The following is a 230686-nucleotide window of genomic DNA, read 5'->3' on the forward strand; positions in this document are numbered from 1 at the left end:
ATGGGAGAGGGTCTCGTCGGCCAGTGCGCACTCGAGAAGGAGCGGATTCTCGTCACCGACATCCCGTCGAACTACGTCAAGATCAACTCCGGACTGGGCGAAGCGGCGCCGATGAACATCGTCGTGCTGCCGGTGCTCTTCGAGGGCGAAACGAAAGCCGTCATCGAGCTCTCGTCGCTGCAGCAGTTCACGCCCACCCACCTCACGTTCCTCGAGCAGCTCACCCAGTCGATCGGCGTCGTGCTCAACACCATCGAAGCCACAATGCGGACGGAGAACCTGCTCGAGCAGTCGCAGCAGCTCACCATGGAGCTCCAGACGCGCCAGACCGAGCTGCAGCAGACCAACGAGGAGCTAGCTTCGAAAGCCAAGCAGCTCGCCGAGCAGAACGTCGAGGTCGAACGCAAGAACAAGGAGGTCGAGCAGGCGCGCCGGGCCCTCGAGGAGAAGGCGGCCGAGCCCGCTCTCACCTCCAAGTACAAGTCCGAGTTCCTCGCCAACATGTCGCACGAGCTGCGCACGCCGCTCAACTCGATCCTCATCCTGGGCCAGCAGCTGGCCGAGAACGGGGGCGGCAACCTCAACACCAAGCAGGTCGAGTTCGCCCGCAACATCCACTCCGCCGGCACCGACCTCCTCACCCTCATCAACGACATCCTCGACCTCTCCAAGATCGAGTCGGGCACGGTCACCGTTGAGGCCGAGGAGCTCCCCTTCAGCACCGTGCGCGACAACGTCGAGCGCACCTTCCACCACATCGCCGAGCAGAAGAACCTCCGGTTCAACCTGGACTTCGACAACAACCTGCCCCGCACCTTCACCTCCGACTCCAAGCGCCTCCAGCAGATCCTCAAGAACCTGCTCTCCAACGCCTTCAAGTTCACGGCGCAGGGCCACGTCAACATGAGCGTCCGCCTCGTGCAGGACGGGTTCACGCCAGACCACCCGACCCTGCGATTCGCTCAGAACGTCGTGGCCTTCAGCGTCACCGATACCGGCATCGGCATCGCCCCTGAGAAGCAGAAGCTCATTTTCGAGGCGTTCCAGCAGGCCGACGCCGGCACCAGCCGCAAGTACGGCGGCACGGGTCTGGGCCTTGCCATCTCCCGCGAGCTGGCCACCCTGCTCGGCGGCGAGATCAAGCTCGTCAGCCAGCCCGGCCAGGGCTCCACCTTCACGCTCTTCCTGCCCGTCGCGTATACCGGCCCCGCCCGCGGGGCGTCCATGCCCTCACCGTCCAACACGACCTTCTCGCAGCGTCCCATGGCCAAGGCCCTCCCCGTCCTCCCCATCGCCGAGGAGATCATCCCCGACGACCGTGACTCGATCATGGACGGAGACAGCGTCCTGCTGATCGTTGATGACGACCCGCACTATGCCCGCGTGCTCCTTGGCCTGGCTCGTGACAAGGGATTCAAGGCGATTGTCGCCAACCGCGGCCAGACCGCCCTATCTCTGGCCCGCGACTACAAGCCCACCGCCATCACCCTCGACGTCTTCCTGCCCGACATGCTCGGCTGGACCGTTCTCAACAACCTCAAGCTGGACCCCACCACGCGCCACATCCCGGTGCAGATGCTTTCGGTGGAAGAGGAACGCCGTCACGGGCTCAGCCACGGCGCCCTCTCCTACCTCGTCAAGCCCGCAACCACCGAGGACCTCGAGCACGCCTTCGACCGGATCAAGACCTACGTCAAGCCGCACACCAAGCGCCTGCTTGTCGTCGAGGATAATGACATCGAGCGCAAGTCGATCGTCGAGCTGCTCAACCACGACGATATCGAGATCATGGCGGTGGGCACGGGCAAGGAGGCGATGGCCGCGCTCCTCGACCGCGTGTTCGACTGCTGCGTGATCGACCTCCGCCTGCCCGACATGACCGGTTTCGAGCTGCTCGAGCGCGTGCAGGCGGAGCCCACGCTCCGAGACGTGCCCGTGGTGGTCTTTACGGGCAAGCAGCTCAGCGAGGAGGAGGAGGGCCGCCTCCGCACCGTTGCCAAGAGCATCGTGCTCAAGGACGTCCAGAGCCCCGAGCGGCTGTTCGACGAGACCGCGCTGTTCCTGCACCGGGTCGTCACCGACCTTCCCGAGAGCAAGCGCAAGATGCTCGAGCGCCTGCACGGCTCGTCGGAGGTCCTCCGGGGCAAGAAGGTGCTGGTGGTCGACGACGACGCCCGCAACATCTTCGCCCTGACCACCGTCCTCGAGAACTACGAGATGGAGGTCATGAGCGCGACCAACGGGCGACAGGCGATCGAGCTCATCAAGGAAACCCCGGACTTGTCGGTCGTCCTGATGGACATCATGATGCCCGAGATGGACGGCTACCAGACCATGCGAGAGATCCGCAAGATCCCCGAGTTCCGCACCCTGCCCATCCTGGCGCTCACCGCGAAGGCCATGAAGGGGGACCGCGAGAAGTGCCTCCAGGCCGGGGCCAGCGACTACATCGCCAAGCCGGTTAACACGGACCAGCTACTGTCTCTGCTAAGGGTGTGGCTGTACCGCTAAAGCCCCCGAGGGCTAAGGGTTCCATTCTGTTCGGGTCTCTGCCGGAGATGTAAGGAGTAGCGACAGCGCGAGGTAAATGCAGAACAGCGTCTCCATCCTGCTCGTTGACGACCAGCCGCGCAACCTCGACGTCCTGGAGTCCATCCTTTCCTCGCCCGAGTACGAGCTGGTCCGTGCACAATCCGCCGAGCAGGCGCTGCTGGAACTCCTGCACCGCGAGTTCGCGGCCATCGTCCTCGACATCAAGATGCCCGGCATCTCCGGCCTCGAGCTCGCGCAGATCATCAAGAAGCGCAAGCGCACCGAGAACATCCCCATCCTGTTCCTCACCGCCCACCTCATCGAGGAGCAGGACGTCCTCCGCGGGTACGGCGCCGGCGCCGTCGACTACCTCAGTAAGCCCATCAACCCCGACATTCTGAAGACCAAGGTCGCGGTCTTCATCGACCTTTACCGGAAGAACCGCGCCCTCGCCGACGTCAACCGCCAGCTCCAGTCGGAAGTCGACAAACGCGAGAAGGCGCAGGAGGAGCTCCGCCAGGCCAACGAGCGGCTCGAGTCTCGTGTTCACGAGCGCACCGAGGACCTCACCCTTGCAAACTACGCCTTGCGAGACAGTGAGCAGCGCGTCCGCCTGCTCCTTGAATCCGTCGGCGAGGGCATCTTCGGCATCGACCACGGCGGCTTCGCCACGTTCGTGAACCCGGCGGCGGCGCAGCTGCTGGGCTACTCGCCCGAGGAGCTCATCGGGCAGCCGCTGGCCCAACTGCTCCCGGAACCCGCGCCGGAAGTGCCGCAGCTACCCGCGCTCGACGGCGCGCCCCTTGTCTCCACGCCCGGGCCCGACCACTTCTTCACCCGCAAGGACGGGACCAGGTTCCCTGTCGAGTTCGTCCGCACCCCCGTCCGCAACGAGCGCGGCGTTATCACCGGCGAGGTGGTCGTTTTCCGCGACCTCACGTCCCGCCATCGCGCCTCCCGCCGCCTTGCCGCCGAGCACGCAGTCACAAAGATCCTCGCGACTGCGGAGAGCCTCGATGGCGCCGCGGACGAGCTGCTCGCGCGACTCTGCGAGACGCTCGATGTGTCGGCCGCCAAGATGTGGGTCGTCGAAGACGCCCATGTCCGCTGCACCGCGTGCCACGTTGAAGCCGATGCTCCGCAGCTCCTGGGGTTCAAGAAGGAGGCCCTCGGAACGCGGCTCGCCATCGGGCGAGGCCTCTCCGGCAAAGTTGCGCAGACCAGGGAGCCTCAGTGGTACGGCACGCTGACAGGCCTCTCCGGCCTCCCCTGGGTGGACCGGGCCATCGCCGCGGGCCTGCACAGCGCGTTGGGGTTCCCAGTGGTCGAATCCGGCCGTTGCGAAGCCGTGATCACCATGTACTCGCGCGATGTGGCCCCGCCCGACGAGAGCCTCATCGCGATGGTGGGGTCCATCGGGCGCGAGATCGGCGCCTTCGTCCGTCGCACCCGCGCGGAGACCGAGCTTCGCGCTCACCGCGAGCAGCTCGAGGAGATCGTTCAGCAGCGCACGGGGGCGCTCGAGCGGTCGCATGAGCGGCTGCGCCAGGCCGAGCGACTCGCTGCCGTTGGTACGCTCGCAGCGGGCCTGGGGCACGACATGAGCAACCTGCTCCTGCCAATCCGCGCACGGCTGCACAGCCTTGCTGAGTCCGGCCTGGCCCAGCAGGCGATGGGTGATGTCGCCGCAATTGGCGAGGCGGTGGGCTACCTCCAGCGCCTGGCCTCGGGCCTGCGCCTGCTGGCGCTGGACCCAGATCGCATTACCGACCAGAATACTGGCACCAACCTCTCGGCATGGTGGCGCGACGTCGAGGGCGTCTTCCGCGCCGCCCTCCCGCGTGGCGTCCGCCTTGAAGGAAGTGCCGCGCCCGACCTTCCGGTGGTCTCTATTCCTGCGGCCCGTCTCACACAGGCCGTGTTCAACCTCGTGCAGAACGCTGGCGAGGCACTGGCTACCGCGCCTGGACGCGGGGCGGACAAGGGCGTGATCCGCATCTCCGCCCGCCCGATCGCGGGCGAGCAGGACGGCTCCGTCGAACTGATCGTTGAAGACGATGGGCCGGGCATGACCGCGGACGTCGCCGCCCGCTGCTTCGAGCCGTACTTCAGCACCAAGACCCGCGTGGTTTCCACCGGCATGGGTCTCGCCATGGTCCGCGCTTGGGTCGAGGGTGCCGGCGGTAGCGTCATCCTCAACACCGCGCCCGGAAGGGGAGCGAAGTTCACACTCGTCCTCCGCCCCCGGACCGGCGCGCCCACGGGCGACCAGGCCGGGCGTGCACCCGCGGCCCACGCCGCGATCACCATCGAGGATAAGCGAACGCTCTCCTTCGTCTCCGTGCTCATCGAGGCTTCCCACGCCCGTGCCCTCGCCTTCGACCAGGAGGGCGTGCCCGACGCCGAACTCTGGGTGGTCGGCGGCGCTGCCGCCACGCCGGAGCGTGTCGCCGCGTTCCTGGCTCAGGATGGGGCAAGGCGGGCCGTGGTGCTCGAAGACCTCGCCCCCGGGGCCCGCGCCCGCGACGGCCACCAGCCGCAGATCGCCGATCCCCGTGTCTGCTACCTGGGTAAGAAGCCCGGGACCTCGCATCTCCGAAAAGCACTGGTGGACGCCCTTGGCGTCACCCGCACCAGTGCCGGAACCCCGGCCCCCGAGCCGGCAGAGGCCACCTCATGACCACGACCACCAAGCGCATCAAGGTCCTGCTCGTTGACGACAACGCCATCCTCGCGGAGGCGATGTCGCGCGTGATCGGCAGAGACGCACGTTTCACCTGGGGGGGGTGGCTGGAGTCGACCGACACCCTCGTCGATCACGTGCATGAGACCTGCCCGGCCGTGGTCCTCATGGACGTAGACATGCCGGGCGTCGAGACCTTTGAACTCGTGAAGCTGCTTTCCGAGAAGTGCCCGCAGACCAAGGTCGTGATGTTCAGCGGGCACATCCGCGAGGACTTTGCGGACGCAGCCCTCGACTCCGGCGCCTTCGGCTACCTCCACAAGGATGACGAAATCGAGGTGCTGCTCCAGAACCTGCAGCGCGTGGATGCCGGCGAGGTTGTACTAAGCCCACTCGTGCGCAAGGTGATCTGGCGCACCTGAGTTCTGTGGAGGCTTCGTACCTCTAACGCACGTGGATGGGCGCACCGCTCACTGTGGTGCTGCCGCCGAGCCTGTGCCATCAGGCGCAAAGTCAAAGCTGATCAGGTACTCGGTGCTCCACACCGGGTACTCGAGCGCCACGCGGTAGGTCACGAACTCATCCGCGTCCCACCCCACCTCCGCGAACATGTGGCGTGTAAGCGCCCCGAGCTTGGGGTATCCAGGGTCAGCCAGCTGTTCCAGCCCTGGGGATAGCTGTTCCAACGCCACTGCCTCGGGCGCACGGTCGAACCACCGCTCCGTCGGGCGTCGGCTCGACACCTTCCCGTCAGGCCCGACCGCCGACGCTACGGTCCCCCGGGCGCCCAGCACGTAGCACCCGGCCGTGCCCACGCACTCACGGGCGAGCTCGCGGTGAAGCATCATGACGAGCGAGTAGTACCTGCATGGCGGGTCCACCAGCGTCGATACGTTCACCACCGGCGGGTCGCTCATCCGCGGATGCTGCCCTCCCCACGAGCGATCCGCCAGCACCACGTCGCCGGCGCCGCTCACCTCCACGACAAGCAGCAGACCGGAGCTGGCTCTTCGGATGGAGACGCGCGGGAGCGGCTCGGTGCAGAACTCCGGCACCAGCGCTCGCGCGGTTTCACCCTGCAGCGGCCGCCCCTCCACGAGGCTCCGCAGCGGCGACGACCCGGTGTCGCCCTCAAGCCCCGACGCCAGACGCGTGTGCTGGCACAGCGGCTGAGCGCGTGGACCGCCGTTGAGGCCCGCGTAGCCGGTCACCGCGGCGTGCTCGATGTACGCGCTGTCCTCGGGCATCGGCCGCAGGGCGATCACGCTGAACTTGCACTCCGCCCAACGGTCCATGATCGCCCGGGCAGCTTCGAACATTGCACGGCGTGCCGCGATCGTCCCGGTCTCCTCTGGCCCCGCTCCGCTCCGCACGCGTTCCGCCAGACGGATCAGCTCCGCCTGGCTCCCGCCGCACCGGTCGATCAGGGTGCCGTAGCGCTCGGCGGCGCGTGACGCGTTCGCCACGGCGGTTTCGTCGCACCCGAGCCGGCGTGCTCGCTCCACAACCTCCTGCAGCCCTTTCACGCCCGGCAGGGCCGCGACGACCTCCGCACCGTCCTGCACGCGCCGCACGGCCGCGACCAGCCGCTGGCAGACCGGGCGGCTCACGCCCAGCCACCGCGACATCTCGGATGCGCCCCGCGCGTGTGACGGGAATGCCCCGATCAGCGCATCGAAGTCTCCCTGAAGAGATTCCCCAACGCGGCGCAGCTCCGTGAGGGTGATCGCCGGCCCTGTGCGCGCTCCGGCCCTGCGGCGGGCGGCGGTGGGCGTACGGACCCGGGTTGTGGCTGCGCGACGCTTCAAAGGGCCCCCAGCATAAGCGAGAACAACCCAGAACACCAGTATTTCTGCTGTTCGAGCGGATTTCTCTTGACGCATCCCAGCGGTTTTGTCATGCTGTTCCCACTTGATCTGAATTCGACAGCGATCCGAGAACAAGAACCCCGCCCGAAACCCCTCTCATTTCCTTGGAGCCCTGCCATGCAACCCGCCGTCTGCGCCCTCGCCGCTCTTGCCATCCTGCCCGCCGCCGCCAGCGCCCAGTGCCAGCTCCAGAAGCACCTGCCGGACCCAGCTTACAACGGCTTCGGCATCTACACGGCCCTGTCCGACAACTATGGCGCTGTCGCCAGCGACTCCGAGGGCGACTCCCCCGCCACCGCCTTCGTCCTCTACCGGCGCGCCGGTAACACCCTCACCCACGTCGGCCCGCTGCTCCCCTCCGAGGGCGTCAACCCCAGCACCACCCGCTACGGGCACGGCATCGCCATGCACGGGAACACGATCGTGACCACCGACTACATGGCCAACAACTTCGCCGGGCGCGTGTACACCTTCGTGGACACCGGTACTGCATTCGCGCAGCAAGCCACCCTGAACCCCCCGGCCGGCGTGCAGGCCTTCGGCACCGCCGTGGCTACTGATGGCGCCCGCCTGGTCGTCACTACCTCATGGACGCACCCCAACGGCGGCCCCGGTGGCAATGCGTTTGTCTATACCCGCACGCCCACCGGCTGGGCGCACGTTCAGTCCAACCTCAACCCCTCCATGATGGACGGCCCTGAGTTCGGCATGTCCGTCTCCTTGCAGGGCGACACTCTCGCTATCGGCGCCCCCGACCAGTTCGACCCCGGCTTCTACGGTTCGGTTTTCGTCTATATCTGGAACGGCACTCAGTATGAGCTGCACTCGCAGGTGCTCCCGCCCGCGGAGATCTTCCCGCCAAACGGCTACGGCATGGGAGTTCTCGTCCACAACGATCTGCTCTTCGTCGGCGCGCCCGACCGCCCCTTCTCCGGGCAGGTCTACACCTACCGCCGCAACGGCAACAACTACGACTACGTCGAGACCATCAACCCCGGCACCTACAACAACGAGTTCGGCCGGCGCCTCGCCTTCCTCCCGGAGACCTCCACCCTCATTGTGAGCGCCGAGGGCGACATGACCAGCGGCGCCTCCGCCGGGGCCGTCTACCCCTACCAGATCAGCCCCCAGGGGAACGCGACCCCGCTCCCGCCTATTTACCCCAATGACGCGGCCGAGGGGCAGCGCTTCGGCGCCTGCGTTGCCGCCAGCAACGGCCTGCTCCTCATCGGCGCACGCTCCGACGGCGACGGCTCCGCCTACGTGTTCACCCCGACCGGCCCGTGCGCCCCCGCGTGCCCCGGCGATCAGTGCGGGCCCCAGGACTACAACGGCGACGGCGACTCCGGCACCGACCAGGACATCGAGGCGTTCTTCGCCTGCCTGGGCGGCACCTGCTGCGAAACGTGCTTCTGCCAGGGCTCCGACTTCAACGGGGACGGTGACATCGGCACCGACCAGGACATCGAGGCGTTCTTCCGCGTGCTCGGCGGCAACCCCTGCTGAGCCTCGTCCTTCCCGCTCTCCAGCCTCCAGAGACGATGACGACGAGGAGCACCTTGATCCACTCACTTCAACGCCCCGCGCCATTCCACGAAAAGCGCAACAGCTCCGGCTTCACCCTGATCGAGCTCCTCGTCGTCATCGCAATCATCGCCCTGCTCATCGGCATCCTGCTGCCTTCGCTCGCGCAGGCACGCGAGGCCGGGCGCGCCGTCAAGTGCATGTCCAACCTGAGCCAGATCAGCAAGGCCGCGAACAGCTACGCAACTGACTGGAAGGATCGCATCTGGCCCGGCTACGACTGGTCCAAGGCCGCGTACGAGCGCGACTCGACGCTCCTCCGCGGCAACGGCCTCATTTACCAGTACGTCGGAGACACCAACGAAATCGCCGAGTGCCCCAACCGCAAGCGTCAGGGCGCCACGCCGGAGCTCGGCCCACCGTGGCGGTCCTGGTGGGTCACGCCCGACGACAAGCTCGAGTTCGACTACACCATGGTTGGCCGCATGCAGGGACTGCGCATCGGCAACACCGTGAAGATAGGCGTGCTCGAGAACCCCGAGACCTACGCCCTCTCCGCCACGCCCCCCAACACACTCCCCGGCAACACCACAGCCCTCCGCCTGCTCTCCGGTGTGCCGCTCTTCGTCGAGGAGTCCATCTACTTCCACAACCAGTTCGTGCGCGACGGCTGGTTCGGCAGCAGCGACCAGGTCGCTGAGAACCACACCAAGCGCGGCTTCATCGGCTACGCCGAGGGCCACGTTGCTCTCTTCGACGTCTCGCGCGGCCCGCAGAAGAAAGTCCGGGAAGCAGCCGACACCGACTGCTGGGACCTCTACGCCCTCAACACCAGCACGTTCGTCCGTGTCGAGCCGGACAACACCAGCAACGCCACGAACTGGCGGCAACGCCCCTATGGCTGGATCAACTCGCCGGTCGTCACGCCACCCCTGTGAACGCCCGTCGAGCTCTGATGCCAAAACGGCCGCGAAAGCGGCCGTTTTTTTTTCATTCCGTCTTCGTGGTTCAGCCGCGCCGTCTCCGCTGTACCACAGCGAGGGGTGCCAGGAGGAGCAGTGTGCCTGGCGAGGGGAGCAGATTGATTGACGCCGTCACTACGGATGGCACCTCCAGCAGCGAGCCCACCGGCTCGGACATGCTCTGGAACCACGCGACGTACGGCTGCCCGTTGTTGCGTCCGTTGCTGATTCCGGCGGCAGGGATGTCCACGTGCAGAGTGCGGCCGACTTCCGTGCTCGAGAGCTGGACTTTGAACTTGAACAGCGTCACATTGACCAGCGCGGGACTGAATGCGGGCGTGGACGCCGTTCGACCCTGGTCGCTGAGCTGCCACGCGGTCACGCCGCTGCCGCCTGAGGTGTTCCCCGTGCCGCCGAACCATGATGTCACCTGCCGCTGTGCCACGCGCAGGTACGTGGTGCCCGACACTGTGTTGATGTGCCCGATTACCCGGTTGTTCTCGGGAATATTCGAGAACGCGTAGGGAATGATCCGTCCGTACTGCCCCGGTGCATCCTGCACGGCCCCGATGGGGGTGGTCTGCTGACCGCCCCAGCCGTTGTTGACGAGCGGCCCGAGTGTGTCAGTCGCATGCCAGTTGCTGAGGGTGGGCTGATAGCTTGTGAACGCAAATCCCAGCGGCGCCGCGCTCCCCTGGTAGGACACCAGCACCCGCACGTCCACCGACGCGCCTGGGAAGGCGTTGAGCGAGGTCTGCCAGTTCTCCTGGCCGGCCAATGAAACCTGCACCGCAAGCGTCGTAGCTGACTGGGCAGCACCCGCGGCCAGCAGCAAAACGCTCAACCCGGCCGCGACGCGGCCACGCCCAGGGAACTCGGTCATGTCTCTCTCCTCTCGCTGACGCCCGAGTCTACTGAGCGGGGTGCAGGCCGGTTGCTGCAAATCCGCGCAAGGAAAAACCGGGGCGAGGGCGCCCCGGTCGATGGTTCTGCAGGACAAGTACTTACGAAGCGCCGACGGCTTCGGCCCCCATCGCCACCTTTTCGTCCACCCGCTCGATGCACGCGCCCAGGGACCGCAGGCGGTCCTCCATGCGCTCGTAGCCGCGGTCAAGGTGGTACACGCGGTTAACGACCGTCGTTCCCTGCGCCGCCATGCCGGCGAGCACCAGCCCCGCGCTGGCACGCAGGTCGCTGGCCATGACGGGCGCGCCGACCAGGCCACGCACGCCGCTGATGACGATGGTCGAGCCCTGGCGGATCACCTTGGCGCCCATCCGGAGCAGTTCGGCCACGTGCAGGAAGCGGTCGGGGAAGATGCGCTCGGTGATCACCGAGTTGCCGTCGGCCAGGGTGAGCAAGGCCGCGAGCTGGGCCTGCAGGTCGGTCGGGAACCCGGGGTGCGGCTGCGTGGTCACTTCGACCGGCCGCAGCACGCGGTCGCAGGTTACTCGCACGCTGCGCCGCATGGGGTCGTTATCCGTATTCCTAAATGGATCGCTGCTGCCGCTCGTGATCGTCAGCGCCGGAGTGCGGTGGCGCACTCCGTTGCCGTTGGCGTAGCCGTTCCCATTCGCGTGCCCGTTATGCCCATTGCCGTGTCCGAACCCATTCGTGCTCGTCACCGGCAGGCTGGTCAGTGGCTGCACGTGCACGCCGCAAGCTGCAAGCGTGTACGTCACGCTCAGCAGCGCGTCCATCGGGCAGTTGTCGAGCGTGAGATCGCCGTTCGTGATGGCCGCAGCCATCATGAACGTGCCCGCCTCGATGCGGTCGGGGATGACGGTGTAGTCCGCGCCATGGAGCTCTTCCACGCCCTGGATGGTGATGCGCGGCGAGCCCGCGCCGGTGATCTTCGCGCCCATGGCGTTCAGCAGGTTCGCGAGGTCCACGATCTCCGGCTCGCACGCGGCGCTCTCGATGATGGTGGTGCCCTTGGCCAGGGTCGCGGCGGACATCACGTTCGCGGTACCCAGCACCGTCGAGCCGAACGAACCGCCCAGGAATACCGTCGCCCCCACCAGCCCGCCCGGGGGCGCCTTGACATAGATATCGCCCGCCGTGAGCGTCACCTGCGCACCGAGGGCCGCCAGCCCCCGCAGGTGCAGGTCCACGGGCCGATCGCCGATGGCGCACCCGCCGGGCATGGAGACCCGGGCGTACCCGCGCCGGGCCAGCATCGGACCGAGCGTGCAAATCGACGCCCGCATGGTCTTCACAATCTCGTACCGCGCGTGCGAGAGGCTCTCGTCGGTCGACTGAAGCCGCACGGCCCCGTCCACCAGCCCTGCCTCGCTGGTGCAGCCGAGCTCGCCCAGCAACTTGAGCATGTTGCGGATGTCCGCGAGGCTGGGGACGTCCCGCAGCGTGACGGGTTGGTCCGTCAGCAGGGCCGCCGCCAGCATGGGCAGGGCCGCGTTTTTGGAGCCATTGATCCGAACCCGCCCGAACAGGCGGTGACCGCCCTCAATCACGAACGTATCCATGGAATCCCTTCGCGCCCGCTGCTGGCCGCCACGCCCGTCCCGGCTCCGTTGGTCCCGATAACCGCGTTCCGTCCGCGGCCACAGGACCGCCCTTGGGCCGGCGGGCCGCACACTACATCGGCCCCCCGGGTGCTTTGGCTTGGAAGACAGCAACCGCGCGCTGATCCACACCGCTGACGCAGCTCGATGGACTCGGAAAGGCGATGGAGCGAGGGCCGAACGCGAGGGGGCCGCTACACCCCGCACAGGCCCACCTGCTCCGGCGCATCACCCCCAACTTTCCGCCCATGAGGCTGGCACGCCGCCGGCGCGAATCGGAACCTTGATCGTGTGCGGTTCCCGCGTGGGCCACAAGCCGACGCGACGTTTGCAGGGAGGTTCCTTATGCGTCTCAAGCTCTCCACCTTCGCTCAGTCAGCAGCCGTCCTGGCCGCGCTCGCCGGCGGGCTCGCCCTGGCCGTGCCCCCGCCTGGCAACGGCAACGGGAACGGCGGTAGCGGCGGAAGTGGGGGTACTACCGGCGGCACGACCGGCGGCACCACGCCATCCGACCCCTACGCTGCGCTCCCCGCGTTCGTCCGCATGGAGGGCGTGGTGCGCGACTTCCGCGCCCGCAACGTCGCGGGCGGCCACCCCGACTTCGAGATGACCCCCGCCCAGGGCTTCGGCCACTACGCCGGCATGGTGCAGGACACCCTCGACGCCGACGGCAAGCCGATCTTCCGCTCCACGGGCTACAAGGTCTCCACCCAGTGGAAGGACGCCTCGGGCCAGAACATCATGCCGGGTCCGGCGAAGGCTTATATCCAGGGCCGTGTGGGCGACGTCACGGGTCAGATGGATGTGAATCCCGGCGGCGCGGTTACCAGCGCCAACAGCTTCTCGCAATGGTTCCGCGATGTGCCGGGCGTCAACATGTCCGCCCTGATCCCGCTCACGCTGAACCGGATCCCGGGCACCAACCGCTACGTGTTCGACGACTCGCTCGACACGCACTACGCCCAGCTCGAGGGCTTCTTCATGGTCAACGGCCGCCTGCAGGGCGCCAATGGCGGCGCCCAGGGCGGCAACAAGAACTACCACTTCACCTACACGATCGACTCGACCTTCACCTACCGGCACGGGCAGGGCCAGTACTTCTCCTTCAAGGCCAACGACGACCTCTGGGTCTTCATCAACGGCCAGCTCGTGATCGACCTTGGCGGCGTCGCGGCCAACACCCTTCAGCGCATCGACCTCGACCGCTTGAGCTTCCTGAGCGACGGTCAGGACGCCCGCATCCAGGTGTTCTACGCCAACCGCAACCGCCCGCTGTGCAACTTCCGAATGGAGATGTCGATGGCGATGCGCCGCGTCGATCCGCCGCCGATCACCGAGCCTTTCGACTGATCGCGACCACAACTGAGCACCCCACGGCCGGCGCCACACGCCGGCCGTTTTCTTTTCATCATGCATGGACGAAGCCGGACTGAGCCGCTCTCCACGAGGCCGGGACTGAGCCGCTCGTGGCGAAGTCCCGGATCGGCGGCGACGCAGTTCGCTGCGACGCCCTCCCACCCCTCCCACATCCACCCTCCGCGCACGCCAATTCGTTGCCCCACCTGGCAGCGAATTTGAAACTAGAGGTGTCCGACGGGTATGCGACGGATCGCAAGGCTGCCCGGAGGAAGGAGAGACGGCGGGCTTCAAGCACCCGCCCTTTGCCCTCGGCCTGCGGGGCCCCGGCGGACTGGACGCTTCCGGGGCGGCAGGGACCGCCAATGGACCCGGCGGTGGGCGCGACGCCGAGGGGACTGAGTTCCACGCCCGGGTTGGCCTCGTGGCCGCCCGGGCGTTGACTTTTTTTGGCTCGATGACGCGGGCTTACTCCCAGGAGCGCCAGTAGAAGTACAGGTCGCCGCGCTGCGAGCCCCGCGGGTTGGCGGTGTTGAAGTAGATCAGCGTGCGTGCATCCCGCGGCAGGACCAGGTACCGGGCGTCATCCAGCGCCGGGACCGGTGCCGAGGGCCAGGAGTCGATGTCGAATGCGGTTGCCGGCTCGCGCACGTTCAGGGCCGCGTCGCGGCGCGACAACTCGTCGCCGGCAATTTCGTCCGCGACGGCGATCAGTACGCCGTGGAACACGACCTCCGACCCGGCTCCCTGCGACCCCGCGTAGACAGGGGCGGGGCTGCGGGTGTGCGGCACAGAAACGCGGCTGGAACCGCACGCCGCCAGAGGCAGCACCGTCGGCAAGGCCACCAGGATGACAGCCAATCTGCACATGCGCCAGACTCCCGGCACAAGTGTGACCCGGTTTTGACTCATCCACCAGCAATCCAGACCCGCCGCCAGCGGTCGTGGCTTGGCGCGCAGCTGCTGACGCCCGAGAACCTTGCGCGCGGATGCCGCCCCGCACGCAACCAGCGTCCTCAAACAGGTGATTGAGCCCCGTGCCCTCGTCTGCTCTAATCCGCCCTCCCTTCCGCAATGGAACGGGCGCAGGCAACATGACACTTTCAGCGGCCAGCTCAGGACCAGTGGCCGCCCCCAATCAAGTGCTCGGCGGCGGGTCGCAAGACCCGGTCACGCCCGCCGAGCGCCCCACGCCCCAGGGTCTCACGATCCCGGGGCGTTTTCGTTTGCACCTAAGTATTGCGTGGCGTGATAGATGCGCCGGTGGCGCCGGCCCCGCCATGTGCGATGATCACCTCTCAACCGTCCGCACTACCATGGCCCCGTGCCCACCCTCCACCGCATCGAAGTACGGACCCGTCCCAACCTGCCCGATCCGCGTGCTCACAGTGTGAAACGCCGGGCCGAGGCGCTGGGGTTCCATGGTCTGCGCGAGGTCAACACCGCGAAGGTGTACCTGGTGGAGGCGGACCTTGACGGGCCGATGCTGGACCGGGTGTTGGCGCGGCTGCTGAGCGACCCGGTGACCGAGCAGGCGACGGTCGGGGCCGCGGAAGTGAAAGGGGCGGTGCAAACAATTGAGGTGCACCCGTTGCCGGGCGTCATGGACCCCGCGGCCCAGTCGGTGATGGACGCGATCAAGGACCTCACCGGGTCGATGCCACTGGTTTCGACGGGGTCACGGTTTGATCTCGCAGGAGTATCGAAAGAGCAGGCAGAGACACTGGCGAAGCAGGTGCTGGCGAACCCGGTGATCCACCAGATCAGCGCAGGGCCGTGGCAGCCGAAGGCGCTGCCGCGGGGGCACGGGTACAAGCTGCAACTGCGGTCGGTGCCGATTCTCGGGTTGAGCGAAGAGGAACTGACGCGACTCTCGCGGGATGCCCACCTGTTCCTGAGCCTGGACGAGATGCGGGCAGTGCAGGCGGAGTTCCGGCGGATCGGGCGCGACCCGACCGACATCGAGCTGGAGACGCTGGCGCAGACGTGGTCCGAGCACTGCGTGCACAAGACACTCAAGAGCACGATCCGGTACACGCCGGGTTCTGGGCCGAAGGGTTGGAAAGACCCGATCCCGTGGGGCGAGCACCCGAACCACACGGTGAACGCGGATGGGTCGGTGACGATCGGGAACCTGCTGAAGTCGACGGTGGCGGCCGCGACGTTCGAGCTGATCGATGAGGGGATCGACTGGACACTGTCGGTGTTCAAGGACAACTCGGGGGTGATCGCGCTGGACGATCAGCACGGCGTGTGCATCAAGGTGGAGACGCACAACCACCCGTCGGCGCTGGAGCCTTACGGCGGCGCTGCCACGGGCGCGGGCGGGTGCATCCGCGACGTGATCGGCACAGGGCTGGGCGCGAAGCCGATCGCGAACACGGATGTGTTCTGCGTGGCGAACCCGGGGATGACGAGCACGCCGCCGGGGACGCTGCACCCGCGCAGGATTCTGAGCGATGTGGTGGCGGGGGTGCGCGACTATGGCAACCGGATGGGGATTCCTACGTTGAACGGGGCCGTGTACTTCGATGACCGGTACGTGGGTAATCCGCTGGTGTTCTGCGGGTGCATCGGGCTGATCCCGCGGCACCTGATCAAGGGCAAGGCGAAGAACGGCGACCGGATCATCGCGCTGGGCGGGCGGACGGGGCGGGACGGGATCCACGGGGCGACGTTCTCGTCGGCGGAGCTGGAGGAGGGGCACAGCGACGAGTTCAGCCATGCGGTGCAGATCGGCAACGCGATCGAGGAGAAGCGGCTGCTGGATGCGATCCTGCGGGCGCGCGACTTTGTCCCGCCCGAAAGCACTTCGTCACTTCGACCCTCCGTCACTCCGTCACCACTTTTCAACGCCATCACGGACTGCGGCGCCGGCGGGTTCTCGTCGGCGGTGGGCGAGATGGGCGGCGAGATCGGTGCGGAGGTGCATCTGGAGCGGGCGCCGCTGAAGTACGCGGGGCTGTCGTACACGGAGATCTGGATCAGCGAGGCGCAGGAGCGGATGGTGCTGGCCGTGCCGCCGGAGAACCTGCCGCACCTGCAGCGGATCTGTCTCGAGGAGCACGTCGAGCTGGCGGACCTGGGGCACTTTGGCACCGAGGGTGCGGAGCTGGTGCTGTTCTACGAGAAGACGGAGGTTGGGCGGCTGTCGATGCACTTCCTGCACGAGGGCATTCCGACGCCGACGCGGGAGGCGACGTGGGCGTTGTCCGGGGGCAGTGATACAGCGGTGCAGCGATACAGCGATCCATCGGGGAAGGGCGTGCAGCAGTCGCTGCTCTCGCTGCTCTCACACCCGACGATCGCGAGCAAGCACTGGATCATCCGCCAGTACGACCATGAGGTGCAGGGGAACACGATTCTGAAGCCGCTGGTGGGGCCGGGCGGGCGCGGGCCAGGGGACGGGGCGGTGCTGGAGCCAGTTTCTGGGAGTGGAAGAGGGATCGCGATCGGGTGCGGGCTGGCGACGCCGCTGGGCGATCCGCAGGTGGCGGGGAGCGACCCGTACTGGATGGCGATCGCCGCGATCGATGAGTGCGTGCGGAACATCGTGTGCGTGGGCGGCAACCCGGACCGCACGGCCATCCTTGACAACTTCTGCTGGCCCAGCTGCGCCAAGCCGGAGAACCTGGGCTCGCTGGTGCGGGCGGCGGAGGGGTGCTATTCGGGGGCGAAGGCGTACCGCACACCATTCGTGAGCGGCAAGGACTCGCTGAACAACCAGCTGCGGTACACCGACCCGGCGACGGGGAAGGAGCGGGTGATCGAGATCCCGCCGACGCTGCTGATTACCGGGCTGGCTCACGTGACGAACGTGTCGCGGTGCGTGACGATGGACGCGAAGAAGCCTGGGAACGTGCTGGTTCTGATTGGCGTGAACCAGCCGCAGATGGCCGGTTCCTTGTACGCGGCAGTGGCTGGTGCCCGGTCTTTCAGCCCGGCTCATGACACCATCCTCATCCCGGACCTCACGCTGGGGCCAGCAACGGCGCGGGCCGTGGCGCAGTGCATCCAGGATGGGCTGGTGCAGAGCGCGCACGATGCATCGGACGGCGGCCTGCTGGTCGCTATCGCGGAGATGCTGATCGCGACAACGGGGAGCACGACGGCGAGCCAGCGCGGCACGCCTGGCGCTTCTTCCGGCGCAGGCTCCTCTCTGCTCTCCACGATTCTGGGCAAGTCCGACGCGCAGGCCTCGACCCCGCCGCTGGGCGCCGAACTCACGATCAGCGACGACCACCTGGACGCGGCCCAGCTCGCGTTCAACGAGTCGGCCAGCCGCTACATCCTCGAAGTTCGCGATGCGGACCTGCCGAAGGTGCGTAACGTGCTCCGCGACTTTGGCGGCGTGCGGCTCACCGTGCTCGGGCGCGTGAATGACTCGGGCCGGCTCACGTGGCAGCACGCGGACGTGGATGTTGGGGTGAGTGAGCTGGCGCAGGCGTGGCTGAACCCGCTGGACTGGTAAGCAAGCAGGAGACCCGTCGGGCGATTCGCCCGACGATGCACTCGCATGCCCGAGCCCCACACCACCACCTGGGAGAAGCTCGCGGCGACATACGACCCGCTGGCGGGGCTCGCGGCCTTCGAAGAACTGCCGGTGAAGCGCCCCAAGCGCGCGATGCGCCGCCTGGGGAGACTCGCCGGGTGGGTTACAGGAGGGCGGTTCCGGGGGAAGGTCAGGCTGCGGAGCCGGTACACGCTGGACCTCAAGCGCCTCACGATGCGACGTCTCACGGTGGTGCTGCGCCGGCGGCCCATGATGATCGTGGGGCCGGTGCTGATGATCGGACTGGTTCTCGGCGTCGTGGTCCTGATGCTGAACGCGGGGACCGCCCTGAGCGAGTTCTTCGGGACGAAGACGACCCCCAAGTACGCGTATTCGGTGTTCATTCTTGCGATGATCGCGGTGATGCTGGTGTCTGCCGTGCGCAAGCCGCGCGACACGCTGCCGATGCTGGCGCTGCGGCTGCGGCGCGAGGCGTTGCTGCACCACGCGCGACGGTACCGCGCGTTGCATGTGGAAGCCGGCTTGCTCCGCACGGCAGAAGAAGTGGCCGAGAAGCTCCGGCGGCGGCGGGCCTACTGGCTTGCCGTGCTGGAGAAGCCCAAGTGGGGGCACCGCGCATCGTTCGCGTACATGGATTCGCAGTGGGTAGGGTTGATCCCGATCCTGTACTTTCTCCCGCAGGTGCTGCCGTTGGCGGGGGCGTCGGGGTGGGGGCTGCCCGCGCCGTACATCACAGCACCGTTGATGTTGCTGGTGATCCCCGCGTCGATGCTGGCGCCGATGTGGATCGGTCAGCGGCGGATGAGGCGGATGGGCGCGGCGATGAAGGGGCGTGCATGCCCGGACTGCGCGTACCCGCTGGAGTCGGCGCCTGATGCGGAGGTGCGCGGCTTCGGGGTGGTCACCGGCATTGGGCCGAGGGCGTGCGTGGAGTGCGGGTGCCCGTGGCCGCTGGTGCCGCCCCCGCCGGCGCGCGAGCCGTCGGTTGAATCAATGCTGGGGCGGAACTTCGAGTATGTGCACCCGGACGCGATCCCCCCGGCGGTGCTGCGAGGCGTCAACCGCGACCGTTACAGCCGGGGGGAATGCCCGTACTGCGGGTACAACCGCGCGGGGCTTGTGCCGCATGCGCGGTGCCCGGAGTGCGGGTCCACGATCGCACGGCGGGCGGCCCCGCAGCCGCTACCGCCGGTAGGGACGCCGGTGTGCGCGCGGTGCCGCGCGGACATGACAGGGCGGGTGGACCGGGTGTGTCCTGATTGCGGAGTGATGAACGGGATTGACTGGGTGAGTTGAAGTTCGTGGCGGGCGGGAAGGGTTGATCGCGGGCGCGCGATCGGTCATCCGTGGGGTGATGAGAACTGATCGCTGGCGCGGCTGGCTCGTCAGGACGATGGAACTCGATCGCTGGCGCGATCGGCTCTCAGCAGAGCAGGCGGAGAAGTTCGGGCAGCACCTCGCCGCTCTTTCCGCGGAGGCTCACATCCACAGAGCGGCTGATCGGAGTTTCGTCGCGGTTGATCTCGGCCGTGAACGCGCCCCCGGGCGCAGGCCTGCTGGATGTAGCCGGCGGCGGGGTAGACGACGCTGCTGGTGCCGATACTGATGAAGACATCGCATGACGCGACCGCGTCATCCGCGGCGTCCAGGGCCTCGGGCGGGAGCGTCTCGCCGAACCAGACAACGTCAGGGCGGAGGAGGGCTCCGCAGGTGCTCCGGGGAGGGAACTCCTTGAAGGCCTCGGGTGGGGGCGTGGTCTTGTCGCCGGTCTTGCAGCAGCGCCACTGGAGGATGGAGCCGTGGAGTTCGACCACGTTGACGGAGCCGGCGCGCTGGTGGAGGCGGTCGACGTTCTGGGTCAGCAGGGTGAAGCCCATTGCCCCGCCGGGGCTTTGAGGGTTGTGCTTCGAGCGTTGCTGTCGTTCCAGGTCGGCGAGGGCCATATGCCCCGGGTTGGGCTCGGCCGCGAGGCAGCCCAGGCGTCGCCAGTCGTACCAGCGGGTGACCAGCTCGGGGTCGGCGGCAAAGGCCTCGGGGGTGGCAAGCCTGGCGGGGTCGAACTCTTTCCACAGCCCTTCCATGGTGTCGCGGAAGGTGCGGATACCCGACTCTGCCGAAACGCCGGCCCCGGTGAGCACCACGATACTTCGAGCGTCGCGCACACGGGCGGAGAGCTGAGCGAGCAGGTGGTCCATGCCTCAGGGTACGGGTTGAGAGACCGGCTCCCGGGATGGGTGCTTGGCGGTGCGTGTACAGTTCGGCCCATGGCCGAGCGCAACCTTCAGACCGACCCCGCCAGCAGCGATCACGTGCACGGCGCCCCGACGTTGGCGGAGGACGGGGCGACCCGTCCCGCGCCGGGGCCGATGCTGTTCGAGGTGGCGTGGGAGGTCTGCAACCAGGTCGGCGGGATTTACCAGGTGCTGCGGAGCAAGGCGCCGCTGATGGTGCAGCGGTGGGGGGACCGGTACTGCCTGATCGGCCCGTGGGACGCGGGGAAGGCGCAGGTTGAGTTTGAGGAGGCGAAGCCCGCGGGGTGGGTTTCGCGGGCGTTGCAGCAGCTGCGCGATCAGGGCCTGGTGGTGCACTACGGCCGGTGGCTGGTGCCTGGACGGCCGCGGGTGATGCTGATCGAGCACTGGCCCGGGCACGACCGGATGGGGCCGATCAAGTACGAGTACTGGGCCGACCACCGGATCGAGAGCCCCTCGCAGGACTACCTGATCGACGGCGTGATCAGCTTCGCGGACGGCGTGCGGCGGCTGCTGGAGGCGCTGGCGGAGCACCGGCCGTACGCGCAGACGCGGGCGACCAGCCCGGGCGTGACGCCGCAGCCGATGTTGGCGCACTTCCACGAGTGGATGGGCGGGCTGGCTATCCCGGCGATCCGCAAGAGACGGCTGCCGATCGCGACGGTGTTCACCACGCACGCGACGCTGCTGGGGCGGTACATCGCCAGCAGCCGCGATGACTTCTACGACCAGCTCCCCTGGCTGAACCAGGAGTGGGAGGCGAAGAAGTACAACGTGGTCACGCAGCACACCATCGAGCGTGCGTGCGCCCATGGGGCCCACGTATTCACGACGGTGTCGAGCGTCACGGCCGAGGAGTGCAACTACCTGCTGGGGCGGCCGGTGGATGTGGTGACGCCCAACGGGCTCACGATCGGGCTGTACAACGCGGGGCACGAGCAGCAGCGGCTGCACGGGGTGTACAAGGACGAGATCCACAAGTTCACGATGGGGCACTTCTTCCCCAGCTACGGCTTTGACCTCGACAAGACGCTGTACTTCTTCACCAGCGGCCGGTACGAGCCCAAGAACAAGGGCTTCGACGTGGTGCTGGAGGCCATGGCGCGCCTCAATGCGGAGCTGAAGGCGCAGGGGTCGGACAAGACCGTGGTGTGCTTTGTGATCTCCAAAAAGGCGACCAAGAGCCTCAACCCGCTGGCGATGGAGAAGCGGGGCGTGCTCAACGAGCTCGAGGAGGTGTGCGGGCACATCACCGAGGGCGTGGGGCGGCGGCTGTTCTCGCGCGCGGCCGCGGGGGAGAAGCTGCGGCTGGACGACCTGATCGACGAGTACTGGATGCTTCGGTACCGGCGGGCGCAGCACGCGCTGAAGCAGCATTGCCTGCCGATGGTGGTGACGCACATCCTGGAGGAGGACCAGCAGGACCCGGTGCTCAATCAGATCAGAAATCTCCAGCTGTTCAACCGGCAGGAGGACCCGGTGAAGGTCGTGTACCACCCGGACTTCATCACGCCGACCAATCGGCTGTGGGGCGTGGAGTACGACCAGTTCGTGCGCGGGTGCCACCTGGGGCTGTTCCCGAGCCTTTATGAGCCGTGGGGGTACACGCCGCTGGAATGCGCGGCGATGGGGGTGCCGGCGGTGACGAGCGACCTGGCGGGCTTCGGCCGATACGTGCAGGAGAACTACCAGGAGCCGGAGAAGAGCGGTCTGATGGTGCTCAAGCGGCGCGGGCGGGGGTTCTTCGACGCGGCGGCGGAGCTGGCGAAGTACCTGGTGGAGTTCTGCAAGATGGAGCGGCGCGACCGCATCGCCCTACGGAACGAGGTGGATCGGCGGTCGTGGGACTTTGACTGGAGCAAGCTGGGCAAGGCATACCACGCGGCCCACGACCTCGCCCTGGCGCGGTTCATGCAGGAGACCGGCGGCGAGGGTGGGGGCGTGGCGATGGTTTCGGCCGCGGCGTTGAGCGGGCGGGCGATACCGGAGGAGACACGGGCCGAGACGCGCTCGGAGCCCAAGCCGGCGGAGGTGAAGGCGGAGACCGCGCCAACGCCCAAGCAGGAGCCCGCGCCGCCGCAGCCGGCCAAGGCGCCGCCGCCCAAGCCCGGTCGAGTCGAGCGCAAGTCGGGGACGAGGTAACGCGTCGTGCCATGACCGACGAAGCACCCACGAAAGTCGAGCTGTACACCGACGGCGCGTGCTCGGGCAACCCGGGCCCCGGCGGGTGGGCGTACATCCTCAAGCACCCCGCGAGCGGCACTCAGCGCGAGGCCAGCGGCGGTGAGCCCGACACCACCAACAACCGCATGGAGCTGCGGGCCGTGATCGAGGGGCTGACCGCGCTCAAGCGGCCGAGTATCGTCGAGCTCTACAGCGACTCGCAGTATGTGCTCAATGGGCTGAAGGACTGGATCAAAGGGTGGAAGGCCAAGGGCTGGCGCACCGCGAGCAAGCAGCCGGTGAAGAACCAGGACCTGTGGATGGCGCTGGACGCGCTGGCGTCGCAGCACAAAGTGACGTTCCACTGGATCCGCGGCCACAACGAGCATCCGGAGAACGAGCGGTGCGATCAGATGGCGGTGGCGGCCTGCAAGGCCGTGCAGGGTGGGTAGATCGGCGACCCTGCGGGAAAGTGGCACCCTATTCCACAGCTTCGCAGGCTTGCGATCCTCAACATTGAGGCGTAAGCTCGGCGTGCTGCAGGGGGACGGCCGTGCGAGTCACACTGGTTGTAGACATTACATATCGCTGTAACGCAAGGTGCCGCTATTGCCGCTGGGGCGACGGTAGGACGGGGGAACGTCGCGATCGGCCAACTTTGGAGTGCTGCGCCGATGAGGCAATCATTCGGAGGGCCGGGGTTGATCGGGTGGTGTTTTCCGGCGGCGAGCCACTCTTGAACCGACAGCTAAATCGGATAGTGGCGCACTACGTCGACTGCGGCGTCTCGGATCGGATTGTCATCACCAATGGCCTGATCGCATCGGCGGAGAGGCTGGAGGCCTGCAGGCAAGCGGGAGCAACCGGGTTTGCATTCTCGATTGATGGCGCCGATGAAGCATCCATGATGCGAGCCCGCGCAATGTCCCGCGAGCAGATGGAGCGCATCTTCGATAACTTAACCACTGCGGCTGCACTCGCGCAAGCGCACGGGCTCGAACTCACGGTTAACTGCGTACTCTCGGCAGCAAACTGCTCGCTCACTCACGTACAGCGGCTCGTGCAACGGTGCGAGGACGCTGGTGCGGCGGGGGTGAAGTTCCAGCCGGTGTTCGATGACGGGTACATGGGAGTCAACGCGCCTGACCTCCGGCTCCGTCCGGAACATGCGCCGGTGATCCGCGCTATCGAGAGGGACTCGGCGCGATGGAAGATCAAAACCAATTCTCCCCGGTTCTTCGCTGACATTGCACGATGCTGCGAGGGGGAGGCTCTCGATGGACGCTCTTGCGGATTGGAGGGTCGCACCCTGGTTCTGCAAGATGGGGGCTTGGTAATCTGTCCTTGGGTCAGTTCACGCGCGCGTCAGCGGCCGACGGAGCTTGTGCAACTGCGCGTCGAGTTTCGTGATGTTCGCGAATCGTGCGACACCGGAGCGCATTGTTTCTGTCTACAGCCACATGAGCAGGCGTGGATGTTCCGCAATGGAAACGCTTGACATCATCGTTCCAACGTATCGTCTCGAGACGGCCCCCCTTCGGGCGATCCTGTCGCTTGCGCCACCGGCGGGCGTTCGCACGCGTTGGTTGATCGTGATCGACAATCCATGCAGTGCTCTACCTCCTGAAGTCGCCGCGATGTGCGATCGAGAGAGCGTGGACGTGATCCGCAACGAGCGCAATCTGGGCTCTGCGGGTGCTCGAAACACGGCACTCGACAGGAGTCAGGGGGAATGGGTCCTCTTCCTCGACGATGATGTCGCCCCGGCTCCGAATCTACTGGTCCGATACGAGGCTGCCGTGGCGCGCAACCCGAACGCAACCGGCTTCTTCGGCCCTACTCGGTTTCAGCCTGCACAGACGCGGTATCAGCGGGGCGTGGAGGCCTCGGACATTCTGACCTTCTTCCGATTAGCCGAGCAGGCCTGCGAACTCGCTTGGGCTCCGACGTCGAACGTGCTTGTGCGCGGTGCCGTGGCCCGATTGGAGCGCTTCCGGACGGTCTTCCCCAAGGGCGGCGGCGGCGAGGACATCGATTACCTCTTGCGAGTGTCTCGACGACACGGGGGCGCGTTCATCGCCGAACCCTCTGCGGTTGTTGAGCATCCATGGTGGTTTGAGGGTCGGAGAGACTACACGCGGTTCATGCGTTGGTCTTACGGGGACTCCCTCCTGCATGATCTACACCCTGAGTTCACATACCGCTCGGCACCCAATGCCATTGAAGTACTTGCGGTTGGACTCCCAGTGACGGGTGCTATCGCCGCAGCCACGGGAACGCTCATGCCGATGTTTGCGCTCGCGGGAGGCGTGGTTGTCGGAGAGCTACTGGTCGAGTTCTCCCGACTGTGCGCCCTGAAGTCGTGGCGAGATGCGGTGTTCTGCATGGAAACGGTGCTCATTCGGAGCGCCAACGACCTTGGCCGGGTGAGCATGCAGCTCCGTTTGGGCCGGCTCCACGGAATCACCGAACGATGGGACCACTTCTGCAACGGAGAGCATGTGTCCTATCACAAGCGATGGTCTGCGATCAAGTTCGCTGCACACCTATTGTTCAGCGGCGTTCTGGCCGCAGGTTTTGCCGCGCTTCACTCTTGAAGCGTTTCCCGCGAACGCAGTTCGGACTGGAGCTTCTCGACCTCATCGATGATCTTCGCGAACTTCTCGCCGAAGGGCGTGAGGTGGTACTCGACGCGCGGGGGGACCTCCGGGTACGCCTTGCGCTCGACGATGCCGAAGCGAATCATCTTGTCGAGGCGCTCCGCGAGGACCTTGGTGGACAGTCCCGGAGCTGAGCGGGCGAGGGCGCCGGGGCGGGTGGTGCCCGCGCGGATCTGCGTGAGAACGTGGATCGACCACTTGCAGCCGACGATGCTTTCGACCATGTGGCTGACGGGGATGGCGGGGATGGAGTTTTTCTGCATCGGGAATCGCCGTGATTGCGACCGTTTGGTGCCTACCCCACCGGACGGTGCCCTCTTGAAGACGGGCATCGCGCCGGTACGGTCCTCAAGCGCGTCCACGGTGGACGCGTGCAGTTTATCAGGAGGTTCAGCCATGAAGAAGGCCACGTTCTACCACGCCGGGTGCCCCGTGTGCGTCGCCGCCGAGCAGCAGGTCGCGGCGGCGATCGATCGCCGGCAGTACGACGTCGAGGTGGTGCACCTGGGCAGCGCCAAGCAGCGGATCGGCGAGGCACGCAGCGCGGGCGTGAAGTCGGTCCCGGCGCTGGTGATTGATGGGCAGCCCTTCCACATCAACTTCGGGGCGAGCCTGGAGCAGCTGGGCTGAGCAGAGACGCGGCCCATAGGTCCTATAGGTCGAACGGGTCCTATAGGTCCTGTGGGAGCGTGACAGGAATCACAGAGCGCCCCGGTTAACTCGCCCGCCGGAAGCGCCGATAGCTCCTTGAGCCCTTCCGGACCGCCGCGGCTTGGCGGTGCGTTGGGCCAATCGGGAGCTACCTGTGGACCTGATCCAGATTCTGAAGGCCGCGTATGAGGCGGACGCGTCGGACGTGCACCTGATCAGCGGGCAGCCGCCCATGATCCGCTGCCACCAGGTGATGACCCCGATGGACTTCCCGGTGATCACGCCGGCTATCGCGCAGAGCTTCGTCGAGAAGATGGCCCCACCCGAGGCCCTCTCGACCTTCAACAAGAACAAGGACTCGGACTTCTCGTTCCAGGTCGAGGGCCTCGCACGCTACCGCGTGAACGCGCACATGCAGCGCGGCACCGTGGGGCTGGCGATGCGAATGATCAAGACCAAGGTGCCGCCGCTGGCGAACCTGAACCTGCCCGAGGTGATCGCCCGCCTGACCTACCTGCCCCGCGGCCTGGTGCTCGTCACCGGGGACACGGGCTCGGGTAAGTCGACGACGCTCGCCGCGATGATCGAGGCGATGAACCAGCGGTACAAGAAGCACATCATCACCCTCGAGGATCCCGTCGAATACGTGTTCGAGAGCAAGCAGTGCGTGATTGAGCAGCGCGAGCTGCACGCCGACATGCCCAGCTTCGCCAGCGGCCTCAAGCACGCCTTGCGTCAGGACCCCGACATCATCCTGGTGGGCGAAATGCGCGACCTGGAGACCACGGCGCTGGCGATCTCGGCCGCCGAGACCGGCCACCTCGTGCTCTCGACCCTGCACACCGTCAATGCCTCGCAGACGGTGGAGCGAATCGTCGACATGTACCCCGCGGGTCAGCAGAACCAGATCCGCTCGATGCTGGCCAACACGCTGCAGGCGGTGGTGAGCCAGACGCTGTTCAGCCGCATCGACCGACCGGGCATGGTGCCCGCGGTCGAGACGCTGCTGTGCACGCCGGCGGTGCGGAACCTGATCCGCGAGGCGCGCACGTTCGAAATCCCCAACGTGATCGAGACCAACCGGGCGATCGGCATGACCAGCCTGGACAGCTCGATCGCGGAACTGTACTTCAACGGCCTCATCAGCCGCGAGGACGCTATCGCGCAGGCGGCGTTCCCCGACAAGCTGGAGCGGCAGCTGGCGGCCTGAGTGAGATGTGCATCCATCGTAGAGGTCCTATGGGGCCTCTAGGACCTATAGGACTTCGCAATGGGCAACTACCGCTATCAGATCCGCACAAGCGGCGGCCAGGTGCAGACGGGCGTCATCGCCGCGGACAGCGCGGGCACGGCCTCCACGCTGCTGCGCAACCAGGGCGCGCACATCCTCTCGCTCTCGGCGGTCGCCAGCGACACGCTGCAGGGCGGCTGGGTGGCGAAGTTCAAGGAGCTGAACCAGGGCAAGCCCAGCCAGAAGCACGTGCTGGACTTCACCACGCAGCTGGCGGTCATGATCCGCGCCGGTATCAACCTGCGCTCGGCCCTTGACGGCATCGGCGAGCAGACCACGCACCCGGGGTTCCGACGCGTGCTGCAGCAGCTCAAGCAGGACGTGGAGGGCGGCAAGCAGTTCAGCGAGGCGATCGCCAAGCACCCCAAGCTCTTCAACCCGCTTTACATCAACATGGTGCGGGCGTCGGAGATGTCGGGCTCGTTCAGCAAGATGCTCGACCGCATCGCGCAGTACATCGGGCAGCAGCTCGAGACCCGCAAGATGGTGGTGGGCGCCGCGATCTACCCGGCGATCATCGGCACGCTCGCGGTGTGCGTGACCGTGTTCCTGCTCACCTTCGTGCTGCCCAAGTTCGGCGCGGTGTTCGAGGGCAAGGAGGACATCCTTCCCTGGGCCACCAAGTTCCTGATGGGGCTGTCGAAGTTCATGGTGGAGAACTGGTACCTGCTGGTGGGCGGGCTGGCGGTGATCATCGGCTGCCTCTACGCCTTCACCAAGACCGAGGTCGGCTCGTTCTGGGTGGACAAGCTCAAGCTCACGATACCCGTGATCAGGACGATGTTCCGCTCGCTGTACATCAGCCGCTCGCTGCAGACCATGGGGCAGCTGATCAACGCGGGCGTGCCCATGCTCGACACCCTGGCCATCACCGGCGACATTTCGGGTAACGTGATGTTCAAGGGGCTGTGGCGGCGCGTGCACGCCGCGGTGAAGACCGGCAAGAAGCTCACCAGCCAGCTCGGCCAGGGCGACATCCTGCCCAAGGCGGTGACGCAGATGATCAGCGCCGGCGAGGAGTCGGGCAAGCTTGGTGAGGTGCTTGACGAGATTTCCGTTTATTACGCCAAGCAGCTCAAGGACAACATCAAAGCGGTGACGTCGATGATCGAGCCCATCATGATCCTCATGATGGGTACAGTCGTTGGCTTCATCGCCATGGCGATCATCCTGCCCATCTTCAAGATGAGCCAGATCGTCAAGTAACCGATGCTTCAGGGGAGGGGTCGCGTGCCCCGCACAGGCCCCGCTGGAGGCAGGGAGAAGGCATGAGGCCCCGTCTGTTCCGTCGCAAGCCATCGGTTTCGGGTCGCCGCGGCGCGTTCACGCTGCTGGAGACGATGATGGCCCTGGTGATTATCGGCGTGGGCGTGCTCGCCTTCGTGGATGCCCAGGCGTCGTTCTCGCGCACCAACGCCTGGTCGAGCCAGGCGGCTACGGGCATGCTGCTGGCGAACGAGGTCCGCGAACTCTCGCGCCGCCTGCCGCGCCATGACCCGGTGACCGGCCTCACCCTTGTCGGCACCGGCCCCTCCGCCGTGGTCGTGGGCTGGGGTCGGGAGACCGGCGAGTACACCATTGATGACATCGACGACCTCGACGACCTCTCGGCCCTGTCGTTCGGCCTGGGCGGGACATTCAACGGCCCGGTGGATGCCTTCGGCAACCTCGTGCCCGAGATCGGGCCCGACGGCGAGCCGGTGCTCGATACCGACGGCAACCCGCGCCCGCTCAGCGGCTGGTCGCAGCAGATCACCGTCGAGAAGGTTGACCCTTACAACTTCAGCACCATCCGCGTGCCCGCGTACGAGCAGGTGGCCAACAGCGGCCTGCCCGCGATCGCGGTGGACAAGTTCCCCGTGCGTGTCACTGTGAGCGTCCGCTACCAGGGGCCGCACGAGACTCAGAGTGAAGAGATCACGCGGCTGACGTGGATTGTGTCCCCATGAGCGGGCGGAGCAGCGCCATGACAACCCTTCGCACCAGCCCTCGCAGCACTACCCCGGCCGCGCCCGGCGCCTTCGGCCGCCGCAAGTGGCTCCGCAAGCGCCGCGGCGTTGCCGCCGTGCTGGCGATGATGTTCCTCATCCTCTTCGGCTCGCTCTCGGTAGCGATGGCTATCTCGAGCAAGGGCAACATCACCACGGCCGCGACGCACCTTCACGTGTCGCGGGCGCAGTCCGCTGCGGAGACGGGCCTCTCCATCGCGGCCCGCCGCCTGAGCAACGCGTCGTCACGTTTCGTGATTTCCCGCAGCAACGTGGACAGTTCCTTTGGCTGGAACCTGTGGAGCGGCAATCTCGGCGCCCTGGGCCAGCACGCCGTGCTGCGCCCAACGACGGGGCGGCAGGACCTGAGTCTGCCCAGCGGCCTGGCGGCGGCGATCGCCGAGGACCACGCCCAAGACCAGGACATCGTGACCGAGGTCGGTCTCTCGCAGGTGGCGGTCGGCAATGCGCCCGCGAACACCAGCAGCGAGTACCGTACGACGTACTGGGTGTTCACGCCGGCGGTAGCGGTGGAGCCGCGCCAAACGGGGTCCACGACCCCTCCGCTGGCGTACACGGTGACGTACGCGCCGCTGGCGAACGGCACCGATATCCGCGTCATCGCCACCGGGTACGACTACGCCTACTCGCGGGCCGGGCAGCCGGTGAAGCGGACGATCTCGCAGGACTTCCGCATCGCAAAGCGGGTGAAGAGCGCGATCATCAGCCCGTCGCGGATCATGATCGGCAAGAACGTCATGATCAGCGGTGACATCGGCTCGCGGTTCACGGGCATCGACTACGTGAACGGCAACCCGCTGGTGCTGCGGTCCGACTTCCGCAACATCGACCCGATGCTGGACCAGAAGCTTGACGCCTTCTACACGAACCTCCCGCAGTACGACGTCGACGCCGACAACCGCCTGCGGGTCAGCCACCCGGTGGAGGCCAACGGCATCCCCTCGGGCACACAGGACTACGACGGCGACGGCCAGCCCGACAATGCTCACGACGACGTGACCGGCGATGGTTACGTGGATGAGTTCGACGTCTTCGTGCGGCACTTCGACCGCAACAACGACGGCAAGGTGGTGCTGCCCTTTGCTCTGACCGCAGGCACCCCGGCCGCGAACCTGTCTCCCGAGTTCGTGCGTGTGGACGGCACGGGGTACGACGACGACCTCGGCCTGCTGATCGACTCCTCGAACCCCGACCGCAACAAGAACGGGGTCTTCGGCTTCATCGACAGCAACCGCAACGGCCGCTGGGACGCGGGCGAGACGATGCTCGACTTTGACTCCTCGACTAACAAGTACCGCGACCAGGTGCTTGGCTACCGTGACGGCGTCATCGACAAGAAGGACCAGTACGCCAAGGTCACCGGCCAGCTCTCCTTCCGGGTCGACCGCTCGGCGTGGACCACGGCCCAGGGCGCCCTCCAGCCCATCCTCCGCGGCCCGATCTCACCCACGGATGGCAACTCGCCGATGCAGTTCAGCGCTGACGACACGGTGCTCCCGGACCTCAACGTGACGGTCTTCGGCCCGGCTCAGAGCAACCTGCAGCTCGCGGCGGACGGCGCGGCGTTCAACCAGCAGGTCGCGAGCCAGCTGGGCATCTCCACGGTGCAGCTGCAGACCTATGTGGAGACGCAGCCCGCGACGGCGACAACGCCGCGGTACCTGCGGCTGGACGGGGATAGCAACAACGACCAGCTGCCGGACAACTGGGCCACGGCGTACTTCGAGAAAATGCCCTTCAACTCGCCAGCTTTCACCGACTACTACTACCGCCCAGTGTACGAGAACATGGTGTTCAAGGACGTGCAGATCCCCATGGGCACCAACGCCCTGTTCCGCAACTGCACGTTCGTGGGCGTAACCTACATCCGCTGCGAGCAGGACAACACGCACCTCTTGTGGGGCGAGTACGGCAAGATGGTGATCCCGTCGGGCCAGACCAAGCCCCACCCGCGGTTCATCCGCGAGGTGTACGGCGATGACCTCGCGACCGAGCCCAACTCGGACCGGCCCAGCTCGCTCTCGGCGGTGCCGGGGCTGGTGCTGATGTCCAAGCTCCAGCCGCTGGACCAGGCGGACCTGCCGCAGAGCGTCGCCAACGTCACGCAGGGCTACACCGACCTTCCGATGCCGCTCATCATCAACAGCACGCGGGTGGTCGATACCAAGAAGTACTCCAACAACATCCGCTTCCACGACTGCCTGTTCGTCGGGTCGATTACCAGCGACGCCCCGCAGGGCTACACGCAGGCCCGCAACAAGCTGCAGTTCACCGGCAGCACGCGCTTCGTGCAGCAGCACCCCAGCGCGCCCGACGACCCCAGCCTCAACCCCCAGCAGCAGGACATGGCGGACATCAAGTCCAGCTCCATGATGGTGCCCAACTACTCGGTGGACCTGGGCTCGTACAACAGCCCTAACGAGCAGGACCTGCAGCTGCAGGGAGCGATCATCGCCGGCGTGCTCGACGTGCGCGGCAACGCCAACATCAACGGCGCCCTGCTGCTCACCTTCGCGCCGACGCTGGGCTCCGGCCCGCTGCGGGACGCCCTGGGCTTGCCGGCCGGAAACCCCGCCGGGTTCAACACCACCATCGGCTACTTCGGCCCCACCGACGGCGACGAGGAGGCCCTTGACCCCAACAACCTCCCGCTGGTCAACGGCGTCCGCATAGCCGGCTGGGACGTGGACGGCGACGGCCTGGTTGACCTCGGCGCCGACCAGCCGCAGCCCGCCGGCTCCACGGCCATCCCGTTCCACGGCTACGGGCGTATCCAGCTGCGGTTTGATCCCAAGATGGCTATCCCCAGCGGCATCATGCTCCCCATGACCATCGACCCGCTGCCCGCCACCTACCGGGAGGGCAACTCGTGAAGTTCCAAATGGCAAATGGCAAAGGTGCAAGGGGCAAAGGCCGGTATGGCTTCAGCCTGATTGAGGTGCTGGTCGCGCTCACCATTCTGGGCACGCTGCTCACGGCGGCGATGACCGCGCTGGACACCTCGTTCAAGAGCTACAAGGTCACCACGGAAGGGGCGTCCACTCACGTGATCGCCCGCATGGTGATGAGCCGCATCATGACGATGGTGCGGACAGGCACGCAGTTCGGGCCCTACCCCGTGGACCCGCTGGACAGCGCTCAGAATCCCGTGACTTCCGACTACTTCGAGTTCGTGACGCGCGAGAGCGGCACGGACAAGACCATTGTGCGCATCGAGCGGCGGGACAAGGACGACCCAGCCGAGGGGCCTTACGAGCTGTGGTATGTGCAGAGCGACTACACCAACGGCGTGCGGACGGGGCTCTACGCCCGCCCGCTGCTCAGCGGCGTGCAGGAGGCGCGGTTCACGCTCGAGTACGACGTAGGGCAGAACCTCAAGCGGGCGACGGTGGACCTGACCATCAAGCCGACGAACTTTCAGGCGGCGTCGATCGGCGGGAACATCGAGGCGCCGTCGATCCGGCTGGTGTCGAGCGTGAACCCGCGGAAGCTGCAGTAGGCGGCACGATCATGAAGCATGTTCGTGGCACGTCTACCTGAGCCCCTCCAGCGCCGCGGGGACTTCTTCCGCCAGCTCGGTCGCGATCAGCCCGCCCGACGCCCCGCGGGACTTCGCCCACCGCTCCCCCGCGATCGCGTGCGCCTGCACGCCGATGCGGGCCGCGTCGAACAGGCTCAGGACACGCTTCGGCCCTGCGCCGTGCTGGGCGATGATGCCGGCGATGACGCCCGAGAGCACGTCGCCGGTGCCCGCCGTCGCCAGGCACGGGTGGCCCCGAGTGCATACCCAGGTCTGGTGCCCGTCGCTCACCACCGTGCCCATCCCCTTGAGCACGACGATGCAGCCCAGCCGTTGCGCGAGCGCCTCCGCGGCCGCGGGCCGGGTGGCTTCGTTTACGGGATCGAGCGTGATGTTCAGGGCGGCGGCGAGGCGGCGGAACTCGCCCGGGTGGGGCGTCAGCACGGCCGCGCCCCGGAAGTCGCGCTGGAGCTGCGGGATCAGGGCGAGGTTGTTGATCGCGTCGGCGTCCACGACCACCGGGATGTCCTCCTGCTGCACGGCCCGCAGGCTCGATGCCGCGGGCCCCTCGCCCACCCCCAGCCCGGGGCCGACGACAAGGCAGGTGGAATCGAGAATGACGTCGTCGATCACCTCGGCCGCGAGGTGCGGGACGAGCTCGCCGCGGTCGTCCACGTGCAGGCCGACGCCGGTGGCGGAGGGGCAGATCGCGATTCCGGAGCCGAGGATGGGCGTGGGCATGACCAGGCGGGCCAGCCCCGCCCCGGCACGCAACGCCCCGAGAGCCGCGAGCGCAGGGGCGCCGATCATTCGGGCATCGCCGGCGCACGAGCCGCCGAGCACGGCCACGGTGCCGAACGTGCCCTTGTGCCCGCCCGCTGGTCGCGGCGGCAGTGTGGGCAGCTCGCCCGCGTTGGAGCCCGCCTCGCTCACTTGCCGCCCGCTCCCGCGCCCACGCCCGCCGCGGCGTGCTCGACGCTCTCAACCTTGATCTTCAGTGCGCCGAGCAGCGGCGCGACCGCGCCAAGGCCAGAGGCGGGAGCCCCGTCCTCGAGCTTGGTGACGTCGAGGGCGATGTGCGTGGCGTCGAAGGGGGTCGAGTCGTCGAGCGTGGCGTCCAGATCGACCCAGCGGTGCTTGCCGTCGACTTCGAGCAAGGCCTGCGTCCACATGTGGTAGCCGAAGATCCCCTGCGACCCGGCGAACTGGTCGGCGTACACGAGGCCCACCACGGCGCGGGAGCGGATCCCATTGGACCGCAGGAGGGCTGTCAGCAGCACGCCGTGCTCGGTGCAGTCGCCCTGCTTGGAGCGTGCGACCTCGGAGGCGGTGGCGAACGCGGTGCCGAGGTTCTTCTTGCTGATGTAGCGGTGGACGAAGCGGCGGCACGCCTCGGCCTTGGCCGCGGGGGTGTCCTCGCCATTGTTGAGGCTGGCGATCGCCCGGGTCGCGAGCTTCGCGACCTCGGGGTCCTGCGAGTTGGCCAGGGTGGTGGCGGCGAGGAGGGCGGGGTCGGTGGCGTCCGCCTCGGGGGCGGGGCTAAGGCTGGTGGTTGAGATGGTGAGGGTGGCCCTGTTGCCGTCCGCGGCCACCTTCTGCGCTCCGGTCTCGGGCAGCTTGGGCATGTCCTCTTCGACCGAGAGCGTCAGCACCGCCCGCGTCACCTCGCGCGGGTTCTCGATCGGCCGGTCGGGCTTGCAGAAGGTGCTCACCATGATCTCCGGAGGCGCGGCCTTGGTCTTGGCCCCCGCCTGGGCTTCCGCCCGTGTGCTGGCGATCACGTCGATGTTGATCCCGCCCACCGACATGCGGCTCTTGATCAGCTCGCCGTCCTCATCCACGTAGTCGGTGCTCTTGAACACGCCCTGGCCGGTGTCGGTTGTGATCTTGCGTTTGGTCGCCTCCACTGTGCGGCCGTCAACGACGACGCTGGTCTTCTCGAAGTCTGTGTACTTCACCGTGACCGGGGTGGCGCCCATCTCCGGGGTCACCGAGCGCAGCGTGATCTCCTTAGCCCCGCTCTTCATCCGCTGCCTCACGAACTGATCCGCCGCGTTGGGGGTCAGCCACACGCCCTCGGGTTTGGGCAACTGCTTCGTGATCGGTTTGCCGTTCTGCTCCGTCACGAGCTCGATCGAGCCGTCCTGTTGGAAGGTGTACGTCGAAGTGATGGGCTTGCCGCCGGTGTTCTGCACCGACTTCATCATGACCGGCGTGCCGTCGACGGTCTCAACGAAGAGCGATTCCATGGTGATCTTGGCGACCGCGTCGCCGCGCCCGATGGAGATAGTGGTCTTGCTGCTGGTGGTGACCTTGCCGTCCTCGGTCTTGATGACGCTGTGCATGTCGCCGCATGCCTGGCCCATCATTTTCAGAATGTACCAGCGGTCGCTGTCGGCCAGCGCTCCCGACGCCAGCGAGACCAGCACGAACAACGCAGGCACGACGCGGCGGAAGATCATCATGCCGAGAGTGTACGTGCAAGCGGCCGTGACCACCCCTGGGGCTACCCTGCCGCGTGATCGACACCCACTGCCACCTCACGTTCGCCGACTTTCAAGACCCCCGGTACCCCGGTGGGGTGGCGGCGGTGCTGGAGAAGGCTGCGGCGGAGGGGGTGACGGGCGCGATCACAATCTCGACGACCACGCGCGACTGCCTGAAGGCCCTTGCGATCGCCGAGGCTTTCCCCAACGTCTGGTGCTCGTCGGGCGTGCACCCGCTCTATTCGCACGAGGGGCCGCACGAATGGGCCAACCTGGCCAGGGTCGCGGCCAGCCCCCGCTGCGTCGCATGGGGTGAGCTGGGCCTCGACCACCACTACGAGGGCCCGCACCGCGCAGTGCAGTTCCAGGTGCTGGAGGAGCAACTCGCGTTCATCAAGCAGGTGCGGGAGCAGGGCATCGACAGGCCCATCGTGCTGCACTGCCGCGAGGCGTTCGCGGACCTCATCCCGATCCTGAAGGGAAGCGGGCTCGACACCACGCGCATGGTCTTCCACTGCTTCACCGGGACGGTGGAGGAGGCCCGGGCGGTGCTGGACATTGGGGCGTGGATCTCCTTCACGGGTGTGGTGACGTACAAGAACGCGCCCGACGTGCGGGAGGCAGCGGGGCTGATGCCCGCCGACCGCATCATGATCGAAACCGACGCGCCCTTCCTCAGCCCGGAGCCCCACCGCGGCCAGCGGCCCTGCCAGCCATGGATGTCGGCGGTGACGGCGAGGTTCATTGCGTCCTTGCGAAGGGAGCCGTGGGACGCCTTCCACGCGCAGATCAACGCGAACGTGCAGCGGTTCTTCGGGGTTTGAAGGCGGAACACAGAAGGCACGGAGAGCGAGCAGAGGAAGCAGAGTTGGAGAGAGCGATCGGATCCGAGTCGCCATCATCAACCTCTCAATTCCTGCTCAGTGCCCTCTGTCCACCCTCCGTCCCCTCCGTGTTCCGCCTTTGCCGGTCTTCCCTAAACTGCACGCATGACCCTGACCCTGGCGGCGTGGCTCCACGACCTCAGCCCCGTCATCTTCAAGTTCACCGACGCGCTCGCGATCCGCTGGTACGGCTTGGCCTACGCCCTGGGCTTTATCCTTGGGTGGCTGTGGCTGCGGTCCATGTCGCGCCGCGGCATGACGCCGCTCTCGCAGCAGCGCATCGGCGACGCGATGCTCATCCTGGTGCTGGGCGTCGTGCTCGGGGGGCGGCTGGGTTACGTGTTCTTCTACGATCCCGCGCTCCTGGTCGAGTTCACCCGAGACGCGCCCTTCTGGGGCGTGTTCAAGGTCAACAAGGGCGGCATGTCCTCCCACGGCGGTATCCTGGGTGTCATCGTCGCCTCGTGGGTCGTCGCCCGGGGGGTGAAGGACAACAGCGGGCAGCGCCGGTTCGCCGTGCCGTGGATGCACGTCCTGGACCTCACGGCCGTCGCCTGCACCGTGGGCCTGGGCCTGGGGCGCATCGCCAACTTCATCAACGGCGAACTGTTGGGCCAGATCGTGGCCATGCCCGGTAAGGCCGCGCCGGGGTGGGCGGTGAAGTTCCCGCAGGAGCGCATGAACGGTGATCCGCTCGGGGTTGATCCCACCATCCCCGTCGAGCACGCCCCGCCCCTCACCCCCGAGCAGACCGACGCTCTGGCCGCACTGCTCGACCGCTTCCGCATCGGCATGGAGTCCGACGGCACCGCCTACGGGCGGATGATCCAGGTTCTGCAAAAGGGCGGCGAGCAGGGTGAGGCGGTGGCCCGAGACCTCGCGCCGCTGATCTCGGCCCGCTACCCGAGCCAGCTCATGCAGGCCGCGACCGACGGCCTCATCCTTGGGCTGGCCCTCTGGCTTATCTGGTACAAGCCCCGCCGCCCGGGCGTGGTGGGGGCGTGGTTCATGATCCTCTACGGCGTGATGCGGATCGCCACCGAGTTCATCCGCCTTCCGGACCCCGAGCTGGCCGCGCTCAAGCAGTCGTCGGGGCTCTCCATGGGCCAGTGGCTCAGCATCGCCATGATCGTGGTAGGCATCGGCGCTCTCGTCGTATTCCGCCTCCGGCCCACCGACCTCCGCTATCCGGGTTGGCTGCGGAAGGCCTGACCAGCGTGCATTCATGGGGGCCGCCGAGAGTGCTCCCTACCCTTCCGCTCCCGGCTGACACCCGGGCTCGGAGGTCTCCATGAACGTTCTCGTCACCGGCGGAGCCGGGTACATCGGGTCGCACGCCGTGCAGCGGCTCCTCCGCGAAGGCCACCATGTGACCGTGCTGGACAACCTGTACCGCGGCCACCGCCGGGCCATGGACCTGCTGGGCGACACCGCCAAGGGCCGGCTCGCGTTCATCGAGGCCGACGTGTGCGACCGAGGGGCGGTGCGGTCGGCCGTGCTGGACCACAAGGTCGAGACGGTGATGCACTTCGCCGCGGTGGCGTACGTGGGCGAGTCGGTGGAGGACCCGCTCCGCTATTACCGGTGGAACGTCGATGGGCTGCTCTCAGTGCTGGAGGCGTGCACGGCCGGCAGCGTGCCCCGCCTTGTGTTCAGCTCCAGCTGCTCGACCTATGGCCAGCCGCCGGACCACCTGATCCCGATCCCCGAGCACTGCCCGCAGGACCCGGTCTCGCCCTACGGGCGCACGAAGCTGATGGGCGAGCACATCATCCGCGACTACGCGGAGTCACGCCGGCTCGCGGGCAAGCCCTTCGGGTATGCCCTACTGCGGTACTTCAATGTCGCGGGCTGCGACCGCACCGGGCTGCTGGGCGAGGACCACACGCCCGAGTCGCATCTGGTGCCGGTGGTGCTCCAGGTGGCATTGGGGCAGCGGTCCAGCATCGGGATTTTCGGCACCGACTACCCGACACCCGACGGAACCTGCATACGCGACTACGTGCACGTCGAAGACCTTGCCGATGCCCACGTGCTTGCGATGCAGAAGCTCCAGCCCGGCGACGGGCTCTTCTATAACGTTGGCATCGGGCGGGGGTACTCGGTGCGGGAGATCATCGCGTCGGCCCGGCGTGTCACGGGGCACCCGATCCCCGTGGTGGAGCAGCCGCGGCGTGCGGGTGACCCGCCGCGGGCGTTTGCGGACCCGGCGAAGATCACGCGCGAGCTGGGCTGGAAGGCGCAAGTGACCGATCTAGATGACATCATCGCCTCCGCGTGGAAGTGGATGAGCAGGCACCCTAAGGGCTACCGGTCGTGAACAAGCTGGGCCGTATCGCGATTGTTGCGCTTGCCGCCGCGGTGGCGCCCGTCGTGCAGGCGCAGAATGGCGCCGCCCCGCACGCGCCGGCTGCGGAGATTTCCAGCTCGCACCCGGCGATGTTTGCGGAGTTCCCGCGCCCGCGGGCGGACCTGCCGTTCCTGGACTCTGCGAACGCGTGGCCCAAGCGTTGGAACAACAGCGAGCAGAGACGCGGTGTGGTGATTGAGGTGGACAACCCCGCGGAGTTCCCCGCGGGGTACCGAGCGCCCGACTTCAGGCCGCTGGCCCGCAATGCGTCTGAGCTCCGGGCGCTCAAGGGCGACGCGCCCCTGCCGGAGAGCCTGGATGTGCTCACCGCCGGGCGCGGCTCGTTCATGTACATCGTCCGCGAGGCCGACGCGGAGAAGCCCGTTCCACGCTCGCGCCGCAACACCGCTGACGCGATGCTCAAGTTCGTCTCGGCGCAGGAAGAGGACCTCGACAGCGGGCCCGCGCTCGTCATCGAGCAGACGTGGTTCGCCGTGTACCAGCCAAAGGTCCAGCCGCGCGGCCTCGCGCTCGTCTCTCCGGGCCTTCTCGGCACCCCACCCGGCACGCTCCAGAACGTATCGGAGCTCCTGCGCAAGGATGGTTGGCTTGTGCTCCGCATGCTCAGCCAGCCCTCCCGCTTCACCGAGCAATTGGAGTTCAAGCTCGACGGCGCGGCCGACATCGACGCCCAGGCAAAGGCCATCGCAAAGATCACCGGCAACCGCACCGCCGAGTGCGCCTACGCCGTGCAGGCCGCCGCCGCGCACCTCGAATCGGCGCATCCGGGGCTGAAGACGCAGCCCCGCGTGGCAGTGGGCTTCAGCGGCGGCGCCATGACGCTGCCGACGATCATCGCGCGTGAGCCCGAGCGTTACGCCGCCGCGGTCCTCGTCGGCGGTGGCGCCGACTTCTGGCTGATGAACCAGCGCAGCAACTACCGTGAGCTCATCAAGGCGGTCAAGGAAACGTGGGCCGAGAAGCCCTCGCCCGAGACGCTCGCCGCGCTCGATGAGGCCTACCTCAAAAACGCGCCTCTTGATTCCTACCACACCGCCGCCGTGCTGAAGGGCAAGCCCGTGCTCATGATCCAGGGCACGGCGGACCGGGCGGTGCCCGCGCCGCTTGGCGACCTGCTGTGGGAGCGGCTGGGCCGCCCCGAGCGCTGGCTCGACGAGGGCGCCAGCCATGAATCTCTGTTTATGAACCTGCCGCGCGACCACTTCCCGAGAATGATGGAGTGGTTGAACCGTGCCGCCCCGCGCCTTGCGCAGGATGCGCCCGCGGCCCAACCGGAGTAAGGAACGCTCGTTGTTCGTTGCTGTCAGCCCATACCACCTCACCACGCGCGAAGCCCCTGCGATGGCCTCACTGCTGCTCGCAGAGCGCGTGCTCACGATGGTGCCGGCGCCGGGCTCTTCGACCGCAACACAGGCGACCACGGCCGGAGCTCGGATCCCCGGGTACCTCGCGTTCATGAACACCTGGAGCTGGACAGTGCCCCTGTGGCAGGCGGGCGTCCTCGCGGCCGAGCACGAGGGGCAGTCTGCGGTGGCCGACATGCAGGCGGTGTCGGGGCGTGTGGAGAGCGACGAGCTGCTCGCGCCGCTCCGCCGCTTCATGCACAGCGAGCTATATCAGGACGAGCAGGCGTACCTCTCCGCCGTCGCCGCGGACCTGCTCAAGGGCGGGCCCGACCCGGGCATCAACGTGCCCGTCGCGGCGGGGATTGACCGCTTCGCGACGCGCCACCAGCTGCTCGTTGCCCGGGCTCAGCCGACCTCGGTCGTGCAGGTCGCGGAGTCGCGCATGGGCGAGCGGCTCGACTCGATCGCCCTGCCGGTGCTGCTCCAGGCCGATGCCGACCGCATCCTGCATGCCCGCGAGGTTCTGGCGGATGTGCTTGAGGGCCTGTGGGACGCGTACGACGACCTCACCGACGAGATCGAGGACGGCGCATCCCTCACCGACGCCGCCACCGCTTACACCGACGCGTACACGGATCGGCAGGGCGAGATCACCATGGGCGGCGAGGACGACGATGTCCGCATCGTCGAGGGCACCGTCACGGTCCACGCGGTGCGAATGCCCAGCGATGTGGTGCTCCGCAGCAGCCTCGCGGCGGTGGAGAACCTCACGGGCCGGCAGAAGTCCGCCCCAGTCGCGACCAACGGCTCGGACCTCGCCCACTACGATCCGCTCGCGGCCCAGACGTTCATCTCGCTGGTGATCAAGCCGCTGGGCGCCCGGCCCCAGCAGCGTCGCCGCTGAACCGCACCAACTCGGGCTGGTTCTCATAGGTCCCATAGGACTCATAAGACCTATACGACTTATGCTCCGTCAATGAACCGCCTCGCGAGCCAGACCAGCCCCTACCTCCTCCAGCACGCCCACAACCCGGTTGACTGGTGGCCCTGGTGCGACGAGGCGTTCGAGGAAGCCCGCAAGCGCAACCTGCCGGTGTTCCTCTCAATCGGCTACTCCACGTGCTATTGGTGCCACGTGATGGAGCGCGAGAGCTTCGAGGACGCCGCGACCGCTGCGCTGCTGAACACACACTTCATCCCGATCAAGGTGGACCGCGAGGAGCGGCCCGACGTCGACGATGTCTACATGGCCGCCACGGTGATCATGACCGGGCGCGGCGGGTGGCCAATGTCGGTGTTCCTCGAGCCCACGCAGCGGCGGCCCTTCTGGTGCGGCACGTACTTCCCCAAGGCCAACCACCCGCAGATCCCCACGTTTACCGAGGTTCTCAGCGCCATCAACACCGCGTGGCGCGAGCAACGCAAGGAGATCGACGAGCAGAGCCAGCAGCTCGCCGCGGCGGTACGCGACCAGGTCTCAGGCTCCACCAATACCGCGCAGCTCGGCCAACAGCAGGTCGCGGATGCGGTGTCGGCGCTGCTCAAGATCTTCGACCGCACCAACGGCGGCTTCGGCGGGGCGCCCAAGTTCCCCCAGCCCTGCTTCCTGGAGTTCCTGCTCGACGCCCGCGAACGCGCGGCCGACGACTCCACCGCCGACGCCATCGACGCGGCCGTCAAGCTCACCCTCAACCGCATGGCGGTGGGGGGGATCAACGACCAGGTCGGCGGCGGCTTCCACCGCTACGCCGTGGACGCCACGTGGACCGTGCCGCACTTCGAGAAAATGCTGTACGACAACGCCCAGCTGGCGCGCGTCTACGCACGCGCGGCCCGCTTCTACGGCGATTCGTACCTCGAGCACACCGCCCGCCGCACGCTCGATTATGTGCTGAAGGAGATGACCTCGTCGCAGGGTGCGTTCTATTCGGCCCAGGACGCCGAGGTCGATGGCAAGGAGGGGCTCAACTACCTCTGGACCGCCGCGGAGCTTCGGACGCTGCTCGAGGATGAGGATGACATCAACTTCGCCGTGCGGCTCTACGGGCTGGACAGGGGCCCCAACTTCCAGGACCCGCACCACAAGGGCGAGCCGCCGCGGAATGTGCTGAGGCTGGATGACCGACCCGATCGGCTGGCTAAGTCCCTGAACCTCCCGCCCGAGGCGATTGCCGAACGAACGGCGGCCCTGAACGCACGCCTGTACGCAGCCCGTCAGCAGCGCAAGCAGCCGCGCCTCGACGATAAGGTTCTCTCGGCGTGGAATGGCATGATGATCGGCGGCTTTGCAACTGCCGCGCGGGAGCTCGAGGAACCGCGGTACCTCGACGCCGCCGAGATGGCCGCGGCCTTCGTGCTCTCGAAGCTCACGGATAGCGCGGGCGAGGGCGGCGAGCGCCGACTCCTCCGCACCTACCGGGACGGCCAGGCCCACACACCCGGGTTCCTCGAGGACCACGCTTACCTCATGCACGGCCTGCTCGAACTCGCCCGCGCCACCATTGGACCGAAGCGCGACCTGCACCTCCAGCAGGCAAAGGCCATCCTGACGCTTGCTGACGCTTCGTTCCTGGACCCAAAAACCAACGCCTGGTTCGACCAGCGCGATGACGCCCAGGACCTCTTCGTCCGCACCCGCAGCGCCCATGACGGCGCGATCCCCAGCGCCACCTCGCAGATGCTGCACAACCTGCTCGATCTGGCCGAGCTGACCGGCGAGGACGCTTACCGCGAGCGAGCGCTCGCATCGCTCATCGCCAACAGCGGCGCCATCGCCGAGAGCCCCGTCGGCACAGTCAACTCCACCCGCGCCCTGCTTCGCCTCCTCGCCACCGACTCCAGCGCCGCGGCCCGTTTTCAGCAGGCACCCGCCGCCGCACAGGCAAGCACGCAGCAGGCCCCGCCCGAGGCCGTGGAGATCTACGCCTCCACCGATCGTGTCTCGATCCGCAAGGACGAGCCGGCGGAGCTCAGCCTGTTTGTCAAGATTGCCGACGGCTACCACGTCCCCGCTGCCGACCCCGGCAGCAACGACGCGGCCCGCTCCATGATCCCCTTCCGCATCGGCATCATCAACGGCACTGGCATTTCTGCCTTCGCGGGGTACCCCGAGGGCCAGCCCTACCACGACGGCACGAAGGTCTACACCGGCTCCTTCGAGCTCCAGGTCGCGCTCGAGCGCACCGGCGAGTGGACCGGCCAGCCGCTGCTGGGGCTGCTCTATCAGGTGTGCACCGAGACCGAGTGCCTGATGCCCCGCAACGTGGAGCTCGACATCGCCCTCGACCGCATCGACTGACCGCTCCCCGTGCACCGCTCCGGTGCCGCTCCGGGGCGGCACGCCAGCCGCAGGGGCCTAACATCCCCACCCATGCCCACCGCCGTCATTTCCGACATCCACGCCAACGCCGCCGCCCTCAAGGTGGTCCTGGCCGACATCGAGAAGCGCGGCATCAAGCGCATCGTGTGCCTGGGTGACACCGTGGGCTACGGCCCCGATCCGCTGGAGTGCGTGGACCTCGTCCGCGAGCGCTGCGCCTGGACCCTGATGGGCAACCACGACTACGGCGTGCTCTACGAGCCGACGAACTTCAACGCCGCCGCGGAATCGGCGGCGTTCTGGACACGCCAGCAGTTCGATCAGGAGCCCGACGACAACCTGCGTGCCCAGCGGTACGACTTCCTCAACCGCCTCAAGGTGCGGGTGGTCGAGCGGATCGGCACCGACGGCGCGGAGCCGGTCACCAACGTTCCGGCGATCCCCGGCCACCCCCTGCTCGCCGTCCACGGCTCCCCCCGTCGCCCGATCAACGAGTACATCTTCCCCGATGACGCGATCAATGCGACCGACAAGCTCGAGAGCATCTTCGACCGCGTGGGCAAGATCTGCATCGTGGGTCACACGCACGTGCCGGGCGTCTTCACCAACGAGCCCGACTTCTACCCGCCCGCCGAACTGGGGGAGAACGGGTACAAGTTCCAGGAGGGTGAGAAGGCCGTGATCAACGTCGGCTCCGTGGGCCAGCCCCGCGACGGCGACCCCCGCGCCAGCTACGTCATCCTGCACCCGACGCACGCCCAGTTCATCCGCCTTGAGTACGACGTCGCGGCCACCGCCGAGCGCATCAAGGCCATCCCGGAGCTGGGCACGTGGCTGGGCGACCGGCTGTACAAGGGCCAGTGACGCCCAGCGGCAGGTAAACCGGAAGTCGGAGACCGGAAACCGGAAGGAAGAGCGCCGAAGGGTGATCGCTGATCGACCCGTGGCCTTATCCACTGCCAGCCGGCACTTTGCCCTATGGTTCCCCCCTATCCCGTGGAACCCTGACCCACCATGCCTCAACCCAAGAACCCGTTCCTGCGCACCTTCATCCCCACCCTGCTCATCGTGCTGGGGATCGGCTTCGCCATTGCGGTCTGGCGCAATAGCTCCAAGTCTGCTACGAACACCACGCCCACCCAGCAGGCCGAGGCCCCCGCCTCGACCACGCCGGCACAGCCGTCGTCGCCGATAACGCCTGACGGCACGCAGCCTGCGCAGCCCGCGACCCCACCCCCGACGCAGACCACCGATGCCGCGGCCACGCCGCCGCAGCCCACTCCTTCGACCCCCGCGCAACCGATCGCCGGCACCTTCCGCGCCGAGCGGGTCGAGAGCACCGGTCCGATCCCGGTCCTGGGCAGCGCCGACGCGGCGGGCCCTTACAAGCTCCAGCTCGAGTTCTCGCCCAATGGCGCGGGGATCGACGCCATCCGCCTTGCCAACCACGAAGAGAACATCACCACCACCGACAAGGTCGTGGTGCAGTCCTCGACCGTCTCGCACCTGCCCGAGGCCCCTAACTATCCGCCCTTCGCGGCCGTGTCGATCGTGATCACGCCGCAGGGCGGCACGTCCTCGCTGCCCATCCCGCTCGACGGCCCGGTGTGGGCCCCGGTCTCAGGGCGCCCCGGCGCGTTCCAGGCCCGGATCCTGGATGACCACGACCGCCCCGTGCTCCGCATCGAGCGCGTGTACCTGTTGAGCGAGGGCAAGTCGCACTTCACCATCCGCCAGCAGATGGTGAACCTCAGCGGTGCACCGATCTCGTTCTTCTTCTTTGAGCGCGGCCCCGTGGACCTGCCCGGCGGCCCCAGCGGCTACGGCGGCGACAAGCGCCGCGTGCACTTCGGCTACTTCATGTCCGCCGACCCCTCGCAGATGGTGCTCTCCAACAAGTTCCTGATCGAGCGCCCCGACCTCATCAAAAAGGACGACCCGCTCGTCAAGCCCATCTGGCCGACGGAGAAGACCAAGGCCTACACGCTCACGTGGGTGGGCAGCACCAACCGCTACTTCGGCGCGGCCGTGTTCCCGGTGATCGACAACCCCGCCCAGGGCAAGGCCCTCGGGTGGGTGCAGCGGGTCGACCGCGTCGTGATCCCCAACACCGGCTTCGACACGCATTCGAGCACGGCCCTGGAGCTCGCGAGCAACCAGTTCACGTTGGCGGCGGCGGGCCAGCCCGGCGACTGGGCCGACCTTTCCCACAATGTCTACGCCGGCCCGCTCAACCGCAAGGAGCTGCGTCAGGACCCGGTAACCGAGGCGGTCGGACTGCCGGGCCTGGTCGTGTACAACTTCGGCGGCATGTGCGCCAGCTGCACCTTCGAGGCGGTCAGCAACGCGCTGCTGTGGATCCTGCACGCCCTGCACGACTGGCTGCTGAAGGACTGGGCCCTGGCCATCATCGGCCTGGTGCTGATTGTGCGCACGCTGCTGCACCCCGTGACGAAGTGGTCGCAGATCCGCATGGCCCGCTTCGGCAAGCAGATGGCGGCGGTCGGCCCCAAGCAGAAGGCCCTGCAGGACAAGTACAAGGCCGACCCCAAGAAGCTGCAGGAGGAAACGGCCAAGCTGTGGCGCGAGGAGGGTGTGAGCCCGCTGGGCATGCTCGGCTGCATCCCCATGGTGCTGCAGATGCCCATCTGGATCGCGCTGTACGCGGTGCTCTACTTCTCGGTCGAGCTGCGGCACACCGGCGCGTTCTACGGCGTGTTCCAGAACATCCAGCCGCGGAGCTGGCCGACGTGGCAGTTCCTGGGCGACCTCGCCGAGCCCGACCGCCTGCTGATGTTCAAGAGCTCGTTCCACGTGCCGCTGATCGGGGCGGTGATCGGCGAGATCAACGCGCTGAACGTGCTGCCGCTGCTGCTTGCAGTGGTGTTCTTCATCCAGCAGAAGTACCTGACGCCGCCCACCAGCGCGACGCTCACCCCCGAGCAGGAGTTCCAGCAGAAGCTCATGAAGTGGATGACCGTCGTCCTGTTCCCGGTGTTCATGTACAACGCGCCCTCGGGCCTGGCGATCTATTTCATCTGCAACAGCACGTTCGCCATTCTGGAGAGCCGCTACGTCAGGTCCCACATGGACAAGTACGACCTGCTGAACGTGGACAAGATGCGGGCCGAGCGACAGGCCCGTTCCAGCGTGATCGATAAGCGCGGCCCCGGCGCGGGCGGCGGCGCCGGACGCAAGGAGACGTTCCTGGAGCGACTCCAGCGCCTGGCGATCGAGAAGCAGAAGGAAGCCGAACGCCTCCGCAACCAGCCCCGCAAGAAGAAGTGACCGGCGACCCGGGTACCTCATGGGGTACCCGGCCGCTCCGCGGCGGCTCTGACCATGAACCCCGGTGACACCATCGTCGCCCCCGCCTCACCCCCCGGTCGGTCGGCGCGCGCCATAGTGCGGCTCAGCGGGCCGCTCGCCTTCGCGCCGCTGGGCGGCCCGCGCCCTCGCGGCATCGCCCCCGCCGTCCTCCGACTCGGAGGCCTGGAAGTGCCGGTCCTCGCCGCGGCCCTCCCCTCCCCAAACTCCTACACCGGCGAGGACACCCTCGAGCTCCAGCTCCCGGGCAACCCCGCACTGGTTGAGCGCGTCCTCCACGCCATCACGAGTATCGAAGGCATCCGCCTCGCCACCCCCGGCGAGTTCACCGCCCGCGCCTACCTCGCCGGCCGGCTCACCCTCTCCCAGGCCGAAGGCGTCGCGGCCACGATCGCCGCCACCACCCGCGAGCAGCTCGACGCCGCGGCCGACCTGCTCGGGGGCCGTACCGGCGAGCGCTACCGCGCCTGGGCCGAGGAGCTCGCCACCCTGCTCGCACTGGTCGAGGCCGGCATCGACTTCACCGACCAGGAGGACGTCGTCGCGATCGCAGCGCCCACGCTCAGCACGCGCCTCACCACTCTCGCCCAGCAGCTCACTCAGCACCTCGGGGGCGTGGGGGAGCACGGTGGCACGGTGCCGCGGGTGGTCCTGGTGGGGCGGCCCAACGCGGGCAAGTCGACGCTGTTCAACGCCCTGCTGGGCCGCCGGCGTGCGGTGACCAGCCCCGAGGCCGGCACCACGCGCGATGTGCTGAGCGAGGAGCTTGACCTCTCCCGTGAGGTGCCCGGGGCTGGCGCCGTCATGCTCCAGGACCTCGCCGGGATGGAGGACACGCCGTCCCGCCCGGACCAGCACGCGGCACGCGAGGCCGTGTGCGCCGCCGACCTGCTGCTGTGGTGCGACCCCTCCGGGCACTTCGATGCGGCGCCTCTGAACCTGCCGATGAAGCCCATCCTCCGAGTCCGCACCTTCGGCGACCGGCCGCCCGCGACTGGTACACGCGAGGATGTGGCCGTGTGCGCGCTCGACGGCTGGCACCTCGACACGCTCCGGCGCGCCGTGGCGGACGCCGCCACTACCGCCCACGCCGCCTCGGTTGCCGCCCTGCTGCCCCGGCATCGGCGGGCGATGCTCGCAGCGCTCGGTCGCCTGTACGAGGCGATCGCCCTGTCCGCGGACGCCGAGCGTCTCGAGGAGCCCGAGGTGATCGCCCTCACCCTCCGGCTCGCACTTGACGAGGTTGGCGAGCTGGCCGGGCAGATCTCGCCAGACGAGGTGCTGGGCCGGGTCTTCGCGACCTTCTGCGTCGGCAAGTGACGCCTCCGCCACCGTCACCGCAAGCGCGGCCTACACCAGCGCCCCCAGCCATGCCTCCAGGTACTTCTCCGCGAACAGGTCGGCCGCGGCCGCGGTGCGCTCCGCGTCGATCCCCCAGCAGCACGCGAGCGGCGCCTTGTCCCAATCGCCCTGCACCACCAGCTGGCCGTCGATGGCGAACACGCTGGGCAGCTTGTCGGCAAGGTACGCCGTGAGCGCGTTCACTGCCGGCCCGCCGATGCTCACCGTGGGCAGTTCGCGGAGCGGGTCGCGGTTGAGGTACCACAGGTCCGAGCACACCAGCACCTGTTCGGGCCCGTCGGATTCCTGGATGGCGTGCAGCACCCGCTCGCGCAGGCGGTACGCAATCGGGCGGTCGTACAGCTCAGCCGACAGGTGCGCCCCAGTCACGATGAGAATCTGCTTATTCGGGCGCGGGCTGGATGCCATAACCCCGCACCTTCTGTACACTGCCGGCGCGGCGGAGCGGAGCCCGCCCACCAACGCCCAACAGTCGGAACATACACGAGATGATCCAGCCTGTCTGCGAGCAGCAAGAGTCCACACCCAGGCCGACGCACAGCGAAGGAAGCGCGACCGCGACGGCCACCCGCCCCATCCCGACCAAGCCCAAGGTCGAGCAGCTCCCGCCATATCGCGTGCTGCTGCACAACGACCCGATCACCGAGATGGGCTTCGTGATCACCACGCTCATCGAGTTGACGCCGCTGAACCACGATCACGCCGTGCGCGTGATGCTCGAAGCCCACAACACCGGGGTCGCGCTGGTGCTGGTGACGCACAAGGAGCGGGCCGAGCTCTACCAGGAGCAGTTCCACAGCAAGAAGCTGATGGTGACCATCGAGCCGGCAGAGTGAGCGTGGAGCGGCGATGAACACCCTGCCAAGCTTCGATCTGTACGACAGCAACGCCCTCAAGCACCTGCTGGAGGCGACCAAAGAGTCGTGCGACTCCTGCGGTCAGGCGCGGGGCTGGAAGTACACCGGGCCGTTCTACAGCGAGCATGACGACCCGGTCATCTGCCCCTGGTGCATTGCTGACAGCGCGGCCGCGAGCAAGTTTGACGGCTCCTTCAACGATGGCCTCCATTCTGATTGCAAGGTCCCGCTTGCGGCGCCCGACCTCGCGCTCATCAACGAACGCACGCCCGGCTTCGTTACGTGGCAGGGGAACTACTGGTGGGCCTGCTGCGGAACACCGTGCCGGTTCATGGGCGACGCCACTGCGGACGCGCTTCAGGGTTCATGGTCCTCGATCGTGCCTGCACTCCGCAAGGACCTCGGCGAGGTGATGAGCGACCCGGATGAGTTCGAGGAGTTCCTCGAGAACGCCGAACGGGGAGGCTCACCGGCCGTGTACGTCTTCCAGTGCCGCAAGTGCTCTAAGTTGCACTTCTACTGGGACATGGACTGAGGTCCGTGCCTGGGATTCAACTGCCCTCAAGGCAACCGGAATAAAGGTCGCCAAGGCCCGAGAATGACGCCGTGGCCGTCACCGGCCTCTGCTCTTGCCCCGCCGCCCCACGCGCCACAGCACCGCGCGCGTTCACGCCTTTTCACCGCAAGCACACACATTGCACGCCCCGCCTCCCGATGCAATAAAGCCGCGGCGTCCAGCGTCGGCCGTGCGGCTTGAGTCCCCCGGAGGCGTCCCCAGTGCGCACCCTTCACCTCGGCGACCTTCTCGTCAAGCACGGCGTTCTCACCAGCGAGCAGCGTGACCAGGTGCTGATCGCCCAGCGCTCCCGCGGCGGGCCCTTCGGCCTCATCGCGGAGGAGATGTTCGGGATCCACCCCTCGGCCGTGGAGCGGGCGTGGGCCGAGCAGTACTCGGGCTTCGCGCCGCACGTGGACCCGCGCGCGTACAACGTGAACCCGCGGGCCCTCGACGTGATCACCCGCCGTCAGGCGTGGCAGTTCCGCATGCTGCCGCTGGACCTGGCGGGCGAGGAGGTCGTGGCCTGCACGACTCAGGAGAACCTCTGCCGCGCCATGAAGTTCGCGGGCTGGCGGCTGGGGCACGCGTGCCAGTTCGTGCTCGCCGAGCCCAACCAGCTCGGCGAGGCGATGCTCCAGCACTACCCGATGGCGGGAATGACGCCGGAGATGGTCTACTCGATGGTGATCCCGGGCTGATGGGTGCTCAGCCCACAAGGTGCTAGGAGTCCGATACGCCGAACTTGAGGATGCGGCCAAGGATGTCCAGGACCCCCTCGATCTCCGGCAGCGGAGACACATAGTCCGCTACCTTCTTGAGTTCCGGCACTGCGTTGCTCGGGCACGCGAAGAACGCCACGTTCTCTCGGATGGCCATGTCGCCGAGCGTGTCGCCGATCCCGATCAGCCGCTCCTTCTCGAGCCCGCACATCCGCATCAGCCGCTGCAGCCCTGTTGCCTTGCTGACGTGCTTGAGGTCGCAGTTGATCCATGCAACGGTGTTCGAGACCCGGATCGGCCAGCCCTCGCGCTCGATTCGCTGCTCGATCTCCGGCTTGAGCGACATTAGGAACGGCGTGTCCGGGTGCCACAGCGACATGCTCGCCGACTTGCCCGGCTGGTACACCACGCCCCGCGGCAGGAGTTCCGCGTCCGCCCATCGCATCATGTCGATCACCGCCCCTTTGTCGGCCGCGGTGATCGCCGGGTCCATGATGTATCGGTTGTCGCGCGGATCGTACAGCCACACGCCCATCTCGCACACGCATGGGAGGAGATCGTTCGCGATGATCCGGCAGATCGCCTCCGCGTACGGCTGCGGCCTGCCCGAGCACACCGTCAGCGCAGGCCGGTCCCCCGACCACGCCGCCCGGTTCCACTCCGCCACCCTCGCCAGCGCATCGGCATCCACGGGCGCGCTCGACTCCGGCCCCAGGCACCCGTCGATATCGGAAATCACGGCGAAGTACTGCGGCATAGGCCCAAGGCTACGCCGCGAGACACGCCTCTACCGGATGAAGCTCATGACGACCTCAAACAGGATCAGCAGGATGATGATCCACTCCAGAATCTCCATGCGCCGGTTCGCCTGCCGGTCCGAGAGCTTGCTGTAGATGCTCTCCAGGGTCCCCAGCTTGCGGATAATGCTGCCGTCCCATTCGGGCAAGTGCAGGCGGCCCGCCGCCAGGCGGTACACCCGGGACAGGTACACATCCCCCAGCAGCTTGAGGGCGTTGTTGACGCCTTCGAACAGGATGGCCGAATCGATCTGCATGCGCGAGATCCGCCGCAGCTCCGCCCCGCTCTCAAAGAACCCCAGTCGCGTGGTGCGCTGCGAGGTCTCGTACGCCTCGCCCAGGGCCCGGTCGAGCTGGTCGTCGAGGAACCGCATTTCCAGCAGCTCGACGTTGGCGAACTCCAGCACCGCAGTCACGTCCTGCATCTCGCGTCCGAAGAGAAGGGCCGCGTTCCAGTCAATGAGGGCGGCGTCGTTGTCGGCATACGCGATGCGGCACGACAGCGCGTCGTCCACCTCCTGCTTGCTGAGGATTTCGGTGTCCGACCGCAGGATGCGGGCGATGAGCGGCCCGCACTCGTCGATCCACCCCTGGAGCCCCGCGTGCCGCTCGGGCAACTGCCACTCGTCCACGTCGAAGACGATGTAGTCCTCGACCAACGCCGTCACGTGCGGCTTGTTGATCGTCGCTTCGAGCAGCCGCACGAGGTCATCGACGATCCGCCGGGACTCGGCGAGCAGGGCCGCGTTCTCGTAGAGTGCGCTGCTCAGCGGCAGCAGCCCCTCGACGGGGCCGCTGAGCGGGATCGTGAACGTGATCGAGATTGCCCCGAAGTCGTACACCAGCGCCTCGATCGACGCTTGCGTCGTGAACCGGCCGACGCTCACCGGAGTCCCCGATCGCGTCACGCGGATGGGCGCCGGCTGGTACTCGAAGTACTTGGGTGCGCGGCGGGAGTGCTTCAACGTCTCGCGCTGCGGGATTTCCCGAGTCAGCAATGCCGCGGCCTTGTTCAGGTCCACCGCGAAGCCGACGTCGTAGGCGAACATGGCGACGCACTGGCCACGCAGGATGGTGAACTCCCCGGTGCGCGGCGGTGGGGCGATGGTGGTCACTTCGGGCATTCGGCCAATCCTACGGCAAGGGGGTTGGAGGACCGGGTGAACGGGTTGAGTGGCGGCTAACCTGTGCCCATGACGCGACTCTGCCGTGTGGGGAACGTGGAAATCGGGGCCGGGCGCGGGCTGGTGGTGATCGCCGGCCCCTGCGTGCTCGAGTCTCTGGAGCTCGGCCTGCAGATCGGGCGGCGTCTCAAGGCCGCGTGCGCCGAGGCGGGGCTCGCGTACGTTTTCAAGGCCAGTTTCGACAAGGCCAACCGCTCGAGCATCCGCTCGCCGCGCGGGCCGGGCCTCGAGCAAGGGCTCGCGTGGATGGCCGAGATCAAGCGAGAGCTGGGCGTCCCTGCGACTACCGACGTCCACGAGCCCACCCAGTGTGAGCCCGCCGCGGGCGTCGTTGAGCTCCTTCAGATACCGGCCTTCCTGTGCCGCCAGACCGACCTGCTCGTCGCTGCTGGCCAGGCCGCGGCGAGGCACGGCGGCGGCGTGAACGTCAAGAAGGGCCAGTTTCTCTCCCCCGGCGAGATGCGGGGTCCAGTGAAGAAGCTGGGCGAGGCCGGCTGCACCAACGTCATGACCACCGAACGCGGCACCTTCTTCGGGTACGGTCGCCTCGTGAACGACTTCCTCGGCCTGGGCGACCTGATGGAGCTCGACGCCGAGGGCGGCGCGCCCCCCGTGTGCTTCGACTGCACGCACTCGACGCAACTGCCCGGTGCCGGCGAGCAGACCGGGGGACGGCCCGAGCGGGCGCCGCTGCTGGCCAAGGCCGCGGCCGCGGCGGGCGTGCACGCGCTGTTCCTCGAGTGCCACCCCGAGCCCAGGAATGCCATGAGCGACGCCAGCACCATGCTGCCGCTGGAGAGCGTTCCTGCGCTGCTGCGGCAGGTGGCGGCCGTCGCCCGCGCTTCACGCCAGGGTTGAGCGGACCGCACCCCGCAACGGAGGGGGTTGCGTGATTGCCCCCGGCGTGCTTTGATCGGGGCTATGACCACCGCGCCCGCCGCACCCGCTGATCCTTCAACCCAGACCACGCCGCCGCCCAGGCGCCGCGCTTTCCCGCACGCGTTTTGGATGCTCAACACCATCGAGATGTGGGAGCGCCTCGCGTACTACAACCTCCGGGTCATGGCCCCGGTCTACATCATGCAGGCCGACACCGGCGGCACGCTCCAGCTGGGGGCTACGCAGAAGGGCACGATTTACGCCTGGTGGGCCATCTTTCAGAGCCTGCTGCCAATCGTTACCGGCGGGTTTGCCGACCGCTACGGCTACAAGAAGGTCCTGGGCTTCTCGATCTTCACCATGATGATTGGGTACATCTGCATCGCCCTGCTCCGCAAGGTGCCACCCGCGGGCGCCGACGAGGCGACCATCAAGGCCATCGCCGATTACAACTACTGGGCCCTGTTCGGCTCGATCATGCTGTTCGCCACGGGCACCGCGTTCTTCAAGCCCAGCATCCAGGGCTCGCTGGCCGCGACCATGACGAAGGAGACATCCTCCGTCGGTTGGGGCATCTTTTACTGGGTCGTCAACATCGGGGCGTTCATCGGCCACTTCCTCCCCGGCATCCTGCTCGGGCAGTCCCCGGACCCCGAGAGCTGGCGCAACCTCTTCCTCTGCTCGGCCGCGTTCACGTCTCTGAACCTTGTCATGCTCTTCACGATCAAGGATCAGCCCAGCGGGGCGGACAAGAACGAGAGCATCGGCACGGTGCTCAAGCGCACGTTCGTGAACATCCTCGAGCCGCGACTGGTCGCCTGGCTGGTCATCATGTCGGGCTTCTGGCTGATGATGTACCAGCTGTGGGACCTCCAGCCCAACTTCATCAAGGACTGGATCGACACCTCGCCCGCGGTCGAGCACCTCCGCGGCATCCTCCCCGAGACCATGTTCAAACAGTGGACCGAGGAATCCCCCCGCGGCCTTCAGGTGCGGCAGGAGATCCTGCTGGCGGTGAACTCGATGTGCATCATCATCGGCGTGGTGGGCATGTCCTGGCTCACCCGCCATATGCGCAGCCTGACAGCGATGCTCTGGGGAACGGGCTTTGCGATCGCCGGCATCCTGGTCGCCGGCCTCACGATGAACGTGTGGTACCTCGTCCTGGGCATCGTCTGCTTCTCCCTGGGCGAGATGACCACCGGCCCCAAGAAGAGCGAGTACCTCGCCCAGATCGCCCCGCCGGGTAAGAAGGGCCTTTACCTCGGCTACGTCAACGTGCCCGTCGGCGTGGGCGTGTTCGTCGGCTCGAAGATCGCGGGCTACATCTACGGCACCTACGGCGAGAAGGCCACGCTGGCCCTGCGATACATCAAGGAGAACGGGCTCGCACCGGTGACGCCCCCGGCACCGGAAGTGCTCAGCAAGTACGGCACCGAGCTCGAAGCACAACTCCAGATCGCCCGCCCCGATGCCCTCAAGACGCTCATGGACATCAAGGGCATCGACGCCGTGCAGGCCACGCAGCTGCTGTGGGATACCTACAGCCCGCAGTACTACGTGTGGCTGCCCTTCGCCGCGGTGGGTGTCGTCTCTGCCCTGGGCCTGGCCGTGTTCGGCCAGATGGCCAAGCGCTGGAAGGACATGGACGCCTGAGCACTCGCCGCGCGAGCGGCGTACGACTCGAGAGCGCAGCAGCCCGGGATGAGCGCGGCGGGAGCAACGCGTGCAATCGCGGATGAGCCGGTTCTCACAGAAGGCCAAGTGAAACCAGCTACCATGCCCGCATGCAGGCGATCAAGGCTGACCCCGACATCATGCACGGCACCCCGTGCTTCAGCGGCACCCGCGTCCCCGTGGCGAGTTTGTTCGACCACCTCCGGCAGGGCTACCCGCTCGAGTACTTCCTCGCGCAGTTCCCCAGCGTCAAGCGGGAGCAGGCCGAGGACGTGCTCGACCTCGCCAAGCAGGCCCTCACCAACGCCGAAACCGGCGCGAGGGCGGTGGGATGAAGGTCCTCCTCGACGAGAACCTGCCGCAGGACCTGCAGTACTTCCTGCCCGGGCATCAGGTGTCGACGGTCGGCTCGCTGCACTGGCACATCGCCCAGGACGAGCGGCTGCTGGAGCGCGCCGAGACCTTCGGCTTCGACGTGTTCATCACCCACGAGACGGGGCTGCGCCTGGCCCAGAGCAACGGCCACACGCCACGCCTGTCGGTGATCACACTGCGCAGCGAGAGCAGCGTGATGGAGCACGTGCGCCCGCTGGTGGTGCCGCTGCTGGAGGCGCTCAACGCCTTCCGGCCGAACACGGTGATGACGATTCCGGAGTGAGGTGGACGCGGTCCCTACAATGGGCGCATGGAAAGCCCGATCAAAGTTGATCCCGAGATCATGCACGGCACGCCGTGCTTCGCGGGCACACGGGTGCCCGTTGAAGCGCTGTTCGACTACCTCGAGGATGGGCGCACAACTGCGTTCTTCCTCGAGCAATACCCCTCGGTGACAATGGAGCAGGTGCAAGCAGTCCTGCGGATGGCGCGCGACATCATCCCCGCCCCTGCGACTCGGCGAGCGGCTGGATGAAAGTGCTGCTCGATGAGAACGTGCCCGTCGAGCTGAGGCATCTGCTTCCTGTCCACGAGGTGTTCACCGTCTCCTACTTGGGGTGGAAGGGAATCGTGAACGGCCGCTTGCTGGCACTCGCTGCGTCAAACGCGTTCGAGGTGATTGTGACAAAGGACGCGGGGATCAAGGACCAGCAGAACCTTGCCGCGCTCCCGGTGGCCGTGGTGTACCTGCAAGCGAAGTCGAACAAGATCAGGGACGTCCTGCACCTCATTCCCGAGCTCATTGAAGTGCTGCAAGAGATTAGGCCGTGCACTTACGTGCATATCCCACGAGGTGCCGATGCCGCACCTTGACTGTCACACCGCCGGCGAGTCGCACGGCCCCACCATGGTCGTCACGATCACGGGCATGCCCGCGGGTGTGTTCGTGGCTGAGGCCTTCATCAACGCCGAGCTGAAGCGCCGCCAGGGCGGCTTCGGGCGCGGCGGCCGTCAGGGGATCGAGGATGACAAGGTCAACATCCTCACCGGCGTCCGCGCCAGCCGCACCACCGGCGCGCCCGTCACCTTCGCCATCGCCAACAAGGACTCGCGGCTGGAAGACTCGAAGCGCACACCCCCCGTGTTCCGACCCCGCCCCGGGCACGCTGACCTTGCGGGTGCGGTCAAGTACCTCACCACCGACTGCCGCGACGTGCTTGAACGCGCCAGCGCCCGCGAGACCGCCTGCCGCGTGGCCGCGGGAGCGCTCGCCCGCTGCCTGCTGCGAGAGTTCGAGATCGAGGCCTTTGGCTGCGTGCGGTCCATTGGGGGCGTTGAGGGCTCATTCGAAGTCGCTCCAGGCACTTGGCGCGAGCTCATCGCACACCGCGACAGCAGCGAGACCTACTGCCCCGACCCAACAGCGAGCGAGAAGCAGAAGGCCGTGATCCGCGAGGCTAAGCTCGCCAAGGACGCCGTCGGCGGCCTTGTCGAGGCCCACGTGTTTGGCTGCCCCCCCGGCCTTGGTTCCTGCATGGACTGGCGCGACCGCCTCGACGCCCGCATCGCCGGCGCGGTCATGGGCGTGCAGGCGATCAAGAGCGTCGAGATCGGCCTCGGGCGCGACGCCGCCGCACGCCCCGGCAGCCGTGTGCACGACCCGATCCGCTACGACACCGCCCGTCGCGACAAAGAGCCATCCCTCGGCTTCCTCCGCGACACCAACAACGCCGGCGGCATCGAGGGCGGCATGACCAACGGCCAGCCCATCGTGGTCCGCGCCGCGATGAAGCCCATCTCCACCCTGCTCCAGGGCCTCCCCAGCGTCGACCTTAACACCAAGGCCCCCGAGCGCAGCCAGTACGAGCGCAGCGACATCTGCGCCGTGCCCGCCGCCAGTGTCGTCGTCGAGAACGCCGTCGCCTTCGAGGTCGCCCGCGCCTTCTGCGATAAGTTCAGCGGCGACTCCCTCGTCGAGGTCCGCGCCCAATATCAGGCCTTCCTCAAGCTCGCCCGTCAGCTGCCCCTCGAGGGCGAGGGCACGAAGCTCGCCTGACCGCCACATACCATCGGCCATGCGAATCGGCGTCATCATCCCCGCGGCCGGAGCCTCCTCCCGCTACCTCGCCACCGGCGGGCTCCGCTCCAAGCTCGACGAGGACCTGGGCGGCAAGCCCGTCCTCCAGCGCACCGTGGAGCTCTTCACCAAGCACGACGATGTCGGCGAGATCATCGTCGCCGGCCCCGCCGATGACGCGGCGTACGCCGAGTTCAAAGACCGGCACGCCGACCGCCTGGGGCTGCTCGGCGCGAAGATCTGCAAGGGCGGCGTGATGCACCGCTGGGAGACCGTCAACGCCGCGCTCGAGCACGTTACCGCTGACTGCACCCACATCGCCGTGCACGACGCAGCGCGCCCGTGCGTTTCGATGGAGCTGCTTGACCGGGTGTTCAACGCAGCAAGGCGGCACAACGCCGCCATCCCAGCCGTCGAGGCCTCCGACACCGTGAAGCGAATCACGGACACCGGCGAGACCATTGGCGGCGACGATGACGTGGCCGCGATCCTCGGCGAGACCGCTGAGAGCAGAAAGCCGCTCCGCGCAGTTCAAGAAACGGTCGACCGCCGCTCCCTCGTCCTCGTGCAGACCCCCCAGGTCTTCGAGGCCGGCCTGCTGCGCCGCGCCTATGCGCAGTCCGACCTCACCAGCACCGACGACGCTTCGATTGTCGAGAAGCTCGGAGTGCGCGTGGTCGTTGTCGATGGCGAGTCCCGCAATATCAAAATCACCCGCCCGGGGGACCTCGCCCTTGCACGCGCCATTCTCGGGCTGAGGGAACCCGAGGGGCGTCCCGTACATAAGCGGTTCTGAGGAAACAGATTGCGACGTGCGTGAGCCCTCCTGACTGGTACCCAGGTTAGGGCGGGCTAAACTTCCCGGCCCGCATGGGCGAACACAGAAGTGCAGCCGCGGAAGTGACACGCCCGCGGCACGGAAGAGAGCAACGTTCCAGGAGTTGAGCGATGAACCTGCGTCTTTGTGGTGGTGCGGTGGTCCTGAGTGCGGTCGTCCTCGGCGGGTGCGCCAACCCGCCCCCGCCCCCCCGCGGCCAGCACAACGGGCGCGTCGAGGTGACCGACACCACCCCCGCCGAGCGGAATAGCCGCGAGGTGCAGCTGACCGCGCAGCACGAGTTCAGCGATCAGGTTGCCCAGCAGCTGGCCGAGGATCTCGCTCAGGTCCCTGAGCTGAACCGCGGCGGGCGTGTCACGGTGGTCTTCGGCGACATCGTAAACCGCACGCAGGTGGTCCCCACCAGCGAGTTCGAGGGCTTCCGCACCCGCATCCGCAGCAAGCTGATGCAGAGCAACCACATCCTCAAGAACGTCCGCTTCGTCGAGAACCGCGCCCGCCTCGAGTCCCTCCGTTCGCGCGAGCTTGGCGGCGACGGCAAGGGCGCCGCGGGCCTCGACGCCGCGTCGACGTTCTTCTTGAACGGCGAGATGTACCGCGGCACCCGCGGCGCGTACGAGGAGGTCAACGAGTACCTCATGTCGTACAACCTGATGAGCGCCGACACCGGCGAGATCGTCTGGCACAGCCGCCAGTACGCCGTGAAGCAGGTGCGCTGAGCGACGGGCGGACAGGAGCTGAACCGTGAAGGTCACTGCTGCGGTCATTCTGTTCACACTGGTCGCGATGGTGGGTGGCTGCGCCGCCCCGGCACGCTCCACTCAGATGACCAGCGCTGACCTTGACGAGACCACGGCCGTCATGGCGCAGAAGCTCTCGGCCAGCCGCCTGCTCGCCGAGCGCACGCCCGACTCCCCGAAGATGGTGATCGCCATCGCCAAGGTGCAGAACCTCACCAGCGACCTCATCCCTGAGGGCGAGCAGTGGATGCTCATGGAGAAGGTCAAGGGGTCGCTGCCGCTGCTGAACCTAGGGCGCGAGCGGAACGTGGCGTTCGTCATCCCCGCCGAGCACCTGAGCGCTGCGAAGCGCGCGGGCACGCTGCCCGAGGAGGCCGCGCTCGCCCGCAACCCCACCCACGAGATGACCGCGACGTTTCTCTCCGGCACGCGCATGGCCGGCAAAGACCGCACCGACGCGTACCTGGTGGAATACCGCATCACCTCCCTCTCAACGGGCGCCCTCGAGTGGGTGGAAACCTTCGAGTTCAAGCGGGCCGCGTCGGGTATCGCCTACGACTGAGCGGCGGCGTTCGACGCATCCGGTAATGATCGGGGATCAACAGGAGCTGGCGTGCGGCTGATGCGGGCAACAAGGACGGGAGTAGCGGCAATCGCGCTAGCCTGCGGCCTCGGCGGCTGCGAGTATTCCAACGTCCACCCGCGCATGATGGCCGACGCCGACGCCGGTGCATACGGCGCTCCCCGCGTCGAGCTCCAGTCCCGCCTCACCGACAATCCCAGCGACCGCGCCTACCTCCTCGACCGCCTGCGCCTGCTCATCCTCACGCTCGCCGACGGGCAGCCCGCGCAGGCCGAGGAGGTCGCCAACCAGACCTTCCGCCTCCTGCGCACGCAGGGCCTCAACGCCGACCGCACCACCGCGGCCGTGGTCGTCAATGAGGGCGTGAAAATCTGGAAGGGCGAGCCCTTCGAGCAGGCGATGGGCTTCAGCTATATCGCCGTGCAGAAGGCACAGGTCGGCCAGTGGGACAACGCCCGCGCCGCCGCCAACGCCTCGCTCTTCCTGCTCAAGAGCTTCGGCGAGAACGAACGCGGCGAGGAGATGGACAGCGTCGAGCTCGCCCGTCGCGCCGCCGAGGAGGACGCCCGGCGGGGCCAGGGCGCCGGCGACCGCTACATCAACAAGGGCTACACGCCCGTCAAGACCAACTTCGTGCTCGGCTATCTGCTCAACGGGCTCGCGAACAAGGCCATCGGGCGCGCCGACGAGGCCTCCGACAACTTCCACGAGGCCGCCGCCGTCCGCGAGCACCTCAAGCCGCTCGCCGAGGCCCTTGACGCCGGCACGTACAACACCGTGTTCGTCGTTGACTACGGGCGCGGCCCAACCAAGATCGCCACCGGCCCCGACAACGCCTTCGCACGCTACGTCGAGAACTGGCCGAGCGGCGCCGAGCCCATCCGGGTCGCGGTAGAGGATGGGGGGGCCCCGCTCGCTGAGGCCCCGCCCGTGCAGGACCTCAACCGCATGGCCCGCAGCCTCATGTGGAACAATCTCGAGGACGTCCGCACGGCCAAGAGCGCCATCGGCACCGGCCTGCTCGTGGGCGGCCTCGCCGTCGCGGGCACCAGCCGCGACAACGAGGCGCAGCTCGCGGGCGTCGGCGCGGCCCTGATCGGCCTGGCGATGAAGGCCACCGCCCGCGCCGACACCCGTCACGCGGAGTTCCTGCCGCAGCGCGTGTACCTCGTTCCCGTCAATATCACTGGCCCCGACGCGACTGTCACACTGGAAGTCGCCGGCGACAGCCGCTCGCGCATGGTGCTCACCGCAATTGATCCGCCGGCCGCGGGCGGTATCCAGCTCCGCTACGTGAAGGTCCCGCCCACGGGCGGCGAGTGGGCCCGCAGCGGACGTGTCCTTTACGGCAACGACGAGTACAGCGGGCGCATCGACGGCGATTCGCTTCCCTACATCCTCGGCGGTCGTGATGTCTCGCTGCCCACACCCGCGGCCATGAAGCGCTACCACGCTGCGGGCTGCCTCCGCAGCATGACCTACACCGAACTCGAGAACCTCTACCGCGAGGAGGGCATCGCCCTGAGCGTGGAGGACGCCAAGGGCCAGTCGCGCGCCCACGTCCTCGAGGGCGGCGACTCGCTCGTCCCGCCGCTGCCGGGGACCGCCGGGTACGCCCGACTCTTCGGGCAGGACCACCCGCCCTACCGCCCGCGCAGCCGCGGGCTGCAGGACTTCCTCAATGAGCTGAACGAAACAAGCCAGGCCGCGATCGGGCGGCCGAAGAATGACACACAAGGAGCCGAGCGATGAAGAGCGTGCTGCTGGCGATCGTGACCATGACCGGAATCGCGGCGGGCCTGGGCGGCTGCAAGGGCCGCCCACCGACGGAGCCCTTTACCCCGCGTGCCGACCACATCCCGCTCGAGGCCTACCCCAAGATCACCGCGCCCGCGGAGCTCGCGCAATACCTCGCGGTGTCTGACACGACCGTCGAGCGCGGCCCGGTGATGAAGGTCACCACCCCCGTCCGCCTCATCAGCCGCCCCGGCGAGTGGTCCAAGGTGCAGTACCGCTACATCTTCCTCAATGACCGCGGCCTGCCTGTGCGCGAGCAGCCCGAGTGGACGCCCGTCACCCTCGAGCCCCAGCAGCAGGTCTTCCTCTCGCAGAACTCGCTCGACAGCGACGCCGTTGACTGGCGGCTCGAGATCCGCCCGCAGCGGTGAGACTCACGGCGGTCGCGACGGCCTGTGCGCGGGCGCTGGTCTTCACGAAGGAGCAGCCCATGGTCAGGATGGCTTGGTTGATCGCGCTGCTGTGGATGTTGCCCGGCGTGTCAACGGTCCACGCGCAGGACGGCGCAACGGCTCCTATGGCACAGCCCGCGACCAACCCGCCAGAGAAGACCCCGCCAGACTTCCCAGGCACCTACGCGCGGGCCGGCTCGCCGCGCGTGGTGGTGTACGCAGACATCGGCGGCCTCTCGCCCAAAGGTGCCGAGGGTCCCGCTTCGCGTCTGGGCGGCGAGATTGAGGATCAGCTGCGAACCGCCGGCGTGACCGTCGTCCCCGCCCCGGCCCTCACACCCGGACAGGCCGACGTCGTCCGCTCAAGCGGCTCCTTCGCGGCCGCACGGATTGTGGGCAAGGCGGCCAACGCCGACACGGTGCTTTACCTCCGCGTCGTGGAGCAGGCGGGCAAAGCAGCCGGAGTGCCGTCGTACACCGGCACCTTCGTCCTCGCCGACCTGCGCCGCGGCACCACCCTCGGCACCCACGCCTGGGACATCATCGGTGCCGACAGGGGCGTCACCGACGCGCAAGTCGAAGAAACCGCCGCCCGCCTCGCCGCCGTCGTTCAGCGTCAGTTCACAACAGCCTTCCCGCCCGGCGGGAACATGATGAACGCCCGCAGGCACGTGGTGCGTCTGGTGGGTCCGTACACCAGCGACGACCTCGCCACGCTCGTGGAAGGCCTGAGCGCCGGGGCCGAGTTCAAGCAGGGCTCGGTACAGCTCCGCGCCGAGGACGCCACGGAGGTCGGGCGCGTCGCAACGCTGGAGGTCGCGTCTGTCGCCGAGCTCCCGGATGTCCGCCGCGCCGTCCGGCGAGACATCGTTAGTCAGCTCGCCATGTCATCAGCGTTCATCGACTCGCGCGAGGGCGCCATCGGCCTCAAGGTCACCCCCCTCGCGGTGAACGAGCGGGAGCGGCTGCTCATGGGCGGCGCTCAGATCAAGCGGAACACCGCCGAGCGCGAGCGCCTCCGCCTGGCCTATGCCAACGCGGCCCGCCCGCGCATCCTGGTCATGCTCAACCCCGAGAAGAAGGGTGGTCAGGGCATCACCCCCGTCGATCGCGTCCGCGTCGGCCCGGGCATCTCCGGCCAGCTCCTCGATCAGGCCGGCGAGCGGGCCGACCGCCGCCAGGAGTTCGACCCACGCCTGATCGAAGACTGCCTTTCCCGCCGCCTTCAGGAACTCGGCCTCAATGTCGTTGACGCGGCGAACTCCCAGCGAACCCTCCTTGCCCGAGCCGAGAACGCGAACCGCGCCTGGACTTCCGATGACCTGGCGCGGGAGCTCGGTGCCGCCGCGGGCGCGGCCATCGTCATCACCGGCAACGCCCGCACCACCCGCGAAGGCGAAGCACAGGGAGCGATCGTGACCCTGCGCGCCATCGACCTCCCAACCGGTTCGGTAGTCGCCGAGACCGAGGTTCAGGCCGCCCTTGGGACCTCCGGCGAGGCCGTGGCCCAGTCCACCGAGGAACTCAGCGCCCAAGCCGCCGGCAGGCTCATCACCGCACTCACCGATCGCTGGGAAGGCACCGCCCGCCGCTAGCATCGCCCGCACGGCCCTGGGCCACGGGAAGCCCCCGCCGTGACTGGTTACAGTGCACGTCTATGGCGAAACGTCCGGTACAAGGCAGCAGTGGGGGGAGCGCCAGCCGCGCCGGCAGCAAAGCCGCGCCGATCGTCGGCGTCGTCATGGGCTCCCGCTCCGACTGGGAAACCATGCAGCACGCCGTGGCGATCCTGGAGGAACTCCGTGTTCCCCACGAGGTCAGCGTTGTTTCTGCCCACCGAACGCCCGACCTGCTCTTCGAGTACGCCTCGACCGCCGAAGATCGCGGCCTCCGGGTCATCGTCGCCGGCGCCGGCGGCGCCGCCCACCTTCCGGGCATGATCGCCAGCAAGACCATCATCCCCGTGCTCGGCGTGCCGGTCGAGAGCCACGCCCTCAAGGGCATGGACTCGCTGCTCTCCATCGTGCAGATGCCCGCGGGCGTCCCCGTGGGAACGCTTGCCATCGGTCGCGCTGGGGCGACCAATGCCGCCCTGCTCGCCGCGTCGATCGTCGGCGACGCCGTGCCCGGTCTGCGCGAGCGTCTGCATGCCCGCCGCCGCACTCAGACTGAAGTCGTGATGAGGAACCGAGACCCCCGCAAGCCGGTGAAGGACTGACCCATGCTGATCGGTGTGCTGGGTGCGGGGCAACTGGGTCGCATGCTCGCGCTCGCGGGCATCCCGCTGGGCGTCCGCTTCCGCTTCCTCGACCCCACGCCCGACAGCCCCGCCGGGCACGTCTCCGAGCAGATCGTCGGTGGATTCGAGGACCCCGGCGCGGTCAAGGAGTTCTGCCGCGGCCTCGACATCGCGACATGGGAGTTCGAGAACGTCCCCGTGGCTGCCGCGCGGCGCGTCGCCGAGCAGGTCCCCATGTTTCCGCCGCCCGTCGCGCTCGAGGTCGGCCAGGACCGCCTCCACGAGAAGCTGCTCTTCCGCGAGATGGGCCTGGAGGTGCACCCCTTCGGCGCGGCCTCCACTTTCGCAGAGTTCGAAGCGGTCGTCGCGCAGGTGGGAATTCCCGCGGTCGTCAAGACCCGGCGCGGCGGCTACGACGGCAAGGGCCAGGCGCTCCTGCGCGAGGGCGCGACACGGGCCGACATCGCTCAGGCCTGGGAGAGCCTGGGCGGCGTGCCCGTGCTGGTCGAGAAGTTCGTGCCCTTCGAGCGAGAGCTCTCCATCATCGGCGTCCGCGCGCGCACCGGCGAGCTCTGCGCCTACCCGCTCACCCAGAACGTGCACCGCGCCGGCATCCTCCGCGTCTCCACCGCGCCGTGCGAAGGCTGGTCCCGCCCCCTCCAGGAGCGCGCCGAGCGCTACGCCCGCGCCCTGATGGAACGGCTGAACTATGTGGGCGTGCTCGCCATCGAGTTCTTCGAGGTCGGCGGTGCGCTGCTGGCCAACGAGATGGCCCCCCGCGTGCACAACAGCGGCCACTGGACCATTGAGGGCGCCGAGACCAGCCAGTTCGAGAACCACGTGCGCGCCGTGGCCGGCCTGCCGCTGGGCCGCACCACGCCGCGAGGACACAGCGTGATGGTCAACCTCATCGGCAACGCGCCCACCCCGCGCGCGGTGCTGGAGGTCGATCGCGCCCACCTGCACCTCTACGGCAAGAGCCCGCGCTCTGGGCGCAAAATCGGCCACGTGACGGTGAACGGCCCCACGGCCGAGGCCGTCGCCGCCCCCGCCGAGCGCATCCGGGCCATGGCCGCCGACGCGTCAGGCGAAGCTCCAGGTCGGTAAGCTTGCAGCCGGAGTTGCGGCCCAGGTTGAGGCCGAACGGTCAGGTGCGGGGGACTCAGACCATGAACATCATGAAGGCACGCCTGCTGCCGCTCTGGCTCGTGGTCCTGCTGCCGCTGGTCGCGCTGGCGTGGGTGATCCGCGGCCCGTTCCTGCTCGAACGCCGCGTTGAGATGGACGTGACCGCCCGGAACGCGGGCGAGGCGTGGTCGCTCGAATGGCTTGACCGCTCGGGAGGCGCAATTAACGGCCGCTACCTGCAACTGCCGGCGACAAGCGGCGACCTCACGGCACGCGTCGAGAGCCCTGTCTCGAACCAGCGCTTCACCACGCTCCTGCTGCGATGGCGGGGCATGCCGGGTCTCGAAGTCCAGGACCCGAAGAACGTGATCCTCACCGACCGCGTGCTCTGGTGGTCCGTGCGCACACCGCTGGAGCGCCGCCACAACTTCCTCGGCAACGTCGAGCGCAAGGACGGCGTCAACCGCAGCACCACCGCCGACGGCGGCATCGCCTGGGCGATCCCGCCCTTCACCATGGCGATGGTTGCTGACGCGCTCGTGCTCTACGCCATCGTGGCCGCGGGGCTGCTGGTCATCTGGACCGCGTACCACATTAAGGACGGGCGCGGCTGGTACACGCCCGAGCGCGCCGCGTTCACCCTCGTCCTGGGCGTGCACGCGTGGCTGTCGGTTCGCGCGCCTCTCGCCTACTGCCCCGACAGCATGGACTACTTCGTCAACACGAAACAGCTCATCGAAGAGGGCATCTGGAACCAGTTCAACACGCTTCGCCTCCCCGGCTACACGCTGTTTACCGCCCCCATGCTCGCGTGGACGCACGAGTTCAGCCTCGCACTCGGCATCACCCAGGGCGTGCTCGCAGTCCTCACCGCATTCATGTGCGGCCGCATCGTTGCCGCGTTCATCCCGCGGCGCGAATCGGGCCACCCCTGGTCCGCACTTACCATGCTGCTGGTGGGCCTCGATCCCGTGCTCATCACGTACGAGCGACTGGGCATGCCCGAGTGCCTCACTGCGTTCCTGTGCGTGCTCTGCATCTACCTTTCGGTGCAACGCCGCTTCTGGGCCGAGCGCTCGCTCAGCGTGGCCGCGCTCGGCTCGATGGGCCTGGGCGTCCTGCTTGCAGCCGCGTGCTACGTCCGCGGCAACATGACCCTTGCGGCCGCCGTCGTTCCCCTGGCCGCCGGGGCGTGGGCCCTTGTCGGAACTGACCGCCCGCAATGGCGCCGAGCCTTCCTGATCACCGGCCTCACCTGGGCCACCGTCGCGGGCGGTATTGCACCCTGGCTCGCCTACATGCACGACAAGTACGGGCGCGTCGCGTTCGTCCTCGCCACCGGTTATGGCAGGTGCGTCAACCTCGCCGACACCGACCGCGAGGACCTCAACCAGACCGCCGTGTTCGGGCGGGAGCGGTGGGAGAACATCGCCGCACGCCGCGCGGACGGTCGCCTCAACGGGCACCAGGTCATGAGCGAGCTCGGCCTCCAGGAGGGCACACGCCTCTCCGAACACATCCGCGGGCTTCACAACTGGACCGCCAAGGACGACGCGTCGCGCGTCGTCGCCGACGAGACCGCGGCCCGCAACCCCGAGGTCCGCTGGGCCCACAGCCTCCGCGCCCTCTGCATGCAGTTCGCCCTCTGGCCCATCGAGCCCGTCTGGAAGGACAACGAGAAGTGGTCCGGCCCGCTCCGCGGCGTTCCCGCCCGCCACGGCAACTGGTGGACCAAACCAGAGAACTACAAGCACTTCAAGCGCGAGCTCACTCAGGACATCTACGAACGCACCCATTCAGATGACGACCGGTGGACGCGCTCCGATGAGTCTGAGGTGTTCGCCTACTGGTGGTCCCTCGCCGCCCAGGCACGCCCGCTCTGGGCCGCGCTCGTGGTCATCGGCGCCCTCGCGGCCATTACGCGGCGCCAGTGGGTGCTGCTGATCATCGGAACGCTCGTCCTCGCCCACGCAAGCGTGCTCGCCTTCCACGTGCTCACCGGCATTGACCGGTACCAGGCGCCCATGTACCCGCTCATGAGCGTGTTGGCCGTGTACGCCATCGCCTGTCTTGCCGGCGCTGCTCCGGTCGCGGGCGTACAAGGGCCCGAGACGACCGCCCGTTCTCGGACGCGACAGGTCTCATAACCCAGCGGACGAGGACGAGGGCTGGCCTCTGTTGCTGCCGATCGCGCTCGCAGCGGTTTGGCCGGCCACCACTCCCCCCACCCGGCTCAAGTCAGGCCGTGAATGACCGATATCGATGACGAGCGCCCCTCGTCCGAGTCGGCCTGTCATTGGGATCGCCGTGAGCACACAGACGCAAGAACAGCCCAGTGTCCGCCGCCCACTGTTCCGCCGTTGGCTCATCGCGCGGGGCGAGTCGGCCGTGTTCTCTGGTGGGCTGGCCGTCGTCGGCGTGGTCATTGGTGTACTCGCCGCGTCGTCGTGGTGGACGCTCGAGACCTACCGGTCCAGCCTTGTAAAAGGGCGCGAGCGCGCCGTGCAGGCGGCAAGCGTGCTGATCGCAGATGCCGCGAGCACCGAGCTCGCCGAGGGCGACCTGACCACGCTCCGCAAGCTCGTGCAGAACACCGCGAAGGAGCTCGACCTCACCACGTGCCGCGTCAAGTTGCTCGACGGCCGCACTGTCGCGGCCTCGGACGTGAAGTCCATCAGCAAGGACCTTGCCGGTCACGACACGCTCCCGGAGACGCTCCCTGATGGCCCCGCCGCCGAGATGTTCGAGCACCGGCACGGCTTTGTATGCGCCAGCCTCCCGCTTGAGGTCGCCGGGCGGGGCAAGGCGCTGCTCGAAATCGAGTCGCCCATCGAGTTCCCCCTCCTGGCCAACTGGGAGGTCGAGGCGGGGCTGGGCGGCATCAGCGTCGCCGGCATGCTCGGCCTCTTCGGCGCGTACCGACTCATCCGCCGCAAGCTCCGAGGGCTTGGGGCAATCGGTGAAGCTCTGCGCCTGAGCGGCGCGGGCGAGGGGTCGGCCGCGGCCCTCCGCGTTGGCGACAGCTACGGCTCGGAGGCCGCGGCCTGGAACCGCCTTGTCGAGGAGCGCGAGAGCCTCCGCCAGCAGCTCCTGGTGCAGAAGGCCGCGGAGAAGGTGATGTCCCGAGGCGCGGGCGAGGGCGACCTCGCCGGCGCCTTCGACGCCATGTGGTCGGGCATCCTCATTATCGACGATACCGGCAAGGTCCGCTACGCCAACGGCGCGGCCGGCGTGCTCCTCCAGCGTAAACGCGAGGAGCTCAGCGGAGCCGAGATGATGGCCGTGGTCAATGACCCCGCCGCCGAGCCCATCCTCTCGGTCGCCACCGGCAAGCTCCGCCAGCGCACCAGCATCGAACTGGAACGTCGTAGTGAACGCGGCGAGCGCACCACCCTCCGCCTCACCGCCCGCCCCATGCGCCGCGAGGACCACGCCTCCGCCGTGGTCCTCGTCGAGGACGTCACCCAGCAGAAGGTCGCGGACGAGTCCCGCAACGCCTTCGTCGCCCAGGCGACGCACGAGCTGCGCACGCCGCTCACGAACATCCGGCTCTACGTCGAGACCATGGTTGACGACGGCGAGAACGACCCGCAGATCCGGGCGAAGTGCCTCAACGTGATCGGGAACGAGGCCCGCCGCCTGGAGCGCATCGTCAGCGACATGCTCAGCGTCTCGGAGATCGAGGCGGGCTCGCTCAAGCTCCGAGCCGGCGACATTCGCCTGGATGCGCTCTTCGAGGAGCTCCACGCCGACTTCAAGGCCCAGGCCGAGGACAAGGAGATCAAGCTCAACTTCGCCCTGCCGCCCAAGCTGCCCGTGATGACCGGCGACCGCGACAAGCTCATGCTCGCCCTGCACAACCTGGTGGGCAACGCCCTCAAGTACACGCCCGTCGGCGGCGTCGTCACCGTGCAGATCGACGCCGGGGCCGAGCTCCGCGTCGCCGTCACCGACAACGGCATCGGCATCAGCCCCGACGAGCAGGAGCTCATCTTCGAGAAGTTCTACCGCGCCAAGGACCGCCGCATCGCCGGAATCACAGGCTCGGGCATCGGCCTGGCCCTCGCCCGTCAGGTCGTCCGCATGCACGGCGGTGATATCACCGTCACCTCTCAGATCGACAAGGGCAGCACGTTCACGCTCACCGTGCCCGTGAGCGCCCCCGTGAAGGCCGCGGCGTGAGGAGCCCCCGATGGACTTCCAGGAACAACGCCACGGCGCCGTCACGGTGATCAAGCCCCAGGGCCCGCTCGTCCTGGGCGACGCCGAGGAGTTCCGCACGCGCCTGGCCGACATCATGACCCGCAGCCTGGGCCGCTTCATCGTCGACGCCAGCGCGATCCCCTACGTGGACAGCCAGGGCCTCGAGGCGCTGGTGCAGAGCAGCGACGAACTGGGCGCCAGCGGGCGCGCCCTCCGCCTCTGCGGCGCCTGCGAAACACTGCGCGAAGTGCTCGAGCTGACCGGCCTCTCCGACCGCTTCGAGCACTACCTGGACGTCAACACCGCCGTGAGGAGCTTCCTGTGACCCAACCGCCGGGACATCCTGGTGGCACTGGGAGCGGCAACCCCGGCGGCAATGGGGGCGCCAAGAAGCTCCGCGTCGGCGAGGTCCTTGTTTCCGAGGGCCTGCTCACCCGCGAGCAGCTCGACCGTGCACTGGCCGAGCAGAAGTCCAGCGGCCGCATGCTCGGCGAGATGCTCGTCGATCAGGGCGTCATCAGCTCCGCCAACTTCGTCCGCTCCATGGCCAAGTGCCTGGGCGTGCCCGGCTGCCAGCTGCGCCACGGCCTCATTGACCCGGCGCAGTTCAAGCTGATCGGGGCTGAGGAGGCCGAGCGGCTGAAGGTCATCCCCATGTTCAAGGTGGGCGACACGCTCACCGTGGCCATGGCCGAGCCGCAGAGCCTCCCCACAATCGATCGCCTCAAGCAGCTTACGGGTCTCAAGATCCGACCTGTTCTCGCTGCACAGCAGAACATCCTTGAGTTCGTCAAGAAGTACGGCAGTGGCGACGTCGACGTCAACGCCTTCCTGACCAGCCTTGCCGACTCCGACGTCGAGGTCGTCGAGCGCGAGTCCGTCGACGACGGGCCCACCACCGACCTCGACAAAATGATCGCGGGCAGCCCGATCATCAACCTTGTCAACATCGCCCTGCTGACAGCAGTCAAGGACAAGGCCAGCGACATTCACATCGAGCCCGATAAGCGCGGCACCCGCATCCGCTACCGCATCGACGGCGTCCTCCGCGACCTCATGAAGCCCCCGCCCGGCATGCACGCCGCCATCGTCAGCCGCATCAAGGTGATCGGCAAGATGGACATCGCCGAGAAGCGCATGCCCCAGGAAGGCCGCGTCCGCATCGTCGCCGAAGGGCGCGAGATCGACCTCCGCGTCAGCAGCATGCCCACGCTGCTGGGCGAGAAGATCGTCGTCCGCGTGCTCGACAAGGCCAACCTCAAGGTCCGCCTCGAGGACCTGGGCTTCCGTCCTGACGCCCTCACCACCTTCAAGCGCTTCCTCGACCAGTCCCACGGCATGGCCCTGGTCACCGGCCCCACCGGCAGCGGCAAGACGACGACGCTCTACTCCGCACTCGACCTGCTCCGGTCGCCCGAGGTCAACCTGCTCACCGTCGAGGACCCGGTCGAGTACCAGCTCGACCTTGTCAACCAGATCCAGGTCAACGAGCCCATCGGCCTCAACTTCGCGCGCGCACTCCGCAGCATCCTCCGCCAGGACCCCGACGTCATCATGGTGGGCGAGATCCGCGACCAGGAGACCGCCCGCGTCGCGGTACAGGCCGCGCTCACCGGGCACCTTGTGCTCGCGACGCTGCACACCAACGACGCCCCCGGCGCGGTTGCGCGCCTGGTCGACATGGGGATCGAGACTTACCTCCTCAGCGGCGCCTTCAACGGTGCCGTCGCCCAGCGCCTGGCCCGCACCATCTGCCCGCAGTGCGCCACCAAGTACTACCCCGCCGAGCACGTCCTGAAGGACGCGGGCCTTGCCCACGAGGTCGGGCGCGCCTTCCGCAAGGGCGGCGGCTGCCAGCGCTGCCACGACACCGGCTTCCAGGGGCGCGTCGGCGTCTATGAGGTCTTTGAGGTCACGCCCGAGATCCGCCGCATGATCCACCATGCCCGCCCCACGCACGAGCTGCGGGCCCAGATGAAGCAGAACGGCGGCCTCTCCCTCCGCGAAGAGGGCGTGCTGCTCGCCCTCGACGGCAAGACCAGCCTCGAGGAGATCCTCCGCGTCACCCAGAATGACGACGAGAACCTCCACGCCGCCACGCCCGCCCACACGCCGGGCCCGGCGAAGGAGGCCGCATGAAGTTCACCTACGCCGGCTTTGAGAAGAGCGGCGCTCCGGCGCGCGGCAACATCGAGGCCGCCGACCGGCATGAGGCCATGGAATCCCTCCGCCGTCGCGGCATCTTCGCAACCGACGTCACCGAGTCCTCCGGCTCCAGCGGTCCGGCACTTGCCGACCGCAGCCAGACCGGCGGCTGGGGCTCCGGCAAACGCCTCGACACCGTGGCCAGCTTCATGCGCCAGCTCGCGCTCCTGGTCTCCACCGGCACCCCCCTCGTCGAGGCGCTCGCCTCCCTCGAGCGACAGGCGCCCGACGGCCCGTTCAAGGGCGTGCTCCGCAGCGTCCTCACACGCGTCGAAGAGGGCGTGCAGTTGTCGGAGGCGATGGCCGCGCACCCGCAATACTTCGACGCCATCTGCCGCAGCCTGGTGTGCGCCGGCGAGCAGGGCGGCAAGCTCGAGGTCATGCTCGAGCGTCTCGCCAAGCTCATCCGCCAACAGGTCAAGATCCGCAAAACAGTCGTCGGCGCGATGATCTACCCCATCCTGCTCATCTTCGTCGCGATTATTGTCGTTACCGCTCTGCTCGGCTTCGTGCTCCCCCGCTTCGAGGGCCTCTTCAAAACTCTCGACACACCCCTCCCCGCGACCACCACCATCCTGATGGCCGTCAGCATGTGGCTCCGCTCCCACTGGTGGATGGTCCTGGGCGGCGTTGCCGCAATCGGCGTTGGCCTGAAGCTCTGGCTCTCCAGCGACTCCGGCCGCCGCTGGTGGGATCACTTCGTGCTGGTCGCGCCTCAGGTCGGCAAGGTCTCTCGCAGCTTCGCCACCGCACGCATTGCCCGTATGCTCGGCACCCTGCTCGATGGCAAGGTCGCCCTCCTGGAAGCACTCGAGCTCACCAAGCAGTCTATGAAGAACAGCGAGTACGTCACCCTGCTCGCTAAGGCCCAGGAAGCTGTCACCCGCGGCGAGAACGTCTCCGTCGCACTCGCCGACCCCCGGCTGATCAGCATGTCGGTCAGCGACGCTCTCCGCAGCGCCGAGCGCACCGGCCGCATGTCCACCGTCCTCGTCAGCCTGGCCGACCATATGGACGAGGACAACGAGTCGCTTATCAAAACGCTCACCGGCCTGCTCGAGCCGCTCATTCTGATCGCGCTCGGCCTGGTGGTCGGCCTCGTCGCGATCAGCATGTTCCTGCCGCTGTTCGACCTCACCGCCGCCGCGGGCCCTGGCGGTCCAGGGGGCGGCGCATGAAGCTCTTCGCAGGCAAACCTGGCCTCATCGGCGTCGAGGTCTCCGCGCGCTGGATCAAGGCTTCACAGGGTGAAGGTCCGACCCGAGTCACCACGCGCCTGGAGCGCAAGGGCTCCGGGACCCTCACCAAGGACGAAGCCGCGACCCTCGCTGGCGTGTTCGACCGCGCCGGATTCCGCGAGCAGCGCATCGTCCTCGTCCCAGCCCGCGAGATGCTCGTGATGGAGACCCTCGAGCTCCCGCCACGCAGCAGCGGCGCGCCTCTTGAGCAGCTCGCCCGCGTCGAGCTCGCCCGCTCTCACCGCTGGGACCCCGCCTCATTCGAGGTGGGCCTGTGGGAGCTTCCCACACCAGGGCGGGGCGGCGAGCTATCCCACATGTTCGCGGCCGCGCTCCCCTTCGCCAGGAGCGAGCCCATGCTCGACGCCTGTGACAACGCGGGCCTGCGTGTGCACGCAATCGACGTCCCCGCCAACGCCCTTGCCCGCGCCTTTGGTCCCACCGCCCCGGACGCCATGCTCGATATAGGCTGGTCCGGCGCGATGCTCTGCGTCATGCACGCCGGCGTCGTCGTCTACGAGCGCACGATCGACGAGGGCGGCCTTCAGCAACTCATCGAGCCCGCTGCGAAGCGCCTGGACATCCAGCGCGAGGCCGTCGAATCACTGCTGCTCGCCCGCGGGGCAGACTCCACGCTCTCCGCCGAAGTCCGCGGCCCCGTCACCGAGTACCTCGACGTCCTCACCTCAGAGGTCCAGCGCTCCCTCGCCTACATGGCCCACCGCTATCTAGGCTGGCAGTTCCGCACACTCGGCGTCAGCGGTGAGGGCGCCGCCCTCCTCGGCCTGCGCGAGCGTCTCACCGCGGCCCTCGGCATCGAAGTCACTGCGCCGCCCGCGCCCGCCTCGCACACCCTCGCCGCCGGTGCATCGCGCTTTAACGCAAGCGCTGCACGGAAGGAGGCCGCGTGACCGCCCTTGGCGTCCCCAGCCTCAACCTGATGCCCGCGGCCCGCGTTGTGAGCGCCCGCCGAAGCCAGCGCCTCCGCGCTTGGGCCGGCGCGCTCGCCATCTACACCGCGGCCGCCGCTGGCGTCTGGGCCTGGTTCACCTTCGCCAGCGTCGCTGCGGAGGACGTGAGCGCTGAGCTCGCCGCCGCCGAAGCCCGGCTCCAGACCCTCAAGAGCGAGCGGCGCGTGGTAAACGCCAGGCTCGCCAACGCCCGGCGCGAGGCGGAGGCACGCCACGAGGTCCACTTCCACCCCGACTTCAGCACCCTGCTCCGGCGGGTCGCAACCGCCTGCGGCCAGACCGTCACCCTCGAGAAGCTCAGCATGCTGCCCCTCGAAAAGCGCGACGACAAGGGCGTCAAGTCCGACCTCGCCGCCAACGCGGGGTACAAGCTCCAGCTCTCCGGCCTCGCGGCCACCCAGGCCGACATTCCCCGTTTCGCCCGCGAACTCGAGAATCTCGGCATCTTCGAGTCCGTCTCCGTGCAGTCCATCCGTGCCCGCGAGGCCCCGTTCATCGAGCGCGAGGATGGCACCAAGATCCCCCAGCCCCAGCTCTTCTTCTTCGAGGTCGAGGGCATCATGTCCGACGTCGGGGCAGGGGGTGCCCGTTGAGAACGACCCTGATGATCGACGCCGCCGCCGTCACGCTCTGCGCCGCCCTCGCCGGTGCGGTGTACATGACAGCCGTGGTCCCCAGCCGCGCCGCCGCTGAGGCCGCCGCGCGCGATCGCGAGGCCCTGTGCGAAAAGCAGCGCGACATCTCCGAGAACGAGTCCGCCATCGGCGACGCCGAGCGCAAGCTCAACGCCATCGAGGGCAGCGAAGCCCGCGACAAGCCCCCCGCCCGCACGCCACTCGACCGCATTAGCCGCATCAGCGAGCTCGCCCAGGCCAGCGGCGTCTCCCTCACCGAGGTCAGCCCAGGCGCCGAGCGCCCCGGCGCCAAGTACAACCAGTCCCCACTGAGCCTCAAGGGCAGCGGCCGCATGCCCGGCTTCATGTCACTCCTCAGCGATCTGCACCGAGAGTTCCCCGACACGCAGCTCGTCAGCCTGACCCTCACCGGCCGCCCCGAGCAGCCGCAGGTTGATCAGGCGATGTCCGCGGAGCTGGTGTGGTACACCCTTGTGGGTGGCGCCGGTCGCACCGGTTCCACCGCCAAAGACACCGCACTCCGCAACAAGCCTTGAAAACCCCTTGAAACTCTGCCGCCCGTATTCGCTGCTTGAGTCGTGGAACTCAACCGACGCACCAAGCTCGCAGGCGGCGTCCTGGCCCTGGCCGTGGCCGCCCTCATCTATGACCGCGTGATCGCCGGCGACGGCCCCGCCAGTGCCGAGGCCAGCGCACCAGCCGCGAAGCCGCCCGCGCTCGGCGATGCCGAACGCGAGAAGTCTGGGCCCGAGAACCCGAACCACCGCGGCGCGCTGGCAGCGCAACTCACAAAGCTCGGCGAGGCCGACCAGCCCATGTGGCCCAGCACCCGGGACGACGCCTTTGTTGCACCCGCCACCTGGTTCCCCGCGGACGAGGAGCCCTCGTCGCACGCGGACTCCGCGGCGGCGAGCGCGAAGTCCGCCAGCCACTACGTGATCAACTCCGTGCTCATGGACCGTGGAACCAACTTGATCAGCTCCGTCACCGTCGACAACAAGGCCCTGCGGCCGGGTCTGCCGGTCAAGGTTGACGCGGGTGGCAAGGTCCGCACGTACGAGCTCGTCCGTGCCTGGATCGACGAAGCCAAAGTCACTCACGTCGAGCTCAAAGTCGATGGCAAACTGATCGAGATCAGGCGCGAGCCGGGGGATCGCCCGGCCGGGAAGGATCGCCTGTGAGGGTTCCGCGGCCTGCGCGGGGCGTGACCGCAACTCTGAGCGGAATCAGCACTTCCGAGCGCAAAGAAGTGGCCCCGGCTTCCCGATAGCTCCTGTGCGTTCGACTCATATTCACCCCTGTTCCTCAGTGTGGGAGGCTTCAATGTCTGTTCGTCAAGCTTCATCGCGTGCCTTCAGCCTCATCGAGCTCGTCATCGTCGTGGTGATCATCGGCATCATCGCGGCCATCGCGGTCCCGCGCATGAGCCGTGGCGCCCAGGGCGCTGCCGACTCCTCGGTGATCAGCTCGCTTCAGGTCTTCCGCAACGCACTCGACCTCTACCAGACCGAGCACGGCGGCACCTACCCCACGGTCGCCAACTTCTCCGACCAGATGCTCAAGTATTCCAACGAGGCCGGCACCACCAGCGCCGATTCCAAGGACGCGACGAACTACCTCGGGCCCTACCTCCGCTCCATCCCCGCCCTTCCCGTCGGCCCCCGCAAGGGCTCCACGGGCGTGGCCGCGGCTGACGCCGCCGGCATCGGCTGGCTCTACACCGTGACCAACGGGGTCGGCGACATCCGCGCCAACGCCGCCGGCACCAAGGACAGCAAGGGCGTTGACTACGCCACCTATTGAGCCCGCGTGAGCGGCGCCTGTGGAGCGGGACGCCGAAGCACGGAAAGGACCCTGACCTGAGGGCCCGTCATGCTGAGAACGCATCACCAACGCCCGACGCCGTGGAACCGACGTCGGGCGTTTTCGCGCGCGTTCTCGCTGGTGGAGCTCACGATGGTGCTGCTCATCGCGGGCATCATCGCCGCCATTGCCGTGCCGCGCCTCTCGGGTTCAATGGGCCAGTCACGCGCACTCGCAGCCGCGCGGCGTGTGGCCGCCGACCTGGAGACCGCTCGAGCCGCGGCCATGGCCACCAGCGCCAGCCGCAAGGTGGTCTTCACCCCGACGAAGTGCGCCTATGGCACGACCGGCAACAACCAGCTCGACCGCGGCGCATCCACTTATCTTGTGGACCTCAGCCGCGCTCCTTACAACGCCTCGATTCCGGCCGCGAATCTTGGCGATAACCCATCGCTCCGCTGGACAGGCGTCTACGACCTCGATGCCGCGCAGGAGGTGGTCTTCGACGGCTTCGGCCGCCCTGACCAGGAGGGCTGGGTGGTCGTCGGCAGCGGCGAGTTCTTTTACAAGGTCACCCTTGACCGGGCTGGCCGCACAAGTATCGCGCGCGTCCAGCGCGAGGACGTGGGTGGTGACATCTCCATCACGCACGGCGTGCTCGCGTCGGAGAACGCGAAGTGACCCACCGCCTGTCCCGCCAACTCATGCCCCGTTGCCGGCGCGCCTTCACCCTTGTGGAGGCCGTTATGAGCGCCGCCATCATCGGCACGCTATCACTGGGGATGGTGGGGGCGCTCGTCGTTGTGGCGAAGGCCGCTCCGATCGAAGACACGGCCACTCGCGCCCGCACGAAGGCCAGCGCCGCCCTCGATGAGCTCTGCACGGAGCTCCGCTACGCCACCGCCGTCCGCCACCTCGGGGCCACCCGCATCGAGTTCACACTCCCGGACCGCACCGGCGACGGCGTGGAAGAAACTGTCGAGTACCGCTGGGCGGGCAGCGGCTCCCCGCTTGTGCGCGCCTCCGGAGGAGTCGAGGTGCAGGTCCTGCCAACAGTCCACGACTTCAACCTGGTGGGCACTACCAAAACGACAACGACCACGACCACGACCACCGGCACCGTCAACAGCGGCGAAGTGAAGCTGGCAAAGTTCGACGGCTGGCCCCTCGTGCTGACACCAACCTCCTCGCAGGCCGCGCTCCACGCCACCGCATGGGCCTCCTGCTATTTCAAGCTCGATCAGGTCACCATCCCCGCCAACATCTCCCGCCTCCAGCTCACCAAGATCCGCGTCAAGCTCAAGAAGTCGAGCTCGCCCACGGGCACCGTCATCACCGCGCAGGTCCACCTGCCGGCCACCGCCACCAAGCCGCAGCCTTCGCTTACTAACACCCTGGGTACCGCCGCGTCGATCTCACTTACCGCGCTCACGACTACTTTCTCGTGGTACACCTTCGACCTCACCGGCGTCTCCTTTACCAGCGTCCCTGCCGAGCTCACCTTCGTGCTCAAGGGCACCGGCACCGCCTCGGGCTTCGTCAACTACTACAACTCGAGCCTGGCGCCAACGGATACCACGGTGTTCCAGTCGACGGCCAACAGCGGCGGCTCCTGGACGCCAACCTCGAGCCAACAGGTCAACGACATGCTGTTCGAGGTCTGGGGCTGGTACGAGTACCCCTCGACCATCCAGCAGAGCACCAACACCTACAACCTCAGTTCGCTCGCGGTCACCCTGGCGACCTCGACCGCGGCTGCCGACCGCCTCTCCACGACCGTGCGCACCGTCAACAAGCCCTCGGTTCCCGCCCCATGATGCCTGCCAGCCGATCAACCCCGCTCGCCTTCACCATCGTCGAGGCCATGGTCTCCATCGTGGTCGTCGCCCTCATGCTCGGCGCAGCCCTCACCGCCGCCGGCGCCGCCCGCACCCGCCAGGAAGCCAACGCGGCCCGCGCCCAGGCCAACTGGCTCGCCCAGTCCCTCATGGCCGAGATCCTCGCCAAGCCCTACACCGACCCCCAGGGCCTCAACCTGCTCGGCCTCGAGGTCAACGAGCTCCTGACCCTTCGCAGCTCGCTCGACGACGTTGACGACTACGACGGCCTCACCGAGAACCCGCCCAAAAACCCCGACGGCACCAGCATCGCCGGCTACACCGGATGGAGCCGCACCGCCAGCGTGGCCAACGTCCTTGCCACCAACTTCGCCACCACCTCCCTCACCGACACCAACTACAAGCGCGTCACCGTCACCGTCAAGAAGGGCCGCCAGACCATGGCCCAGCTCACCGCGCTCCGCACGAAGGCGAGGGACTCATGGTGATGCGCCCCTCACGCATGCCCCCCCGCAGGCGTCCGGCCACCCAGCGCCGCGGCGCCATCTACCTCGCCGTGCTCGGCGTCTCCGCCATCGTCGCTGCCATGGGCGTGGGGCTTATGTACACCGTCCGCCTCCAGGGCCGGCGCGACGCCCTCGTCGCCGACTCCACCCAGGCCCGCGCCTGCGCCGAGGCCGGCGTCGAGATCGCCGCGCAGCTCATCACCTCCAACTCCAACTGGCGCACCCGCACCAACGGCACCTGGGTCAACGCGATGGCCCTCGGCCCCGGCAGCGTGACGGTCGAGGTCACGGACCCGATCGACTCCAACCTCGCCAACGACACCTCCCAGGGCGTCCTCATCAAAGCCACCGGCCGCGCCGGCGAGGCCACCCACATCCTCAGCGTCAACGCCTCCCCGCGCGGCACAGCGATCTCCTCCCTCGGCATGGCACTCGCCGCCCAGGGCCCGGTCCGCATCGACGCCACACGCATCGTCAACCTCAACGGCGGCACCCTCTCCACCAACGGCGTGCTCCGCAACGAGGGCACCATCCAGGGCGCGGCCCGGTGCTCCAGCACCGACGGAGCCAGCGTCGCCACGCTCGGCACCACGACCGGTGCGGCCGCGCTCCAGATGCCCTCCAGCGGCATCATCAGCAGCTACATCACGCGCGCAACCGTGATCAACCTCGGGGCCACAGCCACGATCCAGGACGTGGTGCTCACCCCCAGCTTCAACTCCCTCGGCGGCGGTCTGAACGCCGACGGCGTCTACGTCATCAACGCCTCCGGTGCTGACCTCACCATCCGCTCCATCCGCCTCATGGGCACGCTCATCATCAACAACTCCGGCCGCAAGGTGATCATCGAGGGCCCCGCCCTGATGCAGCCCGCCCGCAGCGACTTCCCCACCTTGCTCGCCACCGGCGGCATCTATTACAAGAGCAGCGGCCTCGCATCGCTCTCCGAGTCCACCGAGGGCTGCAACTTCAACCCGGTGGGCTCGCCCTACCTCGGCGACGCCGACGGCGACACCACCGACACCTACCCCTCCAGGTTCGAGGGCCTCATGCACGCCCAGGAAATGGTCGAGCTCGACAACAACGCCGTGATCAGCGGCTGTGTGCTGGCCGGCGCGTCCTCCGACGCCGTCCGCATCTACGGCAACGTCTCCATCACCCACAGCGCCTCGCTGGTGAGCAGCCCGCCCATCGGCTACACCAGCGGCGGCACCCCCGCCCTCGTCTCCGGCACCTGGCGCCAGCTCGTCAACCCGTGATCACGCGACCGCCAATGAAAAAGCCCCGCTCGCGCGGGGCTTTTCGAACCGCGTTCGAGACCTTCAACGATCAGCGGGCGCTGACCGCGCGCTTCTCGCTATCGTCCATGACGTTGTCGCCGTTGTCATCGATCCAGAGCGTGATGACCTCGGTGCCGAAGAGCGAGGTCGGCCCGATCTGCAGGCTTTCGTTGAAGTTGCCATGGCCACTGTTGTTCGTGGTCATGGTGATGCCGCCCGAGGTGCCGCCGAAGTCGATCTCCAGGTCCCCGCCGGTGACCGCGACGCGATAGGTGGTGCTGCCCTGCAGCCCGCTCACACTCACGTGCACGCGGAGGGTGCCGTCGGCGTCAATCTTCAGCTTGCCAACGCCGTCCACATCGCCGTTTTCAGAGCCACCGCGCTGACCCGACGCCGTGAACGACGTGTACTTCACCTGGTCCAGCGCCACCGTGCCCAGAAACGCACCGCACACACCCAGCACCGCCAGCTTCTTGATCAGCATCTGTAGCTCTCCCGACCACCGGCGGGTGTGAACAAGTGGGCTGAGCGGCCACGAGGCCGCCCCCCAGCCCGCCAGCGCAAGCCCAAGCTACCACCCGGTTTGGGGTAGGTCAAAGGATCTTCATAGAATCCCCGGGTTTTGTGTGGACAATCAGCCCCCACCCCGGGGGCTTCCCTGAAATAGCGGACCGCTGACTCCCGTCGATCGGAGAGTCTCGCCGCCGTTTCCCCCCCGTTTCGGTCCCGGGCTCTAGGTAGGTTTATTCAAGCTGCCATCGGCGTACCGGCCGCGTGCCGCGCCACCATCTCGTCGTAGCTCGACAGGTCCAGCTTCACGAACGTCATCGCCAGCGTCGGGTCAAACTGCGTCCCCGAGCACCGCCCGATTTCCGCCAGCACCACCTCGCGCGCCATCGCCGAGCGGTACGACCGCGTCGAACTCATCGCGTCAAACGTGTCCGCCACCGCCAGAATGCGCGCGATGAAGGGGATCCGCTCGCCGGCGAGACCGTGCGGATACCCGCGCCCGTCGTACCGCTCGTGGTGGTGCAGCACGCCCGGCAGGATGTCCTCCAGCAGGTGAATATCGCGCAAGATGTTGAACCCGACCTCCGGGTGCCTCTTGATCTGCGCGAACTCCTCGTCGGTCAGCCGCCCCTGCTTGGTCAGCACCGCCTCCGGGACGCCGATCTTGCCCACGTCGTGCACCAGCCCCGCGATCCGCACGCGCTCGGCCTGCTCGCGGGACATCCCCACCGCCAGCGCCAGCTTGCTCGCCATGTGCGCTACCCGCTCGGAGTGACCGAACGTGTAGCGGTCCTTCGCGTCAATCGCCGCCGTCAGCGCCTGCACCGTCCCAAGGAACAGCGCGTGCTGGTCCTCGTACAGCGACACGTTATCGCTGAACGCGTTGATGTACCCCGCGGCCGCCTCGATCAGCTGGATGTCGTAGCTGCTGATGTCCGGGTCGTCCCCGTACTTCCCGCCCGCCATCAGCATCCCGATCGGCTGGCCCTTGCACATCAGCGGCTGCACGATCACCTGCGGCCGCTCCTGCGACGAAAGGTGCGGCACCCGCTCCAGCACCTGCGGCACGCCCAGCCGCGGGATCATCGGCACCGCCGTCGCCCGCAGCTGCTCCGGCCCGCACGGCAGCTGCCCGGCGGTCACCAGCTGCCCCCGCAGCCCGCTCGCGACCTCCCTGCCTCCCGCGAACACAAGGGCGATCCAGCGGAAGCTCCGCGCGCTGAACAGCCTCCCGCACACGAAGTTCAGGAACTGCTCCGGCTTGAAGGGCTCCCGCATCGAGCGTCCCACCGAGTACAGCAGGTCCATCGTGTCGTAGCTGTCCGTCAGCTGCTCCGCGAACCCATCCAGGGCTGCCTTCTGGTCCTCGATCTTCTCCAGGTCCTGCGCCGTCCCCAGCAGGGACCGCATCACCAGGTGCGCATCCGCGTCCGACATCCCCACGTACGCCACCGCGTCCGCGCACACCTTCTCGTGCGACAACCCCAGCCCCGTGCACACCTCCCGGAACGCGCCCTCGCGCAGCCCCTGCTCGCTCAGGAACACCAGCACCGTGAAGCCTGCGGGCAGCGGCCCGCTCCGGTGCGCGATGATCCCGAGGCTAATGCCCGGCAGCAGCGGCCCCTGCGTGATCCGCGCACCGCTCTCAGCGGCCTTCATCAACTGACCGCGGATCAGTTCCCGCACCGGCCCGCGCGTGATGGCCGCGCTCAGGTCTGCGGGTTGGCGGCTTGTGCCCACCAGCCCCTCGGGGTCCGCGAACTGGTACGCCAGCAGCCCCAGCTCCGTGCAGCGCGTGAGGAACGCCCCCGGCGGCGGCGGCGGCGTGGGGTCGGGCGTCATGATTGAGAGCGTGGGTCGGCTGTGGTTCACGTTGGCCCCGTTGATCACGCGGCCACGTTGCGCTCGGGCGCAAGACCCGGCGGCACGAGGGCGCTGGACTTCTCACTCAGAATCGCCACCACACGCTCGAGCAGCTGCCGAACGCCGAAGGGCTTGCTGATCACCTGCCGGATGTTGGTCAAGGTCAGGTCCTCGGGAGAGAGGATGTACCCGCGGGCCGTCAGCATCAGCACAGGCACGTGGGCCGTGTCGCTCCGCCGACGCAGCACCTGCGCCAGCTCCAGGCCCGTGATCATCGGCATCTGCAGATCGGTGAGCACCAGGTCGGGCCGGAAGCCCGCCTGCGGCCCCGAGTCCAGCATCGCCAGCGCTTCCTGCCCGTTCCGCGCCTCGGCCACGTGGAATCCCACCCCCGCGAGCTTGCGCCCGATAATCTGGCGGATATGCGCCTCATCGTCGCAGACGAGGATGCGTGCGTAGTTGTTGGTGTCTGTGTTCATTGGAGTTGCGTCGTGAGACTTCATTCACATCGAGCCGTTCGCGACCCTGCTTGAGCCGAATCGGACCTGCACCCCTCCACTCAACTTCCAGGACGAGCCCCACAGCAGGTTCTCGGCCCATCCCACGCCTTCATCCCTGACGCGCCACGAACGCACCCGTACCGGGGAATACCATCAGGCGTGACGCAAACCACCGCACACGCAACCCCCTCCGCCTCGACGCTCCCCGACGACCCGGCCCCGATCATCGCCAAAGAGGGCTGGCCCATCGTCGCGGTGTTCATCCTTATTGGCGCCATCCTCGCGGCCGCCGCCTGGCACTTCGCTGGGCACGCCGTCGGCGTTGTCGTGGGGGCGATCGGCCTCGTGCTCACGCTCTGGTGCCTCTGGTTCTTCCGCGACCCCGCCCGCCACGCGCCCGCCGACCCTGCGGCCGTCATTGCCCCCGCCGACGGCGTCGTCGTCTCCGTCTCCCCCGCGGCCGCTCCCACCGAACTCGGCCTCACCGAGGCCGCGCCCAAGCGCGTCTGCATCTTCATGAACGTCTTCAACGTGCACGTGAACCGCGCTCCCGTCGCCGGCACCATCACCGCCGCGTCTTACCGCGAGGGCAAGTTCTTCAACGCTTCTCTCGACAAGGCCAGCGAGCACAACGAGCGCTTCAGCGTCGCAGTCAAGACCGCCGCCGGTCACACCATCGGCGCAGTGCAGATCGCAGGCCTCGTCGCCCGCCGCATCGTCCGCAAGGTCAAGCCCGGCGACACCCTCCGCGCCGGCCAGCGCTACGGCCTCATCCGCTTTGGCTCCCGCGTTGACGTCTACATCCCCGCGGGCTCCGAGGTCCTCGTGCAGCTCGGCCAGGTCACCAAGGCCGGCGAAACCGTCATCGCCCGCCTCCCCGCCCGCTGATCCGCCAACCGCGCGAGAAAGCCCCCCCGCGTAACCCCCGCGACAGGAAACCCGCATGTTCCTCCGCCTTGTCAAGAACAACGAGGTCCCACTCGCGGCCCTGATCCCCAACCTCCTCACCACGCTCGCGCTCTGCTCCGCCCTTGCCTCCATCCACTTCTCCATCCGCGCCGCTGTCGTCCACGCCGCCCGCCCCGATGTTGACGTCAGCCACTACTGGGAGCGGGCCCTCGGCGCCATCCTCCTCAGCGCCATCTTCGACGCCCTCGACGGGCGTGCCGCCCGCCTCCTCCGCGTCACCTCCAAGTTCGGTGCGGTCCTCGACTCCCTCTCCGACTTCGTCGCCTTCGGCGTCGCCCCCGCGATCATCCTGCACCAGCTCGTCCTTACCGAGCTCATCAACATGCCCGGCCTCGAGCCCCGTGCCCGCTTCATGCGCGCCCTGGGTCTCGCCCCCGTGGTCATCTTTGCCCTCTGCTCGGGCATGCGACTCGCCCGCTTCACCGCCGCGGCTTCGACCCCCAAGCCCGGCCCACCCTCCAACTACTTCGTCGGCATGCCTACACCCGCGGCCGCTGGCGCGGTCCTCGTCCCCGCGATGGTCATCCTCTCCGACACCCTCGACTACCAGCTCCGCGCCTGGGCCGCGGGGCTTTACACCCTGCTCATCGCATTCCTCATGATCTCCCGCATCCCCATGTTCGCGCTCAAGCGTCTGCGCGTGAGCCGTATCTGGGTCGCGCCCATCCTCGTGCTCGTCGGTCTGGTCGTGGTGCTTGCGATCAGCGACCTGTGGATGACGGTCGCCGGCATCTCCCTGGCCTACCTGCTCTCTCTGCCCTTCGCCGTGCTGCGCAAGCGGCGCGTCGAGCCCATGCCGGAGCCAAGGCCCGAACCGGGCCCGACCGACGCCAGCCCCGCTGTCTGAACGTCAGAGTGGTGTCAGGCCGCGCTCGAAGCCTGCGCCGCGTGCTTCCGCCCCACCCACCGCGCGCACATCCTGAGGAACGCGTGCCGGTCCAGCGGCTTGGTCGTGTAATCATCGCACCCCGCCACAAGGCACTTCTCGCGGTCATCCGCCATGGCGTGCGCGGTCACAGCGATGATGGGCAGGGTGCATCCCATCGCCCGCAGCCGTCGCGCCGCCGCGTACCCGTCCACTCGCGGCATCTGCATGTCCATGATGATCAGGTCGAACGCGCCCGAGCCGGCCGCCTCGACCGCCTTCTCCCCGTCCTCGACAACCGTGAGTTCCGCCCCTGCACGCGTCAGCAGGTGGGACATGAGGCGCTGGTTGTCGATCCCGTCCTCCGCCAGCAGAACCCGTGCCCGCAGTGTGACCGCGGCGGGCGCACCCGCACTCGCCATCGCTGCCGGTGCCGTGAGCATGGGCCCCTGTGTCTCACCCATCTCGATGCTCAGCGCGAACGTACTCCCCCGCCCCGGCTCCGACCGCACCTTGATCGACCCGCCCATGAGGGACGCCAGCTTCTGCGAGATCGACAGCCCCAGGCCCGTCCCGCCGAACCGGCGCGACATCGACGAGTCCGCCTGCGAGAATGGCCGGAACAGCCGCCCGATCTGCTCGCCGGTCATGCCGATGCCCGTGTCGATGACGTCGATCTCCAGGCGCGGCGTTCCGTCGTGGAACGTAGCCGTGCGGGCGGCGATGTGCACCCCGCCCGTCTCGGTGAACTTGATCGCGTTGCCGACCAGGTTGATCAGCACCTGCCGCAGCTTCGTCGGGTCGTTGGTGATCTGCGTGGGGATCGGCGAGTCGAAGCTGACGGTCAGCGTCAGCCCCTTGCTCGAGGCCCGCTGCTGAAGCAGGCTCACCACCTCGCCGATCACCTCGCCCGGATTGCACGCCACCCGGTCCGCTGTGGCGATCCCCGCTTCGATCCGCGACAGGTCGAGGATGTCATTGATGATGGTCAGCAGGTGCTCGCCGTTGCGACGGATCGTCTGAAGCGCGCTGGCGCGCTCCGCCTCCGGCTGACCTGGCTCCATCAGCAGGTCCGTGAAGCCGAGAATCGCGGTCATCGGCGTGCGGATCTCGTGGCTCATGTTCGCCAGGAACTCGGTTTTCGCACGGTTTGCAGCCTCCGCCGCCGTCTTGGCCCGCCGCAACTCCTCCTGTGCTTGAATCCGTGCCGTCGTGTCTTCCACGGTCCCGACAAAGCCGGTGATCGCGCCATCCTTCAGCACCGGCGCTCCGTGCGCCGATGCCCACAGCAGCGTCCCGTCCGGATTCAGCACGCGGAAGTGCTCGCGGAACTTGCGTCCCTCGGCGCACGCCTGCCGCCAGTTGGCCACGACCCTCCGCCGGTCTGCCGGATGGATTGCACGCTCCCAGTCGTTGCCCAGCGTGCTGCCCGCGGGCTGCCCCAGGATCCGCTGGCACTCGGCGTTCTGGAAGACCACCAGCCCGCTCGCGTCGCACAGGAACACGCCCAGCGGCGCGTTATCCACCATGCTCCGGAACCGTGCCTCGCTTTCCGCCAGCGATGACCGCGAGTTCTCCAGCGCCGCCAGCGTGCCATTCACTGCAAAGGCCACCTCGCCTACCTCGTCAACCGGCAACAGATCGACGCGCTCACGCTCGCCGCTGCTGATCTCCCGCAGCTGACGCACCAGGGAATGCAGCGGCCCCAGCACCTGCGAGTTCAGCAGCACCATTGTCAGCAGCGTGCAGATCACCACCGCCGCCGCGAGCGCCACCCGCAGCAGCCACACCACGTGCGTGCTCTGCTCAACGCCGATGGGCCGCTGCGCCGTCATGATTCGGACCCGCGAAACGCCGCTCAGCCCGGCAACTTCCTGGGAAGTCACGATCGTGCCGGCGTCGTAGGCGGTGGAGACGTTCCCCCTGGATCGATCGGCCTCCATCAGCCCCGCGATGGGAGCAGTGCCACTCCCGGGAGCGAACAGGACCTGGTCGACGTTTCCGAGGGTGTCGGTCACCGCAGGTCGCACGAGCACGAGCGCGCCCGTGGCGTCGACCGCGAGAGCCACCAGGAAAGTTCCCGTGTCCAACGACACGATGCCCGCCTGCAGATCGGCTGATCGAGCCAGCAACCCGTGCTGCCGGATGTAAGCAGCCAGGTCATCGCACGCGCCACGGGTGAGTTCCCCCTTGGTGTCGCCCGCGAAAACCCATCGCTCTTTCCCCGAAGCGTGCGCAAACACACCGATCGCCTGATTGGCCGCATTGATTGGCATGAGCGCGGATACCACCGCTTCGAGATCGCCCCGGTCGCTCCCCACTGGAGCGCCGCTCGTTGAGCGGACCACCCGCAGAGCGGCGCACATGGTGGACAACTCGTCCGCCAGGTCATCGATCACGGCGGCCGCGTGCTGCTCCGCCCGCGACTGCTCCACGACCCAGAAGCGCTCTGCAAGAATGGCGCTCGCGCCCAGGTACAGGCCGCTCATCACGAGGGTGAGCACACTGCCGACCACCAGAAGTGTCTTGCGCCGTACCGTCATTTGATCCCCTGAGCCTCCCTGCAGACGCTCGAAGATCTCCATCGGCCGGAAAGTCCTCCCGCTTTGGTCCGGTAGCTCACACTCAATGAAAAAAGGGCCCCGTACGGGGCCCCTTGTGGCGCCTGACCAGAACTCGATCGATAGGGACTTATCGGGCCGCCAGCAGCCCGACCACCGTCGCTGTGATCGCCAGCGCCGCAGCCATCAGGCTCTCGCCCGCTACGAGCCCCGACGCGATCGGCACGTTGTAGTTCTCCTGGCTCTTCTTGTGGACCCGGAACCACAGCATCGCGATGCACGCCCCGATGAAGAATGAGAACGCATTCTGGAACGGGATGACCCACGCCAGGCCCATCGCCGTCGCCGAAGGCAGCCACTTGCGGGCGTTTGCCGGCGTGAACCGCTCGACCAGCGGCAGGATGATGCCGATCGCCGCGCCGATGAAGATCGCCCAGATCGCCGAGGCCGGCAGCTCGCCGATGCCCTTCACGAGCACCCGGGCCACGGCCTCCCACGCCCGCGTCGCGGGCAGCGCGAAGCTCTCCAGCTTCTCGCGCGTCGGCACCATCAGGTACCAGATCGGCACGATTGCAATGGTCCCGAAGAACACCCCGAAGAACTGCGCCAGGAACTGCCGCCGCGGGTTCGCCCCCAGCAGGTAGCCGGTCTTGAGGTCCATCAGCAGGTCCGCCGAAGAGCTCGCGCTGTTGGCCGCGATGCCTGCCGACGCCAGGTTCGCGTGCATGTTGTTCGGCGCCAGGATCGCGAACAGCAGCTGCATCACCTTGCCCATCGCGCCCACCGGTGTGGTGTCCGTCTCCCCCGTGGCGCGGCTCGCCACCAGGCTCAGCACGAACGACATCGCCACCGCGATCACGCCCGCGTACCACGACACATTGAACGCCTGGATTTGCAGCCACACCATCGCGATCGTGATCGGGATCATGCCGACCACCATCCACGACCCGGGCACCTCAATGGCCTCCATCTTGCCCGCCTCGGCAGCCGTCGCCGATGCCGACGCCCTCGCCCCCTTGAAGGCCCGCACGATCGTCCGCCACTGCAGCGCCACGCTCATCAGGCTCGCGAACACCATGATCGAGGTGCCGCCCCACAGCGACCACCGGGTCAGCACGATCTGCCCCCCGCCCCAGTCCCAGATCAGGTTCGCCCGGTACTTATGCTCGTTGTACGCGGCCTCGCCCGCCTCCTTCGTCTTCTTGAACGTCAGGTTCTGCTGCCGCGCCGCCGCCAGCGCCGCCTCGCGCTCCTCGATCGCCTTGCGATTCGCCACGCCGCTCGCGGCCGCAGCCGCCGGCCCGCCGATGATCCCCTCCCGCAGGTGCTTGAGGTTCTCCTCCCTCTCCTCGGGCGTGAACTCCACGTCCCGCATTGCCCCCAGCAGCGGATTCAGATCCGCCTTCTTCTGGTTGGCCTCAAACGTCGCGGCCTCCACGGCCGCCGACCGTATCACGCTTGCCTGCCCCTGCTCGGCCGAGGTCGCCGCCTTGTGCCCCGACACGTCCAATGCCCCGCGGTCCAGGCCCATCGAAGCCGCCTGCGACGTCACCGCCGCGATGATCGCGTCCGACACTTTCTTCGCCGCCGCCTCGTTCGCCGGGGTCGCCACCGCTTCGGCCGCCTTGTGGATCGGCGCCGGGTCGTTCTCCATTTCGTCGTAGACGATCTTCACCGCCTCGGCCTTCGCTGCCGCCGCGGCCGCACGCCAAGGCCCGACCTTCGCCCCCTGCCGCGCGTTCTCGCCTGCCTGCCGCACCCGCGCGACGTCCGCCTTCTGCTGTTCCGCCGCGCTGATCACCGCCGCCAGCACCGCCTCGCCCACTTCCTTGTCCGTGGCGATCGACGTCTCGATGTTCGCCTTCTCCGCCGCGTCACGCAGGGGCTGCGGGTCCAGGCCCTTGGCCCTCGCCTGCCGCACCGCCTCCGCCACCACCGCGCCGCTCCGCGCCTTGTGCACGCTCTCGCCAGCGTCCACCAGCGCCCGCTTCCACGCGTTCTCGATCGCGTCGGCGTTCAGCCCCGCCGAGCGGGCCGCCTTGTACAGCGCCTCCGCCTCCTTGCGTGCCTTGGTGGCCTCCAGGTCCGCCAGCGCCGCCTTGGTCGAGCGATCGACGGCCGCCTTCACCGGAGCCGGCTCGATCAGGTTCAACTCATCAATGGCCCGCTTGGCCGCCGCGGCCGACGCATCCGCAATCTCCGCCGGCTCCGTGCGCCCCTTGGCCGCGTCGTGCACCGCCACGATCACCGCGTCCGCCCCGCGACCCATGTGGTCCGCGTCCATCTTCGCCACCTGCGGCCCGATCACGCAGTACAGCACCAGCGAGCTCAGCAGCATCGACGCGCTTGTCCGCATCCCCACAATCATGCCCGCCGCGATCAGCAGCGCCGACGGTTCGAATGCGAACCCCGCCGCGTGCCGGTACCCGTTCTCCAGGTTCCCCGCCCGCGGGTACAGCGCCCCGATGAACTTCAGGTCCAGGTGCGCGGGGATGTTCAGGAACGGCATCTTCTCGAAGAACTCGCGCAGCCACCGCACCGAGCTCTGCACGTCTTCGCCCGCCCGCAGGAACCCGATCAGCAGCCCCGCGAACAGCCCCACCACCAGCACGTAGGCCTTCCGCACCGCGTCCTTGCTTGCGCTGTACAGCGACCGCAGCGTCTCTGCCGCCGCGATCCCCGATGGGAACGGCAGCTGCTCGTGGTTGATCTGCTGCCGCTTCATCGGGATGGCCAGGAACACGCCCATCAGCCCCGTGCACAGCGTGAACACCACCACCACCCACGGCGGAGTGACGTCCCACGTGTTCACCGCGCTCAGCGGCGTCCCCTCCGGCACGTCGTGCAGCAGCACCAGCGCGCCGAACATCGTCGCGATCGTTGACCCTGTCGAATACCCTGCCGCCGACGCGCACGAGGCCATGCACGCCGTCTCCAGGATCGACATCTGGCTCACACGGTTGCCCGAGGTCAGCCGCACGAAGTTCCAGATGACGAACGACAGCACGCTGGCCGTGATCGCGATGCCGAAGGCCCAGCCGATCGACAGCGTCGTGTACAGGTTCGCCGCCGACATCAGCATGCCCAGCAGCCCGCCCATCAGCACCGCCCGCACCGTCAGCTGCGGCATGCGGTCGCCCTGGTACACGTAGCGGTACCAGTGCAGGTCCTTCTCCTCCGCCGTCGCGTTGTCCGGCAGCGGCGGCACCTTCGTGGGCAGTTCGTTGAAGATCTCCGCGTGCTCGCCCACGGGCAGATGCGGGGGCTGGCCGGAGGAAGAAGAGCCGGGGGGGTTGTGCTCGCTCATGTGGTGGTCGCCGGGAGAAACTCGGGGTTCGTGTACGGGCTCGCGTGAGGCGACACCCTAATGGCCTTGGCCGGGCGCTGCAACTGCGAGCCAGGCCCGCCCTTACGTGCACAACCCCGCACCGGACGCACGCGTGTGAAAGGCCCCGCCCCACACCAGGGGGTATTCTCTTCTGATGCGCAGCCGCTCGCCGCACGCCCGGGGGTGGTCGGGTCCCTTCCTCGGGGGTGCCGCGCTGAGCCTCTACCTATGTAGTACCGCTGTCGGCGTACCCGCGGCCCCGTCCACCCAGCCCATCGAGCCATGGGTCTGGCACAGTGCGGGCGTCATTGGTGCCGTCGCCGTCATCCTCCTCGCCGCCATCGTCTGGAATGCCCGCCTCCGCCAACTCGTGCGGGCCCGCACCGCCGAGCTTCAGGCCCGCAATCAGGCGCTCGAGGCCGAGCGCGCCGAGCGCCTCCGTACCCACGCGGAGGCCGCGCGCCTCACGCAGATCTTCGAGGCCACCACCGACTTCGTCGCCACTTGCGACCGCGACGGCAACCTCCAGATGGTCAACCCCGCCGGCCTGTCCATGGTGGGCCTGACCGGCCAGCCCCTGGACGGCAAGCGATGCGCCGACATCGTCCCCCCATGGGCGCTCGAGAAGCTCCGCACCGAGGCCTTCCCGTCTGCCATCCGCCACGGCTTGTGGACCGGCGAGGGCGCCCTCCTCTCGCCCCACCGCGGCGAGGTCCGCGTCTCCCAGGTCGTCATCGCACACCGCGATCACGCCGGCGAGGTCCAGTTCATCTCCACCGTCGCCCGCGACATCACGCCCCTTAAGACCGCAGAGGTCGCCCTCGAAGAAAGCCGCCAGCGGCTCGAGCTCATCAACCGCATCGCCACTGGCATCAACGCAGGCGCCGAGGTGAGCGCGGTCATCCGCGAGGTCGTCGGGGGCCTCCACGCGCTCTTCCCCTTCGTCCGCGTCCGCTACTGCACCATGACGCCCGGCGGAGCCTTCGTCGTCGATGAGTCCGTCGAGCCCGCGGGCATGCCCCCGTTGCAGGGCCAGGCCGGCGACCTCGCCACCGCCCCCGAGTACCTCGCCGCGATGCGCCGCGACGAAGCGGTAGCGGTTGGGGACGCCGACCGCGACCCGCGACTCGCCGGTCTGGCCACGTTCCTCCGCAACGCCCAGATCCGGGCCATGCTCGTGCACGAGGTCCGCACCGAGAAGATGGAGGGGGTCCTCTGCTTCGACGCCCCCCAGCCCCGCGAGTGGACCCCCCACGAGGTCGCGACCATCTCAGAGGTCAGCGACTACCTCGCCGTCGCTATCGCCGGCGCATCTCGCATCCAGGACCGCCTCCACGCCCAGGAGCGCCTCCGTGCCAGCGAAGAGCGCCTCCGCCTCATCATCGAGAACATGCCCGTTCTCGCCTTCGCCATCAGTCCGCTCGGCCGCATCGTCTTCTGGAACAAGGAGGCTCAGCGCGTCACGGGCTATTCCGCGAGGGAGATCGGCGAGCCCAAGGGCCTGGAGATGCTCCTGCCCGACCCCGTCTACCGCGCCAGCGTGCTCACCGAGTGGTCCAGCCCGCCCAGCAAGGTCCGGGACTTTGAGTGGAACATCACCTGCAAGGACGGCTCGGTCCGCACCATCGCCTGGTCCTCGATCGCGGAGCAGTGCCCTATCCCCGGCTGGATGACTTGGGGCATCGCCGTCGACATCACCGAGCGCAAGCTCGCCGAGGAGATGGTCAAACAGAGCGAGGAGCGCTACCGCCTGCTCTTCGACAGCTCCCCCCAGCCGATGTGGATCTACGACACCTCCACACTCCGCTTCATCGCCGTCAACTCCGCGGCCGTGCGCGACTACGGCTACTCCCGCACCGAGTTCGCCACCATGCGCCTCACCGACATCCGCTGGGGCGAGGACGCCCCCATGTTCCTCGAGGCCGTCCGCTCCGCCCACGCCAGAGCCCACGCGGACTCGGGCATGTGGAAGCACCGCCGCAAGGACGGCACGCTGATGGAGGTGCAGGTCACCAGCCACGCCGTGCCCTTCATCAGCGAGAATGCGCGCCTGGTCCTCATTACGGACGTCACCACCCGCAACAAGGCGATGGCCGCGCTCCGCGAAAGCCGCGCCCTGCTCGAGCAGGCCCAGGCCGTCGCACACGTGGGCAGCTGGGTCTCGGGCCTGGGTGATGACGCCGAGATCATCTGGTCGCGCGAAACCTGCCGCATCTTCGGCGTTCCCGAGAAGGACGAGCAGCGCATGACGGTGCGCGAGTTCTTCCGCTTCGTGCACCCCGACGACCGCCAAAAGGTGCAGGATGCCGTGCGGCAGTCGGTGGAGACCGGCGCCAGCTACAGCGTCGACCACCGTATCGTCCGCCAGGACGGCTCCGTCCGCTGGGTGCACGAGCAGGCGGAGATGGAGCTGGACGCCGACGCCCGCCCGGTCCGCATGATCGGCATCGTGCAGGACATCACCGAGCGCCACCGCTCCGACGCCTGGCGCGCCGGCCAGGGCAAGGTCCTCGAGCAGCTCACTGCGGGCGAGCCCCTCGAGACCGTCCTCACCACCCTCGTCCACGCGATCGAGGAGCAGAAGACCGACCTCAAGTGCTCCATCCTGCTGCTCGACGACGGCGGTCAGCGCCTCCGCATGGGCGTCGCGCCCAACCTGCCCGACGAGTACAACCGCGCCGTCGATGGCTATCCGATAGGCCCCTGCAACGGCTCCTGCGGCACGGCCGCGTTCCGCCGCCAGCGCGTGATCGTCTCCGACATCCTCGCCGACCCGCTCTGGGCCGAGGGCCGCCACCTCGCGGTCGCCCACCGCCTCGCCGCCTGCTGGAGCCAGCCCATCTTCGGCACCAGCGGCACGCTCCTGGGCACCTTCGCGATGTACTACCCGAGCACGCGGGAGCCCACCCCCCGCGAGATCGAGCTCATCGAATCCGCCGCCCACCTCGCCGGCATCGCCATCACCCGCCGGCGTGACGAGCAGCGCCTTCAGGAGCGTGCCGAGGAGCTCGCCCGCAGCAACGCCGAGCTCGAGCGATTCGCCTACGTCGCCAGTCACGATCTGCAGGAGCCCCTCCGCATGGTCACCAGCTTCACGCAGCTGCTGGGCCAGCGATACAAGGGCAAGCTCGACAGGGACGCAGATGAGTTCATCGGCTTCGCGGTTGAGGGCGCGGTCCGCATGCAGCAGCTCATCGAGGACCTGCTCGCCTTCTCGCGCGTCTCCAGCCGCCCCCGCGTGCTGAGCCGCGTGCATGCTGCCGCCGCCCTCGCCCGTGCCCAGGCCAACCTCCGTATGGCCATCGAGACCAGCGGCGCCACCGTCCGCACCAACGAACTCCCCGAGGTCACCGCCGACGAATCGCAGCTCGCCCTGGTCTTCCAGAACCTCATCGGCAATGCCATCAAGTTCCGCGCCAAGGACACCCCGCCGATCGTCGAGGTGAAAGCCGCGCGAGAGGACGGCAAGTGGCGCTTCGAGGTCTCCGATAACGGCATCGGCATCGACCCCAAGTACCGTGAGAAGATCTTCACGATGTTCCAGCGACTGCACCCGCGATCGGTCTATCCGGGCAACGGAATCGGGCTGGCCATCTGCAAGCGCATCCTTGAGCGTCATAATGGAAAGATCTGGGTGGAGTCCCAGCCGGGTGCGGGAACCACGTTCTACTTCACCATCCCCGACACCAATCCTGACGCACCCACTCACGCCTCCCCAGCTGCCGCCGGAGAAATCCCATGAGGACCACCCCGTGAGGTCCACCGCCACCCTCGAGAAGACCGTCGAGATCCTCCTCGTCGAGGACAACGAGGCCGATATCCGCCTCACCCGCGAAGTGCTCGCCGACGGCCGCATGCTCAACCGGCTCAGCGTCACCAAAGACGGCGAGGAGGCGATGTCCTTCCTCCGCCGCGAACGCCCCTACCAGGACGCACCCCGGCCGGACCTCATCCTGCTCGATCTGAACCTCCCGAGGAAGGACGGGCGCGAGGTTCTCGCCGAGATTAAGAACGATCCGGCACTGCGGCGCATACCTGTAGTAATCCTCACCACCTCGCGGGCTGAGGCGGACATCATCCAGACTTACGAGCTGCACGCTAATTGTTACATCGTGAAGCCCGTTGACCTGGGCCAGTTCATCAACGTGATCCGTTCCATCGAAGACTTCTGGCTCAAGATGGTCCGGCTGCCCAACGGCGCTTGATCGCTACCGATGTTTCCCCTGAACCTCTCCATCCTGCTCGTCGAGGACAACCCCGCCGACGCCCGCCTTATCGAGATCACCTTCGCCGGACGGCACGACGGGCAAGTGACGGTCGAAAAGGCCGAGACGCTCGCCGCCGCGATTTCCAAACTGGACCGCACCCCGCCCGTTGACCTGGTGCTCCTCGACCTCACCCTCCCCGACAGCGAAGGGCTCGACACCCTCAAGGCGATCGAAGGCAAGGCCCCCGAGATCCCCGTGGTCGTCCTCAGCGGCCACACCGACGAGGAGCTCGCCCTTTCCGCCGTGCGAGAGGGCGCCCAGGACTACCTCGTCAAAGGCCGCATCGATGCGGAGATGCTCAACCGTTCCGTTCGCTACGCCATCGAGCGCAAGCGCGTGCAGCGCGAGAGCGAGCGGGCCACCCGCGCCCTCGCCGAGAGCGAAGAACGCCTCCGCCTCGTCACCGAAGCCAGCACCGACGGTATCTGGGACTGGAACATGGTGACCAATGAGGTCATCTGGTCCGACCGCATGTACGAGCTGCTCCGCGTGCAGCGTGCCGGTGAAATCCGGGCCAATATCGAGGAGCTGATGCGCGTGCACCCGGACGACCGCGACCTCGTCCGCACCGCACTCCGCGAGCACCTGGAAGAGTCCAAGGCCTACATCCTCGAGGTCCGCCTGCTCCGCGGCGACAACAGCTACGGCTACTTCCACATCAGCGGCAAAGTGGTCCGCGATGGGGAAGGCAAGCCCGTTCGTATGGCCGGCTCCATCTCCGACATCACCGAGCGCCGCAAGGCCGAGATCGCCCTCCGCGCCAGTGAGCAGCGCTTCCAGTCCTTCATGGACAACAGCCCCGTTGTCGCCTTCATGAAGGACGAGTGGGGCCGCTACGTCTACGTCAATGCGGTCTTCCAGAAGCACTTCGGCCACGCCCAGACCCACATCACCGGCCGCCCCGACACCGAGGTGTGGCCCACTGACGTCGCCGAGCGCCTCCGCTCCACCGACCTCAAGGTCCTCGAGACCAACGCACCCATCGAGGTCAACGAGCTTGTCCCCCAGCAGGACGGCATCCACGAGTGGCTCACCGTCAAGTTCCCCATTGTCGAGGCCGGCGGCGGAGGTGGGGGTGGGGGCCGCCGCTACATCTGCGGCGTCGGCGTCGACATTACCGAGCGCCGCCGCGCCGAGCAGGCCCTCCGCGAGGCCGACGAGAAGCTCCGGCAATCCCAGAAAATGGAAGCGGTCGGCCAGCTCGCCAGCGGCATCGCCCACGACTTCAACAACCTCCTGACCGCCATTCGCGGCTACGCCTCCCTGGCCCGCAACACCCTCTCCACCAACCACCCCGCCCTCGAATCGCTCGACCAGGTCGAGGAGGCCTCGCGCCAGGCCACCGGCGTCGCCGGCGCCCTCCTCACCTTCGCCCGCAAGGCCCACACCGAGAAGGAGCCGGTCAAGCTCTGCGAAGCTGTGGAATCCGCCGCCCGCCTCTTCCGCCGCACGCTGCCACCCACCGTCCGCCTCATCCTTGACCTCAACGACGCCGACGACCTCTGGGTCTCCGCCGACAGCACGCAGCTCCAGCAGGTGGTCATTAACCTGGGTCTCAACGCCCGCGACGCGATCGGCGAGCAGGACGGCACGCTCACGGTGGCCGTGGTCCCCGCCCGCAAGGACGGCACGCCCATCCGCCGCAAGACCCGCAACGGCCACCTGCCCGAGAAACCAGAGGCGGTGAACCTCGTGGTCCGCGACACCGGCAGCGGCATGTCCCCCGACGTCAAGGCCCGCATCTTCGAGCCGTTCTTCACCACCAAGCCCCGCGGGCGCGGCACGGGTCTGGGCCTCGCCGTCATCCACGGCATCGTGCAGGAGCACAACGGCACCATCACCGTTGACTCCGCCCCAGCCAAGGGCTCGACATTCACGGTTACGCTGCCCCTCACCGCGGCGCCCGTCCGCGAAGAGCCGCAGGACGAGCAGACCCCCGAGCTGCTCGGCGGCGGCCTCGCCCTCCTTGCCGAGGACAACCAGCTCGTCCGTGGCCTGCTCGCCTCTATGCTCTCAACCCTCGGCTACGAGATCGCCCACGCCAGCTCCGCTGAGCAGGCCCTCAAGATCGCGGCTTCGATGCACCTCGGCATCGACCTGCTTGTGGCCGACGAACTCCTCCCCGGCAAGAGCGGCATCCAGCTGCTCGAAGAGCTCCGCTCCCGCGGCCAGGCGATGAGCGCCATCATCGTCGCCGCCTCACCCGACTCCCCACGCCCGGAGCTCTCCCCCGGCGTGGTCATGCTCAACAAACCATTCCAGCTCGCTGACATCCGGAACGCACTGGCCGAGCTGTACAAGGCCTCAAAGGCAGGGAACGCTGTATGAGTGACGGCATCAAGGTCCTGCTCGCCGACGATCACACGCTGCTCCGCCGCGCCGTCGCCCGCGTGCTGCACGACAACCCCTCGCTCCAAGTGGTCGCGGAGGTGTCTAACGCCGACGACGCCATCACCGCGGCCCTCCGCTTCCAGCCCAACGTGGTGGTGCTCGACATCGACATGCCCGGCGTCGCCAGCTTCGACGCCGCCCGCACCATCGTCGCGCGCGTGCCCAACGTGAAGATCCTCTTCCTCTCCGCCTTCACCCACGACCGCTACATCGAGGCCGCCCTCGCCTGTGGGGCCCTCGGGTACCTCAGCAAGAACGAGCCGCCGGAAAAGGTGGTCGACGCTATCCGCGCCGTCGCCCAGGGCCAGTGCTACTTCTCCCCCGAGGTCCAGGCCCGCCTGGTCATCGACTCCGACGGCGTGCACCTGGGCGAGAAGTCCAAGAGCCGCACCGCCACCCTCACCAACCGCGAGGTCGAGGTGCTCCGCTACATCGCCCGGGGGATGTCCAAGAAAGAGATCGCCAAGACCATGCACCTGTCGGTCAAGACGATCGAGAACCACTCGGCCAGCATCATGTCCCGCCTGGACATCCACGACCGTGTCGAGCTCACCCGCTTCGCCATCCGCGAGGGCCTGGTCGAGGCCTGAGGCGACGTCGGACACCCCTTGCCCGTTCGCAACGAGCCCCGAACGTAGTGAGCGGGCCGACGGCCCTGTGCGCAGGGTTCACCCTCGACCCGTCACTTCGTTCCGGGCTCGTTCCCAACGTCTCTCCTTCCGCTCGCACTCCCGCGCAAAACACGCCAGAAACACCGAACACCCACCATTCCCCTTCCCCTGTCGATGGGGCAAAACTCCCTAGTGGTGGTAGACCGGCACCCTGACGATACTTCTCCCGAGTTGACGGTGACCCCTGGGGGATGTTCTGCGTGACGAACATCCGGGTTGGTGCCGCGACGAAGGAAATGACCAATGGTGACTTCGACCGAGAACCGTACCGACGACCGTTTCGAGCGCTCCGGCGCCGCGATCGCCGCCGCCCGCCCGGACCTTCTGGCCCACGTCAGCACCGCCCAGCAGCGCGTCCTTGAGCTGCTCCTGGCCGGCCTGACCGAGCCCCAGATCGCCGAGCGCATCGGCCGTAGCCGCCACACCGTCCACGACCACACCAAGGCCATCTACGCGGCCCTGCGGGTCTCCAACCGGGTGCAGCTGGTCCTCCTCTTCTCCACCCCCGTCCAGGCACCCGCGAAGCCCGCGGCCTCCGTCGAGGCCCCCCGCGCCGCCCGCCTGGCGCAGGTCATCCCCCCCACCGGCGCGATGAACAACTAAGTTCAGAGCCCCGCTGGAGTTGAGATCAAGGCAACCGCCCCGCGAAGGGGCGGTTGTTCTTTTTGGGGCCCACCTGCCCCTTGCACCCACCCAGGCGGTCCGCTACGCTGGCTCCCCCACAACCCCCAAACAGGAGGCCCGCCCATGAAGACCGCCGCCGTTGCCCTGACCGCACTTGCTCTCCTCGCCGGCTGCGCCAACTCCCGCCAGGCGAGCAGCCAGAGCGGCGACCGCATCGTGAAGGCCGCGAGCCCGGCCCAGCAGCAGGCCCTGCTCGGGCGGGTGAAGGCGCTCGAGGGCAAGTGGCAGCAGCGCAACGAGGATGGCTCCACCGAGCTCGCCACCGTCTACCAAGTCTCCTCCGGCGGCAACGTCGTGCGCGAGGTCATGTTCCCCGGCGCGAGCCACGAGATGACCAACGTCTATCACATGGACGGCCCCGACCTTGTGATGACCCATTACTGCGCGGTGGGCAACCAGCCACGTATGCGGGCCAAGGGCGTGAACGGCAACCGCATCGACTTCGTGTTCGATAGTGCTACCAACCACACCTCGCCACAGCAGTCGGTGATGCACGAGATGAGCCTGGAGATCAAGGACAACAACACCATCGTGCAGCACTGGCGCAGCCGCAAGGACGGCAAGCCGCTTCCGGAGACGAAGTTCGAGCTGACGCGGATGAAGTGAGCCGCGGGGAGGAGAGGCTCAAACACAAAGCGAGGCTCATCGCCTGCCCTTACCAGGGGCCCTTTTCCCTGAGCCTCAGTTCACCCGCACCGCCAGCAGCGTCAGGTCGTCGGGGCGGGGCGCGAGGCCCGCGAACTGGCGGACCTCCCAGAGCACGCGATCAATCATCTGCGCGGCCGTGCAGTCCTTGATCTCGCGTACCGCGTTGAGCACCGCCTGCCGCACGCGGGCCTTGCCGAAGCGCTGGCCGGCGAAGTTGACCGCGTCCACCAGGCCGTCGGTGTAGGCGATGACGAAGTCGCCCGGGCGCAGGTCGTACACCGCCCGCTGGTAGGTCTGCGCAGGGTCGATCCCCACCACCATGCCGCCCACGTGCAGCTCGGTGATGTCGCCGGGGGCGGCGGGGCGGTTGCGGGGCTGCCGCAGCACCAGCGGCGGCTCGTGGCCCGCGGAGCAGTAGGTCATCCGCAGCGACCGTGGGTCGATCACGCCGTACCACAGGCTGGCGAACTCGTTGTCACGGGTGTCCTGGCAGAGCGCGGCGTTGACGCGGGCGACGACCTCATCGAGGTCATAGACCTCCTGCACGTGCGCGCGGAGCGACGCGCGGACGGAGGACATGAGCAAAGCGGCGGCGATGCCCTTGCCCACCACGTCGCCGACCACGACGCCCAGGTGCCCGTTGAGGTCGATGAAGTCGTAGAAGTCCCCGCCAAGCTCGAAGGACGGCGTGTACCGCGCCGCCATGTCGAGCGCGGGGATGCTGGGCACCTTGCGCGGCAGCATCCGCCGCTGCACGTCCGCGGCGAGCTGGAGCTGCCGCTGCACCCGCTGCTCTTCCTGCTCGAACTTCATCAGGCGCGACTGCTCGAGCGCCGCGGCCGCCTGCTCGGCCAGCGAGCGCAGCAGGCGGCGCTCGGACTCATCGAACCCGCGGGGGCGGCGGGAATACAGGCGGATCACGCCCATGGGGCGGCCGCGGAACACCATGCCCACGTGGATCGCGGCCCGCAGCCCCTCGGCCTCGGCGCGGTCGGGGATGAGGATGCGAGGGTCGTGCGCGATGTCCTCCACGATGACGAGCTCGCCGGCGAGGGCCTGGCGGTCAAAGACGCGGTCCTTGCTCAGGGGAAGTGGGCTGGTGAGCCAGTCCTGCGACAGGCCGCGGGAGGCCTTGAGGACGAGGTCGCTCTCGCTCTCGCCGGTGACGCCGTCGCTGTCCTCCGCGAGCAGCACGATGGACCCGGCGTCGAGCTCGAGCACGTCAAGGGCGGACTCGAGGGCGACGCCGAGCACGTTGTCGGGGCCGGCGGCGCGGACGAGCAGCGAGCTCATGCGCGTGAGGGCGGCGACCTCCTTGACGCGGTGGCGGAGCTCGACCTCGTGCTGGCAGAGCTCGGTGGTGGTGCGGGCGAGGAGGCTGAGCGCGTGCTCGAGGCGCTCGCGGGCATCGGTGGCAAGCGCGGGTTGGCCGTCGCCGAGCATCAGCCAGCCGATGGCACGCCCGCCCAGGGAGAGCGGGATGCAGGTTGCAGACTCCTGCGGCGGGGCTTCACCGGTGTCGATGACCTTCCAGTTCCCAGGGCCGGGCTCGCCGCCACCGACGATGAGGCGGCCGACGGGGTCGCGCAGCTCAACGGGAACGCCGGTGAGGCGCGAGAGCTCGGCGCAGAGGGCCGCGAGCGAGCCGTCGGTGAGGAAGTCGGTGATGGTGGTGGGGGTGGTGGGCTTGGGCGGGGGGACGGTTTCGACGGGCAGCGGCACGAGCGGCTGGGACTGAGCGGGCGCAGCGGCATCCGCGGCGGCGCCCTTGTGGGCTCCGGCGGGCGCAGCGATCCCGTTGGCCAGCGATCCGGTTCCTGACATCCCTCTCTACCGCAGCGGCGTTTCCGTACGCCGCGTCCTGCTTTCCTGTCACTTGCCGACGTCGGTGGTCTCTTCCAGCCACACCCGGCGGAGAACCGGGAGCAGGGGGTCACGCGCCCCGCTGGGAGCCTGCGCCAGTGTATCGAGACCCTCGCGAACCGCCGCGCGGTCGGTGGTCTGGTACCCAATGTAGGCGAGCAGGAGGGCACTCTCTTCGGGGATGGCGGCCTTGTCGTTGCGGGCCTTGTCGATGGCGCGCCGCAGCTCGTCCTTGAGGGTGGTGAGGCGGGTCTGGGCGGGCATGGTGTTGCCCGTGTACTTGACGGCGATCACCTCGGGGTGGGTCTCGAGCAGCTGCCGCAGGTTGACGGCGGCCGACAGGTAGAGCCCCGCCCCGATCTGGGCGTTCATACGTGCCGACATGACGGTGACGTCGCCCGGGCGCATGGCCAGGGCGCGGGCGAAGCGCTCCTCGGCGTCGAAGTACCGCCCCTTGGCCAGGGCGTCCTCACCCTCGCGGACGTGCACGTCAAACAGCGAGCCGGGGGTGCCGGTGGTGTAGCTCTTGGCCTCGCCGCCGCCCTTCTTGATGACATCGATGGTCTCGTCGTCGAGGCCGCCCAGAGTGCGGCGACGCTTCTCGCGCTCTTCCTGGGCGCGCTTCACGCGGGCCTCTTCGCGCTCGCGGCGCAGGCGCTCGAGGTCCGCGGCGGAGCCGGGCTTGGGGGCCTGATCCGTTGGAACGGGCGCCGCGTCGCGTTCAGGGGTCGTCGAGGTGGGCTCGGGCTCACCCTCGCGGAGGCGCTCGCGCAGGTCATTGATGCGGCGCTCCCAGTCGGGGATGTTGCTCTTGGGGCCCTGCTCGGGGGCGGGGCGCTCCTCGCGGCGCTCTTCCTCGCGCGGACGCTCGGTCTCTTCGGCGCGGGGAGTGGGCGTGAGGTTGTTCAGCCGCAGGCGCAGGTCGTCGTAGGAGGTGCGGAACGCAGGCGCGGCCGCCGAGAGGTTGGGGCCGGCGGGGCCAAGGTCCGGGTTGAGCGTGTTGGCGGGCGCCGCGTTGTTGCGCTCGGCCAGCTCGCGGGCGGTGAGGCGGTTGTCGGGGAGGCGGTCGCGGGCGTCGGCACGCTCATCGCGCAGGCCCCGCAGGCTGGAGGCGGTGAAGCGGTTGAGGCCATTGTCGTCCAGCTGCATGCCGACCACCGCGGGCGCGAGGCCGATCGTTGAGGTGAACGCGCTGGTGGAGCGCAACGTGCCCACGGCGGGCGCGGCGTAGGCGCTGGGCGGGGCCTCGAAGTCGTTGTAATCCACCTGCGTCGGCGCGTAAGGGTTGTCGCTGCGGACGCGGGCGGGGGCGAACTGGTTGCGGGCCGTGTAGCCCGCGCGCGGCAGTTCGTTGCCCGAGCTGAACTGGTCCAGGCGAGTCACGATCGGCGTCTGGCGGGCGGAGTTGCCGATGCTGTAGGCGGACTGGTACTGGAGGCCCTGCGTGCCGCGGAACCCGGGGGAGGACTGGATGGAGTCGCGCCGGAAGCGGAAGAGGTCGTCGGAGCCAAGCTGGCCGCGGAACTCGTCGGGGGCGGTGTAGCCGGGGTTGATGCGGAGGGAGGCGCCCGCGCCGGCGTTGCCGGTGACGAGGGCGTTGCGGGCGCGGACCTCGTTCATGAAGTCGGGGCGGGCGTAGTTGCCGCTGCCGCCGACGCGGAGGTCGCGCTCCAGCCCGCGCCCGTCCCCGAGGGCGTTCTGGGCGAGTGCGGGGGCGGCGCCGGCGAGCAGGGCGAGGGCGGCGAGAGTAGCGGTGCGGGTCATGCGTGGGCTCCTTGGGCGCTGGTGCCTCGGAGTCAATTATACGAGCGGCGGGGGCGGGCTCTGTTCATCGGGGGCTCATGGGGGGTTAGGACTGAGCGCAGGAGGCGAGCGCGTGCGTGGTGGCTGGTGGCGTGATGGGGAGTATCGCCGCGAAGCGCGGCGATGCCCTCCCTGACGGTTGGGGTTCTTATTCGCCATAGACTCCCCCAGCATGCCCCAGACCCCCACGCCCCCGCCCACGTACATCACGACGCCCATCTATTACGTCAACGACCGCCCGCACATCGGCCACTGCTACACCACGCTGCTGGCCGACTACCTCGCCCGGTTCCACCGGATGGTCCGCGGGCTGCCGACGGCGGGCGGGCCGGGGTCGAGCGGGCAGGTCTTCATGCTCACCGGCACCGACGAGCACGCGGAGAAGGTCGTCACCACCGCCGCCTCGCACGGCCTCAGCCCGATCCAGTGGGCCGACCAGAACGCCGCCGCGTTCCAGCAGGTGTTCACCGAGCTGGGCTACACCTTCGACGACTTCATCCGCACCACGCAGGAGCGGCACAAAACCCGCGTGAGCGGCTACCTGCGCAAGCTGCTGGAGAAGGGCGATATCGCCCGCGGCGAGTTCGAGGGCTGGTACGACGTCAACGAGGAGGCGTACGTCACCGAGACCAAGGCCAAGGAGCAGAACTACGTCTCCGCCGTGACGGGCCGGCCCCTCGTGCGCCGCAAGGAGCCCAACTACTACTTCAAGCTGAGCAAGTACCAGGCGTGGCTGGAGCAGTCGATCAGCAACGGCACCATCCGCGTCGAGCCCGAGGCCCGCCGCAACGAGGTGCTGGGCCGCCTGCGCGAGGGCCTGCAGGACGTGCCGATCACGCGCCCTGTCACCGACGACCCCGCGACGCAGTTCGGCATCCGCATGCCCGGGGACGAGGGCCACCGCATCTACGTGTGGATCGATGCGCTCTTCAACTATCTCACGGCGGTGGACACGCCCGAGCGCCGGCACCTGTGGCCGCCCACGGTGCACCTGATGGGCAAGGAGATCCTGTGGTTCCACGCGGTCATCTGGCCGGCGATGCTGCACGCCCTGGGCGAGCCGCTGCCCAGGATGATCTACGCCCACAGCCACTACACCCGCGACGGCAAGAAGATGTCCAAGACCCTGGGCAACTTCATCGACCTCGAGACCATCCGGGCGTACGCCGCGTGGGCGCCCAACAAGGACAAGCTGCCTGTGACGGTCGACGCCCTGCGCTGGTACCTGCTGACGCAGGGGCCGCTGTCAGCGACCGACGCCGACTTCTCGCACGCCAAGTTCGTCGAGGTCTACAACGCGGACCTCGCCAACGGCATCGGCAACTGCGCCAGCCGCGTGGGCAACATGATCGACAAGTACTTCGGCGGCGTGATGCCCGACCACATGGGCAGGCTCACGCACGAGGTGACGGAGAAGGCGACCGAGACCGGCGAGGTGCACCACGTGTTCGACTGGCCGAAGTTCATCGAGGCCAGCGTGCGCGACACCATCGCCGCCGTCGAGCAGTGCGACATCGCGCGGGCCCTGGGGCACGCCGTGGACCTCGTGCGGCAGGTTGACATCTACATCAACGCCACCCGCCCCTTCTCGCTGGCCAAGCTGGTGGACAAGGGCGAAGCGAGCCGCGAGGGGCTGGGCCAGATCCTCTACCACTGCGCCGAGGCCGTGCGGGTCGCCAGCCTGCTGATGGCCCCGGCGATCCCCGCCAAGATGGAGGCCCTGTGGCGCACGTGGAGCTGCGCCCCGCCCGCGGGCGTGCCCCTCACCGAGCTGGCGCGCTTCGCCGGCCCGCACGCCCTCAAGCCCGGGCAGGCGATCACCAAGGGCGAGATCCTGTTCATGCGGGCGGACGGGGCGGTGCCGCCGCCGGCGTGAGGGCCAATGAACAAGGGCCGGCGCTGCCACGCCGGCCCTTGCGGAGAGAGATTACAAACTCAGAACGACGGTCACGCCGCCAGCTTGACGTTCAGGTTGCCACCGCCGCCGGTGCCGAACTGGAAGCCGAACTGGATGCTGACCGGGCCCTCCACCTCGCCGCGCCAGGGCTGGACCTGGTACGCGACGCTGTCGGTGCCGAAGGGGATCGTCTTGTCCTGGAAGGACTTCTTGCTCCCCGACGTACCGATGAGGCTGAAGTTGTCCTCGCCCCCGAGCCTGCGGAGCACGCGGTACTGCACGCCGGTGCACCCGGCGGGCTGCGTGACCTTCCACTTGAGGGTGACCGAGCCGTCGCCGTTGACGGTCATGGTCATCTTGTCCGGAGCCACGGGGCTCGGGACAACGCCCGGGCCGCTGTTGGGCTTGAGGCCACTGAGGACGTACACGTTGGGGTCATTGTTGGCTTCGGCGTAGGCCTTGATCATGTTGACAAGCTGCCCGCCCATGGCGCGGACAGTGGTGTAGGAGTTGTCGTCGGCCAAGGTTGCATCCTTGCTGGCCTGACGGGCGGCATCCGCCGCCCCCGATGTTGACGAAAACGTGCCCGCCAGGGTCTTGAACGCGAGGGCGGTCGCGGGGGGGACCCCGATCTGCGCAGCGTTCAAAACCCATTGGTCGGCGTGCGCGAGCGCCCAGGGAAGCAGATCCCGCTTCGACTGGGGCATGTTGGAGCCCGGCATGCGGGTCCCACCTTTCGCGTCCACGCGGGGGTCTATTCCCGCGGGACACCGAGCACTGGCGCCCCTCATCGATCGCCCCGCCCCGGCAGCGGCAGAGCCGAAGAACGCACCCCGCGTGGACCCCCCCGCAACAAGCGGCGGGCGCGAGGTAAGCAGTGCATCGGGCGACAGACGAGGACGATTCACTCAAACTTCCACGATTCGCGAGTGATCGATCACGCTCAGACCTGACGCAAGCACCATGTGTCATTTTGTAAACTGGTGAGGAGTGGTGTGTCGCGCAAGTGCTTGATCAGTCATTGCATGTGCTTCGCAAAGTGTCTTTTTTCGAATTTCCATTGTGGTGCGAGCTCGCGGCTGGTAGACCATTGGTATGAAATGCATGGTGGTATATGCCGCTGCCATTTTTCTCAGTGCCGGCGCACACGCACAATCGCCGGCTGCGGTCACGGGCTGGATCGACCAGCAGGCCAGCAGCGGGGCTGATTATGGCGAATCGCGCTTCGAAATTGTCTATCAACGCCGCTTGTACCCGGCGACCTCCGCGGCGCAGGTCGCCGCCCTGGAGCGCGAAGTGGCAGGGAAGCCGGATCACCCCCTCCATGGGCAGCTTGAGACGGCGAAGCGTCGCCTCGAAAAGCCTGACGAGATCGTCGTGCACGTGCACTGGGAGTCGCCCGTTTCCTGGCGACTCTCCACGACGTACAAGTACGAAGATAAGGAGCTCCCCTACGCTGACTTTGCCGTGACGGCGGATGGGGCGTGGGCACTGACGGCGCAGCAGCTTACAATCGTTGATCCAAAGTCATTCCCGCCGAACCAGGATTACCTGAGCTTGGTGACGGAGTTCGAAACCGTCGCCCAAGATATCCTCTTCGGCGGCTTATCTCTACCGAAACGACTGGGTCTCACTCGGGGGCCTGTGGTCATGAACGGAGATAAGTGGGAGTGTACTTTCTCCAACCCGGATCGAACCTACACGTTTCGTGGAACGTGGGACGAGACAGCCGCTCGAGGGTTTGTGACCAGCTACAGGCTTGTGCGCGGCCCGGACCCAGCGTTCGTCGGAACCGAGCGGGTCATGAGCGGCTGGGCGCGGCACGGCGATCTATGGATCGCGGCGGACGCGATCGAGCATCGGCCCGACGGTCGGCCGACGGCATCCACGAAGTTCGTGAGCATTCGTCCTCTCACGAAGAGCGATTTTCAAACCGCGACGGCTACACCGAAAGTGGACGGCGCGGACGTCCTGCGCGGGCCCGTGACGGTGGCAAGGGTCTATGACCTGCGACCGGGCCGGATGGAAGCGAGTTTCCCAACCGACCCTGAGAGGGCCCCGGTCTCACTGGAGGAGCCTGGGGAGACAACCTCACTTCGGCGCGCCGGGTGGGTGACCGCTGGGGTCCTCGTTCTCGTTTTCGCGGGCCTCATCGGAAGAAGACTGCGTAGGTCCTCGTCCGTTGGAGTTTGAACAGGAGTCCTCTATGAAGTCCCGTTTGAGCGTCGCGGCATTCATCGTGAGCCTCAGCCTGGCTAGTGCGTACGCGGGAGAAGATCCCAAGTGCATCGAGGAGAACAAGTCGCCCAAGGCCTGCGACTTCGCGGGCTGGCCCTCCAGCCCGCCCTGCCCCCCGACGGTGGTCGAGAACGCGGACTGCCCGCAGACCAGCATCGTCGCCAAGGGCCTCACGTCGTCCACTCCGAGCTCGGCCGTATGCAAGTGGCAGGGGCGAGTGAAGAACGCGGAGGGTAACTGCGTCAACGATACTCTCGGCATCATCACCTACACGGCCGCGTGCAGCCGCGCTGCCGGCGCACCCTGCCCCCCTCCGAACTGACGTGATGTCACTCACCCGGAACAGCTTCATGCGTGGCGTGCTCTGGTTTCTCCAGGCGTGTGCGATCGTGACGCTCGGCGTCGCCGGGGGCCTGAAGTTGATGGACCTGCCCAGCTTCAAGGCCGCGCTTTCCGGCTGGACCCTGCTCCCGGATGGCTCCCGCGGGACCATCGCGCTAGCGGTTCCAGCCATGGAAGTTGCGGTGGCCGGAATGTACCCACTATGGCCGCGCCGGGCGGCCATAGTGGGTTTCTGCTTGTTGACCGCGTTCACGGGGGTTTACGCGTGCCACCTTGCTTGGGCCGAGCCTCCTGACTGCGGCTGTTTCAGCATGGTGCTTCGGTTCCGCGAAGTGGTTGCGGAATGGCCCCTCGTCATCGGACGCAATGTGGCGCTGATGCTCGCGTTGCTGGCGCCCTTGGTGATCACCTCCAAACCTCCAACGGTACCGACCGAAGCGAGAGCCCCGGAGAATCGCCGTGGATTCACGCTGATCGAAACGCTGGTCCTCATCGCGATAGTGGCCCTCCTGGTCGCGCTCTTCCTGCCCTCGATCGGGAGCTTCCGCAAGCGGGCAGCGCGGGTCGCGACGACGGCCTCTCTCCGGTCGCACGCCGTGACGTTTGCAGGTTACAGCGCCGATTGGCGCGACCACATGCCGGCGATAACGGACCCGCTGGCGACACGCTCGATCGTCCGCGTTGACGGGGATGTCTTCTCGCTCAGCTACTTCGCACCGATGTGGTCGTGGCATCTGGCCTTGGCGCGTCCGGTGTACCACTCGCCATTTACTTCGCCGATGTTCCAGGAGCGAGGCGCCATGGCAAGCGCGGTCACGTCCTTCTGGTACTCGCCGGCCTTCCTCGCGGACCCGGCGTTCTGGAGGAGAGAGTCGCGGCTCGCCACGCGCGACCAGTTCCGCGCGACGAAGATTTCTGAGGTGGCTTTCGCTGACCGCAAAGCGGTTCTTCTTGCATCGAAGTTATGGGGTGAAGGGCCCGAACTGCGCATCTGGGATCGAATGGCTCCCTTGTGTTTCACCGACGGATCGGCCTTCGAGGTACCCGGACCGAACGTGCGGCGCGGGTACCCCCAGGGCCTCGGACAATGGGCGGGAGGCTCCTTCGGCTACGATTCGCCGGGAATGATGACCATTGACGGGGTGCTTGGCCGCGACAGAGATTGAACGGGAGAACGCGGCCCTGCGTTTGCCCGATCTTCGAGGGGCTCCAATGGGTGGTCAGGCCAAGGACCATTCCGGGCCACCATCCTTCCCATCCCGCGATGGCACCTCTCATTCCCGGGCTAGCACCTCCCCACACCGGGATAGCGCGTTCCAATCCCGGGAGAGCGCGCCTGTACGCCGAGGTAGGACCAATCAATCCCGGGGTGGTGCCATCCGGCCCCGGGGGAGCGCTTCCCAATCCCGAGATAGCACCTTCCGATCCCGGGATAGGAACAACCCCGCGGCCTCCCGAATAGGTTCCCGCGGGCCCAGGGCGGCTTTTCTGGGACGTGGCGGGCGGCGGGGCGAGCAGAAGGGCGGGCGGGGTTGGGGAAGAGGGCGGCGGCGAGCGTCGTTCCAGCAACTTGGACGGTGGATGTTCTGTGGAGTAGGCCAAAACCCGAACCGGAGCGGCGGATTCTGGTAGAATCACGGGCATGGCTCAAACACTTCACGAACGGCTGAAGGTCGCGGCGGGGGAGCGGACGTACCGCGAGCTCGCGGCGATGACCTCCACCAGCGCGGAGACGGTGCGGCGGTACATGCTGGGGCAGTCGCCCAGCGCCGAGTTCCTGTCGTCGCTGTGCGCCCAGACGGGGGTGAACGGCGAGTGGCTGCTGACCGGGCGCGGGCCGGTGCACCGCCGGGAGATCCGCACGCACGCCCTGCGCGAGGCCAACGTGACGGAGCTGCTCAGCGCGATGTCGGCGACGCTGGAGACGCTCATCGTGCGGGTCGAGCGTCTGGAGCTGTTCCTGCAGACCATGGAAGCGCGGCTGCGGGCCGACGGCCACCCGCACGTCCATCCTCAGCCGCCAGCCGCGAGCCACCACACGCATGCCGCGCCGGCGCCGCACGGCGCCAAGGGACCAACCCATGCCCCACCACCTGCCACCGATCCTGCCCCTCGGGCCCAGTCGATCACCGAGTCCATCACCCGGCGACCACCTCCGGATGCTGGTTGAGCTGTTGCAGCCGGCGACGCCGGACCTGGCGCGGCGGTGGCTGGGCGCGCTGCTGCTGGTGCCACGGGAGGAGCGGGCGGCGGTGGTGGCGAGCGTGGAGGCGCGGATTGGGGCGCTGTACCCATTGAGCGGAACGGGCGCGGAGCCCGCGGCAGGCCCAGCGCGGGAGGTTGAGGTGGTGCAGGCGCCCGTGCAGCGGGAGGGGTACATCGAGGAGGTGCGGACCGCCTACGCGGCGTGCCCAGCTCCACAGCCTGCGGGCGGGGTTCTCGCAGGGGCCCTCGCGGGGCGGGCACGCAAGGGGGCCTAGCGGAACCGGTGGAGGGGGGCCGGATTTGACGCGATCGCTGATGGAAGCCCATGGACGGCGGGTGGGGAGGTTGATGGTTTTGATTGCTTCTGCCGGGGGCTGGTGGTAGCTTCCCCGTGAGCGGGGTCCCGGGTGGGAACCGCTGTTTCCTTTTTGGGAGAGATCGAATGAAGCCGCTCTACCGTCAACTGCTGCCGCTGGTGGCCCTGTGCGCCGGGTCCACCATGGCGCTCGCCCAGAACACCGAGACCGAGGACAACAACAACAAGTCGCTCGCCAACGCGATCCCCAACCTCGCGTCGGGGGCCTCGATCATCGGCAACTCGACCGGCAGTTCGACCACCGCGGTGGGCGCCGCCACGGCGGACTACTTCCTCATCTCCACGGCTTCGGCCCCCGCCGGCATCTACCGGCACCGCATCCTCGTCGAGACGGAGATCGCCGGCCACACCGCGACGATCCGCGGCCTCACCCGCACGGGCGGCTCGCCCAACCCGGGCACCGACGCCGCCGTGCAGACCTCCTCGACGACGACCACCCCCGCCCGGTTCGTGCAGTGGTATGGGTTCGGACGCCAGGAGCAGCTGTACTTTCGCGTCACCGGTACGACGAGCACGACCTCGGACTACACGGCGACGCTGACGACCGAGAGCGTCACCCCGATCGACGCGGGCACGTTCTACCAGGGCGCCATCACGCTCGCCCGTCCGACAGGGGTGACGACCGATTACGACATGTGGGTCTACGACAGCACCCTCACCGCGATGGCGGATTACGGCATCGACGACCCTGAGACCTTCACCCGCAACTTCACCCCCGGCACGTACTACGTCGCGTACTCGCCCACGAACCTTGCGAACGATCAGTCCGCGGGCACGGGCGACACGGCCCTGACCACGGCCGCGATGGACTTCCCCAACGTGGTGGTGGCGAGCACGTCCACGAACGTGGCCAACATGCCGCTGCGGATCACCGACCAGTTCGGGCCGGTGGACGTGGCCGCCGGACGCGGGGCGTACGAGGTGATCTGGGTCAAGTTCGTTGTGAGCGATGTGGCGCCGGCGAACGGGTCGTGCTGCCTCCCGGACGGCACGTGCATGGCCGCGACCTCGGTGAGCTGCGCGACGCTCGGCGGCACTTACGGGGGCAACGGCACGGACTGCCAGACGGCCAACTGCCCCCAGCCCGGCGCCTGCTGCTTCTCGACCGATTACACCTGCCAGATCCTGAGCGAGGCCCAGTGCGCCACCGCGGGCGGCACGTACTCGGGCAACGGCACGGCGTGCACGAGCTGTGCGCCCCCGCCGGACGGGTCGGTGCTGGTGATCGCGGCGGACAGCACTGCCAACGTGACCGACGTGAAGGTCAAGCTTGAGGGCACCGGCCTCTTCCCGGCGGTGGTGGCCAAGGTGATCACCTCCCCGGCCCCGACCCCGACGCTCGAGTACATCAGCCAGTTCGACGCCGTGCTGCTGTGGACCAACAGCAGCCTGAGCGATAGCGCCGTGATGGGCAACGTCCTGGCCGACTATGTCGACGCTGGCGGCGGCTTTGTGAACGCGATGTTCTCGGTTGGCACCACCACGACCAACCGCTTCCTCGCGGGACGTTGGGACGCGACGTACCAGATCATCCCGCAGCAGGGCGGCAACACGACCGGCGCGGCGGGCGTGGGCATTGGCACGCGTGACCTGCCGGAACACCCGATCCTGGCGAACGTGAACTCCTTCCTGGGCGGCACCTCGAACCACCGCCCGACCTCGACGGCCTTCACCAGCCACGGCCAGCGCGTGGCCGCGTGGCAGGACGGCAAGACGCTTGTCGGTGTCAGCACGACCCGTGCAAACCGCGCCGACCTTGGCTTCGTGCCGTACTCCACCAGTGCCAGCTCGGCGGGGTGGAACGCGAGCACGGACGGGGCCATCCTGATGGCCAACGCCCTGCGGTACACCATGCCCGTCTCCTGCCCCGGCAACCAGTGCGGGCCGCAGGACTACAACGGTGACGGCGACAGCGGCACCGACCAGGACATCGAGGCGTTCTTCGCGTGCCTGGGCGGCAACTGCTGCGATACCTGCTTCTGCCAGGGCAGCGACTTCAACGGCGACGGCGACATCGGCACGGACCAGGACATCGAGGCGTTCTTTCGCGTGCTGGGCGGCAGCCCCTGCTGAGCTGACGCGCTGCTGACAGAGCACACCAAGCCGGGGCGGCCGACCGCCCCGGCTTTTCTTGTTGACAACAGATAAGCTTTAGCGTATATATTCCGCGTGCACCGTGCCGCCGCGGACCAGTCCGTCTTCCACGCCATCGCCGACCCCACGCGTCGGGCGATCCTGGATGCGCTGCGGGGCGGGGAGGCGACGGCGTCGGACCTGATGGACGCGGCGGCGGGGGAGCGGATGACGCAGCCGGCGTTCAGCCAGCACCTGCGGGTGCTGCGGGAAGCGGGGCTGATCGCGGCGCGGAAGGAGGGGCGGGCGCGGGTGTACCGCTTCAACCCCGAGCCGCTGAGCGAGGTGGCGGTGTGGATGAGCGCGTACGACAAGTTCTGGGAGCAGAAGCTGGACGCGCTGGGGGCGCACCTGGCGCGGGTGCATGGGGCGAAGAAGCAGGGTTGAAAGGGAAGAGAGGCAGTTGGCCTTAAGGGTTCTGGGCATGAGGCACCAAGGCATCGAGGCGAAGACCGCGAGGGGGCAGCGATGAGGGGCATCCGCAAGGAGCGGTTCTATCCGTACCCGCCGCAGGACGTGTGGGTGGCGATCACCGACCCGCGTGCGATCGCGGAGTGGCTGATGCCGAACACGTTCAAGGCGGAGGTGGGGCACAAGTTCCGCTTCATGACGGATCCGATGCCGTTCTGTGAGGGGCACACGGAGTGCGAGGTGACCGAGTGCGACCCGCCGCGTCGGCTGGCGTACACGTGGCTGATCGCGTGGCCTGAGAAGCCGGGGAAGCGGGCGATGAAGCAGCCGCTGCCGATGGTGGTGTCGTGGACGCTGACGGCGGAGAACGGCGGCACGCGCCTGGTGTTCGAGCAGACGCCGTACATCGGGCCGCGGGCCATCTTCACGTTCATCAGCATGAACATGGGCTGGGGCTGGATGCACAAGAAGCTGCTGCCACGGGTGCTGGCCCGGGTCAAGAACGGCGTGTTCGAGCCGGGGGCGATCCCGCCGGAGAAGCGAACCTACAAGGCGAAGACGATCCCGCCGGAGTTCGTGAAGTAGTGGTCGATGAAGTTCACCCACGGCCGTGTTGGCCGGTTCAACCAAGGAGAGTTCTCATGAAGTGCACGCTCTGCCCCGCTGCCCTCATCGGTCTGTCGCTGCTCGCCGGCGGCTCGCTCATCGCCCTCGCGCAGCCGGAGAAGTCCGGCGCTCCCGCGAAGGGCCAGCCGGAGAAGGCGCAGCCCGACCACCAGATGCAGCCGGACATGGCGAAGATGATGGCGGCGATGGAGGCCGCGTCGACTCCGGGGGCCAACCACAAGCTTCTGGAGCAGTGGATCGGCACGTGGGACACGACGATGAAGATCATGATGCCCGGCGCCCCCGCGATGGAGAGCAAGGGGCGTGCGGAGGTGTCGTGGCTGTTCGAGGGCCGCTGGCTGCAGGAGCGCGTCGACGGCGACATGATGGGCCAGCCCATGAAGGGGCTGAGCATCATCGGCTACGACAACTTCAACAAGTGCTTCGTCAGCTCCTGGGTGGACAACCACTCAACCGCCATGATCACCTCGACCGGCTCGCTGGACCAGACCGGCAAGGTGCTCACGATGTTCGGCCGCATGGACGAGCCCATGACCGGCGAGCACAACAAGACCGTGCGCTTCCAGACGACCTTTGTGGACAAGGACACCCGCAAGTTCACCATCGACGAGGTGCAGTACGGGCAGCCGTTCACGGTGGTGGAGATCACCTACAAGCGGGCGAAGTAAGCGCCCTACGCGGCCAGCACCCGCGAGGGCGGCGACAACACCCACTGCAGCAGCTGCTCCAGGTTCATCGGCTTGCCGAACAGGTAGCCCTGCGCCTTGTGGCACTCCAGCGCGAGCACGCTGGCCAGCTGCTCATTGGTCTCCACGCCCTCGGCCACCACACCCAGGCCGAGGTGGCCCGAGAGCGTGACGATCGCGTGGATGATCGCCGGGATCGCCGCGGTGCTCCCCAGGTTGGCTACAAACGATCTGTCGAGCTTCAGCCCCGAGAGCGGGAGCGACTTGAGGCAGCTGAGGGAGGAGTATCCCGTCCCGAAGTCGTCCATGTACACGTCGATGCCGGTCTCGCGCAGGCGTCGGATAGTGGCCGCGGCGGCGTCGAAGTCGTCCATGACCACGGTCTCGGTGACTTCCAGCGCGAGCGCCTGAGCGGGTACGCCGCATTCGTTCAGGATGCCGCTGATGGTCCCGACCAGGGAAGGCTGCGCGAACTGCCGGCTGGACAGGTTGACGTTCACCCGAGCGGCGGCAGCGTCGGGGCATGCTGCCCGCAGCCGGCGGAGATCGCTGCATGCGACGCGGAGGACGTGCTCGCCGAGCGGCACGATCAGGCCGGTCTCCTCGGCGATGGGGATGAAGCGCTCCGGGCTGATCGGGCCGTGCTCCGGGTGGCTCCAGCGGGCCAACGCTTCCACGCCGACAAGCCCGCCGGTCTTCAGGCAAATGATCGGCTGGTACAGGACGGAGATGTCGCCGCGCATGATGGCGCGGCGGAGGTCGGACTCGAGCCGCAGACGCGCGATCGCCGCCTCGTGCATGGCCGCGTCGAAGAAGGACTGGCGGGCCCGCCCGCTGGACTTGGCGTGGTACATCGCGGTGTCGGCGTCGCGAAGCACCTCGTCAGGGGTGGTGTACCCCGCCCTGTCGAGCGTGATCCCGATGCTGACGGTCGAGTGCAGCTCGTTGCCCGCGAGCACGAAGGGATCGAGGAGCGCCCGGTGGACCGCGTTAGCAGCGGCGAGCGCCTCCGTCTCGGTGCAGACGTCTCTGAGCAGGATCACGAATTCATCGCCGCCCAGGCGTGCCACTGTGTGCCCGCGCCCGGGCAGGCCGGCGATGCAATGTGAGAGTCGCTCGGCAATGGCGACGAGGAGCTGGTCGCCCACAAGGTGTCCGAGGCTGTCATTGACTACCTTGAACCGGTCGAAGTCCAGAAAGAGGACCGCGAACCCGGCGCACGTTCCCTCGCGCCGGTCCTTGATCGTGCGCTCCAGGCAGTCGCGGAGGAGCGCGCGGTTCGGCAGCCCGGTCAGGCGGTCGAAGTAGGCGCCGCGCCGGAGCTGGTCCTCGCTCTCCTTGCGGCGGCTGATGTCAGTGATTGAGCCCGCCATCCGGGCGGGACACCCCTCCTCATCGCGCACGGCCACACCCCGCGAGAGCACCCACATGTACTGGCCCGTGCTGGTGCGCACGCGGTACTCAACCTCGAGGTGTGAGGTGGCGCCGTTGAGGTGATCCTGCACCGCCCTGCGGACGGCCGGCGCGTCGTTGGGGTGCATGCGCGCGAACCAGTCCTCCGGATTGTCGGCCGGCTGGTCATCCGCGAACCCGGCGACCTCGCGCGCCCGCTTGGAGCAGTACACCTTGTCGGTGCGGAGGTCCCAGTCCCACAGGCCGTCGTTCGCACCACGGGCCGCGAGCGCGTACCGCTCCTCGCTTTCTTCGAGCGCCTGCCGTACGAGCTCCAGCTCGTGCACCTGCTGCTGGAGACGCTTGTTGGTGCTGGCGATCTCAGCGGTGCGGAGGCGGACGACTTCCTCCAGCTCGCACAGCTTCATGCCCGCGTGCCTGGAAGCGCGCCACTTCTCCGTCATCGCGCACGCGAACTGCGCGATCTCTGAGGTATCAAACGGCTTCTTGAGCAGCATCAGGCGGTGGGTGCGACCGAGGCGGTTGAGGATGTCCTCCCGGGAGTGGTCGGAGTACGCGGTGCAGATCACGACTTGGAGCTCTGGGTCCTCCTTCCAGAGGTGCTCGATGGTCTCCAGCCCGTCCCAACCGGGGGGCATGCGCATGTCCACGAACGCGAGCGCGAAGGGGCGCCCCTCGCGTTTGGCCTGGCGGAGGAGTTCAAGCGCCTGCTGTCCCTGGTGCGCCGAGCTCAGGTCGTACCGCTCAACCTCCACCGGCGCCGCGGGCTGTCCGAAGATCGCTGCCTCCAGGTCCGCAATTCCCCCGCCGGTCTGCGGCGGCGCGAGGATCTTGCGGAAGTCCTCGTGAATATCAGGATTGTCATCGACCACCAGCACACGCCGGTGCTCGGGAATGGAGTGGCTCATGCCGCTGTCCTTTCCACGCCCGTGTCGGCAGGGATTTCAATAGTGAACTCCGCCCCCTGCCCGGGCCCCGCGCTGGCTGCGCCGATGGTCCCGCCCATCGCCTTGATCGCGAGCGCAGCGGTGTGAAGCCCGAAGCCGTGCCCGTCCCTGCGGGTGGTGAAGCCATGGCAGAAGACGCGCCTCAGGTTCTCAGGCGCGATGCCGCACCCGTTGTCGGAGACGCGGACGCACACGTTGACTCCGCGCGGCTCGACGCGGATCGTGAGCCGCCGCTCGCCCCCCGGGGTCTCTGAGAGGGCCTGCTTGCTGTTGGTCAGAAGGTTCACGAGCACCTGCAGCATCTGGTGGCGCTCGACACGGATCGGCGGCGCTGGGCGGTACTCGCGCACGACCTTCACGCCGTGCCGGATGAGCGCCGCCTCGGTGATACGGATGGCGTCGTCGGCCAGGGCGGCGAGGTCCTCACGCTCGCGCACCGGGCTCACCTTCGCGTACGTCTGCTGCATGGCGACGATCTCGCGGATGTGCTCGATGCTCTTACGGAGATTCGAGAGTTCCTGCAGGACCACGTCGCGTTCCTGCTGAAGAGAGCGGCCCAGCTCGGGGAGGTACTCGATGATTCTTGATCCGGCGGGGTCCGCGCCGAGGAACTCGGGCAGGCGGCCGGCGTTGCTCCGGAGCAGGTCGGCGATCTGGGTCACGCGCCCGCAGCGTGAGCCGCGCACCGCTTCCTCAGTCAGAGTCGCTGACACATTGACACTATTAAGCACATTGCCCACGTTGTGCAGCACGCCCGACGCGACCTCTGCCATGCCGGCCTGGTGGCTCACCTCAAGCAGCTGCCGATTCAGCTCCGCCCGCTCGGTCTCCAGGCGGTGACGTTCGGTGAAGTCCCGGAGCGTGAGGACGGCCCCGCGCTGCTTCTCGCCCAGTGGAGTGACGGTGAAGGTGACGACGCGGTCCTCCGCGCCAAGCACCAGCAGGCGGGCTCCTTCCGAGGTGCGCTCAGGAGAGGCGCCGGCCCCGAGCACCTGAGCGAGAGGCTGACCGTCGGCGGTGCGGGCGTGGACGAGCTCGGCGAGCATCCGCCCCGGGCGCGCCTCCGCCGCGGGCACCTGAAGGAGGCGGCAGGCCTCGGGGTTGATGAACAGGATGGACCCGTTCTCGTCGACGGCGCAGACGCCCTCAATGAGGGAGCAGATCACAGCCGAAATTGTGTCGCGCTCGCCCGCAAGCTGCTGGTAGAGCTGACCCATCTCATCCGAGGACAGGGCCAGCGACCGCTCAAGCAGGTACCGGTCGTGGTCGGCCTGCTCATAGGCCCGGGCTACCGCCTCTAGGAACGAGGACCACGCCTCCGCGGAGGCCGGCGGGGAATCGGAAGCGAGCCCGGCTCGCTTCAGCTGTCGAACGACCAGCGCGTGCACGTGTTCACTCCTCGGTGATGGTCGTGAGTGTCATCGTCTGGTTGTGCAGGTCGCAACCGCCCGTTGCGAATGGCGAGATTTCTCCGTACGAGTAGAACCCCACTTGGGCCGAGCCCTGGGGCAGAACCTCCATCGCCCGCTCCAGCTCTTCCTCGGTACGCTCGCCCAGGACCAGGCGGCGTCCCACGCAGCTCACGGCGATGCTGAGGCAGGGCCGCTCGCTCGAGTTGGTGCTGCGGGTCATCAGCGCCGACTGGGCCGCGCCCTCCACCAGACGATCGAAGTTCGCACGCATGAGCTGAGCGAGGTACCCCTGGGGGATGTCGCCGGCGAAGGTCAGGCTCTGGTCCTTCTCGTCCACACCGAGAATCGTGCGCACGAACGAGTTCTGATCGGACCGGTCGCGCCGGAGAGAAAGCGGGAACAGCAGCGCCGAGGCTGGCAGTTCCTTGGCGCGGTCACCAAGGTAGTTTTTGTACAAAGGCAGCGCCGGCTTTCCGTCCAGTTCCAACAGGACGTTGCCGCGGGACCTGGTGACGACCCGTTCGGGGCCGAAGACGTCCCATCCGCCCTTGGAACCGTGCCCAATACGGACCCGATCGCCGTAGAGGCCGACCGCCGTGACCAGCCCGTCGCTGGGCTCGCCCCCGCGCAGGACCCACGTTGAGGCGAAGCGCGCCCCATCACCGGCGAGCCCGCCCGTGATGACCACCGAGGCCGGCAACGCCGCGGCGAGGCCGCGCACGAGTTCCGAGCCGTTGACCTTGAGGCCGTCGGAGAACACGAGCACGCCCCGGAGCCCTGGGCGAATGAGCTGCTCGGCGATGAGGTTCCCTGCCCGCGCCGAGTCCTCTGGCGAGCGGACCGGGGCGCTCACGGTAGAAAGGGTCGTGTGCTCAAATCGGATTGCGGCGCAGGAGATGGTCTCGTCAAAGAGCCCTGTGCCCTGGATCTCGCCCGCGGTCGAGCAGCCGACGATGTGCGAGGTCGGGAACGCCTCACGGAGTTGGCGAAGAGGTGCGGGGTCCTCTCGCAGGCCGCTCCAACCGAATGCGACGACGAGCGTCCGTCCGGAGTCAATGCGCGGGAAGTTGCTCCAGCCCCGCTTCTTGTCGTAGGTGAAGGTCTCGATGGCCGCGGTAGACGTTCTCATGGATTGCTCCTTGCGCGAACCCGCCGACAGGCAGGTATCGACGTGCAAGGGGCACGCCTTGAGCGTGTGTTAAGATCGCAAGAGGATGGGGATAGCCACGCGCGTGAGAAGGGCTGTTCTTTCGGTCGGCATGCACCGGCCGATAAGGCCACTCGACCAATGCCCTAAGAGCTTACCGCAGAACCTCGTCCATTTTCCGTTTCTCGCCGGGCGTCATTCCCTCGACCGGGATGGCATTCACGAGGTCCTCGATGACGTCATCGCTGGTGACCTGATCCGCCTCGGCGTTGAAGTTGAGGAGGAGGCGGTGGCGCAGCACGGGCTTGGCCACGGCCTTCACGTGCGCGGGGGTGACGTGGGTGGAGCCCGCTAGCAGGGCTCCGGCCTTGGCCGCGAGGATCAGGTACTCGCTCGCCCGGGGCCCGGCGCCCCACTGGAGGTAGTCGCCGACCTTGGACGGCCGGGTGAGGCCCAGGTCCATCGGCTCCTTGATGCGGGTGGCGCGCACAAGACGCAGGGCGTAAGCGATCACGTGGTCGGCGACGGGCATCTGGCGGACGACGTCCTGCACGCGCCGGATCGCCACTTCATCCATGACGGCCTGCACCGGCTCGTTGCTGCGCACGCTGCTGCGGCGCACGATCTCCATTTCTTCGGTGATCGTCGGGTACTTGATGTTGATCATGAACATGAATCGGTCCAGCTGCGCCTCGGGCAGCGGGTACGTGCCTTCCTGCTCGATCGGGTTCTGCGTCGCCAGCACGAAGAAGGGGACGGGCAGGTCGTGGCGCACGCCGCCGACGGTCACCTGCCGCTCCTGCATCGCCTCCAGCAGCGCGGCCTGGGTCTTCGGGGGCGTGCGGTTGATCTCGTCGGCCAGGATGACGTTGGCGAAGATCGGGCCGCGGACGAAACGCAGCTCGCGGTGCCCGGTCGTGCGGTCCTCCTGAATGACCTCCGTCCCGGTAATGTCGGCGGGCATGAGGTCGGGGGTGAACTGGATGCGCGAGAAGCCCAGCGACAGCGTGCGGGCGATCGTGGAGATCAGCAGGGTCTTGGCGAGGCCAGGAACGCCGACAACGACAGCGTGCCCGCGGCAGAAGATCGCCATCAGCATCTGGTCGACCACCTCGTCCTGCCCGACGATGACCTTGCGGATCTCGTCGCGCAGGCGGCGGTAGGCGGACTGCACTTCCTGGACGGCCTCGGGCATGTGCTGGGGGTGCTGGGGGGAGTGGGGGGCTGTCGTCATGGGCTGATCCTAGGAAACCGGCGGCCAGCGGCTGAGCCGGGTTGGTTCTTCTATGAGTCCGACGCGCTCGCCGCGTCAGATGAGGGGCTCAGGTCCGAGGTGAGGGGCCCCGTGTCCAGGCCCCAAGTTCACGCCCACGCGGCGACCATCACCACCCAGTCCTCCCCCAGCTCACCTGGCGACTCCACCGGGCGGGGCTGCTGGCCCGGGGCGACGTTGAGCTCCTTGTACACGGCCACGCGCTGGTAGCCGGCTTCCGCGAACGCGTCACGCAGCTCGGGCAGGGACCACAGCCGCCAGTCGTACACGAACGCCCGCGGCCACTCGGCCATTAGCTCGCCGTCGCGGATCACCCGGAAGGAGATGGCGTTGCGGACCATCCCCGTCACCGGGTCCGCGGCCTCGTGCTCCCAGTGGTACTTGATGACCTCGGGGCCGCGGGACATGTGGGTGCGGTCGAGGGAGCCCAGGCGGAAGGCGCCCGCGCCGCCGTAGAGGTCGCAGACGAAGACGCCGCCACCAAAGCCGCCCTGGCCGCGGAGGAGGCGCTCGCGGGTGTGGCAGAGGTACTGAATGAGGGCGGGGCGGTCGTAGATGTAGCCGAGGGAGAAGTTGCCCACCCAGACGATGTCCGCGGCGTCGTTGGGCGCGGGCGGAGTGGCGATGCAGTCGGCGCGGGTCAGGGTGAGGCGGTCGGTGATGTTGAGATTGCGGGCGAGGCGGGCGGCGCGATCCAGGGCATCGCCATCAAGGTCAATGCCGACTGCCCTGCCGCCCTCCTCGCACCAGCGGCGTGCCACTGCCGCGGTGCCGCAGAAGTCCTCACGGAGGATGGTGGGCTCATTGGCGTGGATGCCGCGAAGCATGGCGGTGACATGCCGGGCCGACTGCACGCACAGCTCGTAGCACTCGTAGCGGTCCATGCGGGTGGTTGCCTCGCTGCGAGTGCCCAGACTACCGCCCCATGCGGCGGGCGAGCAGGAACGCGACCTCGAGGGCCTGCTGGTAGTTGAGGCGGGGGTCGCAGGCGCTGGCGTAGTTCTGCGAGAGCTGGCTCTCGGTGATGCCCACTGCCCCGCCGGTGCACTCGGTCACATCGTCACCGGTCAACTCCAGGTGCACGCCGCCGAGTGGCACGCCCGCGAGCTGGTGCGCGGCGTAGGTGGCTTCGAGCTCGGCGACAATCGCCTCGAACGAGCGAGTCTTGACGCCGGTGAGCGTGGTGGTGGTGTTGCCGTGCATCGGGTCGCACACCCACAGCGGGTTAATGCCGGCGATTTTCGCGGCTTCCAGCAGCGGCGGCAGGACGCGCTGCACGTGGTGCGCGCCCATGCGGGTGATGAACACCAGCTTCCCGGGCTCGTTGGCTGGATTGAGCGTGGTCGCGAGGTGGACGAGGTCGTTTGCGGTGGCGGTGGGTCCGAGCTTCACGCCCACGGGGTTGCGGATGCCGCGGGCGTACTCGACGTGGGCGCCGCCGAGGGCGCGCGTGCGGTCGCCGATCCACGGCAGGTGCGTCGAGAGGTTGTAGAACCCCGCGCGACGCGGGACGGGTCGCGTCTGGGCGGACTCGTACCAGAGGTTCAGGGCTTCATGGCTGGTGAAGAACTCGGCGCGGGTGAGGTCGTTGATGCTGGTCTCGCCCATGGCCTCCATGAACTTGAGGCCGTCGATGAGGTTGGCAGTCATCCGCTGGTACTCGGCCCGGAGAGCGGGGTCGAGCGAGGCCTGCTTGCTGAAAGAGACGTCCCAGTACTCGGGGTGGTGGACGTCGGCGAAGCCGCCGGCGACAAGGGAGCGGACGAAGTTGAGCGTGAGGGCCGCGTGCTGGTAGCCCTTGAGGAGCAGTCGCGGGTCGGCGCGCCGTGCCTGGGGCGTGAACTCGGCACGGTTGACGAGGTCACCGAAGTAGCTGGGCAGCGTAACGGGCTCGCCGCCGATCTCGCGGGTCTCGACCGGGCTGCTGCGGGGCTTGCTGTACTGGCCCGCGAAGCGGCCGACCCGCACCACGGGCTTCTTCAGGGCGTGCACGAGCACGAGGGACATCTGCAGGAGGATCTTGAGCTTGTTGGTGATCCGCTGGGGCTGGCAATCGTCGAGGGTTTCGGCGCAGTCGCCGCCCTGGAGGAGGAAGCGCTTGCCCTGCTGTGCCTCGGCCAGCACGGCCCGGAGGCGCTCGATTTCCCAGCTCGTCACCAGCGGCGGGAGCTTGGAGAGCTCGCGCGTGGCCGCGGCGAGCTGCGGGGCGTCGGGGTATTCGGGAAGGTGGAGGGCCGGGCGGGACTGCCATGAATCGGGCGTCCACGGCTGGTCGTGGCCCGCGGGCGCGTCGTGGAGGGAGGCGGGCATGAGTGCGGGATTGTAGGTGGATGGCGCGCCACCTGTGCACGCAGCAGCCGTTCGTTACGAGCCCCGAACGAAGTGAGCGGGCCGACTCGCCGTCGCTGGGCGCGGGCACCCTCACTGCGTTCGGGGCTCGTTACGAACGGCGAGGGGCTCCAAGGGAGGCCACAAGAAAATTCCAGATTCGGCTTATGCGACCTGCGCAGCCCGTCGATGCATGGGGTGTCGTGCGGTTGTGACCGCCGATGCCGGCGGCGTCGCCGGGCGCACGGAGGCGGACACACAAGGCACGGAGGCCTGCTTTTACAGATACGGAGCCGAACATGGCCACGAAGACTCGCACGCGTACGAACAACCGCACCACCACCCGCACGGGCACCCGCCGCACCAACGCCCGCACCAGCCGCAAGGCTGGTCGTACCCCCGGCCGCAAGGCTTCCACGTGGAAAGCCGCGAAGAAGTGGGGCGCCCGCACGTGGAAGAAGTCGGGCACGGCCACCACCACGAAGAAGAACTGGAAGAAGACCGGCAAGACCACCGCCCGCAAGACCACCGCTCGCAACACGACGGCCCGCAAGACCACCGGCCGCATCACCGCCCGCAAGACGGGGACCGTGACCTTCACCAACAACTGGTGGAACAACAACAGCCCCGCCTTCAACAAGGCCTGGAACAAGGGCACGAGCAACCGCTTCAACAACGTCAAGGCCGCGAGCCGCACCACCAAGGCGCGCAAGGCCACCACGAAGAACAAGAACTGGACCGGCAAGAAGGCCACGACGACCAGCACCAACTGGCGGACCTTCCGTCGCGCCGCCTGAGGCCACCGGGTCCTGCATCGAACGTTGCTCTTTCATTGAGCCTCGGCACGCCCCGGCCTGTTCGGCGGGGCGTGCCGCATTTTTGCGCCTGGAATGAAAGCACGGCCCCTGGGGGGCCGTGCGAATAAGGGGACAAGAGGCTCTCTCTTCTGCCGCGAGCCTTGCTCAACCGCCTAGCGGGAGGCGCCCGCCATGCGGCTGCGCGGCTCGCTGGGCGTGTGCCCGTTGGTGACGTGGGCGTTCTGGCGGCCCGTCTGGGTCGGCTCACTGGCCTCGGCCTTGCCGCTGTTGATGCTGATGCGGCGGGCAGGGGCCTTCTGCACCTTGGGCAGGCGGAGGGTGAGCACGCCGTTCACCAGCTCGGCCTGGGCCTGGTCCTCGACGACCGGCGCGGGCAGCTGCACCTGACGCATGACGCTGCCCCAGCGGCGCTCGCGCCGATGCCAGGTCTTGTCGGTGTCCTCCTGTTCCTCGGCCTTCTCGGCCTTGATGGTGAGGACCCCCTCGTTGACCTCGCACGTGATGTCGCTCTCGGCGAAGCCGGGCAGTGAAGCGCGGACGATGTAGCTGTTCTGGTCCTCGCCGAAGTCCAGGGCCATGCCGGTGGACTGCTCGCGGTTGAGTGCGGTGAAGCTCACCGGCGTGAGGGCGAAGAAGGGATCGGTGCCGAAGAACTCGTCCATCATGCGGGACAGCGGCGTGAACGGGGCCGGCTGGCGGGCGGCGGGCGAGTTCGTCGGACGGTTGGTGATGCTGCGGATCATGGCTTGTGCCTCCTTTCTTCCGTCGCAGCGGATACTCAGAAGAGGGGCAAAGGCCGTGCCAGTGGGAGCCGTTTTCGTCGTGTTTCGGGGCGGGCCAGGCCCCCCGGGGTGGGTGCAAGAGTGACACCCTGGTGTCGGTTTGACAGGCAGGCATGGGGGCCGCGTGGGGGCCGATGCCGGACCCCTTCCTTACGGTCGGGGTTCTTATGCTTCCGACTATGAAGATGATCGACCTGCGCAGCGACACGGTGACCCGGCCGACCAAGGAAATGCTCAGCGCCATGACGCGGGCGGAGCTGGGGGATGACGTGCTGGGGGATGACCCCACGGTGATCCGGCTGCAGGAGGTGTTCGCGCAGCGGGTGGGCAAGGCGGCCGCGTGCTTTGTGCCCACCGGCACGATGGCGAACCAGACGGCGATCCGGGCCCACTGCGAGCCGGGGGATGAGATCATCGCCCACGCCGACAGCCACATCATCCATTACGAGACCGGCGGCCCCGCGGCGTTGTCGGGCTGCATGATCCGCCCGCTGAGCGGCGAGCGCGGGCAGTTTGATGTCGAGGACCTCGAGGCCGCCGTGAGGCCGGTGGGGATCCACGCGCCCAACTCACGGCTGCTGGAGATCGAGAACACGCAGAACCGCGGCGGCGGCTCGGTGTGGGCGCTTGACCGCCTGCGGCGGGTCACGAAGCGCGGGCGCGAGCTGGGGCTGAAGCTGCACCTGGACGGGGCCCGCCTGTGGAACGCGCATGTGGCCAGCGGCGTGTCCATGGCCGAGTACGCCTCGCACTTCGACACCGTGTCGTGCTGCTTCAGCAAGGGGCTTGGCACGCCGGCGGGGTCGATCGTGGGCGGGGACGTGGAGACCATCCGGCGGGTGGCGCGGTTCCGCAAGATGTTCGGGGGGGCGATGCGGCAGGCGGGCATTCTGGCGGGGGCGGCGCTGTACGCGATGGAGCACCACGTGCAGCGGCTGGCGGAGGACCACGCGAATGCCAGGCGCCTGGCCGAAGGCATCGCGAACATCAAGGGGCTCAGCCTGCACCCCGAGCAGGCGAAGCACGGGGTTGAGAGCAACCTGGTGTTCTTCGACCTTTCGCCCAGCCTGCCGATGACGGCAGCGGACCTGTCGGCAAAGCTGCGTTCCAACGGCGTGCTGATCATGGCGACGGCGGCCCGGCGGATGCGGGCGGTCACGCACCTGGACGCAAGCCGCGAACAGGTGGAGCAGGTGCTGAAGGTGCTGGCAGACGCGGTGAGGTAAGAACACGGGAGGCGCGCTTACGACCCGATCACGGCCAGACTGCCGATTCGGGTAAGGGCGTCCGCCGCAGCAGGCGGGTGGGGCCGGGCCGGGAGCAGCAGGTTGTAGCGTGCGAGCGCGATCCAGCGGCTGCGCTGGAGGTCGTGGAAGGAGAGGTCGAAAAGCCAGCGCCCTCCGCCTGTTCCGCTGTCGGTCGGGACAGACCCGACTTCGGCCTCAACCCACGTGGCGAGGTCGTTGAGCACTTCGGGAGTCAGCGGCGGGTTGCGTCGCACGGCAAGGATGAGCACCGCGAGCGCGTAATGCGGAGTCTCCTCGTCGCGCTGGCGATTGAGGGCGCGCCAGAGGACGAACTTCCACACAGCGTCCTCGGCTTCACATCCGACCGCTATGCAACTGTCAATGAGCTGGATCAGCGTCTCGTTCTCGGCATTGCAGTACGGGTTGTTGGAGCGGTCCGCAAGGCACTCGATGAGGTGGGCGCAGGCAAAGGCACGCATGATGTGCCCGCGCTCACCAGTCGAGCCCGGCTTGCACCGGGGATCATCGGGCTCCGACCAGCGGATGAGTTCGAGAACCTCGCGGGGGTACCAGCTGCTCAGATCGAGACGCTGGGCCTGATCGCGAAGGCGACGGAGCGCGGCCAGGTGCTCGTCTGAGTCGTTGCCGTAGTCAGCGTTCGCGATCTCCAGGAGCATGGAGTCATCGATGGCGCGGCGGACGTAGGCCATGAGAGGCTTGGGGCCGCGGTCCAGGGTGCGGAGAAACGCCAGCGCCCGCCCGATGGCTGGCGGCAGGGATTCGGGGTCAGGAGGCATGGCGAGAGCGTAGAAAGGGCCGAGTCAAGCGCGGCACTTCATAGCGACGAAGACGTCGCCATGGCACGCAAAGGCGCCCGGAGCGATCACCGGCCGGTGCGGACGCGGTTCACCTTCACGTCCATCGTCTCGGTCGTGGTCGTCATCTGCCCCGTCTTGGTGTCTCGCTTCTCCAGCATCACCTTCTGCTTCATGTTCATCGACTCGATCATGTGGTCGGCGGTGTTCCACTTGGTCTCTCCCTCGAGCTTGCCCTCGCGGAGGCGGACGCCCTGGGAGCTGGAGGTGGGGTCGAGCGAGAACGTGCCCTTGGTGGCGATGGTCGCCATCGACTGGCCCGCCGACTTAAGCGTGTTGTCGGTGCGGATCTTGACCGTGCCCAGCCCCGCCTGCATGGTGTCGTCGTTGGTCCACTTGTCGCCGACGCGGGCCTCGCCGGTGTTGCTGGTGCGGGTGGTGAGGGGACCGAAGAGGCCTTTGAACATGTCGCCGCCGCTGAGCTTGCCGCCCATGGCGCCGGTCACGCCCCCGCCCACATCGCTGATGTTTCCGTTCTTGTCCATCGTCACCGGGATGTCAACGTCGAGGATGCTGCTGAACATCGCGTCGAGCACCTCGTCCTTGCCCTGCTTCTTGCTGTCCCACGTGATCTGCTCGCCCTGCATCTCACCACTGAAGCGCATCGACTCGATCGACAGCTGCAGCGAGTAGCCCTCCTCGGGGTCGGCGCTGGTGCACTTGAGCACCACGGTCATGCTGACGTCGACGTCGCCCTGCTCCTTGGTGTCGGGCGCGGCCGGGCCGGTGGCCGTGCTCTTGCGGTTCATGTCCATGTTGAGCTTCACCTGCTGGCCGACAGTGAAGCGCGGCCGCAGGTCCACCACACGCCCGCCCGGATGGCCCCCGGGCTGACGAGGCGGCGGGGTGGGCGCGGGCGTGCGCGGCGTCTCGGTGGGCGCCCGGTCGGGCTGGGTCTGCGCGAGCGCGGGTGCGGCGAGAAGGGTAGACAGGGTGAGAACGGTGAGGGCGCGCGAAATCATGGGTGTGCTCCCGCTGGTGGGGGGTGTACCGGGAGGGGTATCGGCGGGTTGCAGGGAAGCGGGAGAGTTTCGGCAGCCGTGTGGTGCTGGAGCCTGAAGGCCGGGCACCGCCGCGGCTCATCCTTGAGTACATGGTGCACAGCCAGTCTGACTCCGTGGGTTGCCCATGGAAGCCGCCGCGGAGCGGCGGGGTACCCAGATCAGCAGCCCCCGCCTCCCAGCACACGGAAGAACGCTTCGATGTCCTGGTCGGTGGCCGTATCGCCATCCCCGTTGAAGTCCGCGGTCGCGCAGGTGGGGCAGCACTGGCCCCCAATGCACGCGAAGAAGGCCTCTATGTCCTGGTCGGTGCCGGTGTCGCCGTCGCGGTTGAAGTCGGCGCTGATGCCGTAGTAGCGGGCGAAGTAGGCGCTGGGCTGACCGCCGGCGGTGAAGAAGTGGCCACCGATGGCGAAGTCGTTGCCGCCCAAGTGCTCGATGTCACGCACCAGGCCGCCGGCCTCGAGACCCGGCGTTATTGGTGACCAGACCCCCCCGCGGTAGCGGGCCAGGCTGCTGGCCGCTACGCCGCCCATCTGCTGGAAGATGCCACCGGCGATCACGTCGCTGTTGGCAAGCACGACGAGGTCATAGACCACCCCGGACGTCTGGCCGAGCGTGGTGAGGGTGGCTCCATCCCAATGCAGAACGCCTCCCTGGTAGCTGGGGAACTCGCCTGACACGCCCAGCAGCACGCCGCCGTGCGGGCCGGCCGCAAGCGCCTCGACCCCTCCGCTGGCGATCGTGACGAGCACGAACGACGAGCCGTCCCATCGATAGAGGCCACGGCCCGACCCGATATAGAGGTCGCCCGCGGGGAGCACCACCGCGCACTGCCCTGCCCACGGCAACCCATCGCCCATCGACGACCATTGTCCATTCCATCGCGCCACGTGGGCAACGGTTGCACTGCCCGCGCGCGTAAAGTGACCCGTGACCACGAGGTCACCGTTGGGCATCTTCACGGCCCCCATCACCCGCGGGGGCGAAGCCTCAGGGGAGGGCAGGATGCCCCCGTCCATCGGCGCCCATTCACCGGCCCACCGCGCGATGCAACTGGCAGCCACACTCCCGACGAAGCCGAACTCGCCCGCATAGATGAGCGAGCCGTCGTCCAACTGCACAATCGAGGTCACGGTGGTGGTGCAGCAGGTTCCGGGCGGACTGCCGGATGGGCCGAGTGGGAGCGGGGACCAGGTGCCGTTCCAGATCGCGGCGCTGCTGTGTGCGCCCTCAGGAGCAAACGAGAAATCTCCGCCAACAGCGATGTTGCCGTCTGCCAAGAGCTTGACTGCTTCCACGTTGTTGTTGAAACCGTCTCCGTACGTGTTCAGCTGGCCATCCCGCAGGGAAGCGATCGCGGAACCGTTCGCGTCTGCAATGGGCCCGAACCGACCCCCGAGATGAATCTCGAGCGGCTCCTCTCCGACCCCGCCGCTGAAGGACAGTGCCCGGATATCGATCACCGGCGGCGTGGAAACCAGCGTGGTCCACCCCGTGCCATTCCACCGCTCGACAGTTCTGCCCGCGGCGATAATGTCGCCACCTGGAACAATCTCGATTCTGCCGCTGTGGTTTCCGGTCCCGATGGCGGACCATGTCGAACCGTTCCAGCGAGCGATGCCGTCGACCTGCGCTGTTCCTGCGGTAGACATCGTGCCGGAGACAATGATGTCGCCGTCAGCAGTGACCTCAATGTCCTCTATGGACGCTCCGTATTGGTGGTAGATGTTGTCCCCCACCTGAGTCCAGCCGCTCCCGTTCCAGAGCGCAAGCTTGTTGATCGCCCACGGCTCGCCGAAGTCGCCCCCCGCGAGAATGTGCCCATTGGACAACCTCTTTAGTACGTGCACGGCCCCACGGGAGATCTGCGGGTTGTGCATGTGTTCCCAGAAGCCCCCGGTTGAACGCCGCACCAAGCCCTCGATGCCCCCGCCTACAACCACCGACCCATCAGGCAGGGGCAGGATGGCGTTCACGGTCGCCGGCGAGTTTGGACCGCGGGGCTCGAACGTCCAGCCGAACTGCGTCCACTGCGTCCCGGTCCGTGCCCACACCCGCGCCGTCCGGTCCAGCTCCGACACGCTGATCATCAGCGTGCCATCGCCCTTCACGGCAGCCGCGTCGAGGTAGCCGGCAGGCGTGGCCACCGGCCTGAACCGCGAGCCATCCCAATACGCAATCCCAACCGCCTCGCCGTCAACCCACAACAGGCCGCCGATCGTTACGCACTGTGGCAAAGGCCCCGTTCCATCGGGGTCCCATCGCAGAATGTGCTCTACCGTCCCTCGAACACCTGGCGCCTGCACCCCCGGCATGAACTGTCCCTCGCAGGGCTGCGCCTGGAGCGCTGGCGTGAGGGCGAGCAGGCACAGCGCGAGGAGGGTCCGCATGCCCCCATTATGCCGGCGGGGTGAACACCCACAATGAAAAACGCTCAATCGGTGAGCGGCGAGTGGTGCTTGGGTGCTAACGGTCGAGCTGTGTGCCCGCGAAACGCGGCCATCAGCACTCCCGGAACGAGTGCTCCACCCGTTGCTTAGAACCGCAGCGTCGCCGTCACCGGGAAGTGGTCCGACACGTTGTGGCCGTGGTGAGTAGTGCGGACGATGTCGGCCTTGAGGACCTGCAGGCCGGGGGTGGCGAGGATGTAGTCGATCTTCTCGCCGTCGGTCTTGTTCTTGAAGCCGTTGAAGGTGCCGACGCCGTGGTAGTGGGGGTGGGTGCTGGCGTGGTGGGGGTCGGCGGAGGACGGGTGCAGGGTGCGGAAGGTGTCGATGAGCTCGCGGGCGGCGAGCCTGACGGTGTCGCTGCGCTCGCCGTCGTTGAAGTCCCCGGTGAGCAGGGCGGGGGCGGCGCGGTCTGGGCGGGCGGCGATGCGGTCGAGCACGAGGCGGATGCCCTTCTCGCGGGCGTCCTCGTTCATGTGGTCGAGGTGGGTGTTGTAGAAGTAGAACGCCCGGCCAGTCGCGGTGTCGCGAAGGTGGGCCCACGTGCAGATCCGCAGGCACGCGGCGTTCCAGGTGTTGCTGACGACGTCGGGGGTGTCGCTGAGCCAGAAGGTGGCGTGGGAGTCCAGGGTGAAGCGGCGGCGGTCGTAGAGGATGGCGCACGCCTCGCCGCGGGCCTCGCCGTCGTCGCGCCCGGCGAAGACCGCGCCGTAGTGGGGCATGGCCGCGAGCATCTCATCAACCTGGAACTTGAGGGCCTCCTGCAGGCCGATGAGGTCGGGGGCCTCGTGGGCGAGGAGGGCGAACAGGCCCTCGCGCCGGCGGGTCCAGTGGTTGTCGCCGTCCTGGGCGGTGCCGTAGCGGATGTTGAATGACATCACGTGGAGGTCGGTGGTCCTGGTGGTGGGCGGAGTCGGCGTGGGGGTGGGGCCAGCGCCAGTGGAGGTCGAGGGAACGACGCACGCGGCCAGCAGCAGGCAACCCAGGCACGCAAAGAGCAGAGCAAGACTTATCACCAACCGCACGCCTCCGGCCTCCCTCTCACCCTTGCCTCCCCATTGTTGCAAGTCCGGCCTCGGGGCGGACCTGCGGACTCGACGCGGCAAACCGGCTGAATGGGGGAACCGGTGTGGAGGATCAAGGGTAACCTCTGTTACGCGGCCGTGGAACCTCCATCAGCTGGAGCAGTACGGGCCCTACCCGGGAGAAGTGAAGATGAAGAGCGTCTTGCTTGGCGTGCTGGGTGCGGTGATCGGCGCGGCGCTGGTGATGGGCGGTTCGCCGGTGGTGGCGCAGGCCGCGGGCGAGCCGGTGGTCGAGGCGGGCGTCAGGCTCGGGAGCCGGACGGTCTCCATCGCGGGCAAGCGGGTGATGGTGGAGGTCTCGGCACGCCGCAACTTCGGGTTCCTGGCCAACCCGCAGGGGCGGCTGCAGACCAGCGTGTTCCTGGCGACGGCGGACAACACGCCGCTGCCGGGGATCACCAGCGTGAAGGTGAGCCTGCGGCGGGGCACGGCGCGGTGGTCGCCGGTGCTCGCCAAGGTGATGACCAGCATCGACTCGAACGCGTACTACGTGGCCAACAACGGGCCCCTCTGGCCGGCAAACTCGATCGTGACGGCGACGGTGGAGATCAGGACCAACGGGAGCGTGGCGCGGTTCGATGTGCCGGTGAAGATCTCGGTGAACCGGCAGCTGGTGCCGCAGCCTGGGGTGTAAGGCAGAGTCTCTCGCGGAGACGCGGAGACGCGGAGGAGAGCCGGAACAGAGTCAAAAAAGAAAAACTCTCGCGGGAACGCGAGTGCGGGAGAGGCCCGGTCGTGGGTCTTTATCTCCGCGCCCCCGCGTCTCCGCGAGAGATTGTGTTTCTTCAGCGTGAGTGCGACTCAGTGCTTAGAACAGCACCTGCAACTGCAGGCGCAGGCCGATCTGCCCGCCCTCGGGATCCGTGAGCAGGTTGGCGCCGGTGTTCTGGCCCGTGAGCGGGTTGTCGGTGGTGGGGTCGATGTAGTAGCACACGTCGCCGGTGAGCTTCACGGCGTGGCTCTTGGGGCTGATGTAGTAGTTCACGCCGCCGGTGACGGTGTTGAAGTTGTCGCCGGTATCGGGGATGACGACGTCGTAGCGGGCGAAGAGCTCGACCTGGCTGGTGACGAACACGCCGCCCTGCACCACCACGCCGAAGTCGTCGGTCTCGCCGCCGGGGGCGTCGATGTTGCGCCACACGCCCTGGGCGAAGGCGTTCCAGCCGTCGCCCTCGACGCTCACGTCGAGCGTGGCCTGGGTCACGTCGCGGTCGGTGGTGCCGCCGGTCTCGCCGCCGGTCTCAAAGTGCACGGCCCCGCCGACCATGCCCGCGTAGCCGCTCTCCTGCCAGCTGGTGTTGTCGTCGAACCGCTTGAAGTCGTCGCCCGCGAACATGAACTCGGCGCGCCCCGTGAGGCCGATGTCGGCCCGCTCCGCAGTGAAGTCGGTGTTGAGGGAGTTGATGCCGTCGGAGAGGGCGCCCTGCACGCGGAACTGCTTGCCGGTGTACTGGACCTCGATCAGCTGGCTGCGGTTCTGGGTGAACACGGTGTTCACCGTCGACCGCTCGACGGTGAGCTGCAGGGTGTCGCTGACGAGCTCCTCACGGAGCAGCGGCACCTTGGCCTGGCCCCACCGGACGGCGAAGCCGTTGTCCCACTGGTAGCGGCCCCAGGCGTCCAGCAGCGTGAACACGCCGGAGCTGCGGGAGAAGTCGCCGGTGATGTTGAAGGTCAGGTTCTTGTCCCACACGTTGCCGCTGGCGATGATGCGGGAGCGCCGCATCTGGAACCCGTGCGTGATCTCCTCGGAATCGGGCTGCTCGTCGCGGCTGTTGAGCAGGTAGCGGGTCTGGAAGAAGCCGCCGATGTTGAGCACGTTGTCGCCGGTGCCCCCCCCACTCAGGAAGAACTTGCCCTTGTTCCAGCCCGAGCCGGGGCTGGGGTTGTTGGCCGGGGCCTGCATGTCCTGCAGGAAGCTCGCGCGGGCCTCGGCGTCCGCCAGCAGCTCGGCCTTGTGGGCGCTCTCGAGGTTGGTCTGGCCGCCCGTCTGGGCAACGGCGACGCCGGCGAGGGCGGTGCCAGCGATGAGAGAGAGAAGACGGTGCATCGGATCAATCTCCTGGGAGTGGGGGTGGGGGTGGGGGTCGGGGTGGGGGTGTGCCGCTACGCGCGGCGTGTGGAAGCGGCGATTGCTCAGAGGCGGGAGTATCTACGAACACCAGCGCGCTTTCATCATGCCGCGCGCTAAGGGTTGGCCAAGATCGCGGTGTGGATCGCGTGTGCAAAAACAACACCGCCGGTCGGCGTGACCGGCGTTGCGTGTGCGCTGCAGGGACGAAACCCTTGCTGGTGCGTCGGGCTCGCGCGATGTCCTTAGTTGCTGGTCAGGCCCAGCTTCTTGAGGTCCTCCGCGATCGTCTTGGCGGGCACCGGGAAGTAACCGTCCTTGATCACCGTCTCCTGGCCCTGCCTGCTGAGCATGAGCTTGATGAACTCGGCCCGCAGCGGGTCAAGGCTCTCGCCCGGGGCCTTGTTGACGTACACCGACAGGTAGCGGGCGATCGGGTACTGCCCGTTCAGCGCGGTCTCCACCGTCGGCGCCACCGCCTTGCTCTTGGGCGTCGCCCTCACCTTCAGCACCTTCACGTCCGCCGTGAGGTAGCCCACGCCCGAGTAGCCGATGCCCGCGGCGTCGGTGCCCACCGCCTGCACCACCGCGGAGCTGCCCGGCTGCTCCTTCACGCTGTTCTTGAAGTCCGACTTGCTCAGGGCCCGCTCCTTGAAGTACCCGTAGGTGCCGCTGGCGGAGTTGCGCCCGTACAGCGCGATCGGCTGGCCCGCGAGGTCACCGGTCACGCCCAGGTCGCCCCACGTCATGTCCGGCCCCTTCACCGAGTACACCTTGGCGATCTGCTCCAGGCTGATCTCCTCGAGCGGGTTGTCCTTGTGCACGAACACCGCGAGCGTGTCCACCGCGGTCCTGATCTCGGTTGGCTTGTAGCCGAACTTGTCCTCGAACTTCTTGATCTCGTCGGCCTTCATCGGGCGGCTCATGGGGCCGAACTGCGCCTGGTTCTCGATCAGCGCGGGCGGGGCCGTGCCCGAGCCCTTGCCCTCGATCTCGGTCTGCACGCTGGGGTAGAACTTCTTGAAGTCCTCGCTCCACGCGGTCATCAGGTTGATCATGGAGTCGCTGCCGATGCTCTTGACCGTGCCGGTGATGCCCTCGACCGGCTTGTAGTCGGCGATAGCGGCGTCGACCTTCACGCCCTGCTTGCCGCCGGGCTTGCCGTTCGAGGTGGCCGGCTGCTTGCTGTCTTTCGCGGGGTTGGTGGGGGTGGCAGGGGACGTGGTGGTGGCCGGCTGGGCGAAGGCCGCGGCGGCGAGGCCGGCGAGGGCGGCGAGCTGGAGGACGGTCCGGTGCATGCGGTCTCCTTGGTTGGTGCAAAAGGCTACGGGCCGCGGGCCCTGGCGGGGGCGGGGCCGGCGCTAAGGGTCGGCTAAACCCGTGCTGGTGCGCCGCCGTGTGTGGCCTGGTGATGATGCGGGGCTGGCGCAGGGTGTGGGGTCCGCGTGGCGGCCGCATCAAGGGCGCCCCTCGACCCCACACCCACGAGGGCCCCCGCATCAACGCGCAGGCGTGCATCGTGTCTGCCCGTTGATGCCGGGAGCTTGTGGGTGTGGGGTCGGCGCACTCAGTTTATGCGGCGCCCGCACCCACCCCACACCCTGCGCCAGCCCCAAGAAGAAATCCCACGACGTTCTCAACGCCCCCCACCCGCCCCGCACTCCGGGCACGCCGCCGCGTCACCACCCGCCAGCCCGCGCCGGTCGTACCCGCACGCGGGGCACCGCCCCCTCCGCCGCCGCCCCCGCCGCCGCGCCCACGCGAAGGTCTCAACCACTCCCATCAAGACGCCCGCCGCGAGGAGGGTGTTGAGGGCGAAGCCGAGGGGGAGGACTTCTGTCGGGAGACCCGGACAATCCGGCCCGGGCCCCATCCAGGAGGGTGCCGCGAGGTACGTATCCAGCACGATCTGATCGCCATAGTCCAGCTTCGTACGGCCCAACATTCCGCGCGCCGGCCAGCCGAACTCCTGTAGGTCATACGCCTCCGTCGCCGGCAGCACGTCATCATCGAGCGCTGTGATGATGAGCGTCTTGGTCCGGACCCGTGTGCGACCCCCGATCCACCCCTGATCCTCGGGGTATGCTGGCACAAACGCACTCACGCGCGGCTCGACCGGACGCAAGTTGAACTCCAACCGCGGCCCCTCGCCCCACAGCGCACACCCCCACGCCACCGCCCACGTGACCACCGCGCCCGCGAGCAGGCACACCCCCACGCGGACAATCCTCACGCTCCAGGCTCTCCGGCGCGGCGGCCTCTGCATCAACGCAGCGTACTGCGCTTTCGGAGTCGCTTGTGGCAGGGCTCGCCGCCCTGCCCGACCCGCCCGGACGCAAGCGTTCAATGGAGCCGCAGCGGCCTCCGCCGCTCGCCGCGTGGCTGCGCCCCCAACAACCGAGCACCTGAGAACGGCCCGGGAGAGCCCGAGAGGCCCGGCCTGAGGGCCTCTCGGATGAGCGGCGCCGAACCCGCGGCGGGCATCGGTGCCTCGCCGAACCATTACTTTCGCAACAGGCCCGAGGTGATGGCACGCTCCTGAAGGCGATGGCGTGCGATTACACTGCGCCCATGGACTCGCCGAAAGAGCCCCGGCGGAAGTGGCTGCTGTGGGCCTTCGCGCTCCCGCTGGCGCCGCTCTACCTTGTGTACGCCCTCGTCATGGGCGGGCTGATGCTGTGCCTCGTTGCGTATGCGAGGCCCGAACGGCGCGTGGGATCGGCGCGCCTGCGTCGGCGGCTCACGCGAGAGGGACGGGTCGTTTCATGGGCCGAGGTTGACGCCGCGCTCGCGGCCGCACCCGCGACCATCGTCATCGAAGAGCCGTCCACGGGCTGGAACGACGGGCTGTTCTGGCTTGTCCCCGGTCGCGTCCGCGGCGACGCGCCGCCGGTCGTCGAGTGCCCGCCCCAGCCCGACGAGGGTGCGTGGCTGGATCATCTCGAAAGTCAGCTCGCCCTCTCCGCCTGGTTCGCTCCCCATGTGAAGGACCGCCCCGACACCCGGCTCATCGCGGTCGTGCACTCGCACCGCGGGCTCAAGCGCTGCCGCGCTGAGGTCGAGCGGCTCACGCGGCTCCACCCGACGAACGCCGATTTAATCGAGGTGAACACCTCGGAGCTCTTCGATCATCTCGCGGCGCGCGAGCAGCGCGGGTGATACCTCGGCTTGGGTCGAGCCGCCAACTGCGATCGTTCAGCCTTCCACAACAATTGTGCAGGCTTCTACAACCGTTGTTCAGCCTTCCACTGCCGTTGTGCGGCCTTCCACAGCGGTTGTTCAGGCTTCCACGGCCGTTGTGGAACCTTCCACAGCCGTAGTTCAGGCTTCCACAACGGTTGTTCAGCCTTCCACAACCGTTGTGGAAGGCCCCCCGCGCCGCGGGAAGTCGCGCGGAAGTGGTGAAGGGGCGTGGGGTTGGGGTGATAACGGCGGGCGGACGCTGCGGGTGCGGGTCGTGGCGCGTGGACGGCCTGCGACGATTTTTCGGGATTTGCCTCCTGTGACGAAAGCGGCCCTCCAAACACGCCGAGGTAAAGGGTGCTGACGGCGGCCTGCCCCGCGGCCCGCATGTGCGGGACCCGCAGAAGGGTGTGTTGGGTCTACGCGGGTCAGCGTGCGGCGTCGGGGTCACCCATGACCTTCGCCGCACCGATGACCACTCGCGGCCAACGCGCCAAGGAGGGAACCATGGGCAGCAACGGAGTCGTGCCGAACGATCGGCGCCAGAAGGTCGTGTTCTACAACGCGCACACCAACGCGTGGTCAGCCAACGCGACCGCCATCGGCATCACGTCCACGAGGGCCACGGCCTTCGCGGCCCTGGTGCAGGACGCGATCCAGGCGATGAACGAGGCCGACGAGCTGCGCGAGGCGAGCAAGGTGGCCACCGCCAACTTCTACAAGGCGGTGTCCACCATGGGCAGCGAGGGGGCGGCCATCATCGCCACCATCCGCGCCTTCGCCGAGAGCACCAACAACGAGGCGGTGTACGGGATGGCCATGCTGCCTGTTCCCGGCCCCGGCACGCCCGTGCCGCCCCCCGGCACGCCCAGCGATTACCGCGTGGAGCTGCTGCAGGACGGGTCCATCGTGCTCAAGTGGAAGTGCCAGAACCCCGCGGGGGCGAGCGGCACGATCTACGAGGTGCGGCGGCGGCCCATCGCTGGCGGACCGTGGACCTTCATCGGGGCCACCGGCACCAAGAGCTTCAGCGACGACACCCTGCCCAGCGGCAGCGGCGGCGTGACCTACCAGATCACCGCGGTGCGGAGCACCCGGCGCGGCAACCCCGGGCAGTTCAACGTGAACTTCGGGGTGGGCGGCGGCGGGGGCATCGTGGCCACGGTGACGGAGACCACCGCGAAGCTGGCGGCCTGAGAGCCGGGCCTCTCGCGGAGGTCGCGGGGGCGCGGAGGAAGATGGGAGGCAGAGAGAGTGGTACAGAGAGAGTGCAGGCCCGGCGCTGGAGAGCGCCGGGCCTTTTCTGTTTTTGAGCTTTGAGGTTTGAGCTTTGAGCTTCCTTCCCCACCTCCCAAACTCCCCATCCCACATCCAACATCCCAAGTGCCTCCCTCCGCGCCCCCGCGTCCTCCGCGAGAGACCTGTTTTCAAAACAACACAGGCCCGGCGCTCGCGCGCCGGGCCTGCATCACCGCGTCCAAGCTCAGGGGGCAGAGCCCATGTGGGAGCTCAGCACTCACCCCCGCCCAGCACGCGGAAGAAGCTCTCGATGTCGGCGTCGGTGCCGATGTCGCCGTCGCAGTTGAAGTCGGCGTCGGGCGGGCAGTCGGGGCAGCAGTTGCCGCCCAGGCAGGCGAAGAAGGACTCGATGTCGGCGTCGGTGCCGATGTCGCCGTCCTTGTTGAAGTCCACGTCGCAGCAGATGAGGGGCAGGCAGGCGTTGACGGTGCGGAGGTCCTCGGGGATGAGGGGGAGCTCGACGCCGCGGAGGTGCTGCACGAAGGTGCTGGTGAACTGCGCCCCCAGCCGCACGGCCCCGTTCGTCGGCGGCACCGCGGGCTCCTCGCAGCCGCCGCTGAGGCCGGTGAGGATGGAGGCCCGCACGTGGTAGCCGCCCAGGGTGGGGGCGGTGGCGGTGGTGCGGTTGCCGACGATCACCGCGGCCTGCGGGCTGCCGGTCGTGCCCGGGGCGGCGATGGTCACGCCGTTGCCGCGCTCATTGCCGCGCCCGTAGTTCCAGGCCCAGATGGGCGTGCCCGCGGTGTCGAGCAGCTCGCCCCACACGTCGGTGGCGATCCCCTGCCGCACCCGCGTGCCGGCGACAAGGGTGTTGGTGCCGCTGGTGCGGACGCAGGCGTGGCAGGGCTCGAACTCGCGGATGGTGCGGCCCCAGACCACGTTGAGGGCGAGGTCGACCTTGACGATCTGGTTGGAGACCATCCCGCCGCTGCCCGCGGCCACCGGCGTGCTGCGGCCGTCGAAGACAAAGCCGCTCAGGCCCCCGGCGGCGCTCATGGCGGCGGCGAGGCCGTCGCCGTGCACCTTGAGCGAGGGGTCGCCGTTGTTGTAGAAGAAGGCCTGAACGACGGCGCCGTTGAGCTTGTTGACGCGGAGCAGGAAGGGGACGCCGCCGCCGTTGCTCAGCGCGGCCGTGCCCACCGCGAGCAGGAACTCGGGCTCCTCGACGACGTCGGTGATCTCGCAGGAGCCGGTCAGGCCCTCGACGCCGGCGGTGGGGGTGTACACCCGCGACCACATCACCGCGCCGCAGCCGGCGCTGAACCGCGTGAGGCGCCCGAAGGTGGGCGCGGTGGACGCCGCCTGCGAGCGGCCGGTGACGACGTAGGACTGGTCGGCCAGGGGCTTGACCGCGACGGGCGAGCGGCTGGCCGGGCTGTTGGGGCCGACGCCGTTGATCTCCCGCATGGGGCAGGTGACGTTGCCGTTGAGGTCGATGGTCATGACCCACGTCCCCCACGGGAAGGCGTCGGCCATCTCGCCGGCGATGATGTAGCGGGCGTTGGCCCCGGCGCCGACCTGGTTGATGCTGGTGCAGCTCGCGTCCCAGTTGGTGGGGCTGAACTTGGACCAGATCACGTTGCCCGCCGCGTCGTAGCGGGCCATGTGCAGCATGTTGAACCCCTCGCGGCCCACCGCGATGTGCCCGCCGTCGGGCGTGCCCGCGACCGCCTGCAGGTTGGTGGCCGGGTTCGCCCCGCCGCCGGGCGACAGCGGCGTGGTGTCGGCCCGCTGGTAGACCTGGGCCTGGACCGTCACGGCCGGGAGGCTGGTGAGCAGGGCGGCGGCGAAGAGGGCGGCGGCGGTGATGCGAGTCGTCATGGCTGATCTCCTTGGTGAGCGTGGTCTTTGAGGCTCGTGTGTGTGTGGTGGCCTCACCCTCGGAATCGCCGCCCGCCCGCGCCGCTTACGCCCTGGGGACGGTTTTTTTCGTCTCTGGCTGCAAGGTCGGCCCCCGCGGGGGCAACCGGGGCCCGCAGATTGCCATTGACAAGCCAGCCAAGTGGCCACGACAATGGGGCTTACACGCCCGACAGGGCGGAGAGAGAGGAAGACCATGGGTTGCCGGTCCGTTGTCGGGCTTTCGTGCGCCATTGCCGGCGCGGCGTTGTGCGGTGAGTCCCGCGCCTTCGAGGGGTCGGTCAACGGCCTGGGCCAGGGCAGCGTCCACGCCTCTATCTGGGCGTACCCCAACCAGCCGCCCGCGACGCCCACCTTCCACGAGCACACCGAGGTGCCCAACCTCGTCATGGGCCCCAACCTTCCCGGCGCCGACCCGCGGACCGGCTTCCGCTTCATCACCGGCCAGGCGTGGCGGACCACCGTGAACATCCGCGCGGCGCAGGGCGACACGGTGGACTGGCACAGCATGCTCCCGCACGTCACCGCCAGCTCCGCCGACGCCGCGGGCTTCGTCGAGGTCCTCTCCGCCGAGCCTTTCGGCGGCGGGGCGAGGCTGTTCACGGTGCAGTGGGGCGCGAGCGACCCGGGCGTGGCGTTCCACATCGGGTGGTTCATGGGCCAAGAGCCCATCGTGCAGACGCCGATCATGGTCGGCCCGTTCAACCGCACCGACACCTTCCTGGTGCAGGTCCCCAGTGGCGACCTCAACCAGCTCCGCATGGAGGTCAGCGGCGCGGCGGTGAGCATCGTGCCGGCGCCCGGCGTGCTGGGGCTGATGGGCGCGGCGGGTCTGGTCGCCCTGCGCCGCCGCCGCTAGCGGAACTCCGCGGCCCTGGGGCTCGAGCGTGACTCGTAGAACGCGCGGACGCGGGACTTCGCGATGTCGCGCGGCTCGGGCGGGGTGCGCGGGTTCTCCTTGAGCGCCGTGTACGACGCCAGCAGGTGGCTCTCCGCCGCGGCGTCGCTGTCGCGCGAGCACGCGCCCAGCGACTCGCCGAGCAGGCTCTGCGTCCACCCGCGGTGCCAGTCGTCCTCCTGGAGCACGAACTCGCGGATCTTCAGCGACTGCTCCAGGTGCGTCACCGCCTCGCACGGCCGCCCCTGCCGCACCAGGTTCCACCCGTAGGACGTGAGCACGAACGCCAGCCGCGGGTCGTGCCCGCCCTTGGCCAGGGCCGCGTAGATGTCCCGCGACTCGCGGTAGTACGCCTCCGCCTCCCTGAGCTTGCCCTGATCATCCAGCAGCACGGCGGTGTTGCACAGCACGCTGGCCAGCATCGGCTGGTCCTGTCCGCCCCGCAGGATCGCGATCACCCGCTCGAACAGCGCCTGGGCGTCCTCGAACCGCCCCACGTGCTGCCGCAGAATCCCGACGTCGTTGAGCGTCTGCGCCAGCGCCTTGTCCGAGGCCTCCAGCTTCTTCTCCTGCACCTCCAGCGCAGCTGTCAGGTGCGTCTCTGCCTCGGTGAACCGCCCCTGCTCGATCAGGGCCCGCCCCAACCACGAGCGCACCTGCGCCGTCCGCAGGTCGCGCGGGCCAAAGTGCTCCTCCTCCAGCGCCAACGCCTGCCGCAGGTGGCTCTCGCCCGCCTGCGCATCGCCGTTGTTCAGGAACGTCGTGCCCATCCACGCGTGGGCCGCGGCCTTCACCCGAGGCTGCTGCTCCAGCTCCTTCGCCAGCGGCCCAGAGCTCAGCTCCGCTGCCACGTCCCGCAGCATCTCGCGCACCGTCAGGTCGCGGTTGCGGGCGAGGTTGGGGTCGGCCCCGCGCAAGGCCCGCTCCAGCACCCGGTTGAGCGCATCGGCGTCCGCACGCTCCGCCTCCGCCTGCCGCCACATCACCGCCGACGTCACCCCGCCCACCGCCGCCGCCACGATAAAGGGCAGAATCATCGCCGCCGCCAGCTTGTGCCGCCGCAGGTGCATCCGCGCCACGTACGTAAACGAGTCCCGACGCGCCTCGATCGGCTCGCCGGCGAGGAAGTGCTGCAGGTCCCGCACCAGCTCCGCCGCGGACTGGTACCGCCGCTCCCGCTCCTTCGCGAGGCACTTGAGCACGATCACTTCCACATCCTGCGGGATGTCGCGCCGCAGCTTCCGGGGCGCCGCGGGCGGCTCGCTGATGATCGTGTCCATCACCTCGCGCATGTTCCCCACCACCGTGTACGGGAAGTGCCCCGTCAGCACCTGGTACAGGATCACGCCCAGCGCGTACACGTCCGTGCGCACATCGATCTTCTCGCTCCGCCCCTCCGCCTGCTCCGGGCTCGCCCACGGCATCGAACCCAGGAACTGCCCCGTGATCGTCATGAGCTGCAGCTTGTCGTCCACGCCGCCGGTGGTGTCGCCGCCCGCCACCTTCGCGAGGCCGAAGTCCAGGATGTGGGGCCGCCCCTCGCCGTCCACCATGATGTTGCCGGGCTTGAGGTCGCGGTGGATGATGCCCTTGAGGTGCGCCGCGCTCACCGCCTCGCACACCGGCACCAGCAGCGCCACCGCGTCACGGGCCGACGCCTTCACGCTCGCGGCGTACGTGTCCAGCGGCGTGCCGCTGATGTAGTCCATCACGAAGTACGACAGCCCCTGCTGCGTCACCCCCGAGTCGTGGATCGCCACAATCCCCGGGTGGTTGAGCTGAGCGAGGATCTGCGCCTCGCGCTCGAACCGCGCGTGCTCGCGCTGGCTGGCGAACGGCCCGTCCCGCATGACCTTGATCGCGACCTTGCGGCGCGTGGTCTTCTGGATCGCCTGGTACACCACGCCCTGCCCACCCCGGTGCAGCTCGCGGAGCAGGTCGTACCCCGGGAAGGTCCCCGCCGGCGGCAGCACGAACGGCCCGCCCCCCAGGCGCGCCCGCACGCTGGGATTTGAGCCCGCCGCCACCGGCGCCATCTCCGCCGCGGCCTCGCGCAGCGCCGCCTCGACGAGGTTGCGCTCGCTGCTCTCAGCAGGCGTGGAGGGGCCGTCGTTCACGCGCCCAGTCTACCGCGTTGCGGTGAGACGTCCTCATCCCGTACGCCGCTTCTCGCGGGCTGAAAACGCTACAGTCCCCGCCAGTGCCCGAACCCACCCGCCAGTCCGCCGACCGCCCGAGCGCCAATACGCCCTCGCTTGTCACCGTGCGCCTGCTCCGCGAGAGCGACCCGATCCCCGAGATCACCAGCCTCCTGCACCGCGCGTACGCCAAGCAGGTGAGCATGGGCCTGAAACCCCTCGCCGGCCGGCAGGACGACGCCACCACCCACAAACGCGTGCACAGCGGCGAGTGCTACCTCGCCGTCATGCCCGACCCCGCGTCCCCGCGCGGCGAGAAAATCGTCGGCACCATCCTCTTCCACGAAGTGGAGGACGCCAAAGGCCCGCCGTGGTTCGGCAATGCTTTCGTCGACAGCTTCTCGCAGTTCGCCGTCGACCCCGACATCCAGGGGCAGGGCCTCGGCGGGCTTATGCTCGACAAGGTCGAGGCCCGCGCCAAGGAGTGCGGCGCGACCGAGATGGCCTGCTCCATGGCCGAGCCCGACACCGACCTCATGAAGTGGTACCTCAAGCGCGGGTATCGCTTTGTCGAGCACTGGCAGTGGCCCTACACCAACTACCGCAGCGCCATTCTGAGCAAGACGCTGTAACGAGGGTCTGACGGCGCCAACGGACTTAGCGCCGGTATACTGCGCGCAAGGAGCACCAATATGCAGCAACGCCGCGGTTTCACGCTGGTCGAGGGTGGGTTCGCAGCCGCGGCGGTGTCGCTGCTGGTGTGCCTGGGGCTGGTGCCCATGCAGCCCGAGCCGAGCAAGCAGGACAAACCCGCCGCCCGGCCCGAGCAGGACGGCAAACAGGAGCGGCCCCGCCGCTACAAGCCGGGGCAGCCAGAGAAGACCGATGAGCCCCGGGAGACGGGTGAGAACGGGGCCCTCCTGGTGGCCCCCACGGTTTCGGCGCTCAGCAAGGCGCGGGCGAGCGCCCGCCAGATCAAGTGCGCAACGATGGTCCGCGGCATCAGCCAGGGCCTGATCATGTTCGCCCAAGGGAACGAGGATTCCTACCCGCGCCCCTCGCGGCTCGACAAGGAAAATACCACCATCAACGCCGCCGCGCACGAGAAGGACACGACCGACAACATCATCTCGGTCATGATCTACAACGGCTTCTTCGGCCCCGAGCTGTGTGTCACACCCGCCGAAGTGAACAAGAACATCAAGATGATGAAGGACTACGCGTACGCCAGCCCTGCTTCCGCGGCCACGCCGCAGCAGGCGCTGTGGGACCCTGCCTTCAATGCCGACTTCACCAGCCCCGACGGCGGGCACCTCTCCTACGCGCACCTCATGCCCAGCAGGTCACGCCGGCATATCTGGACCAACTCCTTCAGCTCCACGGAGGCCGCGGTCGGTAACCGGGGCCCGCGCATCGAAGCCCTCGAACGCCGCGCGGAGCGCGATGTGCCAGTCCTGCCCGAAAAGAGCCACACCTACCGCATCCACGGTGCCAACTCCACCTGGGAGGGCAATGTCGCGTTCAACGACAACCACGTCGAGTTCATGACGACGATGTATGCGCCCGGTGCCGAGTACCTCGACCCCGAGAGGGTCAAGAAACCCGACAACTTCTTCTACGACGAGAACGACGACCCCGCCGACTCGAACCTGGTGCTCGGCATCTACACCCGCGCGGGCATCACGACCGACCACTTCAAGGGCATTTGGGACTAAACGTGTAGGAACCCAGACCGGCAGAATCCCGACCGTCAGGGAGGGACTCGGCCCGCCGGCGGGCCGACCGGCTACGCCACGCGCGCCACACGAACCGCCCACAGCGGTGTCGTACTGGTACCACAGGAGCGCCCCGCATGCCCACCCCTCGCGCGTTCACCCTCACCGAACTGACCGCCACCTTGGCCGTGCTCGCCGCGGGCGCTTGCCTCACGGCCGTGTGCGTGGGCCAACAGCCCGAGGACGAACCCAAGAAGCCCTCACCCAAGGTCTCCGGCGACCCCGAGGTCATCAAGGCAGAGAAGCAGAAGAAGGCCAAGGAGGATCAGATCAAGGACTCCACGCACGTGCGCGGCATTCACCAGGGCCTCGTCATGTTCGCCCAGAACAACAAGGACAAGTTCCCGCTGCCCAGCGTGATCGACAAGGGCGACCACACCGTGAAGGCCGGGCAGGCGACCGAGAAGGACACGACCGCCAACATCATGTCGATGCTGGTCTTCAACGGCTTCTTCGGGCCTGAGTTGTGCGTCTCGCCCGCCGAGAGCAACGACAAGATCAAGGCAGATGAGGATTACGAGTACGCCAGCCCCAGGAGGGCCGTGAAGCCCGAGGCGGCCCTGTGGGACCCCGCGTTCAGCGCCGACTTCTCCGACGGGAACACCGGCAACTTCAGCTACGCCCACCTCATGCCCAGCAAGTCGCGACTGGAGCAGTGGGGCAATACGTTCAAGGCAACCGAGCCCGCCATCGGCAACCGCGGCCCAAAGGTCGTCGCCGTCACCTACCAGGGCGAGGCCGACAAGCTCAGGGCGGTGCCCGAGGTGAACGGGAAGAGCAAGACCTACGCGATCCACGGGCCCGCCGACAGCTGGGAGGGCAACATCGCGTTCAACGACAACCACGTCGAGTACATGAGCGAAATGACGCACCCAAAGCGCACCTTCAAGGACGCGAAGGAGATCGCCCGCCCCGACGTGCTGTTCTTCAACGAGGACAACGACCCCAGCGACAGCAACACCATATTGGGCATCTTCACCCACGCCGGCCCGAGCACGAAGAACTTCAAGGCGATCTGGGACTGAGCGTCCGTCGGGCATCGCTCCCAGCCTCACACATGACCCCAAACGCGAAGACCGGCCGCGGCCCTCCAGCACGGCCGGTTTTCGTATGCTCTGCCCCATGCGGGCCGTGGTGCAGCGAGTGTCGAGTGCGTCGGTGACAGTAAACGGGGGCGTCGTCGGCGGGATCGGCCGCGGCCTGCTGGTGCTGGTCGGCATCGAGCAGGCTGATTCCGACTCGCAGGTCGTGTGGCTCGCCGACAAGTGCGCCAACCTGCGGATCTTCGAGGACGTACAGGGCAAAATGAACCTTTCGGTGAAGGACGTCGCCGGCGCAATCCTGCTTGTTCCCAACTTCACGATCGCGGGCGAGGCGCGCAAAGGACGACGGCCCAGCTTCGACAACGCGATGCGTCCGGAGCAGTCCGAGCCGATGTTTCAGCGAGTCGTCGCCGCGGTGCAGGCACAGGGCGTGCCGGTGCAGACCGGGGTGTTCCGGGCGGAGATGCAGGTGGCGCTTGTGAACGACGGCCCAATCACGATCTGGCTCGACTCGAACGGCTAAGTGCCGCCGAGATGTCTTCATCTCGGTGGTTTCCGATGGGATCGCTGCTGGATCAATACCATCCGAGCGTGCCCGACCTCGACGCACTCCTCCAGCAACTCAACCTCACCTGCACCCGCCGCACCTTCATCGGTTCGGGCGCCAGCGGCTCCGTGCTCCGCCTGACCCTCATCGATGGCTCCACGCTAATCGCCAAGCTCTCCACCTCCACCGACCTCACCCTCGAAGCCCGCGGCCTTGAACTCCTGGCCAACCACTCGCGCCTGCCCGTGCCCAAGCCGATCCATGCCACTCGGGCCGTCCTCCTCATGCAGGACATGCCCGGCGCCAGCGGCGCCTCGGGCGAAGCCGAGGAGCACGCGGCCGCGCTGCTCGCAGACCTGCACGCGGTCACCGAGCCCCAGGCACGCTACGGCCTGGACTTCGACAATCTCATCGGCCCGCTGCCGCAGCGGAACACGTGGGCACCCTCCTGGCCCGCGTTTTTCCGCGACCACCGCCTCCTGCCGATGACGCACGCCGCCGCGCGCGAGGGCGCGATCTCTGCCGCGCTCGCCACGCGACTCGAGCGCCTGGCATCCATCCTTGACGAGCGCCTGCCCGGGAACCCACCCGCCACCCTCATCCATGGCGACATCTGGTCCGGCAACGTCCTGTCGCACGATGGCCGCATCACCGCCCTGCTCGACCCCTCGCCCTACTACGCCCACGCCGAGGTCGAGCTCGCGTTCATCACGCTCTTCTCCACCTTCGGCCAGCGGTTCTTCGGCCGCTACGGGGAGCGACGCCCAATCGATCCGGACTTCTGGACCACCCGCCGGCACCTCTACAACATCTACCCGCTGCTCGTGCACGCCCGCCTCTTCGGCGAGAGCTACGCGGCCCAGATCGACCGCACCCTTGACCTCCTGCTCTAGCTCAAACGCTGGCAGCGACACCGGCGGCGCGGTAGAACATCCCCATGATCCGCCCGCTCTCTGTTGCTGCGGTTGCCATCCTCACTGCTGCGCCCGTGAACGCACAGCCTGCGCCCATCGCCCCGCCCGCGCAGGCAATCACGCAAGTCGCAAGCACGCCCACTCTCCCGGACCTCATCCGCCGCTACAGCGAGGACGAGTCCTACATCAGCCGCTTCCACCGCATGGAGTACTCGGAGAACCGGCGCGAGCGCTTCGAGCAGTACTACATAGAGTGGCTGGAACGCCTCGACACCCTCGCTTACGACGAGCTCGCCCCCACCGACCGCATCGACTTCCACCTGCTCCGCACCAGCGCCCGCTGGAGCCTCGACCAACTCGCGGCCGAGCGCCGCCGCCTCGACGCCATGGCCGAGGTCCTCCCCTTCCGCGAGGCGATCCAGACGCTCGAGCTCGCCCGCGTCCGCATGGACGCCTGCGACCCGCCCGCCGCGGCCCAGACGCTTGCCGACATCAGCGACAAGGTCAAGAGGACCCTCGATCGCGTGAAGGACGGCCGCAAGAAGGAGGGCGAGCGCACCGACACCGCAATCGTCCTCACCCCCGCCGTCGCCCAGCGGGCCGCGGGCGCCGTCGATGAACTGAGCGGCACCCTGGACCGCTGGGCCAGCAGCTACGAAGAGTTCGTTCCCGACTTTGATTGGTGGACCCGCAAACCACGCGAGGAGGCACAGAAGCAGCTGCGCGAACTCTCCAAGGAGCTCCGCGAAGAGGTCGCCGGCCTCAAGGGCAAGGACGAGGACCCGCTCGTCGGCGACCCCATCGGGCGCGAGGCCCTGCTCGCCGACATCCGCGGCGAGATGCTCGCCTACACGCCCGAGGAGCTCATCGCCATCGGCGAGCGCGAGCTCGCCTGGTGCGAAGAGCAGGCCCGCAAGGCCGCGGCCTCGATGGGCTACGAAGACTGGAAGCTCGCGCTCGCGAAGGTCAAAGGCGCCCACGTCCCACCCGGCGAGCAGGCGGCGTTCGTGCGCGACGAAGGCCGCGCGATGGTCAAGTTCCTCAAGGACCGCGACCTCATCACCATCCCCGAGCTGTGCGAGCAGTCGTGGCGGCTCGAAATGCACTCGCCCGAGACGCAGAAGACGCTGCCGTACGCCGTGTACGGCGGGCAGTACATGGGGGTGTCCTACGCCGCGGGTTCAATGCCGCACGACGTGAAGCTCATGGCGATGCGCGGCAACAACCGCCACTTCACTCACATCGTCACCCCGCACGAGCTCATCCCCGGCCACCACCTCCAGGGGTTCTTCGCCCAGCGCGAGCGCGAGTACCGCCGCCCCTTCCGCACGCCGTTCCTGGTTGAGGGCTGGGCGCTCTACTGGGAGTTCCGGCTGTGGGACCTGGGCTGGGCGGGCGCGACCGGGCACGACGCCGACATGGACCGCATCGGCATGCTCTTCTGGCGCATGCACCGGGCCGCGCGAATCATCGTGAGCCTCAAGTACCACCTCGGCGACATGACCCCGCAGCAGATGGTTGACTTCCTGGTCGAGCGCGTCGGTCACGAGAAGAGCGGGGCCACCGCCGAGGTCCGCCGCTACATCGGCGGCCATTACTCACCCCTGTACCAGTGCGGCTACATGATCGGCGGCCTCCAGCTGCGGTCGCTCTACCGCGAGCTGGTCGAGTCGGGCCAGCTGACGGACAAGCAGTTCAACGACGCGGTGCTGCTGGAGAACTCCATCCCAATCGAGTTGATCCGCGCGAGCCTCAAGGGCGAGAGCCTGCCGAAGGATTGGACGCCCGCGTGGAGGTTCGCGGAGAGTGGTCAGTAGGGGCGGATGACCTTGAGCCTGGGAACAGTGGCGAAGTGCCGATCATTGAGGGTGGCCACTGGCAGTCGCAGTCGGAGCGCCGTCGCTGCAATCAGGCAATCCGCCCAGCCGATGCCGGCACGCCGCTGGTGAGTGGTGAAAAGTGAGAGTGCGACCGTGAAGTCCGCATCCCGAACTGCGAGCCGGCGCAGAGTTGTGATCATCCGTTGAGTCAGCAGAATATCAGCGGGGGATTTCACTCCGTCGTAGAGCTCAAAGCTCACACCGGGGTGGATGGCAGCACGTGCGGAGGATGCCAGCGGAGAAGTGAACGCGCTCGCTGCCCCGAGCCCGCGTCTGAGGTCCACGAGGACGCTGGTGTCGAAGATGATCAGCTCAGCCACGCGGCGTCCCGCGTGAGGCCCGGCTTCGGATTTCACGAGCGATATCGGCCGAGGAGCGGCCTTTCCACTCCGGCTTGTCCTTCCACATCCCGAAGGACTGCAGGAACAGCTCGAGCCGCTGCTTCCCCGTCATGCGCTTGCTGGCGTTGAGTTTTTTCGCGGCCTTTGACGTTCGGCACTTTCTAGGACCCCCCAACCCGCTGCGAGCCTTCTTTGGTGTCGTTGCTCGACGGCTCCGAACCTGGATCTCGACAGTGTCACCCTCCTGGAGCGTGGCCCCCTCCTCCGGGATAATGACCCCGTTCCGGTATGTGCCCCTGAAGGTCATGCTCGCCATTGTAGCGATCCCGCCAAAAACAGGGCCGCCGGGGCTTGTGTCCCCGGCGGCTCGTGTACCTTCCTGGAGCCTCACCGCGTCTTGCTATCCCCCCGCGCGAAGATGCTCGCCACGTAGTTCAGCACGTCCGTCGCGCTCTGCTCGCTGTAGCCAAACTGCTTGATCAGCCGCTGCTTCACCACGTCGATCTTCGCCTGCGTCTCGTCGTCCACGACGCTCGACACGAGGTTCTTGAGCTTGATGGTGTCGCGCTGGTCCTCGAACAGCTTGAGCTCCAGCGCCCGGTACAGCCGCGCGTTGGTGTTGTACTCGAACTTCTTGCCGTCGAGCGCGAGGGCGCCGATGTAGTTCATGATCTCCTGGCGGAAGTCGTCCTTGCGGCTCTCGGGGATCTCGATCTTCTCCTCGATCGACCGCATGAGCCGCTCGTCGGGCTCCTCGTCGCGCCCGGTGTACTTGTTCCGCACCCGCTCCTTCTGCGTGTAGGCGCGGACGCTCTCGATGTAGTTGGCCGCGAGCCGGCGGATGGAATCCTCGTCGGCGCTGATCGCCCGCTGGATCTCGCCCTTGATGATGTCCTCGTACTCCTCCTTGACGATGGACAGCAGCTCGCGGTACTGCTTCTTCAGGTTCTCGTCGCTGATCAGCGAGTGGTGGCTCAGACCCTCCTCCAGCTCGTTGAGCACCATGAAGGGGTTGATCCCCTTCTCCTCCACCGCCTGGCGGCTCACCAGGGCGTTGCTGATCTTGTCCTGGATATACCGCGGCGAGATGCCGTTCATCCCCTCGCGCGGCGCCTCCTCCTTCAGTTCCCGCACGCTGTCCTCGGTGAAGCCGGGGATGCTCTTCCCGTCGTACAGCTTCATCTTCTGCAGCAGCGTGAGGCCAGCCTTCTTGGGCTCCTCCAGGCGCGTCAGCACCGCCCACATCGCGGCCACCTCCAGGGTGTGCGGCGCCACGTGGATGTTCCTGATCCGCTCTGGCCCAAAGTCCTTCTGGTAGATGCGGACCTCATCGCTCAGGCGGATGTTGTACGGGATATCGATCTTGATCGTGCGGTCGCGGAACGCCTCCATCATCTCGTTGGACTGGAGCCGCTTGTACTCCGGCTCGTTGGTGTGCCCGAGGATGACCTCGTCGATGTAGGTCTGCGCGAACTTCTTGGGCTTGATCGTGTGCTCCTGCGAAGCCCCCAGCAGGTCGTACAGGAACGCCACGTCGAGCTTGAGCACCTCAATGAACTCGCAGATGCCGCGGTTGGCGATGTTCAGCTCGCCGTCGAAGTTGAACGCCCGCGGGTCGCTGTCCGACCCGTACTGGGCAATCTTGCGGTAGTTGATGTCGCCCGTCAGCTCGGTCGAGTCCTGGTTCTTCTCGTCCTTGGGCTGGAACGTGCCGATGCCCACGCGGTCCTTCTCGCTGAGGATGATCCGCCGCACCTTGACGTGGTCCATCACCTTCTTGAAGTCGCCCTCGTAGAAGGCCATCAGGTCCTCGAAGACCTTGCGGCAGAAGGGGTCGGGCTCGCCGTTCACCTTCAGCCGCCCGTTGTGGTTCTTGTTGCGGAAGTTCGCGTTCAGCTTCGCCAGCACGTCCTCCCGCGCCTCCCGCGGGATGAGCACCAGCGGGTCCTCGTGCATCGGGCACGCGAACTCGTGCGTCTTCGCGGCCTCCCGCGCGCTCGCGCTCTTGACCGCCGACACCTCGCAGTTCTCATCCAGCAGCCACGAGAAGCTGTACAGGGCCCCGTCCGGCGTGCGGCTGTAGGCCTCGATGCCCTTCTTCAGCAGCCGCGCGATCGTCGACTTGCTCGACCCCACCGGCCCGTGCAGCAGCAGGATCCGCTTGTCCGTGCCGTAGCCCTCGGCCGCGGACCGCATGAAGTCCACCAGCTGCATCAGAGCGAAGTCCAGCCCGAAGATCGCGTCCGCCCCGTTGTCGAAGGGGTCGCTGAAGAAGTTGTACCGCGTCACTTCCTTCTTGAAGACCTTGTACTTCTCGCTCCCATGGCTGAGCACGGCGTCGTACAGCCGCTGGTACGCGTTCCGCACCACCGCCGGATTCTGCGCGCAGATCTCCAGGTAATCCCAGAACGACCCCGTCCAGTGGTGGTCCTGAAAGCGGCGGCGGTCCAGCTTGGACTCGATCGCCGAGATCAGGTCGCGGCTGGCCACCGCCCCGTCCTTGACGGTGGCGCCGGCTCGCTGAAGGTCACGCGAAGAAACGTCCCGGGACGCACCCGACTGTGAGCGGAACTCGTTCATGGCCTTGCCCTCCGCTGCCTGCGGTCCAGCACTTCCAACAGGCCGGGGCAGCCTGCCCGCGGCCCGATCTCGTCTCTCGCTCCACGCCGCGTGTCGAGGGCTGTCACCCTCATCAGCAGCTATCGGCCGTCCGCCCCGCCCCGGTGAGCCAAGTCGGCCACTTTCCGGACATTCACTTATACGTCCTAAGCGGGCTCACGGATGATTAATCGGGGTGGAACACCTCACAGGCGGCGACCGGTCTCGCGCAGCGCTCCGCCGGCGCGCCCGCACCGGCGCGCAGGGGCTTGCATCAGTCGCACCTGCGCGCTCCGCCCTGCGGGTGCACGCGGCACTAAACTCCGCTCATGTCGTTCGGCCTTGGCCATGGTCGTGAACTCGATGACGCACCGGGGGTGATCGGCGTCTCCGCGCAGGAGCTGCCCACGCTCCCTGACGAGGCGCTCACCAACCCCGAAGCCGGGCGCCTCGACCCGCGCCGGTGGTTCCCCGATCCCTCCCGCCGCTTCGAGCTTGAAATCGGCAGCGGCAAGGGCACGTTTATCCTGGAGAGCGGGCGCGCGCACCCCGAGGTCAACTTCCTCGGGATCGAGTGGGCACGCGAGTTCTACCTCTATGCCGCCGACCGCGTCCGCCGCGCGGCCCTCGCCAACGTGCGCATGCTCCGCACCGACGCCAGCGAGTTCCTCCGCTGGCGCTGCCCCTCGAGCATCGTCTCCGTCATCCACCTCTACTTCTCCGACCCCTGGCCCAAGAAGAAGCACCACAAGAACCGCGTCATCCAGGACCGCTTCCTCACGGAGGTTCACCGCGTCCTCGCCCCCGGTGGCGAGCTCCGCGTCGTCACCGACCACGACGAGCTCTGGGCCTGGGACCTCGAGCACTTCGCCCGCTTCACGGCGCCCACCGCCCCCGCGCGCTTCGAGCAGCTCCCCTTCACCCCGCCCGACTGGGTCGGCGAGGGCGAGCTCATCGGCACCAACTACGAACGCAAGATGTGCACCGACAAGACCGCCCACGCCGCCGTGCTGCGCAAGTTGTGAGTTGCACTGCGACGCCTTGACTGAGCCGCTGCCTCCAGGACGCCGGGACCGAGCCGCTCTGGGCGAAGTCCCGGATTGGCGGCGGCTCCCCCTGCTCGCCTGTCAAACTGACACCCAAACACTCGCAACACACCCCACCCCTGACGGTTAAGCCCCTCGGCACCGTCCTTGCATGCAGCTTGCCACCCCCTGGCGAACAATCGCCAGCTGAACTCCCAAGAACAGATCGCGGGCCACCGCCCGTAGGAACTCCCCATGATCACCCGCGCAACCTCCAAGCTCCTCGCAGTGTTGCTCGCCCTCCTGGGCCTCGGCCCAGCCGCCTGCGGCCAAAACTCCACCCCAACCCAACCCAAGCCCTCGGCCCCATCGGTCACGCGCACCGCCACCCCTGCCCGCCCCAGCCCCGACGCCGCATCGGCCGAGGACATCGCCTTCGCCAAGCGCCTGTCCAACGCATTCAAGTCCGTGGCGCACAACGTCGAGCCCAGCGTCGTGCACATCACCCAGCGCAACCGCATCACCCAGCGCAACATCTGGGGCGAGGTCGTACGCTCGGGCATCACCGACACCGGCATGGGCTCGGGGTTCATCGTCAGCACCGACGGCTACATCGTCACCAACAACCACGTCATCACCAGCCGCGACCGCGCCGCCGAGCAGATCAGCGTGCGCCTCTTCGACGGACGCGAGGTCGACGCTCGACTCGTTGGTCGCGACGAGCTCACCGACCTCGCCGTGCTCCAGATCGACGCCAAGGAGCTGCCCCAGGGCATCTCGCCCGTCACTTTCGGCGACTCGGACGTGCTGGAAGTGGGGGAGTGGGTGGTCGCCATCGGCAGCCCCTTCGGCCTCTCGAACACCGTCACTGCCGGCATCGTCTCCGCCAAGGGCCGCTCCATCACGCCCCGCGAGACCGGGCGCGTCCACGAGGACTTCATCCAGACCGACGCCGCTATCAACCCCGGCAACTCCGGCGGCCCGCTGCTCAACCTCCAGGGCGAGGTCGTCGGCGTCAACTCCGCGATCGCCTCCCGCAGCGGCGGCTACCAGGGCATCGGCTTCGCCATCCCCAGCAACATCGCCAAGGCCGTGCTCGACAACATCGTCGCTCACGGGCGCGTCGTCCGCGGCTGGATGGGCGTTGACCTCGCGGACCTTGCCAACGGCGTGGGCGTGCAGAGCGTTCAGGAAGACAGCCCCGCCGACAAGGCCGGCCTCCGCGCCGGGGACATCATCACCAAGTACCAGGGCAAGACCGTCAACGAGCCGCGCCTCCGCAACGCCATCGCCCTCACCGCCCCCGGCACCAAGGCGCCGATTGAAATTCTCCGCGACGGCCAAGCCCTGAGCACCGTCGTCACCATCGGCGACCTCAACGCCGCCCTTGGCAACACCGACGTCCCGCAGCTCGGCGCCCGCGTCCGCACCCTCACCCGTGACATCGCCCAGGCCCTCCGCGTCAACCGCAACCGCGGCGTCGTCGTCATGGAAGTGGACGACGGCTCCCGCGCCCACGCCGCTGGCTTCGAGCCCGGCGACGTCATCGTCGGCTACCGCCAGGGCGCCACCGAGCGAACCATCGGCACCGCCGAGGAGTTCACGAATCTCTGCGCCCGTGCAGACTTCGCCAGCGGCCTCCAGCTGAACGTCATCCGCAACAACCAGGGCTTCCTCCAACGGGGCTACCTCGTCGTCCAGGACCAGTAAGCGATCCCACGCCGCCGGGACCGAGGCGCCCTCGCCGAAGTCCCGGATTGGCAGTTGCTCCCCGCGCACCCGAGGCCATCCCCCAATCCGGGACTTCGCCAGAGGGGCCCAGCCCCGCTCCCCACCCTCTCGAGACCCTCCCGCCCGGTGGTACGCCCGCTGTCCGGGGGCTATTCTTATGACCCAGGGTGGTGGCCCTGGGGCCGTGACTCTCCGCGTTCGCGGGGACGGTGGACAACAACCCGACAACAGCCCCCGAGGGGCAGGGCCTTTCACAGGGCCCGGCGCTGCAGTGCCCGCGTGCCACCCGCACGGCCCCGCAGCCCGAACCCGCTTCCAACCGAGCCGTTTGGCGAAGCCTTACCGGCACATTGGGCCGCGGGTACCAAGGAAAGTGTCTCCATGATCGATGAAACTCTGATTGCTTCCCTGGGTCTGGCGGACGACGAGGCCAATGCACTCCTCCGCGACGCGTACGGGCCCGCCATGGCCAAGGGCGCGTCCGGCCAGTACATGGACTCGCTCCTCAAGGACCAGATCGCTGATCTGATCCCCGGGAAGCTGATCAAGGGCAAGGTGATCGGCTACGCCGGCGATGACGTCGTCATCGAGGTCGGCCTCAAGTCCGAGGGCCTCATCCCCAAGGAAGAGTTCGAAGGCACCGAGATCAAGCCCGGCGACATGGTCGACGTGCTGCTCGAGGGCCTCGAGGGCGACGGCGGCCTCATCCAGCTCTCCAAGCGCAAGGCCGACCGCATGCTCTCCTGGCAGCGGATCGTGGACACCACCAAGGAGGGCGATGTCGTCGAGGGCCTGGTCACCCGCAAAATCAAGGGCGGCCTGCTCGTTGACATCGGCGTCCCCGTGTTCCTGCCCGCCTCGCAGGTCGACATCCGCCGCCCCGGCGAAATCGGCGAGTTCATGGGCCGCAAGATCCGCGCCGAGATCCTCAAGATCGACCTCGAGCGCCGCAACATCGTCATCTCCCGCCGCAAGCTCATCGAGAACGAGCGCGACGCCGCCAAGAAGCGCCTCCTCGAAACCCTCAAGGAGGGCGAGATCGTCATCGGCACGGTCAAGAACATCGCCGACTTCGGCGCGTTCGTCGACCTGGGCGGTATCGACGGCCTGCTCCACATCACCGACATGTCCTGGAGCCGCATCAACCACCCCAGCGAGCTCCTCAAGATCGACCAGAAGGTCGAGGTCAAGGTCCTCAACATCGACCGCGAGAAGGAGAAGATCGCGCTGGGCATGAAGCAGCGCGAGGCCTCCCCGTGGGAGGAGATCGAGAAGAAGTTCCCGGTTGGCTCCCGCGTCCGCGGCGCGGTGGTCAACATCATGTCCTACGGCGCCTTCGTGCGGCTTGACGAGGGCATCGAGGGCCTGGTCCACATCTCCGAGATGTCCTGGACCCGCCGGGTCAACCACCCCAGCGAAATGGTCCAGCCCGGTCAGGAGGTCGACGTCGTCGTCCTCGAGATCAACAAGGACAAGCAGGAAATCAGCCTCGGCATGAAGCAGACCGAGGTCAACCCTTGGGAGCTGGTGGGCGAGAAGTACCCGCCCGGCACCATGATCGAGGGCAAGGTCCGCAACCTCGCCAACTACGGCGCCTTCGTCGAGATCGAGCCCGGCATCGACGGCCTGCTCCACATCTCCGACATGTCCTGGACCAAGAAGGTCACGCACCCCAACGAGCTCCTCAAGAAGGGCGACTCGGTCAAGTGCGTCGTCCTCGAGGTCGACCGCGACAAGCAGCGCATCAGCCTCGGCCAGAAGCAGCTCACCGAGGACCCGTGGCTCAACGCCATCCCCGAGCACTACAAGCCCGGCATGGTCGTCCGCGGCGCTGTCACCAAGATCACCAACTTCGGCGTCTTCGTCGAGCTCGAGCAGGAGCTCGAGGGCCTGCTCCACATCTCCGAGCTGGCCGACCACAAGGTCGAGAACCCGCAGGACGTGGTCAAGCCCGGGGACGAGATCGACGTCAAGATCCTCCGCGTCGACCGCGCCGACCGCAAGATCGGCCTGTCCCTCAAGCGCGCCCAGTGGGGCGACACCAGCGGCGCCGACGCGGCCGCCGGCGGCGGCGACAAGCCCGAGCGGGCCGACCGCAAGGACCGTCCCACCCGCGGCGGCATGGACGCCCACGACGCCATGGGCACCGACAAGATCCGCTTCCAGTGATGGACGGGCCCGTCGGCAGGTAGCCTGAAATGACCAAGGGCCCCGGTGTTCGACACCGGGGCCCTTTTCGTTGGTGACTGGGTTCGTCCTATACGACCTATCCGACGTATAAGACCTGCTCCGCCTCAGCCTCTACCGAGCCTCTAGCACAGAGCCAGGAAGCTCAGCAGGCACAGGAGGGCGACCTTCTTGCGGTTATCAGTGACAGCGGCGATTGTGATGAGAGCCTGCATCTCTGTTTCTCCCGTGTCTTTGGTTGTACCACACGCTGCGGTGTGGGCTCAATACCAGCATGCCCCAGCTTCAGTAAAAGGCAAGACACGACGCGCGGAACTGCACAATCGCCCGTTTTACAGGACCCTGTGGACAACGCGGAGAGCGCTTATGACGGTCATCGCACGTGCGCGTGCAGTTATCGCGACAGTGGCCCTCGCCACGCTCATGGGCGCAGCCCTTGCGCAGCCACAGCCCGCCATCAACCCCGCCCCGCCCCAGCCCGCCCGCACGCCCTCATCCCTCCCGCCCGGCCCCATCGAGACCATGGACGCCTTCAGCGTCGTCGAAGGCTGGGTCCGCGCCTGGGAGGTGGGGAACACCTCTGCCCTCCCGAAAGCGCTCGAGACCACCGGCGGCTGCGCGATCACCCTCCGCCTCGACCACCGCGTCGTCGGGCGCGGTATCAGCTTCGAGACCGGGCTCGCCGCCATTGCGAGCGCCACCCGCGCCGCCATGGACGACGCCGCGACGCGCACCCACGTGGTACGCGACGCCACCGAGCTCGACCAGCGCCGCGCCCACGCCAAGCGCATGGCCATCAGCCTCGAGCTCGCAGGCACGCGCACCCCGCTCGACGCCGCGACGTTCGCGGAGATCGACGCGCTCCTCCAGCCCGGCCTCGACGGCGTCGCGGTGCGCGTGGGCGACACGCACGCGGGCATGTTCCCCTCCGAGATGCTGATCACCAACCTCCCGCCCTCGGACGCCACCATCGCCGCCGTCGCCCAGGCCAGCGGGGACCCCGCCCTCGCCGTGAAGATCGACCCCAAGGGCCAGCCCGCCGAGCTCCGCAAGGACGGGCGCGTCGTCTTCCAGAAGTTCCGCGTCACCCACGTAGCCCAGAGCGACGAGAGCGGCGCCGCAACCGTCCTCGTCCGCGGCGGCCGCATCGTGCAGCCGCTCGAAGTCACCACCCCCGCCCTCACCTCCTTCGCCGACACCCTCGCCCGCCACCTGCGGGCCCGCGTTGACTGGAAGAGCCCCGACCTCACCATGACCGGTTCCGTCATGCCCTTCCAGGGCCGCACGCTCGCCCAGGCCAGCACTGTCGAGAAGCTCATCACCACCGCCGCCCTCGCCCGCCACGCCCGGCGCCACAAGGGCATGACCAAGCCCTTCAACCTCGAGCTGCTCGATATCCACCGCCTCCGCGCCTCCGCCAGCAACGACGCGCTCCGCGGCCCCGTCGAGAGCGCCGCGTGGATCATCGCCTCGCGCGAGATCGACCGCGCCCCGCAGCCCTACGAGCCCACCGCAGTGCTCGACCCGAGCGGCAACTTCGTCGACAAAGGCAACAACACGCCCGACCTCGAGAAGGTCCGCATCGACCCTGTGCTGCGCGCACAGATCGGCGCCCGCGTCGTGGCCGCGTACGACCCGGAAACCGGCTGGACCGCCGAAGTCCCCGACGGCGCCAAAGGCTTCGTCGCCTACGCCCTCGCGATCGAATCAACAGCTGAAAACCTCGACGCCGCCGAGCGCACCGCCCGGCGCGCCAGGGCCGACCAGGCCATCCGCAGCATCTTCACAGACACCCCGCCCGCCAAGCTCGTCGGCCAGATGCCCTGGCTCGGCATGGCCGAGCTCCTGCTCGCCGAGAACGACGTCCCCGCGGCCCCCGCCCTCGAGAGCGTCCGCGAGCTCGTGTGGAAGCACCAGCTCACCAGCGAAGACTCCGCCGGCGAAGCCGACGACCTCATCGGCGGCATCGTCTTCACCTCCTCCGCCAACCCGCTCCCCACCGCCCAATCCGTCCGCCCCGTCCTGCTGCTCGCCATCATGGCCCGCGACCGCCGCCTCACCACCGACGACCAGGCCTGGCGCGAACTCTCGCGGCTCCTCAGCGCCTCCCGCTTCCTCCGCCAGCTCTCGATCGACCACTGGTCCGCCTACGCGGCCGTCGACCCCGTCGCCGCCGACGGCGGCGTCCGCAGCAGCCTCTGGGACCAGCGCCAACCCGTCGAGGCTACCGCACTCACGCTCTGGGCGGTGTGCGAGGTGCTTGAAACAACAGAAGAACTCGGCAAGCGCTAGCCGCGCTGGCCCGCTCGCGCCCGATCACCCCGTCACCAGCCGGCAGTGATCGCACCGGTGCCGGAACCGCGTGAACACATTGCGCCGTGTGAGCCACTCACGCCCGCAACTCGGGCAAGGCCGCTCCTCCGGCAGCTCATCGCCGTCGATCGTGCTCGACCACAGGTAGTAGTACACCGGGGGACCAAGCTGGTCTTCCAGGCTCTCCCGCAGCGACAGCCCGTTCTTGTTGAACTCGCTCGAGAGCTGCGACAGCGCCCGGAACGCCGCCCGTTCACCCGCCCCGCTGTTGAACCAGATCGTGTCGTACATGCGGAAGTGGGTCTGCCACGTCAGCAGCCATCGCAACTGCCACTCTTCCAGCCCCTTCGCCGGGCCGTTCGCCTGAGCCGTAAGCCGGTAAAGAGGAACAGGCCGGAAACACCTGCTGCAGCGAAGCGCACTCAAAAGCGTGTACGCGTGCGTGAACATGACCAGCGGCCGCCGGGATGTGCAAGGGTCCGCATTGAGCGCATCCGTGGTCCCCTCGGGCAGGCTGGCCGCGAGCGACCGGCCGAATAGCGGCCGCCCCAGGACCTGCACCGCCGGTCCCTTGCCTGTGATCTCCCGAACCCGCCGCACGAGCTTTCGCCCCTTAACCCCCGCGTTCGCCACCGACAACGAACTCCGCTCCAGCGCCGGCACCTCCGCCGTGGTGATCCGATGCCGTCCGTCCAGAACCCAAGCCACGTCGGGCGAGAGCGACTGCCCACACAGCCACCACGCGTGAGCGAGGTGCTGCAGGCAATCGTCCAGCTCATCGCCATCTCGCCGCGACAACGGCGGTCCAACGGTGACCTTGAGGTGGTACATCGCCCCAGTTTAGAGCTATTCCGAGGGTCACCCGACAGCCCAAACAAAGAACCATCGCAGGCCCTTGGAAACACCACAAAAACTTGAGCAAAACAAACCGACTTGCCGTCCCGAATTCGCCCTCGAAACCGGGCTCCTGACGGGCTTCCCGCCTATCATTTCTGCCCTGATTTTCCGGAGCTTTTTGGATGCCTGAACACCCCGGTCCGGAACGCACTCCTGACGCCGAAAACCCCTCCGGCGGAGCCCCTGATTCCGGCTCCCCCGCGGGCAACGGGGGCGCCGTCGACGAGCACGGCAAGATCGTCGAGCTCGACATCCAGCGCGAGCTCAAGGACAGCTACCTCACCTACGCCATGAGCACCATCATGGACCGGGCCCTGCCCGACGTCCGTGACGGCCTCAAGCCCTCCCAGCGACGCATCCTCGTCGCCATGAACGACCTCAACCTCCGCCCCGGCCGCAAGCACATCAAGTGCGCCAAGATCGCCGGCGACACCTCGGGCAACTACCACCCGCACGGCGAGGGCGTCATCTACCCAACCCTCGTCAACATGGCCCAGAAGTGGCGCATGCGCGTCCAGCTCGTGGACCCCCAGGGCAACTTCGGCTCCATCGAGGGCGACCCGCCCGCCGCCATGCGGTACACCGAGGCCCGCATGACCGCCGCGACCGTCGACATGCTCGCCGACCTCAAGCTCGGCACCGTCGACTTCCAGCCCAACTACGACGACCGCCTCATGGAGCCACTGGTGCTCCCGGGCAAGTTCCCCAACCTCCTGATCAACGGCGGCGTCGGCATCGCCGTGGGCATGGCCACCAGCCTCCCCCCGCAGAACCCCACCGAAGTCCTCGACTCCATCATCCGCGTCATCGAGGACGAGACCATCACCCTCGAGATGCTGATGCAGGACGTCCTTGATAGCGAGGGCAAGGTCGTCCGCCACGGCATCAAGGGCCCCGACTTCCCCACCGGCGGCATCCTCCACGGCCGGCGCGGCATCATCGAGGCCTACCACAGCGGGCGCGGCAAGGTCACCGTCCGCGGCACCATGCACACCGAGGACCTGGGCAAGGACCGCCAGCAGCTCGTCGTCGACCAGATCCCCTACATGCTCGCCCAGAACGGCCTCGTCGAGAAGATCGTCGACGCCGTCAAGGAAGAGCACATTCAGGACGTCAGCGACGTCCGCAACGAGTCGGGCCGCGAGGCCCAGACCCGCATCGTCATCGAGCTCAAGAAGGGCGCCGACCCGCGCGTGGTCGAGAAGCAGCTCTACGAGTTCACGCCACTCCAGCAGACCTTCTCGATCATCAACATCGCGCTGGTCAACCGCCAGCCGCGGACGCTCAGCCTCCGCGAGATGATCGACCTGTTCATCGGCCACCGTATCGAGGTCATCCGCCGCCGCACCGAGCACCTGCTCCGCGAGGCCAAGAAGCGGGCCCACGTGCTCGAGGGCATGATTTACGCCGTCTGCGACATCGACGAGGTGATCCGCGAGATCCGCGCCAGCAAGACCCGCGACGAGGCCATCGAGCGCCTCATGGCCCGCAAGTTCCAGATCCCCGCGTCCCACCCCTTCGCGCCCAAGATCCCCGCCCGGCTCATGGCCAAGGTCCGTGCCGGCGACGCCGCGGGCGGCATCGCCCTGACCCGCGTGCAGGCCGAAACGATCGGCGGCATGCGCCTCATCCAGCTCGTCGGCCTCGAGATCGAGCGCCTCGTCGGCGAGTACGCCCAGGTGCTCGGCGAGATCGAGGGCTACGAGCTCATCCTCTCCAGCCGACAGCGCGTCCTCGACATCATCAAGGAAGACTGCGAGGAGATGCGCACCCGCTACGCCTCCCCCCGCCTCACCCAGATCGACGACGCCGACACCGACATCCTCATCGCCGACCTCATCCCCGTCGAGGACGTGGCCCTCACCATCAGCCACCAGGGTTACGTGAAGCGCGTCCCCCTCGACACCTACCGCCAGCAAGGCCGCGGCGGCAAGGGCATCCGCGCCAGCGACGCCAAGGACGATGACTTCGTCGAGCACCTCTTCGTCGCCAGCACGCACGACGACCTGCTCTGCTTCACCGACACCGGGCGCGTCTTCAAGATCAAGGTCTTCGAGATCCCCGAGATGAGCCGCACCAGCGCCGGGCGCGCCATCGTCAACCTCATCGACCTCAAGCAGGGCGAGCGCACCTGCGCCTACCTCGCCGTCAAGAACTTCGAGAGCGGCAGCGACTTCCTCACCTTCGTCAGCCGCGGCGGCATCGTCAAGCGCACCGCCCTCAAGGCCTACGCCAACGTCGGCAAGGCCGGTCTCATCGCCGTGGGCCTCAAGGAAGGCGACGCCCTGCTCGATGTCACCCTCACCGACGGCAACGACGACCTGCTGCTCGCCACCGCCATGGGCCAGGCCATCCGCTTCAACGAGCAGGACGCCCGCGACATGGGTCGCGCCGCCGCCGGCGTCAAGGGCATCGAGCTCGCCGAGGGCGATGAGGTCATCGGCGTGGTCAAGGTCCCCATGGTCCTCGACAAGGAGGACCCCGAGTACACCCTGACCGCCGACCCCTCCATCGCCCTCCTCACCATCACCGACAAGGGCTTCGGCAAGCGCACCGCCATCGACGAGTACCGCGTCCAGCCCGAGACCGGCAAGGCCCGCAGCCAGTCCCGCGGCGGCAAGGGGCGCGTCGACATCAAGCTCACCGACAAGAACGGCAAGAGCGTCGCCGCCCTGGGCGTCATCCCCGGCGACGATGTCGTCGTCATCACCCGCGGCGGCCAGCTCGTCCGTACGCCCGTCGCCGAGATCCGCGAGTGCGGCCGCGGCAGCCAGGGCGTCAAGGTCGTCGGACTCCACGAGGGCGACGCCGTCATCGCCGCCGCCCGCGTCTCCCCCGAGGGCAAGGCCGAAGAAACCGCCCCGGTCGACAACCCGGAAAAGCCCGACCTGCCGCCGGGCGACACGGGTGCTCCGGACCAGGCCTGAGTATGCACCGCGCCGGAAACGCCCACGGGAACACCGGGCGATCCCCGCTCGTACTGGTCACGCCGGCCTTGGTACTCTGAGCGCCCCCGCACTGGAAGTCAGCCGATGTCCACCGACTGGTCCGACAACATCGTCATCACCGAACTCTCCGACGAGCCCGCCCTCTCCGAGGAGCTCGCCGCCATCTCCCAGCGCATCAACGAGCACCAGGACCACGTCCCCCACGTCGTCCTCAACTTCGCGGCCGTGAGCTACGTCAACAGCTCCAACCTCGCGCAGCTGCTCCGTCTCCGCAAGCAGCTCGCCGAGCACAAGAAGCTGCTCAAGCTCTGCTCGGTCAAGGACGACCTCTGGTCCGTTTTCCTGATCACCGGCCTCGACAAGGTCTTCCGCTTCGCTCCAGACCCCATGACCGCCCTCGCCGGGATCCAGATCGAAGAAGAAAAGGGCCGCTGACGGCGCGCGCCCTCATATGAGTCCCATGACTCCTATGAGTCCTATTCCTCTCACAGCCTCCCCGCGAACCCATCCGCCTTCTTCGCCAGGGCAAAGTCCTTCTCTGTGATCCCGCCCGCGTCGTGCGTCGCCAGCGTCAGCGTCACGCGGTTGTAGCGGATCAGGATGTCGGGGTGGTGCTGGTCGTCCTCCGCCGCGTCGGCCACCGCCGTCACGAACCGGATGGACGCCTTGAAGTCCTTGAACTGGTACGTCCGCTGGATGGCCTCGCCCACCAGGGCCCACTCGGGCGTCTGCTTCAGGGCCTCGGTAATCTGTCCGTCGGTGAGCTTGTCCATGGGTGTCCTCGGGCCCGCGAGATGTGTGGGCGCGGCCTAATCGGCGTCCGAGTGTAGGGATCACGCCCATTCAGGGGCGGTTCACGCGTGCTGGGCCCGGGCGTGGCACCCTGATGGTGAATGCGCCAGGACGGCCCCATGGTGGCGAACGCGCCCAAGCGCCAAACGCCGCGCAAGCGGCACCGGCTCCGCCGCGCCATCCTGCCCACGCTCGTCGTGCTCGTCGTTCTGCTCGTGGCCGCGCGCCTCGCCCTCCCCTGGTGGCTCCAGCGCTACGTCAACGACACCATCGACCGCAGCCCCGACTACGACGGGCGCGTCGGGGAGATCGACGTGCACCTCCTCCGCGGTGCCTACTCCATCAACGACCTCAAGATCGTCAAGACCACCCACCGCGTCCCCGTCCCCTTCTTCGAGGGCGACCGCGTGGACTTCTCCCTCGACTACGAGGCCCTCTGGAAGCAGGGCGCCCTCCGCGGCGAGATCACGATGATCAAGCCCCGCCTCAACTTCGTCGACGGCGAGACCGAGGAGGACGACCAGACCGGCGCCGGCCAGCCCTGGCTCGCCATCATCCAGGACCTCTACCCCTTCCGCATCGACAGCGCCAAGGTGGTCGACGGCACCGTCTCCTTCCAGGCCTTCCACAAAGAGCCCAACGTCGACGTCAACCTCACGAAGGTCCAGGCCGAGCTCAAGAACCTCACCAACATCGAGAACAAGACCGACCCGCTCATGGCCACGCTCAAGGCGAGCGCCGAGGCAATGGGCGGCACCTTCGAGCTCGACATGTCGATGGACCCCTCGTCCTACCGCCCCCACTTGGAAGTGGCCACCCGCGTCCTCAACGTGGACGTCAACCAGCTCAACGACCTGGCCCAGGCCTACGGCGAGTTCGACTTCGAGGGCGGCCGCTTCGACCTCGTCATCGAGTTCGCCACCAGGGACGGCTACATCGACGGCTACCTGAAGCCCCTCTTCCGCAACGTGCAGGTCATCAGCCTCAAGGACGCGAAGGAAGACAACCCCCTCGAGTTCTTCTGGGAGGCGCTGGTGGGAACAGTGGGGGAGCTGCTCACCAACCAGCCGCGTGACCAGTTCGGCACGCGAGTGACCATCGAGGGCGACATCGAAGACCCCAAGACCAGCGTGCTGGAAATCATCGGAAACGTGCTGAGGAACGCATTCGTGCGGGCCTACCTGCCCCGGATCGAGGGCAAGGTCGCGCCCAGCACCAGGAACACGGAAGGAGACAGCGAATGAAGACCCACTGGATGAACCTGTGCGCCGCCGGCCTGCTCGCCCTCACCCTCGGCGGCTGCGGCTGGGGCCAGAGCACCGAGGGCGACGAGCCCGCGGGGTCGGGCGACCCCGAGGCCGATCAGCGCGCCGAGATGCGCGTGGGCAGCACCGACAACGACCGTGACGACAAGAAGAAGAACGGCAAGGACGGCGAGAAGCGCAACGCCACCCTGTTTGAGCGCCTCGGGGGCCAGGCCGGCATCCGCCGCCTCGTCGACGACATGACCACCCGCGTCGTCAACGACCCGCGCGTCAACTTCTCCCGCCAGAACGTCGACGGTGGCCTGCTCAAGGGCGACATCGACCCCTGGGACCCCAATGCCCAGAACGTGCAGCACTTCAAGGACCGCATGGTCGAGTTCATCTCCCTCGCTGCGGGCGGCCCCGCCACCTACCAGGGCCGCGACATGGGCACCGTGCACGACGGCATGAAGATCACCAACAGCGAGTTCGACGCCATGATCGGCGACATCAAGACCTCCATGGAGCGCCTCGGCATCGCCCGTCAGGAGCAGAAGGAGCTCATCGCCATCTTCGAGACCACCCGCAAGGAGATCGTCGGGGAGAACGACTGAGCGGAACCGGAAACCGGAAAGCGGAAACCGGAAAGCAGTCGCAGCACCGACGCGTTAGCGAACCTCCCGACGACGCGCTTACGCTCCGCCCGTGACCGCGCCCCGCTCACAACCAGAGACCACCCGCCTCGCCCCCTCGCCCACCGGCGCCCTCCACCTCGGCAACGCCCGCACCTTCCTCGTGAACTGGGCCGTTGCGCGCCAGCAGGGCTGGCGCATCGTCCTCCGCGTCGAGGACCTCGACACGCCGCGCATCAAGCCCGGCGTCATCGACCTCACCATCGACCTCCTCCGCTGGCTTGGCATCGACTGGGACGCCGGCCCCCTCATCCAGTCCGCCGACCTCGCCCCCTACCACGCCGCCATGCACACCCTCGCCCGCGAGGGGCTCATCTACCCCAGCGACCTCACCCGACGCGAGATCGAAACCGCGGCCTCCGCCCCGCAGGAAGGTTCGCACGAGCTCGTCTTCCCCGCCTCCCTCCGACCCGCTACCCGCCCGCGCCTGTTCACCGACGACGCCTCCAGCTGGCGCTTCGTCACCCCTGAGCTCAACGTCACCTACCAAGACAGCTTCGCCGGCCCGCAGTCCTTCGACCCCTCGCGCACCATCGGCGACTTCGTCGTCTGGACCCGCCGCGAACCGGACAAGCCCGGCCAGCCCAGCTACCAACTCGCTGTCGTTGTCGACGATGCCCGTCAGGGCATCACCCACATCATCCGCGGCGACGACCTCCTCGAATCTGCCGCCCGCCAGCTCCTCCTCTACCGCGCCCTCGGCCTCGCCCCCGAGCCCACCTACACCCACCTCCCCCTCGTCAAAGGCCCCGACGGCCGCCGCCTCGCCAAGCGCCACGGCGACACGCGCCTCGACACCTACCGCGCCCGGGGGGTCACGCCCGAGCGGGTGGTCGGCCTCATCGCCTCCTGGTGCGGCCTGCCGCTCAAGGAGACCACCGCCGCGGAGTTCCGCGACCGGCTCGACCTTCGTACCATTCCCCGGGAACCCGTCACCTTCCTACCGGAGCACGAGGCATGGCTACTTGGACGCGCACGCTGATCACCGCCGGCCTCCTGACCGCCGCGGCCGCCCTGCCCCTCGCCGGCTGCGATGACCACGCCAAGGCCAACGCCACGGGCGGCGACAAGAAGACCGAAGTGCCCAAGACCCAGGAAGTCACCATCAAGGGCAAGACCTTCAAGCTCGACCTGGTCGCCGACGACGCCAGCCGCTTCAAGGGTCTCAGCGGCCGCACCGAGATCCCCCCCGACGGCGGCATGCTCTTCGTCTTCCCCCGCCCGATCACCACGTCCTTCGTGATGCGCGACTGCCTCGTCCCCATCGACATCATCTACCTCGACGCCCGCGGCAGCGTCGTCAACACCTACAAGATGACCGTCGAGGACGCCCGCGGCGAGGGCGAAAAAGAGAACGACCCTAAGACCGGCGTCAACGAGAAGTACGAGGCCCGCCTCAAGAAGTACCCCAGCGAGTTCGACACCCAGTTCGTCATCGAGCTCAAGGGCAACACCCTTGACGAGCTCAAGCTCGAGAAGGGCGACAAGATCAAGCTCGAGATCGACAAGCTCAAGAAGCTCGCCAAGTAATCCGCCCGCTCCCGCCGACCCCGCGTTCAGTCGCCCCCACGACCGGCCGATACAGACCGCATGGGTCGCCACGCCGTCTGCTTCGCTACGTCCGGAAACACCGCGGGAGCCCGCCAGCGGTGGGTCGCGCCCGTCGAAGCCGCCTGGCCCGGCGAGGCCCCCGACTTCCGCGCGGTCGGCTCCGACGCCCTCGTGGACATGCTTGAAAAGAACGGCAACACCGCCGGCTTCGGCTGCGTGCTCGCCGTGTTCGGCCCCTCCGAGTCCGCCCGCACGATCGACCGCTTCTTCGAGGCGCTCGGCGCCGCCCACCTCCCCGGCATCTGCCTCGTCCCCGACCCCGCGGTGTGGCGTTCCTTCCAGCGCCACGGCATCATCTTCGACAGCCACGACGCCGACCCCCGCGCCCTCGCCTCCATGCTCTACGCCCTCTGCGAGCGCCAAGGCGCCGTCGACGCCCTCGCCCGCGAGGTCGCCATCGCCCAGCGCTGCCAGGGCGGCATCCGCTCGCAGATGGACCGCATCCACGAGGAGCTCCACCTCGCCGCGGCCGTGCAGCGCGAGTTCACCTCCGCGCCCCTCCCGCGCGTCGATGGTCTGGAGTTCGGCGTGCTCTTCCGCCCGGTTAACTTCGTCAGTGGCGATATCTACAACGTCCGCAGCCTCGGCGATGGCATGGCCGCGTTCTTCATGGCCGACGCCGTAGGGCACGGCGTGCCCGCCGCGCTCCTCACCATGGTCCTCACCAGCAGCCTCAACACCACCGAAGCCGGCAAGGTCCTCGAGCCCGCCGAGGTGCTGCGGCAACTCAACGAGCGCCTCTGCGCCAGCTGCCTGGGCTCCGGCCGCTTCGCCACCGCCCTCTACGGCGTCGTCAACGGCCACACCGGCGAGGTCCGCGTCGCCGGCGCCGGCCACCCCTGGCCCGTCCGCGTCTCCCGCTCGGGCGCGATGGAGGTCAAGACCGAGGGCCCGCTCCTCGGGGTCTTCCCCGGCGCCGAGTTCACCCAGGCCCGCTTCGAGCTCGGCGAGGGCGACACCCTCCTCCTCTACACCGACGGCTTCGAGGCCATGTTCCCCGAGCGCGACGAGGAAGAAGTGGAATGGGCCGGCCGAACCTACCTCCGCGAGCTCACACGCCTCATCGGCGGAGACCGCGACCTCAACCAGTGTGTTGCCGAGCTCGACGGCCTGCTCGACGAGCAGTCCGGCTCCCTGCACCAGGCCGACGACATCACCGCCCTCGTCATCAGCGCCCGCGCCGCCGCGGCCCAGAAGCGCCTCGCCGCCTAGCACTCGCGTCACTCGGCATCGGGTACCCTGTCCCCCATGCTCACGCTGCTGCTCTCCTGCGCGCTCGCCCTCTCCCCCGAGCTCAACGCCGACCTCACCATCACCGAAGTCCTCGTCCTCCCGCCAACATCCGCGGGCGGGCGCGCCCCCTTCCGCGCCGACGCCGTGCAGGGCGCTCTCGTCCGCGGTGACTTCCGCGCCCCCAGCGCCGGAGACTCCTTCGCCGGCAAGGAGTGGAAGGCCCTCACCGCCCTCGACGGCCAGTTCCAGGACCGCGCCCTCATTGGCGGCTACGCATTCGCCACCGTCGACAGTTCCGCCGAGAAGGTCATGATCCTCGAGGCCCCCGGCAGCGGCATGGTCTACTTCAACTCCGAGCCCCGCGCCGGCGACCCCTACGAGCACGCCTTCACCCGCATCCCCGTCCTGGTGCACAAGGGCCGCAACGAAATCCTCGCCCACAGCGGGCGCGGCCGCCTCAGCCTCCGCCTCGCCGAGCCCGCCGCGCCCGTCTTCATCGACCTGGGCGACCCCACGCTCTCCGACCTCGTGCAGGGCTCGGGCGACCCCGTCATCGGCGGCCTCGTCATCATTAACGCGACCGGCGCGTGGCAGCGCAACCTCACCGCCGGCGTCGCCTGCGAGGGCGCCGCCACCAGCACCGCCCTCCCGCCCATCCCGCCCATGAGCACCCGCAAGGTGCCGGTCTCCTTCACGCCCGCGCCCCTCGCGCAGCCCGGCGAGGTTGAGTACCGCATCTCCCTCACCGGCCCCAACCTCCCCGCCGGCAGCACGCCCGAGACCCGCGTCAAGCTCCGCGTGCGCACGCCCGCGCAGGTCCGCAAGGTCACCTTCATCAGCGGCATCGACGGCAGCGTGCAGTACTACTGCATCAACCCCGCCACCGAAAAAGACGCCCCCAACGGCCTCGTCCTCTCCCTCCACGGCGCCAGCGTGCAGGCCACCAACCAGGCAGAGGCCTACCGCAGCAAGCCCGACCTCGACATCGTCGCCCCCACCAACCGCCGCCCCTTCGGCTTTGACTGGGAAGACTGGGGCCGCGCCGACGGCCTTGAGGTCCTCGAGCACGCCACCCGCGCGCTCAAGCCCGACCCCTCCCGCATCTACCTCACCGGCCACTCCATGGGCGGTCACGGCACATGGCAGTTTGGCGCCCTCTTCCCCGACCGCTTCGCCGCCATCGCCCCCAGCGCCGGCTGGATCTCCTTCTGGTCCTACGCGGGCGCCCGCGAAAGCGACAACCCCACGCCCCTCGAATCGCTCTTCCGCCGCTCCATGAACACCAGCGACACCCTCAAGCTCAGCCGCAACTACCTGATGCAGGGCATCTACATCCTCCACGGCGATGCCGACGACAACGTCCCCGTCACCCAGGCCCGCACCATGCGCGAGCACCTGGCCAAGTACCACGCCGACTTCGCCTACTACGAGCGTCCCGGCGCGGGCCACTGGTGGGGCAACGAGTGCGTCGACTGGGACCCCATCTTCGAGTTCTTCAGGCACCACCGCCTCAAGACCAACGAGCAGACCGACCGCATCGAGTTCACCACCGCCAACCCCGCCGTCTCCGCCTCCTGCCGCTGGGCCACCATCCAGCAGCAGGAAGTCATGGGCGACTTCTCGACCATCCTCATCGACCTCGACCGCTCGCGCCGCACCTTCGAGCTCAAGAAGTCCGACAACGTCGCCCGCCTCCGCCTCGACCTCGCCCACCTCGCGAGCATCGCCGGCGGCAAGGGCTCGGTCTACTTCAAGCACCCCGGCGGCGAGCTCGACATCACCCCCGACGCCGACACCACCGCCGTCGAGCTCGCCAAGTCCGGCGACACCTGGAAGCTCGCGACCCCGCTCCGCGCTGCCGACAAGAACCCCCGTCGCAGCAGCGGCTGGAAGCAGGCGATCGGCAACCGCGTCGTCCTCGTCTACGCCACCCGCGGCGACGACGCCGAGAAAACCTGGGCCCTGAGCAAGGCCCGCTACGACGCCGAGACCTGGCAGTACCGCGCCAACGGCGCCTTCGACATCATCCCCGACACCGACTTCGACCCCGCCGCCTACCGCGACCGCAACGTGCTCCTCTACGGCAACATGGAAACCAACGCCGCATGGTCGCGCCTGCTCCCCGACTCACCCATCCGAGTCTCACGCGAAGGGATCGTGGTCGGCAACCGCGACTTCGCCGCCGACGACCTCGTCGCCATGTTCATCCGCCCGCGTGCAGACTCCGACACCGCCGTCGTCGGCGTCGTCGCGCCCACGGGCATCAAGGGCTGCCGCGCCGCCGACCGCATCGGCTACTTCGGCTCCGGCGTCGGCTACCCCGACTGGACCGTCTTCTCAAGCGACGTCTTCGACAAGGGCCTCGGCGGCGTCAAAGCCGCGGGCTTCTTCACCAACGACTGGCAAGTCGGCGAGATCGTCGAGTAAGCCAAAATCGCAAAGGTGCAAATGGCAAAGGGCAAATCAGAGCACCGCTCCAATTTGCCCTTTGCTATTTGCCCTTTGCCCTTTGCCTTTCAGAGCTTCGGCTGCTTCTTGATGTCCTCATCCTCATCAAGGAAGTCGAAGTCCGCCACCGACGAATCCCCCGGGTCCACGAGCGGCCGCTTCGCGGGCTGCGCCGCCGTCCCCTGCTTCGCCGGTGCGGCAGGCGCCGCCGGCTTCGCAGCCGCCGGCTTCGTCGCCGCGGAGGCGATCGGCACCGCACCCTCGTCCCACGCCTCCTCGGCGTCAATCACCGCCGGCGAGCCGTCGATCTTCACCACGAACACCAGGTTCCCGATCGAGATCAGGTCCCCGGCCCCCAGCTCCGCCTGCGTCACCTTCACGCGGTTCACGTACGTCCCGTTGGACGACCCCAAGTCCCGCAGCATCACCTTGCCGTCGCCCAGCGTCAGCTCGCAGTGGTGGCGCGAGATGCCCGAATCGGGGATGCGGATCGTGCAGTCCGTCTGCCGCCCGACAATGGCCTGACGCTTCAGCGGGACCTCCTGCTGCTTGCCATCTTCACGGACCAGCACGAGTGATGCGTTCATATCCGCGCGCTCCTGTACCCCACTGACCCGTAGGCCGCGGTAACCCATTCTACCATGTGGAGTTGAGCGGCCATACCCGGATTCCCGTCCTTCAGCAGCGTTTCGGCACCCCCGGGGGGGATGCCGGGGGCGTCCTGCGCCGGGCTTCCCCGGCCGCAGGCGAGGGCCACGCCCCCACCTCCCCCGCCACTTCCTTGTACATCCATGTGCCCTTTTGTTTCCACAAGTGCCACTACTGCGACTTTTACAGCATCGTGGACACCCAGGACCGCCAGGCCCCCTTCGTCGACCGCCTGACCCGCGAGCTCGCCGCCCTCGCCCCCTTCGCCGGCCCCCTCGGCACCATCTTCATCGGCGGCGGCACCCCCACCCTGCTCCGCCCCGACCTGTGGGTCAAGCTGCTGGGTGCGATCCGCAGCACCTTCGCCCTTACACCCCATCTCGAGTTCACCGTCGAGTGCAACCCCGAGACCGCCACCCCCGAGCTCTTCGCCATCCTGGCCGATGGGGGTAGCAGTGGGGGGGTCAACCGCGTCTCCATCGGCGCCCAAAGCTTCGAGTCACGCCACCTCAAAACGCTTGAGCGCTGGCACGACCCCGAAAAGGTCTTCCGAGCCATCGAGCTCGCCCGCGAGGCGGGCATCCCACGCCAGTCCCTCGACCTCATCTGGGGCGTCCCCGGCCAGACCCTCCCCGAGTGGGAGCATGACCTCACCACCGCCCTCTCCGCCGCCACCACCCACCTCTCCTGCTACTCCCTCACCTACGAGCCCGGCACCGCCATGACCGCCCGCCTCTCCCGCGGCGAGTTCGCCCGCACCGACGAAGACCTCGACGCCGACATGTTCATCCGCACCCTCGAGATGCTCCGGGCCGCGGGCCTCGAGCGCTACGAGGTCTCAAACTTCGCCAAGCCCGGCGACGAGTGCCGCCACAACCTCGCCTACTGGCGTCAGCACAACTGGCTCGCCGCCGGCCCCTCCGCCAGCGGCCACATGAACGGCTACCGCTGGAAGAACCTCCCGCGCCTGGACGACTACCTCAACTCCGACACGAGCGGCTTCGCCCCCGTCATGGACGTCGAAGACGCCGACCCCCGCCGCAACCTCCGCGAGCGGATCATGACGGGCCTCCGCACCGCCGAGGGCCTCGACACCGCCCGCACCCTCCGCGACGCCGCGCACATTTCACCCACCACCCCCGACGCCCTCACCCGCGCCGCCGCCCGCCAGATCGCACAGGGCAACCTCACCGACACCGCCAACCGCTGGCGTCTCACCGACGACGGCTTCCTCATCGCCGACACCATCGCCGCGGAACTCATGCGCTCCATATAGGTCCTCGACGACTTCGAGGACCTCGAAGACCTACTCCTCAGGCACGGGCGCGTCCTCTTTCCCGGGTGCGGGCTCCAGATCCGGCCTCTTCAGCCGCATCATCTTCAACAGCCCCTTCAGGTCCTGCGGCCAACTCGTCTTCACATCCACCTTCTCCCCGGTCACCGGGTGCGGGAACGTGATCCGGTGCGCGTGCAGCGCCAGCCGCGTCGACACATGCCGCAGGTTCGCAGGCCCATAGAACTCATCTCCCAGGATCGGGCAGTTGATCGAGTCCAGGTGCACGCGCAGCTGGTGCAGCCGCCCCGTCACCGCGCGGCATTCCAGCAGCGTCGCCGCGTGCGACGAATCGATCACCCGCCACGCCGTCACCGCCGGCTTCCCCGCGCTCGACACCCGCGCCAGCTTCTTCAGCCGCGAGTCGCCCTTCACCCTGCCCTCGTACTCCACGATCGGCTTACGGATCACGCCCATGTCGCCGTTGGGCCGGTTTTTCGTTACTGCCCAGTAGTACTTCGCCACCTCACGCTGCTCGAACACCGCCCGCAGCCGGTCGTACGCGTCCTTCGTCAGCGCGATCATCACCAGCCCGCTGGTGTCCTTGTCCAGCCGGTGCAGCAGCCCGAAGTCCCGGTCCTTCCCCAGCGACTGCAGCTGCTGCCCGTGCAACGCGAACATCGCGTTGAGCAGCGAGTCCGTCTCGTGCCCCAGCCCCGGCGCCGTCACCACCCGCGCGGGCTTGAGCACCACCACGACGTGCTCGTCCTGGTACCGCACCTTGAAGGTCACGTCGGGGTTGGGCTGGATCGAATAGCTCGGCATGCGCTCCCTATCAGCAGATATCAGGGCGTCGGGCACGCCGCGTTGTCAAGGTAAAACCGAAGCTCCCCCGCCATCGGCGAAAGGTACAGCGCCGGCGCCGCCAGCTCGCGCCGTCGCCGCCGCACCGCCTCCGCCATTCGCGCCACCGCCGCGCGGCGCGACTCCCCCGCCGCGATCACCGCGATCATCCGCGACGCGTTCAGGAACGCCATCGACATCGACACGCACGGCACCGGCCGCCGGGGCACACTCCCATCATCCCCGCAAGCCGACGCCTGCTGATTGACCTCGTGCACCAGGCGCGTGTCGTCCGCCGGCGGCGCCTCCTCCAGCCACTCAAACCCCGCCACGCCCCCCGTCGGGCTCAGCGTCAGCAGCGCGAAGTCCAGCCGGTCGTGCCCCTTCTCCCGCCACCCCAGGTGCTGCCGCAGTTCCGCCTCGTACGCCGCGATCCCCTCGCTCACCGGCGCGGTCAGCCGCAGCGCATGAAACTGCTCCGGCGGCAGCCCCGACTGGTCCAGGATCAGCCCCCGCAGCCGCGCCGCCCGCGTGTCCTCCTCGTCCGACGCCAGCACCTCATCCACGCTCCACACCCGCGTCCGCGCCCACGGAAACTCGCGGTGGTTGAGGTCGTACATCAGCCGCCGCAGGAACGGCTCCACCTCCTCCGTCGCCGACACCGCGAACTGGAAGTCCCCGAATGCCCGGATGCAGTTCCGCGCATGAATCGACAGCTCCGCCAGCAGCGCGTCGATCAGGGTGTCGTGGTCCGGCCGGTGCACCACCCCCCCCGTCAGCCGGGGCAGCGTCGCACTGGCCGAGGGCACCAGGTCGTAGAAGTCGCCCTGTTCAGCATCGGGGCTCACCGCCTCATTGTGGGCGCGCGTCCGCATGAAAGCGAGCCGCACCAGCTGGCCAGCGAAGCCCGCATCCCCTCACATGCACCCAGCATCCTCATCCACCGCGAAACTCCGCCCCCTCCGCGTCACCCCGCAGTAGAAGCCTTCGCGCCTTCGCTCCCTTTCGCGTCCTTCGCGTTCAAACCCTCACGGCTTCGCCCTCAACTCCGCCAGGTCCTTCTTCGTCCGCTCGATCTCCGAAGCCAGGTGCTCCGGTTGATACGCCGTCGCCCACCCCCACGTCAGGGCCGCTCCTCTCGCCTCAGCCTCGTGCATGGTGCTGCGCACGACCATGTACTCTTCGCCCGGCGGCGCATGCACGTACACGTGCGCCGGCCCCTCCCGCCGCCGCACCTGAGCGTGCTTCATCCCCGCCGGGATCAGGCTCACATAGCTCGCATGCTTCCGCACCCACTCCGGCGCATCCGCCTCCGCCAGGTCAGCCGGCGGCGCCGTCACCCGCTCCACCCGCGGCGACACGAACACCCGCGCCCGCTCCGCCGCAGTCGCCCCCGCCTCCTCCGGCAGGTACTCCAGCAGCGCCCCAAGGTCCGCCGGGTACTCCCCCTGCCGCGCCTGCACACACGCCTCCAGCGCCATCCCGATGAACTTGAGGTCCCGCAGCGCATGCGCCAGGTCCGGCCACGGCCCCTTCCCCCGCGCCGCGTCCATCACCTGCTTCGTGTACGGCACCGCCCACGCGACGCACTCGGTGGTGGCCTTCTCCACCCCCCGCGCCCGCGCCAGCACCGCCCACGCCTCCGCACTCCCCGGCGGCGTCACGCTGTCCTCCGGGCGCGTCATCGCCAGCACAGGCCCCTCGAAAAAGTCGATCTGCGACAGCTTCACCCCCGCCGCGCCCAGGTACACGTACCCCGCGTGCCGGTTCACCCACTCCGCCGTCGGCTCCTCCGGAACATGCAGATTCCGCTCAACCCGCGGCGGCAGAAACGCCCCCGCCTTCTGCCGCAACGTCTTGCTCCGCTTGGTTTCGGGCACGTACGTCAGCAGCGCTCCCAGGTCGCCCGGCAGCTCATCCCCGTTCGCCTTCGCGTACGCGTGCGCGGCGTCATGGATCATCCGCATATCCGCCATTACCTCGAAGTACTCCGGCAGCGGCCCCCCCGTCGCCACCGCCTCGACGACCTGCCGCGACCGTTCGATCAGCGCCTCCGCGTCACGCCTGCTGGTGATCATCGACACCGACCCGTCCAGCATGACCACCGTGAACAACTCATTGCCCTCGGCATCGCGGTGCGGGTGGTCCAGCTTCAGGTGGGCAATGGCCAGGTCATGCCACCACGGCAGATCATCCAGCTTCAGGTCCCCGCGCCCCAGGTACCGGTACGACGAGTTCTGATTGATCCACGCCGGCGTGACACCCTCCGGCACCTCCGGCACGGGCACCCCGGGCGCGAGGAACCGCTTCCGCACCGTCTCGCCGAACTCCTCCCCCGCCGGCGCGATCACCGTCGCCAGCGCAGCCAGGTCCGGCGGCATCTGCCCGCCGTTTTTTTCCGCGTAATCATGGACCGCCCACCCCATCCGCCGCAGCCGTGAGCCGTCCTGGTACACCGGGGCATTGGTGTCCACCTGCGCCTGCACCGCCGAGGCGAGCGCCACCACGCTGAGAACCACCGCCCGCAGCATGGGAGGATCTCCAGAGGGGAGCCCGCGCGCCCCCCAGCCGCGCGGGCTCTCACAACGTGAGACACCGCCCGGCCCAGCTCATACGCCCGTGCCGATCAAATCCCGGTCAGCACGCCCCCCCGCCCAGCACCCGGAAGAAGCTCTCGATATCCGCATCCGTCCCGGTGTCCCCGTCAGCGTTGAAGTCCGCCCCGCCCTCGAAGCACTCGGCGCAGCAACTCCCGCCCAGACACGAGAAGAACGCCTCGATGTCCGCGTCCGTGCCGATGTCACCGTCGCCGTTGAAGTCGGCCGTGCCGCACCCGTTCTCATCCACCGCCAGCGTCGCCGCGTTGCTCGGGGCGCTCCCGCACCCGTTGCTCACAATGCAGTCGTACGACCCCGCTACGCCCGCCGCGGCCGGGTCGATCGTCAGCGTCGCCGTATCCACCCCGCTGTACGGCGGCGTATTGCTGATCGCCCCGCCGTTGTACCGCCACTGGTACGACAGCACCCCGCTACCCGACGCCGCCACCGTGAAGCTCGCCTGCGACCCCTCGTCAACCGTCACGTCCGAAGGATGCCCCGTCACCACCGGCGCGGTGTTCACGGCCAGCGTGGCCGCGGCACTGGGCACGCTCGTGCACCCGTTGGTCGCCACGCAGTCGTACGACCCCTGGCTCCCCGGTGTGATCGGGCTGACAGTCAGCGTCGTCCCTGTCTCGCCCGTCAGCTCGCTGCCGTTGAACCGCCACTGCAGCGTCGGCACCGGCGAGCCGCTCACGCTCACGCTGAACACCGCCGACGCCCCCACGCACCCTTCCTGGCTCACCGGCCCGGAGATGAACTGCGGCGCGGAGTTCACCGTGACGAACACGCTCTGGCTGGTCGTGCTGTCGCACGCGTTCGTCAGCACGCAGTCGTAACTGCCCTGATCCCCCGCGCTCACGCTCGGGATGCTCAACGTCGCCGAGGTCTGCCCGCTCAGGTTGTTCCCGCCCTTGCGCCACTGGTACGTCGGGCTGGGCGACCCCGCACCGAGCACCGACACCGTCAGCGGCTGCCCCACGCACACCGTCTGCGGCGAGGGCTGGTTCACCACGCTCGGCGGCAGCTGCACCGTCAGTGTCGCCCCGTCGCTGGTCACGCTCCCGCAGCTGTTGCTCACGATGCAGGAGTACGTCGCCGCCGACGACTGCTGCACCGGATCAATGGTCAGGCTCGGCCCCGTGGCTCCCGCGATGTTCCCCTGCCCCTTCCGCCACTGATAGCTCGGCGAGGGCGAACCGCCCGCCACCACCGTGAACGTCACCGACCCGCCGAAGCACGCCGTCTGCGACGCCGGCTGGCTGGTGATCGCCACCGGCGTGCTGATCGACAGCGTCGCCGCCTGCGAGGTCGCCGGGCTGCCGCAGGCCCCCGACACCACGCAGTCGTACGCCCCCGCGTCGTTCCCGCTCACCGCTGGGATCGTGTACACCGACCCCGTCGCCCCGCCGATGTTCCCGCCGTTCTTCCGCCACTGGTACGTCAGCCCCGTCCCCGCCGCCCCCACCGAGAAGCTCGCCGGCGCCCCCGGGCACGCGCTGGTGTTCCCGGGCTGCCCCACGATCACCGGCCCGCTGCAACCCGTGATCGAGAAGTTCGCGTTGCTGATGTCGAAGTAGATGTTGTTCACCGCCTCGACCTTGATCCGCGCCTGGGTGGTGCTCACCCCCGGCACCGTGACCACCTCGCTCCCGTCATTGGGCGTTGAGGCCAGCACCACCGTCGGGAAGGTGTTGCCACCATCGGTCGACAGCAGGATCCGCACGCTGGCCGTGCTCACCGGCGCGGCGTTCGTCCCATTCACCGCCCACGTCACCGTCTGCTGGCTGCCCCCCGTCCAGCTCACGTTGGTGTTCGGGCTCGTTACCTGGAACGGCCCCGCGCTCGCCACCGTGACCACCATGTCGTCGCTGCCGAACCCGCCCGCCCCCGCGCGGTTGTCCCGCGTCGTCAGCCGGAAGTTCAGGGTCCGCGCCGCGTCCGGCAGGATCTCGCCCGGCGCGAACGTGTTCGCGATCAGGTTCGACACCCGAGGAATCGTTCGGGACGGGACCACCACCGGCGACCACGACCGCATGATCGCCCCCGCCCCCGGATCACCGCTCGCCAGCGTGAACCCCGTGCTCCGCGTGTCCCGCTGCTCCCAGCAGTATGTGATCGCGTCGTTGTTCGCGTCCGCCCCCGTCCCCGTCAGCGTGAACGGCGTGCCGAACGGAATCGTGAAGTCCGCCCCCGCATTGGCGGTGGGGGCCGTGTTCCCCGTGCTCGTCGTCGCGTCGCAGCTCGAGCCCCCGCCGCTCGTCGTGAACGTCGTGATCTCCTGCATCGAGATGAACGAGAAGTACGCGTTGGAGTTCGCCTGCAGGTTGTCGCTCCCGCAGATCCCCGCGTACGCCATGATCGTCGACCCCGACCCCGGCTCATAGGCCGTGGACGCGCTGCGGTTCCCGCTGCAGCTCCCGCCCGAGCCGTTGAACGTGTGGTTCCCGCCGAACTGATGCCCCATCTCGTGGGCGACGTAATCGATCCAGAACGGGTCGCCATTGGGGGACGGCTGCCCCGTCACCCCCCGCGCCTTGTTCGTCGACGAGCACACCACCCCCAGCCCCGCGATCCCCCCGCCCGCCGTCGAGAACACGTGCCCGATGTCGTAGTTCGCGTTGCCGATAACGTTCGTGCACGTGGTCTGGTTCTGCCCCAGCATCGTGCTTCCGTTGTTGTTCGTGTACGGGTCGCTGTTCGCGTTCGTGTAGATGATCGAGCTGTTGTTCGCTACCAGCGTGAGCCGGATGCCCAGCTCCGTCTCGTACACCCCCGTCACGCGGTTGATCGCCGTGACCACCGCCGCCTGACCCAGTGCCACCGTCCCGCCATGGAACGCCGTGTACTCGCCCGTCGCGGCGCACGCCAGCCGGTACGTCCGCAGCGGGTTGGCGTTCCGCGCCGCGTACGGATTGAACACCGCCTCTTCAAGCACCGTGGGCGTCTCGCTCGAGGGCGTCCCGCACGTCCACTCGTGCTGCTTGGTGTAGTCCCGCTTGTAATAAACCGCGTACAGCCCCGTGTTCCCCTTCGAGAAGGGATCGATGAACACGTCGCCGAAGGGCGACCGCACCATCGCGTGAAAACCCTGCGGCGTGCAGTCCAGCCGCACCGTCGCGTACGTGTCGTGCAGCCCCTTCCCGCTGAACGTGCGGATCTCCGGGAACTGCGCCGCCAGCCCCTCCTCCATCACCGGCGACTCAACCACCGCGAACTGCTGCGTGGACCCGTCGGGCATGGGCAGCGTGATCGTCAGCGGGTTCGCCTCGGCCTCCCGCGTGAACTCCCGCGGCGCCGTGCGCAGCACCGCGACCATCCCCGCCATGTCCAGGCGCGCCGCCTGGAATACCTCCGGCCGGATCCACGCCTCCTCCGCCCGGTCCGCCTCCGTCACGCCCTCCAGCAGCGTCCACAGGCGCGTGGTCGCGTCCTGCTGCGCCACCGCGGCGTTCGCCACTACGAACAGAACACAGGCAACGCACCAGCTCAGCATGCGCATGAACAGCACCCCTGCACCCACAAGCCACCGCGGCGAACGCCGCACCCCGCGAAGCTACCGCGCCCGCCTCATTCCCACAATGAAAACTCCACCCCGCCCCGACCATGGCCCTCCACACGGTGATCGGCCCCGGAGCACCCCCTCGCGCCCACAAGCAGGGGATGGGCCCATAATCCTCCATGCCCACCTACCTCATCACCGGAGCCTCCCGCGGCATCGGCGCCGAGCTCGTCCGCCAGCTCGCCGCCCGCAACGACACCGTCCTCGCCGGCGTCCGCCGCCCCGGCGCCCTCCCGCGCCACCCCAACATCCGCGAGCTCCAGCTCGACGTCGCCGACCCCGCGTCCGTCGCCGCCCTCCCCGCCGCCCTCGCCAACCAGCCCATCGACGTCCTCATCAACAACGCCGGCGTCACCAGCGATGTCAAGAGCGTCGCCGACCTCACCTATGAAGAGCTCGAGCGCGTCTTCCGCATCAACGCCGTCGCCCCCATGATCGTCACCCGCGCCCTCCTCCCCAACCTCCGCGCCGGCCGCGCCAGGAAGATCATCAACATCAGCTCCATCATGGGCAGCCTCACCGACGCCGCCAGCAAGCCCGACGCTAAGAGCTACGCCTACCGCGCCAGCAAGTCCTGCCTCAACATGCTCACGATCTGCCTCGCAAACGAGCTCCGCAAGGACGGCTTCGCCTGCGCCGCCCTCCACCCCGGCTGGGTCCAGACCGACATGGGCGGCCAAGGCGCCCACCTCTCCCCCGAAGAATCCGTCCGCGGCCTCCTCCGCGTCATCGACTCCCTCACCGTCGCCCACACCGGCGCCTACCTCGACCACACCGGCCGCCGCATGGACTGGTGAGTGATCGACTTCATCCTCACAAGCGTCGTTCTCGTCGGCGGCGCATTCGCGCTCATCTACTTCCTGCGCATGGAGCGCCCCGTCCCCACCTCCGGCATCTGCAAAGCCTGCGGCTACGACCTCCAGGGGCTCACCCCCACCGCCCCCTGCCCCGAGTGCGGCCCAACCAGAGCAGAACGAGATCCCGCCTCGATGACTTGATGCCTCATGCCTTGATGCCTCTCTTCCATCCGCCTCTTCCACGCTCAACCAGAAACGCGCTCAAGCCGCCTCCCCTCCGCGCCACCGCGCTTCCGCGAGACCCATTCCTATACTCCGCCCCCTCTCCGAAAGGCCCACGCCCCATGCTCCTCCGCTCCCACACCTGCGGCCAGCTCCGCGATGAACACGCCGGCCAGACCGTCACCCTCAACGGCTGGGTCCACGCCTACCGCGACCACGGCAACCTCGTCTTCATCGACCTCCGCGACCGCTTCGGCATCACGCAGGTCGTCTTCGAAAAAGAGTCCATGGCCCCCGCCGTGCTCGAGCTCGGCAGCAAGCTCCGCAACGAGGACGTCGTCGCCATCAAGGGCAGCGTCCGCAAGCGCGCCGGCACCCCCAACAACAAGATCCCAACCGGCACCATCGAGGTCGTCGCCAGCGAGCTCGAGCTCCTCAACAAGACCGACAACCCGCCCTTCCTCCCTGACGAAGGCTCGGGCCAGAAGCTCGCCAACGAGGAGCTCCGCCTCACCTACCGCTACGTGGACCTCCGCCGCCCCCAGATGCAGAAGGTCCTCGCCACCCGCCACAAGCTCTACCAGGTCACCCGCAAGTACTTCGACGAGAACGGCTTCCTCGAGATCGAGACGCCCATCCTCTACAAGTCCACCCCCGAGGGCGCCCGCGAGTTCCTCGTGCCCTCCCGCCACGTCCCCGGCACCTTCTACGCCCTGCCCCAGTCCCCCCAGCTCTTCAAGCAGATCCTCATGGTCAGCGGCTGCGACCGCTACATGCAGATCTGCCGCTGCTTCCGCGACGAGGACCCCCGCGCCGACCGCCAGGCCGAGTTCACGCAGATCGACCTGGAGATGTCCTTCGTCCGCCGCGAGCAGGTCATGCAGATGATGGAGGGCTTCATCCGCCGCCTCTGGAAGGAGATGGCCAACGTCGATGTGCCCCCCATGCAGCGCATGACCTACCGCGAGGCCATGGAGCGCTTCGGCATCGACCGCCCCGACACCCGCTACGGCCTCGAGATCCGCGACATCTCGACCATCGCCGCCAAGATGGACCTGGGCTTTTTCAAGGAGACCCTCGCCAAGGGTCAGGACGCCCCCAAGTACTCAAGCCGCCGCGGCGTCGTCAAGGCCATCCTCGTCCCCGGCGGCGCCGAGAAGCTCTCCCGCAAGATGACCGACGGCTACACGCCCTTCGTCGCCGGCTTTGGCGCGGGCGGCGTCGCCGTCGTCAAGATGAACGCCGCCGGAGCCTTCGAGACCGGTATCGCCAAGTTCGCCGAGCCAGTGAAAGCCGAGCTCGTCGAAGCCCTCGGCATCAAGCCCGGCGACGCCGTGCTCTTCGTCGCCGATACCTACAACGTCGCCACCAAGGCACTCGGCGAGCTCCGCCAGAAGGTCGCCCGCGACATGGGCCTCGTGCCCAAGCCCGGCGCCGAGGGCGGCCCGTGGAACTTCCTCTGGGTCGTTGACTTCCCCATGTTCGAGCGCGACAAGCAAACCGGCCGCTGGGTCGCCATGCACCACCCCTTCACCAGCCCCAACGACGATCAGCTCGAGGCCTTCGTCAAGGCGGACGTCAACGACGAGGACACCATCGCCTCCATCGTCTCCGCCGGCTACGACATCGTCCTCAACGGCCAGGAAATCGCCGGCGGCTCCATCCGCATCCACAACCAGGAAGTCCAGTCCAAGGTCTTCCAGCTCCTGGGCCTCACCCCCGAGTCCGCCCGCGAGAAGTTCTCCTTCCTCCTCGAGGCCCTCCGCTACGGCGCTCCCCCGCACGGCGGCGTCGCCTTCGGCCTCGACCGCCTCGTCATGAACTTCGTCGGCACCGACAACATCCGCGACGTCATCGCCTTCCCCAAGACCCAGACCGGCGCCGACCTCATGACCAAGGCCCCCAGCTTCGTCCCCCCCGACCAGCTGAGGGAGGTCCACGTCGCCAGCATCGCAACCGCCCCCGCGAACAAGGCGTAAGCCGGTCAGCTACTGGTGATGGAGACGCGACGGACCGCTTCTGGGGAGCACCGGGTGACGAAGGCAGCGACGGACCAGCCACGCACGGATGCAGTGGACCTTCTGAGCGAAGAGTCCCGCTTCGGCGACAGCCTCAAGCGCGACCACCCAGCCCTCTGGTGGACCACCCTCGTCGGCCCCTTCGCCCTCACCGGCGCCGCCCTCGTCGTCCTCGGCCTCCACCGGGGCTACGAGTGGATGCTCCAGCTCATCGGCACCGCCGCCGTCACCTTCTTCGGCCTGGGCCGCTTCGTCATCCTCCTTGGCAAGGACGGCGGCGGCATCCACCCCGAAGACGCCGCCGAGCAGGCCGAGCGCGCCCGCTTCTCCTTCTTCACCGCCATGGAGCTCTTCGGCCTCGTCACATGGATGGACGTCTGCGCGGGCGTCCTCCTGGTCTGCCACGCCGGCTTCCTTTTCAAGATTCCCAAGCTCGGCCCCGCCCTGCTCAAAGTCCGCGGCGAGGGCGAGTTCTTCATGCGCTACCAGCCCTGGATCCGCCGCTTCACCTTCGCCGGCCTCACCCTCTTCGTCATGATCCCCGTCGCCGCCACCGGCTCCGTCGGCGCCGCCATCATCGGCCGCCTCCTGGGCATGACCCGCAAGGCCACCCTCCTCGCCATCCTCGCCGGCACCCTCATCGGCAACGGCCTTATCTACCTCCTCGGCCGTCACCTCGTCCGACACATCCCCTTCTTTGACCCCAGCAACCCGCTCAACCTCCTTGCGGGCGTCGGCGTCATCCTCCTCATCGTGCTGCTGCTCGGCTGGCGCTACAAGAAGCTCAAGGCCCGCTACACCGCCTCCGGCGACCTCCGCAAGGCCGCGTAAGCGCGCTCCTCTTCATTCCTCTGCCCTCCTCTGCGGTCCCCCCCGCTCGGGCCGCAGCCGCGCGCCCATTGCACAAATCCACCAACTCCATCAAATTGAGCACTTCACCAAGTGCCGCTCCCGTAGCTACTTGCGCCATGGCCCCGCGCCCACTTTCTCCTTGACGATTACTGGCATTTCTGGGAACCTGTGCCTGCCGCATCGGGTTTCCGCCCCGCGCGGCAGAGAGAGCACAGCGCCCGCGACCGGGTTTCCGCCCCGCTCGCGTGCCCCGGGAGAGAGGCAAGACATGCGCACCACCACCCTGGCCACACTGGCCGCAATGACACTCGCCGCGGGCTCCGCCCTCGCCGACGTCGTCGGCAACCCCCTGACCATCACCGCCACCACCGCCAGCGGCCTTTCCGCCACCTGGACCCTCACGCCCGGCATGGGCGAGTGGTCCAACAACGGCCAGGACTGGTCCTTCACCAGCGGCAGCACCTGGCGCCGCGAGTTCTGGGCCGGGGGCCAGCTCCTGGGCGGCCTCAGCAGCCTCAGCATGAACCTGATCGGCGACCCGCAGGTGCACGTGAACTTCACCACCTTCGGCGGCAGCGTCCCCGCCACCTTCACCTTCTCCTCCGCCCTGCTCACCTTCGCCCCCATCACCGGCGGCACCGCCGACGCCTCCGCCGGCATCACCCTGGCCGACATCGACGGCGACGCCCTCTCCTACGTGAACCCCACCAGCCCCGGCAACGGCATCTACCGCGCCACCTTCAACGGCATGGACCCTGCCGGCACCAACTACACCTCCTTCTTCAACTCCGGTTTCACCGCCTCGGGCCTGGGCGGCTCCACCTCCGACAGCTTCGGGCCCACCACCGTGCCCTACAGCGTCAGCAGCATGAGCGCCCAGTTCTCCTTCGTCCTGTCACCCAACGACCTCGCCAGCGGCACCAGCCAGTTCCGCCTCGTCCCCACCCCCGGCGCCGCCGGCGTGCTGGGCCTGGGGCTGCTGGCCGTCGCCCGCCGCCGCCGATAAGACCGCATCGCCACACAGGCGGGGGCCTGTTTTTCCGGGAGAGAGACCACCATGACCACGACCCTCAAGCTGACCACCCTCGCCGCGCTTATCACGCTCACCGCCTCTGCGGGTGCTGCCATCGTCGGCGAGCCCGTCACCGTCCGCGTGCAGAGTTCGCTCGGTCAGGCCAGCTTCACCGTCCTGCTCCCCCAGGGCACCTACAACCCCGCCGCGGGCACCTTCTCCTACTCCCTCCCCTCCAGCATCGACCTCATCGACACCAGCAATGGCCGCACCATCGCCATCCTCGACGGTCTCACCGTCGGCTTCCAGGAGGACGGTTTCGGTCAGATCCCCCGCACCGCCCTGGGCTTTGCCCTCCGCGCCGGCAACGCCAACACCAGCATCAGCATCTTCTCCGCCCATAACACGCTCTCACCCCTCTCCCGCACCGCCGCGGGCATCGCCTCCATGACTCTCACCGACCTCGGCGGCGCCCCCGGCGCCTCGATGGTCGGCAACATGATGACCGAGTGGTGGTTCGAGGGCCGTCTGGGCGACCTCATCTTCGTGGGCTGGGACGGCCAGACCGCCGGCCCCGGCCTCACGTCCAACCAGACCATCACCTGCCCCGTTGTGCCCCCCTTCGGCATCTCCGAGCTCTTTAGCCAGTACGGCTTCGACCTCTCCGCCAACGACTCCGCCAGCGGCACCAGCCTCCTCCGCGCCGTCCCCACCCCCGGCGCCGTCTCCCTCCTCGCCCTCGCCGGCCTCGCCACCACGCGCCGCCGCCGCTGACCCCAAACGAACACAACAACTGACAGGGGTGAAACCGGACGGCTGTGGGGGCCGTCCGGTTTTTCGTTTTGCTTCCCCTGGGTACTCCGCGGCGGCTCTTCGTTACGCCCGCGAACCTCATCCACCCCATCGACCGCGCACCGTGCTACAACCGTGTCCCGTGGCACGACCGTGCTCTGACGTCGTGGGCTCCGCGCCCGCACCACCGCCAACCTACGACCGTCAATGCACACCCGTGCCACAACAGTCAACGGCCGACCCACTGGTGTCGGGCAAGCACCGCCCGGTTAGCGGAGAGCTCTCACCGGACACCTTCGCGGAGCGTCCCAAATGGTTTTGCCCTTCCCCGCGCCACCGCCACCACACTCGGGCCAAATCACGGCGAGTGGAACCAGACCCAACGTCCGCGGAAATGGCCGTTCTCAGCATCACACGCTCATTGCTTGCTCGTCGCTCGCAGCGGCGCGCGGCTGTTGATGCCACTCGCAAAGTAGCTCTTAAAGTCGAAGTTGAAGTTCCCAAGGCGGATGAAGCCGTTGGCGCAATCCCAGCGGAGGCAGTCAGCAGATACGTTTTTCACCGCCAGGATCTGCTTCTCGACATCCCCGGCTCTGAGCACGAACTCCGGGTCGCCGCGCAAGCACACGTTGACGCGCTGGGGGCCCTGCCACCTGCTTCCCTCGCGTTCGTACATGGGATGGCCGCGGAGGTGCGGTGGGATGTCCTCCGGCTTTGAGGCGTTCGTCGCGAGGAGGGCGTCTTTGAAGTACACGATCCGCAGAGGTTCCAGACCCGACGGGTAGGTGCGGATCTGCAGACGTCCGGGGGACTTCTCCCCGAGTTCCAACGCCACGGGCAACGCCGCGAGAAACTCAAACGTGCTGAGTGCCTGCAACGGCCCCGGCCGGACCGTTTCTGACCACGGGTTCGCAAGGTACACCGTGATATCCATGTCGAACCGAATGAGCTTGCGAAGGATCGGCTTCACCCATTGCCCGCTGGTGCTTACGAAGACGGCTGACGTGGGCGGATCCTGGAGTTCACGTGTCAGGGCGTCACGCAGGCTCTGCTTGAATGACCCGGCAACCTCTTCCGCGCGCGTCCGCAGGACGTCCTTGGGCCCTTGTTTAAGGATCTCTGCAAACCATGGACGCTGGGCAGAGGACAATCCCCGGCTGATCCTCAGATATGCCCGCGACTGCAGTTCGCGGCCTTCGATCGCGCGCAGAAGTGTCTTCATGGTTGCCCCGAGGAGTTCCTCTGCCTCCTTGGTGGGCTTCTCCTCAAGGATGGCCTTGAGCCGATCGAGTTCCTGTCCTTTGAAGCTTGGCACTCCCCCCTCCTTGGCAGCAGAGCAGCGTACCGACTCCCGATTCTCCTCGTCAAACGAGAAGAAGTGGGAGGTCGGCCGCTTTGCTTGAAAGTCCCGTGGCGTCCTGCGCGGACCCGTGGTGTTATTGGCGGATGAAGCGAGCATTTTTACGCTCGCAGAAAGGACCCGCCATGCAGTTCGGCGATGTGACGTGCACTCTGTTGGCCCCCGATGGCAAGGACCCCAGCTGGGGTCAGGTCTACACCTCTGAGGTGACGGTCTCCGGCCGGACCCATGACCACGTCGGCAGCGTTGTCATCAAGCGCTTGATCGAACAGCAGTTTGCACAGCCCAGGAGAGGGATCCACCTGCTCGAAGTGAAGGACCTCCCCGCCACTCAGGCCGGTCAGCGCATCGCGCTCCGACTCGCATCCACGATGCCTCTGGCCGAAGTGGAATCCCAGCTCTCGATCCTGTGCGCGGAGACCTCCAGGCTCACCTTCCTGGACAGCAGCACGGACTGGGAGGGCTTCAAGGTGGTCTCGGGCGAACTCGTTGCAACGGACCGGGACTCGACGGTTCCGCGGTGGGTGCTCTGGGCCCAGGGGTCAACGCTCAAGGAGCTCGACGCACAGTTGGAATCCGGCCGGAATCCAACCACGTTCCGCCACTGGGAAGTGCTCCGGGCCCGCAACCTCGCGGCCCTGAAGATCTCGCACCTCAAGTACCTCCTCGGGCTCGACTGACGCCCCCGCCGCACGTCCCCCGCCGCCGCGAAGCTCTCCCCCTCCCCGCCGCCGCCCCCTCCACGCACCCGCACGCGCCCGGCAGGTAGCACCACCAAGACCGTGCCACCCCCTTTCTGCTCTGAGAAAGGTGCTGGGGGGACCTGCGTCGCTGCGAAGGACCATCGCCTTCGCCGAGCCGAAGGTGATGGCACGCCGAGAGGGTGATGCCACCTGCCGTCTTCCGGCGCCAGCCGCCGCACCATGCCGCACCCTTACCACCGCTGAGAACGGCCCGGGAGAGCCCGAGAGGCCCGGCCTGAGGGCCTCTCGGATGCGCGGCGCCGATCACGCGGCGGCGACAGACATCCGGGTAAGCTCCCCCGGTGCTGTCGGGATCACCAAGGCGGGGCTGGTTCGGTCGGTTGGTCCGGCTCCGGTGGCCCCGTGTCGCGCGGTGGTCTGTCTACCTCGCGCTCGCGCTGTACACCTTCCTGTGGACCAACTACTACCCGCCGCGGCATCTCGCGTGGCTCGGGGTGTGCGCCTACCTCACCGGTCCCACGTACACCCCCATCATCCCGCACGTTATGGTGGTGGAGGAGGCGGGCACAACTCGCTTTGTTCCCTACTACAGCGACGAGGGCGCGCGCATCCAACGAGCCCGCCGCCCGGGAGAGGTCGTGCGCGGCAGCCTGATGACGCACCCGTGGCCCAGGAGCGAGGGCCTGCTCGCGCCGGTGCACGAGACGTTCCACGTCAAGCTCTATGTTCAGGACGATCCCTACGGGGGCGGCCCCCTGCTGCGCCCCGCCGAAGTCGCCGCCCTGCGCCCGCTCTACGCCGACTTCATCGAGAAAGAGTGGAATGGCCCGTACTCGCCCACCTACCTGCGCTTCTTCCGCGAGGGCGATGGGACGCGCTCCATCGTCCACCCGGGGTGGCTGGCGCACGACGCTCTCATCGCCGTGCTACTCGCTGCCACCCTCGCGTCAACCGTGCGGCACGGGGCGCGGCAACGAAGGGCGGGCCGCTACCGGAAGCGGCGCCGCCTGCTGGCGGGAGGCTCCTGCCCGAGCTGCCGGTACACCATCAGCACCCTGCGCGACCGCGGGGTTGCCAACTGCCCCGAGTGCGGGCGCGTTCTCCGGGCGTAGGACTGGAAGTGGTGTACCTCACGGCCCAATGAACCGCCACCTGCCGTCCGCGCGGCACTCGTACCGCCACCCAGGGCCGCGCTCGCGGCTCACGTCGATGCTCAGCACGAAGTGGTTTGTACCGGGTTCATAGTGCCAGCTGAGCTCCCGCGGCGGAGGCGTCACCAGATAGTGCGGTGCCAGCGCGATGAGCGAGGGCGGGAACTGCCCATGGTCGAGGTGGTAGGCCCCCAGCGCCAGCACGATATTGTGCCCGTGCTGGTGCGCGGCGGTGCTGAACGCAAGCACCGCACCCGGACGCGGCCCTCGTGCCAGAATGGCCGCGAGGACGGCGGTGATGATCAGCACCGTCACCATCGCGCCCGCAACGAGCCGCCGCCCGGGTGTGCTCATGCGGAATTATTGACGGTCGTGGGCACGCGTGTTCGGCCCCAGCGATTTCTTCCTCGGCAGGCGGCACTGCCTTCGTGCCATCACCTTTCGGCTCTGCGAAAGGTGATGGTTCGGCGCACTTCAATCTTCACCGTTCTGCTCACGCGTCAACCAGTCCGCGTGGATGGGCCACCCCTCAAGCGCGGCTCGCGCCCGATCAAGATGAGCCAGAGCGGGGGCGATGGTCCGCAGCGCCCATTGAACCGCGTCGGCGGTGAAGTCGCTCTCCGAGTCCCGCCCCGGCTGCGCGTGGTAGTGCCCGATCTCGACGCTTGCCGCGGGGCACCACATGAAGTCGTCAGTTGCGAGCACGGGAGGCGTGAGCTTTACGAAGGAGGCATCAAGGCAGTCGATCCCGTCGTATGACCCAAGCACCACCAGCCCCAGGTCGCCCGTCCGGTACCGCAGTGCCGCCATCATGTTGCAACCGTGCCTGACGCCGTCAAGGCGAAACCCGGCCGCTTCGAGCGAAGGACCGAGCGCCTGGCCCACGGCGGCGAACACGCGCGCGTCGTCGTAACGCACCATCGACCCAGTGTAGAGCTGGCTGCGTGTCCCGACGCCAACGCGACACGTCCCCCCTCGCCTCGAAGCCTTCCACAACGCCGCCGCACCCGCCCCGCCCCCGTCCGGCGCGGCCCCGGTCGGCGCCCGCGCCTCCCCGCACCGGCACGCCGGCGCGGCGCACCGGCCCGAACCCCTCACACCCCGGCCCGCGACCAGAACCCACCGGCCCGCCCACGGAAAGTCCCCGCCCCGCCTCAAGCCGCCCCCGAAAGCCGCCGATGCGGAATGGTGTGGGGCGGCGCGGGCCGCTCCTGGGAACGCATCAGCAAGACACGGAGACCCAGCCCATGAACATGCCCACCAAGAACAACTCCGAGCTCCGCAGCTGGGCCCGCGTGCACGCGCCCATCTGGGTGCAGGAGCAGGCCACGATCGGGCTCTCGCCGCAGGCCGCGCAGGGGTTCCAGCAATCCGTGGACGAGCTGGAGGCCGCGGCCGCCAAGGTCAACCAGCTGCGGCAGGCAGCGATCGACGCCACGCTGGAGTACAACAACGCCCTGGCGCAGGTGAAGCGGCTGGGCGGGGCCAACGTCAACACCATCAAGGCCTACGCCCAGGCCAGCGGCGACCGCTCGGTGTTCGCCCGGGCGAGCATCGAGCCCAACGCGGGCCCGGGCACCCTGCCCCCGCCGGTGCCGCCCTCATCAATCGCCGCGCAGGTCCTCCCCGGCGGCGCCCTGGAGCTGCGCTGGAAAGCGAAGCAGCCCCGGGGCCTGGAGAACGTGCAGTACCAGGTGCGGCGCAGCCTGAACAACGAACGCGAGTGGACCCTCATCGGCACCGCGGGCAGCGTCAAGCGCTACGTGGACAACACCCTCCCGCTGGGCGTCACCACCGCCCGATACCTGCTCACCCCCTGGCGCGGCGACCACCGCGGGGAGTCAAGCGACGTGTTCACCTTCCAGGTCGGCCGCGCCCCGAGTGAGGTCGAAGCCGCCCGCCGCGCTGCGTGAAAAGCCGCGGAGGCACAGAGAAGAGGATCTCTCGCGGAGACGCGGGGACGCGGAGAAGAAAAGGCGAGGAAGCTCGGTCAAGCGGGATCATGATCCTGATTGAGCTTTGAGCTTTGAGCTTTGAGCTTTGAGCTTTGAGCTTTGAGCATTGAGCTTTCTCCCACATCCCAAATCCAAAATCCCACATCCCAAATGCCTTCCTCCGCGCCTCCGCGCCTCCGCGAGAGACCCGCCTTCACCCCGCCTCGTCCGCCCACCCCTTGCCCGCCCCCGGGCTGGGCACGATGATCACCTTGCCCGCGTGCTCGTCGTGCTGCCCGGTGACGTGATCCGCCAGGAACGCCGCGGCCTCCGCGGGATGGATCGTGCGGTCCTTGGGCAGCAGGTCCTCGCCGACGATCCCCCGCAGCATCGCCGTCTCCACGCTGCCTAAACAGAGCGCGAAGGCCCGCACGCCGATGTCGCGCCCCTCGTTGGCGAGGCTCTTCACCATCACGTTCAGCGCCCCCTTGGCCGCGGCGTACGCGAACAGCCCGGGGAACGGGTCGACGGTGGACATGCTCGACACATTCAGCACGCACGGCCGCCCGCGCCCGGGCAGCACCTCGTCCTCCCCGAACTGCTTCTCGAAGACCTTCCACGCTGCGACGGTGAGGTACGCCGGCCCCAGCGCGTTCACCGCGAACACCTCCTGGATGAGGTCGGGCGTGTGCTGCGTGATGGGCACGCACGGCGCGTACCCCGCGTTGTTGATGAGGGCATCCACGCGCGAGAACTCGCCGACGGCGCGGTCCACCAGCTTCTGGCACTGCTCCGGATCGCGCACGTCCGTGGGCGACACCAGGCCCGGCCCCTCCAGCATGCCCAGCGTCTGCTCCAGCGCATCCCGCCGCCGCCCCGCCAGCACCACTCGGTAGTTGCGCCGCGAGAGTTCGACCGCCAGCTCACGCCCGATCCCCGAACCCGCGCCCGTCACGATCGCCACTGGAAGCATGCGGGGCACCATACCCCGCCCCATACACTCCCCGCAATGTCACCCCGCGACCTGATCTCCCGCACGGCCATCGTCCTCGCCCTGGCGCTCATCCTGGGGGTGCCCTTCCTCCTGCGCCCCAAGTCCGAGGCCCAGGCCAGCAGTGCAGGAGGCAGCAGTGGGGGAGCGGCACCCGCCGCATCGAGTCTCAAACTCGTCGTCGTCACCCCCCACGTCCCCCAAATCCGCTCCGAGTTCGAGAAGGCCTTCACCCGCTGGCACCAGCGCACGCACGGCCAGCCCGTCGCCATCGACTGGCGCGTCCCCGGCGGCACCAGCGACATCCTGACTCAACTGGAAGCCCAGTACCAGTCCGCCGTCCGCACGGGCCAGGTCGACCTGAGCGACCCCAGGAACCCGAAGATCGAGCCCGGCACCATCGCCTTCGACCTCATGTTCGGCGGCGGCAGCTACGACCACGGCCGCGTCAAGGCCGGCGTCAAGGGCACGCTGACCAACAAGGACGGCACCACGACGAACTACGCCGTCCCCATGTCCGAGCCCGCGGGCTTCGACCCCACGCGAATGACGGACTGGTTCGGCGACAACTCCGTCGGCGCCCAGCTCCTCTACGACAACGACCAGCACTGGATCGGCGTCGCCCTCTCCGGCTTCGGCCTCGTCTACAACCGCGAGATGCTCGCCGACCTCAACATCCCCACGCCCACCCGCTTCGACGACCTCGCCGACCCCCGCCTCTTCGGTAACGTCATCCTCGCCGACCCCCGCCAAAGCGGCTCCGTCGCCACCACCCTCGACTCCATCCTCAGCAACTACGGCTGGGACCGCGGCTGGCGCCTCATCCGCGAGATCTGCGCCAACTCCCGCGGCTTCGTCAACTCCGCCCCCAAGCCCCCCATCGACGTCAGCCAGGGCGAGGCCGCCGCCGCCCTCGCCATCGACTTCTACGGCCGCGGCCAGGCCCAGGCCATCGTGCCCCCCGGCGAAGACCCCAGCAACAGCCGCGTCGGCTACGTCGACCCCGCCGGCGCCACCTACATCGACGCCGACCCCATCTCCATCCTCCGCGGCGGCCCCAACCCCGCGCTCGCCCGCCGCTTCGTCGAGTTCTGCCTCACCGAAGAGGCCCAGGCCCTCTGGCAGTTCCGCGCCCGCCCCCGCGCCGACAACCCCACCGGCGCAAGCGGCGAGGAGATGGGCCCCGAGCAGTACGAGCTCCGCCGCATGCCCGCCCGCCGCGTCATGTACGACAAGTACAAAGAACACTTCATCGACCAGGCCGACCCCTTCGAGATCGCCAGCAAAACCCTCCCCAGGGGCTGGCGCGGCGGCCTGGGCATCATGATGGGCGCCTTCGCCATCGACAACGCCCACGCCCAGCGCGACGCCTGGTCCGCCCTCCTCAAGGCCCGCGCCACGCCCACCTTCCCCGCCGCCACACTCGCCGAGATGGAACGCCTCTTCTACGCCTTCCCGCCCACCACCCTCCCCGACGGCACCACCCTCGAGTTCACCCCCGACACCTTCAAGCAGATCGAAGCCGCGTGGAAGAAGAGCCCCCAGTTCCGCTGCCGCTGCGAGATCGAGTACACCCGCTGGTTCCGCGAAACCTACGAGCGCGTCACCGCCCTCGGCTCATCCAACTAAGACAAGTCTCTCGCGGAGGACGCGGAGGCGCGGAGAGGAAAACAAGAACACCGTCCTGTCTGCTCCCGTCTGCATTCCGATCTTTCGCCCTGTCCTGTTCCCCTGCCTCTCCTCCGCGCCGCCGCGCCCTCCGCGAGAGGCACTCCCCGCCTTCCTCTGCGTTCTCTGCGTGCTCTGCGGTTCAATCCTCCCCTTTGCCAAACCGATAATCCACCATGGCCAGCCCCGCCACCAACACCCCCCGCGACTCCATCCCCGAGACCCAGGCCCCCAGCATCCTGGCCACCATCGTCGCCACCATCGGCCCCGCCTCCGAATCACCCGACATGGTCCGCCGCCTGATCGAGGCCGGCGTCGGCATCTTCCGCTTCAACTTCTCCCACGGCTCCTTCGCCGACCACGAGCGCCGCCTCAAGACGGTCCGCCAGGTCGCCGCCGAGATGCAGACCGTCGTCGCCTGCCTGGGCGACCTCCAGGGCCCCAAGATCCGCGTCGGCCTCATCCCCGCCGGCGTCGGCCAGCCTTCCCCCAGCGGCGGCGGCATGATCGACGTCGCCGCGGGCCAGGACGTCATCCTCAAGGCCGGCATCAAAGAAGCCTTCATGCGGCCCAACCCCGCCGCACCCGGCGGCGCCGAGCCCGTCCTCCCCGTCACCTACGAGCCCCTCATCACAGAGGTCGAGCCCGGCCACAAGGTCCTCATCAACGACGGCGCCGTCCGCATGCTCGCCGTCGAGCGCGACCTCGCCGCCCGCGAGCTCCGCTGCCGCGTCACCGTCGGCGGCCTCATCAGCAGCAAGAAGGGCATCAACCTCCCCCAGACCGCCCTCTCCGCCCCCGCCATCACCGAGCGCGACTGGGAGTGCGTCGCCTGGGCCGTGCAGCACGGCCTGGACTTCCTCGCCCTCTCCTTCGTCCGCACCGCCGACGAAGTCATGGAGCTCAAGCAGCGCCTCAGCGAGCTCTGTCCGCTCGACAAAACCGCCCAGCCCAACGCCGCCCAGGGCTCCTGGATCCCCGTCATCGCCAAGATCGAGATGCCCCAGGCCGTCGCCAACCTCGACAAGATCGTCGACGCCGCCGACGGCATCATGGTCGCCCGCGGCGACCTCGGCGTCGAAATGGACATCGCCAAGGTCCCCGTTGTGCAGAAGCAGATCCTCGCCGCGTGCGATCTCTACGGCAAGCCCTGCATCGTCGCCACGCAGATGCTCGAGACGATGATCGAGAGCTCAACCCCCACCCGCGCCGAGGCCAGCGACGTCGCCAACGCCATCTACGACGGGGCCGACGCCGTCATGCTCTCGGCCGAGACCGCCACCGGCAAGCACCCGGCGCTGGTCGTCGAGACCATGGCCCGCATCATCGCCTGCACCGAAGCCCAGCTCCGCTCCCAGCCCCTCCCCGCCACGCCCCCCTCGCGCCTCTCCGCCGCGCACCGCGGCACTGCCGCCCTCGCCCACGGCGCGTGGTCCATCGCCCGCGACCTCAACGCCAAGCTCGTCGCCTGCTGGAGCGAGAACGGCGGCACCGCCCGCTACCTCTCCCAGAACCGCTTCAACATCCCCATCCTCGCCTACAGCAGCAGTGAGCACGCCACCCGCCGCATGCTCCTCCTCCGCGGCGTCACCCCCGTCTGCTGCAAACCCCCCGGCGCCGGCACCCTCAGCGAGTGGAACGCCGCCGTGGACGAGTACGTCCTCAAGCGCAACCTCGCAGCAAAGGGCGACGCCATCGTCCTCCTCGCCGGCCGCCCCCTGGGCAAAGCCAAAGCCACCAACACCATCGCCATCCACAAAGTCGGCGAAGCCACCGGCTACACCGCCCACAGCCGCTGACACGACGCCGCGACTGAGTCTTCCCACACGACGCCGGGACTGAGCTGCTCTGAGCGAAGTCCCGGGTTGACGGCGACTCCCCTCACGCAGTTCTCTCACGCCCTATCCGCAATCCGCACAAGCACCCACCGCGCCACAAAGCACAAGGCGCTCACCCCCAGCGCAATCGCAAACCCGACAGAAGTGTTCCGCGGGAACAGGAACGCGAGTCCAAAGCCGAGGAAGAACGGCGCGAAGATGCCCGCGTACAGCAGGAAGTTAGCCACAAGCTCGATGGACAGGTCCGTCAAGCGATTCATGGCCTCACCTCTGGACCCGCATGGCGTGACCGCGCCCTGACATCCGACATCCGACATCCGACATCAAATCACCGCCGCGGCGCCGTCACCGTCCCCGGCTTCGTGATCTCGATCGTGTCCTTCGCCAGGTCCCACGTGATGTCCTGCATGCTCCCGCTGGGCGCGTCACCCCCGAACACCTGCACCTTGTTTTCCCCCAGGGCCAGCGCCCGCAGCTTCCGCCCCTGCGCGTCGTAGTGCGCCTTGTCCGCCACCAGCTCGCGCCCGGCGTACTTCATCCACACCGCCCCTTCAGCGTCCGCCGACACCAGCTCGCCCTGGAACTCCTGCGCATCGGCCGCCCGCGTGCCGCCCTGCTCCCGCACGTTCGCCACCAGCACCTCGCACTCCAGCTCCGACATCGGCTCCTGCTCCGAGCGCCGGTGGTCCAGCCGCACATTCTCGCGCATCGTCACCACGCCCTTTGGCCGCACGAAGCTCATCGACCCCGCCCACGAGAACAGCGCCCGCCCGCGCGCCCCCGCCGGATCATCCAGCAGCTTCGCCGGCGCCCCCTGCTCCGCCGCGCGGTTGTCCACGAACAGCAGCTTGCCCGGCGTGGGCACCTCCAGGGTCCCCTTCTCCATGTCCAGCGCGATGCGGTCCGACCGCAGGTACATCAGCCGCTCCAGCTTGGGCTGCCCGCCCGCCGCGCCGCCAGCCGCCCCACCAGACGCGAACAGCCGCGACTCCACCGTCGCCTCCTTGCCAGCCCCCGCCCCCCGGATCACCGCGCTCCGCAGCTCGCGGTCGCCCCCCGGCTGGTCCGCCGACGCCGATGCGCTCCCCGCCGTCAGCTGCAGCACCACGTCCGCCGCTGTCATCGTGTCCCGCTCCACCAGCACGCCCTGCCGCGTCTTGCTCAGCTCCGCGACCGCATCGCCCTTGCACGTCACCACGCCGCTCACGTCATCAAACGTCATCTCCGTCGTCCACGACGCCGTCACCCGCGACGCCGGCTTCCCACCCTTCTCAACAGCGTTGTGCACCAGCGTCCCCGGCCCCACCGCCAGCAGCCTCCGCTCCGCATCGTGGAACGTCATGTCCTGCCCCGTCATCGTCGAGTCCGCGTTGCCCACCGACACCGTGCCCGCCGCCCCCGTCAGGCGCGCCACGCCCGCCACCGGCTGCGCGCTCATCACCGGCGCCTTCGCCCGCAGCCCGTCGTCACGCGCGAACACCGTCTCCCGCGCCTTCACGCTCGTCGCGTTCAGCACCGGCTTGCCGCGGCTGTCGTTCACCCGCTCGATCGTCGCCTCCAGCCACGACGCCGCCAGCGTCGACGTCTTCCCCTTCTCCTTCCGCGTCCCCTTCACCGCTCCATCCGCCACCACCGTGCGCGGGTCCACATCGTCCCCGCCCGCGGCCCCTGGCACGAACGCGATGTCCAGCTTGTCCGCCTCCAGCGAATCGCCCTCGCTCTCCGCCCGCGCCCGCCCGACCACCGTCAGCGTGCTCAGCCGCGATCGCTTCGCGTCCACCGGCACGAACGCCGCCACCAGCATCTCGCCGTTCAGCGACCCCGACCCGTCCACCGCGCGGCTCGCCCCGCTCGCCGTCACCTTCTCCAGCCGCTCCGTCACCTCGCCCTTGCTGTCCTTGCCGAACTGGAACTGCCCCTCCTTCTTCCACGCGAACGTCCGCGTCCCGCTCTTGCTCGTCCCGGTCAGCAGCCCCGGCCCGTGCACGCGCGCGACGCCCGTCACCAGGCTCATGTCAAACCGCTCGGCCTTCGCGTCCCCGCTCCCCTCCAGCGCGATCCGTGCCCCCTGCTCGCCCACACCCGCCAGCCCCACCTCACGCCGCGTCGCCCCGTACTCCAGCACGTTGCCCGCCGCCGTGGCCTTCGCCTTGCTGTCGCGGAACCCAACCCCCGTCGGGCTCTTGCTCGTGAACCGCACGAACACGTCGTTGAAGTCGAGTTCCGACGCCTTCGCCGTCAGCGGGCGCACCTCCAGCGGCCCTTTCCACGCCAGCGTCACCGGCGTCTCCGAATCCGCCGCCAGCAGCGAGCCGCCCTCGGGCGCGCCCTGCCCAGCGGTGCGTGCCGCGCCCGACCCGCTCGACGCCCCCGCCTGCCGCGACCCTGCCGCTGACGCACCTGACGCCGCCCCCGCCGGCCGCGGCCCCGCGTTGCTCGTCACCACCGCCCCGGGCCTCAGCTGGTTGTTCACCAGCCGCGCCCACCCCTCCAACTGCTCGCCCGTCACCACCCGCGTCCCCTGCGTCACCGTCACGCCATCGGTGCACACCAGCCGGTACAGCGTCTCAATCGGCTTCCGCGCAGCCGGCGCAGGCGCTGCTTTCGCCCCCTCGCCCTTGCCCGCCACCTCGCGCTTCACCCCATCACCCGCCGGCGCAGACTTCGTTGGCTTCTTATCCTCCTCCAGCTCCCACGGCCTCACCGTCACAAACTCCGTCCGCGCCACGTGCAGCAGCTCCATCCGCTGCTGCGGCTCGTTGAACACCACCGTCACGCCCGCCCCGCGGAACTCCACGCCCCTCGCCGTGATCTGCACCTGCTGCGGCGCCTCCGCCTGCCCCAGCTCCGAATCAAACCGCAGCTGCGACGTCGTCCCCGTGAGCAGCGCCTCGTCCTCCACCGGGTTGGGCCGCAGGTTCCCCTCGCGCTCGTCGAACACCTTGACGAGCACGTTCCCCTCCATCACGCCATCCTGCGGCATCGACGGGCGCGCCCCCAATCCCTTCGACTGGTCCGGGACGTACGCCGTGCCCTTATCCGCCCGCGCGTAGATCGTCCGCCCATCCTTCAGGAACACCCACACCACCGGCTTCTCAAGCGCCACGCGGTACGTCTGCCCCTCGATGGGCCGCGACCGCTCCGCGCTCAGCTCCGCCCGCACCGCCGTGGGGTCATCCTTGTCCACCACCTGGATGAAGAACCCCCTGCCCTCACCCGTCCGGTTGACCGGTGCCCCCTCCGCCCCCTTCGCGGCCACCAGCTTCGGGTCCGGCGTCGGCGCCGGCCCGCTGAACGTGTTCACCTGCCCCGCCCCGCTGGGCGCACGCACCACAAAGAACGTCACCACCCCCGCGAACACCACGAGCAGCACAACAGCGACAATCAGACCAGTGGTCCGTGAAGAAGCGGGCATGCCAACATGGTACGTGATGGGCTGGTTGCCGGCCCCGCCTGCGCCCTTGAAGTCAGCCTCTTTTCAGCGGCAGAGCAGCAATTCGCATTGAATGCTCGTCCACCACCACCACGCTCCTCCCCAGCTGCTCGTGTGGAACCTCGGCGAGGACCCGCTGTAGCAACTCAAGCATCTGGCGGTCGCTGATGTTCCCAGCCCGGAACAGAATGAGCCCCGGTCGGTCGCCCTGGCTCAGCGCGATGATTCGCGGGAAGTCAAGGTCCGCTGTCACGAGGACGCGATCCTCCGAGATCGCGAGCCGGACGAGGTCAGTGTCCGGAGATCGAGACATGCCGCGTTCGCGAGCGTGTACTGCATCGTGACCGGCCGCGCGGAGCCACTCCGCCAACGTCGGACTGACAGCCTGATCGACAAGGAACCTCATGCGGACCGGAGCAGCACAACCCGCTCGTCCGAGATAGCCGCTGCGTAGGCGATCGCCGCTCGGATGTCATCGCGCTCAAGGTCCGGATGAGACGCGAGTATCTCCTGCTCGCTCTGCCCGGATGCAAGCAGTCCAAGCAGCCGCGATACTGGGAACCGCAACCCGCGGATGCACGGCCTCCCTCCCATCACCTCGGGATTTACTGTGATGCGTTCCAAGGTCATGTACGCCTCCAATCCATACTCATTCTATACGAATGCGGCCGCGACCCAGCGATCCGTCGCCGTCGTTCAAATCGAGCGGCTCCGCCCATTACATCCCTCGGTTCCCCCTCGGTGCCTCTGCGCCTCTGTGGTGAATCCGTCACTTCACCAGCCGCATCGCAATCAGATCCTGCACATCCAGGATCCCCACCGGCTTCCCCGTGCCCTCATCCACCACCGGGATCTCGTCCGCCCGGTACTCCCGGATCATCTTCACCGCATCGCTCACCAGCGCTGTCCTACCCAGCGTCCGCGGGCTCCGCGTCATCACCTCCGCGATCGGGCGCGACAGTTCCCCCGCATCGCGCAGGATCAGCCGCCGCAGGTCCCCGTCGGTGAAGATCCCCGACAGCCGCCCGCCGCCGTCCACCAGCATCAGCGCCCCCGGCCGCCTTCCCACCTTGTTGGCCTCCGCCAGCGCCTGCGCCACCGTGCACGTATCGGGCACCAGCGGCAGGTTCTTCCCGATGACGCACCGCATCACGTCCGTCACCGGCCGCAGCAGCCCACCGAGCGAGCCCCCCGGGTGCCGCCGCTTGAAGTCCATGTGCGTGAAGTTCCGCCGCCGCGCCGCGCACAGCGCCAGCGCATCCCCCAGCGCCATCGTCGCCGTGGTCGAAGAAGTGGGGGCCACGAACTCCGGCGCCCCCGCCTCCAGCTCGATCCCCAGCGTCAGCGCCACCGTCGCCAGCCGCTCCAAGCTGCTGGGGGTGCTCGGCGCGCTCCCCGCCGCCCGCCCCGGCGCCGTGATCGAAATGATCGGCAGCCCGTCCTGCTTCAGCACCGCCGCGAGGTTCACCACCTCGTCCGTCTCGCCGCTCGCCGAGATGCAGATCACCGTGTCCGTCGCCCGGAACCGCCCCAGGTCCCCGTGCGCGGCCTCCGACGGGTGCACGCTGTGACTCGGAATCCCCAGGCTCGCCATCGTCGCCGAAATCTTCGCCCCCACCAGCCCCGACTTCCCCAGCCCCGTCACCAGCACCGTCCCGCCCGAATCCGCGCACGTGCAGATCAGGTCCACCGCCCGCACAAACTCGGCCCCAGCCCCCACCCGCCCCGCCAATGCGGCGATCGCCCGCCCCTCTTCCGACAGGATCCCCGCCATGAACGCCGCGTCCCCCGCAGCAGTGGGGGACCCCGCCACACCGGACACCCGATCCTCAGTTCGCGCCGTCATGCCGAAAGCGTAAACTGCCAAAGCCTTCAGGGATAGCCACGCGTCCTCCGACTTCCGCTTTCCGGTTTCCGCTTTCCGCTTTCCGGTTTCCCCCCATGCTCACGGACGACTACCGCGTACGCCTCGACGCCTTCGAGGGACCCCTCGACCTCCTCCTCTTCCTCATCCGGAAGAACGAGGTCGACATCCACGACATCCCCGTCGCGGCCATCACCGAGCAGTACCTCGCCTTCCTCAAAGACCTCGGCACCTCCGGCTCCCGCATCGACATCGACATCGCGGGCGAGTTCCTCGTCATGGCCGCCACCCTGATGGAGCTCAAGAGCCGCATGCTCATGCCGCGCCCGCCCCAGCCCGAGGGCGCCGCCGATTCCGAGAGCGACCCCCGCAAGCCCACCGACCCCCGCGCCGAGCTCGTCAAGCAGCTCCTCGAGTACAAGAAGTACCGCGACGCCGCCGACCACCTCGAGTGGCGCGCTGAGGACTGGCGCCGCCGCTTCCCCGTCCACCCCGCCGGCATCGACTCGCACGCCCTCCGCGCCGCCATTGAAAAAACCGCCGAAGAGACCGACCTCGAGGACCTCAACCTCATCGACCTCGTCGAGGCCTTCCAGAAGATCGCCGAGTCCGTCAACTTCGAGCGCCTCGGCGACCACCAGGTCAAGTACGACGACACCCCCATCGAAATCCACGCCGCCGACATCCTTACCCGCCTCAGCAGCGAGCCCGCCCCCGACACCAAGCCCGAACTCGAGCTCGTCTCCCTCTTCAAAGGCCGCACCCGCTCCGAAATGGTCGGCCTCTTCCTCGCCCTCCTCGAGCTCGTCCGCAACCGCAAGGTCGCCGTCCGCCAGGACCGCATCGAGGGCCACATCTACCTCCGCCAGCGCGACGCTGAGGAAACGCCCACCGACCCCGCCCCAAGCGACCCCGACACGCCCTGATCGCCTCCTATCTCTCCTATGACTCCTATGAGTCCTACCGCACCCTCGCGGTTGCTCTCCCAGTACAATCCACCATGCCCCTCACCCACGCCCGCCCCGGCCGCCTCGGCGGCGGCATCGGCCTGCTCCTGATGATGATCGTCATCCTCATCGGCATGTCGATGTACTTCGGCTCCTTCGGCGGCAGCAAGTCCTACATGCAGCAGATGGCCACCGCCAAAAAGCAGGGCGTCGCCCTCGCCACCGAGATCAACACCCAGCAGCTCACCACCTGCGTCTGGATCTACAAAAACGAGCACGGCAAGCTCCCCGAAACCGCCGAGCAGCTCAACTGCGGCCCCCTCCTCGACCCCTGGCACAAGCCCCTCACCTTCACCTACAAAATCGAAAAAGGCGGCGCCACCGAGGTCACCTACGTCATCTGGCGCAGCGGCGGCCCCGACCTCACGCTGAACACCCCCGACGACATCATCAACACCGACCGCCTCCCAACGCAATAAGAACCCCGACCGTCAGGGAGGGCATCGCCGCGCTTAGCGGCGATCCGTGCACACCCGGCACGCCAAAAGGCCGGCGCTCTTCACCCCGCTCCCCGCTCTCCGCTCTCCCACTTCCGCCTTCCCACTTCCGACTTTCACACCCACTTCACGCCCCCCCGCACAATCCACACAGGAGGGCCCCACCATGCCCAAGTGTGAACGCTGCGGCAACGACTACGACAAGGCCTTCCAAATCCAAATGGCCGGCCAGGCCCACACCTTCGACTCCTTCGAGTGCGCCATCGCCACCCTCGCCCCCCAATGCGCCCACTGCGGCGTCCGCATCGTCGGCCACGGCCTCGAAGCCCGCGGCCAAATCTACTGCTGCAACCACTGCGCCTCCGCCCAAGGCATCAAAGGCCTCACCGACCGCGTCGCCTGAACGCCGAGACTGAGCGCCACTCCCGACGCCGGGACTGAGCTGCTCTGAGCGAAGTCCCGGGTCTCACCTACACCCACCTTCACCCAGCACCCCAGACCCAATCTCGTGGAGGGAGAGCCACCGCAAGGAGGCCCCATGTCCACCACCCCGAACCCGCACCCCACCCACACCCCCAATCACCCAACCCCCGGCGCCGACGCCCACCCCCACACTCAAGCAAAACCCAGACTCGGCCGCCCCCTCATCCACCGCGACCCCACCGACTCAGCATCGATCCCCGCCATCGACCCCAAGGCCGCCCGCGAGCAGCAGGCCCACGCCGGCCAGCTCATCCGCCTCTCCGACGCCCGCACCTTCTTCGCCGACAAAAAGCAGGACATCCGCGCCCGCAAGGTCTTCGACTCCCACGGCCACGAGCTCGGCGTCATCGACGGCCTCCTCCTCGATAACGACCAGCACCACGTCCGATTCATGCAGGTCCGCACCCGCACCGGCTTCCTCGGCCTCCACCGCCACACCGCCACCATCCCCGTCGACGCCATCACCCGCGTCGAGCCCGAGGCCGTCTACATCGACCGCTCCCGCCAGGCCGTCGAAGCCGCCCCCAAGCTCGTCTACGACCCCAAGCTCCTCGACAAGCGCACCCTGCAAGGCATCTACGAGTACTACGGCTACGCCCCCTTCTGGGACCCCTTCTACGTCGCCCCCCTCTTCCACGCCCACTCCCACACCCCCCCTCACCTCAACCACCACCACTGATTCTCGTTCCCCTCACCTCCTCACCTCCTCACCTCCCCACCTCCCCACCTCTAATCCAGCCGTTCCCCCTCCGTTAGGACCCGAATTTGTGCATCCCACCCCGCCTCACTTGTGGTATAACAAGGCTGCTCCGGCACAGGGTGAGCCTTCGGGCAGGTCGTATGCGTGCCGGCAGGGGTGTCCAGCGCGGTTCTCGCGCGCGAGCGCAAACAGGAGACGTCTGATGAAGCGGCGTGCATTCACTCTCATCGAGTTGCTGGTCGTCATTGCCATCATCGCGCTGCTCATTGGCATCCTGCTCCCCGCGCTCGGCAAGGCCCGCAAGTCCGCTCGACTCGCCGTGTCACTCGCCAACGTGCGCTCCATCGCCACCGCCGGCGCCGCCTACCAGTCCGACATGAAGGGCTTCCTCCCGCTCACGCCCACCTGGCAGCGCGGCTGGGGCCCGCCCAACTCCACCGTTCCCACCTTCAACCTCCAGGGCTGGTGCACCTGGAGCGCGTGGGGCAAGAACTGCGATTCCTGGTGGGGCACCGCCGCGAACTCCAACGGCACCGGCGTCTTCGACGTTGAGGCCGCCGACCGCCCCCTCAACTCCTACCTCCACACCGGCGGCATTCCCGCCCCCGCCGCCCCCGCCACCATGCTCGCAAACGACGGCGAGCGCAAGGCCTTCCAGCTCCCGGTCGCCCGCGACCCCAGCGACCAGATCGGCCACCAGCGCAACTGGCCGGGCAACAACCCCGGCGGCGTCTCCTGCTACGACGACGTTGGCACCAGCTACCAGTGGCAGGCCAAGTGGTACGACCAGATCGAGGTCCAGTACCCCGGCAAGACCCTCCTCGAGCGCTTCGATATCGGCGCCCGCCGCTTCAAGTTCGCCGACTCCTTCCAGCCCTCCCGCATGGTGTGGATGAGCGACGAGTGGGCCGACATCGTCATCAACTCCTCCAGCGACCAGTTCCAGGCCAAGAACGGCTACGACGAAATCAACAAGTCCATCCTCGGCTTTATGGACGCCCACGCCTCCTACCTCCGCATCATCCCCGGCGGCATGAGCAACCCCGCCCTCGCCCGCACCAACCCTGAGCGCATCCCCGCCTTCAACAACGAGAACTACACCGTCGTCTTCACCGGCGTGAACTGAGGCCCGTCAATGCCCACCAAGGACAAGATCAAGGCCGCCGTCGCGGTCGTCATCCTGCTCATCGCCGGCGTCGTCATCTACCTCAACCTCCGCGACCCCAAGCCCTCCGACCCCGCCGCCCAGGCCGGCGCCCCGCCCGCGGCCCCCGCCGCGCCCGACACCGCCCCCAAGACCGCCGGCGCCAACGCCCCCGCAGCCCCCACCCCCGAGCCCACCCCCGGCAACCGCCGCATCTACAAGGGTCGGTGATCCCGCAAGGGGTGCCATCGATTCACCGTCGCTCTGGACGGTGGATCGATTGTTGAGCGCCCGTACACGCGAGCGAAGGCACCCGCCCAATCCCGCCCGATCCCGCACCCACGCAGCTGCAATCCTCATCTCACCGCCAGCGTGGTACATTCACTCATCTCGCGCGCTCCCTCCCCTCTACCCCGGAGTCGCCATGCACCGCCCACGCGCCTTCACGCTTATCGAGCTCCTGGTCGTCATCGCCATCATCGCGCTCCTGATCGGCATCCTCTTGCCCGCCCTCGGCAAGGCCCGCATCAGCTCCCAGCGCGCCGTCAGCCTCTCCAACCTCCACCAGAACTACCTCTACATGGGCTATTACGCCACCGACCACAAGGAGGAGTTCCTCAACCCCTTCGCCACCATGGACCGGCCCGGCGACGACGTCCACGACGGCGGCGTCAACTGGCTGCCGCCCAACACCGACCCCTCATACCCCTTCCCCTACACGCGCTTCTGGGATTACGGGGGTGATGGTGATGACAGTAATCAGGGCACCGAGACCTACAGCTATCACTGGCTTGCCCACCTCGTCTACCACGACAACGTCAACCAGTCCCGCGCCAAGTCCGGCTTCTCGCCCGCCGATACCGCCGCGCTCCGCTTCCTTACTGAGAACACCCAGTTCGACTCCGGCAACTACTTCAACTGGATCTTCCCCGTCTCCTACTGGTACCCGCCCGTGTTCTGGCAGAAGCCCGAGCACTTCGCCGAGACCACTTCCACGGTCCGCAACATCGGCAGCCGCTCCAATAACTTCTTCATCCGCCGCAACAAGTACTCCGATGCCTTCGCCCCAATGGCCAAGGTCCTGCTCTTCGAGCGCGCCGACTTCTACAACAAGAACCGCAACGGCCTTATCCCTCAGTGGAACACGCCCAGCGCCAAGCCCCAGGTCGCGCTCGTCGACGGAAGCGCCAAGACTGTCAGCATGGCCACCATCATCGCGCAGACCACCCTCAACACCAACATGACCTTCTCCCCCGGCACCAACCTCCTTCAGCCACAGGGCAACTGGAACCCGCCCGACCTGGAGCTCCGGACCTTCTTCAGCTACGACGCCGTCTCCCCGCCCACCCCCTGGCAGTTCGACAAGACCCCGCCCAAGCCCGGCTACTTCTGGACCACCCGCAACGGCATCCGCGGCATCGACATCCCGTGATTCCCACTCACCACTTCAATGGACAAGAAGAAAGTCATCCAGCTCTCCATCGCCGTCCTCTGCCTCGCCGGCGGCGCCGCTGCGTACTTCATCAGCACCCGCCCCGAAGAAACCAAGCCGCCGGAAGTCCAGGCCGCCGAGGACAAGGCCAACAAAATCCTGGAAGCCCAGCAGAAATCCGCACCCCCTCCAGCCCCCGCGCCGCCTCCACCTCCCACAACCGGTGAAGGCCCCCGCCGCGGCGCCCGCAGCGTGAAGTAGCGCCCCATAAGTCCGTTGATCCTCCAGCAATGAAACAGAGGGCCCGTCCCGCGACGGGCCCTCTTCTCATTCACCGATCAAGTACCACCTCAGCACGCCCCCCCGCCCATCACGCGGAAGAACGCCTCGATGTCCTGGTCGGTCCCACTCGCACCATCGCCGTTGAAGTCCGACTGCGGACCACCGCTGCCCAGCGCATAGAAGAACGCTTCGATGTCCTGATCGGTGCCGGTCGCACCGTCACAGTCGGTATCGACGATGCACTTCGTCAGCGCCAGCAGCGCTTCGTAGTCGCTCCACTCGATCTCGCCGTCGAGGTCGAAGTCCATGCGCGGGTCATAGCTCGGCTCCCCAATCTCGGCGCCCACCGCCGCACCCAGCAGCGCGAGATCCGACCAGCACACGTATTCGTCCCCGTTGACATCCCCGGTGAACGCGCCAAACGAGACCCGCTGGTACTCGAACGTCACGCCGTTGGTCCCGCTCGGGACATTCGTGACGATCTCGTGCTCCCCGGGGATCTCGAACTCGCCGGGCGTGGGCTCCGTGGGATCGAAGTCGCTGTCCGTGCAGATGCCCAGGCGCCGCAGCGTCCCGTCCGGCATCACCGCGATCACGCCATCGATCGGCGCGCCCGTGGTGGACGTGTTCCCGTCGTGGAAAGTGGGGATCAGGCGGAACCAGTTCACGCGGTGCGGCTGGATGAACGATCCCGGGAACTGGCTCACCGGCGTGCTGTAGTCGTGGTGCGACCAGCCCCCGCCGATCGAGATCGTGGTCGTCACCGACGGGGCCACCGTGTACGCGCCGAAGTCCACGTTCCAGCTCAGGTTCATGGTGTACGCGCCCATCGCCTGGCTGAACAGGTACCCGATGTGGTCCGTGCACTCAGACTGTGCGTACTCATAGATGTCGCTGAACGCCACGCCCCAGCCGTGCTCGCTGTTGATGTGACCCCCCAGCAGGCCCGCCACGATGTCGAGGTTCGCGTACGCGGGCACGCCGCTCACGATCCCCGTCGTGTTCGCGTTCGCATCCAGGTACAGCGTCGCCTGCGTGAGGTCCACCGACCCACCATCACCGTCGCCGTTGGTGCCGTACTCGTTGATCGACTGCGGGCACGGCTCGCCCGTCTCCACGATGAACTGCCCCACGGCCACCGCCAGGCACGACCCCGCCGCCGTGCCCGTCGGCGTCGAGTCACCGGGGTTCAGCACCCAGTCCACGTTGATCGCCATCGTGCTGTAGTAGTTCAGCCGGCCGATGGCGCACTCGCACGGCGGCACCATCGGCACCGGCAGCGCCGCGCTCGCCACGCTCGACAGCCCCGCAGCGCCCACGACAGAGAGAAGCCACGCGATCGAGTTCTTGCGGTTCATGCTGTATCTCCTGCCTGCCCCAAGCCTCGCCTCCCGGGCGACGCGCACCAGTCAGAAAGCCCCGAGACAGGTGGCGTATAAAAGCCGAACAGTCGCAGAAGTCGAGCTTCTTGTTAGGTGCAAGTTCGCATGTGGTTCCGCATACAGGAGTTGCAGCGGAAGAAAATTGGAAATCGAGTGGTGGCAGGTTGCATCGATCGGGTGCCATCTGTTCGCCGCTGCTCCGAGCGGTGAACTGATGGTTCAGCGCCAGGCGCGGCCATAACCAACCGTTCCGCGCGCACCGCCGCCGCGACCACTCCCCGAATTTCATCCCTCTGCACCACAAGCACTTGCGGACCCATCGGCGACGTTTGTGCGCACAATCGTGGACTTACCCACTTCCTCCCTCGACACCGCACGCGGCCAAGTTAGGCTTCCGTCATGGTCCCCGCCCCGCCCATCCCCGACGCCACCCTTGAGGCCGACCAGCGCGCCTTCGCACCCGCCTCCCCGCGCGAGCCACTTACCTACAACGACCGCGGCCTGCTCGAAGCCCTCCTCCGCAACAACATCGACTTCCTCCTCGCCGCCGCTCAGACCGGCCGCACCCTCGCCGAGATCCTCGACTGGGCCGACCAGCCCCACATCCAGCAGCGCATCGACTCATTCCGCCGCATGCAGGCCGCGCACGCCGAAAGCAAGCTCGCGGCCTACGCCGCCACCGCCCGCACAGCGGCCCTCAAAGACCTCGAGCACCAGCGCACCACCACCACCCACCCCACCGAACGCCGCCGCATCAACCACCTCATCCTCCGCTACACCGACCCGGCGCCAAGGCGATCGATCGCTCACACTTCAACCCCCGCTCCTGATCCGCGCTCTCCCCACGAATCCCCACCGCTCCCGTCTTCAAACCCGCCCCCTGCCTTTTCTCCGCGAAACTCCGCCACGTCTGCGCAACTCCGCGTACCTGCCTTCCCTCTTCCCGCCTCACGCCCACCCTCTCCCAATCACCATCCCCACCCACACCCCCACGACCCCGAGCACATTGCTCAGCCCCACATACCCAACAGCCATCCCAACGCGCCCGCTCTCAACGAGCCCGAAGGTCTCCCGCCCGAAGCTCGAGAAAGTGGTGTAGCCCCCGAGCAGGCCGACCAGCAGCCCCAGCTGCACGCTCTCGCGCACGTTCCACCCCTTGAGCAGCGGCACCAGCAGCCCGATCAGCACACACCCGCTGACATTCACCACCAGGGTCGCAACCGGGAACCCCTCCCCTCCGCGCCCGAGCCACACCGACAACCCATACCGCAACAACGCCCCGACCCCGCCCCCAACCCCGATCAGCAGCAGCGTCACGCCCCAGCCCTCCCGCCCGCATCCGACATCCGACCTCCGACATCCGACATCCCAAAAAACGAAAAACCCGCCCATCCAGGCGGGTCTTCCAACACGGGCGAAGGGAGTCGAACCCCTAACCTCCTGATCCGTAGTCAGGTGCTCTATCCAATTGAGCTACGCCCGCTCGTCCCTCTTCCGAGGGCAGAAGAGACTGTAGGCCGCTCCCCGCAAGCTGGAAAGCCACGGACCAGCCGCTCCACCCCAACCCCCGCCTCCCTCGCCGCTTCCGCCCTTCGACTTCCTACTTCCCACTTCCGACTTCCCACTTGAAATTCGGCCCCAGCCTGCCAAGATTCCCTCCCCGCCGGCACACCCCGGCGGTTTTCCAAGGACCCTGACTCCAATGGCCCACTCCCGCACTGCCAAGAAGCGCGTCCGTCAGAATGCCACCAGCCGCGCCCTCAACCGCTGGCGCTTGAAGGCCATGCGCGACGCCACCAAGGACTTCTCCGAGAAGCTCCTCCACGGCACCGCCGCCGAGGCCACCGAGTCCTTCAAGACCGTCGTCCGCGTCTTGGACCGCACCGCCCAGAAGGGCGTCATCCACAAGAACCAGGCCGCCCGCCGCAAGTCCCGCCTCTCCGCCCGCCTCAAGGCCAAGCAGGCCGCGAAGTAAGCTGCCCGGAGCGCTCGGGCGCACCGACTCTCTCTCCAACACGCAGCTTCATGACCCAACGCCCACCGCAAGGTGGGCGTCTTCTTTTTCGTTACATTCTCCCCCCATGTCCCGCGCCCGCTCCACCTCGCGCACGCCCATGTTCAGCAAGCCGCTGGGCAAAAAGGACACCTACGCCCACCTCTCCACCCGCCCCCTCCACGTCCTCGCCTTCCTCGCGCCCCTCATGGTCCTCTACGAGGTCGGCTCCATCCTCTACCTCTCCGACAGCAACCAGGGCGTGATGGAAACCATCGCCGCCCGCCGCATCCTCGGCGGCTTCTTCGAGCTCTTCGGCCAGGCCAGCTTCCACCTCCCGCCCATCGTCCTCGCCGTCGTCCTCCTCGTATGGCACTACCTCGAACGCGACAGCTGGAGGCTGAAACCCAGCGTCCTGCTGGGCATGCTGCTCGAGTCTTGCCTCTGGGTCCTGCCCATCATCGTGCTGGGCTACTTCCTGGGCTCGCGCACACCCGCCGCCGCCGCCGCGTTCTCCGACTACACCCGCGAGGCCCGCATCACCCTGGCCATCGGCGCCGGCCTCTACGAGGAGCTCCTGTTCCGGCTGATCCTCATCACCGCCCTGCACCTGGTGCTGGTGGACCTCATGAAGCTCAAGAGCGGCACCGGGTTCGCATTCGCCGCCGTCGCCAGCGCCGTCGCCTTCGCCCTCTACCACGACGTGGCCCGTCGCGACACCATGAAGCTCCTATTCCTGGCCGGAGCCGGCGGCTTCTTCGCGGTGCTCTACATCCTCCGCGGCTTCGGCGTGGTGGTGGCCACGCACGCGCTCTACGACGTCGTCGTGCTGGTAGGCATGTCGCAGGATTCAAGCTCGTAGTTACCGCCCGCCAACCACGCCGAATCCTGTGGAAGCCGGGCCCAAATCGGTGCTAAACTGGACCACGGTCCGGCAACGTGAAGGGAGCTTGGCATGGGTCTGAACTTCGCGATCGACGCCCTGTACTCCACCGGCTGGACCCCCGAGAACCCCGCCCGCTGCAAGCGCGGCCCCGACGCCCGCAGCTACCCCGACGAGCAGGGCGTCCGCGACGCCTTCGCCGAGCACGGCTGCACCCTCACCCTGCGGCACGTGCAGCTGTTTGACTGCTACCGCGCCGAGTGGCGGGAGACCGCCGGCGACACCCTCGCGGGCGCGGTGGTCGGCCAGACCGCCGAGGAGGCCGCGGTGTATGCGCTGGCCCAGCTGCGGCGGCAGGTGCTGTCGGGCGCGGCCAAGGCCTGAACGGCCTGCTCGCTAAACGGCTTGCCCACCCGGGAAAATCGCCCTACGCTTCCCCCCACTGGACCACGACCGAGTTCGTGCGAGCTGGCCCCATCGTCTAGCCCGGTCCAGGACGTCAGGTTCTCATCCTGAAAACAGGGGTTCGAATCCCCTTGGGGTCACTTCAAGAAACGCCCCGCGAGCCATCGCGGGGCGTTTCGTTTTTGGTTTCCAGCCCGCTCGCTCGCGCCGTAGGTGCTGGACTGGATGCGCTGGTCGCCCCACAGGGCGAGCGCCGGCCCGTGGAGCGCGCAGGTGGTGGCGCTGATCGCGGCGGGACTTGAAGCCTTCGGGAAGGGCATTGCGTGCGCCCCGGTTCCAAGTAGACTGGCCGCCCGAAAGGGGGGTCATCCCTTGAACAATGGCGTGTCGCGTCGGGCGGGTCGGGTCGGGCTCGTCCGCGGGTTGCTGCTGGCTTCGCTGGCGGGGACGGTGCTCTCGGCGCGGGCGGTGGCGCAGACGGACGTGCACTGGGCGGCGCCGGTGAGCGGGCTGTGGAGCGACGCCGGCAAGTGGGCGGGGGGCGTGAGCCCCAACAACGGCACGCCGCCGGGCGCGGTGTACCGGGCGTTCCTGAGCGCGACGGGGGCGAACCACACGGTGACGTCGATGGGCGACGTGAGCCTGTTCGAACTCACGCTGTCCTCGGCGCAGGCGCAGCTGCACCTCAACGGCGGCACGATGACGGTGCCCACGGTGAACCTGGGCGCGGGCACGCTCTGGCTCAACGGCGGCACGCTTGCGGGGAGCACGATCAACGCCACGGGCGGCGTGCTGCAGACGGGCCACTACAGCAGCGTGCTCGACGGGGTCACGATCAACGGCACGCTGACCACGGCCGGCACCAACATCCGCAACGGGATCACGGTCAACGGGCAGCTGAACTTCTACAGCGACGTGCTGCTGTCGGGGTCGATGACGCTGAACGGCAACATCGCCATGCGCTCGGACAGTTACAAGCGGCTGCGGATCGAGCAGGGCGAGACGGTGACGCTGGCGGCGGGCTCCACGCTCAAGGGCAAGTGGATGCTGGTGGGCGGGGAGTACACCGACGTGCCGCGCGGCACGCTCATCAACAACGGCACCATCGAGGCCGATGAGGCGAGCAACGGGCCGGTGTGGCTGCTGGCGCAGACGCTCACCAACAACGGCACGCTGCGCGCGAGCGGCGGGGGGCGGCTGATCGCCTCGGGCCTCATGGGCGATGTGGGCACGGTGAACGCCACGGGGGCGGGGTCCTCCATCACGCTCGACGGCACGTACACGCTGAACAATCCGGTCTCGGTGGCGAGCGGGGCCGCGCTGACGCTGAACGGGGCGTGGACGAACACGGCGGGCATCACGGCCACGGGGGGCTCGCGGGTGGTGCTGGGCGGGCCGCTGACCAGCGCGTCGTTCGCCAACATCACGCGGACGGGCGGCTCCAAGATGGTGCTCGCGGGGGCCTACGACAACGCGGGGCAGACGCTGACGATCAACGCGGCCAACCCCGACTACGAGCTCGCGGGCGGGTCGATCACCGGCGGCACTCTGGCCACTGCCGACGGGCAGGGGCTGGTGGTCACGTCGGGGACGCTGACGGGGGTGAGCAACACGGGGCTGGTGTCGCTGACTGCGCCGTCGGGCGTGCTGACCCTGGGCGGGGCGTGGTCCAACGCGGGCGGGACCATCGCGGTCACGGGCAGCAACGCGCGGCTGAATCTGAACGGCACGTTCACGACGGCGGGCCTGGGCACGCTGCAGACGGGCGCCGGCAACGACGTGGTGGTGAGCGGCGCGATGGACAACACCGGCGCCACCTTCACGCTGGACGCGGCGCGGGCGCGCTGGCAGTACACCGGCGGGTCGATCACCGGCGGCACGGTGCACCTGGGGTCGGGGGCGGTGCTGCGGGGCGTGGGCGCGGCGGGGGTCACGCTGAACGACGTCACGCTGACGGGCGGGGCCACGCTGCAGAGCACCACGATCTACTCGACGGACCTGGTCAACCAGTCGGCGCTCGTGCTGCAGAACTCGGGTGCGACGCTGCGGCTGGACGGCGACTGGGTCAACACCGGGACGATCCAGCTCAACGGCGGCATCGCGCGGGTGGGCGGGACCTACACGCGGGCGGACCTCGCAGGCTTCAGCGTCATCAACGGCGGACAGCTGTACGTGACCGGCGAGCTGGACAACAGCGGCGGCACGCTCTCGACGGCGCAGGTGGGCGAACTGCGGCTCGACGGCGGGACTATCACCGGCGGCACGCTGACCGGCGCGGACCTCAACCCGCGCCTGCGCGTGCACAGCGCGACCAACTCCCGCCTGCACGGGCTGACGGTGAGCGGGAACGTGATCGCGGACGACTGGGACGGCCAGGTGGAGACCACGCTGTTCCTCTCGGGCGGCGCGGCGATCAACGGCACGGTGAACTCGACGGTGGGGCTCATCGACGTGGACGCGGCGTCGGCCATCAATGGGGCGGTCACGCTGCGGGGCGGGGGCTCGCTCAACCTGCACGGCACGCGCACGCACAACCAGGCGATCGACATCCACTACCACCCGTCGTCGACCGTGGTGACGACGATCGGCATCGACGCGGGCGAGACGCTCACGATCGGGGCCGCGGGGACGATCTCCGGCGGGGGCGCCCGCGTGGTGAGGCTGGGGGAGACGGGCACGGCGACGCTGGTCAACAACGGGCTGATCCGGTCGACCTTCAGCGACGGCGGCGGGCTGCTCGTGGAGCCCGACGTGGTGGTGAATAACGGCGTGCTCGAGGCCTACGGGTCCGGCATCCTGAGCGTGCGGAACCTGGCGGGCAATCTCAACACCGCCCGGATCAACGGCGGCACGCTCACGCTGGATGGGGCGTACACGATCAACACGCCCCTGACCGCCACGGGCGGGGGCACGCTGAACCTCAACGGCGACTGGACGAACACGGCGGGCATCGTCGCGACGAACACGACGGTGAACCTGGGCGGCAGCTTCACGCAGGCGGAGATCGGGACCGTCACCCGCTCGGGCAGCACGAGCGTGAACATCGCGGGCGTGCTCGACAACACGGGCGGCACGCTGACCCTGGACAACGCCGCGACCCTGATCGGGCTGCGCGGCGGGACGATCCAGGGCGGCACGGTGGCCGCGTCGAACGGGCAGAAGCTGGAGCAGCGGAGCGGCGGCAGCCTGCTCGCGGGCGTGACGGTCAACGGCGATGTCGCGGTGCTGGCGGGCACGCTCACCGCCGACGGCGCGACCACGCTCAACGGCGAGGTCATTATTTCCTCGGGCGCGGCGATGCAGTTCCCCAGCTGGGCTACGGCCGGCACCGGCACGTTCACATTCAACGCCTCCAGCGGCAACGCCCTGCTGCGGGCGGTGCCGGAGGCGGGCGGGACGACGCTGACGCTCGGGTCGGATGTGATCGTGCGCGGCGGCAACGGCCTGATCGGCGAGGCGGGCACCGCGATCACCAGCAACGGCCTGATCTCCGCGAACACCAACGGCCGCACCATCACGGTGCAGGGCGCGTCGTTCAGCAACGGCGGGATCATCGAGGCCGTGGATGGCGGGCGGCTGGTGGTGAACGGCGTGACCGGCAACCTGGGCACGGCCCGCTCGCTGGGCACGGGCAGCGCCCTGACGCTGAGCGGCACGTACACGCTTAACGAGCCGGTGCAGGTGACGACGGGCTCGCTCACGCTCAACGGGACGTGGACGAACACGGCAGGAGTGGTCGCCCACGACGCCACGGTGAACCTTGGCGGGGCCTTCACGACGGCGGGCATTGGAAGCATCACCGCGACGGGCACCACGCTGGTCAACATCACGGGCGCGATGGACAACACCGGCGCGACGCTGACGGTGGACTCGGCGGTGGGGGCCGTGGGGCTCGCGGGGGGCAGCATCACCGGCGGCACGATCGCGACGGCGAACGGGCAGTCGCTCACGCAGCGGTCGGGCAGCAGCGCGCTTGCGGGCGTGCAGGTCACGGGCTCGACGCTGGTGGCGGGCGGCACGCTCAACGCGGACGACGCGACGGTGTTCGCAGGGCCGATCACGGTGGGCGCGGGCACGCTCAATCTGGAGACGGGGTCGACGCTGACTGGCGATGTGTTCTTGAACGGAGCGACGGCGGGGGCGCTGCGCTCGGCGGGCGGCACGCTGACCTTGGGCAGCACGGCCGTGGTGCACGGCGGCGGGGGCACCGTCGGCCTCAACACCGCGGACCTGATCACCAACAACGGGTTGATCCGCGCGGATGTGGCCGGTCAGACGCTCTGGGTGAAGGGCGACCTTGAGAACGCGGGCGGCCGTCTCGAAGCGACCAACGGCGGCACGCTGCTGGCAGAGTGGGTGCGGAGCGTGGGGCAGGTGAGCGTGTCGGGCGCGAACAGCTTCCTCGTGCTGGCGGGGCACTTCACGAACACGAGCACCATCGATGTGACCGACGGCGGCCGCCTGGGGCTCAGCGGCCAGTGGGTGAACAACGGCACGGTGAATATCACCAACGGCACGCTGGACATGTGGGGGAGCGCCGCGGGCGCCGCGCTGTTCAGCAACATCAACAACAATGGCGGGCAGGTGCGGGTGATGGGGCGGGTGGACGCCCGCGGCACGACTGTGACGGTCCCCAGCGGGCTGAACCTGGATGTGCGTGCCGAGCTGTGGACCGAGTCGTTGGCAGTGCCCGCGAATGAGCTGGTGACGGTGAGCACCGGGGGCGTGCTCAGCCAGGGCACCCTGCTGGGCAGCGGGCACATCCGGCTGCAGGGCGGCAACGTCTCCGGGCGTCCGTTCGTCAGCGGCGGGCTCACCATCCCCAGCACGTACACCATCAGCGGCTACGGCGGGGTCAACGCCCAGCCGCTGGTGAACAACGGGACGATCCTCGCGGACGTGCCGGGGCAGACGCTGGGCGTCAGCGGCTCGAGCTTCACGAACAACGGCCTGCTTGAGGGGTCCAACGGCGGCACGCTGAGCCTGGGCGGCAACTGGACCAACGCTGGGACGATCCGCACGCGGGACACATCGACGATGTTCCTGAGCGGGAACTACTCGTTCAGCGGCGGCACGATTGAAGCGCTGGACAGCTCGCAGATCCGGCTGGGAGGGGTGCTCGACAACACGGGTTCGACGTTCACGGCCGCGGGCAACGTGCTGCTGGAGCCCGGACTGTGGGTCCTTGGCGGCACGATCAACGTGCCGGGCACGCCGCTGCGGATCAACCCCGCGAGCAACTTCAGCGGTCAGCTCCATCTCCGCAACGGCGTGGCGCTCAATGGCGAGCTGCACATCGCGGGCAACGCTTCGCCCGCCAACCGCCAGCTCAACGTCCACAGCGGGCTCTCGGGGACGGGCACCGTGCGCCTGACCGGGGCCTCGTACCTTGGGTTTGAGAACAGCCAGACGATCAGCGGCGTGACGATCTTCTCCGACGGGACCGCGGACACGCTCACGCGGAAGATCGGGCACCGCACCAATGGACTCACGGTGACGCTATCGCCCACGGCCACGATCCGCGGCGGCAACGCCACGCTGTTCGACATTTCGCTGGGCGGCGGGCTCAGTTCCACCCTCGTCAACAACGGCACGGTGCGGGCGGACCTCCCCGGTCAGTTGATGCACCTGCAGCCGGGCACGATGACCAACAACGGCGTGCTCGAGGCGACCAACGGGGGCATCCTGCACATCGGCGAGTTCCACGGCGACCCGCTGACGACCTGGACCAGCGGCGCGACCGGCGTGGTTCGGGCCTCCTCGGGCGGCACGCTGCGGATCGGCGGCATCGCGACACTCGAGAACGGGTTTGAGAATGACGGGGGCACGGTGGAGCTGTGGGGCCGGCTCATCAACACCGGGCGCACGCTGACGCTCTCGGGCGGCAACCAGTCGATGGCCATCCGCGGCAACGTGCCGCGGATCGTGGGGGGGACCATCGACAACACGGGGGGTGGCCTGAGCATCCCGGCGTCGGACGGCAGCGTGTACCTGGAGGGGGTCAATGTCATCGGCGGGGTGACGAACTTCACGGACCTGCACCTGCTCAGCGGCACGAACATCAGCGGCGTGATGCGGCTGGAGGAGGGCTCGAACCTGTACTTCGGGCTGGGCAACTCGCAGGCGCCATGGGTGCTGGACAACGACGAGATCCACATCGCGCACGGCGGGACGCCCACCAGCAGCAACCGGATCCGCATCGGCGCGAACAATCTGGTGATCGGCGCGGAGAGCTGGGTGCACGGCGGCGGTGGCTACTTCTCTGCCCACCCGCTCGCCAACTCCTCGGTGGGGATCACGAACTACGGCCGCATCAGCGCGGACGTGCCGGGGCAGGTGCTGCAGATTGGGCTGACGAACTACGGCACGCTGGAGGCGATCAACGGAGGGCACCTGGCCGTGGGCGGCACGTTCCATCCGTCGACGGTGCTGCGGCAGATCAACAGCTCGATGAGCCTGCAGAATGTCTCGACGTGGCTGGTGAACTCGATGGAGCGCGTCGGGGGCACCATGAGCTTCAGCGGCTCGCTGGAGAACACCGGCGACACCCTCACGCTTGATCCCACAACGATCTGGAGGTTCGAGAACGCGTCCCGCATCAAGGGCGGAACCCTCAACGTGCCCGCCGGGACGAATCTGTACATGGGTCACGACACGACGTTCGACGGCATCACCGTGAACGGCACGCTGCGTGTGACCGATGCCGAGCAGATCCTCATGAGGTCGGGCGTCACGCTCAACGGCCTGATTGATCTGTATAAGCCCAACTCCAAGGTCGTGTTCGTCGGCGACCAGTCCTTCAACTCGGGCACGATCTTCTTCAACCCCGACGGCGGGGTGGGCGAGCGGCAGGTGACGCTCCGCGGCCCGGCACAGAACGGGGCCGGTTACGCGACGCTCACCTTCGGGCCCAACGCGGTGCTGCGCGGCGGGGACGGGAAGATCCGCCTGGCGTGGGGCTTTGGCGCCCTGGGCTCGTTCATCAACTATGGCCTGGTGTCGGCCGATATCGCGGGCAAGCAGCTGGCCATCGAGCAGCAGCGGTTCGTGAACTTCGGCACGGTGCAGGCGATCAACGGCGGCATCATCGCCTACCAGGGCCCGGCCCTGATGGGCGACAGCGCGGAGTTCTCCAACATGGGCTCGCTGCGGGTCACCGGCGGCAGCCAGATCCACTTCGGGATGCTGACGCTGGACTCGCCCGGGTCGGTGCTGTTCGCGCTCACCGAGGGCGGGCTGGGTTCGATCCTCGCGTCGGAGATCAACTTCGACGGGGCGCTGGTGCTGGAGGCCGAGAGCGGCGTGCAGTTCAGCTTCGGCGAGCGGCTGCCGCTGTTCACCTTCGAGCACTCGACGGGGCAGTTCGCCTCGATCACCCTGCCGGAGCTCGGCGGCGGGCTGGTGTGGGACCTGCGGGACCTGTACGTGGACGGCTCGGTGCGCGTGGTGCCCAGCCCGGGTGCGGGCGGGCTGATTGGCGTGGGGCTGCTCGCGGCGGCGCGGCGGAGGAGGCGGTCGTGAACACACGTGTACCGGTCGGGGGTTTCGGGGTGCGGGCGCTGGCGCTGCTGGTTGCGCTGATGCTTTCGGCGAGCACCTCTGTGGCTGCCGTGCGAGAGACGTTCGCGTTCACCACGGTGAACTCCAACGGCCTCCAGAACGCGGCCAGCAACTCGGTGCGGACGTTCAATGCGGTGGGCGGCTACGGCATGGGGCGGGTGAACATCACCGGCACGCTGACGGAGCTGAACGCGAACACGTTTGCGTCGGACGCCAAGATCCTGGTGACCGCGCCCAACGGCACGAGCATCGTGGTGCACGCGTTCCCGCGGAATGGGCCGAGCTTCGGCAACCTGTCGATGGACCTGTCGCTGTCGTTTGGGGCCCTGTCGAACGCCGCGGGCACATGGACCCTGCGGTTCTTCGAGGTGGTCGACAACGGCGGGGCGGCGAGCGTGGATGCGCGGTGGGACGTGACGGTGCGGATCACCGACGAGCCGCCCGCGCCGCCGGCGACGACGAACATGGGGGTGCTGGTGGCGCCCGGGTTCAGCGTGCCGTCGGCCTCTATTAACTCCAGCGGCTTCGTCATGTACCGCTTCACGCTGGAGCGGAACGTGGACGCGGCCCTGGGCCGGTACCTCGACATCGTCGCGGGCAACTCGATGACCTCCCCGGACACCGAGCTGGCCCTGTTCGACAGCGCGGGGCAGCTGCTGGTGACCGATGACGACACGGGCTCGGGGTTCGCCGCGCAGCTGAGCTTCGGCATGGGCACGCGCCCCGCGTACCCCAATGGCCAGCCGCTGGACGGCCGCAACGGCACGCTGCCGATGGGGACGTATTACCTCGCGGTGGGGCTGTACGACCTGCAGTACACGGCCCAGCCGTGGGGCATTGGGTTCATCGGGGCGTCGGGGGGGCTCTCGTTCGATGTGGTGACGAATGTGCCGCCGGGCACGGACTGCACGCCGCCGGTGATCACGGCGCACCCCGAGTCGCTGCTGCTGGCGCCGGGCGGCGGGGGGGCGATGTCGGTGTCGCTCGATGCCGGGCCGGGCGCGGCCAGCTACCAGTGGCGGCACAACGGCGCGGCGCTGAGTGACGGCGGACCAGTGAGCGGGACCGCGACGGCGACGCTGACCTTCACTGGGGTTGATACACCCAACAACGGCGTGTACGACGTGGTGGTCACCAAGCAGTGCGGGTCGGTGGTGTCGGACGGCGCGACGCTGTGGGTGACCTGCTCGTCGGACTACAACGGCGACGGCGACATCGGCACCGACCAGGACATCGAGGCCTTCTTCGCGTGCCTGGGCGGCAACTGCTGCGCCACGTGTGGCGGCGCCGACTTCAACGGCGATGGCGACATCGGGACCGACCAGGACATCGAGAGCTTCTTCCGCGTGCTGGGCGGGGGGGCGTGCTGAGAGTCGCTGGACCGCGCTTCACGCCGTTCCACCGCCGTCCCTGAGCAGCTCCTCGAGCCGGCGGGCGACGTGGGGGAGCTCGCGGTGGACCGTTTCCCATACCAGGCGGTGCTCGACGCGGAAGTAGACGTGCACGACGAAGTTCCGGAGCTCGCGGAGGTCGTCCCAGGCGATCGAGGGGTGCGTGCGGGTGATGCGGCCGGGGGTGTACTTCGCGGCCTCGCCGATGATGACGAGGTTCATCAGCACGGCCTTGTGGGTGCGGACATCCCTGGCGTACTGCTCGAGGGTGAGGCCGGCGGTGAAGGCGGCGCACTCGTGGCAGGCGAGGACGATGTCGCGGACGCGGTCCGCCCAGTGACGGTTGAGCTGCTCGCGCTCGTGGCGGCGGGCGCGGGGGAAGCGGTTGCCATGATGGGGGCCGCGCTGGCGGCCTCCGCGCCGACCGCCCCCGCCCTGTGAACCACCGCCCTTAGGCCACACGCACGCGCTCCTTCATGATGCGCTCGCGGGCGGCGCGGGAGAGGCCATCGCAGGTGCCCAGGTCCACCGGGCGGCGGAGCGCGGCCTGCAGGCGGTGCTTGATGCGGGCGAGGGTGAAGAGCGTGGCATCGTCGGCAACCTCGACGAGGAGGTTGACGTCGGAGTCTTCGGTGTCCTCGGCGCGGGCGAAGCTGCCGAAGAGGTAGAGCTCGCGCACGCCCAGGTCTTCGCGCAAGGCGGGCAGGAGCTGGCGGAGGGTGTCGAGGACCTGCTCGCGGGCGGACATCCCAGAATGCTAACCACAAAGACACAGAGACACAGAGGAAGGCAAAGGAAGCGAAAAGGAAAAGGCCCGGATCTGTACGATCCGGGCCTTCTGGTCTTCTCTGTGACTCTGTGTCTCTGTGGTTGGATTCTCTTAGATCCCGCCGAGCTTCTTGAGCATCATGCGGAACTCGTCGATGTTGGGGCTGGCGTCCTCGGCGACCTTGAGGGCGATGTACTCCTCCTCCACCAGCTTGACCAGGTGCCAGTTGAAGTCCTGCATGCCCGACTGGCGGGCCTCGATGCTCTTGAGGTACTCGCGGAGCTCGCCCTCGCGGCTCTCCAGGATGTGCTTGCGGACGACCGCGTTGTTGATGAGGATCTCGAGCCCCGGGATACGCGCGATGTTGGGGTGCAGCGTGGGCAGCAGCTTCTGGTACACGAACGCCCGCATCTGGTAGGCGAGGATCTTGCGGACCTGCTCCACTTCCTCCTGCTCGAAGAGGCCGTAGATACGGCTGAAGGTCTGCGTCGAGCTGGACGCGTGGATGGTCCCGTACACCAGGTGGCCGGTTTCGGCAGCGTGCAGCGCGGCGTGGAAGGTCTCGTTATCGCGCATCTCGCCCACCAGCACGATGTCGGGGTTCTCACGCACCAGGGCGCGGAGGGCGATCTTGAAGTCCAGGCAGTCGATACCGATCTCGCGCTGGTTCACCGTCGCCTTCTTGTCGACGAAGATGTACTCGATCGGGTCCTCGATGGTGACGATGTGCACGGGCTTGCGCTCGTTCACGTAGTCGAGCATGGCCGCGATCGTGGTGGACTTGCCCGAGCCGGTCACGCCGCTGAGCAGCACGATGCCGTTGGGCTGCATCGCGATCTCGGACATCGTCGCGGGGAGGTACAGCTCCTCGAACTTGCGGATCTTGCTGGTGATGAGGCGGCAGGCAACCGAGAGCTTGCCGCGGGCCTGGAAGAGGTTCACGCGGAAGCGGTTGTTGGCGTCGTAGTCGTAGGCGAAGTCGACGGAGCCGAACTTCTGGAGGTCCTTCTGCTGGTCCTCGGTGAGGATGGCGTCGGCGATCTGCCAGAACTCCTCCTCGCTGACGGCCTGCGTCTCCATGGCCTTGAGGGCGCCGCGGAGGCGGACCTTGGGCTGCTGGTCGCTCTTGATGATGAGGTCGCTGGCCTCGAACTTGATGGCGGCCTGGAGGAACTTGCCCCAGCGCGTGGCGTGGGGGTCGTTCTTCTTCTTGCGCGACATGCTGACGTGGCCAACGTGTGCTGCTGAAGATTCCGGTTCTGCTTCGACGCTCACGTGCTTGCTCCCGGCCGGCTTGTGCTCCGCCGTCGCCGACCCGTTCACCGCTGTATCCGTAGACAAGATAACCTCCCAGCCCCGAACCCGGTAGGGGCTCCAAGGCCAAACCGATCACAAAACGGCACTGGTGGGTGCCTCCCTGAGGCCCACAAGATACCCATCCGCGGGCGTTCCCGTCAGCCCCCTATCCGTGCCCGCCCGGCGGTGGTTCCAAGGGCGGGCTCTCGCGGAGCCCAAGGCATGTCTCTCGCGGAGGACGGGGGGCGCGGAGGGGGACGGAAAGAGGGGACAACGGTGGCGGGCAGGCTCTTGAAGGGTGCCGTGCCTGCTCCGCGCCTCCGCGCCCTCCGCGAGAGGATGGCCTTCCAAAACGCACGCGGGCCCCCTTACGAGGGCCCGCGGAGCGCGTTTCGAGGTTCAGGTCAGTTCTTCGCGACCTTCCCCACGGTCTTCCTGGGGTTGATCACAAAGCGGCCCTCGTAGCCCTCCATGGGCTCGGCCCCGGAGCGGATCAGTTCCACCACCTGCTCGGTGGTCAGCTTGGGGTTGAGGGCGAGCAGCTTGCCCGCGAGGTTCGCCACGTTGGGTGCCGCCATCGAGGTGCCGGAGAACTTCATCTTCTGCCCGCCGGGGATGTAGCTGTTCACCTCGAAGCCGTTGGCGTACAGCGTCACGTTCTTGCCGAAGGTGGTGAAGCCGGTGGGCTTGCCGCCCTGGTCCACCGCCCCGATGGTGATCATGTTGGGCACGTTGAGGCCGGAGGGGATGAGCTCGCTGAAGGTGTTGTCGTTGTCGCTGTTGCCGGCCGCGGCGACGAATAGGATCTCGGGGGCGCTCTTCATGGCCTCCTCGAGGGCGTCGCGCTGGATCTTGAAGAGCTTGCGGGAGAGGGCCGCGCGTTCCTCGGGGTTCTCGCCCACGCCCTTCATTTCGAGGGCGCCCTCGATGTCCTTGCGGGAGCCGCCCCAGCTCATGTTGCACACGCGGACGCCGGCCTTGCGCATATAGGCGACGGTGTCGCGAGCGGCCTTGGCCTGCTTCTGGGCGTCCTCGATGCTGGGGGTGACGGTGGGGATGAGCTTGTAGTCGAAGGTGATGCGGACGGGGAGCAGGCGTGCGAAGGGGTTGCCCTCGGCGGCGATGCCGGCCACGTGCGTGCCGTGGGCGTAGTTGCCGAAGAGGCCCAGGTCCTCCTGGAAGGTGCGGACGTCGTCTGGCTTGAGGGTCTTGATGTACGCCAGCAGCGCCTGCCGCTCGGGGCTGTCGATGTTGGCCTGGAGGTCCATGAGGCCCTTGGTGTGGGCGACCACGAGGGCCTTGTCGTTCTGGAGGTCGGTCACCGGGTGCAGCAGCTCGGGGGTCGTCGCGCTGTAGAGGTCGTAGGCGATACCGTGCACGTCGTCGACGAAGCCGTTGTTGTCGTCGTCCTTGCCGTTGGCGGCCTCCTTGGGGTTCTCGAAGAGCTGGCCGCTGAAGATCGCGGTGTCAACACCCGAATCCCAGATCGCGATCACGACTGGCGTGGCCTTGGTGTCGGGCGTGAGGGTGACGAGGCGCTCGGTCCATACGTCCTTGACGGCGACCTCGTGGCTCTTGATGACCTCGGAGTAGACCTCGACGACGAGCGGGTTCACTTCGAGCAGGCGGTCGAGGGTGGCCCGCATGTTGATGAGGCCCCATGCGAAGTCGTTGCTGAGCACGCCGCCCGCCTTTGTCGCGACCTCGTCCATCGCGCCCTGCACGCCCCCGATGATCAGAGTGCGGCTGACCATCTCGGCGCGACCCTTGCCCTGGGTGATGGCCTCACGGACGGTCTCCCATGGCAGGTCCTTGACCTGCGCCTTCAGCTCGCGCTTGAAGGTCTCGGCGAACCTGGCCTTGTCCTTCTCCTTGGACGCGGCCACGAGGGCGCGGGCGGTGAGGCCGGTGGTGAGCTTCTTGCTCTGCTTGGCCTCGAGTTCGCGGATCTTCTCCACGTACGTGAGCACGTCGGCGTCGCGCTTCTCGTACATCGCGATCGCGAGCAGCACGTTGTAGTAGGACTGCAGCGTGGTGCGGTCCTTGATGTCGTACTTGGCGAGGTCCTGCTCGATGTCGGCCTTGACCTGCGTCACGAACGCCTTGAACGGCGCGTCGCTCAGCAGGAACTCCGATGGTTTGCCTTCGATCTTGTACGTGTGACGCGGCAGGTCGTCCGCGGTTTTCACCTCGATCTTCCCGCCGGGCTGCGTCTGCGCAGCAACGACGGACGGCAACCCAACCAGCAGGCCCGCGGCCAGCACGACAGCAGCACACTTGTTCAAGGCGATCTCCCAGGTACCCCCGGTAGTGGGGGAGGGGATCATAGCGCCGGGCCATCAGGGCCCGGCAGTGGCGCTACCCCTCACCCACGCTGCGGGCGAACAAGGGGATGCGCGGGAAGGCCGCTTCCGTCCTCAGCAGGGGCTGCCGCCCAGGACGCGGAAGAACGACTCGATGTCGGCGTCGGTGCCGATGTCACCGTCGCCATTGAAGTCGCTCTCGGGGCACGCCGGGCAGCAGCGCCCACCCAGGCAGGCGAAGAAGGCCTCGATGTCGGCGTCGGTGCCGATGTCGCCGTCGCGGTTGTAGTCCGCGCCGCCGCAGCCGGTGACGCGGAAGCTGAAGGTGAACGGCGTGACGGCGTGCTCCTCCGCGACCATGAGGCGGTCGCACAGCAGCATCCCGGGCCTGCTGACCAGCACCCAGTTCCCCGCGGGCAGCGGGCTTTGGAAGCTGACGCGGAGCGTGCGGGCATCGACCTCCTGCACCTGCGGGGGCGTGGCCCACGCGGGAGTGCCCGCGACCAGCTGGCCGGTGCTGTCAGCGGGGAACAGCTGAACCGGGGAGAGCGCCTCGGCGGCCTTGCGCACCGGCCCGCTGAAGCTGAGCATCACACCGTGCTCCTCGAGCTCGTCATGGGCGATCACCCCCGGGCTGCACGTGCCGCAGGAGGCGGGAACGCTGTCGATGAGACGCAGCGAGAAGGGGGCCGCGCCAGCCATGCCACCGCCCAGGTCCTGGCTGCGGAATGGGCACTCCGGGGCGTTCCAGGCGCGCCAGCCCACGCCGTCACGCGCCACCAGCACGGGCCCACTCGAGACAGTCGGCGTTTCGAGGCGGGTGTTGGAGATGATCAGGCCGTGGAGCCCCTGGGGGTCGTGGATCACCACCGGGCCTGAGCGGTCCTGCCCGGTTCGCACCATCGAGCCTTCGGGCAGAACATCGAGGTGGATCGCGCCGTCCATCCACCCCTGGATGTCGAGCGACTCCACACGCGAGGCCTCGATGAAGCCGCCGTAGCAGTTGCCGCCGATGGTCATGGTCCCCAGCGGCGCCCGCTCTGAGGTGTCGCCGCACTCGACGGCGCACACCATGTCCCCCGCAACCGTGAATGAGCCGATGCCGCGGGGGGCCCGCACGAGGATGATGCTCGCGTCGCAGGCGCTGTTGGCGTGGATGTATCCGCCCACGGTCAGGCTGCCGATGGCGCCCGTCGCACTCGACACTTCCACAGGCACGCAGAAGAACAGCTCCTCGATGTTGCGGCCAACGGTGACGGACGTGATGTCCCGCTCGGCGCGGATCGACGCGCCCAGGTCTTCGCCGATGTCGATGCGGCCGGGGGCCTCGAACCCCGCGACCTCGACGCGCCCCCGGGCGGACTCGGCGATCTCGATCACCGCGAACACCATCCCGGCACGGATGGTGGTCCGCTGCAGCCCGCCCAGGCCGTCGTCGAGCGAGCGCGTCCGCACGTGCCCGGAGAGCGTGTCGCACTCCAGCTGAATGAGCGCGCCCAGCCGCGGGTCGTGGAATCCCGCGTGCTGGCCGGTGTTGGTGTCGATGAGGGCGTTCACCGCGCCCAGGCCTGTCTCATCCAGCGACGTGCAGCGGATGAGGTCGATGCCGTCGCGGGCGCGGATGCCCCCGGGCGCCGCGATCCTGATCTCGCCGCTGACTTCGAGCGACAAGATCTTGCCGCCCGTGCTTTCGACCGCGCCGAACAGGCCGTCGCCCTCGAGCCCCTGCCCCACGGCCACACTGCCGATCGTCCCGCTGATCGCGAGGAGGCGCGCGTTAGGACCGATGCGGCGGCGGATAGTGACGCCGTCGATCGCCTGCTCGCTTTGGTTGTTGGATGCACGGGCCGTGACGCTCGCATCGACCGAGTCGGCATCGAGCCGACGGACCAGCCCCACATCGACGGCGCCGGTGATCGTGCTCACTGCGATGGCGGCACGCACGCGCGTGCCCAGGGCGCTCGCGTCCAGCCCAGCGAGGGATGAGCCCGCCCGCCCGATCTCAGCGAGGGCATTGGGCATAGCCGTGACTGCGGGCGCGGCCACCAGCACATCCAGCATCGTGCTGCGGGTTCCGGCGAGGGTGATGGGCCCGATCACGTCCTGGGCGGCGCCGAAGGCGCGCACCCGTGTGTACGAGTCGTCGAGCGCCGGAAGGTCGGCGATCGGGGCGCCCGAGGCGTACGTCCTGTACACCGTCTCGGAGCCCTGCCTCGTTAGAAGAACGGTTACGTCGCCCTGCGCCGCGCCCACCATGGCCAGCGCCCACAGACCCACGAGTGCCCGCATCGGTTCGCCTCCATGCGACCTCCAAGCGCACCCTGAGCATGGGGGTGCGAGAGGAGGGCACGCCGAAGCGCCCGTGAAACCACCGATGGCGTAAGTTGAGAACAGACGGCGACTTGTGATTCGCCTGCGGGCTGAGGCACGCGTCAGCCTTGGACGAAACTCGGCTCACGCCAAATGAAAAGGGCACGGCGGATGGCCGTGCCCTTGGGGGTTGGTGCGTGAAGGGCTGCTCAGTTGAGCGAGAGAGCCGCCAGCATCGAGGAGGCCATCTTGGCCGCGACGTTGTTGGGGGACTTCATCTCGCCGCCCTGCTCGAGGACGGCCTGCTGCTCCTCGAGGGCCTCGCGGTTGCCGAGGAAGTGTGCTTCCAGCTGGAGACGGATCTTCTCCATCGCCTTGTTCTGGATCTGGCGCACGCGTTCCTTGGTGACGCCGATGATCTGGCCGACCTGCTCCAGGGTCATGGGCTTCTCGAGCTCGCCGCTCTCGAGACCGAAGCGGTGCTCGATCACGGTGCGCTCGACATCAGAGAGGTCGGCGCGGTTCTCGATGACGATCCGCTTGACCTCTTCGGCCGCGTCCTTCTCGAAGGTCGACCGCTTCACCTCGAGGAAGTTGGACTTCTCGAGCTTGGGGTCGAAGTCGGTGGGGAAGCGCTGGCGGTACTTGGAGAGCTTCATGCCCTGGCGGCTGAAGGCCTTGAGGATGGCGCGGCAGGCGTACGTGCTGAACTTGTAGCCACGCCCGGCGTCGAACTTGTCGACGGCGCGGAGCAGGGCCATGTTGCCCTCGCTGACGAGGTCAGCGAAGTCAACCTCGCTCATGCGGGTGCGCTTGGCCATGGCCAGCACCAGGGCCAGGTTCGTCTCCGCGATCTGCTCGCGGATGCGGTCGCTGAGCCGGTACCAGCGGAGGATCTCCTCGGCCTGCTCGGGGGTGGGCTGACGCGTGGGCGTGCCCCACACCTCGTGCTGGAGCTTCCAGATCCGGTAGCGGGCGTAGTTGAACTGGTGGAACAGCACCTTCTCCTCGGCGCCGGTCAGGATGACCTGCTGGGCCGACTTGACGGTGCGGTTGCGCGTGCTGGACAGGTCGTCCATGACGGGGTGGTACCAGCTCGTGTCGGGCTTCTGGATATCAGGAGCCTCGTCGTAGATCTTCCGCTCGGCCTCTTCCTCGTAGAAGGCGGGCGAGTCGATGAAGTCCTGCTCGCTGGCCATGATCTGGGTCAGGAGGCGCTCGTCCTCGGCGGAGAGGCGGCGCTTGACCGCCTTTCCGGCGACCTTCGTCGCGGTCTCCTGGACCTCACCACCAACGCTGATCCGGCTGCGGCGCCGGACCTGCTCGATGGGGCTCAACGTTCGTTTGGTGGTGCTCTGTCGCATAAGTCGTCCTTGCCAGCCGTGGCACTGAGAGTTCGTTGTTCAAGGCTTTTCAGAGTCGGTCCGGGTTGTGTTCTTTCCCGCTGGAGCAGCTTCGTGCGATGTTCCGGCGTCAACTGGCTCGTGGATCAATCCTCAATCGCATATTCATCCATTCACAACCCGCTCGTCCTACCGTCCCGCTACCAACTGATCTACCAATCCGGACATCCCGTGGTCTCCCCGGGGGTCCAGCCGCTTCGAGCCGTCTGGTGCGGCGCGAAGAACAAGGCGGGGTGCGGTTATCGGCCACCGAGCCCGCCTATAGTCCAAACTCCGCCACACTTCGGGTCGAGTTCTCGCCGTGCTCCCCGCGGTTCCGGGCCTTTTGTGCCCATCACCGGTGATACGACGTCCCCTGCCGAAGGTTTCGTTCTTTAGAACGATTCCATGATGTCGTTGGCTTCCGTGCCGCTCAACACCCGCTGATCCTCAGCGGTCCCGTACAGACGCCGCCCGCAAACGACGATTGATTCTGGGGGAAGGTCCGGCTAGCCTCATCGAGGGGGGGCCACAACCAACGCATCGGCCCTTCACAGACCGCCAACATACCAGATATCGACGCTCATGCCAAGCACGGGCGCGTTTTTCAACACCCGTTCCACACCCTGAAACCCCCGCGAGTCAAGTTCGCGGACCCGGAGAATCCCTATGCCCTTGACCCTGCCCAACTTGCCGTACGCCCCCGAGGCCCTGGAGCCCCACATCGACGCCCAGACGATGAATATTCATCACGGTAAGCACCACCAGGCGTACGTCACCAACGCCAACAAGGCGCTGGAAGGAACCAAGCTCGCCGACCTGCCCGTGGAGGAGATCGTGCGCCGGTTGGGTGATGTGCCGGAGGACAAGCGCACGGCGGTGCGGAACAACGCGGGCGGGCACCTCAACCACTCGCTCTTCTGGCAGATGATGGCGCCGGCGGGCAAGGGCGGGGCGCCTTCGCCCGAGCTGGCGGAGGCAATCAAGAGCACGTTCGGATCGATGGACGCGCTGAAGGAGAAGATGGCCGCGGCGGGCGCCTCGCGGTTCGGCTCGGGCTGGGCGTGGCTGGTGGTGAACGCGGGCAAGCTCGAGGTGTGCTCGACGGCCAACCAGGACAGCCCGGTGATGGGCAAAGCGATCGCCGGGTGCGAGGGGGTGCCGATCCTGGGCGTGGACGTGTGGGAGCACGCGTACTACCTGAAGTACCAGAACAAGCGGCCGGACTACCTGGCCGCGTGGTGGAACGTGGTGAACTGGAACTTCGTGAGCGAGCTGTACGCGAAGGCGAAGTAGGCGAGCGACTTCTGATCCGAGACTTCGCCCAGAGCGGCTCAGTCTCGGCTTCGCCGGTTTTTCCAGTCGGCGGATCGAATGATCCGAGGACAGTCCGCTCGGGAGACGCCGCATGCGCAACAAGAAGATGGCCCTCACGCTGTTCCTGGTCACCCCTGTGGTGCTGCTGGGGGTCATCCTGCTGGCGATCAAATACTCGCGCCCGGCGATGAACGCCCCGCCTGTGGGCGCGGGCGCGGGGAACACCGGCGGGGCCAACGCGATCGGCGAGTACATCGCCGAGAAGAGCAAGCCTGTGGAGCCTCCGCCGGCACCCAAGCCCGTCGAGGCCCCCAAGCCCAAGCCTGTGGAGCGGCCGGTCGAGCCGGCGCGAACAACCTATCCCCGCGGCACGCTCACGAAGGTGCAGCTGCCCGGCCCCGCGGGCGAGGGCACCATCGAGGCCGAGGTGTTCACGCCGCCGGGCTACGACAACCCCGGGATGGCCTCGCAGACCTACCCGACGCTGTACCTGATCGCGGACAGGGCGTTCATGCCCGACGGTCTTGCGCTCGACGATGCGGCCTCCAAGCTCATGAGCGTGGGCACCATGGACCCCGCGATCATCGTCGCCCTGCCCGCGAGCGGCGCCAGCAAACCCGAGCAGCGGCGGGCGTACGCGGAGTGGGTGGTGACGAAGGTCGCGCCGGCGGTGCGCGGCGCGTACCGCACCTCGGCCGGCGCAAAGGCCACCGGCATCGGCGGCGCGGGCCCTGACGCGTGGACGGCGCTGGCGGGCGCGACCTACCACGCCGAGCTGCTCGGCCTGCTGCTCTTCCATGACCCGCGCGGCCCCGCGCCGGTGATCGAGGAGCTCCAGCCGCCAGAGCGCGTGGCGCTGACCGATGCACAGGGCGCCACCGCGGGTCGCGAGGCGATCACGGCACTCTCAACGACGCTCAAGGGCGCGGGCCTCGGCCCGGGCCGGCTGCTGACGCTGGTCTCGGGCGCCGATGACGCTGCGGGTTCGCGCCAGCGGCTCGAGCACGGGCTGGCATTCCTGTTCCCGCCGCCGGCCGAGGGAACCAAGTAACCCACGTCGCGGTACCATCGCGCGATGCGTCTGCCCGGCAGCAAGATCTGGCGCGCGTTCCCTGAGCTCGACCGCTTCAGCGATGAGCAGTGCGAGCGGTTCGTGCTACGCGCCAAGCAGGAGCACGGGTGGGGCAAGGTGTGGACGCTGGCGGGCGCGGTGCTGCTTCTGGCGATCGCGGTGCCGGTGCTGGTGGTGCTGATGGAGGCCGCGTGGTCTCTGGCTGAGCGCTGGGTTCTGCGGAGCGCCCCGGGGGTGTACGACGCGGTGATGAGCACGGCGGGGCGGGCGGCGCTGGCGTTCGCGATCGTGCTCGCGTGTCTGCTGGTGCTGCTGCTGGCGCGAGACCTGTGGCTGCGGCGGACGGTGAGCCGGCGCATCCGCCGCACCGCCTGCGCCGGCTGCGGGTACCCGATGCTGGGGCTGACGCCCGACCGCGGCGTCGTCACCTGCCCCGAGTGCAACCGGGCGTTCTTCCTCGACGACGCGGGGCTGAGCGAGGAAGACCTCGCTCTGTGAGGACCCTCGGCGGGCTGCGCGAAACCGCCACCGCAGGGGGCCGGTAGGATCTGGCGATGCGGATCCCCGGCACCAAGGTGTGGCGCGCGTTCCCCGAGCTCGACCGCTTCAGCGATGCGGAGTGCGAGCGGTTCGTCGAGCGGGCTACCGCGGAGCACCAGGGCAGCAAGTCGGGCGTGATGGCGCTGGGGTGCCTGGGGCTGGTGATCGCGGTGCCGCTGGTGATCTGGCTGGGTGTCGCGGCGTGGTCGGCCTTCTCGCCGGCGTTCTTCGGCGGGATGCGGAAGTCTGACCTGGACGTGGTGGAGGACATCGCCAAGACGGCGTTCATCGCGTTCCTAGCCCTGGGCTGCTCCCTCACCATGCTGGTCGTGCGCGACCGGTGGTTGATCCACACGATTACGCGGAAGGTGCAGAAGGCCGCGTGCGCGGGGTGCGGGTACTCGCTGCTGGGCTTGCAGCCGGATCACGGCGTGGTGGTGTGCCCCGAGTGCAGCACCCCGCTGCACCTGCGGGACGCGGGGCTGAGCGAGGAGGACCTGATGGTGGGGGACCGGCCGCGGGGGACGGAGTGCGCGCGGTGCGGGTACTCGCTAGGCGGGTTGCAGCCGGTGAACGGGGTGCTGACGTGCCCGGAGTGCAGCACGGAGTTCGTGCGGGCGGGGTGAGTAGAGCGGATAGGAGTGGGGGAGTTCGATCGCTTGCGCGATCGGCGCTTTACTGGCCAACGGCCAGCAGGCACTCGCGGATGGCGAACCAGTGCAGCGTGCTGCCGGCGACCACTGCGAGGTGCCACACCGCGTGCGAGTAGCGGACCTTCCCGATCCACACGCGGGCGTAGAAGATGGTTCCGCCGGTGTACATGATGCCGCCGGCGAGAATGAGCCACAGTGCCCTGGCAGGGGTGGAGGCCATCAGCGGCCCCAGGCTGAACAGTGCGAGCCAGCCCATGGCCACGTAGAACGCCAGCGACACCTTCTCATAGCGGAGGCCGAAGCGCAGCTTGAACCAGGTGCCCAGCGCGGCCAGGGTCCACACCGCCGCGAGCATGCCCCAGCCCCACGCCCCCTGAGCGCGCAGCACGGTCATGCAGATGGCGGTGTACGTGCCCGCGATCAGGTAATAGATGCAGATGTGATCGGTGATCAGCCGGCGGTACTCGCCGGGCTTATCCTGGTGGTAGTGGTAGCGCGTGCTGGCGGTGTAGAGCATGATCAGCGTGGCGCCATACACCGCGCACGCCGCCACGTGCCCGGCGTTCCCAACGCGGTGCGCCAGCCACACCAGCACCGGCGCGCCGATCAATGCGAGCACCAGCCCCAGCCCGTGGGTGACCCAGTTTGCGGCGCTCTCGGAGAGGCGGCAGGCGGACCACCAAGGGTCACTGGCGGGGCAGGCGGAGGAACGCGTGGCGGATTCCTTCCGCCAGGAGGGCATGGCACTCATTGACGGAGTGTTCGACATACCAGGCAGCACCGGATGAAGACCCTGTGACAATCGCTCGGAGACACCGGCCCACGCTGGAATGAAAAGGGGCCCGGCACTGGCCGGGCCCCTCGCGAGGTCTGAACTTACCGGTTCACCGCGCGATCAGCAGGGGTTGCCGCCGAGCACGCGGAAGAAGGCCTCGATGTCCTGGTCGGTGCCGAAGTCGCCGTCCCCGTTGAAGTCG

Annotated in this window: 195 protein-coding genes and 2 tRNA genes (1 of these 197 cut by a window edge); 131 read left to right on the forward strand and 66 right to left on the reverse strand. The window is 68.0% G+C overall.

Annotated elements, in window-relative coordinates:
* The 3 genes from VD997_11120 to VD997_11130 all read left to right on the forward strand — a co-directional run.
* Positions 1-2511, forward strand: a 2511-nt coding sequence (locus tag VD997_11120) for a response regulator (GenBank protein ID HYE62534.1), incomplete at its 5' end; no start/stop codon positions are given.
* A gap of 76 nt (positions 2512-2587) precedes the next feature.
* Positions 2588-5212, forward strand: coding sequence for a response regulator (locus VD997_11125; protein ID HYE62535.1), 2625 nt, complete (start codon positions 2588-2590; stop codon positions 5210-5212).
* Positions 5209-5637 carry a response regulator transcription factor gene (locus VD997_11130; protein ID HYE62536.1) on the forward strand — a complete coding sequence of 143 codons (429 nt, stop codon included), beginning with the start codon at positions 5209-5211 and terminating at the stop codon, positions 5635-5637. Before VD997_11125 ends, VD997_11130 begins: the two co-directional genes overlap by 4 nt.
* Positions 5638-5685: 48 nt before the next feature.
* Here the strand turns inward: VD997_11130 and VD997_11135 are convergent, their stop codons facing one another.
* Positions 5686-6843, reverse strand: coding sequence for a hypothetical protein (locus VD997_11135; protein ID HYE62537.1), 1158 nt, complete (start codon positions 6841-6843; stop codon positions 5686-5688).
* 357 nt (positions 6844-7200) lie between these two features.
* Here VD997_11135 and VD997_11140 point away from each other — a divergent pair, with 357 nt between their 5' ends.
* Both VD997_11140 and VD997_11145 read left to right on the forward strand, forming a co-directional pair.
* Positions 7201-8589 carry a hypothetical protein gene (locus tag VD997_11140; protein ID HYE62538.1) on the forward strand — a complete coding sequence of 463 codons (1389 nt, stop codon included), beginning with the start codon at positions 7201-7203 and terminating at the stop codon, positions 8587-8589.
* Positions 8590-8642: 53 nt separating this feature from the next.
* On the forward strand, positions 8643-9545 hold the full coding sequence (locus tag VD997_11145; protein ID HYE62539.1) for a prepilin-type N-terminal cleavage/methylation domain-containing protein: 903 nt from the start codon (positions 8643-8645) through the stop codon (positions 9543-9545).
* Positions 9546-9615: 70 nt separating this feature from the next.
* Here VD997_11145 and VD997_11150 read toward each other — a convergent pair whose 3' ends face one another.
* Entirely contained in the window at positions 9616-10452 is an 837-nt protein-coding gene (locus VD997_11150; protein ID HYE62540.1) for a hypothetical protein, read from the reverse strand.
* 121 nt (positions 10453-10573) lie between these two features.
* Positions 10574-12055, reverse strand: coding sequence for a UDP-N-acetylglucosamine 1-carboxyvinyltransferase (locus tag VD997_11155; protein ID HYE62541.1), 1482 nt, complete (start codon positions 12053-12055; stop codon positions 10574-10576).
* Between the two features lie 384 nt (positions 12056-12439).
* Here VD997_11155 and VD997_11160 point away from each other — a divergent pair, with 384 nt between their 5' ends.
* On the forward strand, positions 12440-13444 hold the full coding sequence (locus tag VD997_11160) for a fibro-slime domain-containing protein (GenBank protein ID HYE62542.1): 1005 nt from the start codon (positions 12440-12442) through the stop codon (positions 13442-13444).
* Positions 13445-13918: 474 nt separating this feature from the next.
* Here VD997_11160 and VD997_11165 read toward each other — a convergent pair whose 3' ends face one another.
* Positions 13919-14320 carry a hypothetical protein gene (locus tag VD997_11165; protein ID HYE62543.1) on the reverse strand — a complete coding sequence of 134 codons (402 nt, stop codon included), beginning with the start codon at positions 14318-14320 and terminating at the stop codon, positions 13919-13921.
* A gap of 454 nt (positions 14321-14774) precedes the next feature.
* Between VD997_11165 and VD997_11170 the strand changes: the two genes are divergently transcribed.
* Positions 14775-17921: a phosphoribosylformylglycinamidine synthase subunit PurS gene (locus tag VD997_11170; protein HYE62544.1), complete on the forward strand. Its 3147-nt coding sequence runs from the start codon at positions 14775-14777 to the stop codon at positions 17919-17921.
* A gap of 45 nt (positions 17922-17966) precedes the next feature.
* The gene (locus VD997_11175; GenBank protein HYE62545.1) at positions 17967-19259 is read left to right on the forward strand and encodes a hypothetical protein; all 1293 of its coding nucleotides are present in this window, start codon (positions 17967-17969) and stop codon (positions 19257-19259) included.
* 89 nt (positions 19260-19348) lie between these two features.
* Here VD997_11175 and VD997_11180 read toward each other — a convergent pair whose 3' ends face one another.
* Entirely contained in the window at positions 19349-20158 is an 810-nt protein-coding gene (locus tag VD997_11180) for an NAD-dependent deacylase (GenBank protein ID HYE62546.1), read from the reverse strand.
* Between the two features lie 69 nt (positions 20159-20227).
* Between VD997_11180 and VD997_11185 the strand changes: the two genes are divergently transcribed.
* The 4 genes from VD997_11185 (at position 20228) to VD997_11200 (ending at position 24975) form a co-directional block, all read left to right on the forward strand.
* Positions 20228-22357, forward strand: a complete 2130-nt coding sequence (locus VD997_11185; protein ID HYE62547.1) for a glycosyltransferase — start codon at positions 20228-20230, stop codon at positions 22355-22357.
* A gap of 11 nt (positions 22358-22368) precedes the next feature.
* Positions 22369-22830: a ribonuclease HI gene (rnhA, locus tag VD997_11190; GenBank protein HYE62548.1), complete on the forward strand. Its 462-nt coding sequence runs from the start codon at positions 22369-22371 to the stop codon at positions 22828-22830.
* A 101-nt stretch (positions 22831-22931) separates the two neighbouring features.
* Entirely contained in the window at positions 22932-23876 is a 945-nt protein-coding gene (locus VD997_11195; protein ID HYE62549.1) for a radical SAM protein, read from the forward strand.
* Positions 23863-24975 carry a glycosyltransferase gene (locus VD997_11200; protein HYE62550.1) on the forward strand — a complete coding sequence of 371 codons (1113 nt, stop codon included), beginning with the start codon at positions 23863-23865 and terminating at the stop codon, positions 24973-24975. Before VD997_11195 ends, VD997_11200 begins: the two co-directional genes overlap by 14 nt.
* Here the strand turns inward: VD997_11200 and VD997_11205 are convergent.
* On the reverse strand, positions 24966-25301 hold the full coding sequence (locus VD997_11205; protein HYE62551.1) for a helix-turn-helix domain-containing protein: 336 nt from the start codon (positions 25299-25301) through the stop codon (positions 24966-24968). The two genes, VD997_11200 and VD997_11205, sit on opposite strands and share 10 nt — an antisense overlap.
* Positions 25302-25434: 133 nt before the next feature.
* Between VD997_11205 and VD997_11210 the strand changes: the two genes are divergently transcribed.
* From VD997_11210 to VD997_11235, 6 genes are all read left to right on the forward strand, one after another.
* Positions 25435-25668, forward strand: a complete 234-nt coding sequence (locus tag VD997_11210) for a thioredoxin family protein (protein ID HYE62552.1) — start codon at positions 25435-25437, stop codon at positions 25666-25668.
* 175 nt (positions 25669-25843) lie between these two features.
* On the forward strand, positions 25844-26899 hold the full coding sequence (locus tag VD997_11215; protein ID HYE62553.1) for a type IV pilus twitching motility protein PilT: 1056 nt from the start codon (positions 25844-25846) through the stop codon (positions 26897-26899).
* Between the two features lie 60 nt (positions 26900-26959).
* Positions 26960-28186, forward strand: a complete 1227-nt coding sequence (locus tag VD997_11220) for a type II secretion system F family protein (protein ID HYE62554.1) — start codon at positions 26960-26962, stop codon at positions 28184-28186.
* 62 nt (positions 28187-28248) lie between these two features.
* Complete coding sequence (locus tag VD997_11225; protein HYE62555.1) at positions 28249-28929, forward strand: prepilin-type N-terminal cleavage/methylation domain-containing protein; 681 nt, start codon at positions 28249-28251, stop codon at positions 28927-28929.
* Positions 28930-28946: 17 nt separating this feature from the next.
* On the forward strand, positions 28947-31862 hold the full coding sequence (locus VD997_11230) for a hypothetical protein (GenBank protein HYE62556.1): 2916 nt from the start codon (positions 28947-28949) through the stop codon (positions 31860-31862).
* An 8-nt stretch (positions 31863-31870) separates the two neighbouring features.
* Entirely contained in the window at positions 31871-32488 is a 618-nt protein-coding gene (locus VD997_11235; GenBank protein HYE62557.1) for a prepilin-type N-terminal cleavage/methylation domain-containing protein, read from the forward strand.
* A gap of 33 nt (positions 32489-32521) precedes the next feature.
* Here VD997_11235 and VD997_11240 read toward each other — a convergent pair whose 3' ends face one another.
* A complete protein-coding gene (locus VD997_11240; protein ID HYE62558.1) occupies positions 32522-33442 on the reverse strand; it encodes an NAD(P)H-hydrate dehydratase in 921 nt (306 codons plus the stop codon).
* Positions 33439-34974 (reverse strand): transglutaminase-like domain-containing protein, encoded by a 1536-nt coding sequence (locus tag VD997_11245; protein HYE62559.1) that lies wholly within the window; start codon positions 34972-34974, stop codon positions 33439-33441. Before VD997_11245 ends, VD997_11240 begins: the two co-directional genes overlap by 4 nt.
* A gap of 53 nt (positions 34975-35027) precedes the next feature.
* Here VD997_11245 and VD997_11250 point away from each other — a divergent pair, with 53 nt between their 5' ends.
* The 9 genes from VD997_11250 to VD997_11290 all read left to right on the forward strand — a co-directional run bounded on the left by VD997_11250 (position 35028) and on the right by VD997_11290 (position 47562).
* On the forward strand, positions 35028-35819 hold the full coding sequence (locus VD997_11250) for a TatD family hydrolase (protein HYE62560.1): 792 nt from the start codon (positions 35028-35030) through the stop codon (positions 35817-35819).
* A gap of 165 nt (positions 35820-35984) precedes the next feature.
* Positions 35985-37091 (forward strand): prolipoprotein diacylglyceryl transferase, encoded by a 1107-nt coding sequence (gene lgt, locus VD997_11255; GenBank protein HYE62561.1) that lies wholly within the window; start codon positions 35985-35987, stop codon positions 37089-37091.
* Positions 37092-37170: 79 nt separating this feature from the next.
* Positions 37171-38199, forward strand: a complete 1029-nt coding sequence (gene galE, locus VD997_11260) for a UDP-glucose 4-epimerase GalE (GenBank protein ID HYE62562.1) — start codon at positions 37171-37173, stop codon at positions 38197-38199.
* Positions 38196-39530 carry an alpha/beta hydrolase gene (locus tag VD997_11265; GenBank protein ID HYE62563.1) on the forward strand — a complete coding sequence of 445 codons (1335 nt, stop codon included), beginning with the start codon at positions 38196-38198 and terminating at the stop codon, positions 39528-39530. The genes galE and VD997_11265 overlap by 4 nt, the downstream gene beginning before the upstream one ends.
* 10 nt (positions 39531-39540) lie before the next feature.
* Positions 39541-40500, forward strand: coding sequence for a hypothetical protein (locus VD997_11270; GenBank protein ID HYE62564.1), 960 nt, complete (start codon positions 39541-39543; stop codon positions 40498-40500).
* A 72-nt stretch (positions 40501-40572) separates the two neighbouring features.
* Positions 40573-42894 carry a thioredoxin domain-containing protein gene (locus VD997_11275; protein HYE62565.1) on the forward strand — a complete coding sequence of 774 codons (2322 nt, stop codon included), beginning with the start codon at positions 40573-40575 and terminating at the stop codon, positions 42892-42894.
* Between the two features lie 72 nt (positions 42895-42966).
* Entirely contained in the window at positions 42967-43779 is an 813-nt protein-coding gene (locus VD997_11280) for a metallophosphoesterase family protein (protein ID HYE62566.1), read from the forward strand.
* A gap of 150 nt (positions 43780-43929) precedes the next feature.
* Positions 43930-46203, forward strand: a complete 2274-nt coding sequence (locus tag VD997_11285; GenBank protein HYE62567.1) for a YidC/Oxa1 family insertase periplasmic-domain containing protein — start codon at positions 43930-43932, stop codon at positions 46201-46203.
* A 54-nt stretch (positions 46204-46257) separates the two neighbouring features.
* Positions 46258-47562 carry a GTPase gene (locus tag VD997_11290; protein ID HYE62568.1) on the forward strand — a complete coding sequence of 435 codons (1305 nt, stop codon included), beginning with the start codon at positions 46258-46260 and terminating at the stop codon, positions 47560-47562.
* Positions 47563-47592: 30 nt separating this feature from the next.
* Here VD997_11290 and VD997_11295 read toward each other — a convergent pair whose 3' ends face one another.
* Complete coding sequence (locus VD997_11295; GenBank protein HYE62569.1) at positions 47593-48012, reverse strand: hypothetical protein; 420 nt, start codon at positions 48010-48012, stop codon at positions 47593-47595.
* Between the two features lie 80 nt (positions 48013-48092).
* Between VD997_11295 and VD997_11300 the strand changes: the two genes are divergently transcribed.
* The 3 genes from VD997_11300 (at position 48093) to VD997_11310 (ending at position 49718) form a co-directional block, all read left to right on the forward strand.
* Entirely contained in the window at positions 48093-48440 is a 348-nt protein-coding gene (locus VD997_11300; protein ID HYE62570.1) for an ATP-dependent Clp protease adaptor ClpS, read from the forward strand.
* Between the two features lie 13 nt (positions 48441-48453).
* Entirely contained in the window at positions 48454-48996 is a 543-nt protein-coding gene (locus tag VD997_11305) for a CbrC family protein (GenBank protein HYE62571.1), read from the forward strand.
* 242 nt (positions 48997-49238) lie between these two features.
* Entirely contained in the window at positions 49239-49718 is a 480-nt protein-coding gene (locus VD997_11310; protein ID HYE62572.1) for a hypothetical protein, read from the forward strand.
* Positions 49719-49740: 22 nt separating this feature from the next.
* Here VD997_11310 and VD997_11315 read toward each other — a convergent pair whose 3' ends face one another.
* Both VD997_11315 and VD997_11320 read right to left on the reverse strand, forming a co-directional pair.
* Positions 49741-50496, reverse strand: coding sequence for an HAD hydrolase family protein (locus VD997_11315; protein HYE62573.1), 756 nt, complete (start codon positions 50494-50496; stop codon positions 49741-49743).
* A 30-nt stretch (positions 50497-50526) separates the two neighbouring features.
* Entirely contained in the window at positions 50527-51660 is a 1134-nt protein-coding gene (locus tag VD997_11320) for a hypothetical protein (protein ID HYE62574.1), read from the reverse strand.
* A 69-nt stretch (positions 51661-51729) separates the two neighbouring features.
* Between VD997_11320 and kdsA the strand changes: the two genes are divergently transcribed.
* The 29 genes from kdsA (at position 51730) to VD997_11465 (ending at position 79103) form a co-directional block, all read left to right on the forward strand.
* Entirely contained in the window at positions 51730-52578 is an 849-nt protein-coding gene (gene kdsA / locus VD997_11325) for a 3-deoxy-8-phosphooctulonate synthase (protein HYE62575.1), read from the forward strand.
* 150 nt (positions 52579-52728) lie between these two features.
* Positions 52729-54255 (forward strand): MFS transporter, encoded by a 1527-nt coding sequence (locus tag VD997_11330; GenBank protein ID HYE62576.1) that lies wholly within the window; start codon positions 52729-52731, stop codon positions 54253-54255.
* A 131-nt stretch (positions 54256-54386) separates the two neighbouring features.
* The gene (locus tag VD997_11335; GenBank protein HYE62577.1) at positions 54387-54611 is read left to right on the forward strand and encodes a DUF433 domain-containing protein; all 225 of its coding nucleotides are present in this window, start codon (positions 54387-54389) and stop codon (positions 54609-54611) included.
* Positions 54608-54934 (forward strand): hypothetical protein, encoded by a 327-nt coding sequence (locus VD997_11340; protein ID HYE62578.1) that lies wholly within the window; start codon positions 54608-54610, stop codon positions 54932-54934. Before VD997_11335 ends, VD997_11340 begins: the two co-directional genes overlap by 4 nt.
* Positions 54935-54961: 27 nt before the next feature.
* Positions 54962-55186: a DUF433 domain-containing protein gene (locus VD997_11345; protein ID HYE62579.1), complete on the forward strand. Its 225-nt coding sequence runs from the start codon at positions 54962-54964 to the stop codon at positions 55184-55186.
* The gene (locus VD997_11350; protein ID HYE62580.1) at positions 55183-55524 is read left to right on the forward strand and encodes a DUF5615 family PIN-like protein; all 342 of its coding nucleotides are present in this window, start codon (positions 55183-55185) and stop codon (positions 55522-55524) included. The genes VD997_11345 and VD997_11350 overlap by 4 nt, the downstream gene beginning before the upstream one ends.
* Positions 55511-56707 (forward strand): chorismate synthase, encoded by a 1197-nt coding sequence (gene aroC / locus VD997_11355; GenBank protein HYE62581.1) that lies wholly within the window; start codon positions 55511-55513, stop codon positions 56705-56707. The genes VD997_11350 and aroC overlap by 14 nt, the downstream gene beginning before the upstream one ends.
* Positions 56708-56726: 19 nt before the next feature.
* Positions 56727-57524 (forward strand): 2-C-methyl-D-erythritol 4-phosphate cytidylyltransferase, encoded by a 798-nt coding sequence (locus VD997_11360; GenBank protein ID HYE62582.1) that lies wholly within the window; start codon positions 56727-56729, stop codon positions 57522-57524.
* Positions 57525-57676: 152 nt separating this feature from the next.
* Positions 57677-58285, forward strand: coding sequence for a hypothetical protein (locus VD997_11365; GenBank protein HYE62583.1), 609 nt, complete (start codon positions 57677-57679; stop codon positions 58283-58285).
* Between the two features lie 25 nt (positions 58286-58310).
* Positions 58311-58868: a hypothetical protein gene (locus VD997_11370; protein ID HYE62584.1), complete on the forward strand. Its 558-nt coding sequence runs from the start codon at positions 58311-58313 to the stop codon at positions 58866-58868.
* A 60-nt stretch (positions 58869-58928) separates the two neighbouring features.
* Entirely contained in the window at positions 58929-60641 is a 1713-nt protein-coding gene (locus tag VD997_11375; protein ID HYE62585.1) for a hypothetical protein, read from the forward strand.
* A complete protein-coding gene (locus VD997_11380) occupies positions 60638-61057 on the forward strand; it encodes a DUF1425 domain-containing protein (protein HYE62586.1) in 420 nt (139 codons plus the stop codon). Before VD997_11375 ends, VD997_11380 begins: the two co-directional genes overlap by 4 nt.
* A gap of 59 nt (positions 61058-61116) precedes the next feature.
* Positions 61117-62673, forward strand: coding sequence for a hypothetical protein (locus VD997_11385; GenBank protein HYE62587.1), 1557 nt, complete (start codon positions 61117-61119; stop codon positions 62671-62673).
* Between the two features lie 62 nt (positions 62674-62735).
* Positions 62736-63296: a 5-(carboxyamino)imidazole ribonucleotide mutase gene (gene purE / locus VD997_11390; protein HYE62588.1), complete on the forward strand. Its 561-nt coding sequence runs from the start codon at positions 62736-62738 to the stop codon at positions 63294-63296.
* A 3-nt stretch (positions 63297-63299) separates the two neighbouring features.
* The gene (locus VD997_11395; GenBank protein HYE62589.1) at positions 63300-64424 is read left to right on the forward strand and encodes a 5-(carboxyamino)imidazole ribonucleotide synthase; all 1125 of its coding nucleotides are present in this window, start codon (positions 63300-63302) and stop codon (positions 64422-64424) included.
* Between the two features lie 71 nt (positions 64425-64495).
* Complete coding sequence (locus VD997_11400) at positions 64496-66592, forward strand: hypothetical protein (protein ID HYE62590.1); 2097 nt, start codon at positions 64496-64498, stop codon at positions 66590-66592.
* Between the two features lie 160 nt (positions 66593-66752).
* The gene (locus VD997_11405) at positions 66753-68627 is read left to right on the forward strand and encodes an ATP-binding protein (protein ID HYE62591.1); all 1875 of its coding nucleotides are present in this window, start codon (positions 66753-66755) and stop codon (positions 68625-68627) included.
* A gap of 10 nt (positions 68628-68637) precedes the next feature.
* Positions 68638-68973, forward strand: a complete 336-nt coding sequence (locus VD997_11410) for an STAS domain-containing protein (GenBank protein ID HYE62592.1) — start codon at positions 68638-68640, stop codon at positions 68971-68973.
* On the forward strand, positions 68970-70787 hold the full coding sequence (locus tag VD997_11415; protein HYE62593.1) for an ATPase, T2SS/T4P/T4SS family: 1818 nt from the start codon (positions 68970-68972) through the stop codon (positions 70785-70787). Before VD997_11410 ends, VD997_11415 begins: the two co-directional genes overlap by 4 nt.
* Positions 70784-72031, forward strand: coding sequence for a type II secretion system F family protein (locus VD997_11420; GenBank protein ID HYE62594.1), 1248 nt, complete (start codon positions 70784-70786; stop codon positions 72029-72031). The genes VD997_11415 and VD997_11420 overlap by 4 nt, the downstream gene beginning before the upstream one ends.
* Positions 72028-73002 (forward strand): pilus assembly protein PilM, encoded by a 975-nt coding sequence (pilM, locus tag VD997_11425; GenBank protein ID HYE62595.1) that lies wholly within the window; start codon positions 72028-72030, stop codon positions 73000-73002. Before VD997_11420 ends, pilM begins: the two co-directional genes overlap by 4 nt.
* Entirely contained in the window at positions 72999-73655 is a 657-nt protein-coding gene (locus VD997_11430; GenBank protein ID HYE62596.1) for a PilN domain-containing protein, read from the forward strand. The genes pilM and VD997_11430 overlap by 4 nt, the downstream gene beginning before the upstream one ends.
* Positions 73652-74233, forward strand: a complete 582-nt coding sequence (locus tag VD997_11435; GenBank protein ID HYE62597.1) for a hypothetical protein — start codon at positions 73652-73654, stop codon at positions 74231-74233. The genes VD997_11430 and VD997_11435 overlap by 4 nt, the downstream gene beginning before the upstream one ends.
* 42 nt (positions 74234-74275) lie before the next feature.
* Positions 74276-74878, forward strand: a complete 603-nt coding sequence (locus VD997_11440) for a hypothetical protein (protein HYE62598.1) — start codon at positions 74276-74278, stop codon at positions 74876-74878.
* A 142-nt stretch (positions 74879-75020) separates the two neighbouring features.
* Positions 75021-75500 carry a prepilin-type N-terminal cleavage/methylation domain-containing protein gene (locus tag VD997_11445; protein HYE62599.1) on the forward strand — a complete coding sequence of 160 codons (480 nt, stop codon included), beginning with the start codon at positions 75021-75023 and terminating at the stop codon, positions 75498-75500.
* 69 nt (positions 75501-75569) lie between these two features.
* Entirely contained in the window at positions 75570-76181 is a 612-nt protein-coding gene (locus VD997_11450; protein ID HYE62600.1) for a prepilin-type N-terminal cleavage/methylation domain-containing protein, read from the forward strand.
* Between the two features lie 65 nt (positions 76182-76246).
* Entirely contained in the window at positions 76247-77317 is a 1071-nt protein-coding gene (locus VD997_11455; protein ID HYE62601.1) for a hypothetical protein, read from the forward strand.
* Positions 77314-77826: a hypothetical protein gene (locus tag VD997_11460; protein HYE62602.1), complete on the forward strand. Its 513-nt coding sequence runs from the start codon at positions 77314-77316 to the stop codon at positions 77824-77826. Before VD997_11455 ends, VD997_11460 begins: the two co-directional genes overlap by 4 nt.
* A gap of 14 nt (positions 77827-77840) precedes the next feature.
* Entirely contained in the window at positions 77841-79103 is a 1263-nt protein-coding gene (locus tag VD997_11465) for a hypothetical protein (GenBank protein ID HYE62603.1), read from the forward strand.
* Between the two features lie 70 nt (positions 79104-79173).
* On the opposite strand, the gene VD997_11470 is transcribed toward VD997_11465, so the two are convergent.
* The 3 genes from VD997_11470 to VD997_11480 form a co-directional block, all read right to left on the reverse strand.
* Positions 79174-79608 (reverse strand): hypothetical protein, encoded by a 435-nt coding sequence (locus tag VD997_11470; GenBank protein HYE62604.1) that lies wholly within the window; start codon positions 79606-79608, stop codon positions 79174-79176.
* Positions 79609-79871: 263 nt separating this feature from the next.
* Positions 79872-81476 (reverse strand): HD-GYP domain-containing protein, encoded by a 1605-nt coding sequence (locus VD997_11475; GenBank protein ID HYE62605.1) that lies wholly within the window; start codon positions 81474-81476, stop codon positions 79872-79874.
* A 44-nt stretch (positions 81477-81520) separates the two neighbouring features.
* Complete coding sequence (locus VD997_11480) at positions 81521-81976, reverse strand: response regulator (protein ID HYE62606.1); 456 nt, start codon at positions 81974-81976, stop codon at positions 81521-81523.
* Positions 81977-82156: 180 nt separating this feature from the next.
* Between VD997_11480 and VD997_11485 the strand changes: the two genes are divergently transcribed.
* Positions 82157-82885, forward strand: a complete 729-nt coding sequence (locus tag VD997_11485) for a phosphatidylserine decarboxylase (protein HYE62607.1) — start codon at positions 82157-82159, stop codon at positions 82883-82885.
* A gap of 55 nt (positions 82886-82940) precedes the next feature.
* Entirely contained in the window at positions 82941-83813 is an 873-nt protein-coding gene (locus tag VD997_11490; protein HYE62608.1) for a phosphatidylcholine/phosphatidylserine synthase, read from the forward strand.
* A 14-nt stretch (positions 83814-83827) separates the two neighbouring features.
* On the opposite strand, the gene VD997_11495 is transcribed toward VD997_11490, so the two are convergent.
* Both VD997_11495 and VD997_11500 read right to left on the reverse strand, forming a co-directional pair.
* Entirely contained in the window at positions 83828-86374 is a 2547-nt protein-coding gene (locus VD997_11495; GenBank protein HYE62609.1) for an ATP-binding protein, read from the reverse strand.
* Positions 86375-86522: 148 nt separating this feature from the next.
* Entirely contained in the window at positions 86523-89699 is a 3177-nt protein-coding gene (locus tag VD997_11500) for an OPT/YSL family transporter (GenBank protein HYE62610.1), read from the reverse strand.
* 175 nt (positions 89700-89874) lie between these two features.
* Between VD997_11500 and VD997_11505 the strand changes: the two genes are divergently transcribed.
* The 6 genes from VD997_11505 to VD997_11530 all read left to right on the forward strand — a co-directional run bounded on the left by VD997_11505 (position 89875) and on the right by VD997_11530 (position 98340).
* Positions 89875-93462: a PAS domain S-box protein gene (locus tag VD997_11505; GenBank protein HYE62611.1), complete on the forward strand. Its 3588-nt coding sequence runs from the start codon at positions 89875-89877 to the stop codon at positions 93460-93462.
* Positions 93463-93472: 10 nt separating this feature from the next.
* Entirely contained in the window at positions 93473-93925 is a 453-nt protein-coding gene (locus tag VD997_11510; GenBank protein HYE62612.1) for a response regulator, read from the forward strand.
* Positions 93926-93934: 9 nt separating this feature from the next.
* Complete coding sequence (locus VD997_11515; GenBank protein ID HYE62613.1) at positions 93935-96316, forward strand: response regulator; 2382 nt, start codon at positions 93935-93937, stop codon at positions 96314-96316.
* The gene (locus tag VD997_11520; protein ID HYE62614.1) at positions 96313-96969 is read left to right on the forward strand and encodes a response regulator transcription factor; all 657 of its coding nucleotides are present in this window, start codon (positions 96313-96315) and stop codon (positions 96967-96969) included. Before VD997_11515 ends, VD997_11520 begins: the two co-directional genes overlap by 4 nt.
* A gap of 324 nt (positions 96970-97293) precedes the next feature.
* The gene (locus VD997_11525) at positions 97294-97653 is read left to right on the forward strand and encodes a helix-turn-helix transcriptional regulator (protein ID HYE62615.1); all 360 of its coding nucleotides are present in this window, start codon (positions 97294-97296) and stop codon (positions 97651-97653) included.
* 144 nt (positions 97654-97797) lie between these two features.
* Complete coding sequence (locus VD997_11530; GenBank protein ID HYE62616.1) at positions 97798-98340, forward strand: hypothetical protein; 543 nt, start codon at positions 97798-97800, stop codon at positions 98338-98340.
* 75 nt (positions 98341-98415) lie between these two features.
* Here the strand turns inward: VD997_11530 and VD997_11535 are convergent, their stop codons facing one another.
* The gene (locus tag VD997_11535) at positions 98416-100206 is read right to left on the reverse strand and encodes a GAF domain-containing SpoIIE family protein phosphatase (protein ID HYE62617.1); all 1791 of its coding nucleotides are present in this window, start codon (positions 100204-100206) and stop codon (positions 98416-98418) included.
* A 48-nt stretch (positions 100207-100254) separates the two neighbouring features.
* Positions 100255-102009, reverse strand: a complete 1755-nt coding sequence (locus VD997_11540; protein ID HYE62618.1) for a hypothetical protein — start codon at positions 102007-102009, stop codon at positions 100255-100257.
* Positions 102010-102220: 211 nt separating this feature from the next.
* Between VD997_11540 and metG the strand changes: the two genes are divergently transcribed.
* On the forward strand, positions 102221-103924 hold the full coding sequence (gene metG, locus VD997_11545) for a methionine--tRNA ligase (GenBank protein HYE62619.1): 1704 nt from the start codon (positions 102221-102223) through the stop codon (positions 103922-103924).
* A 71-nt stretch (positions 103925-103995) separates the two neighbouring features.
* Here metG and VD997_11550 read toward each other — a convergent pair whose 3' ends face one another.
* Entirely contained in the window at positions 103996-104667 is a 672-nt protein-coding gene (locus tag VD997_11550) for a hypothetical protein (GenBank protein HYE62620.1), read from the reverse strand.
* A 373-nt stretch (positions 104668-105040) separates the two neighbouring features.
* Between VD997_11550 and VD997_11555 the strand changes: the two genes are divergently transcribed.
* The 9 genes from VD997_11555 (at position 105041) to VD997_11595 (ending at position 112945) form a co-directional block, all read left to right on the forward strand.
* Positions 105041-106138 (forward strand): hypothetical protein, encoded by a 1098-nt coding sequence (locus VD997_11555; GenBank protein ID HYE62621.1) that lies wholly within the window; start codon positions 105041-105043, stop codon positions 106136-106138.
* 13 nt (positions 106139-106151) lie between these two features.
* Positions 106152-106505 carry a hypothetical protein gene (locus VD997_11560; protein ID HYE62622.1) on the forward strand — a complete coding sequence of 118 codons (354 nt, stop codon included), beginning with the start codon at positions 106152-106154 and terminating at the stop codon, positions 106503-106505.
* A gap of 4 nt (positions 106506-106509) precedes the next feature.
* Positions 106510-107691 carry a type II secretion system protein gene (locus VD997_11565; GenBank protein HYE62623.1) on the forward strand — a complete coding sequence of 394 codons (1182 nt, stop codon included), beginning with the start codon at positions 106510-106512 and terminating at the stop codon, positions 107689-107691.
* A 476-nt stretch (positions 107692-108167) separates the two neighbouring features.
* Positions 108168-108695 carry a hypothetical protein gene (locus VD997_11570; protein HYE62624.1) on the forward strand — a complete coding sequence of 176 codons (528 nt, stop codon included), beginning with the start codon at positions 108168-108170 and terminating at the stop codon, positions 108693-108695.
* Complete coding sequence (locus VD997_11575) at positions 108685-109005, forward strand: hypothetical protein (protein ID HYE62625.1); 321 nt, start codon at positions 108685-108687, stop codon at positions 109003-109005. Before VD997_11570 ends, VD997_11575 begins: the two co-directional genes overlap by 11 nt.
* A gap of 167 nt (positions 109006-109172) precedes the next feature.
* Positions 109173-111179, forward strand: a complete 2007-nt coding sequence (locus VD997_11580; GenBank protein ID HYE62626.1) for a hypothetical protein — start codon at positions 109173-109175, stop codon at positions 111177-111179.
* Between the two features lie 96 nt (positions 111180-111275).
* Positions 111276-111626 (forward strand): metalloregulator ArsR/SmtB family transcription factor, encoded by a 351-nt coding sequence (locus VD997_11585; GenBank protein ID HYE62627.1) that lies wholly within the window; start codon positions 111276-111278, stop codon positions 111624-111626.
* 81 nt (positions 111627-111707) lie between these two features.
* The gene (locus VD997_11590) at positions 111708-112235 is read left to right on the forward strand and encodes an SRPBCC domain-containing protein (GenBank protein HYE62628.1); all 528 of its coding nucleotides are present in this window, start codon (positions 111708-111710) and stop codon (positions 112233-112235) included.
* A 56-nt stretch (positions 112236-112291) separates the two neighbouring features.
* On the forward strand, positions 112292-112945 hold the full coding sequence (locus VD997_11595; protein ID HYE62629.1) for a DUF1579 domain-containing protein: 654 nt from the start codon (positions 112292-112294) through the stop codon (positions 112943-112945).
* Between the two features lie 5 nt (positions 112946-112950).
* Here the strand turns inward: VD997_11595 and VD997_11600 are convergent, their stop codons facing one another.
* The 6 genes from VD997_11600 to VD997_11625 all read right to left on the reverse strand — a co-directional run bounded on the left by VD997_11600 (position 112951) and on the right by VD997_11625 (position 121465).
* Complete coding sequence (locus VD997_11600; protein ID HYE62630.1) at positions 112951-115284, reverse strand: EAL domain-containing protein; 2334 nt, start codon at positions 115282-115284, stop codon at positions 112951-112953.
* Complete coding sequence (locus VD997_11605) at positions 115281-116711, reverse strand: ATP-binding protein (protein ID HYE62631.1); 1431 nt, start codon at positions 116709-116711, stop codon at positions 115281-115283. Before VD997_11605 ends, VD997_11600 begins: the two co-directional genes overlap by 4 nt.
* 4 nt (positions 116712-116715) lie before the next feature.
* Complete coding sequence (locus tag VD997_11610; protein ID HYE62632.1) at positions 116716-117864, reverse strand: FIST N-terminal domain-containing protein; 1149 nt, start codon at positions 117862-117864, stop codon at positions 116716-116718.
* Between the two features lie 172 nt (positions 117865-118036).
* Positions 118037-119116: an AAA family ATPase gene (locus VD997_11615; GenBank protein ID HYE62633.1), complete on the reverse strand. Its 1080-nt coding sequence runs from the start codon at positions 119114-119116 to the stop codon at positions 118037-118039.
* Between the two features lie 128 nt (positions 119117-119244).
* Positions 119245-120039 (reverse strand): class I SAM-dependent methyltransferase, encoded by a 795-nt coding sequence (locus VD997_11620; protein HYE62634.1) that lies wholly within the window; start codon positions 120037-120039, stop codon positions 119245-119247.
* 31 nt (positions 120040-120070) lie between these two features.
* Positions 120071-121465, reverse strand: a complete 1395-nt coding sequence (locus VD997_11625) for a 3-deoxy-7-phosphoheptulonate synthase class II (GenBank protein ID HYE62635.1) — start codon at positions 121463-121465, stop codon at positions 120071-120073.
* Positions 121466-121782: 317 nt separating this feature from the next.
* Between VD997_11625 and VD997_11630 the strand changes: the two genes are divergently transcribed.
* Positions 121783-122280 carry a hypothetical protein gene (locus VD997_11630; protein ID HYE62636.1) on the forward strand — a complete coding sequence of 166 codons (498 nt, stop codon included), beginning with the start codon at positions 121783-121785 and terminating at the stop codon, positions 122278-122280.
* Positions 122281-122453: 173 nt separating this feature from the next.
* On the opposite strand, the gene VD997_11635 is transcribed toward VD997_11630, so the two are convergent.
* Complete coding sequence (locus tag VD997_11635) at positions 122454-123044, reverse strand: Hsp20/alpha crystallin family protein (GenBank protein ID HYE62637.1); 591 nt, start codon at positions 123042-123044, stop codon at positions 122454-122456.
* 218 nt (positions 123045-123262) lie between these two features.
* Between VD997_11635 and VD997_11640 the strand changes: the two genes are divergently transcribed.
* Positions 123263-124309, forward strand: coding sequence for a GntG family PLP-dependent aldolase (locus tag VD997_11640; protein HYE62638.1), 1047 nt, complete (start codon positions 123263-123265; stop codon positions 124307-124309).
* A gap of 17 nt (positions 124310-124326) precedes the next feature.
* On the opposite strand, the gene VD997_11645 is transcribed toward VD997_11640, so the two are convergent.
* From VD997_11645 to VD997_11660, 4 genes are all read right to left on the reverse strand, one after another.
* Positions 124327-125127 carry a hypothetical protein gene (locus tag VD997_11645; protein ID HYE62639.1) on the reverse strand — a complete coding sequence of 267 codons (801 nt, stop codon included), beginning with the start codon at positions 125125-125127 and terminating at the stop codon, positions 124327-124329.
* Positions 125128-125213: 86 nt separating this feature from the next.
* Positions 125214-126167 carry a DUF6263 family protein gene (locus tag VD997_11650; GenBank protein HYE62640.1) on the reverse strand — a complete coding sequence of 318 codons (954 nt, stop codon included), beginning with the start codon at positions 126165-126167 and terminating at the stop codon, positions 125214-125216.
* 200 nt (positions 126168-126367) lie between these two features.
* Positions 126368-128599: a hypothetical protein gene (locus VD997_11655; GenBank protein ID HYE62641.1), complete on the reverse strand. Its 2232-nt coding sequence runs from the start codon at positions 128597-128599 to the stop codon at positions 126368-126370.
* 146 nt (positions 128600-128745) lie between these two features.
* Entirely contained in the window at positions 128746-129672 is a 927-nt protein-coding gene (locus VD997_11660; GenBank protein HYE62642.1) for an endonuclease/exonuclease/phosphatase family protein, read from the reverse strand.
* A 199-nt stretch (positions 129673-129871) separates the two neighbouring features.
* Here VD997_11660 and VD997_11665 point away from each other — a divergent pair, with 199 nt between their 5' ends.
* On the forward strand, positions 129872-130375 hold the full coding sequence (locus tag VD997_11665) for a hypothetical protein (GenBank protein HYE62643.1): 504 nt from the start codon (positions 129872-129874) through the stop codon (positions 130373-130375).
* Positions 130376-130549: 174 nt separating this feature from the next.
* On the opposite strand, the gene VD997_11670 is transcribed toward VD997_11665, so the two are convergent.
* The 3 genes from VD997_11670 to VD997_11680 form a co-directional block, all read right to left on the reverse strand.
* Positions 130550-131791: a porin gene (locus tag VD997_11670; protein ID HYE62644.1), complete on the reverse strand. Its 1242-nt coding sequence runs from the start codon at positions 131789-131791 to the stop codon at positions 130550-130552.
* 266 nt (positions 131792-132057) lie between these two features.
* Positions 132058-133110 (reverse strand): phosphate ABC transporter substrate-binding protein, encoded by a 1053-nt coding sequence (locus VD997_11675; GenBank protein HYE62645.1) that lies wholly within the window; start codon positions 133108-133110, stop codon positions 132058-132060.
* 338 nt (positions 133111-133448) lie between these two features.
* A complete protein-coding gene (locus VD997_11680; protein ID HYE62646.1) occupies positions 133449-134078 on the reverse strand; it encodes a hypothetical protein in 630 nt (209 codons plus the stop codon).
* Between the two features lie 305 nt (positions 134079-134383).
* Here VD997_11680 and VD997_11685 point away from each other — a divergent pair, with 305 nt between their 5' ends.
* Both VD997_11685 and VD997_11690 read left to right on the forward strand, forming a co-directional pair.
* Positions 134384-134971, forward strand: a complete 588-nt coding sequence (locus tag VD997_11685; protein ID HYE62647.1) for a hypothetical protein — start codon at positions 134384-134386, stop codon at positions 134969-134971.
* Positions 134972-135502: 531 nt separating this feature from the next.
* Positions 135503-136192, forward strand: coding sequence for a hypothetical protein (locus VD997_11690; GenBank protein HYE62648.1), 690 nt, complete (start codon positions 135503-135505; stop codon positions 136190-136192).
* Positions 136193-136504: 312 nt separating this feature from the next.
* Here VD997_11690 and VD997_11695 read toward each other — a convergent pair whose 3' ends face one another.
* On the reverse strand, positions 136505-138115 hold the full coding sequence (locus VD997_11695) for a hypothetical protein (GenBank protein HYE62649.1): 1611 nt from the start codon (positions 138113-138115) through the stop codon (positions 136505-136507).
* Positions 138116-138350: 235 nt separating this feature from the next.
* On the opposite strand from VD997_11695, the gene VD997_11700 reads away from it, so the two are divergent.
* Complete coding sequence (locus VD997_11700) at positions 138351-139013, forward strand: hypothetical protein (protein ID HYE62650.1); 663 nt, start codon at positions 138351-138353, stop codon at positions 139011-139013.
* On the opposite strand, the gene VD997_11705 is transcribed toward VD997_11700, so the two are convergent.
* Positions 139010-141169, reverse strand: a complete 2160-nt coding sequence (locus VD997_11705) for a serine/threonine-protein kinase (protein HYE62651.1) — start codon at positions 141167-141169, stop codon at positions 139010-139012. The two genes, VD997_11700 and VD997_11705, sit on opposite strands and share 4 nt — an antisense overlap.
* An 83-nt stretch (positions 141170-141252) precedes the next feature.
* Here VD997_11705 and VD997_11710 point away from each other — a divergent pair, with 83 nt between their 5' ends.
* The 6 genes from VD997_11710 (at position 141253) to VD997_11735 (ending at position 147286) form a co-directional block, all read left to right on the forward strand.
* Positions 141253-141822, forward strand: coding sequence for a GNAT family N-acetyltransferase (locus VD997_11710; GenBank protein HYE62652.1), 570 nt, complete (start codon positions 141253-141255; stop codon positions 141820-141822).
* Positions 141823-141882: 60 nt separating this feature from the next.
* Complete coding sequence (locus VD997_11715) at positions 141883-142905, forward strand: hypothetical protein (GenBank protein HYE62653.1); 1023 nt, start codon at positions 141883-141885, stop codon at positions 142903-142905.
* A 137-nt stretch (positions 142906-143042) separates the two neighbouring features.
* Positions 143043-143990, forward strand: coding sequence for a prepilin-type N-terminal cleavage/methylation domain-containing protein (locus tag VD997_11720; GenBank protein ID HYE62654.1), 948 nt, complete (start codon positions 143043-143045; stop codon positions 143988-143990).
* 97 nt (positions 143991-144087) lie between these two features.
* Positions 144088-144531, forward strand: a complete 444-nt coding sequence (gene dtd / locus VD997_11725) for a D-aminoacyl-tRNA deacylase (protein HYE62655.1) — start codon at positions 144088-144090, stop codon at positions 144529-144531.
* 68 nt (positions 144532-144599) lie between these two features.
* On the forward strand, positions 144600-145448 hold the full coding sequence (locus VD997_11730; GenBank protein HYE62656.1) for a fructosamine kinase family protein: 849 nt from the start codon (positions 144600-144602) through the stop codon (positions 145446-145448).
* Positions 145449-145492: 44 nt separating this feature from the next.
* A complete protein-coding gene (locus VD997_11735; GenBank protein HYE62657.1) occupies positions 145493-147286 on the forward strand; it encodes a DUF885 family protein in 1794 nt (597 codons plus the stop codon).
* On the opposite strand, the gene VD997_11740 is transcribed toward VD997_11735, so the two are convergent.
* The 3 genes from VD997_11740 to VD997_11750 all read right to left on the reverse strand — a co-directional run bounded on the left by VD997_11740 (position 147280) and on the right by VD997_11750 (position 150270).
* On the reverse strand, positions 147280-147669 hold the full coding sequence (locus VD997_11740; protein ID HYE62658.1) for a PIN domain-containing protein: 390 nt from the start codon (positions 147667-147669) through the stop codon (positions 147280-147282). The two genes, VD997_11735 and VD997_11740, sit on opposite strands and share 7 nt — an antisense overlap.
* Complete coding sequence (locus VD997_11745; protein ID HYE62659.1) at positions 147662-147997, reverse strand: antitoxin AF2212-like protein; 336 nt, start codon at positions 147995-147997, stop codon at positions 147662-147664. The genes VD997_11740 and VD997_11745 overlap by 8 nt, the downstream gene beginning before the upstream one ends.
* Positions 147998-148077: 80 nt before the next feature.
* Positions 148078-150270 (reverse strand): hypothetical protein, encoded by a 2193-nt coding sequence (locus tag VD997_11750; GenBank protein HYE62660.1) that lies wholly within the window; start codon positions 150268-150270, stop codon positions 148078-148080.
* Positions 150271-150617: 347 nt separating this feature from the next.
* Here VD997_11750 and trmB point away from each other — a divergent pair, with 347 nt between their 5' ends.
* The 4 genes from trmB to VD997_11770 all read left to right on the forward strand — a co-directional run bounded on the left by trmB (position 150618) and on the right by VD997_11770 (position 157523).
* A complete protein-coding gene (gene trmB / locus VD997_11755) occupies positions 150618-151313 on the forward strand; it encodes a tRNA (guanosine(46)-N7)-methyltransferase TrmB (GenBank protein HYE62661.1) in 696 nt (231 codons plus the stop codon).
* Positions 151314-151568: 255 nt separating this feature from the next.
* Positions 151569-153023 (forward strand): trypsin-like peptidase domain-containing protein, encoded by a 1455-nt coding sequence (locus tag VD997_11760; protein ID HYE62662.1) that lies wholly within the window; start codon positions 151569-151571, stop codon positions 153021-153023.
* Between the two features lie 402 nt (positions 153024-153425).
* Positions 153426-155213: a 30S ribosomal protein S1 gene (locus VD997_11765; protein HYE62663.1), complete on the forward strand. Its 1788-nt coding sequence runs from the start codon at positions 153426-153428 to the stop codon at positions 155211-155213.
* 384 nt (positions 155214-155597) lie between these two features.
* The gene (locus VD997_11770) at positions 155598-157523 is read left to right on the forward strand and encodes a hypothetical protein (protein HYE62664.1); all 1926 of its coding nucleotides are present in this window, start codon (positions 155598-155600) and stop codon (positions 157521-157523) included.
* A gap of 24 nt (positions 157524-157547) precedes the next feature.
* Here VD997_11770 and VD997_11775 read toward each other — a convergent pair whose 3' ends face one another.
* On the reverse strand, positions 157548-158375 hold the full coding sequence (locus VD997_11775; protein ID HYE62665.1) for a DUF2310 family Zn-ribbon-containing protein: 828 nt from the start codon (positions 158373-158375) through the stop codon (positions 157548-157550).
* A gap of 188 nt (positions 158376-158563) precedes the next feature.
* Between VD997_11775 and gyrA the strand changes: the two genes are divergently transcribed.
* Positions 158564-161368 (forward strand): DNA gyrase subunit A, encoded by a 2805-nt coding sequence (gyrA, locus tag VD997_11780; GenBank protein ID HYE62666.1) that lies wholly within the window; start codon positions 158564-158566, stop codon positions 161366-161368.
* Positions 161369-161473: 105 nt separating this feature from the next.
* Positions 161474-161824: an STAS domain-containing protein gene (locus VD997_11785; protein ID HYE62667.1), complete on the forward strand. Its 351-nt coding sequence runs from the start codon at positions 161474-161476 to the stop codon at positions 161822-161824.
* Between the two features lie 50 nt (positions 161825-161874).
* On the opposite strand, the gene VD997_11790 is transcribed toward VD997_11785, so the two are convergent.
* Positions 161875-162162: a 4a-hydroxytetrahydrobiopterin dehydratase gene (locus VD997_11790; GenBank protein ID HYE62668.1), complete on the reverse strand. Its 288-nt coding sequence runs from the start codon at positions 162160-162162 to the stop codon at positions 161875-161877.
* Positions 162163-162282: 120 nt separating this feature from the next.
* Here VD997_11790 and VD997_11795 point away from each other — a divergent pair, with 120 nt between their 5' ends.
* From VD997_11795 to VD997_11820, 6 genes are all read left to right on the forward strand, one after another.
* A complete protein-coding gene (locus VD997_11795; protein HYE62669.1) occupies positions 162283-163425 on the forward strand; it encodes a DUF748 domain-containing protein in 1143 nt (380 codons plus the stop codon).
* Entirely contained in the window at positions 163422-164039 is a 618-nt protein-coding gene (locus tag VD997_11800) for a group 1 truncated hemoglobin (protein HYE62670.1), read from the forward strand. The genes VD997_11795 and VD997_11800 overlap by 4 nt, the downstream gene beginning before the upstream one ends.
* Positions 164040-164130: 91 nt before the next feature.
* On the forward strand, positions 164131-165099 hold the full coding sequence (locus tag VD997_11805) for a glutamate--tRNA ligase family protein (protein ID HYE62671.1): 969 nt from the start codon (positions 164131-164133) through the stop codon (positions 165097-165099).
* Positions 165075-165647, forward strand: a complete 573-nt coding sequence (locus tag VD997_11810) for a DUF192 domain-containing protein (GenBank protein ID HYE62672.1) — start codon at positions 165075-165077, stop codon at positions 165645-165647. The genes VD997_11805 and VD997_11810 overlap by 25 nt, the downstream gene beginning before the upstream one ends.
* A 60-nt stretch (positions 165648-165707) precedes the next feature.
* Positions 165708-166940 (forward strand): PP2C family protein-serine/threonine phosphatase, encoded by a 1233-nt coding sequence (locus VD997_11815; protein ID HYE62673.1) that lies wholly within the window; start codon positions 165708-165710, stop codon positions 166938-166940.
* 36 nt (positions 166941-166976) lie between these two features.
* Positions 166977-169388: a prolyl oligopeptidase family serine peptidase gene (locus VD997_11820; protein HYE62674.1), complete on the forward strand. Its 2412-nt coding sequence runs from the start codon at positions 166977-166979 to the stop codon at positions 169386-169388.
* A gap of 89 nt (positions 169389-169477) precedes the next feature.
* Here VD997_11820 and VD997_11825 read toward each other — a convergent pair whose 3' ends face one another.
* On the reverse strand, positions 169478-169996 hold the full coding sequence (locus VD997_11825; protein ID HYE62675.1) for an FHA domain-containing protein: 519 nt from the start codon (positions 169994-169996) through the stop codon (positions 169478-169480).
* 56 nt (positions 169997-170052) lie between these two features.
* On the opposite strand from VD997_11825, the gene hemW reads away from it, so the two are divergent.
* The gene (hemW, locus tag VD997_11830) at positions 170053-171333 is read left to right on the forward strand and encodes a radical SAM family heme chaperone HemW (GenBank protein ID HYE62676.1); all 1281 of its coding nucleotides are present in this window, start codon (positions 170053-170055) and stop codon (positions 171331-171333) included.
* Between the two features lie 30 nt (positions 171334-171363).
* On the opposite strand, the gene VD997_11835 is transcribed toward hemW, so the two are convergent.
* The 4 genes from VD997_11835 to VD997_11850 all read right to left on the reverse strand — a co-directional run bounded on the left by VD997_11835 (position 171364) and on the right by VD997_11850 (position 178272).
* Positions 171364-172155 carry an RluA family pseudouridine synthase gene (locus VD997_11835; GenBank protein ID HYE62677.1) on the reverse strand — a complete coding sequence of 264 codons (792 nt, stop codon included), beginning with the start codon at positions 172153-172155 and terminating at the stop codon, positions 171364-171366.
* A 20-nt stretch (positions 172156-172175) separates the two neighbouring features.
* Positions 172176-173021: a 6-phosphogluconolactonase gene (locus tag VD997_11840; GenBank protein ID HYE62678.1), complete on the reverse strand. Its 846-nt coding sequence runs from the start codon at positions 173019-173021 to the stop codon at positions 172176-172178.
* A 180-nt stretch (positions 173022-173201) separates the two neighbouring features.
* A complete protein-coding gene (locus VD997_11845; GenBank protein HYE62679.1) occupies positions 173202-174704 on the reverse strand; it encodes a hypothetical protein in 1503 nt (500 codons plus the stop codon).
* A gap of 106 nt (positions 174705-174810) precedes the next feature.
* Positions 174811-178272: an immunoglobulin domain-containing protein gene (locus VD997_11850; GenBank protein ID HYE62680.1), complete on the reverse strand. Its 3462-nt coding sequence runs from the start codon at positions 178270-178272 to the stop codon at positions 174811-174813.
* A 179-nt stretch (positions 178273-178451) separates the two neighbouring features.
* Here VD997_11850 and VD997_11855 point away from each other — a divergent pair, with 179 nt between their 5' ends.
* The 6 genes from VD997_11855 to VD997_11880 all read left to right on the forward strand — a co-directional run bounded on the left by VD997_11855 (position 178452) and on the right by VD997_11880 (position 184007).
* Entirely contained in the window at positions 178452-179129 is a 678-nt protein-coding gene (locus VD997_11855; GenBank protein HYE62681.1) for an SDR family oxidoreductase, read from the forward strand.
* Positions 179130-179330, forward strand: a complete 201-nt coding sequence (locus VD997_11860) for a hypothetical protein (GenBank protein HYE62682.1) — start codon at positions 179130-179132, stop codon at positions 179328-179330. It begins immediately after the preceding gene.
* A 143-nt stretch (positions 179331-179473) separates the two neighbouring features.
* Positions 179474-181330 (forward strand): aspartate--tRNA ligase, encoded by a 1857-nt coding sequence (gene aspS / locus VD997_11865; GenBank protein ID HYE62683.1) that lies wholly within the window; start codon positions 179474-179476, stop codon positions 181328-181330.
* A 54-nt stretch (positions 181331-181384) separates the two neighbouring features.
* Positions 181385-182200, forward strand: a complete 816-nt coding sequence (locus VD997_11870; GenBank protein HYE62684.1) for a small multi-drug export protein — start codon at positions 181385-181387, stop codon at positions 182198-182200.
* Between the two features lie 289 nt (positions 182201-182489).
* Positions 182490-183227, forward strand: coding sequence for a hypothetical protein (locus VD997_11875; GenBank protein HYE62685.1), 738 nt, complete (start codon positions 182490-182492; stop codon positions 183225-183227).
* A gap of 51 nt (positions 183228-183278) precedes the next feature.
* Positions 183279-184007 (forward strand): hypothetical protein, encoded by a 729-nt coding sequence (locus tag VD997_11880; GenBank protein ID HYE62686.1) that lies wholly within the window; start codon positions 183279-183281, stop codon positions 184005-184007.
* Positions 184008-184443: 436 nt separating this feature from the next.
* Here VD997_11880 and VD997_11885 read toward each other — a convergent pair whose 3' ends face one another.
* Positions 184444-185340 (reverse strand): hypothetical protein, encoded by an 897-nt coding sequence (locus VD997_11885; GenBank protein ID HYE62687.1) that lies wholly within the window; start codon positions 185338-185340, stop codon positions 184444-184446.
* 170 nt (positions 185341-185510) lie between these two features.
* Here VD997_11885 and VD997_11890 point away from each other — a divergent pair, with 170 nt between their 5' ends.
* Both VD997_11890 and VD997_11895 read left to right on the forward strand, forming a co-directional pair.
* Positions 185511-186065: a hypothetical protein gene (locus VD997_11890; protein ID HYE62688.1), complete on the forward strand. Its 555-nt coding sequence runs from the start codon at positions 185511-185513 to the stop codon at positions 186063-186065.
* A gap of 404 nt (positions 186066-186469) precedes the next feature.
* A complete protein-coding gene (locus VD997_11895; GenBank protein ID HYE62689.1) occupies positions 186470-187201 on the forward strand; it encodes a hypothetical protein in 732 nt (243 codons plus the stop codon).
* 18 nt (positions 187202-187219) lie between these two features.
* Here VD997_11895 and VD997_11900 read toward each other — a convergent pair whose 3' ends face one another.
* Both VD997_11900 and VD997_11905 read right to left on the reverse strand, forming a co-directional pair.
* Positions 187220-187594: a hypothetical protein gene (locus tag VD997_11900; protein HYE62690.1), complete on the reverse strand. Its 375-nt coding sequence runs from the start codon at positions 187592-187594 to the stop codon at positions 187220-187222.
* 120 nt (positions 187595-187714) lie between these two features.
* Positions 187715-188161 carry a hypothetical protein gene (locus VD997_11905; protein HYE62691.1) on the reverse strand — a complete coding sequence of 149 codons (447 nt, stop codon included), beginning with the start codon at positions 188159-188161 and terminating at the stop codon, positions 187715-187717.
* A gap of 326 nt (positions 188162-188487) precedes the next feature.
* Between VD997_11905 and VD997_11910 the strand changes: the two genes are divergently transcribed.
* Positions 188488-189153: a hypothetical protein gene (locus tag VD997_11910; GenBank protein ID HYE62692.1), complete on the forward strand. Its 666-nt coding sequence runs from the start codon at positions 188488-188490 to the stop codon at positions 189151-189153.
* Positions 189154-189388: 235 nt separating this feature from the next.
* Here the strand turns inward: VD997_11910 and VD997_11915 are convergent, their stop codons facing one another.
* Complete coding sequence (locus tag VD997_11915; protein ID HYE62693.1) at positions 189389-190159, reverse strand: SDR family oxidoreductase; 771 nt, start codon at positions 190157-190159, stop codon at positions 189389-189391.
* 24 nt (positions 190160-190183) lie between these two features.
* Between VD997_11915 and VD997_11920 the strand changes: the two genes are divergently transcribed.
* Together VD997_11920 and pyk are read left to right on the forward strand one after the other, a co-directional pair.
* On the forward strand, positions 190184-191794 hold the full coding sequence (locus VD997_11920; protein ID HYE62694.1) for an extracellular solute-binding protein: 1611 nt from the start codon (positions 190184-190186) through the stop codon (positions 191792-191794).
* A 215-nt stretch (positions 191795-192009) separates the two neighbouring features.
* Entirely contained in the window at positions 192010-193632 is a 1623-nt protein-coding gene (gene pyk / locus VD997_11925; protein ID HYE62695.1) for a pyruvate kinase, read from the forward strand.
* A gap of 95 nt (positions 193633-193727) precedes the next feature.
* Here pyk and VD997_11930 read toward each other — a convergent pair whose 3' ends face one another.
* The 5 genes from VD997_11930 to VD997_11950 form a co-directional block, all read right to left on the reverse strand.
* Positions 193728-193931 carry a hypothetical protein gene (locus VD997_11930; GenBank protein ID HYE62696.1) on the reverse strand — a complete coding sequence of 68 codons (204 nt, stop codon included), beginning with the start codon at positions 193929-193931 and terminating at the stop codon, positions 193728-193730.
* A 68-nt stretch (positions 193932-193999) separates the two neighbouring features.
* The gene (locus tag VD997_11935) at positions 194000-197086 is read right to left on the reverse strand and encodes a hypothetical protein (protein HYE62697.1); all 3087 of its coding nucleotides are present in this window, start codon (positions 197084-197086) and stop codon (positions 194000-194002) included.
* A gap of 52 nt (positions 197087-197138) precedes the next feature.
* Positions 197139-197510 (reverse strand): DUF5615 family PIN-like protein, encoded by a 372-nt coding sequence (locus VD997_11940; protein ID HYE62698.1) that lies wholly within the window; start codon positions 197508-197510, stop codon positions 197139-197141.
* A complete protein-coding gene (locus tag VD997_11945; GenBank protein ID HYE62699.1) occupies positions 197507-197734 on the reverse strand; it encodes a DUF433 domain-containing protein in 228 nt (75 codons plus the stop codon). Before VD997_11945 ends, VD997_11940 begins: the two co-directional genes overlap by 4 nt.
* 139 nt (positions 197735-197873) lie before the next feature.
* Positions 197874-198950, reverse strand: a complete 1077-nt coding sequence (locus VD997_11950; protein ID HYE62700.1) for a KpsF/GutQ family sugar-phosphate isomerase — start codon at positions 198948-198950, stop codon at positions 197874-197876.
* A gap of 95 nt (positions 198951-199045) precedes the next feature.
* On the opposite strand from VD997_11950, the gene VD997_11955 reads away from it, so the two are divergent.
* From VD997_11955 to VD997_11990, 8 genes are all read left to right on the forward strand, one after another.
* Positions 199046-199894 carry a segregation/condensation protein A gene (locus tag VD997_11955; protein HYE62701.1) on the forward strand — a complete coding sequence of 283 codons (849 nt, stop codon included), beginning with the start codon at positions 199046-199048 and terminating at the stop codon, positions 199892-199894.
* A gap of 74 nt (positions 199895-199968) precedes the next feature.
* A complete protein-coding gene (locus VD997_11960) occupies positions 199969-200394 on the forward strand; it encodes a hypothetical protein (GenBank protein ID HYE62702.1) in 426 nt (141 codons plus the stop codon).
* Between the two features lie 184 nt (positions 200395-200578).
* Positions 200579-200815, forward strand: coding sequence for a hypothetical protein (locus VD997_11965; GenBank protein ID HYE62703.1), 237 nt, complete (start codon positions 200579-200581; stop codon positions 200813-200815).
* Positions 200816-200950: 135 nt separating this feature from the next.
* Positions 200951-201574 (forward strand): hypothetical protein, encoded by a 624-nt coding sequence (locus VD997_11970; protein HYE62704.1) that lies wholly within the window; start codon positions 200951-200953, stop codon positions 201572-201574.
* A gap of 223 nt (positions 201575-201797) precedes the next feature.
* Positions 201798-202721 (forward strand): prepilin-type N-terminal cleavage/methylation domain-containing protein, encoded by a 924-nt coding sequence (locus VD997_11975; protein HYE62705.1) that lies wholly within the window; start codon positions 201798-201800, stop codon positions 202719-202721.
* Positions 202722-202730: 9 nt separating this feature from the next.
* Positions 202731-202970, forward strand: coding sequence for a hypothetical protein (locus tag VD997_11980; protein ID HYE62706.1), 240 nt, complete (start codon positions 202731-202733; stop codon positions 202968-202970).
* Between the two features lie 193 nt (positions 202971-203163).
* A complete protein-coding gene (locus tag VD997_11985; protein ID HYE62707.1) occupies positions 203164-204171 on the forward strand; it encodes a prepilin-type N-terminal cleavage/methylation domain-containing protein in 1008 nt (335 codons plus the stop codon).
* Between the two features lie 18 nt (positions 204172-204189).
* Positions 204190-204432: a hypothetical protein gene (locus VD997_11990; GenBank protein HYE62708.1), complete on the forward strand. Its 243-nt coding sequence runs from the start codon at positions 204190-204192 to the stop codon at positions 204430-204432.
* An 89-nt stretch (positions 204433-204521) separates the two neighbouring features.
* On the opposite strand, the gene VD997_11995 is transcribed toward VD997_11990, so the two are convergent.
* The 4 genes from VD997_11995 to VD997_12010 all read right to left on the reverse strand — a co-directional run bounded on the left by VD997_11995 (position 204522) and on the right by VD997_12010 (position 207318).
* Positions 204522-205811 carry a hypothetical protein gene (locus VD997_11995; GenBank protein HYE62709.1) on the reverse strand — a complete coding sequence of 430 codons (1290 nt, stop codon included), beginning with the start codon at positions 205809-205811 and terminating at the stop codon, positions 204522-204524.
* A 645-nt stretch (positions 205812-206456) separates the two neighbouring features.
* Entirely contained in the window at positions 206457-206597 is a 141-nt protein-coding gene (locus tag VD997_12000) for a hypothetical protein (GenBank protein ID HYE62710.1), read from the reverse strand.
* Positions 206598-206783: 186 nt separating this feature from the next.
* Positions 206784-207152 (reverse strand): fluoride efflux transporter CrcB, encoded by a 369-nt coding sequence (crcB, locus tag VD997_12005; GenBank protein ID HYE62711.1) that lies wholly within the window; start codon positions 207150-207152, stop codon positions 206784-206786.
* 92 nt (positions 207153-207244) lie between these two features.
* Positions 207245-207318: transfer RNA gene (locus VD997_12010), tRNA-Arg, on the reverse strand.
* 219 nt (positions 207319-207537) lie between these two features.
* On the opposite strand from VD997_12010, the gene rpsT reads away from it, so the two are divergent.
* The 6 genes from rpsT to VD997_12040 all read left to right on the forward strand — a co-directional run bounded on the left by rpsT (position 207538) and on the right by VD997_12040 (position 218046).
* Entirely contained in the window at positions 207538-207810 is a 273-nt protein-coding gene (gene rpsT / locus VD997_12015) for a 30S ribosomal protein S20 (protein HYE62712.1), read from the forward strand.
* 106 nt (positions 207811-207916) lie between these two features.
* Positions 207917-208690 carry a CPBP family glutamic-type intramembrane protease gene (locus VD997_12020; GenBank protein ID HYE62713.1) on the forward strand — a complete coding sequence of 258 codons (774 nt, stop codon included), beginning with the start codon at positions 207917-207919 and terminating at the stop codon, positions 208688-208690.
* Positions 208691-208783: 93 nt separating this feature from the next.
* Positions 208784-209095 (forward strand): hypothetical protein, encoded by a 312-nt coding sequence (locus VD997_12025; protein HYE62714.1) that lies wholly within the window; start codon positions 208784-208786, stop codon positions 209093-209095.
* Between the two features lie 86 nt (positions 209096-209181).
* Positions 209182-209256, forward strand: a tRNA-Glu gene (locus VD997_12030).
* 232 nt (positions 209257-209488) lie between these two features.
* On the forward strand, positions 209489-216637 hold the full coding sequence (locus tag VD997_12035; protein ID HYE62715.1) for a hypothetical protein: 7149 nt from the start codon (positions 209489-209491) through the stop codon (positions 216635-216637).
* Positions 216634-218046 carry an immunoglobulin domain-containing protein gene (locus VD997_12040; GenBank protein HYE62716.1) on the forward strand — a complete coding sequence of 471 codons (1413 nt, stop codon included), beginning with the start codon at positions 216634-216636 and terminating at the stop codon, positions 218044-218046. Before VD997_12035 ends, VD997_12040 begins: the two co-directional genes overlap by 4 nt.
* Before the next feature lie 18 nt (positions 218047-218064).
* Here VD997_12040 and VD997_12045 read toward each other — a convergent pair whose 3' ends face one another.
* The 6 genes from VD997_12045 to VD997_12070 form a co-directional block, all read right to left on the reverse strand.
* Positions 218065-218529, reverse strand: a complete 465-nt coding sequence (locus VD997_12045; protein HYE62717.1) for a HepT-like ribonuclease domain-containing protein — start codon at positions 218527-218529, stop codon at positions 218065-218067.
* Positions 218519-218815, reverse strand: a complete 297-nt coding sequence (locus VD997_12050) for a nucleotidyltransferase family protein (GenBank protein ID HYE62718.1) — start codon at positions 218813-218815, stop codon at positions 218519-218521. The genes VD997_12045 and VD997_12050 overlap by 11 nt, the downstream gene beginning before the upstream one ends.
* A 132-nt stretch (positions 218816-218947) precedes the next feature.
* Positions 218948-220177: a PilT/PilU family type 4a pilus ATPase gene (locus VD997_12055; protein HYE62719.1), complete on the reverse strand. Its 1230-nt coding sequence runs from the start codon at positions 220175-220177 to the stop codon at positions 218948-218950.
* A 359-nt stretch (positions 220178-220536) separates the two neighbouring features.
* Positions 220537-222417, reverse strand: a complete 1881-nt coding sequence (locus tag VD997_12060; protein HYE62720.1) for a S8 family serine peptidase — start codon at positions 222415-222417, stop codon at positions 220537-220539.
* 132 nt (positions 222418-222549) lie between these two features.
* Positions 222550-224724 carry a hypothetical protein gene (locus tag VD997_12065; GenBank protein HYE62721.1) on the reverse strand — a complete coding sequence of 725 codons (2175 nt, stop codon included), beginning with the start codon at positions 224722-224724 and terminating at the stop codon, positions 222550-222552.
* A 230-nt stretch (positions 224725-224954) separates the two neighbouring features.
* Complete coding sequence (locus VD997_12070) at positions 224955-226109, reverse strand: sigma-70 family RNA polymerase sigma factor (protein HYE62722.1); 1155 nt, start codon at positions 226107-226109, stop codon at positions 224955-224957.
* A gap of 687 nt (positions 226110-226796) precedes the next feature.
* On the opposite strand from VD997_12070, the gene VD997_12075 reads away from it, so the two are divergent.
* From VD997_12075 to VD997_12090, 4 genes are all read left to right on the forward strand, one after another.
* A complete protein-coding gene (locus tag VD997_12075) occupies positions 226797-227423 on the forward strand; it encodes a superoxide dismutase (GenBank protein ID HYE62723.1) in 627 nt (208 codons plus the stop codon).
* A gap of 112 nt (positions 227424-227535) precedes the next feature.
* Positions 227536-228495, forward strand: a complete 960-nt coding sequence (locus VD997_12080) for a hypothetical protein (GenBank protein ID HYE62724.1) — start codon at positions 227536-227538, stop codon at positions 228493-228495.
* Positions 228496-228519: 24 nt separating this feature from the next.
* Positions 228520-229014, forward strand: coding sequence for a hypothetical protein (locus VD997_12085; protein ID HYE62725.1), 495 nt, complete (start codon positions 228520-228522; stop codon positions 229012-229014).
* A 56-nt stretch (positions 229015-229070) separates the two neighbouring features.
* Positions 229071-229682, forward strand: coding sequence for a hypothetical protein (locus VD997_12090; protein HYE62726.1), 612 nt, complete (start codon positions 229071-229073; stop codon positions 229680-229682).
* A 49-nt stretch (positions 229683-229731) separates the two neighbouring features.
* On the opposite strand, the gene VD997_12095 is transcribed toward VD997_12090, so the two are convergent.
* The gene (locus tag VD997_12095) at positions 229732-230460 is read right to left on the reverse strand and encodes a hemolysin III family protein (GenBank protein ID HYE62727.1); all 729 of its coding nucleotides are present in this window, start codon (positions 230458-230460) and stop codon (positions 229732-229734) included.
* A gap of 144 nt (positions 230461-230604) precedes the next feature.
* Positions 230605-230686, reverse strand: partial view of a hypothetical protein gene (locus VD997_12100; GenBank protein HYE62728.1) — the end only. It continues 2507 nt past the right edge of the window; only the last 82 of its 2589 coding nucleotides appear in the window; its start codon lies beyond the right edge, outside the window — the gene reads right to left on this strand; it ends in the stop codon at positions 230605-230607.

This window comes from Phycisphaerales bacterium (genome assembly GCA_035627955.1).
Taxonomy (GTDB): Bacteria; Planctomycetota; Phycisphaerae; order Phycisphaerales; family UBA1924; genus JAEYTB01.

What these genes read in the sequence shown, in the direction of transcription:
- VD997_11850 (HYE62680.1), bottom strand. Translation starts at nt 178,272, where the DNA reads ATGCGCATGCTGAGCTGGTGCGTTGCCTGTGTTCTGTTCGTAGTGGCG.
- VD997_11235 (HYE62557.1), top strand. Translation starts at nt 31,871, where the DNA reads ATGGCAAATGGCAAAGGTGCAAGGGGCAAAGGCCGGTATGGCTTCAGC.
- VD997_11480 (HYE62606.1), bottom strand. Translation starts at nt 81,976, where the DNA reads ATGAACACAGACACCAACAACTACGCACGCATCCTCGTCTGCGACGAT.
- VD997_11825 (HYE62675.1), bottom strand. Translation starts at nt 169,996, where the DNA reads ATGAACGCATCACTCGTGCTGGTCCGTGAAGATGGCAAGCAGCAGGAG.
- VD997_11305 (HYE62571.1), top strand. Translation starts at nt 48,454, where the DNA reads ATGAACACCCTGCCAAGCTTCGATCTGTACGACAGCAACGCCCTCAAG.
- lgt (HYE62561.1), top strand. Translation starts at nt 35,985, where the DNA reads ATGACCCTGACCCTGGCGGCGTGGCTCCACGACCTCAGCCCCGTCATC.
- VD997_11420 (HYE62594.1), top strand. Translation starts at nt 70,784, where the DNA reads ATGAAGTTCACCTACGCCGGCTTTGAGAAGAGCGGCGCTCCGGCGCGC.
- VD997_11835 (HYE62677.1), bottom strand. Translation starts at nt 172,155, where the DNA reads ATGCCGAGCTATTCGATCCAGCCCAACCCCGACGTGACCTTCAAGGTG.
- VD997_11400 (HYE62590.1), top strand. Translation starts at nt 64,496, where the DNA reads ATGAAGGCACGCCTGCTGCCGCTCTGGCTCGTGGTCCTGCTGCCGCTG.
- VD997_11185 (HYE62547.1), top strand. Translation starts at nt 20,228, where the DNA reads ATGGCCGAGCGCAACCTTCAGACCGACCCCGCCAGCAGCGATCACGTG.
- VD997_11520 (HYE62614.1), top strand. Translation starts at nt 96,313, where the DNA reads ATGAGTGACGGCATCAAGGTCCTGCTCGCCGACGATCACACGCTGCTC.
- VD997_11230 (HYE62556.1), top strand. Translation starts at nt 28,947, where the DNA reads ATGACAACCCTTCGCACCAGCCCTCGCAGCACTACCCCGGCCGCGCCC.
- VD997_11130 (HYE62536.1), top strand. Translation starts at nt 5,209, where the DNA reads ATGACCACGACCACCAAGCGCATCAAGGTCCTGCTCGTTGACGACAAC.
- VD997_11360 (HYE62582.1), top strand. Translation starts at nt 56,727, where the DNA reads ATGCGAATCGGCGTCATCATCCCCGCGGCCGGAGCCTCCTCCCGCTAC.
- VD997_11245 (HYE62559.1), bottom strand. Translation starts at nt 34,974, where the DNA reads ATGATGATCTTCCGCCGCGTCGTGCCTGCGTTGTTCGTGCTGGTCTCG.
- VD997_11760 (HYE62662.1), top strand. Translation starts at nt 151,569, where the DNA reads ATGATCACCCGCGCAACCTCCAAGCTCCTCGCAGTGTTGCTCGCCCTC.
- VD997_11490 (HYE62608.1), top strand. Translation starts at nt 82,941, where the DNA reads ATGTTCCTCCGCCTTGTCAAGAACAACGAGGTCCCACTCGCGGCCCTG.
- VD997_11125 (HYE62535.1), top strand. Translation starts at nt 2,588, where the DNA reads ATGCAGAACAGCGTCTCCATCCTGCTCGTTGACGACCAGCCGCGCAAC.
- VD997_11530 (HYE62616.1), top strand. Translation starts at nt 97,798, where the DNA reads ATGAAGACCGCCGCCGTTGCCCTGACCGCACTTGCTCTCCTCGCCGGC.
- VD997_11410 (HYE62592.1), top strand. Translation starts at nt 68,638, where the DNA reads ATGGACTTCCAGGAACAACGCCACGGCGCCGTCACGGTGATCAAGCCC.
- VD997_11915 (HYE62693.1), bottom strand. Translation starts at nt 190,159, where the DNA reads ATGGTGCCCCGCATGCTTCCAGTGGCGATCGTGACGGGCGCGGGTTCG.
- VD997_12095 (HYE62727.1), bottom strand. Translation starts at nt 230,460, where the DNA reads ATGAGTGCCATGCCCTCCTGGCGGAAGGAATCCGCCACGCGTTCCTCC.
- VD997_11470 (HYE62604.1), bottom strand. Translation starts at nt 79,608, where the DNA reads ATGCTGATCAAGAAGCTGGCGGTGCTGGGTGTGTGCGGTGCGTTTCTG.
- VD997_11720 (HYE62654.1), top strand. Translation starts at nt 143,043, where the DNA reads ATGCCCACCCCTCGCGCGTTCACCCTCACCGAACTGACCGCCACCTTG.
- purE (HYE62588.1), top strand. Translation starts at nt 62,736, where the DNA reads ATGGCGAAACGTCCGGTACAAGGCAGCAGTGGGGGGAGCGCCAGCCGC.
- VD997_11465 (HYE62603.1), top strand. Translation starts at nt 77,841, where the DNA reads ATGCCCCCCCGCAGGCGTCCGGCCACCCAGCGCCGCGGCGCCATCTAC.
- VD997_11790 (HYE62668.1), bottom strand. Translation starts at nt 162,162, where the DNA reads ATGGACAAGCTCACCGACGGACAGATTACCGAGGCCCTGAAGCAGACG.
- VD997_11205 (HYE62551.1), bottom strand. Translation starts at nt 25,301, where the DNA reads ATGCAGAAAAACTCCATCCCCGCCATCCCCGTCAGCCACATGGTCGAA.
- VD997_11680 (HYE62646.1), bottom strand. Translation starts at nt 134,078, where the DNA reads ATGCAGAGGCCGCCGCGCCGGAGAGCCTGGAGCGTGAGGATTGTCCGC.
- VD997_11715 (HYE62653.1), top strand. Translation starts at nt 141,883, where the DNA reads ATGCAGCAACGCCGCGGTTTCACGCTGGTCGAGGGTGGGTTCGCAGCC.
- VD997_11695 (HYE62649.1), bottom strand. Translation starts at nt 138,115, where the DNA reads ATGACGACTCGCATCACCGCCGCCGCCCTCTTCGCCGCCGCCCTGCTC.
- VD997_11340 (HYE62578.1), top strand. Translation starts at nt 54,608, where the DNA reads ATGAAGGTCCTCCTCGACGAGAACCTGCCGCAGGACCTGCAGTACTTC.
- VD997_11580 (HYE62626.1), top strand. Translation starts at nt 109,173, where the DNA reads ATGAAGCCGCTCTACCGTCAACTGCTGCCGCTGGTGGCCCTGTGCGCC.
- VD997_11600 (HYE62630.1), bottom strand. Translation starts at nt 115,284, where the DNA reads ATGAGCCACTCCATTCCCGAGCACCGGCGTGTGCTGGTGGTCGATGAC.
- VD997_11315 (HYE62573.1), bottom strand. Translation starts at nt 50,496, where the DNA reads ATGCCGCAGTACTTCGCCGTGATTTCCGATATCGACGGGTGCCTGGGG.
- VD997_11945 (HYE62699.1), bottom strand. Translation starts at nt 197,734, where the DNA reads ATGACCTTGGAACGCATCACAGTAAATCCCGAGGTGATGGGAGGGAGG.
- VD997_11800 (HYE62670.1), top strand. Translation starts at nt 163,422, where the DNA reads ATGAAGACCCACTGGATGAACCTGTGCGCCGCCGGCCTGCTCGCCCTC.
- VD997_11615 (HYE62633.1), bottom strand. Translation starts at nt 119,116, where the DNA reads ATGACGACAGCCCCCCACTCCCCCCAGCACCCCCAGCACATGCCCGAG.
- VD997_11880 (HYE62686.1), top strand. Translation starts at nt 183,279, where the DNA reads ATGACCACGACCCTCAAGCTGACCACCCTCGCCGCGCTTATCACGCTC.
- VD997_11980 (HYE62706.1), top strand. Translation starts at nt 202,731, where the DNA reads ATGCCCACCAAGGACAAGATCAAGGCCGCCGTCGCGGTCGTCATCCTG.
- VD997_11590 (HYE62628.1), top strand. Translation starts at nt 111,708, where the DNA reads ATGAGGGGCATCCGCAAGGAGCGGTTCTATCCGTACCCGCCGCAGGAC.
- VD997_11700 (HYE62650.1), top strand. Translation starts at nt 138,351, where the DNA reads ATGGGTTGCCGGTCCGTTGTCGGGCTTTCGTGCGCCATTGCCGGCGCG.
- VD997_11685 (HYE62647.1), top strand. Translation starts at nt 134,384, where the DNA reads ATGGACTCGCCGAAAGAGCCCCGGCGGAAGTGGCTGCTGTGGGCCTTC.
- VD997_11395 (HYE62589.1), top strand. Translation starts at nt 63,300, where the DNA reads ATGCTGATCGGTGTGCTGGGTGCGGGGCAACTGGGTCGCATGCTCGCG.
- VD997_11955 (HYE62701.1), top strand. Translation starts at nt 199,046, where the DNA reads ATGCTCACGGACGACTACCGCGTACGCCTCGACGCCTTCGAGGGACCC.
- VD997_11560 (HYE62622.1), top strand. Translation starts at nt 106,152, where the DNA reads ATGAAGTCCCGTTTGAGCGTCGCGGCATTCATCGTGAGCCTCAGCCTG.
- VD997_11630 (HYE62636.1), top strand. Translation starts at nt 121,783, where the DNA reads ATGGCCACGAAGACTCGCACGCGTACGAACAACCGCACCACCACCCGC.
- VD997_11990 (HYE62708.1), top strand. Translation starts at nt 204,190, where the DNA reads ATGGACAAGAAGAAAGTCATCCAGCTCTCCATCGCCGTCCTCTGCCTC.
- VD997_11785 (HYE62667.1), top strand. Translation starts at nt 161,474, where the DNA reads ATGTCCACCGACTGGTCCGACAACATCGTCATCACCGAACTCTCCGAC.
- VD997_11845 (HYE62679.1), bottom strand. Translation starts at nt 174,704, where the DNA reads ATGCTGCGGGCGGTGGTTCTCAGCGTGGTGGCGCTCGCCTCGGCGGTG.
- VD997_11210 (HYE62552.1), top strand. Translation starts at nt 25,435, where the DNA reads ATGAAGAAGGCCACGTTCTACCACGCCGGGTGCCCCGTGTGCGTCGCC.
- VD997_11200 (HYE62550.1), top strand. Translation starts at nt 23,863, where the DNA reads ATGGAAACGCTTGACATCATCGTTCCAACGTATCGTCTCGAGACGGCC.
- VD997_11330 (HYE62576.1), top strand. Translation starts at nt 52,729, where the DNA reads ATGCTCAACACCATCGAGATGTGGGAGCGCCTCGCGTACTACAACCTC.
- VD997_11975 (HYE62705.1), top strand. Translation starts at nt 201,798, where the DNA reads ATGAAGCGGCGTGCATTCACTCTCATCGAGTTGCTGGTCGTCATTGCC.
- galE (HYE62562.1), top strand. Translation starts at nt 37,171, where the DNA reads ATGAACGTTCTCGTCACCGGCGGAGCCGGGTACATCGGGTCGCACGCC.
- VD997_11855 (HYE62681.1), top strand. Translation starts at nt 178,452, where the DNA reads ATGCCCACCTACCTCATCACCGGAGCCTCCCGCGGCATCGGCGCCGAG.
- VD997_11770 (HYE62664.1), top strand. Translation starts at nt 155,598, where the DNA reads ATGACGGTCATCGCACGTGCGCGTGCAGTTATCGCGACAGTGGCCCTC.
- trmB (HYE62661.1), top strand. Translation starts at nt 150,618, where the DNA reads ATGTCGTTCGGCCTTGGCCATGGTCGTGAACTCGATGACGCACCGGGG.
- VD997_11300 (HYE62570.1), top strand. Translation starts at nt 48,093, where the DNA reads ATGATCCAGCCTGTCTGCGAGCAGCAAGAGTCCACACCCAGGCCGACG.
- VD997_11180 (HYE62546.1), bottom strand. Translation starts at nt 20,158, where the DNA reads ATGGACCACCTGCTCGCTCAGCTCTCCGCCCGTGTGCGCGACGCTCGA.
- VD997_11345 (HYE62579.1), top strand. Translation starts at nt 54,962, where the DNA reads ATGGAAAGCCCGATCAAAGTTGATCCCGAGATCATGCACGGCACGCCG.
- VD997_11160 (HYE62542.1), top strand. Translation starts at nt 12,440, where the DNA reads ATGCGTCTCAAGCTCTCCACCTTCGCTCAGTCAGCAGCCGTCCTGGCC.
- VD997_11905 (HYE62691.1), bottom strand. Translation starts at nt 188,161, where the DNA reads ATGGTGCGTTACGACGACGCGCGCGTGTTCGCCGCCGTGGGCCAGGCG.
- VD997_11515 (HYE62613.1), top strand. Translation starts at nt 93,935, where the DNA reads ATGTTTCCCCTGAACCTCTCCATCCTGCTCGTCGAGGACAACCCCGCC.
- VD997_11675 (HYE62645.1), bottom strand. Translation starts at nt 133,110, where the DNA reads ATGCACCGGACCGTCCTCCAGCTCGCCGCCCTCGCCGGCCTCGCCGCC.
- VD997_11375 (HYE62585.1), top strand. Translation starts at nt 58,929, where the DNA reads ATGCGGGCAACAAGGACGGGAGTAGCGGCAATCGCGCTAGCCTGCGGC.
- VD997_11495 (HYE62609.1), bottom strand. Translation starts at nt 86,374, where the DNA reads ATGACGGTACGGCGCAAGACACTTCTGGTGGTCGGCAGTGTGCTCACC.
- VD997_11450 (HYE62600.1), top strand. Translation starts at nt 75,570, where the DNA reads ATGCTGAGAACGCATCACCAACGCCCGACGCCGTGGAACCGACGTCGG.
- VD997_11280 (HYE62566.1), top strand. Translation starts at nt 42,967, where the DNA reads ATGCCCACCGCCGTCATTTCCGACATCCACGCCAACGCCGCCGCCCTC.
- VD997_11460 (HYE62602.1), top strand. Translation starts at nt 77,314, where the DNA reads ATGATGCCTGCCAGCCGATCAACCCCGCTCGCCTTCACCATCGTCGAG.
- VD997_11610 (HYE62632.1), bottom strand. Translation starts at nt 117,864, where the DNA reads ATGAGAACGTCTACCGCGGCCATCGAGACCTTCACCTACGACAAGAAG.
- VD997_11220 (HYE62554.1), top strand. Translation starts at nt 26,960, where the DNA reads ATGGGCAACTACCGCTATCAGATCCGCACAAGCGGCGGCCAGGTGCAG.
- VD997_11155 (HYE62541.1), bottom strand. Translation starts at nt 12,055, where the DNA reads ATGGATACGTTCGTGATTGAGGGCGGTCACCGCCTGTTCGGGCGGGTT.
- VD997_11950 (HYE62700.1), bottom strand. Translation starts at nt 198,950, where the DNA reads ATGACGGCGCGAACTGAGGATCGGGTGTCCGGTGTGGCGGGGTCCCCC.
- VD997_12075 (HYE62723.1), top strand. Translation starts at nt 226,797, where the DNA reads ATGCCCTTGACCCTGCCCAACTTGCCGTACGCCCCCGAGGCCCTGGAG.
- VD997_11920 (HYE62694.1), top strand. Translation starts at nt 190,184, where the DNA reads ATGTCACCCCGCGACCTGATCTCCCGCACGGCCATCGTCCTCGCCCTG.
- VD997_11930 (HYE62696.1), bottom strand. Translation starts at nt 193,931, where the DNA reads ATGAATCGCTTGACGGACCTGTCCATCGAGCTTGTGGCTAACTTCCTG.
- VD997_11565 (HYE62623.1), top strand. Translation starts at nt 106,510, where the DNA reads ATGTCACTCACCCGGAACAGCTTCATGCGTGGCGTGCTCTGGTTTCTC.
- VD997_11690 (HYE62648.1), top strand. Translation starts at nt 135,503, where the DNA reads ATGGGCAGCAACGGAGTCGTGCCGAACGATCGGCGCCAGAAGGTCGTG.
- rnhA (HYE62548.1), top strand. Translation starts at nt 22,369, where the DNA reads ATGACCGACGAAGCACCCACGAAAGTCGAGCTGTACACCGACGGCGCG.
- VD997_11455 (HYE62601.1), top strand. Translation starts at nt 76,247, where the DNA reads ATGAGCGCCGCCATCATCGGCACGCTATCACTGGGGATGGTGGGGGCG.
- VD997_11965 (HYE62703.1), top strand. Translation starts at nt 200,579, where the DNA reads ATGCCCAAGTGTGAACGCTGCGGCAACGACTACGACAAGGCCTTCCAA.
- VD997_11910 (HYE62692.1), top strand. Translation starts at nt 188,488, where the DNA reads ATGAACATGCCCACCAAGAACAACTCCGAGCTCCGCAGCTGGGCCCGC.
- VD997_11650 (HYE62640.1), bottom strand. Translation starts at nt 126,167, where the DNA reads ATGATTTCGCGCGCCCTCACCGTTCTCACCCTGTCTACCCTTCTCGCC.
- VD997_11285 (HYE62567.1), top strand. Translation starts at nt 43,930, where the DNA reads ATGCCTCAACCCAAGAACCCGTTCCTGCGCACCTTCATCCCCACCCTG.
- VD997_11165 (HYE62543.1), bottom strand. Translation starts at nt 14,320, where the DNA reads ATGTGCAGATTGGCTGTCATCCTGGTGGCCTTGCCGACGGTGCTGCCT.
- VD997_11970 (HYE62704.1), top strand. Translation starts at nt 200,951, where the DNA reads ATGTCCACCACCCCGAACCCGCACCCCACCCACACCCCCAATCACCCA.
- VD997_11575 (HYE62625.1), top strand. Translation starts at nt 108,685, where the DNA reads ATGCTGGTTGAGCTGTTGCAGCCGGCGACGCCGGACCTGGCGCGGCGG.
- VD997_11900 (HYE62690.1), bottom strand. Translation starts at nt 187,594, where the DNA reads ATGAGCACACCCGGGCGGCGGCTCGTTGCGGGCGCGATGGTGACGGTG.
- VD997_11290 (HYE62568.1), top strand. Translation starts at nt 46,258, where the DNA reads ATGAACCCCGGTGACACCATCGTCGCCCCCGCCTCACCCCCCGGTCGG.
- pilM (HYE62595.1), top strand. Translation starts at nt 72,028, where the DNA reads ATGAAGCTCTTCGCAGGCAAACCTGGCCTCATCGGCGTCGAGGTCTCC.
- VD997_11620 (HYE62634.1), bottom strand. Translation starts at nt 120,039, where the DNA reads ATGGACCGCTACGAGTGCTACGAGCTGTGCGTGCAGTCGGCCCGGCAT.
- VD997_11670 (HYE62644.1), bottom strand. Translation starts at nt 131,791, where the DNA reads ATGCACCGTCTTCTCTCTCTCATCGCTGGCACCGCCCTCGCCGGCGTC.
- VD997_11645 (HYE62639.1), bottom strand. Translation starts at nt 125,127, where the DNA reads ATGCCTCCTGACCCCGAATCCCTGCCGCCAGCCATCGGGCGGGCGCTG.
- VD997_11295 (HYE62569.1), bottom strand. Translation starts at nt 48,012, where the DNA reads ATGGCATCCAGCCCGCGCCCGAATAAGCAGATTCTCATCGTGACTGGG.
- VD997_11225 (HYE62555.1), top strand. Translation starts at nt 28,249, where the DNA reads ATGAGGCCCCGTCTGTTCCGTCGCAAGCCATCGGTTTCGGGTCGCCGC.
- dtd (HYE62655.1), top strand. Translation starts at nt 144,088, where the DNA reads ATGCGGGCCGTGGTGCAGCGAGTGTCGAGTGCGTCGGTGACAGTAAAC.
- VD997_11795 (HYE62669.1), top strand. Translation starts at nt 162,283, where the DNA reads ATGCGCCAGGACGGCCCCATGGTGGCGAACGCGCCCAAGCGCCAAACG.
- rpsT (HYE62712.1), top strand. Translation starts at nt 207,538, where the DNA reads ATGGCCCACTCCCGCACTGCCAAGAAGCGCGTCCGTCAGAATGCCACC.
- VD997_11745 (HYE62659.1), bottom strand. Translation starts at nt 147,997, where the DNA reads ATGACCTTCAGGGGCACATACCGGAACGGGGTCATTATCCCGGAGGAG.
- VD997_11175 (HYE62545.1), top strand. Translation starts at nt 17,967, where the DNA reads ATGCCCGAGCCCCACACCACCACCTGGGAGAAGCTCGCGGCGACATAC.
- VD997_12090 (HYE62726.1), top strand. Translation starts at nt 229,071, where the DNA reads ATGCGGATCCCCGGCACCAAGGTGTGGCGCGCGTTCCCCGAGCTCGAC.
- VD997_11820 (HYE62674.1), top strand. Translation starts at nt 166,977, where the DNA reads ATGCTCACGCTGCTGCTCTCCTGCGCGCTCGCCCTCTCCCCCGAGCTC.
- VD997_11135 (HYE62537.1), bottom strand. Translation starts at nt 6,843, where the DNA reads ATGTCGCGGTGGCTGGGCGTGAGCCGCCCGGTCTGCCAGCGGCTGGTC.
- VD997_11655 (HYE62641.1), bottom strand. Translation starts at nt 128,599, where the DNA reads ATGCGGACCCTCCTCGCGCTGTGCCTGCTCGCCCTCACGCCAGCGCTC.
- VD997_11570 (HYE62624.1), top strand. Translation starts at nt 108,168, where the DNA reads ATGGCTCAAACACTTCACGAACGGCTGAAGGTCGCGGCGGGGGAGCGG.
- aroC (HYE62581.1), top strand. Translation starts at nt 55,511, where the DNA reads ATGCCGCACCTTGACTGTCACACCGCCGGCGAGTCGCACGGCCCCACC.
- VD997_11890 (HYE62688.1), top strand. Translation starts at nt 185,511, where the DNA reads ATGCAGTTCGGCGATGTGACGTGCACTCTGTTGGCCCCCGATGGCAAG.
- VD997_11775 (HYE62665.1), bottom strand. Translation starts at nt 158,375, where the DNA reads ATGTACCACCTCAAGGTCACCGTTGGACCGCCGTTGTCGCGGCGAGAT.
- VD997_11550 (HYE62620.1), bottom strand. Translation starts at nt 104,667, where the DNA reads ATGCCGGGCTCCAACATGCCCCAGTCGAAGCGGGATCTGCTTCCCTGG.
- VD997_11140 (HYE62538.1), top strand. Translation starts at nt 7,201, where the DNA reads ATGCAACCCGCCGTCTGCGCCCTCGCCGCTCTTGCCATCCTGCCCGCC.
- VD997_11320 (HYE62574.1), bottom strand. Translation starts at nt 51,660, where the DNA reads ATGCCCGAAGTGACCACCATCGCCCCACCGCCGCGCACCGGGGAGTTC.
- VD997_11535 (HYE62617.1), bottom strand. Translation starts at nt 100,206, where the DNA reads ATGTCAGGAACCGGATCGCTGGCCAACGGGATCGCTGCGCCCGCCGGA.
- VD997_11500 (HYE62610.1), bottom strand. Translation starts at nt 89,699, where the DNA reads ATGAGCGAGCACAACCCCCCCGGCTCTTCTTCCTCCGGCCAGCCCCCG.
- VD997_11380 (HYE62586.1), top strand. Translation starts at nt 60,638, where the DNA reads ATGAAGAGCGTGCTGCTGGCGATCGTGACCATGACCGGAATCGCGGCG.
- pyk (HYE62695.1), top strand. Translation starts at nt 192,010, where the DNA reads ATGGCCAGCCCCGCCACCAACACCCCCCGCGACTCCATCCCCGAGACC.
- VD997_11875 (HYE62685.1), top strand. Translation starts at nt 182,490, where the DNA reads ATGCGCACCACCACCCTGGCCACACTGGCCGCAATGACACTCGCCGCG.
- VD997_11635 (HYE62637.1), bottom strand. Translation starts at nt 123,044, where the DNA reads ATGATCCGCAGCATCACCAACCGTCCGACGAACTCGCCCGCCGCCCGC.
- VD997_11815 (HYE62673.1), top strand. Translation starts at nt 165,708, where the DNA reads ATGGGTCGCCACGCCGTCTGCTTCGCTACGTCCGGAAACACCGCGGGA.
- VD997_11555 (HYE62621.1), top strand. Translation starts at nt 105,041, where the DNA reads ATGAAATGCATGGTGGTATATGCCGCTGCCATTTTTCTCAGTGCCGGC.
- VD997_11935 (HYE62697.1), bottom strand. Translation starts at nt 197,086, where the DNA reads ATGCCCGCTTCTTCACGGACCACTGGTCTGATTGTCGCTGTTGTGCTG.
- VD997_11960 (HYE62702.1), top strand. Translation starts at nt 199,969, where the DNA reads ATGCCCCTCACCCACGCCCGCCCCGGCCGCCTCGGCGGCGGCATCGGC.
- VD997_12065 (HYE62721.1), bottom strand. Translation starts at nt 224,724, where the DNA reads ATGCGGGCACTCGTGGGTCTGTGGGCGCTGGCCATGGTGGGCGCGGCG.
- VD997_11335 (HYE62577.1), top strand. Translation starts at nt 54,387, where the DNA reads ATGCAGGCGATCAAGGCTGACCCCGACATCATGCACGGCACCCCGTGC.
- VD997_11350 (HYE62580.1), top strand. Translation starts at nt 55,183, where the DNA reads ATGAAAGTGCTGCTCGATGAGAACGTGCCCGTCGAGCTGAGGCATCTG.
- VD997_11275 (HYE62565.1), top strand. Translation starts at nt 40,573, where the DNA reads ATGAACCGCCTCGCGAGCCAGACCAGCCCCTACCTCCTCCAGCACGCC.
- aspS (HYE62683.1), top strand. Translation starts at nt 179,474, where the DNA reads ATGCTCCTCCGCTCCCACACCTGCGGCCAGCTCCGCGATGAACACGCC.
- VD997_12080 (HYE62724.1), top strand. Translation starts at nt 227,536, where the DNA reads ATGCGCAACAAGAAGATGGCCCTCACGCTGTTCCTGGTCACCCCTGTG.
- gyrA (HYE62666.1), top strand. Translation starts at nt 158,564, where the DNA reads ATGCCTGAACACCCCGGTCCGGAACGCACTCCTGACGCCGAAAACCCC.
- VD997_12050 (HYE62718.1), bottom strand. Translation starts at nt 218,815, where the DNA reads ATGTCCGCCCGCGAGCAGGTCCTCGACACCCTCCGCCAGCTCCTGCCC.
- VD997_11595 (HYE62629.1), top strand. Translation starts at nt 112,292, where the DNA reads ATGAAGTGCACGCTCTGCCCCGCTGCCCTCATCGGTCTGTCGCTGCTC.
- VD997_11640 (HYE62638.1), top strand. Translation starts at nt 123,263, where the DNA reads ATGAAGATGATCGACCTGCGCAGCGACACGGTGACCCGGCCGACCAAG.
- VD997_11940 (HYE62698.1), bottom strand. Translation starts at nt 197,510, where the DNA reads ATGAGGTTCCTTGTCGATCAGGCTGTCAGTCCGACGTTGGCGGAGTGG.
- VD997_11525 (HYE62615.1), top strand. Translation starts at nt 97,294, where the DNA reads ATGGTGACTTCGACCGAGAACCGTACCGACGACCGTTTCGAGCGCTCC.
- VD997_11810 (HYE62672.1), top strand. Translation starts at nt 165,075, where the DNA reads ATGGCTACTTGGACGCGCACGCTGATCACCGCCGGCCTCCTGACCGCC.
- VD997_11385 (HYE62587.1), top strand. Translation starts at nt 61,117, where the DNA reads ATGGTCAGGATGGCTTGGTTGATCGCGCTGCTGTGGATGTTGCCCGGC.
- VD997_11985 (HYE62707.1), top strand. Translation starts at nt 203,164, where the DNA reads ATGCACCGCCCACGCGCCTTCACGCTTATCGAGCTCCTGGTCGTCATC.
- VD997_11540 (HYE62618.1), bottom strand. Translation starts at nt 102,009, where the DNA reads ATGACCCGCACCGCTACTCTCGCCGCCCTCGCCCTGCTCGCCGGCGCC.
- kdsA (HYE62575.1), top strand. Translation starts at nt 51,730, where the DNA reads ATGACGCGACTCTGCCGTGTGGGGAACGTGGAAATCGGGGCCGGGCGC.
- VD997_11750 (HYE62660.1), bottom strand. Translation starts at nt 150,270, where the DNA reads ATGAACGAGTTCCGCTCACAGTCGGGTGCGTCCCGGGACGTTTCTTCG.
- VD997_11995 (HYE62709.1), bottom strand. Translation starts at nt 205,811, where the DNA reads ATGAACCGCAAGAACTCGATCGCGTGGCTTCTCTCTGTCGTGGGCGCT.
- VD997_12085 (HYE62725.1), top strand. Translation starts at nt 228,520, where the DNA reads ATGCGTCTGCCCGGCAGCAAGATCTGGCGCGCGTTCCCTGAGCTCGAC.
- VD997_12020 (HYE62713.1), top strand. Translation starts at nt 207,917, where the DNA reads ATGTCCCGCGCCCGCTCCACCTCGCGCACGCCCATGTTCAGCAAGCCG.
- VD997_11735 (HYE62657.1), top strand. Translation starts at nt 145,493, where the DNA reads ATGATCCGCCCGCTCTCTGTTGCTGCGGTTGCCATCCTCACTGCTGCG.
- metG (HYE62619.1), top strand. Translation starts at nt 102,221, where the DNA reads ATGCCCCAGACCCCCACGCCCCCGCCCACGTACATCACGACGCCCATC.
- VD997_11445 (HYE62599.1), top strand. Translation starts at nt 75,021, where the DNA reads ATGTCTGTTCGTCAAGCTTCATCGCGTGCCTTCAGCCTCATCGAGCTC.
- VD997_11365 (HYE62583.1), top strand. Translation starts at nt 57,677, where the DNA reads ATGAACCTGCGTCTTTGTGGTGGTGCGGTGGTCCTGAGTGCGGTCGTC.
- VD997_12070 (HYE62722.1), bottom strand. Translation starts at nt 226,109, where the DNA reads ATGCGACAGAGCACCACCAAACGAACGTTGAGCCCCATCGAGCAGGTC.
- VD997_11665 (HYE62643.1), top strand. Translation starts at nt 129,872, where the DNA reads ATGAAGAGCGTCTTGCTTGGCGTGCTGGGTGCGGTGATCGGCGCGGCG.
- VD997_12025 (HYE62714.1), top strand. Translation starts at nt 208,784, where the DNA reads ATGGGTCTGAACTTCGCGATCGACGCCCTGTACTCCACCGGCTGGACC.
- VD997_11150 (HYE62540.1), bottom strand. Translation starts at nt 10,452, where the DNA reads ATGACCGAGTTCCCTGGGCGTGGCCGCGTCGCGGCCGGGTTGAGCGTT.
- VD997_11475 (HYE62605.1), bottom strand. Translation starts at nt 81,476, where the DNA reads ATGACGCCCGACCCCACGCCGCCGCCGCCGCCGGGGGCGTTCCTCACG.
- VD997_11625 (HYE62635.1), bottom strand. Translation starts at nt 121,465, where the DNA reads ATGCCCGCCTCCCTCCACGACGCGCCCGCGGGCCACGACCAGCCGTGG.
- VD997_11765 (HYE62663.1), top strand. Translation starts at nt 153,426, where the DNA reads ATGATCGATGAAACTCTGATTGCTTCCCTGGGTCTGGCGGACGACGAG.
- VD997_11505 (HYE62611.1), top strand. Translation starts at nt 89,875, where the DNA reads ATGCGCAGCCGCTCGCCGCACGCCCGGGGGTGGTCGGGTCCCTTCCTC.